General features: G+C 72.1%; 195 protein-coding genes, 3 tRNA genes and 2 pseudogenes (1 of these 200 only partly in view). 80 read left to right on the forward strand and 120 right to left on the reverse strand.

The window, feature by feature from the left end; all coding sequences use genetic code 11:
- From BMX97_RS32630 to BMX97_RS00015, 3 genes and pseudogenes are all read left to right on the forward strand, one after another.
- Positions 1-502, forward strand: a pseudogene (locus BMX97_RS32630) (alkaline phosphatase); the annotation flags it as partial.
- Between the two features lie 575 nt (positions 503-1,077).
- A complete protein-coding gene (locus BMX97_RS00010; RefSeq protein ID WP_244538196.1) occupies positions 1,078-1,338 on the forward strand; it encodes a hypothetical protein in 261 nt (86 codons plus the stop codon).
- A gap of 144 nt (positions 1,339-1,482) precedes the next feature.
- Entirely contained in the window at positions 1,483-2,844 is a 1,362-nt protein-coding gene (locus tag BMX97_RS00015) for a leucine-rich repeat-containing protein kinase family protein (RefSeq protein WP_091744214.1), read from the forward strand.
- A gap of 19 nt (positions 2,845-2,863) precedes the next feature.
- On the opposite strand, the gene BMX97_RS00020 is transcribed toward BMX97_RS00015, so the two are convergent.
- Positions 2,864-3,775, reverse strand: coding sequence for a manganese catalase family protein (locus BMX97_RS00020; RefSeq protein WP_091744216.1), 912 nt, complete (start codon positions 3,773-3,775; stop codon positions 2,864-2,866).
- A gap of 297 nt (positions 3,776-4,072) precedes the next feature.
- Between BMX97_RS00020 and BMX97_RS00025 the strand changes: the two genes are divergently transcribed.
- Positions 4,073-4,660, forward strand: a complete 588-nt coding sequence (locus tag BMX97_RS00025; RefSeq protein WP_091744218.1) for a hypothetical protein — start codon at positions 4,073-4,075, stop codon at positions 4,658-4,660.
- Between the two features lie 333 nt (positions 4,661-4,993).
- Here the strand turns inward: BMX97_RS00025 and BMX97_RS00030 are convergent, their stop codons facing one another.
- A complete protein-coding gene (locus tag BMX97_RS00030) occupies positions 4,994-6,454 on the reverse strand; it encodes an MFS transporter (protein WP_348273103.1) in 1,461 nt (486 codons plus the stop codon).
- Positions 6,455-6,555: 101 nt separating this feature from the next.
- Here BMX97_RS00030 and BMX97_RS00035 point away from each other — a divergent pair, with 101 nt between their 5' ends.
- Both BMX97_RS00035 and BMX97_RS00040 read left to right on the forward strand, forming a co-directional pair.
- Positions 6,556-7,161, forward strand: coding sequence for an ABC transporter ATP-binding protein (locus BMX97_RS00035; protein ID WP_091744220.1), 606 nt, complete (start codon positions 6,556-6,558; stop codon positions 7,159-7,161).
- 24 nt (positions 7,162-7,185) lie between these two features.
- On the forward strand, positions 7,186-7,971 hold the full coding sequence (locus BMX97_RS00040) for an ABC transporter permease (protein WP_091744223.1): 786 nt from the start codon (positions 7,186-7,188) through the stop codon (positions 7,969-7,971).
- Positions 7,972-7,974: 3 nt separating this feature from the next.
- On the opposite strand, the gene BMX97_RS00045 is transcribed toward BMX97_RS00040, so the two are convergent.
- Both BMX97_RS00045 and BMX97_RS00050 read right to left on the reverse strand, forming a co-directional pair.
- Positions 7,975-8,730, reverse strand: a complete 756-nt coding sequence (locus BMX97_RS00045; RefSeq protein WP_091744225.1) for a cell wall hydrolase — start codon at positions 8,728-8,730, stop codon at positions 7,975-7,977.
- Between the two features lie 297 nt (positions 8,731-9,027).
- On the reverse strand, positions 9,028-9,291 hold the full coding sequence (locus BMX97_RS00050; protein WP_091744226.1) for a YjiS-like domain-containing protein: 264 nt from the start codon (positions 9,289-9,291) through the stop codon (positions 9,028-9,030).
- 134 nt (positions 9,292-9,425) lie between these two features.
- Between BMX97_RS00050 and BMX97_RS00055 the strand changes: the two genes are divergently transcribed.
- Entirely contained in the window at positions 9,426-10,145 is a 720-nt protein-coding gene (locus BMX97_RS00055; RefSeq protein WP_091744228.1) for an ArsR/SmtB family transcription factor, read from the forward strand.
- Between the two features lie 135 nt (positions 10,146-10,280).
- Positions 10,281-10,775, forward strand: coding sequence for a hypothetical protein (locus BMX97_RS00060; protein ID WP_091744230.1), 495 nt, complete (start codon positions 10,281-10,283; stop codon positions 10,773-10,775).
- Positions 10,776-10,813: 38 nt separating this feature from the next.
- On the opposite strand, the gene BMX97_RS00065 is transcribed toward BMX97_RS00060, so the two are convergent.
- Complete coding sequence (locus BMX97_RS00065; protein ID WP_177202069.1) at positions 10,814-11,542, reverse strand: substrate-binding domain-containing protein; 729 nt, start codon at positions 11,540-11,542, stop codon at positions 10,814-10,816.
- A gap of 488 nt (positions 11,543-12,030) precedes the next feature.
- Here BMX97_RS00065 and BMX97_RS00070 point away from each other — a divergent pair, with 488 nt between their 5' ends.
- From BMX97_RS00070 to BMX97_RS00080, 3 genes are all read left to right on the forward strand, one after another.
- The gene (locus tag BMX97_RS00070; protein WP_091744235.1) at positions 12,031-13,290 is read left to right on the forward strand and encodes an OmpP1/FadL family transporter; all 1,260 of its coding nucleotides are present in this window, start codon (positions 12,031-12,033) and stop codon (positions 13,288-13,290) included.
- A gap of 96 nt (positions 13,291-13,386) precedes the next feature.
- Positions 13,387-14,691 carry a solute carrier family 23 protein gene (locus BMX97_RS00075; protein WP_210187609.1) on the forward strand — a complete coding sequence of 435 codons (1,305 nt, stop codon included), beginning with the start codon at positions 13,387-13,389 and terminating at the stop codon, positions 14,689-14,691.
- Between the two features lie 242 nt (positions 14,692-14,933).
- On the forward strand, positions 14,934-15,650 hold the full coding sequence (locus tag BMX97_RS00080; protein ID WP_091744237.1) for a hypothetical protein: 717 nt from the start codon (positions 14,934-14,936) through the stop codon (positions 15,648-15,650).
- Between the two features lie 61 nt (positions 15,651-15,711).
- On the opposite strand, the gene BMX97_RS00085 is transcribed toward BMX97_RS00080, so the two are convergent.
- From BMX97_RS00085 to BMX97_RS00105, 5 genes are all read right to left on the reverse strand, one after another.
- Positions 15,712-15,999 (reverse strand): hypothetical protein, encoded by a 288-nt coding sequence (locus BMX97_RS00085; protein ID WP_143074525.1) that lies wholly within the window; start codon positions 15,997-15,999, stop codon positions 15,712-15,714.
- Positions 16,000-16,796: 797 nt separating this feature from the next.
- A complete protein-coding gene (locus BMX97_RS00090) occupies positions 16,797-17,627 on the reverse strand; it encodes a dihydrodipicolinate synthase family protein (protein WP_143074526.1) in 831 nt (276 codons plus the stop codon).
- Positions 17,624-17,854, reverse strand: coding sequence for a hypothetical protein (locus tag BMX97_RS00095; protein WP_048429614.1), 231 nt, complete (start codon positions 17,852-17,854; stop codon positions 17,624-17,626). The genes BMX97_RS00090 and BMX97_RS00095 overlap by 4 nt, the downstream gene beginning before the upstream one ends.
- Positions 17,855-17,998: 144 nt before the next feature.
- The gene (locus BMX97_RS00100) at positions 17,999-18,487 is read right to left on the reverse strand and encodes a winged helix-turn-helix domain-containing protein (protein ID WP_091744243.1); all 489 of its coding nucleotides are present in this window, start codon (positions 18,485-18,487) and stop codon (positions 17,999-18,001) included.
- Between the two features lie 779 nt (positions 18,488-19,266).
- A complete protein-coding gene (locus BMX97_RS00105) occupies positions 19,267-20,364 on the reverse strand; it encodes a replication protein RepA (protein ID WP_091744245.1) in 1,098 nt (365 codons plus the stop codon).
- 912 nt (positions 20,365-21,276) lie between these two features.
- Here BMX97_RS00105 and mazG point away from each other — a divergent pair.
- The 5 genes from mazG to BMX97_RS00130 all read left to right on the forward strand — a co-directional run bounded on the left by mazG (position 21,277) and on the right by BMX97_RS00130 (position 26,396).
- Positions 21,277-22,095 carry a nucleoside triphosphate pyrophosphohydrolase gene (mazG, locus tag BMX97_RS00110; RefSeq protein ID WP_091744247.1) on the forward strand — a complete coding sequence of 273 codons (819 nt, stop codon included), beginning with the start codon at positions 21,277-21,279 and terminating at the stop codon, positions 22,093-22,095.
- 71 nt (positions 22,096-22,166) lie between these two features.
- Positions 22,167-22,781, forward strand: a complete 615-nt coding sequence (locus BMX97_RS00115) for a helix-turn-helix domain-containing protein (protein WP_091744249.1) — start codon at positions 22,167-22,169, stop codon at positions 22,779-22,781.
- Positions 22,782-22,795: 14 nt separating this feature from the next.
- Positions 22,796-23,338 (forward strand): GNAT family N-acetyltransferase, encoded by a 543-nt coding sequence (locus BMX97_RS00120; protein ID WP_091744251.1) that lies wholly within the window; start codon positions 22,796-22,798, stop codon positions 23,336-23,338.
- A gap of 92 nt (positions 23,339-23,430) precedes the next feature.
- Entirely contained in the window at positions 23,431-24,420 is a 990-nt protein-coding gene (locus BMX97_RS00125) for a catalase family peroxidase (RefSeq protein ID WP_091744253.1), read from the forward strand.
- Positions 24,421-25,181: 761 nt separating this feature from the next.
- Positions 25,182-26,396 carry an MFS transporter gene (locus BMX97_RS00130; RefSeq protein WP_091744255.1) on the forward strand — a complete coding sequence of 405 codons (1,215 nt, stop codon included), beginning with the start codon at positions 25,182-25,184 and terminating at the stop codon, positions 26,394-26,396.
- Between the two features lie 37 nt (positions 26,397-26,433).
- Here the strand turns inward: BMX97_RS00130 and BMX97_RS00135 are convergent, their stop codons facing one another.
- The 11 genes from BMX97_RS00135 to dusB all read right to left on the reverse strand — a co-directional run bounded on the left by BMX97_RS00135 (position 26,434) and on the right by dusB (position 39,470).
- Complete coding sequence (locus tag BMX97_RS00135) at positions 26,434-27,594, reverse strand: AAA family ATPase (protein WP_091744257.1); 1,161 nt, start codon at positions 27,592-27,594, stop codon at positions 26,434-26,436.
- A 74-nt stretch (positions 27,595-27,668) separates the two neighbouring features.
- The gene (locus BMX97_RS34300; RefSeq protein WP_348273107.1) at positions 27,669-28,022 is read right to left on the reverse strand and encodes a DUF6883 domain-containing protein; all 354 of its coding nucleotides are present in this window, start codon (positions 28,020-28,022) and stop codon (positions 27,669-27,671) included.
- A 1-nt stretch (position 28,023) separates the two neighbouring features.
- Positions 28,024-28,251: a DUF4926 domain-containing protein gene (locus BMX97_RS00145; RefSeq protein ID WP_244538197.1), complete on the reverse strand. Its 228-nt coding sequence runs from the start codon at positions 28,249-28,251 to the stop codon at positions 28,024-28,026.
- A gap of 75 nt (positions 28,252-28,326) precedes the next feature.
- Positions 28,327-29,706, reverse strand: a complete 1,380-nt coding sequence (hflX, locus tag BMX97_RS00150; protein ID WP_091744264.1) for a GTPase HflX — start codon at positions 29,704-29,706, stop codon at positions 28,327-28,329.
- A 220-nt stretch (positions 29,707-29,926) separates the two neighbouring features.
- Positions 29,927-30,181, reverse strand: coding sequence for an RNA chaperone Hfq (gene hfq, locus BMX97_RS00155; protein WP_048429571.1), 255 nt, complete (start codon positions 30,179-30,181; stop codon positions 29,927-29,929).
- A gap of 360 nt (positions 30,182-30,541) precedes the next feature.
- Positions 30,542-31,912, reverse strand: coding sequence for a nitrogen assimilation response regulator NtrX (locus BMX97_RS00160; protein ID WP_091744266.1), 1,371 nt, complete (start codon positions 31,910-31,912; stop codon positions 30,542-30,544).
- A gap of 123 nt (positions 31,913-32,035) precedes the next feature.
- The gene (locus tag BMX97_RS00165) at positions 32,036-34,360 is read right to left on the reverse strand and encodes a sensor histidine kinase NtrY-like (protein WP_091744268.1); all 2,325 of its coding nucleotides are present in this window, start codon (positions 34,358-34,360) and stop codon (positions 32,036-32,038) included.
- 186 nt (positions 34,361-34,546) lie between these two features.
- Entirely contained in the window at positions 34,547-34,984 is a 438-nt protein-coding gene (locus BMX97_RS00170) for a Ros/MucR family transcriptional regulator (protein ID WP_091744270.1), read from the reverse strand.
- Positions 34,985-35,834: 850 nt separating this feature from the next.
- The gene (ntrC, locus tag BMX97_RS00175; RefSeq protein ID WP_091744272.1) at positions 35,835-37,292 is read right to left on the reverse strand and encodes a nitrogen regulation protein NR(I); all 1,458 of its coding nucleotides are present in this window, start codon (positions 37,290-37,292) and stop codon (positions 35,835-35,837) included.
- A gap of 5 nt (positions 37,293-37,297) precedes the next feature.
- Positions 37,298-38,401 carry a two-component system sensor histidine kinase NtrB gene (locus BMX97_RS00180; RefSeq protein ID WP_091745038.1) on the reverse strand — a complete coding sequence of 368 codons (1,104 nt, stop codon included), beginning with the start codon at positions 38,399-38,401 and terminating at the stop codon, positions 37,298-37,300.
- Positions 38,402-38,447: 46 nt separating this feature from the next.
- Complete coding sequence (gene dusB / locus BMX97_RS00185; protein WP_244538198.1) at positions 38,448-39,470, reverse strand: tRNA dihydrouridine synthase DusB; 1,023 nt, start codon at positions 39,468-39,470, stop codon at positions 38,448-38,450.
- 519 nt (positions 39,471-39,989) lie between these two features.
- On the opposite strand from dusB, the gene BMX97_RS00190 reads away from it, so the two are divergent.
- Together BMX97_RS00190 and BMX97_RS00195 are read left to right on the forward strand one after the other, a co-directional pair.
- The gene (locus BMX97_RS00190; protein WP_244538199.1) at positions 39,990-41,213 is read left to right on the forward strand and encodes a bifunctional 2-C-methyl-D-erythritol 4-phosphate cytidylyltransferase/2-C-methyl-D-erythritol 2,4-cyclodiphosphate synthase; all 1,224 of its coding nucleotides are present in this window, start codon (positions 39,990-39,992) and stop codon (positions 41,211-41,213) included.
- Positions 41,210-41,710, forward strand: a complete 501-nt coding sequence (locus BMX97_RS00195) for a CinA family protein (protein WP_060849443.1) — start codon at positions 41,210-41,212, stop codon at positions 41,708-41,710. The genes BMX97_RS00190 and BMX97_RS00195 overlap by 4 nt, the downstream gene beginning before the upstream one ends.
- 115 nt (positions 41,711-41,825) lie before the next feature.
- Here the strand turns inward: BMX97_RS00195 and BMX97_RS00200 are convergent, their stop codons facing one another.
- The 5 genes from BMX97_RS00200 to BMX97_RS00220 form a co-directional block, all read right to left on the reverse strand.
- Complete coding sequence (locus BMX97_RS00200) at positions 41,826-42,767, reverse strand: bifunctional helix-turn-helix transcriptional regulator/GNAT family N-acetyltransferase (protein ID WP_177202071.1); 942 nt, start codon at positions 42,765-42,767, stop codon at positions 41,826-41,828.
- 55 nt (positions 42,768-42,822) lie between these two features.
- A complete protein-coding gene (locus BMX97_RS00205) occupies positions 42,823-43,188 on the reverse strand; it encodes a response regulator (protein ID WP_091744276.1) in 366 nt (121 codons plus the stop codon).
- A gap of 4 nt (positions 43,189-43,192) precedes the next feature.
- On the reverse strand, positions 43,193-44,725 hold the full coding sequence (locus BMX97_RS00210; protein WP_091744278.1) for an RAD55 family ATPase: 1,533 nt from the start codon (positions 44,723-44,725) through the stop codon (positions 43,193-43,195).
- A 67-nt stretch (positions 44,726-44,792) separates the two neighbouring features.
- On the reverse strand, positions 44,793-45,569 hold the full coding sequence (locus BMX97_RS00215; RefSeq protein ID WP_091744280.1) for a sensor histidine kinase: 777 nt from the start codon (positions 45,567-45,569) through the stop codon (positions 44,793-44,795).
- A 189-nt stretch (positions 45,570-45,758) separates the two neighbouring features.
- A complete protein-coding gene (locus BMX97_RS00220) occupies positions 45,759-46,271 on the reverse strand; it encodes a hypothetical protein (protein WP_091744283.1) in 513 nt (170 codons plus the stop codon).
- 1,214 nt (positions 46,272-47,485) lie between these two features.
- Between BMX97_RS00220 and BMX97_RS00225 the strand changes: the two genes are divergently transcribed.
- Positions 47,486-49,138 carry an MFS transporter gene (locus BMX97_RS00225; RefSeq protein ID WP_091744285.1) on the forward strand — a complete coding sequence of 551 codons (1,653 nt, stop codon included), beginning with the start codon at positions 47,486-47,488 and terminating at the stop codon, positions 49,136-49,138.
- A 286-nt stretch (positions 49,139-49,424) separates the two neighbouring features.
- Here BMX97_RS00225 and BMX97_RS00230 read toward each other — a convergent pair whose 3' ends face one another.
- The 5 genes from BMX97_RS00230 to BMX97_RS00250 all read right to left on the reverse strand — a co-directional run bounded on the left by BMX97_RS00230 (position 49,425) and on the right by BMX97_RS00250 (position 54,100).
- Entirely contained in the window at positions 49,425-49,685 is a 261-nt protein-coding gene (locus tag BMX97_RS00230) for a hypothetical protein (RefSeq protein WP_091744287.1), read from the reverse strand.
- Positions 49,686-50,084: 399 nt separating this feature from the next.
- Entirely contained in the window at positions 50,085-51,299 is a 1,215-nt protein-coding gene (locus BMX97_RS00235; protein WP_091745044.1) for an MFS transporter, read from the reverse strand.
- Between the two features lie 151 nt (positions 51,300-51,450).
- Positions 51,451-52,233, reverse strand: coding sequence for an ATP-binding cassette domain-containing protein (locus BMX97_RS00240; protein WP_244538200.1), 783 nt, complete (start codon positions 52,231-52,233; stop codon positions 51,451-51,453).
- A 1-nt stretch (position 52,234) separates the two neighbouring features.
- Positions 52,235-52,972 carry an ABC transporter permease gene (locus tag BMX97_RS00245; protein WP_091744291.1) on the reverse strand — a complete coding sequence of 246 codons (738 nt, stop codon included), beginning with the start codon at positions 52,970-52,972 and terminating at the stop codon, positions 52,235-52,237.
- A gap of 129 nt (positions 52,973-53,101) precedes the next feature.
- On the reverse strand, positions 53,102-54,100 hold the full coding sequence (locus BMX97_RS00250; protein WP_091744293.1) for an ABC transporter substrate-binding protein: 999 nt from the start codon (positions 54,098-54,100) through the stop codon (positions 53,102-53,104).
- Between the two features lie 264 nt (positions 54,101-54,364).
- On the opposite strand from BMX97_RS00250, the gene BMX97_RS00255 reads away from it, so the two are divergent.
- Positions 54,365-54,739, forward strand: coding sequence for a 4a-hydroxytetrahydrobiopterin dehydratase (locus BMX97_RS00255; protein WP_091744295.1), 375 nt, complete (start codon positions 54,365-54,367; stop codon positions 54,737-54,739).
- Here the strand turns inward: BMX97_RS00255 and BMX97_RS00260 are convergent.
- The 3 genes from BMX97_RS00260 to BMX97_RS00270 form a co-directional block, all read right to left on the reverse strand.
- Positions 54,723-56,240 (reverse strand): GGDEF domain-containing protein, encoded by a 1,518-nt coding sequence (locus BMX97_RS00260; RefSeq protein WP_091744297.1) that lies wholly within the window; start codon positions 56,238-56,240, stop codon positions 54,723-54,725. The genes BMX97_RS00255 and BMX97_RS00260 overlap by 17 nt on opposite strands.
- 295 nt (positions 56,241-56,535) lie before the next feature.
- The gene (locus tag BMX97_RS00265; RefSeq protein ID WP_177202072.1) at positions 56,536-57,966 is read right to left on the reverse strand and encodes a sensor domain-containing diguanylate cyclase; all 1,431 of its coding nucleotides are present in this window, start codon (positions 57,964-57,966) and stop codon (positions 56,536-56,538) included.
- Between the two features lie 259 nt (positions 57,967-58,225).
- Positions 58,226-58,447, reverse strand: a complete 222-nt coding sequence (locus tag BMX97_RS00270) for a hypothetical protein (RefSeq protein ID WP_091744301.1) — start codon at positions 58,445-58,447, stop codon at positions 58,226-58,228.
- A 473-nt stretch (positions 58,448-58,920) separates the two neighbouring features.
- On the opposite strand from BMX97_RS00270, the gene BMX97_RS00275 reads away from it, so the two are divergent.
- Positions 58,921-60,609, forward strand: coding sequence for a methyl-accepting chemotaxis protein (locus tag BMX97_RS00275; RefSeq protein ID WP_091744303.1), 1,689 nt, complete (start codon positions 58,921-58,923; stop codon positions 60,607-60,609).
- 60 nt (positions 60,610-60,669) lie between these two features.
- Here the strand turns inward: BMX97_RS00275 and BMX97_RS00280 are convergent, their stop codons facing one another.
- From BMX97_RS00280 to BMX97_RS00305, 6 genes are all read right to left on the reverse strand, one after another.
- Positions 60,670-61,521 (reverse strand): metallophosphoesterase, encoded by an 852-nt coding sequence (locus BMX97_RS00280; protein ID WP_091744305.1) that lies wholly within the window; start codon positions 61,519-61,521, stop codon positions 60,670-60,672.
- A 2-nt stretch (positions 61,522-61,523) separates the two neighbouring features.
- Positions 61,524-62,561: a DNA polymerase III subunit delta' gene (locus BMX97_RS00285; protein WP_091745048.1), complete on the reverse strand. Its 1,038-nt coding sequence runs from the start codon at positions 62,559-62,561 to the stop codon at positions 61,524-61,526.
- On the reverse strand, positions 62,551-63,273 hold the full coding sequence (gene tmk, locus BMX97_RS00290; protein ID WP_244538201.1) for a dTMP kinase: 723 nt from the start codon (positions 63,271-63,273) through the stop codon (positions 62,551-62,553). Before tmk ends, BMX97_RS00285 begins: the two co-directional genes overlap by 11 nt.
- On the reverse strand, positions 63,270-64,439 hold the full coding sequence (locus BMX97_RS00295) for a D-alanyl-D-alanine carboxypeptidase family protein (RefSeq protein WP_177202093.1): 1,170 nt from the start codon (positions 64,437-64,439) through the stop codon (positions 63,270-63,272). Before BMX97_RS00295 ends, tmk begins: the two co-directional genes overlap by 4 nt.
- 311 nt (positions 64,440-64,750) lie before the next feature.
- Positions 64,751-66,052, reverse strand: a complete 1,302-nt coding sequence (locus BMX97_RS00300; RefSeq protein ID WP_244538202.1) for a septal ring lytic transglycosylase RlpA family protein — start codon at positions 66,050-66,052, stop codon at positions 64,751-64,753.
- Positions 66,053-66,292: 240 nt separating this feature from the next.
- On the reverse strand, positions 66,293-69,439 hold the full coding sequence (locus BMX97_RS00305) for an efflux RND transporter permease subunit (RefSeq protein ID WP_091744311.1): 3,147 nt from the start codon (positions 69,437-69,439) through the stop codon (positions 66,293-66,295).
- 294 nt (positions 69,440-69,733) lie between these two features.
- On the opposite strand from BMX97_RS00305, the gene BMX97_RS00310 reads away from it, so the two are divergent.
- A complete protein-coding gene (locus tag BMX97_RS00310; protein ID WP_244538203.1) occupies positions 69,734-70,954 on the forward strand; it encodes an efflux RND transporter periplasmic adaptor subunit in 1,221 nt (406 codons plus the stop codon).
- A gap of 146 nt (positions 70,955-71,100) precedes the next feature.
- Here BMX97_RS00310 and BMX97_RS00315 read toward each other — a convergent pair whose 3' ends face one another.
- From BMX97_RS00315 to BMX97_RS00345, 7 genes are all read right to left on the reverse strand, one after another.
- Complete coding sequence (locus BMX97_RS00315; protein ID WP_091744315.1) at positions 71,101-71,838, reverse strand: DUF2459 domain-containing protein; 738 nt, start codon at positions 71,836-71,838, stop codon at positions 71,101-71,103.
- A gap of 4 nt (positions 71,839-71,842) precedes the next feature.
- A complete protein-coding gene (locus BMX97_RS00320) occupies positions 71,843-72,094 on the reverse strand; it encodes a DUF2283 domain-containing protein (RefSeq protein WP_091744316.1) in 252 nt (83 codons plus the stop codon).
- A gap of 79 nt (positions 72,095-72,173) precedes the next feature.
- Entirely contained in the window at positions 72,174-74,885 is a 2,712-nt protein-coding gene (locus tag BMX97_RS00325; protein ID WP_091744318.1) for a valine--tRNA ligase, read from the reverse strand.
- Positions 74,886-75,162: 277 nt separating this feature from the next.
- The gene (locus tag BMX97_RS00330; protein ID WP_177202073.1) at positions 75,163-75,798 is read right to left on the reverse strand and encodes a DUF2497 domain-containing protein; all 636 of its coding nucleotides are present in this window, start codon (positions 75,796-75,798) and stop codon (positions 75,163-75,165) included.
- A gap of 140 nt (positions 75,799-75,938) precedes the next feature.
- A complete protein-coding gene (locus BMX97_RS00335) occupies positions 75,939-77,309 on the reverse strand; it encodes a TolC family outer membrane protein (protein WP_177202094.1) in 1,371 nt (456 codons plus the stop codon).
- 729 nt (positions 77,310-78,038) lie between these two features.
- Positions 78,039-78,692: a protein-L-isoaspartate O-methyltransferase family protein gene (locus BMX97_RS00340; protein ID WP_091744322.1), complete on the reverse strand. Its 654-nt coding sequence runs from the start codon at positions 78,690-78,692 to the stop codon at positions 78,039-78,041.
- A 166-nt stretch (positions 78,693-78,858) separates the two neighbouring features.
- A tRNA-Cys gene (locus BMX97_RS00345) sits at positions 78,859-78,932 on the reverse strand.
- A 244-nt stretch (positions 78,933-79,176) separates the two neighbouring features.
- On the opposite strand from BMX97_RS00345, the gene BMX97_RS00350 reads away from it, so the two are divergent.
- Positions 79,177-79,252 (forward strand) — tRNA-Asn (locus BMX97_RS00350).
- Positions 79,253-79,467: 215 nt separating this feature from the next.
- Positions 79,468-79,644: a DUF1328 domain-containing protein gene (locus BMX97_RS32635; RefSeq protein ID WP_048431004.1), complete on the forward strand. Its 177-nt coding sequence runs from the start codon at positions 79,468-79,470 to the stop codon at positions 79,642-79,644.
- 116 nt (positions 79,645-79,760) lie between these two features.
- Here BMX97_RS32635 and BMX97_RS00360 read toward each other — a convergent pair whose 3' ends face one another.
- A complete protein-coding gene (locus tag BMX97_RS00360; protein ID WP_091744326.1) occupies positions 79,761-79,997 on the reverse strand; it encodes a hypothetical protein in 237 nt (78 codons plus the stop codon).
- Positions 79,998-80,489: 492 nt separating this feature from the next.
- Here BMX97_RS00360 and sseA point away from each other — a divergent pair, with 492 nt between their 5' ends.
- A complete protein-coding gene (sseA, locus tag BMX97_RS00365; RefSeq protein ID WP_091744328.1) occupies positions 80,490-81,332 on the forward strand; it encodes a 3-mercaptopyruvate sulfurtransferase in 843 nt (280 codons plus the stop codon).
- A gap of 30 nt (positions 81,333-81,362) precedes the next feature.
- On the opposite strand, the gene BMX97_RS00370 is transcribed toward sseA, so the two are convergent.
- The 5 genes from BMX97_RS00370 to BMX97_RS00390 form a co-directional block, all read right to left on the reverse strand.
- Positions 81,363-81,578, reverse strand: a complete 216-nt coding sequence (locus BMX97_RS00370; RefSeq protein ID WP_091744330.1) for a DUF1289 domain-containing protein — start codon at positions 81,576-81,578, stop codon at positions 81,363-81,365.
- 122 nt (positions 81,579-81,700) lie between these two features.
- Positions 81,701-82,531 carry an amino acid ABC transporter ATP-binding protein gene (locus BMX97_RS00375; protein WP_091744332.1) on the reverse strand — a complete coding sequence of 277 codons (831 nt, stop codon included), beginning with the start codon at positions 82,529-82,531 and terminating at the stop codon, positions 81,701-81,703.
- Between the two features lie 9 nt (positions 82,532-82,540).
- Positions 82,541-83,692: an amino acid ABC transporter permease gene (locus tag BMX97_RS00380; RefSeq protein ID WP_091744334.1), complete on the reverse strand. Its 1,152-nt coding sequence runs from the start codon at positions 83,690-83,692 to the stop codon at positions 82,541-82,543.
- A gap of 10 nt (positions 83,693-83,702) precedes the next feature.
- Positions 83,703-84,914 carry an amino acid ABC transporter permease gene (locus tag BMX97_RS00385; protein WP_091744336.1) on the reverse strand — a complete coding sequence of 404 codons (1,212 nt, stop codon included), beginning with the start codon at positions 84,912-84,914 and terminating at the stop codon, positions 83,703-83,705.
- A 71-nt stretch (positions 84,915-84,985) separates the two neighbouring features.
- A complete protein-coding gene (locus tag BMX97_RS00390; RefSeq protein ID WP_091745051.1) occupies positions 84,986-86,008 on the reverse strand; it encodes an amino acid ABC transporter substrate-binding protein in 1,023 nt (340 codons plus the stop codon).
- Positions 86,009-86,301: 293 nt separating this feature from the next.
- Here BMX97_RS00390 and metC point away from each other — a divergent pair, with 293 nt between their 5' ends.
- On the forward strand, positions 86,302-87,489 hold the full coding sequence (gene metC / locus BMX97_RS00395) for a cystathionine beta-lyase (RefSeq protein ID WP_091744338.1): 1,188 nt from the start codon (positions 86,302-86,304) through the stop codon (positions 87,487-87,489).
- 103 nt (positions 87,490-87,592) lie between these two features.
- Here metC and BMX97_RS00400 read toward each other — a convergent pair whose 3' ends face one another.
- Complete coding sequence (locus BMX97_RS00400; protein WP_091744340.1) at positions 87,593-88,201, reverse strand: pyridoxamine 5'-phosphate oxidase family protein; 609 nt, start codon at positions 88,199-88,201, stop codon at positions 87,593-87,595.
- Positions 88,202-88,312: 111 nt separating this feature from the next.
- On the opposite strand from BMX97_RS00400, the gene BMX97_RS00405 reads away from it, so the two are divergent.
- The gene (locus BMX97_RS00405; protein ID WP_091744342.1) at positions 88,313-88,624 is read left to right on the forward strand and encodes a hypothetical protein; all 312 of its coding nucleotides are present in this window, start codon (positions 88,313-88,315) and stop codon (positions 88,622-88,624) included.
- Here the strand turns inward: BMX97_RS00405 and BMX97_RS00410 are convergent.
- Complete coding sequence (locus tag BMX97_RS00410; protein ID WP_091744344.1) at positions 88,579-89,310, reverse strand: gamma-glutamylcyclotransferase; 732 nt, start codon at positions 89,308-89,310, stop codon at positions 88,579-88,581. The genes BMX97_RS00405 and BMX97_RS00410 overlap by 46 nt on opposite strands.
- A gap of 145 nt (positions 89,311-89,455) precedes the next feature.
- Here BMX97_RS00410 and BMX97_RS00415 point away from each other — a divergent pair, with 145 nt between their 5' ends.
- Together BMX97_RS00415 and BMX97_RS00420 are read left to right on the forward strand one after the other, a co-directional pair.
- Positions 89,456-89,767 carry a hypothetical protein gene (locus tag BMX97_RS00415; RefSeq protein WP_060847746.1) on the forward strand — a complete coding sequence of 104 codons (312 nt, stop codon included), beginning with the start codon at positions 89,456-89,458 and terminating at the stop codon, positions 89,765-89,767.
- Between the two features lie 82 nt (positions 89,768-89,849).
- A complete protein-coding gene (locus BMX97_RS00420) occupies positions 89,850-90,143 on the forward strand; it encodes a hypothetical protein (protein WP_091744346.1) in 294 nt (97 codons plus the stop codon).
- Positions 90,144-90,162: 19 nt separating this feature from the next.
- Here BMX97_RS00420 and BMX97_RS00425 read toward each other — a convergent pair whose 3' ends face one another.
- A complete protein-coding gene (locus tag BMX97_RS00425) occupies positions 90,163-90,888 on the reverse strand; it encodes an alpha/beta hydrolase (protein WP_091744348.1) in 726 nt (241 codons plus the stop codon).
- A 110-nt stretch (positions 90,889-90,998) separates the two neighbouring features.
- A complete protein-coding gene (locus BMX97_RS00430) occupies positions 90,999-91,475 on the reverse strand; it encodes a hypothetical protein (protein WP_177202074.1) in 477 nt (158 codons plus the stop codon).
- Between the two features lie 287 nt (positions 91,476-91,762).
- On the opposite strand from BMX97_RS00430, the gene BMX97_RS00435 reads away from it, so the two are divergent.
- Entirely contained in the window at positions 91,763-93,094 is a 1,332-nt protein-coding gene (locus tag BMX97_RS00435) for a GDSL-type esterase/lipase family protein (protein ID WP_091745055.1), read from the forward strand.
- 155 nt (positions 93,095-93,249) lie between these two features.
- On the opposite strand, the gene BMX97_RS00440 is transcribed toward BMX97_RS00435, so the two are convergent.
- The 7 genes from BMX97_RS00440 to BMX97_RS33450 form a co-directional block, all read right to left on the reverse strand.
- A complete protein-coding gene (locus BMX97_RS00440) occupies positions 93,250-93,705 on the reverse strand; it encodes a type II toxin-antitoxin system RatA family toxin (protein ID WP_048431019.1) in 456 nt (151 codons plus the stop codon).
- Between the two features lie 4 nt (positions 93,706-93,709).
- Positions 93,710-94,672, reverse strand: coding sequence for a lipoyl synthase (gene lipA / locus BMX97_RS00445; protein WP_091744350.1), 963 nt, complete (start codon positions 94,670-94,672; stop codon positions 93,710-93,712).
- A 152-nt stretch (positions 94,673-94,824) separates the two neighbouring features.
- Positions 94,825-95,112: a GlsB/YeaQ/YmgE family stress response membrane protein gene (locus BMX97_RS00450; protein WP_060847754.1), complete on the reverse strand. Its 288-nt coding sequence runs from the start codon at positions 95,110-95,112 to the stop codon at positions 94,825-94,827.
- 141 nt (positions 95,113-95,253) lie between these two features.
- Positions 95,254-95,580, reverse strand: coding sequence for a lipid-A-disaccharide synthase N-terminal domain-containing protein (locus BMX97_RS00455; protein WP_091744352.1), 327 nt, complete (start codon positions 95,578-95,580; stop codon positions 95,254-95,256).
- A gap of 4 nt (positions 95,581-95,584) precedes the next feature.
- A complete protein-coding gene (locus tag BMX97_RS00460) occupies positions 95,585-96,352 on the reverse strand; it encodes a glycosyltransferase (protein WP_177202097.1) in 768 nt (255 codons plus the stop codon).
- A 23-nt stretch (positions 96,353-96,375) separates the two neighbouring features.
- Positions 96,376-98,091 (reverse strand): ArnT family glycosyltransferase, encoded by a 1,716-nt coding sequence (locus tag BMX97_RS00465; RefSeq protein WP_091744354.1) that lies wholly within the window; start codon positions 98,089-98,091, stop codon positions 96,376-96,378.
- Positions 98,092-98,238: 147 nt separating this feature from the next.
- A complete protein-coding gene (locus BMX97_RS33450) occupies positions 98,239-98,661 on the reverse strand; it encodes a hypothetical protein (protein ID WP_244538238.1) in 423 nt (140 codons plus the stop codon).
- Between the two features lie 226 nt (positions 98,662-98,887).
- Here BMX97_RS33450 and BMX97_RS00475 point away from each other — a divergent pair, with 226 nt between their 5' ends.
- The 4 genes from BMX97_RS00475 (at position 98,888) to BMX97_RS00490 (ending at position 104,429) form a co-directional block, all read left to right on the forward strand.
- Positions 98,888-99,955: an ABC transporter ATP-binding protein gene (locus BMX97_RS00475; protein ID WP_091744356.1), complete on the forward strand. Its 1,068-nt coding sequence runs from the start codon at positions 98,888-98,890 to the stop codon at positions 99,953-99,955.
- A 117-nt stretch (positions 99,956-100,072) separates the two neighbouring features.
- Entirely contained in the window at positions 100,073-101,110 is a 1,038-nt protein-coding gene (locus BMX97_RS00480; protein WP_091744358.1) for an extracellular solute-binding protein, read from the forward strand.
- 510 nt (positions 101,111-101,620) lie between these two features.
- Positions 101,621-102,580, forward strand: a complete 960-nt coding sequence (locus BMX97_RS00485) for an MBL fold metallo-hydrolase (protein ID WP_091744360.1) — start codon at positions 101,621-101,623, stop codon at positions 102,578-102,580.
- Positions 102,581-102,794: 214 nt separating this feature from the next.
- The gene (locus BMX97_RS00490; protein WP_177202098.1) at positions 102,795-104,429 is read left to right on the forward strand and encodes an ABC transporter permease; all 1,635 of its coding nucleotides are present in this window, start codon (positions 102,795-102,797) and stop codon (positions 104,427-104,429) included.
- A 92-nt stretch (positions 104,430-104,521) separates the two neighbouring features.
- On the opposite strand, the gene BMX97_RS00495 is transcribed toward BMX97_RS00490, so the two are convergent.
- Complete coding sequence (locus BMX97_RS00495; protein WP_091745062.1) at positions 104,522-105,874, reverse strand: extracellular catalytic domain type 1 short-chain-length polyhydroxyalkanoate depolymerase; 1,353 nt, start codon at positions 105,872-105,874, stop codon at positions 104,522-104,524.
- Positions 105,875-105,978: 104 nt separating this feature from the next.
- A complete protein-coding gene (locus tag BMX97_RS00500) occupies positions 105,979-106,398 on the reverse strand; it encodes a CopG family transcriptional regulator (RefSeq protein ID WP_091744362.1) in 420 nt (139 codons plus the stop codon).
- Between the two features lie 204 nt (positions 106,399-106,602).
- Here BMX97_RS00500 and BMX97_RS00505 point away from each other — a divergent pair, with 204 nt between their 5' ends.
- From BMX97_RS00505 to BMX97_RS00525, 5 genes are all read left to right on the forward strand, one after another.
- Positions 106,603-107,940, forward strand: coding sequence for an adenylate/guanylate cyclase domain-containing protein (locus tag BMX97_RS00505; protein WP_177202075.1), 1,338 nt, complete (start codon positions 106,603-106,605; stop codon positions 107,938-107,940).
- A 39-nt stretch (positions 107,941-107,979) separates the two neighbouring features.
- Positions 107,980-108,906, forward strand: a complete 927-nt coding sequence (locus BMX97_RS00510; protein WP_244538204.1) for an amidoligase family protein — start codon at positions 107,980-107,982, stop codon at positions 108,904-108,906.
- A gap of 199 nt (positions 108,907-109,105) precedes the next feature.
- Positions 109,106-110,110, forward strand: a complete 1,005-nt coding sequence (trpS, locus tag BMX97_RS00515; protein WP_091744366.1) for a tryptophan--tRNA ligase — start codon at positions 109,106-109,108, stop codon at positions 110,108-110,110.
- 81 nt (positions 110,111-110,191) lie between these two features.
- Positions 110,192-111,223: an LLM class flavin-dependent oxidoreductase gene (locus BMX97_RS00520; RefSeq protein ID WP_091744368.1), complete on the forward strand. Its 1,032-nt coding sequence runs from the start codon at positions 110,192-110,194 to the stop codon at positions 111,221-111,223.
- Between the two features lie 115 nt (positions 111,224-111,338).
- A complete protein-coding gene (locus tag BMX97_RS00525; RefSeq protein ID WP_091745066.1) occupies positions 111,339-112,457 on the forward strand; it encodes a metallophosphoesterase in 1,119 nt (372 codons plus the stop codon).
- Positions 112,458-112,797: 340 nt separating this feature from the next.
- On the opposite strand, the gene BMX97_RS00530 is transcribed toward BMX97_RS00525, so the two are convergent.
- Together BMX97_RS00530 and BMX97_RS00535 are read right to left on the reverse strand one after the other, a co-directional pair.
- A complete protein-coding gene (locus BMX97_RS00530; protein ID WP_091744370.1) occupies positions 112,798-113,688 on the reverse strand; it encodes an ImmA/IrrE family metallo-endopeptidase in 891 nt (296 codons plus the stop codon).
- A gap of 59 nt (positions 113,689-113,747) precedes the next feature.
- Entirely contained in the window at positions 113,748-113,930 is a 183-nt protein-coding gene (locus BMX97_RS00535; RefSeq protein ID WP_003600567.1) for a DUF3606 domain-containing protein, read from the reverse strand.
- A 635-nt stretch (positions 113,931-114,565) separates the two neighbouring features.
- Here BMX97_RS00535 and BMX97_RS31850 point away from each other — a divergent pair.
- Positions 114,566-115,444 carry an AbiJ-NTD4 domain-containing protein gene (locus tag BMX97_RS31850; protein WP_143074528.1) on the forward strand — a complete coding sequence of 293 codons (879 nt, stop codon included), beginning with the start codon at positions 114,566-114,568 and terminating at the stop codon, positions 115,442-115,444.
- Between the two features lie 221 nt (positions 115,445-115,665).
- Here the strand turns inward: BMX97_RS31850 and BMX97_RS00540 are convergent.
- Positions 115,666-115,755, reverse strand: a tRNA-Ser gene (locus BMX97_RS00540).
- Positions 115,756-115,947: 192 nt separating this feature from the next.
- Here BMX97_RS00540 and BMX97_RS00545 point away from each other — a divergent pair.
- Positions 115,948-116,325 carry a VOC family protein gene (locus BMX97_RS00545; RefSeq protein ID WP_091744372.1) on the forward strand — a complete coding sequence of 126 codons (378 nt, stop codon included), beginning with the start codon at positions 115,948-115,950 and terminating at the stop codon, positions 116,323-116,325.
- 43 nt (positions 116,326-116,368) lie between these two features.
- On the opposite strand, the gene BMX97_RS00550 is transcribed toward BMX97_RS00545, so the two are convergent.
- The 6 genes from BMX97_RS00550 to BMX97_RS00575 all read right to left on the reverse strand — a co-directional run bounded on the left by BMX97_RS00550 (position 116,369) and on the right by BMX97_RS00575 (position 123,495).
- Complete coding sequence (locus tag BMX97_RS00550; RefSeq protein ID WP_244538205.1) at positions 116,369-117,838, reverse strand: adenylate/guanylate cyclase domain-containing protein; 1,470 nt, start codon at positions 117,836-117,838, stop codon at positions 116,369-116,371.
- 85 nt (positions 117,839-117,923) lie between these two features.
- Entirely contained in the window at positions 117,924-118,922 is a 999-nt protein-coding gene (locus BMX97_RS00555) for a peptide ABC transporter ATP-binding protein (RefSeq protein WP_091744374.1), read from the reverse strand.
- Complete coding sequence (locus BMX97_RS00560; protein ID WP_091744376.1) at positions 118,919-119,959, reverse strand: ABC transporter ATP-binding protein; 1,041 nt, start codon at positions 119,957-119,959, stop codon at positions 118,919-118,921. The genes BMX97_RS00555 and BMX97_RS00560 overlap by 4 nt, the downstream gene beginning before the upstream one ends.
- Positions 119,960-119,967: 8 nt before the next feature.
- Positions 119,968-120,879 (reverse strand): ABC transporter permease subunit, encoded by a 912-nt coding sequence (locus tag BMX97_RS00565; protein ID WP_091744378.1) that lies wholly within the window; start codon positions 120,877-120,879, stop codon positions 119,968-119,970.
- Positions 120,879-121,889, reverse strand: coding sequence for an ABC transporter permease subunit (locus BMX97_RS00570; RefSeq protein ID WP_091744380.1), 1,011 nt, complete (start codon positions 121,887-121,889; stop codon positions 120,879-120,881). Before BMX97_RS00570 ends, BMX97_RS00565 begins: the two co-directional genes overlap by 1 nt.
- 10 nt (positions 121,890-121,899) lie before the next feature.
- Entirely contained in the window at positions 121,900-123,495 is a 1,596-nt protein-coding gene (locus tag BMX97_RS00575; protein ID WP_091744382.1) for an ABC transporter substrate-binding protein, read from the reverse strand.
- A 199-nt stretch (positions 123,496-123,694) separates the two neighbouring features.
- Here BMX97_RS00575 and BMX97_RS00580 point away from each other — a divergent pair, with 199 nt between their 5' ends.
- Positions 123,695-123,922: a hypothetical protein gene (locus BMX97_RS00580; protein WP_143074529.1), complete on the forward strand. Its 228-nt coding sequence runs from the start codon at positions 123,695-123,697 to the stop codon at positions 123,920-123,922.
- A gap of 181 nt (positions 123,923-124,103) precedes the next feature.
- On the opposite strand, the gene BMX97_RS00585 is transcribed toward BMX97_RS00580, so the two are convergent.
- From BMX97_RS00585 to pabB, 3 genes are read right to left on the reverse strand one after another with little or no spacing between them, the layout of a single operon-like run.
- Positions 124,104-124,949, reverse strand: coding sequence for an aminotransferase class IV (locus tag BMX97_RS00585; protein ID WP_091744386.1), 846 nt, complete (start codon positions 124,947-124,949; stop codon positions 124,104-124,106).
- The gene (locus tag BMX97_RS00590) at positions 124,936-125,547 is read right to left on the reverse strand and encodes an anthranilate synthase component II (RefSeq protein ID WP_091744388.1); all 612 of its coding nucleotides are present in this window, start codon (positions 125,545-125,547) and stop codon (positions 124,936-124,938) included. Before BMX97_RS00590 ends, BMX97_RS00585 begins: the two co-directional genes overlap by 14 nt.
- A complete protein-coding gene (pabB, locus tag BMX97_RS00595) occupies positions 125,544-126,938 on the reverse strand; it encodes an aminodeoxychorismate synthase component I (RefSeq protein WP_091744390.1) in 1,395 nt (464 codons plus the stop codon). Before pabB ends, BMX97_RS00590 begins: the two co-directional genes overlap by 4 nt.
- A gap of 176 nt (positions 126,939-127,114) precedes the next feature.
- Here pabB and rimO point away from each other — a divergent pair, with 176 nt between their 5' ends.
- Positions 127,115-128,431, forward strand: a complete 1,317-nt coding sequence (gene rimO, locus BMX97_RS00600; protein WP_091744392.1) for a 30S ribosomal protein S12 methylthiotransferase RimO — start codon at positions 127,115-127,117, stop codon at positions 128,429-128,431.
- A gap of 294 nt (positions 128,432-128,725) precedes the next feature.
- Here rimO and pncA read toward each other — a convergent pair whose 3' ends face one another.
- Together pncA and BMX97_RS00610 are read right to left on the reverse strand one after the other, a co-directional pair.
- Positions 128,726-129,355 carry a bifunctional nicotinamidase/pyrazinamidase gene (gene pncA / locus BMX97_RS00605; RefSeq protein ID WP_091744394.1) on the reverse strand — a complete coding sequence of 210 codons (630 nt, stop codon included), beginning with the start codon at positions 129,353-129,355 and terminating at the stop codon, positions 128,726-128,728.
- Between the two features lie 60 nt (positions 129,356-129,415).
- Positions 129,416-130,390: a quinone oxidoreductase family protein gene (locus tag BMX97_RS00610; RefSeq protein ID WP_091744396.1), complete on the reverse strand. Its 975-nt coding sequence runs from the start codon at positions 130,388-130,390 to the stop codon at positions 129,416-129,418.
- A 141-nt stretch (positions 130,391-130,531) separates the two neighbouring features.
- Here BMX97_RS00610 and BMX97_RS00615 point away from each other — a divergent pair, with 141 nt between their 5' ends.
- The gene (locus BMX97_RS00615) at positions 130,532-131,746 is read left to right on the forward strand and encodes a UbiH/UbiF family hydroxylase (RefSeq protein WP_244538206.1); all 1,215 of its coding nucleotides are present in this window, start codon (positions 130,532-130,534) and stop codon (positions 131,744-131,746) included.
- 133 nt (positions 131,747-131,879) lie between these two features.
- Here the strand turns inward: BMX97_RS00615 and BMX97_RS00620 are convergent, their stop codons facing one another.
- Positions 131,880-133,112 (reverse strand): patatin-like phospholipase family protein, encoded by a 1,233-nt coding sequence (locus BMX97_RS00620; RefSeq protein ID WP_091744398.1) that lies wholly within the window; start codon positions 133,110-133,112, stop codon positions 131,880-131,882.
- 464 nt (positions 133,113-133,576) lie between these two features.
- On the opposite strand from BMX97_RS00620, the gene BMX97_RS00625 reads away from it, so the two are divergent.
- The gene (locus BMX97_RS00625) at positions 133,577-134,632 is read left to right on the forward strand and encodes an HpcH/HpaI aldolase/citrate lyase family protein (RefSeq protein WP_091744400.1); all 1,056 of its coding nucleotides are present in this window, start codon (positions 133,577-133,579) and stop codon (positions 134,630-134,632) included.
- 123 nt (positions 134,633-134,755) lie between these two features.
- Positions 134,756-135,121 carry a heat shock protein HspQ gene (gene hspQ / locus BMX97_RS00630; RefSeq protein WP_060849465.1) on the forward strand — a complete coding sequence of 122 codons (366 nt, stop codon included), beginning with the start codon at positions 134,756-134,758 and terminating at the stop codon, positions 135,119-135,121.
- A gap of 133 nt (positions 135,122-135,254) precedes the next feature.
- Here hspQ and BMX97_RS00635 read toward each other — a convergent pair whose 3' ends face one another.
- Entirely contained in the window at positions 135,255-136,007 is a 753-nt protein-coding gene (locus BMX97_RS00635; protein WP_091744402.1) for an invasion associated locus B family protein, read from the reverse strand.
- Positions 136,008-136,256: 249 nt separating this feature from the next.
- Here BMX97_RS00635 and BMX97_RS00640 point away from each other — a divergent pair, with 249 nt between their 5' ends.
- Positions 136,257-137,774, forward strand: coding sequence for an AMP-binding protein (locus BMX97_RS00640; RefSeq protein ID WP_244538207.1), 1,518 nt, complete (start codon positions 136,257-136,259; stop codon positions 137,772-137,774).
- Between the two features lie 198 nt (positions 137,775-137,972).
- Entirely contained in the window at positions 137,973-138,317 is a 345-nt protein-coding gene (locus BMX97_RS00645; RefSeq protein WP_060847822.1) for a type 1 periplasmic-binding domain-containing protein, read from the forward strand.
- Positions 138,318-138,393: 76 nt separating this feature from the next.
- Here BMX97_RS00645 and recG read toward each other — a convergent pair whose 3' ends face one another.
- On the reverse strand, positions 138,394-140,505 hold the full coding sequence (recG, locus tag BMX97_RS00650) for an ATP-dependent DNA helicase RecG (protein WP_091744404.1): 2,112 nt from the start codon (positions 140,503-140,505) through the stop codon (positions 138,394-138,396).
- A 168-nt stretch (positions 140,506-140,673) separates the two neighbouring features.
- Here recG and BMX97_RS00655 point away from each other — a divergent pair, with 168 nt between their 5' ends.
- The 3 genes from BMX97_RS00655 to BMX97_RS31860 all read left to right on the forward strand — a co-directional run bounded on the left by BMX97_RS00655 (position 140,674) and on the right by BMX97_RS31860 (position 146,108).
- Entirely contained in the window at positions 140,674-140,970 is a 297-nt protein-coding gene (locus tag BMX97_RS00655) for an FAD assembly factor SdhE (protein WP_060847824.1), read from the forward strand.
- Positions 140,971-141,303: 333 nt separating this feature from the next.
- A complete protein-coding gene (mfd, locus tag BMX97_RS00660) occupies positions 141,304-144,906 on the forward strand; it encodes a transcription-repair coupling factor (RefSeq protein ID WP_091744406.1) in 3,603 nt (1,200 codons plus the stop codon).
- A 638-nt stretch (positions 144,907-145,544) separates the two neighbouring features.
- A complete protein-coding gene (locus BMX97_RS31860; RefSeq protein WP_143074531.1) occupies positions 145,545-146,108 on the forward strand; it encodes a hypothetical protein in 564 nt (187 codons plus the stop codon).
- 5 nt (positions 146,109-146,113) lie between these two features.
- Here BMX97_RS31860 and BMX97_RS00665 read toward each other — a convergent pair whose 3' ends face one another.
- Entirely contained in the window at positions 146,114-146,344 is a 231-nt protein-coding gene (locus BMX97_RS00665) for a DUF6471 domain-containing protein (RefSeq protein ID WP_091745073.1), read from the reverse strand.
- Positions 146,345-146,445: 101 nt separating this feature from the next.
- On the opposite strand from BMX97_RS00665, the pseudogene BMX97_RS00670 reads away from it, so the two are divergent.
- A pseudogene (locus BMX97_RS00670) lies at positions 146,446-147,429 on the forward strand (IS1595 family transposase).
- Positions 147,430-148,298: 869 nt separating this feature from the next.
- Here BMX97_RS00670 and BMX97_RS00675 read toward each other — a convergent pair.
- The 5 genes from BMX97_RS00675 to BMX97_RS00695 form a co-directional block, all read right to left on the reverse strand.
- Positions 148,299-148,910: a type II toxin-antitoxin system antitoxin SocA domain-containing protein gene (locus BMX97_RS00675; RefSeq protein WP_143074532.1), complete on the reverse strand. Its 612-nt coding sequence runs from the start codon at positions 148,908-148,910 to the stop codon at positions 148,299-148,301.
- A 318-nt stretch (positions 148,911-149,228) separates the two neighbouring features.
- On the reverse strand, positions 149,229-149,726 hold the full coding sequence (locus BMX97_RS00680) for a DUF3617 domain-containing protein (RefSeq protein WP_091744410.1): 498 nt from the start codon (positions 149,724-149,726) through the stop codon (positions 149,229-149,231).
- Between the two features lie 127 nt (positions 149,727-149,853).
- The gene (locus BMX97_RS00685; protein WP_091744413.1) at positions 149,854-150,936 is read right to left on the reverse strand and encodes a fatty acid desaturase; all 1,083 of its coding nucleotides are present in this window, start codon (positions 150,934-150,936) and stop codon (positions 149,854-149,856) included.
- A 258-nt stretch (positions 150,937-151,194) separates the two neighbouring features.
- Entirely contained in the window at positions 151,195-153,165 is a 1,971-nt protein-coding gene (locus BMX97_RS00690; protein WP_091744415.1) for an alpha/beta hydrolase domain-containing protein, read from the reverse strand.
- Between the two features lie 91 nt (positions 153,166-153,256).
- A complete protein-coding gene (locus BMX97_RS00695; protein WP_244538208.1) occupies positions 153,257-154,072 on the reverse strand; it encodes a DUF502 domain-containing protein in 816 nt (271 codons plus the stop codon).
- 114 nt (positions 154,073-154,186) lie between these two features.
- On the opposite strand from BMX97_RS00695, the gene BMX97_RS00700 reads away from it, so the two are divergent.
- Entirely contained in the window at positions 154,187-155,032 is an 846-nt protein-coding gene (locus BMX97_RS00700; protein ID WP_091744417.1) for a DUF6925 family protein, read from the forward strand.
- Positions 155,033-155,309: 277 nt separating this feature from the next.
- Here BMX97_RS00700 and BMX97_RS00705 read toward each other — a convergent pair whose 3' ends face one another.
- Positions 155,310-155,462: a hypothetical protein gene (locus BMX97_RS00705; RefSeq protein ID WP_048425481.1), complete on the reverse strand. Its 153-nt coding sequence runs from the start codon at positions 155,460-155,462 to the stop codon at positions 155,310-155,312.
- 93 nt (positions 155,463-155,555) lie between these two features.
- Positions 155,556-156,452, reverse strand: coding sequence for a histone deacetylase family protein (locus BMX97_RS00710; RefSeq protein WP_091744419.1), 897 nt, complete (start codon positions 156,450-156,452; stop codon positions 155,556-155,558).
- Between the two features lie 426 nt (positions 156,453-156,878).
- On the opposite strand from BMX97_RS00710, the gene BMX97_RS00715 reads away from it, so the two are divergent.
- Together BMX97_RS00715 and BMX97_RS00720 are read left to right on the forward strand one after the other, a co-directional pair.
- Positions 156,879-158,894, forward strand: a complete 2,016-nt coding sequence (locus BMX97_RS00715; protein WP_091744421.1) for an autotransporter assembly complex protein TamA — start codon at positions 156,879-156,881, stop codon at positions 158,892-158,894.
- A gap of 248 nt (positions 158,895-159,142) precedes the next feature.
- Positions 159,143-163,414, forward strand: coding sequence for a translocation/assembly module TamB domain-containing protein (locus BMX97_RS00720; RefSeq protein WP_244538209.1), 4,272 nt, complete (start codon positions 159,143-159,145; stop codon positions 163,412-163,414).
- 31 nt (positions 163,415-163,445) lie between these two features.
- Here BMX97_RS00720 and BMX97_RS00725 read toward each other — a convergent pair whose 3' ends face one another.
- Positions 163,446-164,849, reverse strand: a complete 1,404-nt coding sequence (locus BMX97_RS00725; RefSeq protein WP_177202076.1) for an MFS transporter — start codon at positions 164,847-164,849, stop codon at positions 163,446-163,448.
- 103 nt (positions 164,850-164,952) lie between these two features.
- On the opposite strand from BMX97_RS00725, the gene BMX97_RS00730 reads away from it, so the two are divergent.
- Positions 164,953-165,864, forward strand: coding sequence for a LysR family transcriptional regulator (locus tag BMX97_RS00730; RefSeq protein ID WP_177202077.1), 912 nt, complete (start codon positions 164,953-164,955; stop codon positions 165,862-165,864).
- A 4-nt stretch (positions 165,865-165,868) separates the two neighbouring features.
- On the opposite strand, the gene BMX97_RS00735 is transcribed toward BMX97_RS00730, so the two are convergent.
- The 7 genes from BMX97_RS00735 to BMX97_RS00765 form a co-directional block, all read right to left on the reverse strand.
- The gene (locus BMX97_RS00735) at positions 165,869-167,452 is read right to left on the reverse strand and encodes an amidase (protein ID WP_177202078.1); all 1,584 of its coding nucleotides are present in this window, start codon (positions 167,450-167,452) and stop codon (positions 165,869-165,871) included.
- Positions 167,449-168,531, reverse strand: coding sequence for a pyrimidine utilization protein A (gene rutA, locus BMX97_RS00740; RefSeq protein ID WP_091744429.1), 1,083 nt, complete (start codon positions 168,529-168,531; stop codon positions 167,449-167,451). The genes BMX97_RS00735 and rutA overlap by 4 nt, the downstream gene beginning before the upstream one ends.
- A 95-nt stretch (positions 168,532-168,626) precedes the next feature.
- Positions 168,627-169,403, reverse strand: coding sequence for an ABC transporter permease (locus BMX97_RS00745; RefSeq protein ID WP_091744431.1), 777 nt, complete (start codon positions 169,401-169,403; stop codon positions 168,627-168,629).
- Positions 169,400-170,329: an ABC transporter permease gene (locus BMX97_RS00750; protein ID WP_091744433.1), complete on the reverse strand. Its 930-nt coding sequence runs from the start codon at positions 170,327-170,329 to the stop codon at positions 169,400-169,402. Before BMX97_RS00750 ends, BMX97_RS00745 begins: the two co-directional genes overlap by 4 nt.
- Positions 170,326-171,423 carry an ABC transporter ATP-binding protein gene (locus BMX97_RS00755; protein ID WP_244538210.1) on the reverse strand — a complete coding sequence of 366 codons (1,098 nt, stop codon included), beginning with the start codon at positions 171,421-171,423 and terminating at the stop codon, positions 170,326-170,328. The genes BMX97_RS00750 and BMX97_RS00755 overlap by 4 nt, the downstream gene beginning before the upstream one ends.
- Before the next feature lie 510 nt (positions 171,424-171,933).
- On the reverse strand, positions 171,934-173,496 hold the full coding sequence (locus BMX97_RS00760; RefSeq protein ID WP_091744437.1) for a DHA2 family efflux MFS transporter permease subunit: 1,563 nt from the start codon (positions 173,494-173,496) through the stop codon (positions 171,934-171,936).
- A gap of 253 nt (positions 173,497-173,749) precedes the next feature.
- Complete coding sequence (locus tag BMX97_RS00765) at positions 173,750-174,985, reverse strand: HlyD family secretion protein (RefSeq protein ID WP_091744440.1); 1,236 nt, start codon at positions 174,983-174,985, stop codon at positions 173,750-173,752.
- A gap of 184 nt (positions 174,986-175,169) precedes the next feature.
- Between BMX97_RS00765 and BMX97_RS00770 the strand changes: the two genes are divergently transcribed.
- A complete protein-coding gene (locus BMX97_RS00770) occupies positions 175,170-175,805 on the forward strand; it encodes a TetR/AcrR family transcriptional regulator (protein ID WP_244538211.1) in 636 nt (211 codons plus the stop codon).
- Here BMX97_RS00770 and BMX97_RS33460 read toward each other — a convergent pair.
- The 5 genes from BMX97_RS33460 to BMX97_RS00790 form a co-directional block, all read right to left on the reverse strand.
- On the reverse strand, positions 175,784-176,251 hold the full coding sequence (locus tag BMX97_RS33460; protein ID WP_244538212.1) for a Rossmann-fold NAD(P)-binding domain-containing protein: 468 nt from the start codon (positions 176,249-176,251) through the stop codon (positions 175,784-175,786). The genes BMX97_RS00770 and BMX97_RS33460 overlap by 22 nt on opposite strands.
- A 30-nt stretch (positions 176,252-176,281) precedes the next feature.
- Positions 176,282-176,755: an NAD-dependent epimerase/dehydratase family protein gene (locus BMX97_RS33465; protein ID WP_244538213.1), complete on the reverse strand. Its 474-nt coding sequence runs from the start codon at positions 176,753-176,755 to the stop codon at positions 176,282-176,284.
- Positions 176,756-176,814: 59 nt separating this feature from the next.
- Positions 176,815-177,777, reverse strand: a complete 963-nt coding sequence (locus BMX97_RS00780) for a C45 family autoproteolytic acyltransferase/hydrolase (RefSeq protein WP_091744445.1) — start codon at positions 177,775-177,777, stop codon at positions 176,815-176,817.
- A gap of 24 nt (positions 177,778-177,801) precedes the next feature.
- The gene (locus tag BMX97_RS00785; protein WP_060847844.1) at positions 177,802-178,488 is read right to left on the reverse strand and encodes a Crp/Fnr family transcriptional regulator; all 687 of its coding nucleotides are present in this window, start codon (positions 178,486-178,488) and stop codon (positions 177,802-177,804) included.
- Between the two features lie 133 nt (positions 178,489-178,621).
- Positions 178,622-180,007, reverse strand: a complete 1,386-nt coding sequence (locus tag BMX97_RS00790) for a nucleotide sugar dehydrogenase (protein WP_280142780.1) — start codon at positions 180,005-180,007, stop codon at positions 178,622-178,624.
- A gap of 97 nt (positions 180,008-180,104) precedes the next feature.
- Between BMX97_RS00790 and BMX97_RS00795 the strand changes: the two genes are divergently transcribed.
- Genes BMX97_RS00795 through purU form a run of 3 tightly spaced genes read left to right on the forward strand, consistent with a single transcriptional unit; the run spans position 180,105 to position 183,521 of the window.
- Positions 180,105-181,973: an ABC-F family ATP-binding cassette domain-containing protein gene (locus tag BMX97_RS00795; RefSeq protein WP_091744447.1), complete on the forward strand. Its 1,869-nt coding sequence runs from the start codon at positions 180,105-180,107 to the stop codon at positions 181,971-181,973.
- Entirely contained in the window at positions 181,970-182,620 is a 651-nt protein-coding gene (locus BMX97_RS00800; protein ID WP_091744450.1) for a class I SAM-dependent methyltransferase, read from the forward strand. Before BMX97_RS00795 ends, BMX97_RS00800 begins: the two co-directional genes overlap by 4 nt.
- Positions 182,621-182,657: 37 nt before the next feature.
- On the forward strand, positions 182,658-183,521 hold the full coding sequence (purU, locus tag BMX97_RS00805; protein ID WP_091744452.1) for a formyltetrahydrofolate deformylase: 864 nt from the start codon (positions 182,658-182,660) through the stop codon (positions 183,519-183,521).
- A gap of 6 nt (positions 183,522-183,527) precedes the next feature.
- Here purU and BMX97_RS00810 read toward each other — a convergent pair whose 3' ends face one another.
- Positions 183,528-184,556 (reverse strand): alginate O-acetyltransferase AlgX-related protein, encoded by a 1,029-nt coding sequence (locus BMX97_RS00810; RefSeq protein ID WP_091744454.1) that lies wholly within the window; start codon positions 184,554-184,556, stop codon positions 183,528-183,530.
- A gap of 11 nt (positions 184,557-184,567) precedes the next feature.
- Positions 184,568-185,416, reverse strand: a complete 849-nt coding sequence (locus BMX97_RS00815; protein WP_091744456.1) for a class I SAM-dependent methyltransferase — start codon at positions 185,414-185,416, stop codon at positions 184,568-184,570.
- A 285-nt stretch (positions 185,417-185,701) separates the two neighbouring features.
- Between BMX97_RS00815 and BMX97_RS00820 the strand changes: the two genes are divergently transcribed.
- From BMX97_RS00820 to BMX97_RS00875, 13 genes are all read left to right on the forward strand, one after another.
- Positions 185,702-186,466: a hypothetical protein gene (locus BMX97_RS00820; RefSeq protein ID WP_091744458.1), complete on the forward strand. Its 765-nt coding sequence runs from the start codon at positions 185,702-185,704 to the stop codon at positions 186,464-186,466.
- The gene (locus BMX97_RS00825) at positions 186,424-187,065 is read left to right on the forward strand and encodes a cupin domain-containing protein (RefSeq protein WP_091744460.1); all 642 of its coding nucleotides are present in this window, start codon (positions 186,424-186,426) and stop codon (positions 187,063-187,065) included. Before BMX97_RS00820 ends, BMX97_RS00825 begins: the two co-directional genes overlap by 43 nt.
- Positions 187,062-187,829 (forward strand): SDR family NAD(P)-dependent oxidoreductase, encoded by a 768-nt coding sequence (locus BMX97_RS00830; RefSeq protein ID WP_091744462.1) that lies wholly within the window; start codon positions 187,062-187,064, stop codon positions 187,827-187,829. Before BMX97_RS00825 ends, BMX97_RS00830 begins: the two co-directional genes overlap by 4 nt.
- Before the next feature lie 21 nt (positions 187,830-187,850).
- Positions 187,851-188,438, forward strand: coding sequence for a DMT family transporter (locus BMX97_RS33285; protein WP_210187610.1), 588 nt, complete (start codon positions 187,851-187,853; stop codon positions 188,436-188,438).
- Positions 188,408-188,818 carry a DMT family transporter gene (locus BMX97_RS33290; RefSeq protein WP_210187611.1) on the forward strand — a complete coding sequence of 137 codons (411 nt, stop codon included), beginning with the start codon at positions 188,408-188,410 and terminating at the stop codon, positions 188,816-188,818. The genes BMX97_RS33285 and BMX97_RS33290 overlap by 31 nt, the downstream gene beginning before the upstream one ends.
- Positions 188,815-189,699, forward strand: coding sequence for an aminotransferase class IV (locus BMX97_RS00840; RefSeq protein ID WP_177202079.1), 885 nt, complete (start codon positions 188,815-188,817; stop codon positions 189,697-189,699). The genes BMX97_RS33290 and BMX97_RS00840 overlap by 4 nt, the downstream gene beginning before the upstream one ends.
- Before the next feature lie 157 nt (positions 189,700-189,856).
- Entirely contained in the window at positions 189,857-190,291 is a 435-nt protein-coding gene (locus BMX97_RS00845) for a GlcG/HbpS family heme-binding protein (protein WP_091744466.1), read from the forward strand.
- An 8-nt stretch (positions 190,292-190,299) separates the two neighbouring features.
- Positions 190,300-191,904, forward strand: a complete 1,605-nt coding sequence (locus tag BMX97_RS00850; protein WP_177202080.1) for a peptide ABC transporter substrate-binding protein — start codon at positions 190,300-190,302, stop codon at positions 191,902-191,904.
- Between the two features lie 10 nt (positions 191,905-191,914).
- Complete coding sequence (locus tag BMX97_RS00855) at positions 191,915-192,838, forward strand: ABC transporter permease (RefSeq protein WP_091744470.1); 924 nt, start codon at positions 191,915-191,917, stop codon at positions 192,836-192,838.
- Entirely contained in the window at positions 192,835-193,950 is a 1,116-nt protein-coding gene (locus BMX97_RS00860) for an ABC transporter permease (RefSeq protein ID WP_091744472.1), read from the forward strand. Before BMX97_RS00855 ends, BMX97_RS00860 begins: the two co-directional genes overlap by 4 nt.
- A 4-nt stretch (positions 193,951-193,954) precedes the next feature.
- Positions 193,955-195,553, forward strand: a complete 1,599-nt coding sequence (locus BMX97_RS00865) for an ABC transporter ATP-binding protein (protein ID WP_091744474.1) — start codon at positions 193,955-193,957, stop codon at positions 195,551-195,553.
- An 89-nt stretch (positions 195,554-195,642) separates the two neighbouring features.
- Positions 195,643-196,116, forward strand: a complete 474-nt coding sequence (locus BMX97_RS00870) for a hypothetical protein (protein WP_091744477.1) — start codon at positions 195,643-195,645, stop codon at positions 196,114-196,116.
- 493 nt (positions 196,117-196,609) lie between these two features.
- Positions 196,610-197,326 carry a ribonuclease activity regulator RraA gene (locus BMX97_RS00875; RefSeq protein ID WP_091744479.1) on the forward strand — a complete coding sequence of 239 codons (717 nt, stop codon included), beginning with the start codon at positions 196,610-196,612 and terminating at the stop codon, positions 197,324-197,326.
- A 14-nt stretch (positions 197,327-197,340) separates the two neighbouring features.
- On the opposite strand, the gene BMX97_RS00880 is transcribed toward BMX97_RS00875, so the two are convergent.
- The 3 genes from BMX97_RS00880 to ada form a co-directional block, all read right to left on the reverse strand.
- Entirely contained in the window at positions 197,341-197,571 is a 231-nt protein-coding gene (locus BMX97_RS00880; protein WP_177202081.1) for a hypothetical protein, read from the reverse strand.
- Positions 197,572-197,813: 242 nt separating this feature from the next.
- Positions 197,814-198,536: a DUF4142 domain-containing protein gene (locus BMX97_RS00885; protein ID WP_091744481.1), complete on the reverse strand. Its 723-nt coding sequence runs from the start codon at positions 198,534-198,536 to the stop codon at positions 197,814-197,816.
- 122 nt (positions 198,537-198,658) lie between these two features.
- A complete protein-coding gene (gene ada, locus BMX97_RS00890) occupies positions 198,659-199,762 on the reverse strand; it encodes a bifunctional DNA-binding transcriptional regulator/O6-methylguanine-DNA methyltransferase Ada (RefSeq protein WP_091744483.1) in 1,104 nt (367 codons plus the stop codon).
- A gap of 437 nt (positions 199,763-200,199) precedes the next feature.
- Here ada and BMX97_RS00895 point away from each other — a divergent pair, with 437 nt between their 5' ends.
- Positions 200,200-201,093, forward strand: coding sequence for a 3'-5' exonuclease (locus BMX97_RS00895; protein ID WP_091744485.1), 894 nt, complete (start codon positions 200,200-200,202; stop codon positions 201,091-201,093).
- A 43-nt stretch (positions 201,094-201,136) separates the two neighbouring features.
- Here the strand turns inward: BMX97_RS00895 and BMX97_RS00900 are convergent, their stop codons facing one another.
- The gene (locus BMX97_RS00900; RefSeq protein ID WP_091744487.1) at positions 201,137-201,679 is read right to left on the reverse strand and encodes a hypothetical protein; all 543 of its coding nucleotides are present in this window, start codon (positions 201,677-201,679) and stop codon (positions 201,137-201,139) included.
- 207 nt (positions 201,680-201,886) lie between these two features.
- Between BMX97_RS00900 and BMX97_RS00905 the strand changes: the two genes are divergently transcribed.
- On the forward strand, positions 201,887-202,627 hold the full coding sequence (locus tag BMX97_RS00905) for a phosphorylase (protein ID WP_091744489.1): 741 nt from the start codon (positions 201,887-201,889) through the stop codon (positions 202,625-202,627).
- On the opposite strand, the gene hpnH is transcribed toward BMX97_RS00905, so the two are convergent.
- Both hpnH and ispH read right to left on the reverse strand, forming a co-directional pair.
- A complete protein-coding gene (gene hpnH / locus BMX97_RS00910; RefSeq protein ID WP_048428969.1) occupies positions 202,550-203,704 on the reverse strand; it encodes an adenosyl-hopene transferase HpnH in 1,155 nt (384 codons plus the stop codon). The genes BMX97_RS00905 and hpnH overlap by 78 nt on opposite strands.
- A 122-nt stretch (positions 203,705-203,826) precedes the next feature.
- Entirely contained in the window at positions 203,827-204,780 is a 954-nt protein-coding gene (ispH, locus tag BMX97_RS00915) for a 4-hydroxy-3-methylbut-2-enyl diphosphate reductase (protein WP_244538214.1), read from the reverse strand.
- A 415-nt stretch (positions 204,781-205,195) separates the two neighbouring features.
- Here ispH and BMX97_RS00920 point away from each other — a divergent pair, with 415 nt between their 5' ends.
- Both BMX97_RS00920 and BMX97_RS00925 read left to right on the forward strand, forming a co-directional pair.
- Positions 205,196-207,838, forward strand: coding sequence for an MMPL family transporter (locus BMX97_RS00920; protein WP_091744493.1), 2,643 nt, complete (start codon positions 205,196-205,198; stop codon positions 207,836-207,838).
- A 542-nt stretch (positions 207,839-208,380) separates the two neighbouring features.
- Positions 208,381-209,856, forward strand: a complete 1,476-nt coding sequence (locus BMX97_RS00925; RefSeq protein WP_091744495.1) for a SulP family inorganic anion transporter — start codon at positions 208,381-208,383, stop codon at positions 209,854-209,856.
- Between the two features lie 217 nt (positions 209,857-210,073).
- On the opposite strand, the gene BMX97_RS00930 is transcribed toward BMX97_RS00925, so the two are convergent.
- The 8 genes from BMX97_RS00930 to BMX97_RS00965 all read right to left on the reverse strand — a co-directional run bounded on the left by BMX97_RS00930 (position 210,074) and on the right by BMX97_RS00965 (position 225,263).
- On the reverse strand, positions 210,074-210,712 hold the full coding sequence (locus BMX97_RS00930) for a TetR/AcrR family transcriptional regulator (RefSeq protein ID WP_091744497.1): 639 nt from the start codon (positions 210,710-210,712) through the stop codon (positions 210,074-210,076).
- Positions 210,713-210,788: 76 nt separating this feature from the next.
- Positions 210,789-212,180 carry a cytochrome P450 gene (locus BMX97_RS00935; protein ID WP_177202082.1) on the reverse strand — a complete coding sequence of 464 codons (1,392 nt, stop codon included), beginning with the start codon at positions 212,178-212,180 and terminating at the stop codon, positions 210,789-210,791.
- A gap of 34 nt (positions 212,181-212,214) precedes the next feature.
- The gene (locus BMX97_RS00940; RefSeq protein ID WP_091744499.1) at positions 212,215-213,435 is read right to left on the reverse strand and encodes a phosphopentomutase; all 1,221 of its coding nucleotides are present in this window, start codon (positions 213,433-213,435) and stop codon (positions 212,215-212,217) included.
- On the reverse strand, positions 213,432-215,051 hold the full coding sequence (locus tag BMX97_RS00945) for an ABC transporter ATP-binding protein (protein WP_091744501.1): 1,620 nt from the start codon (positions 215,049-215,051) through the stop codon (positions 213,432-213,434). The genes BMX97_RS00940 and BMX97_RS00945 overlap by 4 nt, the downstream gene beginning before the upstream one ends.
- A gap of 230 nt (positions 215,052-215,281) precedes the next feature.
- On the reverse strand, positions 215,282-216,763 hold the full coding sequence (locus BMX97_RS00950; RefSeq protein ID WP_091744503.1) for an efflux transporter outer membrane subunit: 1,482 nt from the start codon (positions 216,761-216,763) through the stop codon (positions 215,282-215,284).
- A gap of 218 nt (positions 216,764-216,981) precedes the next feature.
- Entirely contained in the window at positions 216,982-220,266 is a 3,285-nt protein-coding gene (locus tag BMX97_RS00955) for an efflux RND transporter permease subunit (RefSeq protein ID WP_091744505.1), read from the reverse strand.
- A gap of 211 nt (positions 220,267-220,477) precedes the next feature.
- Positions 220,478-223,597: an MdtB/MuxB family multidrug efflux RND transporter permease subunit gene (locus BMX97_RS00960; protein WP_091744507.1), complete on the reverse strand. Its 3,120-nt coding sequence runs from the start codon at positions 223,595-223,597 to the stop codon at positions 220,478-220,480.
- Between the two features lie 283 nt (positions 223,598-223,880).
- On the reverse strand, positions 223,881-225,263 hold the full coding sequence (locus BMX97_RS00965; protein WP_091744509.1) for an MdtA/MuxA family multidrug efflux RND transporter periplasmic adaptor subunit: 1,383 nt from the start codon (positions 225,261-225,263) through the stop codon (positions 223,881-223,883).
- Positions 225,264-225,622: 359 nt separating this feature from the next.
- On the opposite strand from BMX97_RS00965, the gene BMX97_RS00970 reads away from it, so the two are divergent.
- The 3 genes from BMX97_RS00970 to BMX97_RS00980 form a co-directional block, all read left to right on the forward strand.
- A complete protein-coding gene (locus tag BMX97_RS00970) occupies positions 225,623-226,264 on the forward strand; it encodes a DedA family protein (RefSeq protein ID WP_091744511.1) in 642 nt (213 codons plus the stop codon).
- Between the two features lie 107 nt (positions 226,265-226,371).
- The gene (locus tag BMX97_RS00975; RefSeq protein WP_091744513.1) at positions 226,372-227,205 is read left to right on the forward strand and encodes an FkbM family methyltransferase; all 834 of its coding nucleotides are present in this window, start codon (positions 226,372-226,374) and stop codon (positions 227,203-227,205) included.
- A gap of 50 nt (positions 227,206-227,255) precedes the next feature.
- A protein-coding gene (locus BMX97_RS00980) for an SF1B family DNA helicase RecD2 (RefSeq protein ID WP_091744515.1) crosses the window boundary here: on the forward strand, positions 227,256-228,324 show its 5' end (the start). Its footprint extends 1,157 nt past the window's final position; the window shows 1,069 of its 2,226 coding nt (coding positions 1-1,069); its start codon is at positions 227,256-227,258; its stop codon lies off the right edge, out of view.

The raw sequence follows: 228,324 nt of genomic DNA on the forward strand, positions 1-228,324 counted from the left end.
GGCCGGCGTCGACCCGCTCGCGCACTACCTCCTCTACGGCCAGGGCGAGGGCCGCGAGATCTACGCCGCCATCGGCAAGGCCGCCGACCTCGGGGCGCATCCGGGCTTCGACGCCGAGTACTACCTGCTGTCGAACCTCGACGTGGCGCGGGCGGCGACGAGTTCGGGCCGCGACCCGTTCGCCTTCGCCTACGACCACTACCAGCTCTACGGCTGGAAGGAGGGGCGCAACCCCGACGCGGTGTTCGACACCAAGGGCTACCTCAACGCCTATGGCGACGTGAAGGCGGCGGGCGTCGACCCGCTGCTGCACTACGACCTCTACGGCTGGAAGGAGGGGCGCGACCCGTCGAAGGGGTTCGACACCACGGCCTACCTGGCGGCCAACGGCGACGTGGCGCGGGCGAAGGTCGACCCGATGCTGCACTACCTGCAATACGGCGCGCTCGAGGGCCGCGCGGCCCCGGGCGACACCACCTTCGGCTTCGGCAACATCGGCTAGAACATTTTTCGACGAGGCGGGCATCGGTTCGTCGATAGAAAATGCTGCAAAACCAATGGCCTAAGCGGACTTGCGTTGGCAGGCCAACGCTTCGCCCGCTCAGGTTCTCGTCTGGTCGCAGATTTTCGGCGCCGAACCGATAACTACTTCGGCGAAATCTGCTTGGAGCAGCGCCCGGTTGCAAAGCGATCGGGCGCTGCTCTAGAGCATTTTCCGACGAAGTGGAAACCGGTTCGTCGGAGAAAATGCGACAAAACAAATACTTAGAGAGCTTCGCGATTGCAACGCGATCGTGGAGCGCTCTAGCGCGTCGGACGCCGCCGGATGAGAAAGGCCCGCGCAGCATCCGCCGTGCGGGCTTTTTCCGTCCCCGGGAACGGTTGCGGGCCTGGCCTGGACCGAAGCCGGCGGGTTCGAGCTCGACGTTTCGATGCAGCGCGGAGGAGGAGCCGGGCGCCGAACGGCCCGCCGACGGTCGCGGGCGCCGAAAGGCCGCGCCGCGTGGGCCGGAACGCCGGCGGACCGCCGGCCGTTTGGCGTCATAGCGTGCCCTCGTCACCGTCAGGAGGCTTTCCATGCGCGCCCTCACGATCCGAACCACGGTCGCGGCCGTCCTCGTCCTCGGGACGGCGGGCGCGGCCCTCGCCCGCAACAGCGATTCCGGTAGCGGCCTGTCGCCCTACGCCGCTCTGAACGGCAACGACCGCTCGGCCGGAATCAACAACGGCAACTACCGGCAGCCGCGCTACGACCCCTACCTGCGCACCTACGGCCGGCCGCCGGCGGGCTACGGCTACCGGGCGCCGCCGCCGTACTACTACGGCTACCCGTACTGAGCTCCGACGTCCTCCTGGCCGGCCTCTTGATCCGGGGGCGTTTCCCGGCGACCACCGCCCCCGGGCGGCCACGTGACGCCGGGAGACGACGATGCCGAGAGACATTTGGTCGGAAGAGATCCGGTCGAGCCGGACCCGGCGCGCATGAGCGCGGGCACGACCCCCGCGCGCCTCGACGCCCTGCGCCGGGGCGAGCTTGCCGGGATCCGGGAGTTGCGGCTCCCCGGCGGGCCGGATGGGCGGCTGACCGAGATGCCGCCCGAGATCCTCGGGCTTGCCGACAGCCTCGAGCTCCTCGACCTCGGCGGGCACGCCCTGACCGACCTGCCCGCGGAGTTCGGCCGGATGCGCCGCCTGCGGGTGCTTTTCTGCTCCGGCAACCGCTTCGCCCGCCTGCCGCCGGTGCTCGGCGACTGCCCGGCCCTGAGCCAGGTCGGCTTTCGCGCCACCGGCCTCGTCGAGGTGCCGGCCGAATCGCTGCCGCCGGCCCTGCGCTGGCTCACCCTCACCGACAACCGCATCGCGGCGCTGCCCCGCGCGCTCGGCGAGCGGCCGCGCCTGCAGAAGCTGATGCTGGCGGGCAACCGCCTCGACGCCCTGCCGGATTCCTTGGGCGGCGCGGAGAACCTCGAGCTGCTGCGCATCGCCGCCAACGGCTTTGCGGCCCTGCCCGGCTGCGTCGCCGCCCTGCCCCGCCTCGCCTGGCTGTCCTGGGCCGGCAATCCGTTCGAGGACCGCGCCGCGCCGGCGCCGGCCGCGGCGGAGACGGTCGCGGTGGAGACGGTCGCTTGGAACGACCTGTCCGTCGGCCCGCTGCTGGGCGAGGGCGCCTCGGGCCGGGTGATGCGGGCGGCGTGGCGGCCGGGGGCTGCGGGCACGGCACGCCCGGTCGCCCTCAAGCTGTTCAAGGACGCGATGACCAGCGACGGCCTGCCCGAGCGCGAGATGGCGGCCTGCCTGGCGGCGGGGGCCCACCCGCACCTGACCGGCGGCCTCGGGCGCCTCGCCGACCATCCGGACGGCCGCCAGGGGCTGTTGATGCCGCTCCTGCCGCAGGGCTGGCGGGTGCTCGCCGGACCGCCGAGCCTCGAGAGCTGCAGCCGCGACGTCTACGATCCGGACCTGCGCCTGACCCGGGGAAGCGCCCTGCGCCTCGCCCGCGGGGTGGCGGCGGGCGCCGCCCACCTGCATGCGGCCGGCTTCGGCCACGGCGATCTCTACGCCCACAACGTGCTGTGGGACGGGCGCGACGGCGCCGCGGTGCTGAGCGACCTCGGCGCGGCCTCCGCCCTGCCGCCGGGCCGGGAGGGTGCCGTCCTGCAGCGGCTCGACGTGAGGGCCTTCGGGCTGCTGCTCGACGAGCTCGGCCGCCACGCGCCCCTCGCCGGCCCCGCCCTCGCCGGGCTGGTGGCGGCCTGCACCGGGCCCGACCCGGCGGCGCGCCCGGCCATGGCGGAGGTGCGGGACGCCCTCGATGCGATCATCGCGGGCCCGGGGCCGGGCTGACCGGCCCCGTCCCGGTTCGTCAGCGGCTCTTCTTGTAGAGCTTGCTGGCGATCTCGAAGATCTCCTCCGGCTTGTAGTTCGGCGCGAAGGCGCCGTAATTGCCGTCGAGTTCCGGGATCTTGCCGCCCTCGGGCGCGCCGTCGACCACCTCGAGGTTCCCCGGCGGGTCGCCCGGCAGGGCCACCTCGTCGTTCGACCACACCCCGGCCGCCTCGGGATAGTCCTGCGAGAAGGTGTAGAGCCGGCGGTGGCTGCCCTCCTGCAGGTATTTCTGGCATTCCGGGATGCGGTCGAGGTTGATGTTGGGGGTCGGCAGCATCTGCTCGATCGCCACCCCGGTCAGCTTCTTCAGCGCCAGCGCGTAGGCGTGGGCATGGACCGAGCCGCGCACCAGCAGGTAGCCGCAGACCTCGCGCCCGGTCTGGTCGGTCAGGGTCTCGTAGACCCGCAGCTTGTGCAGCCGCGCGCCGCATTCCAGGTGGAAGTTGTGCAAGAGATCGATGATGATGTTCCCGGTCGTGGTGACCATGTCCATGTTCCACGACGCGGCGTTCGAGTTCATCGGCATCGCGCCGCCGCCGTTGCTGAGGAAGCTGCCGGCGAGCCGGATGTCCTGCATGTCGTGGAAGGGTGCCTTCGACACGTCGACGTCCGGCGTCGGGTCGCCGGGGCCGTTGTTGAGCATCGCCACGCCGGTCGAGACCAGCTCGACGTGGCCGAGCTCCTCGGCGAAGATGCTCGAGACCAGGCTGTAGAACGGCCGCAGCTTCGACTTGTCGCGGAAATTGAAGCTCTGGAACATGTAGTTGCCGAGCGTCGACATCTCGCCGTACTTGCCGCCGAGCAGCTCCTGCAGGGCGGCCGCGGCGTTCGGGTCGGGCCTCTTGGGCTGCGGCAGCTCGGCCTGCAGGCGGTCGATCCTCATGAACATGGGCACGGCACCTCGTCTCGCCGGGGTCTCCCCCGGAGCCTGGTGGGCATACTCCCCGCATCCATCGCGGATAGTCCCCGGGAGCATCGATCGACGGATGGTTGGGTTCCCTGCCAGATACTCCCCTGGCGCATCGGTCGCAGGGGGAGGCGGGCGGGCCGGACGGAGCGGGGTGACGCGCCCGCGCCGCAGGGCGCGGACGAATGCGGAGGCGAGCGGTCGAGCGGTGCGATAATCCTTGACCGCGATGCGCCGGCAGGCCCCCCTTGGAGAATCGCCGACCGACTCCCGGATCCCATGGCCACCCCGATCGACACCGGCACCATCCTGGCCCTGCTGCGGCGCGCGACCGAGCAGGTGCGCGCCTCGACCGCCCGCGCCACCGCCGCCGAGGCCCGGGCCGACCGGCTCGGCCGCGAGGTCGGCGCCCTGCTCGTGCGGGTCGAGGACGCGCTTCAGGCCGCCGCGACCGAGGCCGCCGAGGCCCGGGATGACGCCGCCGGGGCCCGGGACGCCGCCGCTGCGGCCAAGGATGTCGCCGCCGCGGCGCAACAGGCCGCCCTGGCCGCGCAGGCGGCTGCGACCGAGGCCGACAGGATCGCCGCCGAGGCCGACGCGGCGGTTGCCGAGGCACGAAACGACGCCGCCGAGTGGCGGAACGCGGCCGCCGAGGCGGAGGCCCGGGTCGGGGCGGCGGAGGCCCGGCTGTCGGCCGAGCGGGCCGCGATGCGCCGCCTGGAGGCACGCCTGGCCGAGGCCCAGCGCGCCACCACCGCCGCCGAGGCAGCCCGCGAGGCGGCGGAGCTGCGCCTCGCCCGCATCCGCGCCGCCCTGCTCGACACGGTGGTGCCGCCGGCAGAGGCGGAGCGGCCGGCCCTGCATTGAGAGCCCGCCCGACCAAGACAGGAAATTTTTACCCCGCTCATCGCCTCGGAGCCTGTGCGAGCGGGTCCGACGAGCGAATGCCGGCGGTGAGATCGAGATATCCCGCCCTTCCCCCTCGTCCTGAGTCGTCGGTCGATCGAAGATCGGCTGACATCTCAAGATGGCATGAGAGGACAGGAAGCTCGCAGCATCTCGATTACGATTTCGAAAATTTTCCTCATCCGGCTCTCAGGATGACTAGAGAGCGGAACAACAGTCTCCGATTTCCGTCAAACGGGCCCCGGCCCCGCGCGGCGGGGACGCGGACGGCGGACCGCCGCGTCCCTCATCCCCTCACCCCGCCTTCGACAGCGGATCGGCGATGCTCTCCAGGGACTTGCCCTCGGCGTCGACCCCGAGCCGCCACTCCGTCACGGCGGCGATCACCAGGAGCGCGGCGGCCCCGACATAGCCGCCGGCGAGCGCCCAGTGCTGGCCCGACTCGATCAGGCGGGTGAACAGCCAGGGGGCCATCACGCCGCCCGCACCCGTGCCGAGCGCGTAGAACACCGCAATGGCGAGCGCCCGGGTCTCGAGCGGAAAGATCTCGCTCGCCGTGAGATAGGCCGAGCTCGCCGCCGCGGAGGCGACGAAGAAGATCGCGATCCAGGCGAAGGTCTGGGTCCAGGCGGTGAACAGGTCGAGGCCGAACGCGACCGCGGTGGCGAGCAGCAGGAGACCGCTCACCGCGAAGGTGCCGGCGATCATCCGGCGCCGGCCGATCGTGTCGAAGAAGTGGCCGAGCAGCAGCGGCCCCAGGAAGTTGCCGATGGCGAGCGGCACCAGGAAGATGCCGGCCTTGTTCTCCGGCACGCCGTAGAACTTCGCGAGCACCAGCCCGTAGGTGAAGAACACCGCGTTGAACAGGAAGGCCTGAGCCACCATCAGCACCAGGGCGAGGATGCTGCGGCCGCGGTGCTTGTGCACCATCGAGGCGAAGATCTCGCCGAAGCCGAAGCTCGTCTTGGGGTGCACCTCCAGGATGCCCTCGGCCTTCGGGAGCTTCTGCCCGGTCTCGGCCTCGATGCGGCGCTCGATCTCCGCCACCGTACGCTCGGCCTCCTCCTCGCGGCCGTGGGTGACGAGCCAGCGCGGGCTCTCGGGGACGTGGCGGCGCAGGAACAGGATGCCGAGGCCGAGCACGCCGCCGATGCCGAAGCCGAGGCGCCAGCCGAAATCCGGGTCGAGGAGGTTGGGGTCGAGGAGGAGGAGCGCGGCGCCCGCGCCCGCGGCGGCACCGAGCCAGAAGCTGCCGTTGACGATGAGGTCGACCCGGCCGCGGTACTTGGCCGGGATCAGCTCGTCGATGGCCGAGTTGATCGCCGCGTACTCGCCGCCGATGCCGAGCCCGGTGACGAGGCGGAAGAGCGCGAAGCTCCAGAAATCCCAGGCCAGCGCGCTGGCGATGACGCCGCCGACATAGATCAGTAGGGTGGCGTAGAACACGAGGCGGCGGCCGAACCGGTCGGTGAGCCAGCCGAACACCAGGGCGCCGACCACCGCGCCGACGACGTAGAACGACGCCGAGGCGCCGATCTCCTGGAGGGTGAAGCCCAGCGCCCGCTTGTCCTGCAGCACCGGGCCGATCGCCCCGACGATGGTGACCTCGAGCCCGTCGAGCACCCAGGTGACGCCGAGCGCGATCACCAGGATCAGGTGGAAGCGGCTCCAGGGCAGCCGGTCCATCCGCGCCGGCACGTCGGTGCGCACCACGCCCGATCCGGCGACCCGCGCCGTTCCTGCTCCTGCCGTCACGTGGCATCCTCCCGCGCTCATCCGTGGGAGAGAGAACCGTAGCGCGGCCGTTGCGTTCCGCGTGCGCCCGTCCCACACCGGGCGGACAATCCGGTGCCGCCATGCTCCGCATCCAGTCCCTCCGCCGAGACCGTCCGCCGGGAGGCCGCTTCGGTCCCTTCGACCTCGCCCTCGCGCCGGGCGAGGCCTGCGCCGTGACGGGACCGTCGGGGGCGGGCAAGAGCGTGCTGCTGCGCATGATCGCCGACCTCGACCCGTCCGAGGGCCGGGTCAGCCTCGACGGGGCCGACCGGGACGCGATGCCGGCGCCGCTCTGGCGCCGGCAGGTGACCTACCTCGCCGCGGAAGCCGGCTGGTGGGCCGACACCGTCGCCGAGCACTTTTCCGCCGACGCGGCCTCCCGCCTCGCCCCCGAGCGGGAGGTGTTGCGGCTGCCGCCGGACGTCTTCGGCTGGCCGGTGGCGCGGCTCTCCACCGGCGAGCGCCAGCGCCTCGCCCTGCTGCGGGCGCTCGCCGGCGGACCGCGGGTGCTGCTCCTCGACGAGCCGACCGCCTCCCTCGATCCCGACAGCGCGCGGGGCGCCGAGGCGGTGATCGCGGCGCGCCGCGCCGCCGGGCTGATCGTCGTCCTCGTCTCGCACGACCCCGCCCAAGTGGCGCGCCTGGCCACCTGCCGGCTCGCGGTGGCGGGCGGGCGCCCCGCATGATCCGGCCCGCATGATCCCTTCGTCGTGATCTCCTCGCCCGGCCCCCTCGACCTCGCCCTCGGGGCGGGCTTCGTCCTCCTCAATGCCGGCCTGTCGGCGGCCCTCGGCCTCGGGCTCGCCCGCACGATGCTGGTGGCGGCCGGGCGGCTGGTGGCGCAGCTCGCCCTGGTCGGGCTGGCCTTGCGCACGGTGTTCGGCCTCGGCGCGCCGGGTCCGGTGGTCGGGGTGGTGGCCGTGATGGCACTCGCCGCCGCCTACGAGATCGGCGCCCGGCAGGACCGGCCGCTGCGGGGGCCCTGGGCGTACGCGCTCGGCGGCCTGGTCTCGGCCGGGGCGACGGCACTCGCCGTCGCGGTCGGGCTGGCGGCGTTGCGCCCGCATCCGTGGTGGGACCCGCATGCCCTGATCCCGCTCGCCGGCATCGTGCTGGGCTCGGTGATGAGCGGGATCGCGATCGGGCTCAACGGCCTCACCGGGGCGGTGCGGCGGGAGCGGGCGGGGATCGAGGCGCGGCTCGCGCTCGGCGCCACCCGGGACGAGGCCCTGGCGCCGCTCGTCCGCGGCGCGATCCGGGCCGGGTTGATCCCGGTGCTCAACCAGATGGCGGCGGCGGGGCTGATCACGCTGCCGGGGATGATGACGGGCCAGATCCTCGCCGGGCAGGACCCGCAGGGCGCCGCGGCGTCACAGATCCTGATCCTGTTCCTGCTGGCGGGGGCGAGCGGCCTCGGGGTGACGGGCGCGGTCCTGGCGGCGGCGCGCCGGCTCACCGATGCCCGGCACCGCCTGCGGCTCGACCGGCTGGCCTGACGGTCAGCCCGGGCTGCGGCCGGTCTCGGCGGCCGCGACGCGGCAGACGTTGCGGGCCGGGCCGAGCTCGGCGAGCGGGGTCTGCTGCCCGGCGCGGACGGCGCTGCGGGTCGCCTGCGCGGTCCAGCGGGCGCCGCCGGCCGACGAGAGCCGGTCCTGGGAGACCTGTCCTTGGGAGACTTGTCCCTGCGAGGCCTGGGCGAGCTGGACGCGGGCGAGGGACTGGCGCGGCGTCGCGCCCTCGCGGTCGTACCACGGGCGCTTCTCGTAGAAGGCGTTGCCGCCGGCCAGCGCCACGTAGTGCATGTTGCGGTAGGAGAAGGTGTAGCCGGCGGTGTGGAAGAACATCGCGCCGCCGACCTTCTCGTGGCGCTCGCCGGCCAGGATCGCGTCGGCGACCTGCTGGGCCTTCTCGCGCTCGCGGTCGCGCATCGGCTTGTGCAGCACGCCGGTGGCGAACTGGCGCTTCTGGCCGACGACGCCGCAGATCGAGTTCGGGTAGGCCGGGGCCTCGAGCCGGTTCATCACCACGGTGCCGACCGCGAGCAGGCCCTCCTCGCTCGAGCGGTTGGACTCGAAGTACATCGCCCGGGCGAGGCAGTCCCGGTCGGCGGGCGTGACGGCGGCGAGCTGCTTGCGGTCCGGAAGGCTTCCCGTCGTCTCGACCCCGTGGGGGACCAGGCTGCAGCCGCCGAGATGCGGTGCCGCGGCGAGCGCCGCGAGGGCGGCGGTGATGGGGAAAGTCCGGTTCCGGGTCATGCAGGCCCCTCTCGTGCATCGGCCGAGCGGACCGGAACGGCCGCGCTCAAAGCCTAGCTTTAGGCGGAATGTGGCGAGGTCGGGGCACGGATACACTTCGTAAACCAATTGCCACGCTCGGCAGCAAGATCGTGGCGACGTGATGCAACGGGGAAACACCGCCGGGGGGCGCACGAAGCTTCCGCGAGCTGCGTCCGGGACCACGGCAGGATCACGGCCCGATCATGGCCAGTCGAAGGTGGCGTTGCGGTGCAGCGAAACCGCAACGCATCCGCGTCATGCCGGCTCCGGCCGTTCTCACGACGATGCGCCGCGCCGCGGGGAGGCCCGCGGATCGGCCGAGGACAGGGGAACGAAGTCGATGCCGGCGCGCGTGCCCTCCCGGCGCAGGCCGACGTCGCGCAGCAACCTGTCGTCGAGACCGTCCAACCTGGCGCGGTCGCGGCGCTGCCGCAGGTGTCGCGCGAGCGCGCCCTCCCCGGGCGGGCCTCCGCCGGGGCGTCCGGGGCCGAGCGCGGCGAGGAGGCGGCGAATCAGTTGCGGCAGGATCGGGAGCGGCATCGGCGGGGTCCGGCGGTTGCGTCGGCCCGGTGTCGCCGGTCCGCCGGCCGCGCTGCTTCGGCGCCGGCCGAAGCGTCCGGCGCTCGCCCGCGCTACAAGGGAGGCCCGCCGCGGCGCCGACCCGAGGAGACCCCATGGTGACCATCGCCGCCCTCGCCCGCACCGCCGCCCTCGTCGGCGACCCGACCCGCGCCGGGATGCTGGCGGTGCTGATGGACGGGCGCGCGCTGACCGCGGCCGAGCTCGCCCGCGCGGCGAACGTCACGCCCCAGACCGCGAGCGGCCACCTCGCGCAGCTGGTCGAGGCCGGGCTGCTGGCGGTCGAGCGCCAGGGCCGCCACCGCTACCACCGCCTCGCCGCCCCGGCGGTGGCCCGGATGCTCGAGGGCGTGATGGCGGTGGCGGCGGTCCCGGCCGCCATCCCACCGCGGCCGACCGGCCCCCGGGACGCGGCGTTGCGCGAGGCCCGCACCTGCTACGACCACCTCGCCGGGCGGCTCGCCGTCGCGATGACGGATGCCCTCGTCGCCCGCGGCGCGGTCGAGCTCGGGGCCGACGGCGGCGCGCTCACGCCGCAGGGCGAGGTGTTCCTGCGCGGGCTCGGGGTCGATCTCGACGGGGCCGCCCGGGGCCACCGCCGGCGGGTCTTCTGCCGCCCCTGCCTCGACTGGAGCGAGCGCCGGCCCCACCTCGCCGGCACCCTCGGGGCGGCCCTGCTGGCGACCGGCCTCGACCGGGGCTGGCTGCGCCGGAGCGCCGGCAGCCGGGCCGTCGCCGTCACCCCGGGCGGGCGCCTCGCCCTGGCGCAAGCCTTCGGGGCGGAGATCTTCGCCTGCGCCTGCCGGGAGGCCTGACCGCGGCCGGTCTCCCTCGCGGCAGAGCCGACGGCCGATCGATGCCCGGACGACCTTGCGGACGACCTTGCGGACGATCCCGCCCGCCCCCACCTCCCGGTCGCGCCTGCGGTTGGGCGCTCTTCGGAGAAGATCATGCCGCACCACGACACCACCGCCCTTTCGGGCACGATCCAGCACGTCTTCGCGCACCGCTTCACCCTGGAGGCGGACGGCGCGGTCCACCTCGCCGATCTCGGGCCCAAGGGCGCGGAGGCCTTCCCCCTCGCGGCCGGCCTGGCGGTGACCCTGGAGGGCGAGCGCCGCCCCTCCGAGATCAAGGTCGCGCGGATCGCCACGCCGGGCCGCGACCCGGTCGAGATCCACCACAAGAAGCCGAACCACCCCGGCAAGTCCCGGTCGGACGCCCCGGTCGATCCCGCCGCCGCCCTCGCCGCCGTGACGGCGGCCGGGTGGACGCCGACGGGCGAGCCCAGGCCGAAGCCCAAGCACGTCGAGGTGCTGGCCCGCCGGGACGACGGCGCCTGGACCGAGCTGCACGTCGACGCCTCCGGGGCGATCTACAAGGAGAAGGCGCCGGACGCCGCCAAATGGGGCGCGGCGCTCAACGGGGGTGCGGCCCTCGCCTGACGAGGGTCGGAGGGCCGCGCCCCGGCGCGGTCCTCCCTTCAGCGCCCGGCGACCGGTTCCATCCCGGTCCGCCGGATCGCCGCCGCGGCCCGGTCCGAGGCGAGGTGGGCGATCAGCCGCCGGGCCGATCCGACGGCGCCCGAGCCCGCGACGATCGCCGCGGTGAAGGTCTGGACGAGCTGGACCGCGTCGGGCAGCGGCCCGACCACCGTGATGCCCGGCACGCCGACGAGTTCGCTGACCGGCCCCAGGGCGAGGTCGGCCTCGCCCGCCGCCAGGGCGGCCGCCGACTCGGTGCCGCGCGCCAACATCGTCACCCGCACCGTGTCGGCGACGCCGAGGCGCGGGAACACCGTGTCGCGGATGAACAGGCCGCTCGTGCTGCCCGGCATCACGACGCGGCGGGCCTGTGCCAGGGTACGGGTCAGCGCCGCGACCGTGTCGATCGCCGGATGCGGCGCCCCCGCCCGCACCGCGGCGGCGAGCGGCGCGGTGGCGAGTTCGACCGCCGACCCGGCGAGGATCCGGCCCTCCTGCGTCAGCTCGTGCAGCCCCTCGTTCGAGAGGATCACCACGTCGACGGAGGCGCCATGGGCGAGCTGGTGGCGGATGGTCCGCGGCCCCTGCCCCTGCGAGGCGCCGGACAGCGTCCGGACCGCGAGCCCGGTCTCCCGGGTGAAATCCGGCAGCGCCGCCTCGTAGGCGAGCGCGAAGCCGCCCGAGATCATGACGGTGAAGTCGGTCGGGGTGTCGTCCGGAGGGGTCATACCGTCATCCACCTGCTGCCCTTGCACCTGCTGCCCGTGCACCGGCTGCCCGCGACGATCCCGGGTGCGGAGGGAGGCTCGCTCCGCCCAGGACGGCGGGAGATCGAGACTGCAACAGATCCCGCACCGGGTCACGCCCGCCAGGGGGACGGGGAGCAAGGGGACGGCGGACGAGGGAGCGCGGATCCGCAGGCCTGCGGCCCGCCCTGCCCGGCGCGGGACCGTGCCCGTGCCCGTGCCCATGACGCGGCGGAATCAAGCTCGGCCGCAAGACATCGACGCCGCTTCGGCCCGTTCATTCTGCCGAATCGCAACGCGACAGGACATCTGCGCCGAAATCCGCCGAAATAAAGCAAAGCGTTTCATGATGAAGCGTTGCCGTAACGAACGGTCAGGACTAGTCTTTCTCCACCAAACACATCATCGACGATCCGGTCCGGCCACGAGAGGCCGGCCGTGCACGATCCTGTCGGGGCGTTGACGAAGTCATGACGAAACCGTCGCTGCCTCTGGCCGTGCTGGCCTCCCTGTTGCCCTCCCTGCCGCTCGCTACCGCCGCCCACGCGACGGACGGCTACTTCCAGAACGGGCTCGGCGCCAAGGCCAAGGGCCAGGCCGGCGCCGCGATCGCCGATCCGCAGGATTCCCTGTCGATCGGCGCCAACCCGGCGGCGGCCACGGCCCTGGGCCACCGCTTCGACATCGGCGCCGACGTCTTCGTGCCGGACCGCTCCGCGGCGATCTCCGGCAACGGCGCGGGGCTGGACGGGCGCTCCAGCGGCAACGGCCTCAATCCCTTCGTCATGCCGGAATTCGGCATCGTGCGCCCGCTGCCGGGCGGGCTCGCTCTCGGGCTCGCCGTCTACGGCAACGGCGGCATGAACACGGTCTACAAGCAAAACCCCTTCGCGGCCGTCGGCGCGACGGGCCATGCCGGGGTCGACCTCAAGCAGGTCTTCGTCGCGCCGACGCTCGCCGTGGAGGTCGCCCCCGGCCAAAGCCTCGGCGTCTCGCCGCTCGGGCTCCTCCAGAGCTTCAAGGCGGCGGGGCTGCAGCCCTTCGCGGTCGCCTCCGCCGATCCCGCCCGGTTCACCGACCGGGGCACCGGCTGGTCGACGGGCGCGGGCGTGCGGGTCGGCTATCTCGGGCGGTTCGGCCCCGTCAGCCTGGGGGCGTTCTACCAGTCGGAGGTCCTGGCGACCGGCTTCCACCGCTACGGGGGATTGTTCGCCGAGCGCGGCGGCTTCGACGTGCCGGCCTCCTGGGGCGCCGGCCTGGCGGTGCGGGCGAGCGAGGCGCTGACCGTCGCGGTCGACGTCAAGCGCATCGCCTATGCGAGCGTCCGCTCGATCGGGACGCCGCTGGCACCCCTGCTCGCCGGCCGGCCCTTCGGCGCCGCGGACGGCCCCGGCTTCGGCTGGCGCGACATCTCCGTGGTGAAGCTCGGGCTGCGCTACGCCGCGAGCCCGAGCCTGACCCTGCGGGCGGGCTACGGCTATGCGCAGAACCCGGTCCGCCCCTCGCAGACCCTCCTCAACCTGCTGGCCCCCGGCGTGGTGACCCACCACGTCACCGCCGGCGCGACCTGGACCACGGCCTCCGGGACCGAGATCACCGGGTTCGTGATGCACGCGCCCCGCAACACCGCGAAGGGCCGGGGCTCGATCCCGGTCTCCTACGGCGGCGGCGAGGCCGACATCGCGCTCGCCGAGACCACCCTCGGCGTCTCGGTCGGCTGGAAGCTGTAGCGCCGTCGGCGCAGAGCCGGCGGCGAACTGCGCCTGCCCTCGCGCGTAAAATGCTCTAAGGCCCTCACCGGACAACACGATCAGGGGGGAGACAGCATGGAACCGCAGATGCGGGAGCGGGAGGACGCGCGGGGCTTTCCGCGCTGGCGGCTCGCCCGGGGGCCGGTGGTGCTGCCGGACGAGCGCCCGCCGGGGGGCCAGGCGGTGGTGCTGGCGCTCCAGCACGTCGTGGCGATGTTCGGCTCCACCGCGCTCGCCCCGCTGCTGATGGGGTTCGACCCCAACCTGGCGATCCTGTTTTCCGGCATCGCGACGCTGCTGTTCTTCGTCGTGGTCGGCGGCCGGGTGCCGAGCTACCTCGGCTCCAGCTTCGCCTTCATCGCCGTGGTGGTGGCCGCCACCGGCTATTCCGGCAGCGGCCCCAACCCCAACCTGCCGGTGGCGCTGGGGGGCATCGTGGCGGCGGGCGCGGTCTACGCGGTGATCGGGATCGCGGTGATGCGGGCGGGCGACGCCTGGATCGGCCGGCTGATGCCGCCGGCGGTGACCGGCGCGATCGTCGCGGCGATCGGGCTCAACCTCGCGCCGATCGGGGTGAAGGGCATCTCGGGCTCCGGCCTCGACACCGGGATCGGGCTGTTCACGATCCTGGCGGTGGGCCTGTCCGCCGCCTACCTGCCGGGCGCGGCGCGGCGCCTGCCGCTCCTCATCGGGGCGGTGGCTGCCACGCTGCTCTACGGGGTGCTCGCCAACGGCTTGGGGCTGGCGAAACCCCTCGATCTCGGGCGGATCGCCGACGCGCCGTGGTTCGGCTGGCCGCACTTCACGACGCCGGTCTTCGAGCCCTCGGCGATCTGGCTCATCGCCCCCGTCGCCCTGGTGCTGGTCGCGGAGAATCTCGGCCACGTGAAGGCGATCGGCGCGATGACCGGGCGCGACCTCGACCCCTGGCTCGGCCGGGCCTTTTTCGGCGACGGCCTCGCCACGATGCTGTCGGGGTTCTTCGGCGGCACCGGCGTGACCACCTATGCCGAGAACATGGGCGTGATGGCGGTGACCCGGATCTACTCGACCCTGGTCTTCGCGCTGGCCGGCGTGGTGGCGATCCTGTTCGGGCTGTCGCCGAAGTTCGGCGCGGCGATCCTGGTGATCCCCGGCCCGGTGATCGGCGGCCTGTCGGTGGTGGTGTTCGGGCTGATCACCGCGGCGGCCGGGCGGATCTTCGTCGAGAACCGGGTCGATTTCTCGCGCACCCGGATCCTGCTCACCGTCGGCACCGCCCTGGTGCTCGGCGCCGGCGACTTCACGGTGCGCCTCGGCAGCTTCACCCTCGGCGGCATCGGCACCGCCACCGCGGCGGCGATCCTGCTCTACCACCTGCTGCGCGACGAGCCCGCCTGACGGCCGGCCTTCCCGGAGACCGCCGGCGGCGCGGGCGGACCCCGCGTCGCCGGACCGTCCGAGACTCTTCCGAGTAACGTCAGCGCCTGATCGATGCAACCGCCAGGATGACGCCGCCATCCCGGCGCCCTCGACATTCGCCGCCGACCGGTTATCCGCACACTTTTCATCCGGACACTTAATTCTGTCGCAACGTCATTCTGGCATGGTCGCCGCGTGGCATCCGGCGGGAGTTCGGGACCGTGGTGACGACAGCAGCGACCCCGTGGACGGCGCAGGCGGCGTCCATCGCGCCCTCGAAGAACTCGGTCTCCGGCGGCGCCGTCCCCGCACCGCAGGCGGCGGGGGCGGCGAAGCCGGGCGCGGAGGCGGGCAAGACGCCGTCGACCGGGCTCGGGGCCGCCGCAATCGTCGTGCTCAGCGCCGCCGCGCAGGCGCGGCTCGCCGAATCCGGCGGCCCGGGCGTGTCCCGCGCGACCTCGCTCGACGACCTCGTGCGGGAGCGCACCAAGGCCCTGGCGGACAGGATCAGCGGGGCGATGGCCCAGGCGAACATCACGACCGACGGCCCGATCACGTTCAAGCACGACGGCAGCGGCGCCATCACGACCGACGGCCCCTCCCGGAAGGCCATCGAGACGCTGTTCAAGGACGACCCGGACCTCGCCAGGGAGTTCAAGGACGTCGCCGCGCTCCACGGGATGCAGGCGATGCAGAAGGTCCTCGAGGCCCTCCAGGCGGAGGTGAAGGCGGCCAAGGACGACGACGGCCGGAATGCCGCCTATGGCCGCTACACGGTGCGGCTGGTGAAGCTGCAGGACGTCTCGGGCACGATGACGCTCGAGGCCGGCACTCTGCGGTCGCGGAGCGTCGCCCTCGCCGACGCGATGGTGGGCGGGGACGCTGCGGGCACCGAGACCCGGGAGGCCGCCGCGCGGCCGGCCTCCCGGACGGCCTGACGAACTCCCCTGCCGGCGCGCCGCGCGGGTAAGGCCGGCCCGCGATCGGGACCCGCCCGGGTCACCGATCCGCCGACGGGTCCCGCGGCGCCGGGGATCGCAGCCGCACCGCCTGGGCCAGGCGGATCAGCTCGCGTGCGGTCAGGCCGCGGCGGTCCTGCTGCGACCAGATCTCGGCCGCCTCCCGTTTCGGCCCCTGGCGCGTCCCGCCGGGGGCCGGGGCCCCCTGGCCGGGCCGCGGCTCGTCGCGCGCGCCGCCGCGGCGCCCCTCGCAGGACCGGTCCGTCCGGCGAGAGGCCGGGGCCAGGATCCGGTAGGCTCCCGCCGCCGTGCTCACGCGCGCTTCCATGCGGATTCCCATGCGAAGGCTCCCGTGCGAAATCCGGCGCATGGTTAGCGAAGCGTGGCGGTTTGCGGAATTCTTGAACTTGCGCGGCGGCGCGCTACCCCGCCGGCGGCCCGGCCGTGCGGGGGCCCGGCCCGCCGGAACGCCCGCCGCTCCGGGGCGAATGTGTGGGCCATCAGCCGGCGACGCGGTTCCTGTTCCCCGCTGCGCCGACCCTCCCGCGACCACCCGGCCCACTGAGCCTCACAGGCTGGCGGGGAGAACTGGTCCACCGCCAACTCGTCGTCGCGAGCCCCCTCACGGTCCAGCCTGTCGGCGGAGCCGGAGCGCCACAGGGTACGTCCACGAGGGAGACGAGTCGTCTAGCAGGTCGCCGCCGGGGGGCAAGGACGTTCGGGGGCGCGGGGCGGTTTGCCGCCCCCCCGGGAGCCCGGACCGGCCCGTCCTTTCTTCCCTTGCGTCATGCGCCGCGAGCATGGCCGTTGTGCAATGCGGTCGATTGTGTTGTGCGCCGCACCATGAGAGAAGGGGGCCGTACCGCCGCGATGGCGTCGCGGCGGTGCAGCCCTCTTTGGGCGTTTCCTCCCTAGACTTCGGGCCGCCTCGCAAGGGCGGCCTTTTTTTGTTGCGGTGACGACAGGCCGGCGACACTGTCCGCCGCCGGGCCGCGGTGGCGCGGGATGCCTGGGGTCGAGGAACCGAGCGATGGATCGTCCGCGCAGCGTCGGCATCGCCTGGTACGAGCCGGGCGACTATCCCCTGATCCTGGAGGCGGTGGCGGATTCCGGCCTGCCCGGGAGCTACGCGACCTGGCTGATGTCGGCGACGCAGGTCGAGCGCGAGGTGGCGCGCAGCGGCGTCGAGGTCCGGCGGGTGCGGATCGAGCCGGAGGCCTTCCTGGAATGGTGCCGCGCGCAGGACCGCGCGCCCGACGCGAAGGCGCGGGCCGCCTTCGTGCAGGACGCGCAAGCCCGAGGCTGACGAGGCCAAATACCTGGAAAATGGAAGCCCTGCCCGCCCAGCATGGTGAAGGCGGCGGCGGTGGCGTCGTCGCTCGACAGGAGCAGGAGGTCCGGGGCGGCCCGCCCGATCGTCGCGAGCCGGGCGAGGTCGCCGGTGGAATCCAGGATCCCCCGCACCCGCGGCAGGGCGGCGAGCCGCGCGAGGGTCGCGGGCGCGAGGTCGATCCCGGTCCGGGCCGGCACGGTCTGGACCAGGAGCGGCAGGCCGACCGCCGTGACGATCGCCGCGTAGTGCCAGTAGAGCCCGTCCTGGGTCGGGCGGTTGTAGTAGGGCGTGACCGCCAGGGTCGCGGCGGCGTCCCGGGTGCGGGCGACGCTCGTGCGGGTGCAGTTGCTGCCGGTGGCGGCGATCACAGGCACCCGCCCCGCCGCGGCCTCGAGGGCGATCCGCAGCACCCGGACGCGCTCCGGCTCGGTCAGGGTCGGCCCCTCGCCGGTGAGGCCGGCGACCACCACGCCCTCGCTGCCCTGCGCCACCTGCCGGGCGACGAGGTCGCCCAGCGCCCGCTCGTCGAGCCGGGTCCCGCCGGCCGCGAACGGCGTGACGAGGGCGGTGAGCGCACCACCGAGGCGGCAGGGCAGGCTCGAAGGCGGGCGCGGACGCCTCACGGGACGAGGGCCAGGGGGGCGCTGGCGAGGCGCACCGCGTCGGGCCGGCGGCCGGTCTCGGCGGCGGCGTAGGTCAGCGCGTCCCGGCGGGTGCGGAAGATACCGCCGCACAGGCCGTGGGTCTCGACGGCGAGCCAGTGGCCCTCGGCACTCTGGCCGACGAGGAAATCGAGCGGGAGACGGGCCGGGACCGGGGCCGGGGCGGAAACGTCCAGGGATCGGGGCATCGACGGGATCGGGTTCGCGCGGCCGTCCTGGGGCCGCGGCCTCAAGGTGTCCCTCGCCCCGTAGGGATTCGAGGCGGACGGCGCGGGCGCCGCATAAGGATCCCGTGGGGATCCGGCCGAAGCGGGACCGGTTCTGGCGGGGCCTCAGGGAGCCAGGCCGTAGACCCCGTCGCCGAGCCGGCGGAAGACCGCGCCGCCCTGTGCGCGCTTCCACAGCCGGGTGTTGAGCGCCGCCACCGGATCGTGACCCGGCAGGGTCAGGCCGCGGGCGGCGAGCCGCTCCCAGATCTCGGCGGCGTGCATCGGCCGGCCGGCGGCGGACAGGATCTCCTCCGCCGCCTCGATCAGCCGGCGCCCCTCGCGGCGGGCCGCGCTGCCGGCGGCGGGGGATTCCACGGTCGGCTGCGCGGTAGGATTCATGGGCGCGACCGGCGCGGACGCTGCCGGTGCGGGCCCCGGGCGCGGCTGCGCGACCGGAACGGGGGCAGGGACGGGATCGGCGATGCCCGGCCGGGCGAGCCGGCGGCCGAGATCGAGGTAGAGCTCGTGCTCGGCGATCGCCCGGTCGAGGGCGGCGCGCTGGCGCCGCAGGTCGTCCAGCCGGGCCTCCGTCTCCGCTTCCGACAGGAACATGGGCGCCTCTTGGAATATTCCATTATCCAGCAACGGCCACGAGACCCGCCGGGAATAGATAGGATAGGAATATTCCACAGCTCGGCAAGCCTGTCGGTCCGTCCCCTCCCCAGGGAATTCTGCCGCGCGGGACATCTCCCGTGTTCCCTCGGCTCGGGCCTCCGCGCCCGGTTCCACGCCTCGGACCGGTGGATCGGTTTAGAATGAATTCGAAACATTCCATACGAGCCATTACCTCTCGCTCCGCCATCCGGAAATCTCGGCCGGCACGCCGCGACGCGGGGTTGTACGAGAGGGGAACCGCCCGGCCCCGCCGCCGCGACGCGGCGGCGGGGCCGTGTGCGGGCGTTGTCGAGCAGGGTGCCGATAACCTCCATCGCCCTGCCCTCCGCCCCGGGACAGGCGAGGTCGTCCGGGACGGACACGTCCCGGGCCAGAGAGGCGCCTTCGGGCAGGCGCCGGTCCCGGAGCGGGCGCCGCGATCAGCCAGCGGAGCCACGCCACAAGGCCGAAGCGCGTATTATCGGGCGGCCCCAAGCCCGACCCGTCCCGCGAGGAGCCTGGCCGCGGCGCGTCTCCACCCCCCCGAGCTTGCGCCGCAGGCGCCTCGAGGGCACCACCCGTCCCTGCCGGCGAGCAGCCGGTATTCCGGCCCGGCTCACCGCGCGGGTGCCGAGCATCGCGGCGGAGAGCGGCGCGGGCGAGGCGGCCACCGGAGCCGCACGGCCATGTCCCTTGTTCGCGGCGTCCTCACCGGCCCGGCGGCGAGCGACGGTCCCTCAGGCGGCCCCTGCCCCGGCGGCCGCGGCCTTGCGGCGGGCGGCCTTGGGGGGCACCAGGAGCAGGCCCGGATCGGTCGGCATCAGCTGCAGGCCGGCCTCGTCGAGGCTGAGCGGGAGCTTCGGAAACACTTCCTTGACGTGGGCCACGTCGGCCTTGAACGCCTGGCGGAAGCTGCGCAGGGAGGCGTTGTCGGCGCCGAACTGCTTGTGCACCGTGTCCCAGGTCAGGCGCAGGGGCCGCTGCAGGCTGCGCAGGCGGTAGCCGACCCAGAACAGCAGGTCGAGCTTGCGCGCCGAGCCCGAGAAGGCCCGGGCGGCCCGGATGTCGACCGGCAGGGCGTGCTGGACCAGGTTGTCGTAGAAGTCCTGGTGGAACTGCACCGTCTTCGACCAGGCGATCCCGTCCTGCCCGTCGGCGCGCCAGAGGTCGAGCTGGCGGAAGGGCGGCATGGTGAGGGTCGAGGAGCGCGACTGCCCGTCCCACAGGCCGATCTGCATCGTGCAGGCGGCGAGCCGATGCAGCTGCTCCTTGAACTGCCGGATCGTGCCGCGCTCGCCGCCGGTGACGGCGAATCCCATCTCGCGCATGAAGCCCGACAGGCTGTCGGCGACCTCGACCGTCGGGCTGCGCTGGCGCACCGCCTCGGTGCACAGGTGCAGGAGCACCAGCCGAGCCTTGGGGCCGTAGGGCAGCCCCTGCAATTCCATCTGGCCGGTCGTCGGGTTCTTCAGCCGGCCGGCCAGGAGGCTCAGCGTGTTGCGGCCGTATTCGCGAAAGAATTCCCGCTCGTCGCCGGGGTCGCGGTAGGGCAGGCCGCAGAGCGCCAGCACGGAATGGATGTGCTGGATCGTGTCCGGCGTCACCGGCTCGGCCTCGATCACCAGGCGCACCGCGTCGCGGCGGCGCTGGTCGCGCCCCATGGCGGCGCGGGTCTCCTGCCGGCGGCCGGCCTCCGCCCGCTCGGCGTCGCGCAGGGCCTGGCGGTGGGCGATGTGCTCGACGATGACCGCGTACAGGAACCCGCCCCGGGCCGCTTCCAGCTCGGCCAGCAGGTCCTCGTCGTGGATCGCCGCGATCTTGGCCTCGATGCTCATGCCTGCCGGTCTTGCCTGACGCCCGCTTCGGGTTCCGCGGCCGTCCTCGCCGGCCCGTGGTCCAAACCGTCATGCACGATTCGGCTCCCGGGATTCCGTGGCCCGGGACGGGTTATCCCAAGATTCCCGCGAGTCGTCCCCGTTATCCCGCGCCGAATCCGGCACCGGCCCGCCGAAGCGGCCGTGGAGGGGCCGGGGAGGCTCGGGCGCAGGGCCCCGGCGGTCCTCGCCCCTCCCCGCCCCCGCGGCCCTGTGGCCCGGCTGTTGAAGGCCCTGTGCATCGTCCTGTGCACCGCCCTGGGGATCGGCGGTGGCCGGGCCGGCGGGCAAGCCTGTGGGCGGGGTGGGCGGATCCCGGTGGGGCACCGGTGGAGGGGCGGCGCAGAGTTCGATACGGGGTCGGATCCCGGATCTCCCGGCCGCGCAGAGTTCGATACGCGGGCGCCAATCGAAACCGGCCGGATTCCGGGGACTTGGCCGGGGCCCGACGCCGAATCCGATGCGCGGGCACGCAGAATCCGATGCGCGAACCCCCGGAATCCCCGCAGAATCCAATGCGGCTCCACGCAGAGTCCGATGCCGATCCACGCAGACCCGTATGCGCAACCACCCCACAAACCCTTGTCACGGTGAGGAAATTCGCTCCTCCATATAATCCACATAACTGACTCTCTGAGAATCCATGACTGATAAGTCACCTATAGGCCCGAGACAGGGTTCGTTTTGAAGAACGATCGGAGGCGCCTTCGGCGCCGATCGGATACAATCTGCACAACAGTAGGAATTTAAGGAATAAGCGAGGTTTGACAGGGCCCTGCCCTCCCCCACCGGGCGCTTCCCCGGGGGCCTGCCGGCGCCTATGAGCGGGGCGAGGCGCCGCCCGGGGCGGCGCGGACGGATGGCTGAGCGACCATGAGCACCACCCCGATCGCGCGGCTTCTCGGGATCATGGCGCGCTTGCGCGACCCGCAAGGCGGCTGCCCGTGGGACCTGGCGCAGACCCATGCCAGCATCGTCCCCTACACGATCGAGGAGGCCTACGAGGTCGCCGAGGCGGTGGAGACGGGCGATCCGGAGGAGCTGCGCGACGAGCTCGGCGACCTCCTGTTTCAGGTCGTCTTCCAGGCCCGGATCGCCGAGGAGGCCGGCGCCTTCGGCTTCGACGACGTCGCCACCGCCATCGCCGACAAGATGGTGCGCCGCCACCCCCACATCTTCGGCGACTCGAAGGACCTCGACCCGGCGGCGGTGAACGCGCAATGGGCGGCGATCAAGGCCGAGGAGCGGCGCGCCAAGGCGGCCCGCGCCGCCGCCACCGGGCGCCCGCCCGCCCCGGCGGGCACCCTCGACGGCGTGCCCCTGGCGCTGCCCGCCCTCGCCCGGGCGGAAAAGATCTCGGCCAAGGCGGCGTCCGTCGGCTTCGACTGGCCGGACGCCGCCGAGGTCGTCGCGAAGGTGCGCGAGGAGACCGACGAGGTCGTGCAGGCGCTGGCCGGCGAGGGCCCGGAGGCGGTGGCCGAGGAGATCGGCGACCTCCTGTTCTCGGTCGCCAACCTCGCCCGCCATGCCGGAATCGATCCGGAGGAGGCGCTGCGGCGGGCCAACCTGAAATTCCAGCGCCGCTTCGCCGCCATGGAGGCGGAGGTGACGAAGGACGGCCGCCCCCTGACGCAAGCCGGCCTCGCGACGATGGAGGAGGCCTGGGTCGCGGTGAAGCGGCGGGAGCGCTGAGCCCTCTCCATGAAAGTACCGTCGGGCGATCGGGCTTGACCGTCGATCGGATGTGAGAAAATCTCTCATTCATGAGAGACGATCTCCCGCTCGAACCCGTGCCCGACCCGCGCGCCGCGTCCGACGAAGCCGCGGCGATCGACCGGCGGCTGGCCGCCCGGCTCGCCGCCCTGCGCCAGGAGCACGGCCTGTCCCTCGACGCCCTCGCGGCCGCGAGCGGCATCAGCCGCCCCACCCTGTCGCGGCTGGAGCGGGCCGAGACCAGCCCGACCGCCTCGCTGCTCGGCCGGCTCTGCACCGTCTACGGCCGGCCGATGTCGCGGCTGCTCGCCGAGGTCGAGGCCGACCCGGCGGAGGTCGTGCGCCACGCCGCGCAGGCGGTCTGGGTCGATCCCGAGACGGGGTTTCGCCGCCGCGGCGTCTCGCCCCCGGCCCGGGATTTTTCCGTCGAGCTCGTCCACGGCACCCTGCCGGCCGGCGCCAGCATCGCCTACGCGGCCCCGCCGGTCGGCGGGCTCGAGCATCACCTCTGGATGCTGGCGGGCCGGCTCGACCTCGCCCTCGACGGAATCGTCCATGCCCTCCTGCCCGGCGATTGCCTGCGCTACCGCCTCGCCGGTGCCTCCCGCTTCACCAGCCCGGGCCCGGACGAGGCCCGCTACCTGATCGCGATCGGCCGGCCGTGAGAGGATTCGAGACCATGCCCCGCATCGAGACCCTGTCGGCCGACGCGGCCGAGGCCGCCCTGCCCGACCTCGCCGCCCTCCTCCATGCCTGCGTCCTCGACGGGGCCAGCATCGGCTTCGTCCTCCCCTTCACCCTGTCCGAGGCGGAAGGATTCTGGCGCGACGGGCTGCCGGCATTGCGCAGCGGCGCCCGCCGGCTGCTGGTCGCGCGGGACGGCACGGGCGTCGTCGCCAGCGCCCAGGTCGGCCTCGCCGGCCCGCCGAACGGCCGGCACCGGGCCGAGATCACCAAGGTGCTGGTCCACCCCCGGGCGCGCCGCCGCGGCCTCGGCCGGGCGCTGATGAACGAGGCCGAGGCGGTGGCCCGGGCGGAAGGGCGCTCGCTCCTGGTCCTCGACACCCGCTCGCACGATGCCGGCGAGGCGCTCTACCGCTCGCTCGGCTACGCCGTGACCGGCGTGGTGCCGGACTACGCCTGCTCGCCCGACGGCGTGCCGGAGCCCTGCACCTTCATGCACAAGCGGCTTCCGGGTAGCGCACCCCGGTCTGGAGCCTGACGAATTTTTGATACGCCGATCGCTTGCGCGCAATCGAATACTCGGGTCATGTCGCGCCGGGCCGAATCGGCCCCGCGAAGGGATGACCGATCATGACCCGTTCCCCGATCCGGCGTACGCTCCTCGGCGCCGCCCTGCTGCTCGCCGCCGTCCCGGCCGCCTCGGCGCAGGACGCCTCCACGGCCGAGCAGACCATCGCGGCCATGACCAAGATTTTTGGCGATCATCCCGGCAAGCGCTCGAACCACGCCAAGGGCGTGGTGGTGGAGGGCAGCTTCACCCCGTCGGCGGAGGCCAGGACCCTGAGCAAGGCCGGCGTCTTCTCCGGTGCCGCCGTACCGGTGACCGTGCGCTTCTCCGACGCGACCGGCCTGCCGCAGATCCCCGACGGCGCGCCCGAGGCCAACCCGCACGGCCTGTCGATCAAGTTCAAGCCCGCCGACGGCTCCGAGATGGACGTCGTCACCAACTCGCTGAAGACCTTCCCGGTCGCCACCGGCGAGGAGTTCCGCGACCTCCTGGTGGCGATCACCAAGAGCGGCCCCGGTACCGCCAAGCCGACCCCGGTCGAGCAGTTCATGGCCGCCCACCCCAACGCCCCGAAGGCGCTCGCCACCGCCAAGACCCCGTCGAGCTTCGGCCGCCAGGTCTATAACGGCGTCAACGCCTTCATCCTGGTCGACGCCGCCGGCAAGCGCACCCCCTTCCGCTACCGCATCGTGCCGGTGGCCGGCGAGGAGATCCTGAGCGCCGACGACGCCAAGGCCAAGGGCCCGAACTACCTCGTCGAGGAGATGCCGGCCCGCCTCGCCAAGGCCCCGGTGGCCTTCCGGGTCGAGGCACAGATCGCCCAACCCGGGGACTCGACCAAGGACGCGACCGTGGCCTGGCCGGAGGACCGCCGCTTCGTCGATCTCGGCACGCTCACCCTGACCAAGGCGGTGCCCGACAGCGAGACCGCCGAGAAGGCGCTGCTGTTCATGCCCAACAACCTGCCGGACGGCGTGGAAGTCTCGGACGACCCGCTGATCGACGCCCGGGTCCAGGCCTACGCGATCTCGTTCGGGCGCCGCTCGCAGTGAGGTTTTTGACGCGCGGCGCGGCCCCTCAAGCCGGCGCCGCGCGCCTCTATGCCGCCTCGCGGTACCCTGAACTCCTGACGTAAAACCTCTCCGGGATGGAGTAGTGGGAGCAGGTCTTCGGTTTCCAGTTCGATCGCAATGGGGTGGTCGTCGGATTTTAAGTCTATGCGAGATCCTGTTTGATTTTTGAAGCGACGGATCATCTGTATCGTCATCTTCCAATTCATAATCTCATCCTGAGATATTGTTTGAGCGGTTTTGAATTTTAAAAAATTAAAATAACTATGATTTATCCTACCCTCTGCCTCATCCTGAGGTGTTAGTCGATCAAAGATCGACTGACCTCGAAGGAGGGCTCCAGGGATCTCGGCGATTTCTGGAGCCCTCCTTCGAGGCTCCCTTCGGTCGCACCTCAGGATGAGGTGAGAGGGTAGGGTAATCGTGAATCTCTCAAGTCTTGATTTAAAATATCATACTCAAACAGTCTCTGAGGTGTCAGTCGATCAAAGATCGACTGACCTCGAAGGAGGTCTCCAGAAGCCTCGGTGATGGCTGGAGCCCTCCTTCAAGGCTCAGCGATCTCCGATCGCCAGCACCTCAGGATGAGGTCATGGATGGGGGATTCGGTGGACTCCGTCCGACAGGCCTCGGAGCAGCGAAAATGAAGGGTGCCGATTCTGTAGGCCACCAGGATCGCACGATCTTTCCGCCTTGAGGAGATCGTCGTTGCGGTCGGTCCATCCCACCGCTACCCCACCTCCATGCTCTCCTTCCTCACGGCCAACCTGCGCTGGCTCGCGGCCGGGTTCCTGCTCCTGTTCTGCGGCTGCTTCGGCCAGACCTTCGTGGTCGCGCTGTCGGGCGGGGCGATCCGGCGGGAGTTCGGGCTGTCGGACGGAGCGTTCGGGGCGCTCTATGCCGGCGTCACCCTGGCGGCCGCATTGGCGCTGGCGGGGCTCGGCGGGCTCATCGACCGCTGGCCGGCGCCCCGGGTGGTGAGCCTCGCCGCCGGCCTGCTCGCCGCCGGCGCCGCGCTCCTCGCGCTCGCGCCGAACCTCCCCGGCCTCGCCGCCGCCCTGTTCCTGCTCCGCCTCGCCGGCCAGGGGCTGATGCTGCAGACCGCCTATACGCTGCTCGGGCGCTGGTTCTCGGCCGAGCGCGGCCGGGCGGTGTCGCTCGCCGCCACCGGGCTCAATGCCGGCCAGGCCTGCCTGCCCCTCGCCCTCGTGGCCGCCGCGGCGGCAATCGGCTGGCGCGGCGCCTGGTTCGGGATCGCCGTGCTCCTCGTCGTCGCCCTGCCGCTCGCCCGCCATCTCGTGCGGCGCGAGCGGGTGCCCGCGGCGGCGGAGCGCGCCGGGCCGAGCGAGGGCGCGACGCGGGCGCAGGCCCTCGCCGACCCCTACCTCTACGGGTTGCTCGCCGCGATGCTGCCGCCCTCCTTCATCAGCAACACGATCTTCTTCCATCAGGCGCATCTCGCCGAGAGCCGCGGCTGGTCGCCGGAGGTGCTGGCCGCCGCCTTCCCGCCCTACGCGGTGGCGACCTTCCTGTGCCTGCTCGCCGCCGGCCGCCTGGTCGACCGGTTCTCGGCCCTCGCGCTGCTGCCCGTCTACCTGGTGCCGTTCGGTCTCGCCTGCCTGGTCCTCGGCGGGGTCTCCGCGCCGTGGTCCGCCTTCGCCTTCATGCTGCTCTACGGCGTCACCGACGGGATCTCGCTCACCCTGTTCGGCGCGCTCTGGCCGGAGGTCTACGGCACCCGCCATCTCGGGGCGATCCGCGGCGCCATCGTGGCGATCATGGTGCTGGGCACGGCGCTCGGCCCCTTCCTGTCGGGGCTGCTGATCGATGCCGGCGTGCCGTTCTCCGGGATCGTCGTCGGGTTGGGCCTCTACTGCCTCGCCGTCTCGGCCGCCTTCTGCCTCGTCCGGCGCCGGCTCGCGGCGCATCTGCGCGGTCGCCGGTTCGCGGCGGCGTGACCCGCGCCATGGACCGGGCCTACCGCTTGGGCCGGGACTATCGTTTGGGCCAGGTCCAGGACGGCGGGTCGTGGTCGGGCGCGAGGGTTTCGCCGAGGCGCTTCTCCAGGGTGATGCGGGCCGCGCCCTCGCGCTCCAGGGCCGCCACCAGGGCGGCGGCGTGCGACACCACCAGGATCTGCGTGGCGTGCGAGGCCCGCGCGATCAGCGCGGCCAGCGGCGCCAGGAGGTCGGCGTGCAGGCTGGTCTCGGGCTCGTTCAGCACCATCAGCTCGGGCGGGCGCGGCGACAGGAGCGCCGCGGCGAGCAGGATGTAGCGCAGCGTCCCGTCGGAGAACTCCGCGCCGCGCAACGGGCGCAGCAGCCCGTGCTGTCGGAATTCGAGGGTGAAGTGGTCCTCGCCGCTCGCCACCGACAGCTCCGCCCCCGGAAAGGCTTCGGTGATGGTCGCGTCGAGGGCGTCGCGGTCGCCGATCTCCAAAATGGTCCGGACCGCCGCCGCGACGTCGGCGCCGTCGCCGGCCAGCACCGGCGTGCGGGTGCCGATCTGCGGCCGGCGGGCCGGCGCGTCGCGGTCGGTGCGGAAATGGTCGTAGAAGCGCCAGGCCCGCATCCGCTCGCGCAAGCGCAGCACGTCGAGGGCGTCGCGGGGATCGGCGCCGTGGGTCATCAGGCTGTCGAAGGCGGGAAGGTCGTGCAGGGCCTCGGTCCAGGCGCCGATGCCGTCGCGCAGGCGCACCAGTGGTCCCTTCCGCTCGGCGAAGACGTTGGCCCGCCCGACGATCGGCCCGGTCCAGACGCTCTCGGCCTTGATCTCGGGATCGTGGGAGAAGAACGTGCCGGCAAAGGACGGCGGCGGCAGGCCGAGCGCGATGGCGTAGCCGACCTCGTCGTCGGAGAAGCCGAGCTTCAGCTCGACCGGACGGCGCCGCACCGTGCCTTCGACCCGCTGCGAGCCGTCGAGGACCCGGCGCCCGAAGGTTTCCGGTCCGGCCCAGAGCGCCGAGGCAAAGCCCCCTTCGCGGGCGAGCGACGGGATCGCCCGCCCCTGCGCCACCTCGGCGAGGAGGCGCAACGCGCGGTAGAGGCTCGACTTGCCGCTGCCATTGGCCCCCGTCACCACGGTCAGCCGGTCGAGGCCGAGCACGATGTCGCGCAGGGAGCGGTAGCCGGAGATGGCGAGGCGGTGGATCGGCATCAGGACATTTCCTGCCCGGGCACCTCGACGGGAGGTGCGTCGAAGGCCTTCTCATCTCGTGGATCGGTCCCAGCTCAACCCCGCGTGAGTGGGACGGCCGTGACGAACCGGGCGTGTCCGTCCGGTCGGACCGACCAGACGGTTCTCACGCGTGGAGCGCGACCGTCTGGCGATTGGATCGGTCCCTCGAAGATCAGCTTGCGGTCACCGGCACTCGAAGTCTCGTCACGTACGAGGTCGCCTTTGGTTGGATGTTCCAAAAGAGCGAAGGCAAGCCGATTGGGGTCTGCCGGAGAAAACCCGAAACGGATGAAGTAGCGGGCTTTCGGCCCACCGGCCTGATGCGTCTCATTCAAGAGGTAATGGCTGATTTTGCGCGGCTCGATCAGCCACTCCGATGGTTGATCCGTCAAATCAGGTCGTGGCACATCAGATCGTGGGTCGGGCGACAAGCGTTAGATCGTCCGAATCGATCGTCGCCAAGGCGCCGGGAGGCTGCGCAAACTCGACCTCGTAGGCTGCGCCACCGCGCCAGACGCCGACGACCGTGCCCTCGGAGCCCGCCGCGATCCGATCGCCGTCATCCGTGACGATGGCGACATTGATCCTGACGTCGTCGAGGTCCTGGAACCTCGACTGCGGCTCGCTGCGCCGCATCAAATAGACCGTATCCGCTGTCATGTCGTGAGGTTACCCGTCGCAAGGGATTCCGCAAGCATCGGCGAACGCAGCCTACCCGCCCCCCCGCAACCGCCGCGCCCCGCCGAACCGGTTGAGGAAGCGCGGCTCCTTCTCGGGGGCGATCCGCACCACGAGGTGGGTCGCCCCCTCGCCGTCCTCGCGCCGGTCGAGGACCTCGGCGTTCTCGTAGAGCCAGTGCAGCTCGGCGCCCTGCGCCGGCTCCAGGATCACCGCGAAGCTCGTGCGCGCCTCGGCGATGCGGGCCTCGATCCGGGCCATCAGGCGGTCGATGCCCTCGCCGGTGAGCGCCGAGAGCAGCACCGGTCCCGCGCTCTGCCCCCCGTTCGACCGGCTCAGGTTGAGCAGGCGCTCGCGCTCGGGCGCGTCGAGGAGGTCGGCCTTGTTCCAGACCTCGATCACCCGGTCGGTGTTCGGCTCGATGCCGAGCTCGGTCAGCACCTGGGCGACGTCGGCGCCTTGAGCCTCCGCGTCCTCGTGGGCGATGTCGCGGACGTGGAGCAGGATGTCGGCCTCGATCACGTCCTCCAGCGTCGCCCGGAAGGCGGCGATCAGCATGGTGGGCAGATCGGAGATGAAGCCGACGGTGTCCGACAGGATCGCGGTCTCGCCGTGCGGCAGCTTGATGGCGCGCGCCGTCGGGTCGAGGGTGGCGAACAGCATGTCCTCGGCCAGCACCTCGGCCCGGGTCAGGCGGTTGAACAGGGTCGACTTGCCGGCATTGGTGTAGCCGACGAGCGCGACGATCGGGTACGGCACCCGGCGCCGGGAGCGGCGGTGCAGGCCGCGGGTGCGGGTGACGGTCTCGAGCTCGCGCTCGATCCGGGTCATCCGCTCCTGGATCATCCGCCGGTCGGCCTCGATCTGGGTCTCGCCCGGGCCGCCGAGGAAGCCGAAGCCGCCGCGCTGGCGCTCGAGGTGGGTCCAGGACCGCACCAGCCGGCTGCGCTGGTAGGCGAGGTGCGCGTGCTCGACCTGCAGCGTGCCCTCGCGGGTCGAGGCGCGCCGCCCGAAGATCTCCAGGATCAGGCCGGTCCGGTCGATGACCTTGACGCCCCAGGCCTTTTCCAGGTTGCGCTGCTGCACCGGCGAGAGCGCGCAATCCATCACCACGAGGCGGATGCCGTCGGCCTCGATCCGCCCGGCGATCTCCTCGACGCGGCCCTTCCCCAGGAAGGTCGAGGGCCGGATCTGCTGCACGGTGACGAGGAGCCGGTCGGCGACGTCGAGCTCGATCGCGGCGGCCAGGCCCACCGCCTCGTCGAGGCGGGCGAGCGGCGCCCGGGGTTCGGCTCCGGCGTCGCGCCGGGTCTGGTAGGGGCCGATCACCAGCGTGCGGGTCTCGGCCGCGATCGCGGCTTCCGGCTCGGCCTGGCGTTGCAGGCGGATCTCGCCCGGTGTCCGCGGTTCCATCGTGTCTCCGGCTGCTCCCGAAAAAGGCCGGGAGTCCATCGGACAGAGGTTGGATGGAGCGGGGCCGGAATCAAGCGGCGGCAGGGGTGCGCCCGACGAAAAACAGGCCGCACGCGGCGGCCTGGATGAAGTCGGCGTGCCGCTCGGGCGGCACGGAGGCGCGGCGGCGGGCCGGCGAGGCCCGGCCGCGCGGGGTGCTGGCCGCGAGCCGGCGGCGGGATCAGGCCTTCTCGGCCCCCTCCTCGCCCTGCTCGAACAGCTGCACCGGATGGCCCGGCATGATGGTCGAGATCGCGTGCTTGTAGACGAGCTGCGAGTGCCCGTCGCGCCGCAGCAGCACGCAGAAGTTGTCGAACCAGGTCACGACACCCTGCAACTTCACGCCGTTGACCAGAAAGATCGTCAGCGGAATCTTGTTCTTGCGAACGTGGTTGAGGAAGGTGTCCTGCAGATTCTGAGCGCGTTCGCCCGCCATTCTTCTTGTCCTTTGAACCCGCTGCCAGTCCCTGTTGACGGGTCGGTCCGTGTTGTTGTGCTGCGGGAGGCGCGGCGCGCCGCCCCGGGAACCGGCCGCCCCATTATCACGGTGAAGCTCGCCCGGGCGCAAGTGCAGACTGGCCGCAGGGAAAGCTCCCCGGGCCGCCGAACCGCCGTATCCGGCCTTGCGCGCGATCCTGTCGCGTCCCGGCCACAGGCCCGCCTAGCAGAAAGCCCGGGGTCTGGCACCGGGAAATTGTCGGCACCGAGAAAACTTGGCACCGAGAAACCTTGGCACCGAGAAAACTTGGCACCGACAAAAGCGGAGCCGGGGCAAGGGCGGCCCCGGCCCGCGCCCTCAGGCGCCGATGCCGAGCGACTTGAGCTTCCGGTGCAGGGCCGAGCGCTCCATGCCGATGAACTCGGCGGTGCGGGAGATGTTGCCGGAGAACCGCGCGATCTGCGCCACCAGGTACTCGCGCTCGAAGATCTCGCGCGCCTCGCGCAGCGCCAGGCTCATCAGCTTCTCGCCGCCCGCCCCGCTCGGGGTGGTCGGCACCAGCGCGCCGACCTCGCTCGGCAGCATCTCGGTCGTCACCTCGGTCTCGGGATCCCCTTGGGTGAGGATCATCAGCCGCTCGACGTTGTTGCGCAGCTGGCGGACGTTGCCGGGCCAGTCGTGCGACTGCAGCACCGCCATGGCGTCGGCGGCGATGCGCCGTTGCGGCAGGCCGGTGGCGCCCGAGATCTGCTCCATGAAGAACGTGATCAGCTCGGGCACGTCCTCGCGCCGCTCGGCGAGCGAGGGCACCCGGATCGGCACGACGCTGAGGCGGTGGAACAGGTCCTCGCGGAAGCGCCCGCCGGCGATCTCCTCCGCGAGATCGCGGGACGAGGACGAGATGATCCGCACGTCGACATGGACCCGGGTGGTGCCGCCGACGCGCTGGAAGTTCTGGTCGACGAGGACCCGCAGGATGCGGTTCTGGGTCTCGCGCGGCATGTCCGCGACCTCGTCGATGTAGAGGCTGCCGCCATGGGCCTCCTCGAGCGCGCCCACCCGCCGCGGCTTGCCGTCGGCCGCCTCGACGCCGAACAGCTCGGCCTCCATCGTCTCGGGGGTGATCGTGGCGGCGTTGATCACCACGAAGGGGCCGTTGGCCCGCGACGAGGCGGCGTGGATGGTGCGGGCCGAGAGCTCCTTGCCGGAGCCCGGCGCGCCCGCGATCATCACCCGGGCGTTGGTGGGCGCGACGCGCTCGACGGTCTGGCGCAGCTGGTTGGCCGCCACCGAGGCGCCGACGATGCGGCTCGCCTGGCCGGAGCGCGCCTTGAGGTCGCGCACCTCGCGCTTGAGGCGCGAGGCCTCGAGCGCCCGCTCGGCGACCAGGATCAGCCGGTCGGCCTTGAACGGCTTCTCGATGAAGTCGTAGGCGCCCGCCTTGATCGCCGAGACGGCGGTCTCGATGTTGCCGTGGCCCGAGATCATCACCACCGGCAGGTCCGGGGCCTGGGCCTTGATCACGTCGAGCACCTGGAGCCCGTCGAGGCGCGAGCCCTGGAGCCAGATGTCGAGGAAGACGAGGTGCGGGCGGCGCGCCTCGATCGCCGCCAGCGCCTCGTCGGAGGAGCCGGCGGTGCGGGTGCGGTGGCCCTCGTCGTCGAGGATGCCGGCGACGAGCTCGCGGATGTCGGCCTCGTCATCGACGATCAGAATGTCGGCGCTCATGGCTTCAAGGCCTCCCCGCGACGCGGGCGGCGGGCCTGAGGCCCCGCACCCGGTGCTGTGTCGAATTGGGCTGTCGGATGGGCGTTCGTGAGGTCCGGCGCTCCCGGCGGCGGGCCGGGGGCGTCACGCGGCGGGCTCCGGCGAGGTCGCCGGGGAGCCCGGTGCCGGCTCCGGGGACCTCGCCGGCCGGGCCGGGCCGGCCTCCGCCGGCGCGTCGCGGCGCATCTCCCGCAGGACGCGCATCCGCACCTGCCCGCCGCGCCCGCGCGGGTTGTCGTTCAGCTCGATGCCGCCGCCGTGCTCTTCCAAGACCTTGCTCACGATCGCCAATCCGAGGCCCGTGCCCCCCTCGCGGGTGGTCATATAGGGTTCGAGCAGCCGCTGGCGCCCTTCCTGCGGGAATCCCTTGCCGGTATCGGTGATCTCGATCACCGCGGCCTCGCCCTCCTCGTAGAGGCGCACCGCGACCAGGCTCTCGCCCCGCACGTCCTCGGGCACCGCCTGCACCGCCTCGACGGCGTTCTTGAGGATGTTGGTGATCGCCTGCGACAGGAGCCGGGTGTCGAAGGCGGCGCTGACCCGGGCCTCGCCCTCCTGCAGCGTGAAGGCCACGTCGGGATGGGCCACCCGCATCATGAACAGGTTCTGCTTGACGATCTCGGTCAGGTCGTTGCGGGCGATGGCGGGCTTGGGCATCCGGGCGAAGGACGAGAACTCGTCCACCATCCGCTTGATGTCGTCGACCTGGCGCACGATCGTGGCGACGCACTGCTCGAAGATCTCCTTGTCGGCGGTGATCACCTTCCCGTACTTGCGCCGGATGCGCTCGGCCGAGAGCTGGATCGGGGTCAGCGGGTTCTTGATCTCGTGGGCGATGCGGCGGGCGACGTCGGCCCAGGCCGAGGTGCGCTGGGCGGTGACGAGGTCGGTGATGTCGTCCAGGGTGACGACGTAGCCGCGGTCGCCGTCCTGCGACTGCTCGCTCGTGGTGCGCACGTCGATGGTGCGCTCGCGGCCGTTGCGGGCGATCTGGATCTGCTGCTGGGTCGGGCGGGCGCGGGAATCCCCCGGCAGGCCGCCGAGCTCGGGGATCACCGCCTCGAGGGGCTCGCCGACGAGGTCGGCAACGGAGCGCCCCAGCATCCGCTCGACCGACGGGTTGGCGATGGTGATGACGCCCCGCCCGTCGACGCCGATGACGCCGGCCGGCACCCCGGCCAGCACCGCCTCGGTGAAGCGGCGGCGGCTGTCGATCTGCTCGCTCTGCTCGATCAGCGTGGCGCGCTGGCGGCTGAGCTCCTGGGTCATCTTGTTGAAGCTCTCGCCGAGGTGCTGGAGGTCGCCCTCGGTCTTCCGGAACGGCACCTGGGCGTAGTAGTTGCCCGACGCGACCTGGTCGGCGGCGTTGATCAGCCGGCGGATCGGCGTCACGAAGCGGTTGGCGAAGTTGAGCCCGAACCACACCGCCGACAGGAGCGCGATCAGCGCGATCAGCGCGAACATCGTCGCGAAGGCGATCTGCACGCTGCGCCGCCCGGCATCGATGGTCAGGAACTCGGTCGCGGCGGCCCGCGACACGCCCGGGAACTCGACGGCGAGCCGCGTCACCTCGCGCTCGACCAGCAGGAAGGCGTCGTCGTAGGCCGGCAGCTTCATCAGCGTGCCGAAGACCCGCCCCTCCCGCGGCAGCAGGCAGGTGGCGTCGGGGGATTTCGCCGCCTCCTCGAAGTCGCTGGCCGAGGGCAGCGGCGGGTCCTTCAGGATGTCGATGTTGGCCCGGGCCACGGTCTCGGTCGGCGAGCGCATGATCCGGGCGATCGGCAGGCCGAGCGAGGCGGCGCGCGCCGTCATGAAGCTCTCGAACCAGGCCCGCTCGACGTCGAAGGCGGGGCGCGCCCGGGTGAGGTCGTCGGAGAGGATCCGCGCCTCGCGGGCGAGGCTCTGGCACTGGTTGGTCAGGTAGGCGTCGGCCACGTCGACCGACATCAGCACGACGTTGCGCATCCGGTCGGAGAACCAGGGCGACAGGCCGCGCTCCAGCGTGATCGACGCCACCACGGCGAGCAGCACCGTCGGCAGGGTCGCGATCAGGCTGAACAGGCCGACGATGCGGGTGTGGAGCCGGGCCGCCGCCGCGTTGGTGCGCCGGGCCCGCAGGAAGACCCGCGCCTCCCAGGCGATGACCACGACGAGCAGCAGCACCAGGGCGACGTTGCTGAGCAGCAGCGCCACCACCACGGTGTGGGTCGGCGCGATCGCGGTGGCGCCGACCAGGATCAGGAAGGTGGCGAGCGCCAGCGCCAGGGCGACGCTGACCGCCAGCGCCCCGAACCAGCCCGGACCCCGCGGCGCGGCGTCCGGAACCGATCCGGGCGGGAGCGGTCCGGCGAGGTGGCCGGCCGGGCCGGAAGGGGGCGCCGGAGCCCGGGGGCGTCGTGTGAACAGCATCCGTGGTGCAAGGCCACTACAGTGTGGCGAAATTAATACGGATGCCGCCGCGGCGGTCATCAGGGCCGCCGGCGGCGTCGGGTCCGCGCGGGGTCGAGCCACCGGATCGGCCCGTATGGGATCGATCCTCGGGATCGGTCCTCGGGGATCAGGCCCGCTGCGGGACCGGGACCGGCCTGCGCGTCGTCAGGCGGCCTGGGTCGAGCGCGGACGACGGACGACCGGCTTCTGGCCCAGCCCGATGCTCTTGGCGAGTTCGGAGCGCTGGGCGGCGTAATTGGCGGCGACCATCGGGTAGTCCGGCGGCAGGCCCCACTTCTGGCGGTACTGCTCGGGGGTGAGCCCGCGGCCGGCCAGGTGGCGCTTCAGCGTCCGGTACCGGCGCCCGTCCTCGAGGCTGATCAGGTAGTCGGGCGAGACGGTCTTCTTGATCGGCACCGGCGGGGTCAGCCGCTCGGGCTCCGCCGGGGCGGCCGCGCCGAGACGGGCGACCGCCTCGTGGACGCTGCGGATCAGGCTCGCCAGCTCGCTCACCGGCACGCTGTTGTTCGACACGTAAGCCGACACAATATCGGACACCAAGCCGATCATCTGGGGCTCTTCGCCGTGGTCATGTGTACTCATGTGGTCCTCTAGAAATGCCGCCCCCTGTCCGAGGTGATGGATGTTACGCCGGTCTGCGTCAACTGCAAGCTGTCTCGGTCACCATAAAGGATCGTTCTGCTTTGACCGTCTTTTTCCGTAGCGGCGGGCGCCGGGCGGTGCGTCGCCGCGGGACGCCGCTGCCGGCCGCCGCGGAGGCTTGCGCGCGCCACCGCGTCGAAGAGGAAAATCTCTTTCGAGGCAATGGCTTGACATGCCGCCCGCGGTCGGTCGGCCGGCCCGGTCCGGGCTTCCCGCAGGGGGGCGGACGCCGCCGGAGCGGCGCCGGGGCGTCACTTAACAATTGGTAAAAACTACAAAACAATAGTTCGCCGACTGTCCAAACCCCGCGCAGAGTCCCAATCCAGGCGCCGCCGGGTCGGCCACGGCGACCGCGGCTGATCGCTCGACATCGTGTCGTCCCGCTGCGATTTCGCCCGCGGCCGCCTCCGATCACGGTCCGGTACGGCATTCTCTAGATCTAACGAGACGTCAGCCGCGCGCGGCCAGCCGGATCGACTGATCAATATGTCGGGTATGGACGGTCTTTCATTGTCCAGAACCCGCCCTGACGCATCGGAAACGCGGGGTGCTGGCCCGGCGGGAAGACTTCGTCCGAACTATGCGGGCGGGCGCGCCTGTACTCGGACGAGCCGATACGAGGGGCAGTACCCTCGAACCGGCGCCGTGACGATCCGGCCTTGCCGGATTGTCCTGCCTCTTGTTCTTTGGTACCCCCCTCATCGTCGGGGACCAAGAAGTTGCGTCGGAATGCCGCGCCGGACCGGGCGGGTTTCCCCCCGGTTCCACATCCGGCCTCGCCCGGCCGCCGTCAGCGCGGGGTGCGGAACACCTGCAGGTCGAGGTCGCGGACCTTCTTGCGCAGGGTGTTGCGGTTCACCCCCAGCAGCTCGGCGGCGCGGATCTGGTTGCCGCGGGTCGCCGCGAGCGCCGCGCCGATCAGCGGGCCCTCGATCTCGCGCAGGACCCGGTGGTAGAGGCCGGGCGGCGGCAGCGTGTCCCGGTAGTTGGAGAAATACTCCGACAGGTGCCGCTCCACCGCCGCCGAGAGGCCTTCCGCCTCCCCGTTGCCCTTGCGCCCCGCCCCGCCCTGGGCGGGCGCGGCGAGCGGCAGGGTGTCGAGCTCGGCCTCGATCACCGGGCCGGTGATCGTCTCCTGCGGGTAGAGCGCCGCGAGGCGCCGCACCAGGTTCTCGAGCTCGCGCACGTTGCCGGGCCAGCGGTAGCGCTTGAGCTTCTCCATGGCGTCGCCGTCGAGCTGCTTGCGCGTCAGGCCCTCGCGCTCGACCAGCACGAAGAAGTGGCGCACGAGGTCCGGCACGTCCTCGGAGCGCTCGCGCAGGGCCGGCAGGCGCAAGGGCACCACGTTGAGGCGGAAGAACAGGTCCTCGCGAAAGATCCCCTGCTGGATCGAGACCCGGAGGTCCTTGTTGGTCGCCGCGATGATGCGGACGTTGGTCTTGATCGGCACCCGGCCGCCGACGGTGGTGTACTCGCCCTGCTGGAGCACGCGCAGCAGCCGGGTCTGGGCCTCCATCGGCATGTCGCCGATCTCGTCGAGGAAGAGCGTGCCGCCCTCGGCCTGCTCGAAGCGGCCGGCGGACCGGGCGGTGGCGCCCGTGAACGCCCCCTTCTCGTGGCCGAACAATTCGGATTCGATCAGGTCGCGGGGGATCGCCGCCATGTTGACCGGCACGAACGGGCCCGAGCGGCGCCGGCCGTAATCGTGGAGCGCGCGCGCCACCAGCTCCTTGCCGGTGCCGGATTCGCCCGTGATCATCACCGTGAGGTCGGTCGGCATCAGGCGCGCGAGCGAGCGGTAGATCTCCTGCATCGCCGGCGAGCGGCCGACGAGCGGGATGTCCTCGTTCTCAGGGGGAGCCCCCGGGGACGCGGCGCCGCGCGGGCGCGACAGGGCGCGGCCGACGATCGCGGTCAGCTCCTTCAGGTCGAAGGGTTTTGGCAGGTACTCGTAGGCGCCGCGCTCGGAGGCGCGGATCGCCGTCATGAAGGTGTTCTGCGCGCTCATCACGATGATCGGCAGGTCCGGCCGCACCCGCTTGATCCGCGGCAGCAGGTCGAAGGCGTTCTCGTCGGGCATCACCACGTCGGTGATGACGAGGTCGCCCTCGCCCTGCGCCACCCAGCGCCACAGGGTGGCGGCGTTGCCGGTCGAGCGGACCTCGTAGCCGGCGCGCGACAGGGCCTGGTTGAGCACGGTGCGGATGGCGGCGTCGTCGTCCGCCACGATGATGTGTCCGTTCGGCATGGCGCTCACTCGGTCTCGGCGGAGGATTCGCGCCCGTCGCGGGCATGCGACATCGGCAGGAGGACGCGGAAGGCGGTGCGGCGCGGGGCGGGATCGCACTCGACGATGCCGCCGTGGTCGCCGACGATCTTGGCGACCAGGGCGAGGCCGAGGCCCGAGCCCTGCGCCTTGGTGGTCACGAAGGGATCGAACAGGTCCGGCAGCAATTCGGCCGTGACGCCCGGGCCGTTGTCGCGCACCGCCACCTCGATCGGCAGGCTCACCCGCTCGCGCGAGCCCGGCACCTGGAGGCGAAGCCCCGTGCGGAAGGCGGTGGAGAGGACGATCTCGCCGTCGACCGCGTCGGCGCCGATCGCCTCGGCGGCGTTCTTGACGAGGTTGAGGATGACCTGGACCAGCTGGTCGCGGTTGCCGAGCACCGGCGGCAGCGAGGGGTCGTAGGTCTCGACGAAGCGGATGTGGCGGGCGAATCCCGACTGGGCCGAGCGCTTCACCTGGTCGAGGACGCCGTGGACGTTGACCGGCCCGCGCTCGACCGGGCGCTCGTCGCCAAAGAGCTCCATCCGCTCGACGATGCGCACGATCCGGTCGGATTCGTCGCAGATCAGCCGGGTCAGGAGGCGGTCGTCCTCGGCGGCCGACTGCTCGAGGAGCTGGGCGGCGCCGCGGATGCCGGCGAGCGGGTTCTTGATCTCGTGGGCCAGCATCGCGCCGAGCGCCACCATCGAGCGGGCGGCGCCCCGGTGGGTGAGCTGGCGGTTCATCTTGTCGGCGATGGTGCGCTCCTGGAGCATCAGCACCACGAGGTCGTCGTCGAGATGGGTCGCGAACACGTCGACGCTGCGCTCGACGCCGGTGCGCGGCGAGGCCAGCTCGACCCGGTACTCGCTGACGCTGGCGCGGCGCCGGCGCACCTCGTCGACGAGCGCGATGATCGGCGAGGAGAACGGGATGATGTCGCGCAGGCGCTGGCGCTGCATCATCCGGCGCGAATAGTCGAAGAAGTGCTCCGCCGCCATGTTGACCTGGAGGATCCGCTCGTCCGGACCGATGGTCAGGACGGGCAGCGGCAGGGCGTTGATGATCATCTCGCTCGTCGGGTCGCTCATGAGCGAGGCCTTCCGGGTGCGGGCGGCAGGGGGTGCATCGCTCATCCTATGCGGCCCGAGTCTCGGACCGTGCGGCCCGGGGCTCGGGCCGTGCGGCGGGCTGCGCGGACCGGCCCTCGAAGGCGCGCCGCAGGAGCCGCGCGGCCTCCGCCGGGTCGGTGGTGGTGAGAAGCCGGGTGCGCTCGTCGGGCCCGAGCCCGCCGGCATGGTCGGCATAGGCCGCGAGGTGCTTGCGGGCGTGGCGCACGCCCATCCGGGCGCCGTAGAGGGCGATGAGCCCGTCGTAATGCTCGGCGGCGAGCTCCGCCTTGGCGGCGGCATCCGGCTCCGCGACCGCCTCGCCGGCGAGCCCCGCCGCGATGGCGGCGACGAGCCAGGGCCGCCCGACCGCCGCCCGGCCGATCATCACGGCGTCGGCGCCCGACGCCGCCAGGCAGGCCTGCGCGTCCGCGAGGCTCGCCACGTCGCCGTTGGCGACGAGCGGGATCGCCACGGCCGCGCGCACCGCCCGGATCGCCGCCCAGTCGGCCCGGCCGGTATAGAATTGCTGCCGGGTGCGGCCGTGCACCGTGACGGCGGCGTAGCCCAGCCGTTCGGCCCGCCGGGCGAGGTCGGGGGCGTTGCGGGTGGCATCGTCCCAGCCGAGCCGCATCTTGACGGTGACCGGCACCGAGACCGCGCCGCGCACCGCGGCGAGCAGGCGCTCGGCATGGTCGAGGTCGCGCATCAGGGCCGAGCCGGCCTGGCCGCCGGTCACGGCCTTGGCCGGGCAGCCCATGTTGACGTCGATCACGTCGGCGCCGTTCGCCTCGGCCAGCCGCGCGCCCTCGGCCATCCAGCGCGGGTCGCAGCCGGCGAGCTGGACGACGTGCGGCAGCACGCCCTCGCCCTCGGCCCGCAGGCGCGCCTCCTCGGTGCCGCGGGCGAAATCCTCCGCCGCCACCATCTCGGACACCGTCGCGGTGGCCCCGAGCCGGCGGGCGATGCGGCGCATGTGCAGGTCGGTGACGCCGGAGAGCGGCGCCAGCAGCGCGCCCTGCGCGTGCGGCGCAGCATCGTGCGCCGCCATCCGTGGCAGCGCTGCCGGCCGCACCCCCATGGCCGCCCCCGGCCCCTCGGCGCTCAAATAATGGTCAGTCGTCATTGTGCTCAGCAAATAGCCAAAACCCGGTCGGACGCAAGCGCGTTCGCTCTCCGGCCGGCGATTCGCGTCCGATTTGCGTCGGGGTCGTCCCTCCCGCGGCTTCGCGGGACCGGCGGGCGTCGTGCGAAACCTTCCCTCACGTCGGATCGGATCGCCCGGCCCAGAATAACGGGGCATGGCGTGGAATTGGAAGCGCCGGAACCCCGGACTTTGCTGCAGTGCAGGGCAGCATCCCGGGGCCGAACCGTCGGCCGGGCGCCGCGCCGTCTCCGGTTCCGCATGCGCTCCACGCAACCCCGCGGCGCGGGGCCGGCGGGCCCGCAGCCCGATCCGGCCCGATGACGGTTAGGTGTCCCCTTCCCGCGCGGCACCGCCCTTCCCCCAGTGCATTTGCGTCGAAGGACCGCCGTCGCTAAGGAGCGGGCAATCCCGGGAGCGACCTCTTTGACACTTCCCCAGATCGCCGCAGTGGTCGTCGCCGCGGGGCGCGGCATCCGCGTCGGCGGCGACACGCCCAAGCAGTACCGCCGCGTCGGCGGCCAGGCGGTCCTGACCCGGACCCTGGCGGCGCTCGCCGCCCATCCGGGCATCGGCCGGATCCAGGTGGTGATCGCGGCCGACGCCGCCGCCTTCTACGACGAGTGCCTGGGCGACCTGCCGCCGGCGGCGCAGGCCAAGCTCGCCCGGCCGACGCAGGGCGGCGCCACCCGGCAAGCCTCGGTCCGTGCCGGGCTCGCGGCGCTGGCGCGCGAGGCCGCGCCGGAACTGGTGCTGGTGCACGACGCCGCCCGCCCCTTCGTCGATGACGCGCTGATCGACCGGGCGATCGCGGCGGCGCAAGACCACGGCGCCGCCGTGCCGGGCGTGCCGGTGAGCGACACCATCAAGGTGGTCGAGCCGGACGGCCGGGTGCGCGCGACCCCCGAGCGCGAGTCCCTGCGGGCGGTGCAGACCCCGCAGGCGTTCCGCTTCGCGCTCCTCGCCGGGGCGCACGCGCGCGCCGCGGCGGAGGGGCTCGACGGCTTCACCGACGACGGGGCGCTCGCCGAATGGGCCGGCCTGCCGGTGGCGGTCTTCCCCGGCGACCTGCGCAACCGCAAGATCACCCAGGCCGCCGACCTCGTCGAGGCCGACCGCGCCTTTTCGCCCCCCTCCGAGAGCGACCCCGCCATGACCCTCCTGACCCGCCTCGGCACCGGCTTCGACGTGCACGCCTTCACGGAGGGCGACCATGTCTGGCTCGGCGGCGTGCGCATCCCGGCCGATCGCGGCGTGCTCGCCCATTCGGACGGCGACGTGGTGCTGCACGCGCTCACCGACGCGATCCTGGGCGCGCTCGCCGACGGCGACATCGGCGTGCACTTCCCGCCGAGCGACCCGCGCTGGCGCGGCGCCTCCTCCGACCAGTTCCTCGCCGACGCGGTGCGGCGGGTGAGCGAGCGCGGCGGCGTCATCGATCACCTCGACATCACGGTGCTGGCCGAGGCGCCCCGGATCGGCGCCCATCGCGACGCGATCCGCACCCGGATCGCCGAGATCGCCGGCGTGCCGCTCTCCGCGGTCTCGATCAAGGCGACGACGACGGAGAAGCTCGGCTTCGTCGGCCGGGCCGAGGGTCTCGCCGCCCAGGCGGCGGCCACCATCCGGCTGCCGGAGGCGCGCGCCTGATGTTCGATGCCGCCCTCATCACCCGGGCGAGCGTGCTGATCGCCGCCTATCGCGAGCGCCAGGCCCGCCTCGTCACCGCGGAATCCTGCACCGGCGGCCTGGTGGCCGCCCTGCTCACCGAGGTGGCGGGCTCCTCGCAGGTGGTGGAGCGCGGCTTCGTCACCTATTCCAACGAGGCCAAGGCCGAGATCCTCGGCGTCGACTTCAACCTGATCTCGGCCCACGGCGCGGTGAGCGAGCCGGTGGCGCGCGCGATGGCCGAGGGGGCGCTGGCCCATTCCCGCGCCGACGTGGCGCTCGCCATCACGGGCATCGCGGGTCCCACCGGCGCGACGGCGGCCAAGCCCATCGGCCTCGTCCATTTCGGCCTCGTCGCCGCCGGCCGGGCGACCCGGCACATCGAGCGCCGCTACGGCGACCTCGGCCGCTCCGAGGTCCGCCGCTGCGCCGTCGAGGACGCGCTCGGCTTCCTGGAGATGGCGCTGGAGAAGGTGTGACATGGGATCCGGAAGATTGCTTCCGGATCCCCTATCACCAGCCGGCGCGGCGCTTGAGCGAAGCCGAAATCCGCATTGCGAAGCAATCGATCGGATTTCGTATGAGGGCACGCCCTCACAGGTCCAGCATCCAGGTCTCCCCCACCAGGTCCCGCCCGAAGGAGCGGTGCGCCGCCGCCTCGACCAGGCGGAACCCCGCCTGCGCGTAGATCCGCCGGGCGCTCGTCAGCACGTCGTTGGTCCAGAGCGTGAGCTGCCGGTAGCCGCGCTCCCGGGCCCCCGCGATGCAGGAATCGGTCAGGCGCCGGCCGAGGCCCTGGCCGCGGGCCGAGGGCTCGACGTAGAGCAGGCGCAGCTTGCCCACCCCCTCGGCGCCGCCCGCGGGCACCAGGAAGACGCTGCCGACCACCGCGCCGTCCCGCTCGGCGATCCAGGCCGCGGCCCGGGCCGGGTCGAGGTCGCGCACGAAGCCGGCCAGGATCTCGGCCACCAGGGCCTCGAAGCCCGTGTCGAAGCCGTACTCGGCGGCGTAGAGCAGGCCCTGGCGGTGGGCGATCCAGCCGAGATCGCCGGGCTGCAGGTCGCGCAGGATCGTCGGCGCATCCGACGCCGGGTCGCCGAGCAGGCCGCGCACCCGCGCCATCGCGCCGACGAGGAGCGCCCGGTCGGCGGCGGGCAGCCGGGCGAGCAGGGCCCGCACCTCGGCGCGCGAGGCCGCGTCGAGCGGCGCGTAGGCCGCCCGGCCGGCCTCGGTGAGAGCCAGGACCTGGCGCCGCCCGTCCTCAGGCGCGGCCCGGCGGGTCACCAGGCCCTGGTCCTCGAAGCGCTTGAGCAGGCGGCTGAGATAGCCCGCATCGAGGCCGAGATCCTGGCCGAGGACCGAGGCGGTCAGGCGGTCGCGGTGGGCGAGCTCGTAGAGCACCCGCGCCTCGGTGAGCGAGAAGGCGCTGCGGTGGAGCCCCTCCTCCAGGAGGCCGATCTGGCGGGTGTAGAACCGGCCGAAGGCCCGCACCGCCCCGACCATCGCTTCGTCGACGTCCCCACCCTCGTCCCGCATCGCCGCCCGCCTCCGCTCAGGCCGGCAGGATCGTCCAATCGATTGACTGAGTCAACTATTCGTCGCGCGGTGCCAGCGCCCCGACGAGGTCGCGCACCTGCTTGAGCCGGAAGGGTTTTCGCAGGAAGGCGGCGTGGCCGCCGGCGCGCTCGCGCACGGTCTCCTCGGGCATCGAGCTCATCAGCACGACCGGGATGCCCCGCGTGCCCGGGTCGCCCGCGAGGGCGGCCAGCATCGCGGGCCCGTCCATCACCGGCATCATGAAGTCGAGGAAGATCAGGTCGGGCGGGTCGGCGGCGACGCGGGCGAGGCCCTGGCGCCCGTTGGCGGCGGTCGCCACGGCGTGGCCGTCGTCGGACAGGACCGCGTCCAGCAACTCGGCGATGCCGAACTCGTCGTCGACGATGAGCACCCTCGCCACGGGCCTACTCCCCGCCGCGGCTCGGGGCGTCCCGGTCGGCCAGGATCGCCTCGGCGCGATCGGGGCCGTCGTCGATCGCCAGGCCGCCGGGGCGAATGTCGAAGACGCGCAGGCGGGGGTCGATCCGGGCGTCCCGGACCTTGGCGACGGCGATCAGGCGGTGGCGGCCGGAGCGCAGGGCGCAGGAGCGCATCAGCACGACGTTCTCGGCGACGCTGGAGGTCTGCCGCAGGGAGCCGCTGCCGGAGGGCGCATCGACGAAGGTGCCGCGCAGATCGGTTTCTCGGGTGTACATCGCCGTCACGCCCAGCGCCCTCAGCTCCGCCGTGAGAGCGGCGAAGATGCGGACGATCCGGTCCTGATCCCCTGCGATCCGGCTCATCGCGTCCAGACCGTCGATGAACACGCGCCGGACCCCCCGGTTCCGGATGTCGCCCAGGAGATCGTCGCAGACCTCGTCGATCAGCCCCTCGGTGGCCGGCTGCCACATCACCCCGACCCGGCCCCCCTCGATCAGGCCGGCGACCGGCAGCGCGAGCGCCCGCGCCTTGGCGAGGAGCGCCGCCTCGCTCTCGTAGAAGCCGCAGAGCAGGCCCGGCGCCTCCGGGTCGGCGCCGAGGAACTGCAGGCCGAGCGTGGTCTTGCCGATGCCGGCGGGACCGCCGACCAGGGTGGTGGAGGCGTGCGGCAGGCCGCCGCCCAGCATCGCGTCGAGGGGGGGCAGGCCGGTGGTCAGCGCCGGCCCCTCGACAGGGTCGCGCCGGCTCGGCACCCGCAGGCGCGCCTCGATGCGGGGAAACACCCGGACCCCGTCGTCGGTGATGCGGAAGGCGTGGCGCCCGCGCAGGAAGCCGCCGCCGCGGAACTTGCGCACCTCGATCTCGCGCTCGGCCCGCCACCCGGCGAGGCGGCTCGACAGGACGATGAGCCCGTCCACCATCGTGTGCTCGGCCGCCACCAGGTCGGCCCCGGCCGAGGCGCTGGTGAGCAGGAGCGCGGTGGCGCCGGTGGCGGCGGCCTGGGTCTGCAATTCGTGGATGAAGGTCTTGAACTCGAGGGTCGAGGCGGCGGTCTCCTCCGCCGCCACCAGCCCGTCGAGGACGACGAGGCTCGCCTCGCGGTGGGCGGTCTCCCGCCGCAGCAGGGTCAGGAGGCCGGCCAGCCCCTCGTCCTGCAGGGTGCGGAAGGCGCTGAGATACGTGATCCGGTCGGGGATCAGGTAGGGCCGGAAGAAGCCGAGCGGCGCGATGTGGCCGAGCATCCGCGCGTGGCTCTCGGCCAGCAGCGTGACGTAGAGCGCCCGGTGCTCCGGCGGGGCGCCCGGATCCTCGTAGGCGGGCGCCGCGCCCGCATGGGTGTAGCAGGCCTGGTTGCCGAAGATGGTTTTCCCCGAGCCGGGCGTGCCCTGGACGATGTAGACGCCGCCGCGAAACAGCCCGCCGCCGAGGATCTCGTCGAGGCCGGCGATTCCCGTCGGAACCCGCTCCAGCCCGCCATAGGCCCCGGCCTGCCCCATGCTCGGTCCCGCCCCCGTCATCCGCACTCTCGGCCTCGTGTGGAATTCATCGACCCCGCGCGGGATCGTCGATCCCTGCCGGGATCGCCTACCCGTGCAGGGGAAGCGTTACCGTGAAGGTCGCGCCTTCGCCAGGGCCGCTCTCGAGCGCGACGCCCCCGCCCATCGCCTCGGCGAGGCGGCGCACCAGCCACAGCCCGACCCCGAAGCCGGTCGGCGCCGTGCCGGGATCGGCCACCGCGCGCTCGAACCGCTCGAAGATCCGGGCCTGGTCGGCCTCCGGGATGCCGACGCCGCGGTCGCTCACCCGGATCCGCGCCACCGCGCCGTCCCGCGCCGCCGCGACTGCGATGGCGCCGCCGTCGCCGTACTTGATCGCGTTGGTGATCAGGTTGTCGAGGATCTGGTCGAGGGCGAGGCGCTCGCAGGACAGCACGAGGTCGTCCGGCACCGCGACCGCGATCGCGCTGCCGGCATGCGCCGCCATCGGCCGCAGGCTCTCCACCACCTCGTCCACCACCTCGGCGAGCGGCACGGGTATGGCCAGCAGCGCGAGCTGCCCGGCCTGCGCCCGCGACACGTCGAGGAGGGTGGTGGCCCGGCGGATGTAGCGCTCGACGAGCCAGTGCAGCTGCGCCAGCCCCTGCGCCACCCGGCCCTCCGGCGCGTCGCGCTCGGCGGCGGCGCGCAGGCGCTCGACCTGGCCGAGGATCGGGGTCATCGGGTTGCGCAGCTCGTGCGCCATGCCGGCCAGGAACGCGTCGCGCTCGGACAGGGCACGGCGCAGGGCGCCGACCTCCCTTCGCAGGGCGTCGGCCCCGTCGGCCTCCGCCGTCTCGGCCAGGATTCGCTCCGCCCCGCTCATGCGCGCGGCCGCCCGCTCCCGACGGGAGGCGTCCGGCCGGGAAACCGGCGGGCTGTCCGGTTCGGCGGCGTGGGGGGCGAGGTCGGCATCACCCGCACGGCATAACAAATCGCGGCCGGGCAGGCGAGCGCCCGCCCGCATGCCCGAAGGGTCCTTCCCGCTCCGGTTCCTGCGAGAGAAGGTCGCGGGTCAGCGCCGCGGCGCGTCGACCGAGATCACCCGCGCGCCCCCGACCCGCCGCTCGCCGCCGTTGATGACGTAGAGCACCGGATCGGCCTTGGGCTGGGGCGGGATACCGGCGACGGTCGGGATGCCGTAGGTCCCCTCGCCCCAGGCCGACGGGACGAGCTCGCTCGGCCGCGGCAGCTTGAAGTAGGGCTCGGCGACGAAGCCGGGCTCCAGCACGCCGTTGGCGCCGTAGAGCCCGAGGGGGCCGGCGAAGGTGGTACCGCCATAGGCGGCGAACCGCCGACCCGCGAAGCCCCGGCCGGCATGGCCCCTGCCCGCGAAGCCCCGCTCGCGCAGCGCCCCGATGCGCCCGTGCCGCCCGCGCACGTCGTAGATCGCGGCGCGGCCGCCCTGCGGCCCGACATGCGGCTGCCCGACGCCCGCCCGGCCGCCTCCGCCGAGCGGCTGCGCCGCGGCGCCCGTGCCCGTGAGGGCCGCGGCGGCGAGGGTGAGGACGATCAGGTCGCGACGCATGGTGTGTCTTCCCGGCTCCCGGCAACTCGCAGGTTCAATGCCGGGGTGCCATCCTCGTTCCCGCGGGGGAGCCGCGCCAGCCGTGGCAGAGTGCGGATGCTTATGAAAACAATCGGTGCTACCGAGACGGAGGCCGCTCGATAGCGCCCGCCGACAAATTAGACCCTTGTACTTCGGAGAGGTCAGAGTCGGGAAAAATTTCCTCCTCGCGCAAAATAGGCTTCAGAGGAATACAATGGCTCGCTTCGTTCATCTCGCCGATAGCCGGACCGGCAGGGCTATCCGGCGCAGCGGCTTGAAGGCGTCCAGGCACGGAGATGGGGGCTGGGTGTCTTCTGTGTCCCCATCGTGCCCGATCATGCTCATACGTTTCAATGGGCTCGTGAGCTTCGTGGGCGTTGTGCGAATATGTATATATCCGTGTTTTTTGGAATTCCGGACCAAGAGATTGTTCTCATGGGTCACTATCTCAGTGAAAAAACGGGAATCTCCGCTGCAGGAGCGCACGATTTTTTCCGAAAGGCTGCGAACCCATTCGGGTATGAGGTCGTCGTGCCAAGAAGCATCGCGCCCGCCGAAATCAGGAATATTAGACCCGCTGCCCGGATCGTCGGATGGCGGTTCTCCCCTGATGCGAAAGGGCGGCGGCCGTATTGGCCTTATCCCGGAACACGGAACGCTGCCAAAATGAGGCGGGCAATCGAAAAAATATATCTTTCGTAGTGTACTCGCGCTTCAATCAATAATAAATAAAAATAAATTTACAATAAATCATTATCATAATATATTTATTTTAACAAATATTTTAAATAAATTCAATTTATATCTTACAAATCATTATCAATCGGTTGGCTTCTGTCGCTATCGTCTCTCCATTTCCAGCGCGGATCGGCGGCGGTTGCGCGTCTTCCGGCCCCCCGACGGAAGTCTCACGACCTAAGTCTCACGACGAATTGTCGAATGGGCTCCGGGATAAGGCTGGCTTAACGATTCGTGTGAGCGGCGCGGACCACGCGCGAGCGGGCGGTTCCCATCCCCCGCCCGGCGTCGACGGCGCCGCCCGAGACCCGGTTCACCATGAAAACGCGACGATCCCGACGCGGCGAAGATTCGCGCGGGCGCGGCGTGCCGTCACCCAGGAAACGCCCTCACAGGAGGAACACCCCATGGCAAGCTCAGCCGCCCTCGGGCAAAGCGGCGATGCCGCGCGCCCGATGACGCGGGAGGAGAAGAAGGTCATCCTGGCCTCCTCCCTCGGCACCGTGTTCGAGTGGTACGACTTCTACCTCTACGGCTCGCTCGCCGGCATCATCGGCGCGCAGTTCTTCTCGTCCTACCCGCCGGCGACCCGGGACATCTTCGCGCTGCTCGCCTTCGCGGCGGGCTTCCTGGTGCGGCCGTTCGGCGCCCTGGTGTTCGGGCGCGTCGGCGACATCGTCGGGCGCAAGTACACCTTCCTGGTCACCATCCTGATCATGGGCCTGTCGACCTTCATCGTCGGCATCCTGCCCAACGCCGCGCAGATCGGCATCGCGGCGCCGATCATCCTGATCGTGCTGCGTCTCGCCCAAGGCCTGGCGCTCGGCGGCGAGTACGGCGGGGCCGCGACCTACGTCGCCGAGCACGCGCCGCACGGCCGGCGCGGCTTCTACACCAGCTGGATCCAGACCACGGCGACGCTCGGCCTGTTCCTGTCGCTGGTGGTGATCCTGGCGGTGCGGTCCTTCACCGGTGAGGCCGCCTTCGCCGAGTGGGGCTGGCGCATCCCGTTCCTGGTCTCGGTGCTGCTGCTGGGCATCTCGCTCTGGATCCGGCTGCAGCTCAGCGAGTCGCCGGCCTTCCAGCGCATGAAGGACGAGGGCAAGACCTCGAAGGCGCCGCTGACCGAGGCCTTCGGCCAGTGGGGCAACGCCAAGATCGCCCTCATCGCGCTGCTCGGCCTCGTCGCCGGCCAGGGCGTGGTCTGGTACACCGGCCAGTTCTACGCCCTGTTCTTCCTGCAATCGATCCTGAAGGTCGACGGCTACACCGCCAACCTCCTGATCGCCTGGGCGCTGCTGCTCGGCACCGGCTTCTTCGTGGTCTTCGGCTGGCTCTCGGACAAGATCGGCCGCAAGCCGATCATCCTGGCCGGCTGCCTGATCGCGGCGCTGAGCTTCTTCCCGGTGTTCAAGCAGATCACCACGCTCGCCAACCCCGCCCTCGAGAAGGCGATCGAGAACGTCAAGGTGACCGTGGTGGCCGATCCGGCCCAGTGCGGCAGCCTGTTCAACCCGGTCGGCACCCGGTTGTTCTCGGCGCCCTGCGACCTCGCCCGCGACTACCTCGCCAAGTCCTCGGTGCGCTACACCACCGAGGCCGCGCCGGCCGGCCAGCCGACTCTGGTGCGGATCAACGGCACCGAGGTCCCGTTCGCGGCGGGCGCCCCGGCGGCGGAGTTCAACAAGGCCGCGGCGGGCGCGCTCCAGGCGGCGGGCTACCCGAAGGCGGGCGACGCCCAGGTCGTCAAGATGGCGAACCCGTTCGACATCTTCCGGCCGCAGGTGGCCGGCGTGATCGGGCTGCTCTTCGTCCTCGTGCTCTTCGTCACGATGGTCTACGGGCCGATCGCCGCGGCCCTGGTCGAGCTCTTCCCGACCCGGATCCGCTACACCTCGATGTCCCTGCCCTACCATATCGGCAACGGCTGGTTCGGCGGCCTGCTGCCGGCCACCGCCTTCGCGATGGTGGCCCAGACCGGCGACATCTATTACGGCCTCTGGTACCCGATCGTCATCGCGCTGATGACCTTCGTGCTCGGCCTGCTGCTGGTGCCCGAGACCAAGGACCGGGACATCTTCGACGAGCGGGACACCGCCGCGCGCTAAACTCGAGGATGAGGTGACGAGAGGGGCGTCCGCGGCGAAGGCCGCGGGCGCCCCTCTCGCTTTCAGGACATCCCCGCAGGGGGAACCGACGCCGCTCCCGTCCTCGCCGTCATCCTGGGTCGTCGGCGGTTATGGATGCCGGGCTGCGCGGCCCCGGGACGACTCGGGAGGGGGTCGGGACCGTCGCGCAAAGCCGGGACCGGCGACGGCGAGGGAACGGCCCCTCCACGAAAAAAGGCCCGCCTCCATCGAGACGGACCCCTTCAGGTTGATCAGTGGCGATCGATCACCGGCAGGTCGTGATCCGCCGCACGATCCAGCCCTCGCCGTCGACGAAGAGCTTCCGGCGCGCGGTGAAGCACTGGGCGTCGTCCGCCTCCGGGGCGGTGACGCTCGCGGTGGCGGCGACGTCGCGGGTGGTACCCGTGGCGGCCTTCGGCGCCTTGTCGACCGCCGGCGCGGCGGCGGCGCCGAGCGGGGCGACGCCCGCGGCCAGGGTGGCCAGCACGGCGAGCAGGGGCAGTCGGGCGCAGGGGCGCGCGCGCATGGTCGGTGATCCCATCGGTTGAATGCCGAGCGGCAATGTCGGGCGGAGTGGCCCTGGACCGCCCGCTCTCTGACCGCTCTCTCTTGCCATGGATAAGTCGCGAGCGCCCGAAGAGTTGCGCCGCCAAGGCGCGTCGATCCACAAAACGGTAAACACGGCGGTGCGACGCCGCGGTGACATTCCGCACCCGGTCGCGCAACTTACGCATCGGCAAGGCCGGACCGGCCCTCGACTGTCGCCCCGGTCGCGATCGACTGGGCTGGACCTCGAACCGCGCAAGTCCTCGAGAGTTCCGTCCCGTTTGTGCCGGTATCCCGCGGCCGGCGCACCAGACGAGCCGGCCCTCGACTGTTCCCGGACCTGGCGCGGGATCCGGGCGGGCCGGATCCCCCCGCCGCGTCAGGCCGGGACCGGCCGGGCCTGGCCCGCCTGGCGCTGCACCAGCCAGAGCGAGATGGCGACGTTGAGCAGGTTCCAGCCGATGCCGTTGGCGAAGGCCGCCGCGTAGGTGCCGCTGAGGTCGAAGATCACGCCGGACAGCCAGCCGCCGAGCGCCATGCCGAACAGGGTCGCCATGATGACCACCCCGACCCGACCGCCGGCCTCGCTCGCCGGAAACAGCTCGCGCACGATGATCGCGTAGGCCGGCACGAGGCCGCCCTGGAAGAGGCCGAACAGGGCCGAGATCACGTAGAGCGAGGTCAGCCCGTCGAAGGCGAGGTAGAGGAGCAGCGCCACGCCCTGCAGCACCGAGCCGACGAGGAGCGTGCGCAGGCCGCCGATCCGGTCGGCGAGGAAGCCGGAGGCGATCCGGCTGACGATGCCGAAGCCGAGCATCAGGGACAGCATCTCGGCGCCCCGGGCGACGCCGTAGCCGAGGTCGCCGCAATAGGCGACGATGTGGACCTGCGGCATCGACATGGCGACGCAGCAGGCCAGCCCCGCCACCACCAGCAGGCCCTGGAGGAGGTTCGGCGGCAGCCCGAGCGTCCCGCCCGCCCCCGCCTCCCCGGCGCGCACGACCGCCGCGACCGGCGGGCGCCGGCGCATCAGGAGCGCCAGCGGCAGCATGGTGGCGAGGCAGAACACCCCGATGCCGGCCTGCGTGGCGCGCCAGCCATAGGCCGAGACCGCGTGCTGGACGAGCGGCGGCCACAGGGTGCCGGCGAGGTAGTTGCCCGCGGCGCAGACCGAGACCGCGATGCCGCGCCGGCGCGCGAACCACAGCGAGATGTCGGCCATCAGGGGCCCGAAGGCGGCCGACGAGCCGAGGAGCCCGATCAGGATTCCGTGCGCGAGGGCGAACTGCCACAGGCTCGTCGAGAGCGCGGTGGCGCCGTAGCCGAGGCAGAGGCAGACCGCGCCGAGCGCCAGGGGACCCAGGATGCCGAACCGGTCGGCGAGCTTGCCCATCAGCACGCCCCCGAAGGCGAAGCCGACCATGGTCAGCGTGTAGGGCAAGGCGGCGGCACCCCGGGCAGCGCCGAACTCCGCCTGCACGGCGGGCAGCACCACCACCACCGACCACATCCCGACGCCCCCGATGGTGGTGAGCAGCACGGAGACGACGAGGCGGCGCCAGGCGGCGGCGGAATCGAGCCCGTCGGCGGGCATCGGGCGGGTCACGGGCGTTTCCTCGACTCGTCTTGGCCGGATGGCTTCGCCAACTGAACGGCTTGGCCGAATCGGCTTGGCTTTCCGGGAGTCGTAGCAGCCGGGCGGATCGCCGAGGAGCGATCGGGATGCAACCCCCGCCCGCTTCCGCTCACCCCTCCGCCACCGTCCCGGGAAAGCGCGCCGCCAGGTCGCCCCGCGTCGCCTCCATCCAGCCGCGGCCGCGCTCCGCCCGCGGGGTCGGCAGCGCCACCTCCCCGGCGAGGCGCGCCGGCCGGCCGGAGAGCAGCAGCAGCCGGTCGGCGACCGCGAGCGCCTCCGGCACGTTGTGGGTCACCATCAGGACCGCCGCGCCGCGGGCGGCCGCGCTGCCGAACACGGCGGCCCGCAGGGAGGCGGCCGACGCGTCGTCGAGGGAGACGAAGGGCTCGTCGAGGACGAGGAGGCCGGGCGCCAGGGCGAGCGCGCGGGCGAGCGCGACCCGGCGGGCCATGCCGAGGGAGAGCGCCCGCGGGTAGCGGTCGCGCCACTCGGAAAGCCCGAGCTCGTCGAACAGCCCGTCGAGGGAGCGGCCGCGCTCGGCCCGCGGCAGGGAGAGGCGCACGTTCTCCTCGACGCTGCGCCAGGGCAGGAGCCGCGGCTCCTGGAAGACCATGCCGATGCGCAGGTCCGGCGCGGTCGCGAGGCTGCCCTCGAAGTCGCGGTCGAGGCCGAGCAGGATGCGTAAGGTGGTGGTCTTGCCCGCCCCCGAGGGGCCGATCAGGCACAGGGTCTCGGCTCGCCGCACCGACACCGCGAGGTCGCGCACCGCCTCGACCGGCGCGGCACCGGCCGGGCGGTAGACCTTGCGGCGCACCGTCAGGGTGAGGATCGGGGCCGCCGCCTCGCGGCGCAGCCCGGCGGCGGGAACCTTATCGCCAGCGGCGGGAGTCATCTTATCGCCAGCGGCGGGCATGGGCGTCGAGGGGCTGGAGCAGGAGGGCGTCGACCGCCAGCATCACGGCGCTGAACACGAGGCTGTAGCCGATCAGGGCCGCGACGTCGAAGAGCTGGAAGTAGTACGAGATGGCGTAGCCTACGCCGTCCGGCCGCCCGAGCAGCTCGACCACCAGCACGATCTTCCAGGCGAGCGAGATGCCCGAGCGCGTCGCCGCCACCGCGAAGGGCTCGAGCTGGGGCAGGAGGACGTGGCGGATCCAGGTGCGGCGGTCGTACTGGAAGGCCTGCGCCATCTCCTCGAGGCCGGGATCGAGCCCGCGGGCACCCTCGCGCAGGATCACCGCGACGTTCGGCATCTTGTTCAGCGCCACCGCCAGGATCGCCGCGGTCTCGGTCAGGCCGAGCCAGATATAGGCCAGCACCGTGACGATCAGCGCCGGGGTGTTGAGGAGCACGAGCAGCGGCGTGTCGAGGAGCTTGTCGGCGGTCCGCGAGCGCCCGAGCGCGATGCCCAGCACCGCGCCGCTCGCCATGGCGAGGACGAACGAGGCCACGACCCGCCACAGCGTGATGGCGACGTTGCGCAACAGGTCGCCGGAAGCCGCCTCCCGCGCCACGAACGCCGCCACCGCCTCGGGCGACGGCAGGGTGCGGGGATCGACGAACCGGCTCGCCAGCCACCAGCAGGCCAGCAGCAGGACGGCCGAGGCGAGGCGGGCGAGGAGCGCCGTCAAGCGAGCCGCCCCACGATCGGCCAGCCGACCGGTGCCGTCCTCGGCCCTCCCCTCCGCACCTCGGGATGAGGTCGCGGGTGGGACGGGAAGGGCCTGGTCTCGTGCGCCGGAGAGGGGCTGCCGCGTCGGTCAGCCATTCGGCCCGCCGTCCCAGTACAGCCCGGCCGGCAGGGTCGTGGCGGCCCCGACCAGGCGCTCGCCGCCGAGCCGCGCCAGCACCGCGTAGAGGCGCTCGGCGTCCGCGCGCTCCGCGGCGGCCGGCCGGCGCGGGATGCCCGCGAGGAAGGCGCGCTTGAGGGTGGCGTAGGTGGCCTCGTCCTCCGCCGCCATCAGCGGGCGCACCGGCGCCCAGGCGGCGTCCCCGGCCTCCAGGGCGCGCTTGGCCCGCGACGAGGCGCGGGCGAGGCCCGCGACCGCGGCCGGCGCGCGCTGCAGCAGCGCCTCGTCGAAGACGTAGCCGAGGAGCGCGATCGGCCCCGTGACCCCGAACGCCGCCGCGATGCCGTCGGCGCCGATCAGGCGGCGAAAGCCCCTGGCCTCGAGCCGGGCGCAGAAGGTCCAGTAGAGGAGCGCCGCGTCGAGCTCGCCGGTCTCGAGCTTGCGCATCAGGAGCGGCGGCGCGCCGAACACGGGGCGCGCCTCGCGCTCGAGGTCGAACCCGTCCTTCTCGCGGGCGCGGGCGCGCAGGAGCAGCCAGTTCTTGTCGAGCGGGCCCCCCGCCACTCCGAGGCGCTTGCCCGCGAGGCCGGCGACGGTGGTCAGGGGGCTGTCGCCCGGCACCATCAGGGCGCCCTCGGTCGAGGAATAGGGCAGGAACTTCACCGCCCGGCCCTCCGCCCGCAGGCGGGCGGCCCAGAGCAGGTCGGACACGATGGTGTCGACCTGGCCGCCCTGAAAGGCGATGCGGGCGGCGTCGCTCCCGGCGAGGCGCACGCCCTCGAGGTCGAGGCCCTCCGCCGCGTCGATCCCCTCCGCCTTGATGACCGCCGCCTCCCAGGAGACGGTGCCGAAGGGCAGGAGCCCGACCTTCAGGCTGGCGGGCGCGCCCTGCGCCCGCGCGGCCGAGGGCAGCAGCGGCGCCAGCGGCCACAGCCCGGCCGCCGCCATCAATCCACGCCGTGAGAGCATGGGCGCCCCTCCCTCCTGCCCGGCCCGTCGCCGGTCTTCCCTGCCGCCGGTCTCGCCCGCCGCCGGTCTTCGCCTTGTCAGAGGTAGGCGGCGCGGGCGGCGGCGTCCACCGCTTGCCTGCGGGGGCGCGAGGCCGCACCCTCGGCGGATCGGCCGCCGCCGTCTGTTGGACTCTCGTCCTCTTGTGGACCCTCGTCCTCTCTCGGACTTTTGTCCTCTCTTGGACTCTCATGGGGCGGCGGGCCGGGACGGAGACAGCGCCTGATGCCGAACGACAAAGACGACGTCCTCGCCCCCGAGGCGATCGCCGCGCACCTCGCCGCCCTGCCGGGCTGGCGCGAGGCCGATGGCTGGATCGCCCGCACCTACCGGACGAACAGCTGGAAGGGCACCCTGATGGTGATCAACACGGTCGGCCACCTCGCCGAAGCGGCCTGGCACCATCCGGACCTCACCGCCTCCTATGCCTGGGTCGAGGTGCGGCTCACCACCCACTCGGCCAAGGGCCTGACCGAGAAGGATTTCGCGCTCGCGCGCAAGATCGAGGAGGTGGTCGGCTGGCAGCCGGGGCTGGAGGGCGGCGCGCTGGAGGGGACGCCGACCGATCCGCGCTTCGCCTACATCAAGCACGACCGCTGAGGGCGGCGCGGCGGGGGCGGCGCGCGGGGCGCTGGGCGGCGTGCTCCTGGCGGGCCCGGGCGTCCCGCCCGGCGCGCTTGGCGCCGTAGAGCGCCATGTCGGCGGCGTGAACCAGGTCCTCGAAGGTCATGCCCGGCCGGTGCGGGGCGACGCCGCAGGACATCGACAGCAGGAGCGCCGTGCCGTCGTCGAGGGTGAGCGGGGCGCGGCGCAGGGCCTCGCGCAGGCGCGCCGCCACCACCTGCGCCTGGTCGGCATCGGTCCCGGGGAGCAGGACCAGGAACTCGTCGCCGCCGACCCGCCCGATCGTGTCGGCCTCGCGCAGGCCGGCCCGCAGGACCGAAACCAGGTGGACCAGCGCCCGGTCGCCCGCGAGGTGGCCGTGCCGGTCGTTGACCTGCTTGAACAGGTCGAGGTCGATCGCGACCAGGCTCGGGACCGCCCGGGGATCCCGCATCGCCGCCAGGGCCGCCTCGCGGAACGCCGCGCGGTTGAGCACGCCGGTCAGGCCGTCGGTGGCGGCGATCCGCGCCAGCTCGGCCCCTCGCGCCCGCAGGGCCTCGGCGCTCTGCGACAGGGAGGCGAAGCGGGCGCCCCGGGCGGACAGCGCCGCCGCCACCGGCAGGCAGGTGAGCAGCAGGACGGCGAGGAAGCCCTGGAACAGGGCGGCCTGCTCGTGCGGATCCGGCGTGACCGCGGCGATCGGCCCCTGGCCGCGCAGGGTCGCGAGCGTGCCGATCACCGCGATCACCATCACGGCGGCCTTCGTGCCGAGCCGCCCGACCCGGAACGTCACCAGCATCACCGGGCCGAACAGCGCGAACAGCAGCGGCCGCACGGCGACGAAGAACGCCCCGTAGGTCGCCGCCGCGACCAGGACCTGGAGCCCGACCGCCTCCGCGCGCTGGCGCCAGTCCTTGCTGGCGAAGCACCGCCGGTAGTCGCCGCGCAGGAGCGCGAAGAAGAACGGCGTGAAGATCAGGAGGCCGAGCCCGTCGCTCAGGACCCAGGTGAGGAACGCGGTTTCCAGATCCTGCCCGAACAGCAGCCGGGCGGTGGCCGCGCCGCCGAGCCCGCTCAGCACCGGGGCGATGAGGCCGCAGACCACGATGAAGCGGCCGACGATCGCGGGCGTGACCAGGAGGTCGTCGCCCGACGGTCCTCGAGTCGACGGTCCCCGGCCCGACGGGCCTTCCCCCTCGAGCGCGGGCCGGAGCAGGCTCGCCGCGACGGAGAGCTCGAGGAGGTTGCACGCGCCGAAGAGGAGCGGGCCGGCGCCGAGGCCGCGCGTCACCGCGTTCGCCGCCACGCCGGCGAGGTAGCCGGCGCCGAGCAGGCCCGTCCACGCCCCGGGGCGGCGGTCGAGCAGGGCGGCGAGGACGACGGCGTTGGCCGGCCACACCGTGGCGATGTCGCGGCCGTCGCTGGTGAGGTGGATCGTGCCGGCGGCCAGCAGGAAGGACAGGAATCCGACGAGGCACGCAGTCCGTCTGTCCGTCATCGATCGACTCTTGGGACCAGGGCCGTGATCGACGGCGCTGCCCGACCTTTCGTGCGTAAGATTTTAGCGGACTCGAAGACGGTCATCTAACGATGCGACGGCCTAGCTATAGGTCGAACGGCATAGATTCGTAACGGTAAAGCGGAGATCGGTAGCAGGAGCCATCCCCCTGCAACTCTTGCTCCCTACGACGAAATACTATGAGACGAAGGGATGATCCCGGCCGCCGGCCGGCGCGGCCGTTCCTCGTCGCCCGCCTCGGCCGGGGACGGTCGGCCCGGCGGCCCGGCGCGGATCACGCCGACAGCATCCACGTCTCCCGTCTCGCGCGCTTGGCGCCGTAGAGCGCCATGTCGGCGGCGTGGACGACCTCCTCGAAGCCCATCCCGTCCCGGTGCGGGGCGACGCCGCAGGACATCGACAGCAGGAGTGCCGTGCCGTCGTCGAGGGTGAGCGGGGCGCGGCGCAGGGCCTCGCGCAGGCGCGCCGCCACCACCTGCGCCTGGTCGGCATCGGTCCCGGGGAGCAGGACCAGGAACTCGTCGCCGCCGACCCGCCCGATCGTGTCGGCCTCGCGCAGGCCGGCGCGCAGGACCGAGACCAGGTGGACCAGCGCCCGGTCGCCCGCGAGGTGGCCGTGCCGGTCGTTGACCTGCTTGAACAGGTCGAGGTCGATCGCGATCAGGCTCGGCGGCGTCGAGACGGGGGCCATCCGGGAATTGCGCATCGCCGCCAGGGCCGCCTCGCGGAAGGCGGTGCGGTTGAGCACGCCGGTCAGGCCGTCGGTAGCGGCCAGGCGCGCGAGCTCGGCCCGCTGCGCCCGCAGGGATTCGGCGCTCCGCGACAGGGAGCGGAGGTTCCTGCCCTGCGCCGTGAGCGCCGCCGCCACCGGCAGGCAGGTGAGCAGCAGGACGGCCAGGAAGGCGTGCAGCAGGGTGGCCTGCTCGTGCGGGTCGGGCGTGACCGCGGCGATCGGGCCCTGGCCGCGCAGGGTTGCGACCGTGCCGATCACCGCGATGACCGCCACGGCGGCCTTCGTGCCGAGCCGCCCGACCCGGAACGTCGCCAGCATCGCGGGACCGAACAGCACGAACAGCAGCGACCGCTCGGCCACGCAGAACACCCCGTAGGCGGTCGCGGCGACGAGCCCCTGCAGCGCGAGCGCCTCGGCGCGCCGGCCCCAGTCCTTCCCGGTCAGGCACCGCAGGTAGTCGCCGCGCAGCAGCGCGAAGAGGAACGGCGTGAACACCAGGAGGCCGAGGCCGTTGCCGGTGACCCAGTTGCCGAAGGCGACCGCTGGGTCCCGCCCGGACACCAGCGAGGCGACCGCCGTGCCGCCGAGCCCGCTGAGCGCCGGGGCGACCAGGCCGCAGACCAGGATGAAGCGCCCGACGACGGAGGGCGCGACCAGCATGTCCTCGCCGTTCAGGGCGGGCCGCAGGAGGCGGGCGGCGATCCAGGCCTCGGCGACGTGGCAGAGGCCGTCGAGGAACGGGGCGGGGCCGACGCCCCGCATCGCCAGCCCCGTCGCCACGTTGGCCAGGTAGCCGGCCGCGAGCAGCCTTCCCCAGCCGTCCGGGCGGCGGTCGAGCAGCGCGGCGAGGAGGACGGCGTTGGCCGGCCACACCGCCGCCAAGCCCTGCCCGTCGCCGGTGAGGCGGATCGTGCCGGCCGAAAGGACGGCGTAGAGGAGGCCGACGATGCACTCTGCCTGTCTGGCTGTCACGGAGGGTCCCATCCGGCTCGACGTCCCGCCGCCCAGCAGCGGACCTAACGTCAGGCGGCTGCAATGATGGTCGAGTCGTTGACGGTGGGATAACGGGACGCGGAAAAATCTCGCGAATGCGCGTGATCATGGACTATTTGGCAAGTGAGATGACGGTCATACTGAAGAGATCGGCGTGTCGATCGATCGATCGTTCAATTTTTCCCCGTCATCTCCTTGCGTGAGATCCGGCCGAGAGGCATCGGACCGCGTCCCGGCGTCATCCGCCCGCCCTCACCCGCCGGCACTGCGTCTTGAGGTAGGCGGTCTGCCCGATGCCGGCCCTGACCTCGGAGCGGGCGATGATCTCCTGCCAGCCGGTGGCGCAGCCGATCTCGCTCGCGACCCGGGTCTTGAACACGTCGGTGGCGTTCGCCTCCTCGCAGTCCTGCACCGGGACCGTGTTGGCGCAGATCAGCACCACCGCCAGGAATCCGTTCATCGTCCCCTCCCCCTGCCCAAGACGAGAGATGATGGGGGCCGGCGGGCTCGCGCCAAGCCTGGATCTTTGGACGGGTCCGGATCGTCGACCTGCCTGGATCGTCGATCAGGAGCTTTCTCGCGACGCGGCGCTGCGGTCCGTCCGGCGCGACCTTGCGAACGAATGCCGAGGATCGAGGGGTGGACCCCGTCCCCCTGCGTCAAGGCGGACACTTCACAGTCGACCGTGAGCCGTCGGCGGCGCGCGAATACGGTCGAGCCCACGAGTGTTCCTTCTTGGCGTTCGGAATTGTTGTCTGATCGGCCCTCATGGATCTATGCGTGGTCGATCGCTGGATCCAAATCGGCACTATTTTGCCGTTCTGGCGAATTAGCCAAATATAATCACGATTTCAGTAGGGAATTTACATTTTATTAACGTTCACTGAATACCCGAGCCTATGTAATTAATTCTTTTTGTAGGGGCCTCAGTCCGTGCACCTGGATCGTATTTCCATTCGCGCCAAATTGATTTTTTCTTTCACCTGCGTGCTGCTGTTCGTTCTGGCGGTCGGTGCCGCAGGCTGGAGCGGCATCTCGTCTCTCAGTCATTCACTGTCCCATATCGGTCGAAACAGCCTGCCCAGCGTCGCGACTGCCGCTTCCCTGCGTGCGGCCGCCATCGACGTGCGTGTCAGCGTCGTCAACCACATCCTCTATACGGACGTGGAGAGGATGACGTACGAGGAAGGCGCCCTGGCAAAGAAGATCGCGGTCGTCGCCACTCTCGGCGACGCCTATGGTCCGCTGGTCGGCTTGCCGGGGGAGAGGGAACTCTTCGAGACGTTTCGATCGAACTGGAAGCAGTTCCTCGACAAGCTGCCCGTCGTGGTGATCCTGTCTCGCAACGGCGACAAGTCGCGCGCATTCACGGAAAACGTGACGGTCGTGCGCCCGAGCATCAAGGCCGCGGCGGAGGCCCTGGACGCCATCGTCTCCATGAACGAAGCCGCCGCCGCCGCCACGGTGGCGGCCAGCGAGCGTGCGGTGGCGACGGCCCACACGATCATGACGGCGATCGGCGCGGCGGCCGTGGGCCTGACGCTTCTCGTGACGGCGCTCATCATCGGCAGCATCGCGCGCGGGATCGGCGCCATCGTGCGGCCGATGCAGGCGCTCGCCTCCGGCGACCTCTCGGTGACGGTTCCGCACCGGGGACAGCGGACCGAGATCGGCACGATCGCCGACGCCGTGCAGGTGTTCAAGGGCGGCCTCGTGCGGATGAAGGCGCTGGAAGCGGAGGCCGCGCAGGCCCGGCTCGCGGCGGAGGAGCATCGCAAGCGTGTCATGCGGGAGATGGCCGACGGGTTCGAGAACGCGGTCGGCGGCGTGATCGGCATGGTGTCGTCCTCGGCGACCGAATTGCAGGCGACGGCGCAGCAGCTGACGTCGACGGCGAGCCAGACCGCCAGCCAGTCGAACGCCGTCGCCGCCGCCGCCGAGGAGGCCGCCTCCAACGTCAGCACCGTCGCCGCCGCGACCGAGGAGCTGGGTTCCTCGGTGCAGGAGATCGGCCGGCAGGTCGACGGTTCGGCGGACCTCGCCCGGCGGGCGGTGATGGAGGCCGACCAGGCCGGCACGCAGGTGCAGGAGCTGAGCGCGGCGGTCGCGCGGATCGGCGACGTGGTGGGGCTGATCTCGACCATCGCCGGGCAGACCAACCTCTTGGCGCTCAACGCGACGATCGAGGCCGCCCGGGCCGGGCCGGCCGGCAAGGGCTTCGCCGTCGTCGCCTCCGAGGTGAAGGCCCTGGCGGAGCAGACCGCCCAGGCCACGAACGACATTTCCGGGCAGATCTCCCAGGTCCAGGCCTCGACCGGGCAGGCGGTGGCCTCGATCGGCGGGATCACCGGGCGCATCCGCGAGATCAGCGCCGTCGCCACCTCGATCGCCGCGGCGGTGGAGCAGCAGGGCGCGGCGACGCAGGAGATCGTCCGCAACGTCGCCCAGGCGGCCCAGGGCACCGGCGAGGTGACGGGCAACATCGCCGGCGTGGCCGGCGCCGCCGACGAGACCGGGGCGGCGGCGAGCCAGGTGCTCGGGGCGGCCTCCGAATTGTCGCGCCAGTCCGAGCACCTCACCTCCGAGGTCGCCCACTTCCTCGCCACCGTCCGCGCGGCCTGACCCGGCCGCATCGGCACCGGCGGTCGCGCGACCGGCGCCTTTCGCCCCGCTTCCGGTCCTTCAGGCCGGCACCTCCACCACCAGCCCCGGATCGAAGCTCGCGCCCTCGACCGGGTTGGCGAGGCAGCGGGTGCCGTGGAGCGCGAGGTCGTGGGCGGCGTGGAAATGGCCGGAGATCCAGAGGTCCGGACGGTGGGCCGCCGGCAGATCGGCGAGGAGCGTGGTGGCGTAGAAGGCCGGCACCCACCAGGGCACGCCGGGGGCATCGCGAAAACGGTCGGCGGATTCCGCGATCGGCGGGTGGTGGGTCACCGCGACGGTCGGGCCGGGATGGGGCCGCGCGAGCGCCGCGCTCAGCGCCGCCCGGTCGGCGGCATGGGCCGCCATCGCGGCCCGGGGCGACCAGGGCGTGCCGTCGGCAAGCCGGATCGCCCGGTATTCCCGCGAGCCGGTCGCCGGGTCGGTCATGCGGGCCTCCGCGTAGGCGACCGGGTCGTCGGGGCGGCCCGGCGTGCCGGGGGTAAGCCAGCGCCCGGCGAGCGCCCAGTCGCTCCACAGGGTGGCGCCGACGACGCGCACGCCGTCGAGCACCCGGGCGTCCCCGGCCTGGAGCAGCATCACCCGCTCGCGGCCGGCGGCGGCGTTCTCCGCCGCGACCGCCGCCGCCAGCGCCGCCAGCAATTCGGGGGCGGTGCGGGGATCGCCGGCGGGCGCGTAGCGCTCGTGGTTGCCCGGCACCCACACCACCGGCCGCTCGCCGGAAAGCTGCAGGAGCGCGGCGAGCCCCCGCTCCGGCTGGCCCTCCCAGACGTCGCCGGCGCAGACCAGGAGGTCGAAGTCCCGGGCCGGGGCCGGCACCGCCGCGAGCGGCCGGCGCTCGAGATGCAGGTCGGAGAGCGGGAAGATCCGCATCCTCAGGCGCCGAACAGCGACAGCACCACCGGGCGCCGGTCGAGGTTGTAGACCTGCGCCTCCCGGGCGGCCTTCGCGGCGCGCTCGGCGGCGTCGGCGAGCGCCGCGAGGCGGGCCGGCGGCTCGCCCTGGCGGCGCTCGATCTCGGCGGCGAGCCGGCGCTGCACCGCGTCGAGGGCGGTGGCGTAGAGGGCGTCGGCGTCGCGGCCGGCGAGCCGTTCGGCGAGCTTCAGGGCGCGGCGCCAGTCCGGCCGGTCGCCCTGGTCCATCAGGGCCTCGACCTCGTCCACCACGCCGATCGTGTCGGGATCGAGGAGCTCGATCGCCCGGGCGACCGAGCCCTCGCTCAAGGAGGCCGCCCGGTCGATCAGCTCCGGCGGCCGCGTCGCATGCGGAGCGCCGAGCCCGCGCAGCACCTGCGCCACCGCCCCGGTCGGCAGCGGCTTGAGGGAAAGGCGCCGGCAGCGCGAGCGGATGGTCGGCAGGAGGCGCCCGGGGGCGTGGCTGACGATCAGGAACAGCGAGCGCGGCGGCGGCTCCTCGATCACCTTCAGGAGGGCGTTGGCGCTGGCGAGGTTCAATTCGTCGGCACAATCGACGATGCAGATCCGGTAGCCGGCATCGGCCGAGGTCGCCGAGAACAGGTGGAGCGCGCGGCGCGCCGCGTCGACGCCGATCTGGGTCGGGATCGTCTTGGCGCCCGGCGCCTTCTGGCGGCGCAGGAGCACGAGGTTGGGATGCGCCAGCCCGGCGACCTGGCGGGCGACCGTGTGGCCGGGGGGCAGCGCCAGGGTGTCGGGCGTGCCCGCACCGTCGCCCCGCGCCAGGAGGTGGCGGGCGACCCGGAAGGCGAGCGTCGCCTTGCCGATGCCCTTCGGCCCGCCGATGAGCCAGGCATGGTGCAGCCGCCCGGCGCCGATCGCCTCCCGGAAGGCGCGCTCGGCCGCCTCCTGGCCGAGCAGGTCATGGCGGTCGCGCGGGCGCGGCACGCCCGGGACATCGCCGATCTCGGCCTCGTCGTCGCGCAGCTCAGGCGGCATCGGAGACCCCCGGGGCGAGGTGCGGCAGCCGCGCCGCGACCGCCGCGCGGACCGCCTGCGCGACGGCATCGGGCGGCTGTTGCGCGTCGATCACGACGCAGCGCCCCGGCTCGGCCTCGGCGATGGCGCGAAAGGCGGCCCGCAGGCGCTGGTGGAACTCCAGGGCCTCGGCCTCGAACCGGTCCGGCGTGACGGCGGCGGCGCGGTCGCGCTGGCGGGCGCGGGCGAGCCCGATCTCCGGGGGCAGGTCGAGGATCAGGGTCAGGTCCGGCCGGGTCGGACCGACCACCACCCGCTCCAGGGCGGCGAGCGTCTCGGGCTCGAGGCCGCCGGCCGCGCCCTGGTAGGCCCGGGTCGAGTCGCTGAAGCGGTCGCAGAGCACCACGGCGCCGCGCGCGAGGCTCGGGCGGATCAGGGTCGCGAGGTGATCGAGGCGCGCGGCGGCGAACATCAGCGCCTCGGCGAAGGGGCCGTGGGGCTTGGCGATGCCGGAGAGCACCGCGGCGCGGATCCGCTCGGCCCGGGGCGAGCCGCCGGGCTCGCGGGTGGTCACCACCTCGCGGGGGCCGCGGTCCGGGCCGGCCCGCAGCCAGGCGGCGAGCCGCGTGATCTGGGTCGACTTGCCGGCGCCCTCGCCGCCCTCGAAGGTGATGAAGCCGCCGGGGCGCGCCGGCGCCTCGGCGGGCGCCCCGGTCACGATCGTCCCGGTCACGACTTGCTGGTGATCCGGCTGAGGGCCTGGCGGAACCAGCCGGTGCCGACCTCGAGCGCCGCGTCGAGGGCGCGCTGGGTCATGGTGCCGGCCGGCACGGCCTCGGCGGTGTAGAGCGGCATGTCGAGCACCACCTGCTCGCCGCGGGTGACCTTGAGCCGGCCGACCTCGCGGCCCTCCTCCACCGGCGCGGTCAGCGGGCCCTGGTAGGTGGCCCGCGCCACCAGCCGGTCGCCGTTGCCGCGCGGCAGCATCAGGCGCACCGGCTTCTTCGTGACGAGGGCGACCCGGCCCTTCTCGGCTCCGAAGGTCTCGGCCTCCGCCACGGTCTCGCCGGCGTTGAAGATCTGGCGCGCCTCGAAGGCGCGAAATCCCCACTCGATCAGCTTGCGGGCTTCCGCGGCGCGGTCGCGGGCGGTCTTGAGGCCGCTCACCACCAGGACCAGGCGCTGGCCGTTCTGCACCGCCGAGCCGGTCAGGCCGTAGCCGGATTCCTCGAGGTAGCCGGTCTTCAACCCGTCGGCGCCGATGTCGAGGGTGAGGAGCGGGTTGCGGTTCTGCTGGCGGATCTTGTTCCAGGTGAACTCGCGCTCGGAAAAGAGCTTGTAGTTCTCCGGGTAGGTCTCGATCAGGTGGATGGCGAGCTTCGCCATGTCCCGGGCCGTGACCTTCTGGTCGGGCGCCGAGTAGCCGGTGGCGTTGCGGAAGGTCGAGCGCTCGAGCCCGATCTCCTTCGCGTGCCGGTTCATGATCTGGGAAAAATTGTCCTCGGTGCCGGCGACGCCCTCGGCCGCCGCGATCGCCGCGTCGTTGCCGGACTGGACCACGATGCCGCGCAGGAGGTCGGGCAGCTTCACCTTGCTGTTGAGCTGGGCGAACATCGACGAGCCGCCGCCGCCCGCGCCGCCGCGGCGCCAGGCGTTCTCGCTGATCGTGAACTCGGTGTCGGGGCCGAGCTTGCCCTTGCGCATCTCGTCGAAGAGCACCTCGACGGTCATCAGCTTGGCCATGCTGGCCGGCGAGAACGGCTCGTCGGCGCCCTTCTCGAACAGGATCGCGCCGGTATCGGCGTCGATCAGGATGGCATGCGGGGCCAGCGTCTGGAAGGCCTGCGCCCAGGCCCCGGACGCCGCGACGGTGATCCCGAGGGCGGCCGCGAGGGCCATGCCCGCGGCGCGGCGCGTCAGCGCCCTGCCCGCTCCGGTGGTCGCTCTCACACGCATCCCCTACCGCTCGAAACCCCGGCCGTCCGGGAAACCCGTCGCACTCTGCCGTCCCGCCCGCGCCCACGCAACCGCGGCTGTGCCGCAGTGCGGGATGGGGAACCGTTTTGGAGGTGGATTCGGGCCCGGATGCCGTTCGTCCGGCTCCGCCGCCTCTCCAGCCTGCGACCTCATCCGGAGGTGTCAGTCGATCCTCGATCGACTGACACCTCCGGATGAGGTCGCAAGGAGGCCCGCGCTCGCGAGGACTGCCCTCAATACATCCCCGCGACCTTCGAGCGCGGCGGCATGCCGGGCTTGCGGCCGGTGTTCTTGGCGTCGCCCTTGGTGTCGCCCTTGGCGTCCTCCCGGTCGCCCTTCTGGGCGCCGGCGAGGCGCAGCGGCGGCGCGATCGGGAGCGGGCCTGTCCTGGGGGCGGCCTTGGCGACGACGGTCGTCGCGGCCTTGCCCCCGGCCGGCGTCGCGGCGGCGTGCATGACCTGCGCCAGCGAGGCGCGGTCCGGCGCCGGATGGCCCGCGAAGGCGAGCGCCTGGCCCGGAGCGGCGGGCCTGTGGGCCGCGGCCGGGGCCGCCGCCGCCTTGGGCGTACGCGCCGCGGCGAGGCCGGGATTGAGGCCCTCGACGGCGGCGACGCGCACCGGCGCCGGCAGGCGGGCGGCCGGCGCCCGGGGCGCCTCGGCGATCCGGACCGGCGCCGGGGCGTGCGGGGCCGCACGGACGGAGGTCGGGCGGGCGGGGGTCACGCGGGCGGGGGTCTCGCGGGCGGGGGTTTGGCGGCGGATCTCGGGCTCGTCCTCGACGGCCTGCGCCGAGGCGAGCTGCACCGGGGCGACGACCCGCGGCTTCTCGACGATCGGGCGCACCGGCTCCGGCTCGGGCTGGCGGAACGCGAACGGCTTCGCGTCGTCACCTGCGTCCGCCACCATGATGTTGGCGCCCATCGGCGAGCCGGCGGGCGTGCCGTCGGTGCGCAGGGTCGCCATCAGCTTGCGGTCGTCGCTGCCGCCGACCGAAGCCTTGCCGACATACTCGACCCGGACCTTGGTGGTGCCGCGGCGGCGGAAATCGAGCGCCTCGGCCACCGCCTGCGACACGTCCATCAGGCGGTCGGCGTGGTAGGGCCCGCGGTCGTTGACCCGCACCACCATCGAGTGGCCGTTCTGCAGGTTGGTGACCCGGGCGTAGCTCGGCAGAGGCAGGGTCGGGTGCGCGGCGGCGACCGAGAAGCGGTCGAAGATCTCGCCGTTGGCGGTCTGGCGGCCGTGGAAGGCGGTGCCGTACCAGGAGGCCAGGCCCTCGCGCACGTAGCCCCGCGCGTCCTGGCGCGGCACGTAGGTGCGGCCGGCCACCACGTAGGGCTTGCCGGTCATCTGCCGGCCGCCGCCCTTCGGGATCTTGTCGTTCTCGCCGTAGAGGCGCGGGCTCGCGGCGACACCGTATTTCGGGTCGATCTCGCGCCCGCCGCTCTTCAGCGCGAGGGTCTTGGGCGTCGGCCCGGCGCAGTTGGCCGCCGCGAGCGCGATTCCCGCCACCAGGGCCCACTTGACGACCGGCACAGGCCGGAGGGCCCCCCGCTCCGTCTCCGGACGCGGAATACCGCTCTTCGAAGATCCCGCCATCGACCCCTCGGATCCCGCGCCGCCGTCGAGGAAGGCTCACCCGTTCCGGGGAGCGGACCTCAGGGCCGCACAGGGTTGCGCTGCACTTGAGCGAAACCCTGCCGGCCCTGCGTAAACGAAAGCGTAACGGTGACCTTCGCGCGAGTCCCGTCCACACCCGTCCACAGGCGGGAGGCCCTACTCCGCCGGATGCGCCACCCCGCGCGGGCCCTCCTCGGCCTTGCGCCCGCGCCGCGCCACCAGCCGCTCGGCCGCGACGTAGAAGACCGGGGTGACGAACAGGGTCAGCAGGGTCGCCACCAAGAGCCCGCCGATCACCACCGTGCCCATCGAGATGCGGGCGTTGGCGCTCGCGCCGCTCGCGACGGCGAGCGGCACCGAGCCGAGGATGAAGGCGAAGGAGGTCATCAGGATCGGCCGCATCCTGAGGCGCACCGCACCCTTCGCCGCGGTCACCGCGTCCTCGCCCTTGGCGCCGAGGTCGCGGGCGAAGGAGACGAGCAGGATCGCGTTCTTAGCCGCCAGCCCGACGAGAAGCAGGAGCCCGATCTGCCCGAAGATGTCGAGGGGCAGGCCGCGCAAAGCCAGGGCGCCGACGGCCCCGAACAGGGCCAGCGGCGTCACCAGGATCACCACGAAGGGCAGCCGCAGGCTCTCGTACTGGCCGGCGAGCAGCAGCACGATCATCACCACGCCGAGCCCGAAGATCAGCGGCGCCCAGCCGCCGGCGATCTTCTCCTGGTAGGCGACCTCGGTCCATTCGACCGCGTAGTCGGCCGGCAGCGCGGTGTCGGCCAGGCGCTCGATCGCGGCGATCGCCGCGCCCGAGCTCGCGGTCTCGGCGGTGTCGACCGCGATCTCGATCGCCGGATAGGTGTTGTAGGACAGGACCGCCGTCGGCCCGCTGACGAAATGCGGCGTGACGAGCGCGCCGATCTGCACCGGCTCGCCGCGGCTGTTCGGCACGGTGAGCCGCGACAGGTCCTGGATCGTGCGCCGCCCTTGAGACTCGCTCTGGACGTAGACCTGGTAGACGAAGCCGAACTTGTTGAAGAGGTTGACGAAGGACGAGCCGACATAGGTGCCGAGCGCGTCGAACAGCGATTGCAGGCTGACGCCGAGCTGCTCGGCCTTGGCGCGGTCGATGTCGAGGCGCAGCTGCGGCACGCCGTAGCTCGTGGTGGCGGTGGCGCCGCCGATCTCGGGCAGCGTCTTCAGCTGGGCGATGAAGCCCTCGGCGGTCTTGGCGAGGGTGAGCCCGCCCGCGCCGCTGCGGTCCTGCAATTCCAGCGTCAGGCCGCCGCGGGAGCCCAGCCCCGGCAGCGGCGACGGATCGACGATGCGCAGCACCCCGTCGGGGTGGTTCTTGAACCGCTTCCTCAGCCGTCCGATCACGTCGGTGACCGTCTCCTCGCGCTGGTCCCAGGGCTTCAGGGTCGGGATCTGGAAGCCGTAGAACGGGGCGGTGACGTCGGCCAGGATGCCGCGCCCGGCGACCCCGATCGTGCCGGCGACGGAGGGCTCGGCCAGAGCGGCGCGTCCCACCTCCTCCACCATCGCGGCGGTGCGGCCGACGGAGGCGCCCTTCGGCAGCGCGATGTCGGCGAAGAAGTAGCCCTGGTCCTCCTGGGGCACGAAGGCGCTCGGGCGGCTCGCGACCATCCAGGCGGTGAGCCCGGCGAAGCCCAGGAACACCAGCCCGGTCGCGACGAGGTGGCGCGACAGGCGCCCGACCGAGCCGACCGCGACCCCGGTCGCCCGGTCGAGGGCGGCGTCGAACCAGCGCAGCGGGGCCCGCCAGCGGCTGCGATGCGCGCCCTTGCCGCGAGGCTTGAGCAGCAGGGCGCAGAGCGCCGGGGTCAGCGTGAGCGACACGACCGCCGAGATCAGCACCGAGATCGCGATGGTGAGCGCGAACTGGTTGTAGAGCTGTCCCGTCAGCCCCGGGATGAAGGCGACCGGCACGAACAGGGCGGCGAGCACCAGGGTGGTGGCGATGACCGGGCCCGCCACCTCGTTCACCGCCTCGGCCGCGGCCTCGCGCGGCTCCTGGCCTTCCTCCATCAGCCGCTCGGTGTTCTCGACCACGATGATCGCGTCGTCGACGACGAGGCCGACCGCCAGGACGAGGCCGAGCAGGCTCAGGGTGTTGAACGAGAAGCCGAGCGCCGCCATCGGCCCGAAGGTGCCGATCAGCGCGACCGGCACGGCGATCGCCGGGATCAGGGTCGCGCGCCAGCTCTGCAGGAACAGGTAGGTGATGACGACGACCAGCACGATCGCCTCGATCAGGGTCTTGATCACCTCGTGGATCGAGGCGTTCACGAACTCGGTGCGGTCGAGGGCGATCTTGTAGTGCAGGCCCGGGGGAAACCGCTTGGCGAGGTCCTTCATGGTGGCGTGGACGCCCTTCATGACCTCGACGGCGTTGGCCTCCGGGTTCTGGTACAGGCCGAGCGAGGCGGCCGGCTTGTTGTCGTAGGTCGAGCGGCTGCCGTACTGCTCCGAGCCGAGCTCGACCCGGCCGACGTCGCGGATGCGCACCACCGAGCCGTCGGGATTGGCCCGGATCACCACGTCGGCGAATTCCCGGGGCTCGGTCAGCCGGCCCTTGGTGACGATCTGCAGCTCGAAGGCGGGGGCGTCGCGCACCGGCTCCTTGCCGAGCGAGCCGACGGTGATCTGGGCGTTCTGCTGCTCGACCGCCTGGACGATCTGGCCCGGGCTCAAGCCCAGCGATTCCATCCGGGCCGGGTCGAGCCAGACCCGCATCGCGTAGCGCTTGTTGGAGAAGTTGACGATGCGGCCCATGCCGGCGACCCGGCGCAGGGGCTTGATCACCTGGGTCTCGGCCCAGTTCGACAGGAACAGCTCGTCGTAGCGGTCGCCGTCGCTGTAGAGCACCACGTTGCCGAGGCGCTGGCGCGAGGACTTCACGATCTCGAGCCCCTGGTCGCGCACCGCCTGCGGCAGGCGCGATTCGGCGCGCTGGGCCCGGGTCAGCACGTCGGCGGCGGCGGCGTTGAGGTCGGAGCCGACCTCGAAGGTCGCGTCCATGCCGACGCTGCCGTCGGCGTTGCTGGTCGAGCTGATGTAGATCAGGTCCTGGGCACCGTTGATCTCCTGCTCGAGCGGGATCGCGATCGCCTCGTAGGCCTGTTGCGCCGTGGCGCCCGGATAGGTCGCCTGGATGTTGATGATCGGCGGCGCGATCTCGGGGAACTGGGCGATCGGCAGGGAGAACCCCGCCACGGCCCCGATCAGGGTGATGAGCACCGAGATCACGCCCGCCAGGACGGGCCGGTCGACGAAATACGCGAACATCCCGTGTCCCGGTGCGCCACCGCCGGCCGCCGGGGCCGCCGCGAGCCGCCGGCCCTGGAGACGGCCCCCCGGGCCCCGCGACGGTGAGGTGAAAGGTGGGGTGGAAGGCCAATGGGCAACGCGATCGCGCCCGAGGCTGTTCCGCGCCGGGGGAACGACCCGTGGCCGCGTCCCCTCGTCCCGGGGTGGAACCGCGGCGGAGGACCGGCTCTTGCCCGCTCGGATGCCGCGATGCGGCGCCCGCCCAAGGGACCCGCCGAACGAGGGCGGCTCCGTCCGGAGGAGATCGGCATCGTGCGCGCAAGGCTTCGCTACGGCCTCGTCGGTCTGGCCGCGCTCGCGGCCGGGGCCGGTCTCTGGTGGGGCCTCGGCCACCCGCTGCCGAAGGGCGCGGCCGGCGCCCTGCCGGTCCCGGTGGCGCAGTTCCTGGCGCCGCCGGCGCCACCGAAGGCGCGTGCGCCCGAGGCGCCCGAGTTCGACGTCGCGGTGGCGCGGGCGACCACCCAGACCGTGCCGGTCGCCTTCTCGTATACCGGCACGGTGATCTCGCCCAAGGACGCCGCGCTCCAGCCCCGGGTCACCGGCGTGGTGGTGGAGCGGCCGTTCGAGCCGGGCGGCCACGTCAAGCAGGGCCAGGTCCTGTTCCGCATCGACCCGCGGCCGTTCGAGGTGGCGTTGCGCACGGCGGAGGCCCAGCGCGCGCAGGCGGTGGCGCAGCTCGCCTTCGCGGATGCCGAGGTCGACCGCACCCAGCCGCTCGCCGACAAGGGCTACGCCTCCGAGCAGCGCTTCCAGCAGCTGGAGAGCAACCGCCAGGTCGCCCGCAGCCGGGTGCAGGAGGCCGAGGCCGCGATCGCGCGCGAGAAGCTCAACCTCGACTACGCGGTGATCCGTGCCCCCTTCGACGGGCGCTCCAGCCTCTCCGACGTCAATGTCGGCGACCACGTCAACGAGAACACCACCCAGCTCGCCAGCGTCGTCCAGATCGATCCGATCGAGGTGCAGGTGGCGCTCTCGGTCGAGGATTCGGAGGCGGTGCGCGCCGCCCTGAAGGAGAACCGCGCCTTCGTGCAGACCCTCGACGGCCAGGGCAAGCCGGAGCGCAAGGCGACGATCTACAAGCTCGACAACCGCTTCGACCCCCGTACCGCCCGCCGGCTGATCCGGGCCTGGCTGCCCAACGCCGACGAGCGCTACCTGCCGGGCGAGTTCGTGCGCGCGACCGTGCAGGTCGGGACCGAGGAGCGCCTGCTGGTGCCGACGGTCGCCCTCTCGGCCCAGCTCGACCAGCGCATCGTCTGGCGCGTCGGCGACGACGGAAAGGTGGCGATGGTGCCGGTCACCACCGGCGAGGAGTTCGGCGACCGCACGGCGATCCTGACGGGCCTCAAGGCCGGCGACCGGATCGCCACCGACCACCTCCAGCTCCTGCGCCAGGACCAGCGGGTCGGGATCAAGGACGAGGCCGCGCCGGCGCGCCAGGCCGCGAACGAGCCCGGCGGCACCGTGCGCTGAGGCCCGGGGCCGTCGGCCCCTACTGTGCGTCCGCGCGCCGGCCCCCAGAGCGCTTCACGATCGCGTTGCAATCGCGAAGCTCTCCAGGATTTTGATTTTGCCGCATTTTCGTCGACGAACCGGCATCCACTTCGTCGGAAAATGCTCTACCGCGCACCGGCGCGCCAGGCGAGGTCGAGGGCGAGACCCCGCGGCAGGGTGTCGAGGAGCGGCGTCACCGGCAGGCCCGCCGCGTGGAGTAGCCCGGCGCTCCAGTGGTTGCAGACGTTGAGGAGGCCGAAGCGCCCTTGCGCCTCGTAGAACAGGCTCGGGCCGTAGAGCCCCGGCCCCGCCTCGACCGGGCGGCCGTCCCGCAGGGTGAAGGCGGCGGCGAGCGCCGCGGCGAGACGCCCGAACCCGGCCCGCGACAGGTGCAGGGTTACGGTTCCGGCGCCGCGCAGCGCGTCCTCGTCCGCGATCCCGACGACGTGCAGCACCGCCGGGCGCCCGCCCGGGGTGAACAGCGCGGCGAGCGCCAGGCGCCAGTCGAGGGCGTCGAGCGTCGGCACGGCGCGGTAGAAGCCGGCATCGCCCCAGCCGATCTCGAGCGCCGGATAGGCGCCGAAGCGCTCGGTCACCCCGACGAGGGCGCCGGTCCCGGCCTCGGCCGCCGCCCGGGCCAGCGCCTCGCGCGGCAGCAGCAGGCCGGAATGCCAGGCATTGGCGACGAGCCGCACCGTGACCGTCTCCGCGCCGGGTGCCGGTGGGTAGAGGGCGGGATCCCCCGCCTTCGCGGTGAGCCAGGCCGCCAAGACGAGGCCGAGGCCGAGGCCGGTGGCGAGGACGAGGACGAGCGAGGCGGCGTACCGCACGGAGCGCGGGAGGCGGCGCCGGCGGCGCGCCATGCCGTCAGGCCGCCTCGACCAGCCGCCGCAGCTCCCGGTCGATCGCCGGGGGCGCCGAGGACGCGGCGAGGATCTTGATTCCCGCGACGGTCCCGGCGGCGTCGTAGGCGACGCGCCAGCCCGGCCGGACCTCCCGGCTCGCCACCGCCTCCGCATCGCGGAAGCGGACGGACAGCACGTCGGTCCGGGTGTCGTAGCGGCCGGTCACCGGGCGGGACGGGGCGGGAGCGGAGGGGGAGACGGGGGGCCGGCTCATGCCTTGCGGAGAGGTTTCGGGTGGAGGTTGGGCGCCGGTGCGGGCCGTCGCGGACCCGCACCGGATCGTGTCGTCGGGATCAGCCCTGCAGCCGGGTCAGGGCGTCCCGCACCTTCTCGCGGCGGGCGATGGCGGCGTCGCGGCGCTCGCGCTGCTCCTCCACCACCTCCTCGGGGGCGCGGGCGAGGAAGTCGGCGTTGCCGAGCTTGGCGTCGATCTTCCCGATCTCGCCGTCGAGCTTGGCATCCTCCTTCTTCAGCCGCGCCACCTCGGCGGCGAGGTCGACCACGCCTTCGAGCGGCAGGGCCGCGACCTCGCCGCGCACGATCAGCTGCACGGCGTTGCGCGGGCTCGTCTCGACGGTGTCGATCGAGGCGATGCGGCCGAGCCGCCGCACGGTGTCGCCCCAGCGCGCCACGCGCTCGCGCACCGCCTCGCTTGGCGCCACCAGCACCAGGGGGATCTGGGCGCCGGCCGGCACGTTCGTCTCCGAGCGGGCCGAGCGGATCTCCGACACGAGGTCGACGACCCAGCCGATCTCGGCCTCGGCCTCGGGACGCGCGAGCCCGCCGAGGTCCGGCCAGGCGGCGAGCGCCAGCAGCGGACGTGTGAGGCCGGCCTCGCGCGCCTTCGTCGCCCACAGCTCCTCGGTGAGGAACGGCATGAACGGGTGCAGCAGCACGCAGATCTGGTCGATGATGAAGGCGATGGTCCGGCGCGTCTCCTCCTTGGCCGGCCCGTCCTCGCCCTGGAGCACGGGCTTGGCCAGCTCCAGGTACCAGTCGCAGAACACGTTCCAGACGAAGCGGTAGGCGGCGTTGGCGGCGTCGTTGAAGCGGTAGGCCTCGATCGCCCCGGTCACCTCGGCTACCGCCCGGGCGGCCTCGCCGAGCGCCCAGGCGTTGAGGGTCTGGGTCACGCTCCCCGGCGCGAACGAGGGATCGAGCCGGCAGCCGTTCATCTCGGCGAAGCGCGCGGCGTTCCAGAGCTTGGTGGCGAAGTTGCGATATCCCTCAACGCGTTGCACGGAGAGCTTGATGTCGCGTCCCTGCGCCGCCATGGCCGCCAGGGTGAAGCGGAGCGCATCGGCGCCGTAGCGGTCGACGAGGTCGAGGGGATCGACCACGTTGCCCTTCGACTTCGACATCTTGGCGCCCTTCTCGTCGCGGACGAGGGCGTGGATGTAGATCGTGCGGAACGGCACCTCATCGAGTGCGTGAAGGCCGAGCATCATCATCCTGGCGACCCAGAAGAAAATGATGTCGAAGCCCGTCACCAGCGCGCTGGTCGGGTAGTAGCGGGCGAGCTCGGGAGTCTGCTCCGGCCAGCCCAGCGTCGAGAACGGCCACAGGCCGGACGAGAACCAGGTGTCGAGCACGTCCTCGTCGCGGCGCAAGGCGACCGGACGGCCGTGCTTCTCGGCGGCCTGGGCGAGAGCCTCCTCCTCGCTGGCGGCGACGAAGCAGTTCCCCTCTGGGTCGTACCAGGCCGGGATCTGGTGGCCCCACCACAGCTGGCGCGAGATGCACCACGGCTCGATGTTCTCGAGCCACTGGAAGTAGGTCTTCTCGTAAGTCTCGGGCACGAAACGGGTCCGGCCGTCGCGCACCGCCTGGAGCGCCCGCTCGGCCAGCGGCTTGACGTTCACGTACCACTGGTCGGTGAGGTAGGGCTCGATCACCACGCCCGAGCGGTCGCCGTGCGGGACCGCGTGGGCGTTGGGCTCGATCGCCACCAGCCGGCCGCGCTCCTCCATGAGCGCGACGACCTTGGCGCGGGCCTCGAACCGGTCGAGGCCATGCAGCGCCAGGGCCTCGGGCTCCGGGCTCGACCCTTCCAGGAATTCCGCATTGCCGTCGAGGCTTATGCGGGCTTCCTCATCCAGGATGTTGATTTGCGCCAGCCCGTGCCGGCGGCCGACCTCGAAGTCGTTGAAGTCGTGTGCCGGGGTGATCTTGACCGCGCCGGTGCCCTTCTCGGGATCCGAGTACTCGTCGGCGACGATGGGGATCAGGCGGCCGACGAGCGGCAGGCGCAGGCGCTTGCCGACGAGCGCCCGGTAGCGCTCGTCCTCCGGGTGCACCGCGACGGCGGTGTCGCCCAGCATGGTCTCGGGCCGGGTGGTGGCGACCGTGATGGTCTCACCCGTCTCGCGGCCCTCCTCGTCCACCACCGGGTAGGCGAAGTGCCAGAGATGGCCCTTCAGCTCGACCTGCTGCACCTCGAGGTCGGAGATCGCGGTCTGGAACTTCGGGTCCCAGTTCACCAGGCGCTTGTCGCGGTAGATCAGCCCCTGCGCGTGCAGGTCGACGAAGACCTTCAGGACGGCCTTCGACAGGCCCTCGTCCATGGTGAAGCGCTCGCGCGACCAGTCGCAGGAGGCGCCGAGCCGCTTCAGCTGGTTGACGATGGTGCCGCCGGATTCCGCCTTCCACTCCCAGACCCGGCGGACGAATTCCGCCCGGCCGAGGGTGCGCCGGTCGGGCTGCTGCTGCTCGGCGAGGCGGCGCTCCACCACCATCTGGGTCGCGATGCCGGCGTGGTCGGTGCCGGGCTGCCACAGCACGTCCTTGCCGCGCAGGCGCTCGAAGCGGGCGAGCACGTCCTGGAGCGTGTTGTTGAGGGCGTGGCCCATATGCAGCGAGCCCGTCACGTTCGGCGGCGGGATCATGATGCTGTAGGGCTCGGCGCCGGCCCGGTCGGGGCGGCCGGCCCGGAAGGCCTGCGCCTCCTCCCACTCGGCGGCGATGCGCGCCTCGACGGCGGCGGGATCGAAGGTCTTGTCCATCATCGCGGGAAGCAGCCACTCGCCCGGCGCCCGAGGCGCGTCCCGTCCGGCGGGACGCGCGCCCCGCGGGCGCCGTCAGAAACGAAACAAGGCCGGCCGCGCGAGCGACCGGCCCCCGAGCCCGCTTTCAAGCGGACCCGCGCGGTTCCGTCAACTGGCCCGCCCCGGCGGGCGTCCATACGCTTTCCGATTGATCGCTTCGCGATGCGGACAGCGGCGTCGCTCAGGCGCCGCGCTGGCTGGTGATACGAGATCCGGAAGTCATCTTCCGGATCTCGTATCAGCGTCCGCGGGCGACGCGCTCGATCTCGGCGCGCACCAGGCGCTCGACCATGACCGGCAGGTTGTCGTCGAGCCAGGACTTCAGCATCGGGCGCAGCATGTCCTGCACCAGGTCCTCGATGGTGCGGGCGTTGCGGGTCAGCACCGTGTTGGCCAGGAGGTCGAAGGCGTGGCTGACGGTGGCGTCGGTCGCCTGGGACAGGAGCCGCTCCTCCACCGCCGGCGGCACGGGCGGTGCGGGCGGCGGGGCCGCGGCCCGGGGGGGCTCCGGCGGCGGGGGCGGCGGCGCGGGCTCCGGCTCGATCTCGATCGCGTCGAAATCCATCGGCTCGTCGCGGAACTCGATCTCGTTCAGTGCATCGAAGGGGTCGAGGCTCGGCTCCGGCGCCTTCTCGGGCGCCTTCTCGACCACCTTGGCGACCGGCTCGGGCTTCGGGACCGGCATCGCGACCTCGGCGAGGTCGAGCACGTCCTCCTCCGGCTCGGGGTCCGGCACCGCCGTCGGCTTCGATCCGGCGGCGGGGGGCTCGCCCGGCTTCTGGTCGTCGGCGATGATGCGGCGGATCGAGGCGAGGATCTCCTCCATCGAGGGTTCCTGCGTCTTGTCCTGCGTCTTGGGGCTCGCGGCGCTCATCGGGCTCAACGCTCGAGGTCGGAGGGGAGAGGATCGGGTGGGTCAGAGTACGCAGCGGAGGCCGTTCCGCACAAGCGAAGCGGTCCCCGACTCACACGCAAAAAGGCATCGGCCGGGACGGGCCGCGGCGCCCCGGGGGCCTAGCGGCCGTCCGGGGTGCGCACACCGTACCAGAGATCCTTGACCTGATCGTAATGCTGCTTGGCGCTGTACTGTGCCACCGGCACCGCGATGAAGCGGGTGGTGAGGCGGCCGACGGTCTGCACCACCTGGTAGGAGCCGATCACCCGGTCGCGCTGGGCGGCGATCAGGCTGACGCGGGCGCTGAGCAGCTCCTGCTGGGCGTTCAGCACGTCGAGGGTGGTGCGCTGGCCGACCCGAGCCTCCTCGCGCACGCCGTTCAGCGCCACCTCGTTGGCCTGGACCTGGGCCTGCGAGGCGATGACGCGGGCCTTGGCGGCCTCGAGCGCACCCCAGGCGGTGACGATGCCGGCGCGGACCTGGTCGCGGGTCAGCTCGGCCTGGAGCCGGGCCTGGCCGACCTGCTCCTTGGCCTGGCGGATCTGCGCGTACTCGGCGCCGCCCTGGTAGAGCGGGACGGTGAGCTGGCCGACGATCGAACCCTGGAAGAAGCGGGTGTTGGCGATCTGCTGGTCGAAGACCTGGGCGGCGTTGCCGGTCACGCTGACCGTCGGGTAGAGCGACGATTCGGCGATCTTGACCTGGGCCTCGGCGGCGTCGACCGAGTGGAGGGCCGAGAGGATCGCCGGGTGCTCGACGAGGCCGATCTCGACCGCCGCCGTCAGGGTCCCGGGCACGAAGCGGTCGATCGGCCGGCCGGGGGCGAGCTGGCGCGGCTCGACGCCGATCACCTGCCGGTAGGTCGCGATGCTGGTGCGCAGGTTGGCCTCGGCCAGGCTGACCTGGGCCCGGGCGCCGGCGAGGCGCGCCTCGGCCTGGGCGACGTCGGTGCGGGTGACCTCGCCGACGTTGAAGCGGTCGCGGGTCTGGCGGAGCTGCTCCTCCAGCACCTCGACGTTGTTGCGGTTGAGCTCCAGCGTGGCGGTGTCGGCCAGCACGGACATGTAGGCCTGCGCCGCCGAGAACAGCGTCGTCATCTCGGTGTTGCGCAGGGTCTCGCGGCCGCCCAGCACCTGCGACTCGGCCTGGCGGGTCTGGTTGTCGGTGCGAAAGCCGTTGAACAGCGTCTGGCTGACCGAGAGGCCGGCGGTGCCCGGCACCAGGGTCTGCTCCGACGCGCGCCCGATCGCCCCGGCGCCGCCCTCCGCCAGGGCGGCCGCGCCGAGCCTGCCGGAGACGTGGCTGACGCCGACGCTCGCCGAGGCGCTGACCGTCGGGCGGTAGCCCGCCAGCGCCCGCGGCACGTTCTCGTCGTTGGCGCGCTGGCCGGCGCGCTGCGCGTTGAGCGTCGGGTTGCCCGCATAGGCCCGCGCGAGCGCGCTATCCAGGGTTTCCGCGGTCGCGCCCTGGCCCGCCATGGCGAGGGCCATGGCGGCGAAGCCGCCCAGCCGTAGCCCGCGGAACGCCCGAGTTCCTGTGTCCGTCACGCCTGTCTACCCTGTGCGGCTAGCTCACGATGACCGGCCCTGCGCCGTTGGGCGGCGGAGCCGATTCGCCATCTCGCTGTGCCCACCTCGAGGAAGACCTTAACCGAGGGCGGTTCCCGGGGCACGGGCCCCGCGTCGCGAACGGTCCTGTTTGGCCGGCACTGCCGCAAAAAAGCGACAGGTTCCCCGGGGGAAAATCCTCGACGGATATCCCGGGGGCCTGCGGCGCGCGTGCCCGCATCCCCGACCGTCATGCTGCAGGGGTCGACCGGATCGTGTCGGGTTTTGGTAAAGGAAGCGTTTCGGTGTGCGGTAGCGCACGGGAGCCCGCCGGCTCGGGCCTGGTTTGCGGCCGCCGCGTTCCTGCCGTCTCGGACGGAGTCGGCCCGCGCCGGGAGATGCGTCGTGCGAAATCAGACCGAGTGCTTCGCAACGCGGATTTCGGCAACGCGGATTTCGGCTTCGCGCAAGCGCCGCGCCGGCTGGCGACACGAGGTCCGGAAGCGATCGTCCGGATCTCGCATCCTGCGCGCGCGACCGCCCGCTCGGCGACGGCTGCGCGATCGCTCCCGCGAGGCCGACAACCGGACTTCGTGTCTCTCACACAACTCCCGACCGCCGTCGTCGCTCGCCGTGGCGGCGTCGGCGCGGCGGGAGTTGTGTGAGGTGCACTTAGAACGCGAAGCCGGCCTCGACCGCGAAGGCGCGCAGCGGCGGCAGCGTGGCGTCGAAGAGCGGGCGCGAGCCGAAGGCGTCGCCCGAGCGCACCCACAGGGTCGCCTTGGCCGGGCGGCCCCGGCCCTGGACGCAGGCGAGGCGCCCGCCGTCGGCGAGCTGGTCGAGCAGGGCCTGCGGGCGCCGCTCGACCTGGCCCTCGACCAGGATCGCCGCGTAGGGAGCGTGGCCCGGCGCGCCCGTCTCGAGCGGGCCGGCCTCGACGGTGACGCCCTCGCCCAGCCGCTCGCGCGCCGCGGCGGCGAGGCCGGGGAGCGATTCGAGGGCGACCACCTCGACGCCGAGGCGGCGCAGCACCGCGGCGCCGTAGCCGAGGCCCGTGCCGACGTCGAGGACGCGGTCGCCGGGCTTGAGGGCGAGCGCCTGGATCAGCCGCGCCAGCACCATCGGGGCCGGCATAAAGCGGGTCTCGCCGTCCTCGGCGCCGACCGCCTGGGGCTGGTCGATATAGGCGAAGGCTTCCCGGTCCGCCGGCATGAACCGCTCGCGCGGGACGGCGTCGAACGCGTCGAGGAGCGCGATGTCGGTCACGTCGAACGTCCGGAGCTGGCAATCGACCATGAGGCGGCGCGCTTGCGCGTAGTCGAGCATGAACGTCTCTGGAGAGCTTGAGCGACGGCCAAGCCGCGACGGTCGAGCCGCCGGGCGACGCGGTTGTGGTGGATCGCCGGCCAAAAGGCAAGGATCCGGGCGGCACGGCGCACGGAGGTGCACTGTGCCTGGTCGAGCGATGTCTCGGAAGAACAAGGAGAAGGGATGGAGGCCTCGCCCGGAATCGAACCGGGGTGCAAGGATTTGCAGTCCTCTGCGTAACCACTCCGCCACGAGGCCATCCGGGCCGGTTCGCAACCGGCGATCGGGCGGGCCGGATCCGATCCGGTGCGCCGTCTCCCCGGCGTCGGGCGGACGACCCGGGGACGAGGGGTCATTAGCAGGACCCGGCCCGGCTCCGCAACAGGGTCCTGCCGCAAAACCGCGGCCGGCGGCGATGAAATGAGCCGGCTCGCGAAAATCCGGTCCGACCCGGAAAATTCCTTGCGCGCCCTGCCCGGCTTGGGTAGTGCTCCCGCCGCGATCCCCGATAGCTCAGTTGGTAGAGCAGGCGACTGTTAATCGCCTTGTCGCAGGTTCGAGTCCTGCTCGGGGAGCCACTCCCTTCCGCACAGCGTTGAACGGCATGCGCGCCGCCCGTCCGGGGCCGGCGCCGTCTCGCGTGGGGCCGGGTATACGGACAGCCTCCGGCTTTCATCCGAAAAAATCGACGGAACCTGTCGCCCGGTCCATCAGTTTCTCGTTCAACTTGCTGCAACGCTTCACAGCACGGCGCCGCGAAGCAATCCGGCAGCGATTGACACGGGAGTTTCCAATGATCGGCTGGGCAATCACCTTCCTCGTCGTCGCCCTCGTCGCGGCTCTGCTGGGTTTCGGCGGCATTGCCGGCACCGCCATGGAGGCGGCCAAGATCGTGTTCTTCGTGGCGATCGTGCTGTTCGCCGTCTCGGCCATCTTCGGCCTGATGCGCGGCCGCTCGCCCCGGATCTGACGCGAGACGACCGGCGGGCCGCGACGGCCCGCCCCTCGCGAACGAGGCGGTCCTTCGGGGCCGCCTTTTTCTTTGGCGGCCCTCTTCTGTCGTGAGCGAGTGTCCTCGGCGGGACCTTAGGCCTCGGCGAGGCGCAGGAGCTCCCCGGCCGGCCGGGACGTCGGATGCGGGCGGGCGCGGCGCGGCACCAACCGGTGCAATGTGGCCGAGGGCGGCTCGGCGGGCGGCGCGAGCCGCGCCGCGCGGGCGGCACGCCAGTCGGCGAGCAGGATCGCCGCCGCCAGGTAGCCGAGGGACGACACCACCACTCCATCGGGACGGATCGGCGGTTCGAAGTGGGCCGTCGCCTTCATCGCAAAGCCTCCCTGCCGCGCTCGCGCGCGGTTGTCGCGCTCGTGCGCGGTTGTCGCGCTCGTGCGCGGGTGCCGCGCCCGGCGCGGAGTCGCGACGGTGCGCGGATCGGCCGAGGCGGCGGCCCCGCGGCGCCGGGATCGGCGCGACGACCCGGGGATCGGTCCGGCGCAGATCGGTCCGTCGCCCGGGGCGGGCGGGCCAGGCAGCCCTCGGAGTCTCACCGCCTGGCCCGTCGACCACGCCCGGCCGTGCAAGGGAGAGTGGACACGGCGGGTGCAGTGGATGCGTCGTCGCAAACGCCGTGCCAGGTGCGGCGAGGCGGGGGACGTTCCCCTCGCCCGCCCCCTCGCCCGATTCGGCGGCGGCCGCGGCCTTAAGAGCGAGCACGTTGCCCCGGACGGGTCCGACGCTCTACCTATGGGTGAGACGGGTCTCGTGGCCCGATCCTGCAGGAACGGGCCCGCGCGGCCCCGCTTCGGAGACAGACTGGCATGTCGATCGGCCCCTTCGTCACGGTGGACTGGCTCGCAGAGCGGCTCGCGGCGCCCGACATCGTCGTGGTCGACGGCTCCTGGTACCTGCCGGCGATGGGCCGGGACGCCGAGGCCGAGTTTTGCGCCGCGCACATCCCGGGGGCGATCCGCTTCGACATCGACGCGGTGCGCGACGAGGCAAGCGCCCTGCCCCACATGCTGCCCTCGCCGGAGGCATTCGCCTCGCGGATGCGCCAGATGGGCATCGGCGACGGCATGACGGTCGTGGTCTATGACGGGATGGGCCTGTTCTCCGCCCCGCGGGTGCGCTGGACCCTGAAGGCCTTCGGCGCCCGCGAGGTCGCGGTGCTGGAGGGCGGCCTGCCGGCCTGGGTGGCGGGCGGGCACCCGGTCGAGGAGGGCGAGGCGCGTCCGCGCGACCGGCGCCACTTCACCGCCCGGCTCGACCACTCGGCGGTCGCCAACGTGGGCGACGTGCAGCGGGCGCTGGCCGGCTCGGCCCAGGTGGTCGATGCCCGCTCGGCCGCCCGCTTCGCCGGCGAGGAGGCCGAGCCGCGCCCCGGCGTGCGGCCGGGCCACATGCCCGGCGCCCTCAACCTGCACTACGCGGCCCTGCAGGAGAACGGCCGGCTCAAGGACGAGGCCGCCTTGCGCGAGGCGGTCGCCCGGGCCGGCATCGACCTCGACCGCCCGGTGGTCACCACCTGCGGCTCGGGCGTGACCGCGGCGATCGTCGGCATCGCCCTCGAGCGCCTCGGCCGTCCGCCGCGCTCGCTCTACGACGGCTCGTGGTCGGAATGGGGCGCGCGGGAGGACCTGCCGGTCGCGACCGGGCGGTAACCGGCCGCCCGCCGCCGGGCCGTCGGGGGATCAGGCGCCTCGGGGCCGTCCGCCCGGGTCGGCGTCGCCGGGCGGCGGTCCCAGTTGCTGCATCCGGCGCGGCAGCTCGCGCAGGAGCGCGGTGCGCCGGTAGGGCGTGAGCTTCCGCCACGCCTTGATCTCCGGTACGGTGCGGCCGCAGCCCAGGCACCAGCCCGTCCTGCCGTCCCACGCACAGACCCCCGTGCAGGGATCGTCCTTCTTCATCGCAGGGCATCTCCGTGCCGCCGCGCGCTCGTTCGCGACGGCCGACGATGTCCCTAACCCCTCCGGTCGCGCGAAGGCAGCCCCGCCCACGCCGACGGGAGGGGACGGGGCCGCTCTCCCGCTCAGTGCAGGATCTGGCTCAGGAACAGCCGGGTCCGCTCGTGCTCCGGCGCGCGGAAGAACGCCTCCGGGGTGTTCGATTCGACGATCTGGCCCTCGTCCATGAAGATCACCCGGTCGGCGACCTGGCGGGCAAAGCCCATCTCGTGGGTGACGCACAGCATGGTCATGCCCTCGTCGGCCAGGCCCACCATGGTGTCGAGCACCTCCTTGACCATCTCGGGATCGAGCGCCGAGGTCGGCTCGTCGAACAGCATGATCTTGGGCGCCATGCACAGCGAGCGGGCGATGGCGACGCGCTGCTGCTGGCCGCCGGAGAGCTGGCCCGGATACTTGTGCGCCTGGTTGGGGATCTTCACCCGGGTCAGGTAGCGCATGGCGACCGCCTCGGCCTCGGCCTTCGGCATCTTCTTCACCCAGATCGGCGCCAGCGTGCAGTTCTCGAGCACGGTCAGGTGCGGAAACAGGTTGAAGTGCTGAAAGACCATGCCGACCTCGCGGCGGATCTCGTCGATCCGCTTGAGGTCGTTGGTGAGCTCGATCCCGTCGACCACGATGCGGCCGGCCTGGTGCTCCTCCAGGCGGTTGATGCAGCGGATCAGGGTCGACTTGCCGGAGCCCGAGGGGCCGCAGATCACGATCCGCTCGCCCTTGCGCACGCTGAGGTCGACGTCGCGAAGCACATGGAAGGCGCCGTACCACTTGTTGACCCGCTCCAGCGACACCGCGGTCGGCGCGCTGGCGAGCCGCGCCGCCGAGGTGTTGCGGGGCGCGAGATCCGGGTCGGTCTCCGGCAGGAGGACGGGGGTGCTGGGGGCGGGAGAGGAAGCCATGGGGGGGACTCACCGTGTCTGGCCGGCCGCGAGCCGCCGCTCCATGAAGCGGGCGTAGCGGGACATGCCGAAGCAGAAGACGAAGTAGAACAGGGCCGCGAAGGCGTAGCCGGTCATCACCACGGTCGGCGCCGCCCAGGCGGGATCGACCCGGGCCGATTCGATCGTGCGGATGAAGTCGAAGATGCCGACGATCGAGACGAGGCTCGTATCCTTGAACAGCGCGATGAAGCTGTTGACGATGCCCGGGATCACGATGCGCAGGGCCTGGGGCAGGATGATCAGGCGCATCCGGTGCCAGGGGCTCAGGCCCAGCGACATCGCCCCCTCGGTCTGGCCCCGCGGGATCGCCTGCAGGCCGCCGCGCACCGTCTCGGCCATGTAGGCGGCGGAGAACAGCGCGATGCCCACCAGCGGCCGCACCAGCCGGTCCACCGTGACGTCGCCGGGCAGGAACAGCGGCAGCATCACGTTGGCCATGAACAGCACGGTGATGAGCGGCACGCCGCGCCAGAACTCGATGAAGATGACGCAGAACAGCCGCACGATCGGCAGCCGAGAGCGCCGCCCGAGAGCGAGCAGGATGCCGAGCGGCAGCGCCGCGACGATGCCGACGAGCGACACGATCAGGGTCACCAGCATGCCGCCCCACAGGGAGGTCGGCACGGCAGGCAGCCCGAGCGCCGGCACCCCGGCGAGCAGCCCGTAGGAGACGAGCGGGAAGACGACGAAGAAGTAGAGCGCGCCGAGACCGCGCTTGGGCGCGTCGAGCCACAGCATCCACCCCACCCCGACCGCCATCAGGGCGAAGAAGACGTTGGGCCGCCAGCGCTCCTCGACCGGGTACGAGCCGTAGACGAAGTAGTTGATTTTGTTGGCCACGAAGGCCCAGCAGGCGCCGACCGGGCGGCCGAGCACCTCGGGCCGGCAGGCGTCGCGGTTCTCGCCGGTGAAGACCGCGTCGATCACGAGGAAGCGCAGCAGCGGCGGCAGCACCAGCGCGACGACGGCGAGCGCCGCCAGCGTCATCACGGTGTTGGCCGGGCTCGAAAACAGGTTCTGGCGCAGCCAGGCGAGCGGCCCGGCGACCAGGGCGGGCGGGGCCGAGGTGGGCACCGGCTCGCGGCGGACGAAGGTGAGTGTCGGGGATCCGGCGGTCATGATGGGCGCCTCACCGCTCGATCAGCGCGACGCGCCGGTTGTAGAGGTTCATCACGAAGGCCGTGACGAGGCTGATCGTCAGGTAGACCGCCATGGTGATTCCCACCACCTCGACCGCCTGGCCGGTCTGGTTCAGCACCGTGCCCATGAAGACCTGGACGAGGTCCGGGTAGCCGATGGCCACCGCCAGCGACGAGTTCTTGGTGAGGTTGAGGTACTGGCTCGTCAGCGGCGGCACGATCACCCGCATCGCCTGCGGGATCACCACCAGCCGCATCGTCGGGCCGGGCTGCAGGCCCAAGGCGCGTGCCGCCTCGGTCTGGCCCTTGTTGACCGCCTGGATGCCGGCCCGCACCACCTCGGCGATGAAGGCCGCGGTGTAGACCGTGAGCCCGACCACGAGGGCGACGAATTCCGGATAGAGCTGCATCCCGCCGCGCAGGTTGAAGGTGCCCTTCACGGGAAACTCGAGCGCCACCGGGGCGATCCCGAGGAGCGCCAGGACCCCGTAGGCCAGGAGCGGCAGGCCGAGGACCAGCGCCAGCCCGACCGTCAGCACCGGCAGGCGCCGGCCGGTCTTCGCCTGCTCGCGCCTGGCACGCGCCCGGAAGACCAGCGTGCCGACGATCCCGACCAGGAGGGCGATGGGCAGCGCCCAGGCATCCGCCGCCAGCAGGGGCTTGGGCAGGAAGAGGCCGCGCTGGTTGAGGAAGACGGACGACCCCAGCGCGTAGGAGTCGCGGGCGCCCGGAAGGCTCGCCAGCACCGCGACGTACCAGAACAGCAATTGCAGCAGCAGCGGGATGTTGCGCAGCACCTCGACGTAGACCGTGGCGAGGGTGCGCACGATCCAGTTCGGCGACAGCCGGGCCACGCCGACCGTGAAGCCCAGGATGGTGGCCAGCACGATCCCGATCACCGCCACCATCAGGGTGTTGGTGAGCCCGACCAGGAAGGCGGTGCCGTAGGTCGAGGTCGCGGCCGCGAACGGGATCACCGTCTGGTTGACGTCGAAACCCGCGGTATTGTTGAGGAAGCCGAAGCCAGAGGCGACGCGGGCGTTGCGCAGGTTCTCGGCGGCGTTGCCGATCGCGATCCACGCCACCACGCCCACCGCCAGCAGCAGCAGGATCTGGTAGGCCGCCCCGCGGATGCGGGGATCGTAGAGGGGCGAGACCCGGGGCGGACCCGAGCGGGACTCGGCCGGAAGCTGCGTCGGCAAGGGGGCGTGCTCGCGTCTGGCGGATGAGGGGACGGCGCCCGGGATCGCCGGGCGCCGCGTCTGTCAGGCGGTCAGCGGATCGGCGGGCCGTATTGCAGGCCGCCCTTCGACCACAGGGCGTTGAGGCCGCGCTGGATCTTCAGGGGCGAGCCCTGGCCGACGTTCTTCTCGAACACCTCGCCGTAATTGCCGACGAGCTTGATGATCCGGTAGGCCCAGTCGTTGGTCAGCCCCAGATCGGTGCCGTACTTGCCCTCGGTGCCGAGGATGCGCTTGACGTCCGGGTTGTCGGTCGACTTCGCCATCTGGTCGACGTTCGCTTGCGTGATGCCGGCCTCCTCGGCGTTCAGCATCGCGTAGTGGGTCCAGCGGACGATGTCGGCCCACTGGGCGTCGCCCTGGCGCACCGCCGGTCCGAGCGGCTCCTTCGAGATGATCTCCGGCAGCACGATGTTGTCGTCGGGAGCCGAGGCGCGCAGGCGCTCGGCGTAGAGGCCCGAGGCGTCGGTGGTGAAGGCGTCGCAGCGGCCCGCATCGTAGGCCTTGAAGGTCTCGTCGGCGCTGGCGAAGGCCACGACCTCGTATTTCAGCTTGTTGGCCCGGAAGTAGTCGGCCAGGTTCAGCTCGGTGGTGGTGCCCTGCTGGGTGCAGACCGAGGCGCCGTCGAGCTGCTTGGCGGAGGCGACGCCGAGCTTCTTCTTCACCATGAAGCCCTGGCCGTCGAAGAAGTTGACGGCCGGGAAGTCGAGCCCGAGCGTGGTGTCGCGCGACATCGACCAGGTGGTGTTGCGCGACAGGATGTCGACCTCGCCCGACTGGAGCGCCGTGAAGCGGTCCTTGGCCGAGAGCGGGATGAAGCGGACCTTGGTGACGTCGTTGAAGATCGCCGCGGCGAGCGCCCGGCAGAAATCGACGTCGAGCCCGGTCCAGCGGCCCTGCGCGTCCGGCACGCCGAAGCCGGCCAGCCCCGGGTTGGAGCCGCAGGAGAGGTAGCCCTTCTGCTTGATGCTGTTGAGCGTCCCTTGCGCCTGGGCGGCGCCGGCCAGCAGGGTGGCGCCGAGCCCGAAGGCCAGGGCGGCGACGATTCTCTTCATGCGGACTTCCATCTCCCGTTCCGGTTGCGGCGCCGTGGGGCCGCCGCCCGATTGCTCAAGCGCGAACGCTGCCTAAGCAAGAGGCATTCCAGGCGAAGCGGGCTGCCCGGTCAAGGGGTTGGTGCGTGCGACGAACAGCGTAGGCGGGACCGCCGCCGGGTTGCGCCGGGCGCAAGGTTCTCGCGGCAGACCGTCACCGCCCAGGCTTGACGGCGGCGGGTGGTGCGGGATGTGCTCGGCCCCGACTTTCCGTCCGGCTCCCGGACGCCCGGTCCCGCCACGCCAGAGGCCCGATGAGCATCACCCCGCCCCGCGACAAGAGCCGCCTCGGCACCCGCACCCGCCTGGTCCATGCCGGCCGCGACCCGTCGCAGCAGCACGGCTTCGTCAACACCCCGATCTATCGCGGCTCGACCGTGCTCTACGAGAGCTACGACGCGATTCAGAACCGGCGGTCGGAATACACCTACGGCACCGCCGGCACCCCGACGACCCGCTCCCTCGAGGCCGCCTGGACCGAGCTCGCGGGCGCCGCCGGTACGGTGCTGACGCCCTCGGGCCTCGCCGCCGTCACGGTCGGGCTGCTGTCCTGCCTCAAGGCCGGCGACCACCTCCTGGTGACCGATTCCGCCTACCGCCCGACCCGGGTGTTCTGCGACGGGTTCCTCGCGCGGTTCGGGGTCGAGACCACCTACTACGACCCCACCGTCGGGGCCGGCATCGCGGCGCTGATGCGCGAGAACACGGCCGCCGTGCTCACCGAGGCGCCGGGCTCGCAGAGCTTCGAGATGCAGGACATCCCGGCCATCGCGCAGGCCGCCCACGCGCGCGGCGCCTGCGTCTTGATGGACAACACCTGGGCGACGCCGCTGCTCTTCCCGCCGCACGAGCGCGGGGTCGACATCGCCATCGAGGCCGGCACCAAGTACCTGTCGGGCGGCTCGGACCTGCTGCTCGGCCTGACGTCCGCCAATGCCGAGTACTGGCCGGCCCTGCGCCGGACCTTCGACCAGTTCGCGATGTGCGCCGGGGCCGAGGACGTGTTCCTGGCGCTGCGGGGCCTGCGCACCCTCCCCTTGCGCCTGCGCGAGCACGGCGAGCAGGCTCTCGCGCTCGCCCGCTGGTTCCAGGGCCGGCCGGAGGTCGCCCGGGTGCTGCACCCGGCCCTGCCGGAGGATCCCGGCCACGCGATCTGGTCGCGCGACTTCCTGGGCGCGTCCGGCCTGTTCTCGATCATCCTCGAGCCCTGCCCCGAGGCGGCGGTGGCGGCGATGCTCGACGGGCTGGAGCTGTTCGGGATGGGGTTTTCCTGGGGCGGGTTCGAGAGCCTGGTGATCCCGTTCGACTGCGCGCCCTATCGCAGCGCCAACCCCTGGGCCCCGGGCGGGCCGGGCCTGCGGTTCCAGGTCGGGCTCGAGGACCTCGACGACCTGAAGCGGGACCTCGAGGCCGGGTTCGACAGGCTGCGGGCGGCATCGTGAGGCGGTGACGGCGCCTCGCGCGCACCGTATCCGCCGCCGGCCATTCTCGGCCCGGATGGCCGGCGGCGGAGCCTCGGGGGGCGATCGAGCCGTCCGGGGCCCGCTACGGCGCCAGCCAGGTCGCCGCCGGCTCCTGCCCGTCCCAGGTATTCCCGTCCCAGGTGAACAGCGCCCGCCGGTGGCCCTGGCGGGCGAGGTACAGGAACTCGAGCCGGGCGGCGGTCAGCACGATCACGCGGAATTCCGCAAAACCGGCCTCCACGCCGTCGTCGTCCTGCGGCGGCGCGGTGGCGCCGCCCTCGGCCAGGGGCGTGCCGGGCCCGGGCGCGGTGGCGTAGCCGATCCGGCTCATCGGCCGCGACGCCGCCCAGGCGGCCCGGGCGATCCCGTCCTCGCCGTGCAGGCGGGCCGTGCCCTCGATCCGGACCTGGATCTTGGCCTTGGGATCGTAGGCGTGGAGCGAGACCCGGGGATCGGCGGCGATCTCGGCGGCCTTGGCGGAGCGGGCGTCGCAATGGACGCGCAACGACCGGGCCGCCCGGTCGACCCCGCGCAGCACCACGGTGCGCAGGCGCGGGGCGCCGTCGCGGCCGATCGTGGCGAGGGCCGGCGTGTGGAAGCCGCTCTGGTGGGCCGCTCCCTCCTCCAGCCGGCGCCAGGCCTCGGCGAGGCAGCCCGCGAGGTCGTCGTAGAACGCAGGCGTCTCGGTCATGGTGGCTCGCGCGGATCCGGTTCGTTCACCAATCTAGGTCACGATCCGGGGAACCGGGATGCCCCGGTGAAGCTTGTCCGTACGACCGACCCTCCCGAGGTTCTTCGACCCATGACGCTCCGCACGATGCTGGCCTGCCTGCCTCTGGCGGTCGCCCTGGCCGCCGCGCCGGCGGCCGCCGCCGACATGCCCGCCGGCTATGCGGGGCGCGCCGGAGCCGGTTTCTCGGCCGGCTGGGTCGCGCCACCCCCGCCCGTCGCCCTCGAGGCGGAGGTGCAGGCCGACATCCTCGTCGCCGCGCCGCCGCCGCGCCGTCTCCTCGGCTTCGGCTACGCGCCGGTCCTGCCCTATTACGGCGTCTCGACCGGGCCCTACGGCTACCCGCCGCGGCGCGAGCCGGGGGTCGGCGTCGGGCTGTTCTGAGCCGCGAGCCGCTCCGCCACCAGCGCCTGCAGGGTCCAGAGGTGGCGGTCGCGCAGGCCCGCCGCCTCGCAGGCCGCCACCGTGTTGAGCAGATACTCGGCGCTCGGGCCGGTCGGGCCGCAGGCCGCCGCGATGTGCCCGGCGATCGCCCCGTCCGTCAGGCGTCCGGCGTAGCGCGTCCCCGCCCGGTCGGCCACGAAGGCCAGGGCCGGGACGGGGCCGTCCGCGGTGCCGGCGGCGATCCAGCGGGCTTCGTACCCGCGCCCCCGCATCTCCCGCCGCCAGACCGGCCGGACCGCCTCCCGCAGGTCGGGGCCGGCGATCCGGTAGGCGAAGCCGCGGCACCGGCCGCCCCGGTCGAGGGCCAGCATCACGCCGGGCCGCTCCGGCGTGCCGCGAAAGCCGGGCTGCCACAGGCAGAACCGGCGGTGCCAGCCCCGCACCGTCGCCGCGCGCCGCTCGGCCACGGGAAATTCCGGCCGCCACATCAGGGCGCCGTAGGCGAACAGCCACAGGGCGTCCGGATCGCCCGGCTTCTCCGCCAGGGCCGCGTCGAGGCGGGCATCGGCCTCCGCCTCGCCCATCAGCGCCATGCCGCAGCCGGGGCCGCGCTCGTCCGCGGCCACGGGGTGCGGGTGGGTGCGTGCGATCAGCGCGGCGGTGAGCGTGAGGGAGCGTTTCAGCATCGCGATCGTTAGTGCAGTGGGTGCGGCAGCGTTGCCGTGGGCCGGGCGGGGCCTCGCGGCTGTTCGGCCAAGCGTGGCCGCCCCATGTCCGTTAGTGCCGTGCTAAGCCGCGCGGGTCCAGATTGTCCGGAATGGAGGACGCGTCATGGCCATCACGGGTCGCTTCAATTTCCGCAAGACCCTGACGGGCAAGCTCGTCCTGCAGGTCGAGACCGAGCGCCGCTCCTGGTGGCCCTTCGCCCGCGCCGCCTCGCCGGGCCATGTCTGGCGCGACGCCACGCCGAAGGACCTGACCGCGGTGGAGCTGCAGCCGCTGCTCAACCTGCGCCGCAATCCCGGCTACATGCCGCGCAACCCGGTGATCTTCATGATGGGCCGCGAGCCGGCGAGCGCGGCGCCGTCGGCCGAGGTGGTGACCCTCGCGGCCCACCGCGCCGGCCAGCAGCAGGCCGGCTGAGGGCCGGGCACCGCCCGCGCCCTGCCGCGTTGTCCCGGTTCACCAGGACGGGGCGCGCCCCCGCCGAACGGGAGAGCGCAGGATGGGCATGACCTCCGTGAACCAGGCCGTCATCGAGACCCTGTCGGAGCAGATCGTCGCCGCCTATTGCGGGGCCGGCCTCCCCGAGGGGCCCGCCCGGGGCAAGGCCCGCGCCCGGCTGATGGACGAGGTCGCGCATGCCATCGAGGAATCGGTCGGCAGCCGCACCCTGGCCGAGGACGGCCCGGAGCGGGTCAATGCCGTGCTCGCCGACTGGGAGGCGCAGGAGGGCCGCAGCTTCGGCCTGCGGCTGATCGAGATCGACCCCGGCCGCACCGTGGCGACCATGGGATAGGTCTATCCCCGGGATAGACCTATCCCCGGCCGAGCTCGACCAGCAGGTCGGCGAGCGGCCCGGGCGCGCTCACCATCGCGTCGTGGCCGGTGGCGAGGTCGCGCCAGCCCCAGCCGGGCTGGCCCCGCACCCAGGCCTTGACCCGGTCGAGGGTGGCGTAGGACGGCGTCGTGCAATCGACGTAGGTGCGCGGCAGCCCGTTGCCGACCGGGCCGCGGATCGGCAGCGGGCTCTCGTAGGTGCCCAAGGGGTGCGGCGTCATGCGCCGCTCGAGCCAGGCCGCGTCCGCCGGATCGAGCACGCCGAAGGCGGCGGCCGGCGGCGGCGGCAGGCTCACGCCCCCGCTCGACTCCGCGGCGGCCCGGCGGCGGGCCGCCGCCACCTCGGGGGCGAGCCCGTCGAAGGGCGAGCGGCCCGGCTCCACGATCAGCGCGTCGAGATAGACGAGGTGGCGCAGCCGCTCCGGCATCGCCTCGGCGACGCCACTAATGGCGAGGCCGCCGAACGAATGCCCGACCAGCACCACGTCGGTCAGCTCCTCGGCGGCGATCGTTCCGGCGATGTCCTGCACGAAGGTGTCGAGGGTGATGGCGCGCGACATCAGGTGCGCCCGCTCGCCGAGCCCGGTGCAGGTCGGTGAAAGGACCCGGTGCCCCTGCGCCCGCAGGCGATCGGCCACCCGGACCCAGCACCAGCCGCCATGCCAGGCGCCGTGGACCAGCACGAAGGTCAGCTCGTCGCTCATCTCGCTCAAGCCCTCCCGGCGCGTCGGCGGAGCCAAGCGCGAACGGGTCCGGCGCGCAAGGGGCTTATGATTAGGGCTTCGGATCGCGGCTTCGACTCGGAACCCCGGCCCTACTCGTCGGCCTCGTCGCGGTCCTCGCGGTTGGCGTCGAAGCCGGCGATCATCCGCTCGATGGCCTTGAAGCTGCGCACCGCCTCCTGGGTGCGGCCGGCGGCGCACTGCCCTTCCGCCGAGCGGTACCACAGCAGCATGCTGTTGAAGGCATGCTGGTGGGGCGCCTCGGCGACGCGGGCGCGCCGCGCGGTCTCGGCGTCGAACCACACCCGCGCGAGGTGACCGGCATTGGTGCAGACGTCGGCGGAGGGCGGCAGGGCGGCGCGGGAGACGGTCGGGTCGCACAGCATGACGAACCAGATCGCCCCGGCGACGAGGCCGGAGGCCCCCAGCATCCCGAGGGCGCCGCGCCCACGCCGGCGCCAGTCGGGCCGCACCGGCTCGGCGGCCGGCAGCGCCTCAACGGTCTCGGGCCGGCAATGGGTGTAGTGCGTCGAGCCGTCGGCGTGATGGTGAGGCCACGGATGGGTCATGGGGGCACCCCCTCGATCAGGGTGGGACCCGGGAGCCTCGCATGAACCATCACGGGAGCCGGGTCGTCGGGACGGATCGCGGCGGCAGCACGACGAGCCGCAGCCGATCGCCGGGCGATCGTGCGGCGGCGTCGGACCCTCGCGAGATCCCCGATGGTTAAGCCCGCCTTGCGGCATCCGGCGTGTTCCAGCGCACATTCCGCGCGCACATGCTGGCGCTCGCGCGGGCGTCGTGCTCTCTCGGGCGGCAGGGGCGCGACGACGCCCGCGATCGGGAGGACGACGCGATGAGGCATTGGCGCGAGGCGGCCGCGGCCGCCCTCTGTCTCGCCGCCCTGTGGGCGGCCCCGGCGGACGCGCAGGACCGCCGCTGGGCGACCGCCTGGGCCGGCTCGGTCCAGGGCCCCTACCCGGTCGGCAACCCCTCGGCCCAGCCCGACCAGAGCTTCGCCTTTCCCGATCCGGCGGAGGGCGCCCGCGACCAGACCCTGCGGCTGGTGCTGCGCCCGGACGTGTGGGGCCGCGAGGCCCGCCTGCGGATCTCGAACGCCTTCGGCACCCGGCCGCTGACCCTGGACGGTGTCCATGCCGGGCTGCAGCTCGGCGGCGCCGCCCTGGTGCCGGGCACGAACCGCCCGGTGCTGTTTTCCGGCCGGGAGACGGTCACGGTCCCGCCCGGGGGCGAGGCCTGGTCCGACCCGGTCGCCCTGCCCTTCGCGGCCGACCCCGATGCGGCCCTGCTCGCCGGGCGCAAGCTCGCGGTCTCGCTCCACGTCGTGGGCGCGAGCGGGCCGATGACCTGGCACGCCAAGGCGCTCCAGACCTCCTACGCCACCGCGCCCGGCGCGGGTGGGCACGGCGCCGACGAGGACGAGGCCGCCTTCCCGTACTCCACCGCCTCGTGGTTCTTCCTCGATGCCGTCGACATGGCGGTGAGCGCGCCGACCCCGGTCGTGGTCGCCTTCGGCGATTCGATCACCGACGGCACCGCCTCGACGATGAACGGCGACGACCGCTGGCCCGACGTGCTGGCGCGCCGCCTGCACGCGACGCTCGGCAACCGGGTCGCGGTGGTCAATGCCGGCATCGGCGGCAACCAGGTGGTCGGCCCGGCGGAATACGGCCCCCAAAAGCCCTTCCCGGGCGGGCCCTCGGCGCTAGCCCGGCTCGACCGCGACGTGATCGGCCTGTCGGGCGTCGCCAGCGTGATCTGGCTCGAGGGCACCAACGACTTCAGCCGCAACGGCGGGGCCACGCTGGAAGCGGTGCAGGCCGGGATGCGCGAGGGCGTCGCCCGCCTGCGTGCCGGCATCCCGGGCGTGCGGGTGATCGGCGCCACCCTCACCTCGGCCAAGGGCAGTTCCAGCCCCGCCCACGGCCACCCCGAGCAGGACGAGAAGCGCCGCCGCCTCAACGCCTTCATCCGGGAGTCGGGGGTGTTCGACGGCGTGGTCGATTTCGACGCCGCCACCCTCGATCCCTCGACCGGCGGTCTGCGCCCCGAGATGGTCCCGGAGAGCACCACCGGCGGCAAGGGCGACCGGCTGCATCCGAACCGGGCGGGCTACGTGGCGATGGGGAGCGGGATCGATCTCGGGGTGGTCTTGCCGGGACGCTGATCCCTCAATCGTCCTTCGTCCGGGCAGCGGGACGGTTCAGCATCTTGCGGAACCGTAGCACCCTGACGCGATCTTCGATCGCCCCAACCTCTCTCCCACACGGGAGAGGGCCCCCCGCGCCCGACTGTATCAGACCGGATCAAGCGGAAACCGTGTCACGCCCGCGCGTACAACCGATCCGCCCGGCTCTCGAACGCGTCCGTGAACTTGCGGAACGCCCGGTCGAACATCTTGCCCATGAGAAGCCCGAGCGCCAGGCTCTTGAACTCGTAGGTGATGAAGAACTCCACCGTGCAGCCGCCGTTCGGGGCCTCGCGGAAGGTCCAGCGGTTCTCGAGGTGGCGGAACGGGCCGTCGATGTACTCGGCCAGGATCTTCAGGTTCGGCCGGTCGAGGCGGACCCGGGTGGTGAAGTGCTCGGAGATCGCCTTGTAGCCGACGCCCATATCAGCGACGAGCGTCTCGGTACCGTCCTCGCCCTCCTGCTTGCGCAGCACCCGGAGCGAGTCGCAGAGCGGCAGGAACTCGGGATAGCGCTCGACGTCGGCGACGAGGTCGAACATCTCCGTCGGGCTGTGGCGGACGGTGCGGGTGGTGCGGAAGCTCGGCATCGGGTCAGACGGTCCCCAGCCGGTCGAGCCGGGCCTGCTTGAGCCGGGCGAAATCCTCGCCGGCATGGTGGGAGGAGCGGGTGAGCGGCGTCGCCGAGACGAGCAGGAAGCCCTTGGCGTAGGCGGTGGTCTCGTAGGCCTTGAAGGCGTCCGGCGTCACGAAGGACAGGACCGGGTGGTGCTTCTTCGTCGGCTGCAGGTATTGGCCGATGGTGAGGAAGTCGACCTCGGCCGAGCGCAGGTCGTCCATCAGCTGGAGCACCTCGTTGCGCTCCTCGCCCAGTCCCACCATGATCCCCGACTTGGTGAAGATGGTGGCGTCGAGTTCCTTGACCTGCTGCAGCAGCCGGATCGAGTGGAAGTAGCGGGCGCCGGGGCGCACCGTCAGGTACTTCGACGGCACGGTCTCGAGGTTGTGGTTGAACACGTCCGGGCGGGCCGCCACCACGATCTCCAGCGCGCCGTCCTTGCGCAGGAAGTCGGGGGTCAGGATCTCGACGGTGGTCGCGGGGCTCGAGCGCCGGATCGCCGCGATGACCGCCGCGAAATGCGAGGCGCCGCCATCCTTCAGGTCGTCGCGGTCGACCGAGGTGATGACGACGTGGTGCAGGCCGAGCTTGGCCACGGCCTCCGCCACACGCTCGGGCTCGGCCAGATCGAGGGCGTCCGGCATGCCGGTGCGCACGTTGCAGAACGCGCAGGCCCGGGTGCAGGTGTCCCCCATGATCATGAAGGTGGCGTGCTTCTTCTCCCAGCACTCGCCGATGTTGGGGCAGCCCGCCTCCTCGCACACCGTGACGAGCTTGTTCTCGCGCACGATGGCCTGGGTCTCGGCCCATTTCGGCGAGCCCGGCGCCTTGACGCGGATCCAGTCCGGCTTGCGCAGGATCGGCTGGTCGGGCCGGTGCGCCTTCTCCGGGTGACGGGGGCGCTGGTCGTTGCGCAGGAGGTCGAGGACGACGGCCATGGGATCCGGGCGGGAAGCGGTCGCGAACCCTTCGCGGCGCGGTCCTGACTTAAGATGTCCGGGCCGCCGGGGCAAATGGGGCGTGACGCGCCGCCGCGCGGCGCGCCAGCCCGGTCTTGCCGTCGCGCCAAGGCACAACGGTTTCGGGAAGGTCAGTAGCGCCGCTCGCCCCGGACCGCCCGCACCACCGCGATGACGATCACCGCCCCGACGGTCGCCGAGAAGAGGTTGCGCCAGAACCCGAAGATCGGGATGTGGAACTGTGCCGCCAGGAAGTTGCCGACCACGCCGCCGATGATGCCGAGCACGATGTTGCCGAGCAGGCCCATGTTGGAGTTCATGAAGCGCTCGGCCAGCCAGCCCGCCAGCGCGCCGATGACGATGGCCATCAGGAGGCCGACGCCCGGCTGCCCGAGCGCTCCGTACACGTGACCGTCCATGCTGTCCCCCTGTGTCGCCGCCGGTTCGCGGCCCGGGCATAGATGGGGTGGCGCGGTCGCGTTGCACCAGCCCGGGCTCGGCGGGAGATGCGAAATCCGACGCTGCGGAACTCCGATGATCGGGCTTCGCGCGCCGGCCGCCTACTTCCCCTCGGTCTTCCGCTCGCGGAACAGGAGCGCGAGGTTGCGCAGGTAGATCACCGTGCCGAGGCTCTGGCCGAGGATGAAGACCGGGTCGCGCCGGTAGAGCGCGTAGCCGAGCAGCACCGCCGAGCCGCCGAGCGACAGGAACCAGAACGAGAGCGGGATGACGCTGCGCCCCGCCTTCTCGCTGGCGACCCACTGGACGAGGAAGCGGGCGGTGAACAGCCCCTGCCCGACGAGGCCGACCAGCAGCACGAGGTCCACGGGGCCGGTGAACAGCGACCAGAAATAGGCGCTGAGCCCGTGCATGATGTCGGCGACCATCGCCCTACTCCGTCTCGACCTGCTCGACCTGCTCGACCTGCGGCACCCGGCGCCGGCGCCGGATCAGCCACCACACCCCGGCGAGGTCGAGGATGCCGACCCAGAGCCGGTCGAACAGGCCGTAATTCGAGTGGCCGGTGAGCCGCGGCCGGTCGACCACGTCGCCGTGGACGACGGAAAACCCCTCGCGGGCGACGAGGGCCGGCATGAAGCGGTGCAGCGCGTCGAAATACGGCAGGCGCAGGTACACCGCCCGTCGGAAGACCTTGAGGCCGCAGCCGGTATCGCGGGTCGCGTCCTTGAGGATGCGGCCGCGCACGCCGTTGGCGATGCGCGACTGGATCATCTTGCGCCGGCCGTCCTTGCGGCCGATGCGCTGCCCCTGCGCCAGCCCCGCGCCGGGGCCGGCCGCTTTCAGCGCCGCGACGAGGCCCGGGATGAAGGCCGGGTCGTTCTGGCCGTCGCCATCGAGCGTCGCGACGAACTCGCCGCGCGCCGCGAGCACGCCGCTGCGCACCGCCGCGCTCTGGCCGCAGCTTTCGCGGTGGCGCACCACCCGCAAGTTCGGGTGCCGCGCCCGCGCCGCCGCCAGGGCCGCCGGGGTGGCGTCGGTCGAGCCGTCGTCGACGTAGACGATCTCGAACGGGCTCAAGGGCGCGCAGGCCGCCGCGATCTCGGCGAGGAGGGGCGCGATGTTGCCGGCCTCGTTCTTCACCGGCACCACCACGCTGAGGCGGATCGCCTCCTGCTCCCGCACGGCCTGGTCCGGCATGGCCTTGTCGCTCTCCGTCTGGGTCACGGCGTCACCGCGTAGGCCGACAGCCCGACCGGCTTGCCGCCGTTAATGTTGAAGCCCGTCACGCGGCCGACCGGCTGCGCCGGGGTCGCACCGTCCGCGTCCGCGAACGCCTTGGCGAAGCGGTCCTCGACGTAGACGAGGCGGCAGCCGCCCCGGCGGAGGAAGGCGGCGGCCTCCTCGCCGGAATCGAGCATCGCGAGGTCGGTGCCGATCAGGAAGACCAGGCTCGGCTCGCGGTAGCCGAGGGTGCCGACCTTCGGATTCCGGCACGGCAGCGCGTCGCGGATCGCGGCGAGCCGCGGCGAGACCTTGAGGGCGGCAAGCGCCGGCTGGGTCAGGCCGAACACCGCCGGGCTCAGGAGCAGGCTCGCCAGCACCGCGGTCGCCAGCGCGCGCTCAGGGAACCCGTCCGCGAAGGCGCGCCAGGCGAGGAACGCGACGGCGCCGGCGGCGAGGAGCAGCGGCAGCCCCGCCCACGGGATCGTCCCGTCGAGGCGCCAGGCCGCGACGCAGAGGCCGATCGTGAGGCCGGCGGGGATGAACGGCACCAGGAGCGCCACGAGCCGCGCCCCCGGCCGGTCGCGATGGACCGCCCCGCGGGCGACCGCCATCACGGCGAGGATCGCCAGCGCCGTGCACAGCGGCAGCACGTAATGCGGCAGCTTGGTCGGCACCGCCTCGAAGACGAGCCAGGACGGCAGCACCCAGGCGACCAGGAAGGCGACGCCGTCCTCGCGCCGGTTCGCCCAGGCGAAGGGGATCGCCATCGCGGCGAAGGCGGCCGCGGGCCAGAAGGTGGCGAAGACGACCAGCAGGTAGGTGCCGGGCGGCGCCCAGTGCTGGGTCTGGGCGGTGCCGACCTTGCCCAGCATGTCGTGGCCCACCGCCTCGCCGTAGAAGGCGCCCCCGCTCTTCAGCGTGATGGCGACGAACCAGGGCGCGACGAGGACCAGCACCAGGATCAGGCCGAGGCCCGGGCGCAGGCGCGTCAGCCAGGCGCCGGATCGGGCAAAGACCGAGAGGCCGAGCGCGGCGAGCCCGGCGAACATCGGCACCATCGGTCCCTTGACCAAGATGCCGAGCGCCACCGCGAGCCAGAAGGTCAGCACCGTGCCGGTCGGCAGCCGGAGGGCGGCGGCGCGGGTCAGCCACGCCCGGGCGAGCGCCCCCATGGCGGCGACCGCGCAGGCGGTGAGCAGCGCGTCGGTCTTGGCGAGCCGCGCCTCGGCCGAGAGCATCACGCTGGCTCCCACCAGGGCGGCGGCGAGCAGGGCCTGGCGCCGCGGCAGGAAGGCGAGCGCGGCCCAGTAGCCGAGCAGCACCGTGGCGACGGCGCCGATCAGCGAGGGGATGCGGTAGAGCCAGATGGCGGTGCGGGCGCCCGGCACGCCCAGCGCCTCGCCGGCGGCGACGACCGCGCTCTGGGCCCAGTAGATCCCGACCGGCTTCTTGTGCCGGGCCTCGCCCTGGAAGCGGATGTCGACGAACTCGCCCGATTCGAGCATCTGCTTCGAGGCCTGGGCGAAGCGCGGCTCGTCCCGGTCCATCGGCTGGAGCGAGGCGAATCCCGGCAGGAAGCAGACCAGCGACAGGACGACGAGCAGCGCGCAGGCCGCCCCGTGGCTGCGCGCCCCGAGATCGAGGAGGCGCTCCGCGAAGAGGCCCACGGAGGCGGCGCGGCCGGGGCGGCGCCCGGCGGCAAGGCTCGTCAATGCATGGCTCCGAACCGGAAATCCCGACGCGCACGGCGCCTGTCGCGGCGGGCGCCCGTGTCGGTGATCCGGTCCGGAAAGTCAATTTTTCGCGGCCGGAGCGGCGGGGCGTCTCGACCGGCCCGGGGAGCGGTCGGAACCCTGCCGTTACGCCATCTCGAACAGGAATCCGTCCACCGCCGGGATCGGCACCGACAGGCTGACCCCGCGCGAGGCCCGCGACAGGCGCCAGGGGCGCTCGCGGCCGGCGCGCACCGCCTCGGAGGGGCGCAGGCGGCGGGTGGCGCCGTCCTCGCCGACCTCGTCGATGGTGAGGAAGCCGTAGACGAGCAGGCGCGAGGCGAGCAGCTTGGTCTCGCGGTCGCCGGCGGCCACCGGCAGGCTGCCGGCCTCGTAGACCGTGTCCATCAGGCTGCGCTGGTCGCGCCGCGCGGCGGCGACCCGGGGGCTCGGCGCGAGCTCGTGCTCGATCGGACCGGGACGCTCCCGGCGCCGGAACGCCACCACTTTTCCCCCTTCGAAGGCTCGACCTCCCTCGGGGGCGCCGTCCTGGCCCGACAGGTTACGCATACGCACCACACCCTTCGACGCGCCGCCGACTCGTACAGGCCGCGGCGATGCGGAGGATTCGATGATTCCGCTTAACGCCCGATTGACCCTGAGCGCGATCGCCCCGTGCCGGATCGGCGCAGGCACCCGCGCCCTCGCCTCGTCCCGGCGCCCTCGCCCGGGGCGGGCATCGCGTGTATGAGCGCCGGCGCTTCCCCCCTTCCCGGCGCACGAGGAGCCCGCCCGCATGACCGAACCGGCCCCCTCGCGCCCGGCCGCCCTGGCGGTGGAGGACCTGGCCTGCCGGTTCGGCCGGGTGCAGGCCCTCGCCGGCGTCTCGCTCGCCGTGCGCCCCGGCGAGGTGATGGCGCTGCTGGGCGATTCCGGTTGCGGCAAGAGCACGCTGCTGCGGGTCGTGGCCGGGCTCGAGGCGCCGCAGGCCGGCACGGTGCGGCTCGACGGGCGCCTCGTCGCCGGGCCGGGGACGCGCGTGCCGCCCGAGGCGCGCGGCGTCGGCCTGATGTTCCAGGACTACGCCCTCTTCCCCCACCTCACGGTGCGCGAGAACATCCGCTTCGGCCTCAAGGGCCAGCCGCCCGCCGCCCGCGAGGCGGCCGACGAGCTCCTGGAGCAGGTCGGCCTCGCGGCCCATGCCGGCGCCTACCCGCAGACCCTGTCGGGCGGCGAGCAGCAGCGGGTGGCGCTGGTGCGGGCCCTCGCCCCGGGGCCGCGGCTCTTGCTCCTCGACGAGCCGTTCTCCAACCTCGACCGGCGGATGCGCGACCGGGTGCGCGAGGACACGGTGGCGCTCCTGCGCCGCACCGGCACCACCGCCCTGATGGTGACGCACGATCCCGAGGAGGCGCTGGCGGTGGCGACCCGCATCGCGCTGATGCGCCGCGGCCGCATCGTCCAGGTCGCCACCGGGGAGGCGCTCTACCGCCGCCCCGAGAGCCTGTTCGCCGCCCGCTTCCTCGCCGACGCCGCCGAGATCCCGACCCGGATCGCCGGGGGCCGGGCCGGCACGCCCCTCGGCGCGGTGCCGGCCCCCCACCTGCCGGAGGGCGCCCCGGTCCGGGTCTGCCTGCGGCCCGAGGCCCTGCGGGTCGGGGCGCCGGGGGACGGCCTGCCCGCCCAGGTCCTGCGCCGCACCTTCCTGGGGGCGGCGAGTGTGCTCCATCTCGGCTTGCCGGGCCTCTCCCTGCCCCTGCGCGCGCGCCTGCCCGGGCCGGGCCCCTACGGCCCGGGCGACGCCGTCGGGGTGACGCTGGTGCCGGATTCCGTGCTGGTCCTGCCCGACGAGGAAGCCGCGTAGCCCGCAAGACTTACGCGCCGGATCGAGCAGGCTTACATTGAAACAACTAAAATCTATCGTGCTTGCTTTTGTTTCGGGATTGCTTCTCTAGGAGGCGCCACCTTCGGGAGACGCCCCTTGTCCCTGTCACGTATCGCGCTCGGCCTCCTCGGTCTCGTCGCCCTCGCGGGCCCCGCCCGTGCCCAAGGCGCCCCGGAGGGCGCCCGCGAGGTCAACCTCTACACCACCCGCGAGCCCGGCCTGATCCGCCCGCTGCTGGACGCCTTCACCAAGGCGAGCGGCGTCAAGGTCAACACGGTGTTCGTGGACAAGGGCCTGTCCGAGCGCGTCGCCGCCGAGGGCGCCCGCTCCGCCGCCGACGTGATGATGACGGTCGACATCGGCAACCTGATCGAGCTCGTCGACCGCGACCTCGCCCAGCCGGTGCGCTCCCCCGCCCTCGAGGCGGCGATCCCCGCCGCCCTGCGCGACCCCGAGGGGCGCTGGTTCGCCCTCTCGACCCGGGCCCGGGTGGCCTATGCCGACCCGGACCTGCGCGACCTCGCCGGGCTGACCTACGAGGACCTCGCCGACCCGAAATGGAAGGGCAAGGTCTGCCTGCGCTCCGGACAGCACCCCTACAACACCGCGCTGATCGCCGCCTACCTGGTCAAGCACGGCGAGGCCAAGACCGAGGCCTGGCTGCGCGGCCTCAAGGACAACCTCGCCCGCAAGGCGGCCGGCGGCGACCGCGACGTCGCCCGCGACATCGTCGCCGACCTCTGCGACGTCGGGCTCGGCAATTCCTACTACGTCGGCCTGATGCGCAGCGGCCGCGGCGGCCCGGAGCAGCAGAAGTGGGGCGAGGGCATCCAGGTCGTGCTGCCGACGTTCCAGGGCGGCGGCACCCACGTCAACGTCTCGGGCGCCGTGGTGGCGAAGAACGCCCCGCACCGCGACAACGCCGTCAAGCTGCTCGAGTACCTCGCCTCCGACGAGGCGCAAGCGCTCTATGCCAAGGCCGATTACGAGTACCCGGTGAAGCCCGGCGTCGCCGTCGACCCGCTGCTCGCCGCCCTCGGGCCGCTCAAGGTCGATGCCACCCCGCTCGTCGAGATCGCCCGCAACCGCAAGGCGGCGAGCCTGCTCGTCGACAAGGTCGGCTTCGACCGCTGACCCGCGATCCGTCTCCGTCGTGCGGGGCGGAGACGGATGAAACTCGGGAAACCTCCTCTCCTCGCTGGTGCAGGGCTGTCCGGGTAAAAGAATAACGCACTTCCCCTCTCCCGTGTGGGAGAGGGGCCAGGGGTGAGGGTGACACTTTTTAGTGTAAAGCTGAGGCTATTGTGCTGGCAACTCCACACTCTTCGCTTCACACGGGGACGTGTCACCCTCACCCCTACCCCTCTCTCACGCGGGAGAGGGGATCCCGTGCCCGATACTTAAAGGGATTTCCCCCGGACAGCCTTGCCGCCCGCGGGGAGAGGAGAGCCCTGCGCTCTTCTCGTCTCGAACATTCTACCGAACAGGCTCCCGCCGACGGAGGGAGGGCGGTGCGAAGGCGACGGTGCCGGGGGTGGTCCCGGTCCCTCCCCCGGTCTCCGTTGCCGCTCTCTGCCTTGACGGAACTTGCCGGTTCCTGGACGAGCGGGGCCGACCGACGCGGCTCCCGCCTGGATTGATCCCATGCCCGACGACCTCCGCCACCCGACCCGACGGACGCTGCTGGGCGGCACCGCCGCCCTGGCGGCCGGCCTCGCCGCGACGGGGGCCGCGGCCCAGGCGCCCGCCCCCGCCCCGCGCCGCTCGCGGCTGATCCTGCTCGGGACGGCCGGCGGCCCGACGCCGAAGCCCAACCGCGCGGCGCCGGCCCAGGCCGTCGTGGTCGACGGGCACACCTACCTGATCGATGCCGGCAACGGGACCGGCCGGCAGATGGTGCTGGCCAAGCTCAAGCTCGGCTCGCTCGATTCGGTGTTCCTCACCCACCAGCACTCGGACCACAACGCCGATTACGGCAACGTCCTGCTGCTCGCCTGGGCGACCGACCTCGCCCACCGCGTCGATACCTACGGGCCGCCGCCCCTCGCCCGGATGACGCGCCAGTTCCTCGACCTGAACGACTACGACATCAAAACCCGGATGGAGGACGAGGGGCGCCCGGCGCTCGCCGACCTGATCGTGCCGCACGAGATCACCGGGCCCGGCCCGGTGATGCGCGACGAGCGCGTCACGGTGACGGCCGCCCTCGTCCAGCACCCGCCGGTCGAGCCGGCCTTCGCCTACCGCTTCGACTGTCCCGACCGGTCGATCGTGATCTCGGGCGACACTCGCTACTCGCCGAACCTGATCGCGCTCGCCAAGGGCGCCGACGTGCTCGTCCACGAGGTCATGTACCTGCCCGAGCTCGACAAGCTCATCGCCACCGAGCCCAACGCCAAGACCTTGCGCGAGCACCTGATCGCCAGCCACACCACCACCGAGGAGGTCGGGCGCGTCGCGACCGAGGCCGGCGTGAAGACGCTGGTGCTCTCGCATTTCGTGCCCGGCGGCTACCCGTTCATCAAGGACGAGGTCTGGCTCGAGGCGGTGCGGCCGCATTTCAAGGGCGAGATCGTCGTCGGCCGCGACCTGATGGAACTCTGATGCCGCGCGACGTCGCGCCGATCCGGGTCGACCGGCCTCCCGTCGGCAGGGGCCGCTCGTGACGGATCGCGACGGCCTGATCGAGCGGGATCTCGACGGTGCGGCCCCGCCCCGGCGGACCGCCGCTCCGGTGCGGGGCGCTCCCGCCGTGCCGGCGACCCGGACGCGCGCCCCGTGGGCCGTCGCGACCGGCCGGGCGCGGCGGCCCGGGCTCCTGCTCCCGGCCTGGACGCTCGCCGCCGGCCTCACCGCCCTCCTGGTCCTGGCGCCGGTCGCGGCGCTCGGGCTCGAGGCGCTGCAGGGCTCGGGCGGGCTGTGGCCGCACCTCCTCGCCCACGTCCTGCCCCCGGCTCTGCACGACACCGCCCTGCTGCTCGCCGGGGTCGGAATCGTCGTCGTGGCGGTCGGCACCGGGGCGGCCTGGCTCGTCGCGGCCTACGAGTTCCCGGGGCGGCGCCTGCTCGACTGGGCGCTGCTGCTGCCGCTGGCCGTGCCCACCTACATCGCGGCATATGCCTATCTCGACCTCCTGCACCCGGTCGGTCCGGTGCAGGGCGCGATCCGGGCGCTCCTCGGCTATGCCCGCCCGCGCGACCTGGTCCTGCCGGACCTGCGCTCCCTGCCCGGCTGCATCCTGCTCCTCGGCTTCGTGCTCTATCCCTACGTCTACCTGCCGACCCGGGCGCTGTTCCTGATGCAGTCGGCGACGCTGGTCGAGGCCGGGCGCAGCCTCGGGGCCCGGCCGGCCGCCGTGTTCCTGCGGGTCGCCCTGCCGCTCGCCCGCCCGGCCATCGCGCTCGGTGCCAGCCTGGCGCTGCTCGAAGCCCTCAACGACATCGGGGCGGCGGAATTCCTGGGCGTGCGCACCCTCACGGTCTCGATCTACGACACCTGGGTCAACCGCTCCGACCTGCCCGGCGCCGCCGGCCTGGCGCTGGTGATGCTCGCCGCCTGCCTCGGCCTGATCGCGGTCGAGCGCCGGGCCCGGCGCGGTCGCGGCTATGCCGGGGCGGCGCAGCGCCCGCGCCGGATGAGCCGCACGCCGCTCTCCGGTCCCGCGGCCCTCGCGGCCCTCGCCCTCGGCCTCGTGCCGGTCGCCCTCGGCTTCCTGGCGCCGGCGAGCTACCTCGCGGTCGAGGCCTCCCGGCGCCTGCACCGGGCCGGCCTGTCCGGGGCGATCCTGTCGGAGAGCCTCAACACCCTGGTCTATGCCGCCCTCGCGACCGTGGTCGCCACCGCCCTCGGCCTCGTCGTCGCGGCGGGGCCGCGGCTCCTCGGCGGGCGCTGGCGCGAGGCGCTCCTGCGCTGCGCCACCTTCGGCTACGCGATCCCCGGGGCGATCCTGGCGATCGGCCTGCTGCCGCCGCTCGCCGCCCTCGACGGCCTTCTCGACGGCGCGAGCCGGGCCCTCACCGGCGCGCCGCTCGCCGCCATGGGCCTCGGCACCGGGGCGGCCCTCGTCTACGCCTACGCGGTGCGCTTCCTCGCCGTCACCGCCGGCAGCAGCGAGGCCGGCCTCGCCCGGGTGCCGCGCTCGCTCGGCGACGCCGCCCGGATCCTCGGCCGCGGCCCGGTCGGCGCCCTGGCCAAGGTCCACCTGCCGCTGACCTGGCCGGCGCTCCTCGGCGGCGCGCTCCTGGTCTTCGTCGATTGCGTCAAGGAGCTGCCCGCGACCCTGATCCTGCGCCCGCTCAACGTCGAGACCCTGGCGACCCACCTCTACGGCGAGGCCGCCCGCGGCACCTACGAGGACGGCGCGGTCGCCGCCCTGCTCATCGTCGCGGTCGGGCTCCTGCCGGTGGCGCTGCTCCTGCGGGTCTCGACCCCGAAGGTGTCCCCCGGGGCATGATACCCCAGCGCCTTCGAACGGACGCGTTCGAAGGCGCTGGATAAGCCCCAATGGGCGCCGGCGCCGATGCGCCGGCGCGAGGATACGACGGGTCAGCCCGCGCGGGCGTGCTCGCGGAAGAACCGCAGCATCTCCGCGCTGGCGTCCGGCCCCCGCGGCTCGGTGTAGGAGCCGTCCGGGCTGCCGCCCGACCAGGCGTGGCCGGCCCCGTGCAGCACCCACTTCTCGACGATCTCCCGGCCGGCCGCGTCCGCGTGGACGCGGCGGGTCCAGCCGATGCCGCCGGGGGATTGCCCCTGCGTCACGGTCTCGGTCAGGCCCGGGCCCGGCAGCGCCTGGGCGGCCACCCGCTCGCCGTTGAGGGGGTGCACCGTGCGGTCGCCGTCGCCGTGGAAGACGATGGTGGGCACGCTCCCGCCCGTCCGCTTGGGCGCCGCCCCGCCCTGGCCCATCGCGGCGAGCGCCGAGGGCAGGTCCCGGGCCGCCCCGCAGGCGAGCCCCGAATGGATGCCGGCTGCCGCGAACACGTCCGGATAGGCCGCGGCCAGGATCGCCGCCGCCGCGCCGCCGGCCGAGAGCCCGGCGACGTAGACCCGGGCCGGGTCGGCGCCGAATTCCGCCACGACCTCCCGGGCGATGCCGGCGATCAGCGCCGGCTCGCCCGCGCCGCGGCCCTGGTCGCGGGGCTCGAACCAGTTCCAGCATTTCTGGGCGTTGGCCGCCCGCTCCTGTCGCGGATAGACCACGATCAGCCCCTGCTCCTCGGCGAGCGCGTTCATCCGCGTGCCGAGGGCGAAGTCGTCCGGGTCCTGGGTGCAGCCGTGCAGCATCACGACCACCGGCAGGGTCTCCCCGTCCCGGCCGCTCGGCACGTAGACCTTGTAGGTCAGGCCGCCGGCCGGGCCCGCGAAGCGCCGCTCCTCGAACCGGGCGCCCGGCGGCACCGGCACGGATCGGCGCGCCCCGAGCCCGTGGCCGAGGCCCGCCCCCAAGCCCGCACCCAAGCTTGCCCCAAGGCCCGCCTTCAGGGCCGCGCCGAGGTCGGCGCCCGGCTTGGCATCCATGCCCGCCCCGAGCCCGCCGGAGCGCAGCAGGTCGGCGAGGCCGCCGGCCTGGCCGGCTTTCCGCATCAGCGTCCGCAAGGTGTCCGGCATCTCGGGCAGGCCCGACGGTGCCGCCGCGGCCTGCGCCGGGCCATCCCCCGGGACGGTCCAGGCACCGCCCGGCTCCGTGGGGGCCTCCAAGTCGACGGCTTCCTTGATGTCGACGGCGTCCTTGATGTCGACGGCTCCCTCGAGGGCGGTCCCCGCCCCGCGCGGCGCCGAGGCCGGCGAGGGCGAGGGCCCGGCCGGGGCATGGCCCTGGAGCAGCGCCATCGCCTCGGCGAGGCGGCCGGCGCGGGTGAGGCGGGTCACCTCCGCCATGTCGACGGCGGCGAGGTTCATCGACGACAGGCCGGCCGGGTGCGGGCCGCCGCGGAACGGATCGAAGGCGCTCATGGGGATCATCCTTGCGGAGTTCGGGGAGGGGCGGGTCGAGGGGCCGGAGGTCAGGCGATGCGGTCGGCCAGCGCCGCCTTGACGGCGGCGCTGGCGTGGAAGGCGCCGAGCACCTGGATCGACGCGATGGCGGCCCGGGCGAGCTCCGGCGTGACGTCGTCGGCGATGCTGGCGAGCCCGAGCACCTGGATGCTCAGCGGCGTCCCGGCCGCCCGCGCCGCCTCGAGCTCGGCCCTGGTGATGTGCGTCAGCCCCAGGCTGAGCTGGCGGCGCGCCACCGCCTGGCGCACCGCCTCCTCCTGCCGGTCGAGCTGGTTGCGCACCGCCGTGCGGATGAAGTCGGCGCGGTTGGCGTAGAAGCCGTCGCGCACCATCAGGTCGATGCGGCCGAGGTCGACGAAGCCGAGATTGACCGTGACCTTCTCGCTGTCCGGCACCTTGGGCCGCAGCTCGTGAACGGTGCCCGTCATCCTGTCGCCTTCCTCTGACCATCCTGTTGGATGGTCTGGAGATGGCGACGGGAGGTTCGGTCCGCAAGGGGCGGTGTCCCGGAACGGATCGATCGCCCGTGCCGTTTGGCCCGTTGGAGCGCCGGCGCCGTCCGCTTGCCGGACCATACGGGGAGACGCCCGGCCTCGACGCCCCGGCGGCCCGCGCGTAAGGCTTTGCCCCGCATGACCACACCCGATCGGACCCCGCCGGACCGGGACGCGGCGCTCCAGTCCGGCAGGCCCCGCCCGGCTTTGCCCCTTCCCGCCGCGGACGAATCCGCCCTCGCCGCGGGCCTGGCGGCCGGCACCGCCACCCGCATGCTGGCGATGCGCCTGGCGATGCTGGGGGTGCTGGCGGTCTCGGCCCATCTCAGCGACGGCGTGCTGCATGCCGGCAGCCACTGGTTCATCCTGGGCGGCTACGCGGTCTCCTCGCTCTGGCTCGCCGCCACGGCGCGGCGGCGGGGCGGGGCGCGGCTCGCCTGGATCGCGACGCTGCTCGACGCGGCGCTCGCCGCCTATATCGTGCTCGAGCACATGGTGGCGGCCGCCGAGGTCGCCGACGAGCCCGGCACGATGGCGAGCCGCCTGCCGGCCTTCCTGCTGCTGCTCGAATCCGGCCTCACGCTCAGGCCGCGCCATACGGCAGTCTTCGCCGCCCTCGTCGCGGGGGTATGGTCGGGCGCCCTCGGCCTCGGGCTCCTCGATCCGCAGCTCGGCCTGCCGCCGGCGGCGAACGTCTTCGGGCTCCTGTCCTTCCTGGTCGCGGCCGCCTTCGTGATCGAGGGGGCGCTGCGCCTGCGCCGGGGGGTGGCCACGATGCTGCGCCTCGAGCACGAGCGGGCGACGCTGGCGCGCTTCGTGCCGGCGGGAATCGACCTCGTGCGCCGCGACGGGCCGACGGCGCTCCAGCCACGCCACGCCTGCCTGCTCGCCCTCGACATCCGGGGTTTTTCGGCGCTGACCCGGCGCTGGGGCGAGGCGCGGGTGCTCGACTGGCTGCTGGCGGTGCGGGCGCTCGCCCACGCGGCGGTGACCGAGCGCGGCGGCCTCGTCGACAAGTATGTCGGCGACGGGGTGCTGGCCCAGTTCGTCGACGGCGCCCCGGCCGAGCAGGCAGCGGCGGCGCTCGCCTGCGTGCGCGAGATCGAGGCGCGGATGCACGCGATGAACGAGGCGCGCCGCCGCGAGGGTCTGCCGGCGCTCGCCCTCACCGCCGCGCTGCATGCCGGCGAGGTCCTGGTCGGCGTCCTGGACGACGGCTGGCGGGCCGAGTTCACCGTGCTCGGGCCGGCGATGAACGCGCTCGCCCGGGTCGAGGCCCGGGCCAAGCGCGAGGACCTGGCGGTCGCGGTCTCGAAGCGGGTGATGCGGCTCCTCGGCCCGGCCGCCCCCCCGGGCCGGCGCCTGCCGCGGCGCCCGGGCGAGGAGGATTGCCCCGATCTGTTCGGCCTTGATCCCCTGCCCGTCGCCGCCCCGGCCCCTATCTCCCCGGATCTGCCGGTGACGGCGGCGCCGTGAGCGCCGCCGGGCCGGCCCCCTCCTGCCCCCGAGTCGCGCGTGCCCGAATCGCCCTCCCTGGAATTCCGCTCGCCGCCGCGTCCCCTGCGGGAGGACGGGACGCCGCGCCGGGTCGGCGTCGAGATCGAGTTCACCGGGCCCTCGGCCCGGATCGCCGCCGCGGCGCTGGCCGCCGGCCTCGGCGGGCGCCTCGCCGAGGAGGATCCGCATGCCTTCCGGCTCGAGGGCACGTCGCTCGGCGACCTGCGGGTCGAGCTCGACCTGCGCGCCGCCCATCCGCAGCGCCGCATGATCGAGCCCGGCGCGCTGCCCCGCCTGCCGGTCCGCGCCGCCGGCCGCTCGCTCGCCGCCCTCCTCGGCCCGGTCGTGCCCCGCGAGCTGATCACCGGCCCCCTCGCCTTCGACCGGCTGCCGGAGGTCGACCGGCTCGCTGCCCTGCTGCACGGCGCCGGCGGCCGGGGACGCGGCGCGGTGCTCCTCGGCTCGCTCGGGCTGCACTTCAACGTCGAGCCGCCGGATCTCACCGCCGCGACCCTGACCGGCCTGCTCAAGGCCTATCTTCGCTCCGAGCCGCAACTGCGCCGGGAGACCGCGGCCGGCGGTTTCCTCGCCGCCCGCGGGCTGCCGCCGCCCTTCCCCGCGCCCTACGCCGCCAAGGTGCTCGATCCCGCCTACCGGCCCGACCTCGACGGCCTTGCCGGCGATTATCTGGCGGCCAACCCGACCCGCCACCGCGGCCTCGACCTCCTGCCGCTCCTCGCCCACCGCGACGAGGCCGGCGTGCGCGCCGCCCTGCCGCCGGACGAGAAGGTGAGCCCGCGGCCGGTGCTGCACTACCGGATGCCCCAGGCCCATGTCGGTCTGGCGGGCTGGAGCCTGGCGCCCGCCTGGAACCTCTGGGTCGGGGTGGAGGAGATGGCCGAGGGCGCGGCGCCGGCCCGCCAGGCGGCGTCCGATCCCGCTTGAGCGCGGCGGCGACGCCCGTTAAGCTCAGGCCCGATGACCGACCCCCGCTCCCCCCGCGCGACCGTCTGGTGGCGCTTCTCCTGAGGAAGCGGCCGTCGTCATCCTGTTGCGACCGATGCCGCCGTGCGGTGGCATGGTCGGTCCTCTGAGGCTCTCGGCACCCGTCGGCGCGGCGGCTGTCTTCGAGAAGAGAGCCCCGATGTCGTCAAAGCCCGTCATCCTCACCGGCGACCGTACCACCGGTCCGCTGCATCTCGGCCATTACGCCGGCTCGCTGCGCAACCGCGTCGCGCTCCAGCACGACCACCGCCAGTACCTGCTGCTCGCCGACGCCCAGGCGCTGACCGACAACGCCCACGATCCGGCCCGCATCGCCCGCAACGTGATCGAGGTCGCGACCGATTACCTCGCGGTCGGCATCGATCCGGCGGTGACGACGCTTTGCGTGCAATCGGCCCTGCCGGCGCTCGCCGAGCTGACCCTGCTCTACCTCAACCTCGTCACGGTGGCCCGGCTCGAGCGCAACCCGACGATCAAGGACGAGATCCAGGCTCGCGGCTTCGGCCGCGACATCCCGGCGGGCTTCCTGTGCTACCCGGCGGCCCAGGCCGCCGACATCACGGCGTTCCGCGCCACCCTGGTCCCGGTCGGGGCGGACCAGGCGCCCCTGATCGAGCAGGCCAACGAGATCGTCCGCCGGATCAACCGGCAGGCCGGGCGCGACCTCCTGCCGGAGGCGACCGCGCTGATCCCGCCGGTCGGGCGCCTGCCCGGGGTCGACGGGCGGGCCAAGATGAGCAAGTCCGGCGGCAACGCCATGCCGCTCTCGGCTTCCGACGCCGAGATCGCCGCGGCGGTGCAGCGGATGTACACCGATCCCGACCACCTGCGCGCCTCCGATCCCGGCCGGGTCGAGGGCAACGTGGTCTTCACCTATCTCGACGCCTTCGACCCCGACCCGGACGCGGTGGCGGCGCTCAAGGCGCATTACCGCCGCGGCGGCCTGGGCGATGCCGCCCTCAAGCAGCGCCTCGCCGGCATCCTGCGCGACCTCCTCGGGCCGATCCGCGAGCGGCGTGCCGCGATCGCCCGCGACCCCGACCGGGTGCGGGACGTGCTGCGCACCGGCACCGCGCAGGCCCGCCGCCTCACCGAGGAGACCCGCGACGCGGTGCAGGACGCCCTCGGGCTCTTCCGGCTCTGACCCTGCTTGTGCGCGGCTGCAAGCCTGACCTTGCATCGCCGCGCATTTCAAACCGGCCCCGGCGCGTCCATCTTGGGAGCCATGACACAGACCCTGCAATTCGGCCTCGACACGTTCGGGGATGTCACCGCCCGCGACGGCGAGCCCCTCTCCCACGGCCAGGTCCTCCGCGACGTGGTCGCGGAAGGAGTCTTGGCCGACGAGGTCGGGCTCGACTTCTTCGGCGTCGGCGAGCACCACCGCGAGGACTTCGCCGTGTCCTCGCCCGAGATGGTGCTGGCGGCGATCGCGGCGCGCACGACGCGCATCCGCCTCGGCTCGGCCGTGACGGTGCTCAGCTCCGACGACCCGGTCCGGGTCTACCAGCGCTTCTCGACCCTGCAGGGCCTCTCGAACGGCCGCGCCGAGGTGATCCTCGGCCGCGGCTCGTTCACCGAATCCTTCCCGCTCTTCGGCTACCCCCTCGACCAGTACGAGACCCTGTTCGAGGAGAAGCTCGGGCTCTTCTCGGCGCTGCTGGCCGGCGGGCCGGTGACCTGGCAGGGCACCACCCGGGCGCCGCTCTCGAACCAGTCCGTCTTCCCCACCCCGGAGGCGCCGCCCACGACCTGGATCGGGGTCGGCGGCAGCCCGAACTCGGTGGTGCGGGCGGTCCAGCACGACCTGCCCGTGATGCTCGCCATCATCGGCGGCGATCCGCAGCGCTTCCGCCCCTACGTCGATCTCTACCACCGGGCCTGCGCCCAGCTCGGCCGCCCGGTGCGGCCGATCGGCGTCCACTCGCCGGGCTATGTCGGCGAGACCGATGCGGGCGCGCGCGAAGAGTTCTTCGCCGATTACAAGCGGATGCGCGACCGCATCGGCGCCGAGCGCGGCTGGCCGCCGATGACGCGCCAGGAATTCGACCGCGAGGCCGATCACGGCTCGCTCTACATCGGCAGCCCCGAGACGGTGGCGAAAAAGATCGCCGCGACGGTGCGGGGCTTGGGCCTTGGCCGGTTCCAGCTCAAGTACAGCGCCGGCCCCATGCCGCACGAGCGGCTGATGCGCGGCATCGCGCTCTACGGGACCCGGGTGGCGCCCCTGGTGCGCGAGATGCTGGAAGTGGGGTAAGGAGCGCGCGCGCCCGCCGGGCGCGGTATCCGGGGTGTCCGGCCCGCCGGGCGCGGTATCCGGGGTGTCCTGCACCCCGGGCGTCCGGTCCGCCCGCCACCGCAAGGAGCCCGCCATCTTCCACCTCGTCTTCGCGGCGCCGTGCCTCCTGGTGATCGCCCGCTGGCTCCTGCCGCTCTCGCTGCCGCTCGCCGTGAAGGCGGCGCTCGCGGTGCTGCTGCTCGCCGCCTCGCAGTTCCACCTCTGGAACCGGCTCTCCTCCGGCTCGGTCTTCGCCCCGGAATTCCCCCGCGCGGTCGTCCTCGCGCTCAACGGGGCCTTCGGGGCGATCGCGCTGCTCGCGGTCCTGCAGATCGCCCTCGATCTCGGCGCGCTCGCCGCCGCCCTGGTCCAGCGCGGGTCCGTGGCGATTCCCGACAGCGTGCGGTTCGCCGCCGCCGGGCTCGCGGTGCTGCTCGCCGGGATCGGCGTCGCCCAGGCCGCCCGGGTGCCGCCGGTGGTCGAGCGCGAGGTCGTGATCCCGGGCCTGCCGCCGGCCTTCGAGGGCTACCGGCTGCTCCAGCTCACCGACCTGCACCTGAGCCGCCTCTTCCCCGCCTCCTGGGCCCGCGCCGTGGTCGCCCGCGCCAACGCGGCGGGCGCCGACGCGATCGTCGTCACCGGCGACTTCATCGACGGCTCGGTGGCGATGCGCCGGGACGACGTGGCGCCGCTTGCCGCGCTTCGCGCCCCGGACGGCGTGTTCGGCATTCCCGGCAACCACGAATACTTCTTCGATTACCCGGCCTGGATGGCCCATCTCGCCGGCCTCGGCCTGCGGATGCTGCCGAACGCCCACGCGGTGCTCACCCGGGGCGAGTCTGCTCTGGTGCTCGCCGGCGTCACCGACGCCTCGGCGCCCAACGCCGGCCAGCCCGGCCCCGACCTCGCGGCGGCGCTCACCGGCGCCCCACCCGGCGCCCCGGTCCTCCTCCTCGACCACCAGCCCCGGAACGCCCGGCAGGCGGCGGCGCGGGGCGTGGCGCTCCAGCTCTCCGGCCACACCCATGGCGGCATGATCCGCGGCCTCGACCGGCTGGTGGCCCGGGGCAACGACGGCTTCGTCTCGGGCGCCTACGCGGTCGGCGGCATGACCCTGTTCGTCGGCAACGGCACCGGGATCTGGCCGGGTTTCGCGCTGCGGCTGGGGCGGGATTCGGAGATGACGCGGTTTGTTCTGCGGGGTGGTGGGTGAGCGCACCCTGGGGGGAGTTCGGACAAATCCATATCAGCCCAAGACTGTGTCCATACAGGATGGCAGTTCCGCGTCCGCCCGGTCGAGGCGGTGGCGACGTTCCTCGTCGCCACGTGGCAGGCACGCGAGAGGCGGGCGGCCGATAAGTAACCCCAGTACGCCGACCCCGTTGCAGCGCTCGGCGTGTCCCGCCGGAAGATGCCGGCAGCGCACCGGACTACGGGGATTTCGTGCCCGACATCACCCGCCCGGGTTATCGCGAGTTAGATCACGGACGACGTGTGCTCGGACACGTTTCGTCATCACCTCGATCGGCCGCGTAACGCCAGCCGAGCCTCGCCTACCGTCGCCCTGAGTGGAAGCGGTAACGCCAACCCTCGTCGAGCTTGCGCTCCTCCGCGCTCTCCTCCGGCACGGGTTCCAGACGCAGCAGGATCATCGCGAAGCCGTTCTGCTGGAGGTACACCTGTTCGTAGAGGGACGGCGCGCGGAGGTCACGCTTTACGTCGATCCATAGATCGGGACTGCATGCGGCGATATCGCTTGCGATGTCCGGTCGATGCGGACCGCTGTGATAGAGCGACCCTGCTGCGACCGGGCTGCCGACAGCGCAGGTGATGTCCGGGAAGGAGAGGCTCCGGTAGCACCGCTGCACACGGCCATTGCCCACCACGACGACCGCGATCCGCTCGGGGTGGTACTGCACGTAAGACCGAGCCGCCACCTCCTTGCCAACCGCGAAGTCGCGCGCGAGCAGGAGAACGTGCTGCAGATCAGGCTCGCGAAAGGCCGCCATGGCCCCCCGCAGCAGGAGCGGGGGCATCAGCATGAGGCCGGCGAAGCGGTTCGCCTCGACCTCCCTGCGCTGCCGCTGGTCACCCACCTTGGCCGTGAGCCGGAGGAGGTCGGAACTCTTGCACAGGAACCGGCCGGGCTGATCCGGGACGTGGTGCGCCATCAGGAAGTGGCCGAGTTCGTGTGCGATGGTGAAGCGCCGGCGCGGTTCGCCCCCGCGCTTGACGAGGATAGTCCCCTCGGACCGCTTCGCATCGGTCACGAGGCCGCCCTCGAACTCAGCGTTGTCGAGGTCTTCGAGCCTGAGGATGCCGAGGCGCGCGCACAGCTCTTGGATCGGCACGGGGACCGAAAGGTTCGGCTCGGCCTGTAGGATGCGTTTGACGAGCGCCTCCGGCGAGCGAGCGTCCGCGAGGTCAATCCTGCTGATCGGCATACGCGCAGCCCCCCTCACAGCTCCAGACCATTCATTCCCTGAGGCCGCCACTCACCCGCCTAACGCTTCTTGCCCAACTCGGCAGCGATATCCTTCGTCATTCGGCCGACCTTCCGATGCGCCGCCGTGAGTTGGTCCTGCGTAACGCCCCATCGCTTCATCCAGAACTCGACAGCCTTGCGTTCCGACAAATCGAGCCGGTCCTTATCGATGAAGCCACGCTTGTCCTTGAGGCCGGCCATGGTGATCCTGATGGTTTGGTGATCTGCGGTCTGTGAAGGACCTGGCGCCCCCTAACGGCGACGATGGCGAAAGGATGCACGAGACCGCCCAGAGGTCGCATCCTGACCAGCACGGCGAGTTCTGAGGCCGTGCGGCCAAGGCCCTCAACGCTTACCCGAGCGACCGATCCTGCGAAAGTAGGACAGCAGCCCTTACTGATTTGGCCGATGTAATCGTAAGTTGTAGGCGGCGGGGTAATTTGCAATACGAATTATAAAATACAATAAAGCGAGGACTGCCCCTTCTTGATAAAAATTAAAATTATTCCAAATAAAAATCACAAAAATATATTTTGCTGAGAAGGTGGGGTAGTTCGAGCCAACATCCATGTATAAATAATGTGAATGACTTAATCACTGGGCTGGGTAACCCCTGTATTACAAAAATGTAGCACTGAGATCCATTCATGACGAGTTCGGCGGGGAGAGAGGAATGCGAACTGGGAGACTGGTCAGCCCCCTTCCCCGCCATCGGGCTTATCCATGTGCTCAAGCCCCGGGAAGAGTCTGGAGGGCATCGGGCCGACTCAGAAGGCGCTGCTTGAAGAGGCATGGTGTTCGCGGCATGTTCCAGAGACAACCTTGGCGGACACTCTATGACCTCCGAACACGCTCCGATTGACCGTACGAAAGTAACTTTTGAGCAGGCCGAAGGCTTAGCTCCTCTTCCTCAGCAACTTAAAGCCCGCGAGATTTCTAGTGAGCTTCGCGCGATCATGTGGGCCTATATATTTGGTGAATTAGAAGGGCATAAAAATACAAGACACAGGCCGTATCATTTTACCACCGGCCCATGGTCTACAATATTAGAAGATTTTCATGTATTGCGCTTATACAAAAATGTCGATGAATTTTCTGCAAAAATCTCTGATGTATATCCATTTATAAAATCTATAATGACTCAATCTAATTATGGAATGTTTTTCGGATTTTTACAGTTTGTAATCCGGCACAACGATTGTCCCGACGATCTTGCGAATGCGGTGAATGAGATACTTATCAAATCAAGATCTGCGTACCGAGTTGTGGAAAAGACCATTGTGCCGATAGGGTCAGATGAAGAGCTAAGCGCAGTAATAGGCGCCTTCGCCGATGTGCATGCGCAGAAATTCAAGGGAGCCCGTAGTCACCTCCGGCAGGCTGCTGAGGGACTAAGCGAGGGGCGATTTGCAGATAGCGTCAGAGATAGCATTCACGCAGTTGAGGCGACCGCACGTGTCATAACCACCAAAAGCAAGCTGTCTGATGCGCTGACCGAATTAGAGAAGAGCGCTAAGATGCACGGCTCTATGAAGGCCGGGTTTGACAGGCTGTATGGTTGGACGAGTGATGAGAAGGGGATACGTCATCCTCTCCTTAATGAGGGTGACGCGAACGTGAGCGAAGCTGATGCGCTTTTCATGCTTGGCGCGTGCGCATCGTTTGTCTCGCTGCTCATTGCCAAGGGACGCGCAGCAGGTCTTGTAGAGGCTTAAGGGGGATGGGACAGTCATCCATCCCAGACGCGCCCTCACCCCTTCCTACCCCTGACCAAGCGCAACTTCATCAAACCCGGAGGCAAGTCTGGTCGCTACTCGCACCTTATGACAGATCATCTCTACCGCGCCGTGGCGAAAATGGACACAAATCTCGGCACAGGCATAGCGGTGCCAACGCTACGTCGAGCCGACAAAACTCTAGCAACTCTTTGGAATATTGGCGGAAGGGGTGGGATTCGAACCCACGGTGGAGTTGCCCCCACGGCGGTTTTCAAGACCGCTGCCTTAAACCACTCGGCCACCCTTCCGGCCGCGGACGCGCATGGGTCCGGGTGCCCCTTCTGTAGGGCGGCCCGGCGCGGTGCGTCAACCGCGGCCGGCGGCCCGCGGATCCGGCCTGCGGACCCGGCCCGGGACGCCTATCGCCGGAGCGCCCCGCGCCGTACCGTGCGGGCCGTGACGGCGGGGCGCGATCGGATGCGTCCCGAAGGGAGAGCCGCATGGGCTATCGGTACGACCACCTCCACCTGCGCAGCCGGGACGCCGCGGCGGCGGCGCGGTTCTACGGCGAGGTTCTGGGGGCGCGGGAGACGGGGCGCGAGGGCGGCGAGCGCCCGAGCCGGGTCATCCTCGATCTCGGCGGGATGACGATGTTCATCGAGCAGGCGCCGGAGGGCACCGGGCCGGCCGCGACGCCGCCCAACCTCGGCATCGAGCATATCGGCCTGCGGGTCGAGGACATCGAGGCGACGGTGGCGGACCTCGCGGGGCGCGGCATCCCGCTCGTCTCGGGCATCACCGACGTGCGGCCGGGCCTGCGCATCGCCTTCTTCGAGGGGCCTGACGGCGTGCGCATCGAGGTGCTGCAGCGGGGCTGAACCCCGCACCGGCGGCCACCCGCGGGACCGGTCCCGCCCGGCCCTACTCGGCGACGTGGACGACGATCGGCTGGCTGCGGCCGCGCAGGGTGAGCGGCAGCGAGCGGGTGAAGCGGCCCGCCGCCGCCGGCCCGGCGGCGGCGAGGCAGTGGTCGGAGGCGAGGATGCGGCCGCCGACCTCGCGGGTGGCGGATTGCAGGCGGCTCGCGACGTTGACGACGTCGCCGATCACCGTGAACTCGACCCGCTGGTCGGCGCCGATCGTGCCGATCACCACCGGGCCGCAATGCACGCCGACCGCGACCCGCACCGGCTCGGCCCCGCGGGCGGTGCGCTTGGCGTTCCAGGCGTCGATCTCGTGCTGGAGGTCGAGGGCGCAGGCGATGGCCCGCGCGGCGCCGTCGCCGCGCCCGTCGAGGCCGCCGAAGGTCGCCATGAAGCCGTCGCCGAGGAACTTGTCGAGGGTGCCGGCATGGCGGAACACCACCTTGCAGCTGCGCTCGCGAAAGCCGCCGAGGAGCGCGAAGGCCCGCTCCGGGCCCAGCCCCTCGCTCATGCCGGTGAAGCCGATCACGTCGGCGAACAGCACCGCCACCACCCGGGTCTGCGGCGCGCCGAACCCCGCATGGGCCCGGGCGGCGAGCGCGTCGGCGACGTCGGGCGAGACGTAGCGGGCGAGGTCGGCCCGCACCACCTCGGCTCGCACCTGCGCCAGCATCGTACCCCGGCCGCGCCACACCGCGATGGCGAGCAGCAGCGTGAACAGGCCGGTGACGATCACCTGCGTCCAGAGCGGGGTCAGGCCGACATAGGCCGGATCGAGGAAGATTTTCAGGCTCTCCTCGGCGCTCGCGGCCCCGTCCCGCGCCGCGTCGGCGAAGCGCACGGTGTCCTCGCGCCCGTAGACCAGCCAGACGCCGAGCGACCAGATCGCGGCGATCCAGGTCCCGGTCCACAGGACCGCCAGCGGCCGGTAGGTCAGCGCCGCCTCGCCGAGCAGCAGCAGCACGTAGAGGAATTCCGGGGTGCGCAGCCGGGTCTGGATCGGCCAGTCGATCCCGAGCCCGGCCGGCGGCGGCACGATGATGACGGCGCTCATCAGCGCAACGTCGAGCACCGTGAAGGCGAGCTTGATCGTCCAGGCGCGGGGATGGCGGCGCAACGCGTAGGGAATCGTGCCGAGCACGAAGAACAGGCCGGCGCCGGCGAGGTAGTAGAGGCCGCGCGGCCAGGGCACCAGCACGACGAGCCACAGCGCCACCACGGCGATCGCGACGGCGCGCGCCCGGAACGCGAAGGCGAGGCCGGCGAGCTCGGCGTGGCGCACGTTCTCGGCGAGCCGCCCGCGGGCCCGGGGCGGCAGCCGGCCGGCGAGCCAGTGGCGCAGGCGCGCGACCCGCAGGCTGGTGCGGAAGGCGAGCATCCGGGCGAGCCCGGCGCGGGCGAGGCGCGCGGCCCTCGGTTTCGACAGGGGATTGGGCGACGGCTCGGCCGCCGCGATGGGCTCGCTCACGGATCCGGTCGCTGGCCTCCCGTTACCCCCTCTATGGTAGGGCGCGGGACGGCCGGCGCGTAGCCCCGGGCCCGTGATCCGGCGGTCAGACCGCGACCGCCCGCCCCTCGGCCCCCTCCAGGAAGTCCTCGGCGTAGTGGCAGGCCACCGCCCGGCCGGCGAGCGGGCGCGGCGCCGGGCGCTCCTGGCGGCAGCGGTCGGTGGCGTGGGGGCAGCGGGTCGAGAACACGCAGCCCCGCGGCGGATCGAGCGGCGAGGGCAATTCGCCCCGCAGCACGATGCGCTCGCGGGTGCGGGGCCCGACGCCCGGCGTCGCCGCCATCAGGGCCCGGGTGTAGGGGTGGAGGGGGGTGGCGTAGATCGCGTCCTTCGGCCCCTGCTCCATGGCGAGCCCGAGATACATCACCAGCACGTCGTGGGCGATGTGGCGCACCACGCCGAGGTCGTGGGAGATGAACAGGTAGGCGAGGCCGAGTTCCGCCTGCAGGTCGGCCAGGAGGTTCAGCACCTGGGCCTGGATCGACACGTCGAGGGCCGAGACCGGCTCGTCGGCGACCACGAGCTTGGGCGAGAGCATCAGGGCCCGGGCGATGGCGATGCGCTGGCGCTGGCCGCCGGAGAACATGTGGGGGTAGCGCGCGTCGTGCTCGGGGCGCAGGCCCACCTTGGCCATCATCGCCCGCACCCGCTCGCGGCGTTCAGACCCCGACAGGCCGGTATTGATGGCGAGCGGCTGCTCCAGGATCGCGCCGACGCGCTTGCGCGGGTTGAGCGAGCCGTAGGGGTTCTGGAATACCAACTGCACCGTGCGGCGCAGGCGGCGGCGCTCGGACGACGGCGGGTCGACGGCGTCGATCCCGTCGAGAGACAGATCGCCGTCGGTCGGCGGCTCGATCAGCGTCACCATGCGGGCGAGGGTCGACTTGCCGCAGCCGGATTCGCCGACCACCGCCAGGGTCTGGCCGGGCGCGATCGAGAACGAGATGCCGCCGACCGCCTGGAGCCGGGCCGGCTCGCGGAAGAGGCCGCGGCGGATCTCGTAGGTCTGGCGGAGATCGTCGGCGACGACGACGGGGGCGCTCACCGGACGGCCTCCGCGATGGTGGATGCCTCGGCGCCGGCGCCGGCAGGGTGGTCCTGGCGGATGCGGGCGTCGCGCGAGGGATCGCCGAGCGGGTAGTGGCAGCGCACGGAGCCGTCCTGCCAGGGCCGCAGGGCCGGGCGCTCGTCGCGCGAATGATCGGTGGCGTAGGTGCAGCGCGGCGAGAACAGGCAGCCGCGCGGCCGGTCGTAGAGGCCCGGCACCACGCCCGGGATGGTGGCGAGCCGCCCGCCCTCGCTGCGCTCGGGCAGGGCCGCCAGCAGCGCCGCGGTGTAGGGGTGCTGGGGCGCGGTGAACAGGGTCTTGGCCGGCTGCTCCTCCATCACCTGGCCGGCATACATCACCATCATCCGGTCGGCGGTCTCGGCGACCACGCCCATGTTGTGGGTGATGAGCACCAGCGCCATGCCGCGCTCGCGCTGGAGCGAGAGCAGCAGGTCGAGGATCTGGGCCTGGATGGTGACGTCGAGCGCCGTCGTCGGCTCGTCGGCGATGAGGAGCTTCGGGTTGCAGGCGATCGCCATCGCGATCATCACCCGTTGGTTCATGCCCCCCGAGAGCTGGTGCGGATAGGACGAGAGCCGGCTCTCGGCCGCCGGGATGCCGACCTGCTCCAGCAACTCGATCGCCCGCCTCTTCGCGGCCTTGCGGTCCAGCCCGAGATGCTGGCGCAGGGACTCGGTGATCTGGAAGCCGATCGTGAAGCACGGGTTGAGGCTGGTGGTCGGCTCCTGGAAGATCATCGCCACGTCGCGGCCGGTGAGGCGGCGGCGCTCGCGGGACGGCATGCCGAGGAGGTCGCGGCCGGCAAAGGCGAGGCGGTCGGCCGAGACCCGGCCCGGATAGGCGACGAGGCCCATCAGCGCCATCATGGTCACGCTCTTGCCCGAGCCCGACTCGCCGACGACGCCGAGCACCTCCCCCTCCTCCAGGGTCAGGCTGACGCCGTCGACGGCGCGCAGGGTCCCGCCGGCTGACGGGAACGCGACGGAGAGGTTGTTGATCTCGAGGAGCGGCATCGGGCGCCTCACCGCTTCAGCTTGGGATCGAGGGCGTCGCGAAGACCGTCCCCGACGAGGTTGAAGGCCAGCACCGTGACCAGGATGATCAGCCCCGGGAAGGTCACCACCCACCAGGCGCGCAGCACGAATTCGCGGGCATCGGCCAGCATCGTGCCCCATTCCGGCGAGGGCGGCTGGGCGCCGAGCCCCAGGAACCCGAGCGCCGCCGCGTCGAGGATCGCCGTCGAGACGCCGAGCGAGGCCTGGACGATGAGCGGCGCGGCGCAGTTCGGCAGCACCTCCGACAGCATGAGGCGCAGCGGCCCGGCCCCGCTGACCCGGGCCGCCGTGACGTAGTCCTTGGATTTTTCCGCCATCACCGCCGCGCGGGCGATGCGGACGTAATGCGGCAGCACCACCACGGCGACCGCCAGCATGGCGTTCATCAGCCCGGGGCCGAGGATCGCCACGATGACGATGGCGAGGAGTAGCGACGGCAGGGTCAGGATGATGTCCATCACCCGCATGATGACGATGCCGGTGGCGCCGCCGATGAAGCCCGCGACGAGCCCCAGCATCGTGCCGACGAGGATCGACACCGCCACGACCGCGACGCCGATCGACAGCGACAGCCGGGCGCCGTGGATCAGGCGCGAGAGGATGTCGCGGCCGATCGCGTCGGTGCCGAGCGGATAGGTCAGCGAGCCGCCCTCCTGCCAGAACGGGGGCTTGAGGAAGGCCGCGTCGTTGGTGAGGTTCGGCGGGTGCGGCGCGATCACGTCGGCGAAGACCGCCATCAGGAACACCGCGACGATGATCGCCAGCCCGATCACCGCGCCCGTGTTGGCGCGAAAGCTCGTCCAGAACTCGGCGAGCGGGTGCGGCGGGCCGGCCGGGGTCGCCGAGGCGGCGGGGGTGTCGAGAAGCTCGGCGCTCATCAGCGGGCGTGCCGGATGCGAGGATTGACGAGACCGTAGGCGAGGTCGACGATGAGGTTCACCGCCATCACCACCGCGCCGATCAGCAGGATGCCGCCCTGGAGGACGGGGTAGTCGCGCCGGCCGATCGCCTCGATCAGCCACTTGCCGATGCCGGGCCAGGAAAAGATCGTCTCGGTCAGGATCGCGCCGGTGAACAGCACGCCGACCTGCAGCCCGATCACCGTGACGACCGGGATCAGGGCGTTGCGCAGCGCATGCAGCCCGACGATGCGCCAGGCCGGCAGGCCCTTGGCGCGGGCGGTGCGCATGTAATCCTCGCCGAGCACCTCGAGCATCGCCGAGCGGGTCATGCGGGCGATGACCGCGAGCGGCACGGTGCCGAGCACGATCGCCGGCAGGATCAGGTGAGAGAGGGCCGAGGCGAAGGCGCCGGACTCGTCCGAGAGCAGCGTGTCGATCAGCAGGAAGCCGGTCACCGGCTCGATGAAGTACCGCACGTCGATGCGGCCCGAGACCGGCGTCCAGCCGAGCTGCACCGAGAACAGCAGGATCAAGAGCAGGCCCCACCAGAAGATCGGCATCGAGTAGCCGGTGAGCGACAGCCCCATCACCCCGTGGTCGAAGACCGAGTTGCGGCGGAGCGCCGCCAGGATGCCAGCCGGCAGGCCGACGAGGAGCGCGAACAGGATCGCGCACACCCCGAGCTCGATCGTCGCCGGAAACAGGCTGGCGAACTCGGCGATCACCGGCTCCTTGGTGCTGATCGAGCGGCCGAGGTCGCCGTGGGCCAGCCGCTCGAGGTAGATGCCGTACTGGACGAGCAGGGGCTTGTCGAAGCCGTACTCGGCGCGCAGTTCCGCGTGCCGCGCCGGATCGATGCCCCGCTCCCCCGCCATCGTCTCGATCGGGTCGCCGGGCACCAGGCGGATCAGGAAGAACGCCACCAGGGTGATCCCCAGGAAGGTCGGGATCACCAGGGACGCGCGGGTCAGGAGGAAGCGGAGCACGGGAGAGCCGTTACTTGAGGCTGACGCCGTAGAAGGTGTGGCGGCCGAACGGCGACAGCTTGAAGTCCACCACCTCCTTGCGCACCGGCTTCAGCTGCACCGCGTGCGCGATGGTGAACCACGGCGCCTGCTGCTTGAACACCACCTGCGCCTGTTCGTAGAGCTTGGTGCGCTCGGCCTTGTCGGTGACGGTCTTGGCCTTGGTGACGAGGTCGTCGTAGGTCTTGTCGCACCACTTGGCGATGTTGCCGCCGCCCTTCTCCGCCGCGGCGCAGCCGAGCAGGGTGTGGAGGAAGTTGTCGGGATCGCCGTTGTCGCCGGTCCAGCCGAACATCGCGCTCTGGTGCTCGCCCTCCTGGGCGCGCTTGCGGTACTCGCCCCACTCGTAGGACTTGATCTCGGCCTTCACCCCGATCTTGGCGAGGTCGGCCTGCATCAGCTCGGCGATGCGGCGGGCGTTGGGGTTGTAGGGCCGCTGCACCGGCATCGCCCACAGGTCCATCGAGAAGCCGCTGCCGAGGCCCGCCTCGGCGAGCAGCTTCCTGGCCGCGTCCGGATCGTAGGGATCGTCCTTGATCGCGTCGTCGTAGGACCACATCGTCGGCGGGATCGGGTTCTTGGCGGCGATGCCGGTCGAGAGGTAGACCGCGTCGATGATCGCCTTCTTGTTGATCGCCATGTTCAGCGCCTTGCGCACGCGCACGTCGTCGAACGGCTTCTTCTTGGTGTTGTAGGCCAGATACCCGATGTTGAGGCCGGGCTGCTCCAGCACCTGGACGTTTGCGTCCTTGCGCATCGCGTCGACGTCGGCCGGGTTCGGGTACGGCATGACGTGGCACTCGCCCTTCTGGAGCTTGGCCCAGCGCACCGAGGCATCCGGCGTGATCGCGAAGACCAGGTCGTCGAGAGCGGCCTTGCCGGCATAGTATTGCGGGAAGGCGCGGTACCGGACGATCGCGTCCTTCTGGTACTGCAGCAGGTAGAACGGCCCGGTGCCGATCGGCTCCTGGTCGAGCTTGTCCGGCGTGCCGGCCTTCATCATCGCGTCGGCGTATTCCTTCGACTGTACCGCGGCGAAGGGCATGGCCAGGTCAGCGAGGAAGGGCGCCTCGGGCCCGGTCAGGGTGAAGCGGACCGTGTAGTCGTCCACCTTGTCCAGCGACGACAGGAGCTTGGGCAGCCCCATGTCGTTGAAGTAGGTATGGTTGGAGCTGGTCACCCGGAAGAACGGGTTGTTTTCCTTCCACTGCCGCTCGAACGAGAAGATCACGTCGTCGGCGTTGAAGTCGCGCGTCGGCTTGAAGATCTTGTTGGAGTGCCACTTCACGCCCTTGCGCAAGTGGAAGGTGTAGGTCTTCCCGTCCTCCGACACGTCCCACTTCTCGGCGAGGTCCGGCACCACGTTGGTGGTGCCGCGCTCGAAATTGACGATGTTGGAGTAGATCTGCGAGCCGGCGTCGAACGAGGTGCCGGTGGTGTTCACCGCCGGGTAGAAATTCTCCGGGCTGCCCTCGGAGCAGTAGACCAGCGTCTTGGCGCCGGCCGGCAGGGTTGCCGCCAGGGCGGTCGCGGCACCGAGAACCACCGCCAGGGACGCGCGCTTCATGCTCTGCTCTCCGATCGAGGGCCTGACGGCCTTGCTTGCGCCACTTCTGGCGGGTTTCCGATCTTTTTCGCAAGGCCCCCGCCGATGGGACGCACAGTCGCGTAACCTCCGGCCGATTGTGGTCGCGCCTGGACTCGTGTCTGGTTCCGGACGGACCGTCGGCGTGCACCGCCGTTGCGACGGTCGGTTCGGAGGCTGCGTGGCGCCTGAATCCTCACCTGCCGTGGAGTGCCGGACGGTCGCGCAGGCCTGTCGCGGCATCGCCCGGCAGCTCGCGGTACTCGACGAGCGCCGGCGCCGGGGCCTGCCGACCGGGCACACGGAGGAGGCCCTGCGCGCCCTGCGGGTCGAGCTCGGCCTCGCCTATGCCCGCGAGGCGGTCGGCGTGGCGGAGCTGCGCCATCGGATGGCGGGGCAGGCGGAGTGAGCGCGGGCTTCGGTCCCGGCGCGGATCGCTCGTAGACCGGCGCGAGGCACCCGCAGAAGCAGGGCTGCCGGGGAAAAGAAGAAGCGCGGGTTCCCTCCTCTCCCCGCCCGCGGGGGAGAGGAGATTTTCCGTGCCTCGCCTTTCCGGGACGGCCCCGTCACGGCGGCAGGGTCGGGCTCCGTCAGCCCTCCACCGCCATCCCGCAGGCCTGCGCGATCTCCCGCGACAGGGCCTCGCGCAGGGCCGCCACCGCCGGGTGCGTCGCGCTGGCATAATCCCGCCCGCCGATCCGCCGCACCGGCGCGACCAGCCGCAGGGAATTGGTGAGGAAGACCGCATCGGCTTGCGCCAGGTCCTCGGGCGTCAGCGGCCGCTCGGCCGCGCCGAGCCCGAGGCCGGGGGCGAGCGCCAGCACCCGGGCGCGCATGATGCCAGCGAGCACCCCCTCGTCCAGGGGCGGCGTCGCCACCTCGCGCCCCGAGACCGCGAACAGGGTGCCGATGCCCGCGCAGGCGACCCGCCCGGCGGTGTTGAGGAAGACCGCCTCGTCGTGGCCGTCCTGCGCCGCCGCCTCGGCGGCCAGCACCGCGTCGAGGTAGCCGAGCGTCTTGTGGCGCGAGGCCGGCGAGGTCTCGTTGCGGCGGATCGCGCTCCAGCCGAGGGAGACCTCCGAGAACGCCGTGCCGGGTCGCAGCGGGGCGACGGCGGCCCACAGGACGGGCCGAGGAGCGACCGGCGGGCGCAGGCCCCGCGGGCCGGGCCCACGGGTCACGGTGGTGCGGATCGCGGCACGCGGATGGCGCGCCGCCACCGCCCGCATCGCCGCCCGGGCCTCCCCGAGGTCGACCGCGAAGCCGAGCGCCGCCCCGGCCGCCCCCAGCCGCGCCAGGTGCGCCTCTTCCTCGACGACGCGGCCGCCGAGCGCCAGGGCGGTGTCGAACACCCCGTCACCGAGCAGCAGGCCCCGGTCGGCGAGGTCGAAGGGCAGGACCGTACCATCGTGGAGTGCGCCCTCACGCCACAGCACGGTCCGCCCCTCCCTCCGCGTGCCAGCGCCGGGCGAGGCGCAGGAAGTTGCCGAACAGGGCGTGGCCGTGCTCGGTCAGCACCGATTCCGGATGGAACTGCACGCCGTAGGTCGGGTGGCGGCGATGCGAGAGCGCCATCACCTCGCCCTCGGGCGAGACCGCATCGACCGTGAGGTGCGGGTCCATCGCGGCCTGTGGCGTCACGATCAGCGAGTGGTAGCGCCCGACGGTCAGCGGCGCCGGCAGGCCGGAAAAGAGGTTTTGTCCCTCGTGCGCGATCGCCGTCGCCTGGCCGTGGAGGGGGCGCGCCGCCCGCTCGACCCGGCCGCCGAAGGCCGCCCCGATGCATTGGTGGCCGAGGCAGACGCCGAGCAGCGGCACCGCGCCCGACAATTCGCGGATGGCGGGAAGCGACACCCCGGCCTCGGCCGGGCTGCACGGGCCGGGCGAGATCACCACGGCCTGCGGGACGAGCGCCCGGATGCCGGCGACGTCGAGGGCGTCGTTGCGCACCACCCGGACCGCTTCGCCCAGCTCCTCGAGGTAGCGCACCACGTTGAAGACGAAGGAATCGTAGTTGTCGACGACGAGGATCATGCGCCCTCCCCGGTCGCGAAGGCCGAGAAGACCCGCTCGGCCTTGGTCAGGGTCTCGCGGTACTCGGATTCGGGGTCGGAGAGCAGCGTGACGCCGCCGCCGGCCTGGAGCACGGCCCGGTTGTCGTCGAGCATCACCGTGCGGATCGCGATGCTGGTGTCGAGGCTGCCGTCGAACCCGATCCAGCCGATCGCCCCGCAATAGGCCTCGCGGGCATCGCCCTCGATCTCCGTGATGATGTCCATGGCGCGCAGCTTCGGCGCCCCGGTGATCGAGCCGCCCGGGAAGGTGGCGGCCAGCAGGTCGAGCCCGTCCGCCCCCTCCTTCAGCGTGCCGGTCACCGCCGAGACCAGGTGGTGGACCCCGGCATAGGTCTCGATCCCGCACAGCGTCGGCACCGCGACGCTGTGGGGCGCGCAGATCCGCGACAGGTCGTTGCGCAGGAGATCGACGATCATCACGTTCTCGGCCCGCTCCTTGGGGTCGGCGGCGAGCGCCTCGGCCCGGGCCCGGTCCTGCGCCGGGTCGTCCGCGCGGCGCGCCGTGCCCTTGATCGGCCGGGTCTCGACCGCGCGGCGATCGAGGCGCAGGAAGCGCTCGGGCGAGGACGAGGCGAGGGTGAGCCCGTCGCCCTCGAGATAGGCCGCGAAGGTCGCGGGGTTCTTCGTCCGCAGGCGGCGGTAGAACGCGAAGGCGTCGAAGCCCGGCGGCAGGTCCGCCTCGAAGCGCTGGGCGATGTTGGCCTGGTAGATGTCCCCGGCCCGGATGTAGTCGCGCACCCGCTCGACCGCCCGGGCATAGGCCTCGGCGGTGAAGTTCGAGCGCCAGGCGAGCGGCGCGACCGGGGCCGGCGCACCCTCGGGCGCCGGCCGGCTTAGGGCCGCCGCCAGGGCGTCGAGGTCGCGCGCGGCCTTGCGCGCCCGGGCGTCGGGATCGGTCTCGGGAAAGCCGGTGGCGATCAGCCGGCAGGTGCCCGTCCGATGGTCGAAGGCGACGACCGTGGCGTAGAGGCTGACCGCGAGGTCGTCGGCGAGGCCGGCCCGCCGGGCCGGCGCCACCACCCGCTCCAGGCTCGCGCCGAGATCGTAGGCGAAATAGCCGATCGCCCCGCCCTGGAACGGCGGCAGGTCGGGATCGGCCTCGATCCGGTAGGGCGCCAGCACCGACCGCAGGGCCTCGAGGGGCGGGCCCGGCACCGCCGCGCCGTTCCAGGTCGCCCGGCCGTCCCGGGCGCGAAAGGTCCCGAACGGCGCGGCGGCGAGGTAGGAGTGGCGCCCGAGCGTGTCGTGCCGCATCGCGCTGTCGAGGAGGGCCAGCCGGCCGAGGCCGGCCCCGCGCAGGCGGGCGGCCGCATCGGCGGGATCGAGCGGGGGAAACGGGCGGCTCCACATCGCGCCGTGATAGCGGAGGCGGGGGGGAGAGCGGAAGCCGTCCGTCGGTCGGAAGGCCCGCCCCGTGACGCCCGCCCTCCCCTGTGCTAGAGCCCTGCCCCAGCACCCTTCCCTAAATCCTTGATCCCGCTCGCTGCCCCCTTGGCCGTGGGCCGGCGCCGCATCCCCTCATCGCCATGAACGCACCCGCCCCCAAGATCTCCTTCGTGTCGCTCGGCTGCCCCAAGGCGCTGGTCGATTCCGAGCGCATCCTCACCCACCTGCGGGCCGAGGGCTACGAGCTGGCGCGCAAGCACGACGGCGCCGACGTGGTGATCGTCAACACCTGCGGCTTCCTCGATTCGGCCAAGGCCGAGTCGCTGCAGGCGATCGGCGACGCGATGGCGGAGAACGGCCGGGTGATCGTCACCGGCTGCATGGGCGCTCAGCCGGACGAGATCCGCGAAAAATACCCGAACCTGCTCGCGGTCACCGGGCCGCAGGCCTACGAATCGGTGGTGGCGGCGGTCCACGAGGCGGTGCCCCCGGCGCACGACCCGTTCCTCGATCTCGTCCCGCCCCAGGGCGTCAAGCTGACGCCGCGGCATTACGCCTACCTGAAGATCTCGGAGGGCTGCAACAACCGCTGCACCTTCTGCATCATCCCGCAGCTGCGCGGCGACCTCGTCAGCCGCCCGGCGGCGGATGTCCTGCGCGAGGCCGAGAAGCTGGTGAAGGCCGGCGTCAAGGAACTGCTCGTCGTCTCGCAGGACACCAGCGCCTACGGCATCGACACCCGCTACGCCACCAGCCAGTGGCGCGACCGCGAGGTGCGGGCCCGGTTCTACGACCTCGCCAAGGAACTGGGCGAGCTCGGCGCCTGGGTGCGCCTGCACTACGTCTACCCCTACCCGCACGTCGACGAGGTCATCCCGCTGATGGCGGAGGGCAAGGTGCTCCCTTACCTCGACATGCCGCTCCAGCACGCGAGCCCGACGGTGCTCAAGCGCATGCGCCGCCCCGGCAACCAGGAGAAGATGCTGGAGCGCATCCGCTCCTGGCGCACCACCTGCCCGGACCTCGCCATCCGCTCGACCTTCATCGTCGGCTTCCCGGGCGAGACGGAAGAGGAGTTCGAGGAGCTGCTGACCTGGCTCAAGGAAGCCAAGCTCGAGCGCGTCGGCTGCTTCCAGTACGAGCCGGTCCGCGGCGCGCCCGCCAACGCCGTCGCCGAGGCGGTGCCGGACGCGGTGAAGGCCGAGCGCCAGCGCCGGTTCATGGAGACGCAGCAGGCGGTCTCGCTCAAGCTCCAGAAGGCCAAGGTCGGCAAGCGCCTGCCGGTGATCATCGACGCCGCCGGCCCGACCGTCGCCAAGGGCCGCTCGAAGTACGACGCGCCGGAGATCGACGGCAACGTCCACGTCGCCTTCCGCCGCCCGGTCCGGGTGGGGGATATCGTGACGGTGAAGATCGAGTCGGCGGATGCCTACGACCTGCACGGGGTGGCGGTGTAAGGGCCCCAGCGGCCGTGCGCATCTCCTCCTCTCCCCGCGGGCGGGGAGAGGGCTTTGGTGACCTTGCCGTCACCAAAGCGAGGCGTTAGCCGAGGGTGAGGGGGTGTTTCCGGAGGAGTCCCGCTCGTCGAGACCCCCTCACCCTCGCTCCGGCTGGCGCCTGCGCTAGCCATGTCCCCTGAACGGCGACATGGCCCTCTCCCCGCCCACGGGGAGAGGAGAAAACCCGCGCTTCATCCGGAAAATCAGCGCCGCTGATGTGATGCCGGCGTTTTTTGCGAACCGGCTGGATCCTCACCCCCCGATCGCCCCGCTCCCCACCCGCTCCACCCCCGCCGCCGCCATGGCCTCCCAGGCGCGCGCCAGCGAGCCGCCGAGGTCGATCCCCCGGCAGGCATCGTCCATCACCACCGCCTGGAACCCCGCCTCCCGCGCGTCGAGGGCGCTCCAGCCGACGCAGTAATCGGTGGCGAGCCCGCATAGAAAGACCCGGGTGAGGCCGCGCTCGCGCAGGTAGCCGGCGAGCCCGGTCGGGGTGGTGCGGTCGGCCTCGCGGAAGGCCGAGTAGCTGTCGATCCCCGCCCGGTAGCCCTTGCGCAGGATCAGCTCGGCGTGGGGCAGGTCGAGCTTCGGCGAGAGTTCCGCGCCGGGCGTGCCCTGGATGCAGTGCTCCGGCCACAGCACCTGCTCGCCGTAAGGGAGCCGCACGGTCTCGAAGGGCTGCCTGCCCGGATGGCTCGTCGCGAAGGAGGCATGGCCGGCCGGGTGCCAGTCCTGGGTCAGGACGACGTGCCGGAAGCGTCGCCCCAGCGCGTTGATCGGCCCGATCACCGCGTCCCCGTCCGGCACCGCGAGCGCGCCGCCGGGCAGGAAATCGGCCTGGACGTCGATGACGAGGAGGAGGTCGGTCTCAGTCGGGTGCATGGTGCCGCGGTCTCCGGGCATCCGGGGCGGGGGCGTCCCGGATGCCGCAGGGTCAGCCTATCAGGGATGCATCACCGTGGCGCCCGTCGTCTGGCGCCCGGCGAGGTCGGCATGGACCTTCGGTGCGTCGGCGAGCTTCGCCCGGGCATGGACCGGGATCTTGACCGCGCCGCTCTTCACCACCTCGAACAGGTCGGCAGCCATCTCGTCCAGCACCGCCCGGTCGGCGGTGTGGGTGAACAGGGTCGGCCGCGTGGCGTAGAGCGAGCCCTTCTGGGCCAGGAGGTTGATGTCGAACTGCGTCACCGGCCCCGAGGCGCTGCCGAAATTCACGAAATAGCCGAACGGCCTGAGGCAATCGAGCGAGGCCGGGAAGGTCGCCTGGCCGACGCCGTCGTAGACCACCTGGCAGCCCTTGCCGCCGGTGATCTCCTTGACCTTCGCGGCGAAGTCCTCGTCCCGGTACAGGATGACGTGGTCGCAGCCGTGCTCGCGGGCGAGCGCGACCTTGTCAGGCGAGCCGACGGTGCCGATCACCGTGGCGCCGAGGTGCTTGGCCCATTGCGTCGCGATCAGCCCGACGCCGCCGGCGGCGGCGTGGAACAGGATCGTGTCGCCGGGCTGGACCCGGTAGGTGCGCCGCAGCAGGTACTGGGTGGTCAGGCCCTTCAGCATCATCGCGGCGGCGGTGTCGTCGTCGATGCCGTCGGGCACGCGCACCACGGACTTGGCGTCGATCACCACTTCCTCGGCGTAGGTGCCGGCGGCCGAGCCGTAGGCGACCCGCTCGCCGGGCTTGAGTCCGGTGACGCCCTCGCCCACCGACACCACGGTGCCGGCGCCCTCGTTGCCGGGGGTGAAGGGCAGCTGGGGCGCCTTGTACAGGCCGGAGCGGAAGTAGATGTCGATGAAGTTGACGCCGATCGCGCTCTGGCGCACCCGGATCTGGCCGGGGCCGGGATCGCCCACCGTGACGTCCTCGTAGCGCATCACCTCGGGGCCGCCGTACTCGTGAATCCGGATCGCCTTGGGCATCGTCCGCTCCCGTCTCCGTGTCTCTTGGTCTTGATCTCCCGGCGGATCATAGGTGGCGGCCGGCCTGCGGCAATGGCCGCGATGGCGGACCGGCCCTGCATGACCCAGATCTCCCGCACGCATCGATCGAGGACCGCCGTCGTGAGCCAGACCGCCGACCCGCAGACCGAAGGACCCCTCTACGACGTGGCGGTGGTCGGCGCCGGCGCGGTCGGCCTCGCCACCGCCCTGGCGCTCGCCCGCGACGGGGTGCGCACCGCCCTCGTCGGCCGCCACGCCCCCGTGGCCGACGGGCGCACCGTCGCCCTCCTCGACGGCTCGGTGCGGCTGCTGCGCGCGCTCGGTGCCTGGGAGGCGCTGGAGCCGCAGGCGGCGCCGCTCGCCGAGATGCACCTGATCGACGACACCGGCAGCCTGTTTCGCCCGCCCCCGGCCCGCTTCGTCGCCCGCGAGATCGGCCTCGACGCCTTCGGCTGGAACGTCGAGAGCGCCCGCCTCGTCGAGACCCTGCGGGCCCGCGCCCGGGCGGTGCCCGACCTGACCCTCGTCGAGCATGACGCCGCCGGCCGCACGGTCGAGGCCGACCGGACGGTGCTGGCGCTCGACGGAGGCGGCCGCGTCGCCGCCCGCCTCGTCGTCGCGGCCGATGGCGGCGCCTCGCCCCTGCGCGAGGCGGCGGGCCTCGCCGCCCGGCGCTGGACCTATCCGCAGAAGGCCCTGACCACGATCCTGGCCCATGCCCGCGACCACCGCGAGGTCTCGACCGAGTTCCACACCCGCGAGGGACCCTTCACCCTGGTGCCGCTGCCGGGCGGGCGCCGCTCGAGCCTGGTCTGGGTCTCGGCCGAGGCGCGGGCGGAGGCCTTGAGCGTCCTCGACGACGCGGCGCTCGCCGCGGCGATCGAGCGGCAGGCGCAGTCGATGTTGGGTGCCATGCGGATCGACGGGCCGCGGGGCCTGGTGCCGATGCGCGGCCTCTCGGTGCCGCGCCCGGTCGGGCCGCGGCTGGCGCTCGTCGGCGAGGCCGCCCACGTCTTCCCGCCGATCGGCGCGCAGGGGCTGAACCTCGGCCTGCGCGATGCCGCGGCGCTGCGCGACGCGGTGGTGGAGGGGATGCGCGATCCCGGCTCGGAGGCGGTGCTGGCGGGCTTCGCCCGCGGCCGGGCCCTCGATGCCCGGTTGCGCACCGGCGCGGTCGACACCCTCAACCGCAGCCTGCTCACCGCCTTCCTGCCGAGCGATCTCGCCCGCGGCGCGGGGCTGCTCGCCCTCTCGACCATCGCCCCCCTGCGCCGCCTGGTGATGCGCGAGGGCGTGACCCCGCGGCTGGGGACGCCGAGCCTGATGCGGGGGTGAGTATCCCCGGCGTTCTCACACCCTCGGGGTCATCCCGGGTTCTCGCCTTCGGCGAGCCCCGGGATGACGCGGCCGGATCGTCGATGTCGGCGTCGATCCGGCCTCGACGGGGCGATGACCGGAATTCGCCATTCTATGGCGCGTTGCTGGCGCTGCGGCGGGTCGAGCTGGTCGCCATCGTGTCGGGCGACCAGTCGAAGGCGGTGCCGGCGCGCCCCAGCCGCTCGCCGTGGGCGAACAGGGCCCGCATGTAGCCCTGCTCGAACGGCGTCTGCGAGACCTGGCCGAAGCGCTGGTCGATGGTGGCGACGTGGATCGGCGTGCCGGTGCGGGCGGCAAAAGCCTTCGTCACCGCGATGGCGCCGGCGGTCTGGGCCTTGATCATCGCCGAGAGCGAGCGGCCGAGGATGCTCAGCATCGAACGCTGGGCGACCTGGAAGTCCGGCGCCTGCGAGGTGTTGACGACGACGTAGACCTCCGGCGCCGGCAGCTTGTCGTCTGCCGGCGATGCGCCCTCGACCTGCTCCAGCAACGAGCGGCCCGGCGCGACGAAGAACGGCGCGGTGGCGCCGCCATCGGCGTGCATCTCCTGGAAGCGCTTGCCGTCCGGGCCGGCGGAATCGATCATCACCGGCGGGAAGATGCCCGGGATCGCCGCCGAGGCCAGCATCACCTCGCGGAACAGCTTGAGCCCGGCGGGCCCGCCGGCCGTCGCGATGGCGCCCATGTCCCACAGGGTCGGGCGCAGGGAATCGAGCTCGGTGGTGACGACGAGGAGGCGCCGCCCCTTGCGGTGCTCGGCCGCCACGGCGGCGAGCAGCGCGGGCGTGACGCTGCGCTCGATGCCGCGCTTGAGCGGCCAGGTGTCGGTCAGGCTCTCCTGGCCGCCGCCGAACTCGAACACGTCCGCCGCCGAGGTGTCGGTATAGGCCTTCTCCAGGGCGCCGTCCTGCGAGGCGCCGACGAAGGCGAAGGGCGCGATCAGCGCGCCGGTCGAGACGCCGGTGACCACGCCGAAGTCCGGCCGCGTGCCGGCCTGGGTCCAGCCCTTGAGGAGGCCGGCCGCGAAGGCGCCGTTCTCGCCGCCGCCCGATAGGGCGAGCCAGGGCGCGCGGGACGCCATCGCGGCGTCGCCGATGAAGGTCCTGAATGCCGCCGGGTCGTCGCCCGGCAGCCGCACCGCGGCGGGCAGCCCCTCCGGGCGCGCCGCCGCCAGCTCCTCGGCCGTGAAGCCCGCCCGCACGGTCGAGCGCTGCCGATCCGCCACCGTGCCGGCCCGGGCCGGTGCTCCCGGCGCCGTCGCCGCCAGGACGAACGTCGCCATTACCGCGCCGGCCAGCCGGCGTCGGCTCATCTCTCGCGACATGAGTGTCGATCCTCCGCCGCCCGCCTCCTCCGATGAACGTCAAGCTCGGGCCCACGTTCCATGCCGCGGCTGCGAAACGGCCGGCGAAGGCAGGACGTCCGTCGATCGCGCACGAACTTCCCGCGCCAAAGGGATCCGGGATGCCAGTCCGGCGCGGACCATGTCGACAATCCGGCGTCGGGATGGCGCTGTTAGGGCAATATTGCCGGGCAGGGAACGGCGGGATCGACAAGCGACGACTTGCACCCGGTGGGGCGAAGACGGATCGCCGCCCGGCCGGCTCCGGGGTGCGTGCCTGCGGGCGGGCCTCCTTCCCGTGGGCGGGCCCGGGACCGGCCGTCCTCCCGCCCGACCTTCTGCCGAGACGCCAGGCCCTTTACGGCCGCGGCGCGCCTGCACTAACCCTCGGGCACGGCCGCGCTCGTTGCGAGGACGGGCTCGCCGGGGTCGGAGACGATACGCCCATGAAACTGCCGCGCCGCTTCTTCCAGCCCCTGGCCACCGGGGCCCCGGCCCCGTTCCGCGAGCTGCCGGTGCGCCTGGAGCGCATGATCCACTTCGTGCCGCCGCACAACGACAAGGTCCGGGCCCGGGTGCCGGAGCTGGCGACGCAGGTCGACGTGGTGCTGGGCAACCTCGAGGACGCCGTTCCGGCCGACCAGAAGCTCAACGCCCGCAAGGGCTTCATCGCAATGGCGCGGGACGTGGACTTCGCCGCCCACGGCACCGGCCTGTGGACCCGCGTCAACGCCCTCAACAGCCCGTGGCTGCTCGACGACCTCCTGGAGATCGTGGCCGAGGTGGGAAACAAGCTCGACGTCGTGATGGTGCCCAAGGTCGAGGGACCCTGGGACATCCACTACGTCGACCAGCTGCTCGCCCAGCTCGAGGCCCGGGCCGGGGTGACGAAGCCGATCCTGATCCACGCCATCCTGGAGACCGCGGAGGGCGTGGCCAATGTCGACGCCATCGCCTGCGCCTCGCCGCGCATGCACGGGATGAGCCTCGGGCCGGCGGATCTGGCGGCGTCCCGCGGCATGAAGACCACCCGGGTCGGCGGCGGCCACCCCGACTACAAGGTCATCGCCGATCCGACGCCCGGCGTCTCCGAGCGGTCGAGCGTGCAGCAGGACCTCTGGCACTACACCATCGCCCGGATGGTCGATGCCTGCCAGGCCAACGGCCTCAAGGCGTTCTACGGCCCGTTCGGCGACTTTTCCGACGCCGCCGCCTGCGAGGTCCAGTTCCGCAACGCCTTCCTGATGGGCTGCGCCGGCGCCTGGACCCTGCATCCGAGCCAGGTCGCCATCGCCAAGTGCGTCTTCGCCCCCGACACCGCCGAGGTCGCCTTCGCCCGGCGCATCCTGGAGGCGATGCCCGACGGCACCGGCGCGGTGATGCTCGACGGCAAGATGCAGGACGACGCCACCTGGAAGCAGGCCAGCGTGATCGTGAACCTCGCCAAGCTCGTCGCCGCCAAGGACCCCGACCTCGCCCGGGCCTACGGCCTGGAGGCGTGACGCTCCCGGCATCGTGAGGCCCGAGGGGGCGGGACCCGGCGCGGCGCGGCCCGCGCGCCGGTGCAATCCCGCCCCCGTCATCCTATGTTGACGCCCATGCCCTTCGGACAGACCATCTCCGCCATGCCCGCCCCGCAGCCCGACGCCGCGCCGTCCGGCGCGGTCATCCGCCTCGCCCGGTTCAACATCGGCGACGTCGTGCGCCACCGGATCTACCCGTTCCGCGGCATCATCTTCGACGTCGACCCGGTCTTCGCCAACACCGAGGAATGGTGGCAGGCGATTCCCGAGGAGGTGCGGCCGTCCAAGGACCAGCCGTTCTACCACCTGCTCGCCGAGAACCAGGAGACCGAGTACGTCGCCTACGTCTCGGAGCAGAACCTGGTGCCGGACGAATCCGGCGAGGCCCTGCGCCACGCCCGCATCGCCGAGATGTTCGAGCGCGACGCGCAGGGCGGCTACCGCATGCGGGGCGACGCGGCGAACTGAGGCCGGGAGGCGTCCCTCGCCCTTCTCCAGTCGTCACCCAAACGGAAAGGGCCGGGCGTCGCCGCCCGGCCCTTTCCCGTAGCGGGTCGCGGGCAGAGGGCCCACGACGCCGACCGAATCCTCGGCCCGGCCCTTACTTCGCCGGGGTCGCGGCCGCCGCCGGGGCGCCGCCCTTCTGCTCGAGCTGCTTGCGCATCTCCTCGGAGCGCTTCTCGAGCTCGGCCTGGAGCTTCTTCTGCTGCTCCTCGAGCACCTTCGGGTCGATCGGGGCGCCGTCGAACGCCTTGCCGAAGCCGGCCAGCGGCACCGCGAAGGTGACCTCGCGCTGCATCTGGTTCTGCACGCTGACGTTCAGGGTAGTGCCCTTCTTCATCGCGGCGACGACGTCGTCCTTCAGGCCCGGGGCCTCGGCGAAGCAGCCGTTCGGGAAGCAGACGGCGTAGCGGCCGGGGGTCGGCTGGCCGTTGTCGACGGTGAAGCGGATGCCGGGCGCCAGCAGCAGGCCGAGCGGCATCAGGAAGCGCACCACCTTGGTGCCCTGCGGGCCCTTCATGTCGTAGACCGCCACGGCCAGCACCGCCTGGCCCTGGTCGGAGACGAAGTCGCGGGTGGTGTAGCAGACCTCGTTGCCGCTGCCCTGGTCCTTGCCGCAGACCTTGGTCCAGTCGGCCTGGGACGGCTCGGCCTTCACCTGCACGACCATCGGGCCGGTCTGCTGCTGGCCCTGCGCGGCGGGCGCCGCGGGAGCGGGGGCGGCCGGCGCCGGGGCGGCGGGCTTCTTGGGCTGGGCGAGCGCCGGGGCGGTCGCGAGACCGAGCCCGAGGCCGGCCAGGGCGAAAGCGGTGGCGACCTGGTGCGGGCGCGCGGGACGATTCGCGAAGAACATCAGGAGTGGACCCCTCAAGCGGCAGAAAGCCGAACGGCAAGAACGTCGGTGGCCGATGGCGCGCGGACCCGCGGGACGGGTGCGCCGGCGGCAGCGGAGCGCGACCGCAGGGCTCCGCCCGGCCTCCGGGGCGCCTGCTTTCCCCCGGATTGAGGCGAAGGCAAGGCCTGCCGGCTGCCGGCCGAGGGCCCCTTAGCCGATACGGCCGCCGACCGCGAGGGGGCCGGGCGGCTTAAAGCGGCCTTAACCATGCGACGGCAGGATGCCCGGTGGGCTCAAGGGGCGGGCGGGGTGACGGCGGTGGCGGCTCTGGCGATGATGAGACGAGACGACGCGTCGTTCCTCGGCGCCGCGGAGCCCGACATGCCGGCCGCGACGCCCGTGCCCGCCGCCGCGCCGATGGGGCTGTGCGCGCTGCTCGCCGCCGTCGCCGACCGGCACCCCGCCCGCATCGCCTTCGTCGACCAGGCGAGCAAGCCGGATTGGTGCGGCCGCCCCGCCATCGCCTGGACCTTCGCGGCCGCCCGCGAGATCGTCGCACGCCTCGCCGAAGGCCTGCAGCAGCTCCGGCTGCCGCCGCGGAGCCCCGTCGGCCTGTGCATGGCCGGCATGGCCGAGGCGCATCTCGCCTTCCTGGCGATCGAGCAGGCCGGCCACGTCCCCTGCCTGCTGCCGGTCACCTGGGACGAGGACCGCCTGCTCCAGGCCGTCGAGTCCGCGCAGATCCTCGCCATCCTGACCCAGGGTGTGCTCGGGGCCGAGCGGCCCGCCGAGACGATGTGCCGGGTCGCGATGCGCTACTTCCCGCTGCGCTTCGTCGCCGCCTTCGGCCCGCACGTCCCGGACGGCGTCCTGAGCCTCGACCAGGTCGTCCTCGACCACCGGGGCGACGCCGCCGCCCTCGGCACCGGGCCGGCCGCCGGCCTCGTGACCTTCGCGCTGCCCGGCGCTCCCCCGGCCGGGCCCGCCGGCCCGCCGCCCGAGCCCGCGGGCGCCCCCGTGGCGGTGCGCCGCGAGGCCGAGGCGCTGACGGCCGCCGCCGCCGGCTGCCTGGCGCCGATGCGGGTCGAGCCCGGCGACCGGATCCTCAGCCTCATGCCGCCGAGCGACCTCAAGGGCCTCGCCACCGGGCTCGCCGCCGCGCTGCTCGCCGGTGCCACCCTCGAATGCCACCCGGTCTTCGAGGCCGGCACCCTCTCGGCCGCCCTCGACCAGCCGGTGCCGACCCACCTCGTCGCCCCGGCCTGGATGGAGGCGGGCTTCGCCCGCACCACCGTGGCGGGCCGCCTGCGCACCCTCGCCTACGTCCACCGGGCGCCCTGCCGCCTCAGCGGCCGCCTGCCGGGCCGGGCCGGCGTCGTCGACATCCTGGCCTTCGACGAGACCGCGCTCCTGTGCGGCCGGCGCGACGCCCAGGATGTCGGCCTCGTCCTGGCGGCCCCCGAGCGGGCCGCGCTGGCCCCCGAGCGGGCCGCGCTGGCCCCCGAGCGGGCCGCGCTGGCCCCCGAGCGGGCCGCGATGGCCCCGGAGCGGGCCGCCCTGGCGCCCGAGCGCGTCGCCCCGATTCCCGAAAGGACCGCCGACCGTACCGGGCTGGTCCAGCTCCGCCGCGATCCGGACGGCCGCCTGAGCTTCCGGGGCGCGGCCTGCACCGCCCGGATGTTGCATCGCGGTATCACGCGGGAGGAAAATCAGGATGGGTGGATGCCCTCCCGCTTCCGGCCGTCGCTCTTCGCCGGCGTCGCCACGGCGGTCGCGGAGGTCTGATCCGGCGCCGGCAAAATTCCGGCCCCGCCCCGAGGTCGAGAAAGTCGATTTTCTTCAAAGGGTTGACGGGTGGTCCAGGGCGCCTGTCCGGGCCCGGGACGCCTTCCGGCGGCCGCCCGGACGGTGAACCTTTGTCGGCTCACGGCGTTACTGCCCCGGTGCCTTCACGAAAGGCGCGCGATCGGCTAACGCTTGAACATGGGTGCGCTGCAAAAAGTTCTCGTCGTGGACGATGGCCACCGCGCCGTCGACCGGGCCCTCTCCGCGGAGCTGGCCGAGCTGGGCTATGCCAGCGTCACCGCCTCCCTCGAGGCGGCGGACGATGTTCTGGCGATGATGCCGAACCCCGCGGCCGTGCTGCTGCACGTCCCGCGCCGCGACACCGGCGGTACCTTCCGCCTCCAGTCCGAGCGCCTGCGCGAGCGGCTGCGCGGTGCCGGCGTCCCGGTGATCGAGGTCGACGCCGCCGGCCAGCAGACCGGCGCCCCGATCGACCTGCAGAGCCGCATCGGCACGCGGGTGCTGAACGAGCCGGAATTCTGATCCCGACGACCGGACCGTCCCGGTCGTCCCCGGGCCTCTGGCCTCGGCACGAGGCCGCGGACGGCCTCGTGTTCCCTCACCCCGCCTGCAGCAGCTTCACCGCCGCGTCGCGCTCGAACAGGTAGAGCAGCGCCCGCAGGGCCCGGCCGCGCTCGGACTTCAGCCCCGGATCGCGCTCGACGACGAGCTTGGCGTCGTCGCGGGCCGCCACGATCAGGTCGCCGTCGACCTCCGGCCGGGCGAGGCGGAAGGCGGCGAGCCCCGACTGGCGGGTGCCCAGCACCTCGCCCTCGCCGCGCAGGCGCAGGTCCTCCTCGGCGATGCGGAAGCCGTCCTCGGTCTCGCGCATCATCTCGAGGCGCGCTCGCGCCACCTGGCCGAGCGGCCCCTTGAACAGCAGCAGGCAGGTCGAGGCGCCCGAGCCGCGCCCGACCCGGCCACGCAGCTGGTGCAGCTGCGCCAGCCCGAAGCGCTCGGCGTGCTCGATCACCATCACGGTGGCCGCCGGCACGTCGACGCCGACCTCCACCACCGTGGTCGAGACCAGGATCTTGGTGTCGCCGGTCACGAAGCGCTCCATCGCCTCGTCCTTGTCCTTGCCGGCCATCTTGCCGTGGACGAGGCCGACCGCCTCGCCGAAGCGCTCGCGCAGGGCCGAGAAGCGCTCCTCGGCGGCGGCGAGGTCGACGTATTCGGATTCGGCGACGAGCGGGCAGATCCAGTAGACCCGGTCGCCCTTGGCGAGCGCCCGCTCCAGCCCGAGCGTCACCTCCTCCAGGCGATCGGTCGAGACCAGCACGGTCTTGATCGGCTGGCGTCCGGCCGGCTTCTCGTCGAGGACCGAGACCTCCATGTCGCCGAAGCAGGTCAGCGCGAGCGTGCGGGGGATCGGGGTCGCGGTCATCACCAGCACGTCCACCGCCGCGCCCTTGGCGCCGAGCGCCAGGCGCTGGTGCACGCCGAAGCGGTGCTGCTCGTCCACCACCGCGAGGCCGAGATCGTGGAACGCCACGTCGTCCTGGAACAGGGCGTGGGTGCCGACGACGACGTGGATCGAGCCGTCGGCGAGGCCGGCGAGCGTCGCGCGCCTTTCCGCCGCCCGGTCGCGGCCGGTGAGCAGCGCCAGCCTCAAGCCCGCGGTCTCGACCAGCGGCCGCAGGCGCTCGGCGTGCTGGCGGGCCAGGATCTCGGTCGGCGCCATCATGGCCGCCTGACGCCCGGCCTCGATCGCCGACGCCATGGCGAGCAGGGCCACCGCGGTCTTGCCCGAGCCGACATCGCCCTGCAGCAGGCGCAGCATGCGCCGGTCCGAGCCCATGTCGCCGCGGATCTCGGCGAGCGCGCGGGTCTGCGCGCCGGTGAGCCCGAACGGCAGGGCGGCCTCGATCCGCCGCGACAGGACACCGTCGCCGACATTGGTGCGGCCGGGCGGGCGGTGCATCCGGCTGCGCACCAGCGCCAGCGCCAGCTGCGAGGCCAGAAGCTCGTCGTAGGCGAGGCGCCGGCGCGCCGGGGTCTTGAGGTCCTCCTCGGTCTCGGCGGCCTCCGCCGGGCGGTGCTCGGTGCGCAGCGCATCGGCGAAGGCCGGCCAGCCCTGGCGGTCGAGGAAGGCCCGGTCCTGCCACTCGGGCAGGACGGGGAGCCGGTCGAGGGCCGAGACCGCGAGCTTGCCGATCGCCCGCGAGGTCAGGCCCTCGGTGGCGCCGTAGATCGGCTCCACCGCCGGCAGGTCGGCCAGCCCCTTCTCGTCGAGGATGCGGGAGGGGTGGACCATCTGGCGAAAGCCGTCCCACAGCTCGATCCGGCCCGACACGTAGCGGTGGCTGCCGAGCGGCAGCATCTTCTCGATGCGGGCGCGGGGCAGGTTGAAGAACACCAGGGTGATGTCGCCGGTCTGGTCCTCGACCAGCACCCGGAACGGCTTTCGGCCCGCCGTCTGCGGCGGGCGGTGGGCCACCACCGTGACGCCGAGCGTCACCGGCTCGCCGGGCGGCGCCTCGGCGATCGAGCCGCGCAGCTGCCGGGCGATGCCGCGCTGGGGCAGGTGGAACAGGAGGTCGACCACCCGGGCCGGGCGCTCCGGCGTGCCGACGAGCTTGTCGATCAGCACGGCGACCTTGGGACCGGCCCCCGGCAACACGGTCGCGGGGGCGAACAGGGGATCGAGCAGGGAGGGACGCAGCGACATCGGGGCGGGAGCGGAGGGAGGTCGGGGGCTCTATACACCACGGCGGCGCGGCTGCGGGACGCTGCGTGTCGCATCGCGTGCTTCGCGCCCCATATGGGCGGGGAAGGGTTTCGCACCCGCGCCCCGGACGGTAAAGCCGTCCGGACCAGCCCGAGGACTTGTCTCGCGATGACCGGCACCACCCGCACCAGCGCCGACCTCGATCCGCGCCGCCGCCGCACGCTCTACCGCTCCTGGCACCGGGGCACCCGGGAGATGGACCTGATCATGGGCCGCTTCGCGGATGCCGAGATCGGGACCCTCACGGAGGAGGAACTCGACGATTTCGAGCTCCTGATCGAAGTGCCCGACCGCGACCTCTTCCGCTGGATCACCGACGAGGCCGAGGCGCCGTCGAACTACGACACCGCGGTCTATCGCCGGATGAAAGCGTTCCACCAGCACGGGGCGCCGGTGGATCTGTGAGGCGGTCCTAACAAGCGCGAGGTTTCAAGGTGAGGCGCAGGCTCTCTCCTCTCCCCGCGGGCGGGGAGAGGGTCGTGTCCCCGTCCAGGGGATGCGACAAGCCCGAAGGGCGAGGGTGAGGGGGTGTCTCCGAATGAGGCTCTTCCGGCACCACCCCCTCACCCTCGCTTCGGCTGCGCCTCCGCTCGTCACGGCCCCGACGAGGGGGCCGTGACCCTCTCCCCGCCCGCGGGGAGAGGGGAAACCGCGCTTCATCCTGAAGCAATATGTTCGCCGAAATCCCTCGCCGTTCCTTGACCGGCCCGTACGCCTGAAAAGACCCGCTCAGACCCGATGGCCAAGCCCGCCCCCAAAGCCCCCGCCCCGCCCGCGCCGGTCAAGAAGCCCGCGGCCGCCCGCTTCGCCCTGCCGAAATCCGCGGCGCTGACCAAGGCCGTGGAGGCGCTGAAGGCCGGCGACAGCGCGACGCTGGCGCGGGTGCCGGACGGGTTCGACGCCCTGGTGGTGGCCGACCTCGCCCGGGCCCTGTCGCAGGTCTCCGAGGGGCCTGCGGTCCTGGTCCATGTCGCGCGCGACGGCACCCGCTCGGCGGCCTTCGCCAGCGCGCTGTCCTTCGTGGCGCCCGAGATCGAGGTGATGAGCGTCCCGGCCTGGGACTGCCAGCCCTACGACCGGATCTCGCCCAACCCGGCCATCGCGGCGCAGCGCATGACGGCGCTGTCGCGGCTTGCCCGCACCCGCTCCTCGGCCGAGAAGCCGCGCATCCTCACCACCACGGTCAACGCCCTGGTGCAAAGGGTGCCGCCGAAATCCCGCATCGCCGTCGAGACGTTTTCCGCCGCGCCGGGCAACGCGCTCGATACCGACCAGATCGTCGCCTGGCTCGAGGCCAACGGCTTCCTGCGCACCGGCACCGTGCGCGACACCGGCGAGTACGCGGTGCGCGGCGGCATCATCGATCTGTCGCCGCCGGGACTGCCGAACCCGGTCCGCCTCGACTTCTTCGGCGACACCCTCGAATCGATCCGCGCCTTCGATCCCGAGACCCAGCGCACCATCGGACAGTTGCGCTCCCTCGACCTCGTGCCGATGAGCGAGGTGCAGCTCACCACCGAGACGATCCGGCGCTTCCGCCAGGGCTACGTCACGACCTTCGGCGCCGCGACCCGGGACGACCGGCTCTACGAGACGATCAGCGAGGGCCGGCGCTATGCCGGCCTCGAGCACTGGATGCCGCTGTTCTACGACCACCTCGACACGCTGTTCGACTACGTCGCCGGCGTGCCCCTCATCCTCGACCACCAGGTCGACGACGCGGTGGCCGAGCGCCTGAGCCAGGTGCAGGAATACTACGACGCCCGCTGCGAGGCCCTGAAGGAACGCCAGAGTGGCACCGCGCCCTACAAGCCCCTGAAGCCCGACGCGCTCTACCTCTCGCCGAACGAGTGGGCGAAGCGCATCGAGGGCGCGACCGTCGCTCGGCTTGCCCCCTTCGACGTGCCGGAGGTCTCCGGCCGCAAGCTCATCGACGGCGAGGGCACGCCCGGCCGCAGCTTCGCCCCCGAGCGGGCGCAGGAGGGCGTCAACGTCTTCGACGCGGCGGTGACCCACATCCGCGAGCTGCAAGGCACGGGCCATCACGTCGTCCTGGCGGCGTGGTCGGAGGGCTCGCGCGACCGGCTCTGCGGTGTGCTGACCGAGCACGGCCTGCCCAAGCCCAAGACCATCACGCGGCTCTCCGACATCCTGGCGATGAAGCGCGGCCAGGATCTCGGCGTCGCGGTCTGGGGCCTGGAGGCCGGCTTCTCGGCGGGCCAGCTCGCCGTGGTGGCCGAGGGCGACATCCTCGGCGACCGGCTGGTGCGGCCCAAGCGCAAGGCCAAGCGCCCCCAGGACGTGATCCTGGAGGTGCAGGCGCTGGCGCCCGGCGACCTCGTGGTCCATGCCGATCACGGCATCGGCCGCTTCATCGGGCTCAAGACCGTGACGGCGGCGGGTGCCCCCCACGACTGCCTGGAGATCCAGTATAGCGGCGGCCTGCTGCTGCTGCCGGTCGAGAACATCGAACTCCTGACCCGCTACGGCTCGGAGGATGCCGACGTCGCCCTCGACAAGCTCGGCGGCGGGGCCTGGCAGGCCCGCAAGGCCAAGCTCAAGCGCCGGATCATGGAGATGGCCGGCGCCCTCATCAAGGTCGCGGCCGAGCGCTTCCTGAAGTCGGCGCCCAGGATGGCCCCGCCGGAAGGCACCTACGGCGAGTTCGCCGCCCGCTTCCCCTACGAGGAGACCGAGGACCAGGAGGCGGCGATCGCCGCGACGCTGGGCGACCTCACCTCGGGCCGGCCGATGGACCGGCTGGTCTGCGGCGATGTCGGTTTCGGCAAGACCGAGGTGGCGCTCCGCGCCGCCTTCGTCACCGCGCTCTCGGGCAAGCAGGTGGCGGTGGTGGTGCCGACCACGCTGCTCGCGCGCCAGCACGCTCGCACCTTCGAGGCCCGCTTCAAGGGCCTGCCGGTCAACGTCGCGCAGGCCTCGCGCTTCGTCAGCAACGCCGAATTGAAGAAGGTCCGCGAGGGCCTGGCCGACGGCTCGGTCGACATCGTGGTCGGCACCCACGCGCTGCTCGCCAAAAACATCGCCTTCAAGGATCTCGGCCTCATCATCATCGACGAGGAGCAGCATTTCGGCGTCTCCCACAAGGAGCGGCTGAAGGCGCTGAAGGCGGAGGTCCACGTCCTGACGCTCTCCGCCACGCCGATCCCCCGCACGCTCCAGCTCGCCATGACGGGGGTGCGCGAACTCTCCATCATCGCGACGCCGCCGGTCGACCGGCTGGCGGTGCGCACCTTCGTGATGCCGTTCGATCCGCTCTCGATCCGCGAGGCGCTGCTGCGCGAGCGCTACCGCGGCGGCCAGGCCTTCTACGTCGTGCCGCGCATCGAGCACCTGGAGGAGGTCAAGCGCTTCCTCGACCGCGAGGTGCCGGAGGCCAAGGTGGCGGTGGCCCACGGCCAGATGGCGGCGGGCCAGCTCGAGGACGTGATGACGGCCTTCTACGAGGGCCAGTACGACATCCTGCTCGCCACCACGATCGTCGAATCGGGCCTCGACATCCCGACCGCCAACACCTTGATCGTCCACCGCGCCGACATGTTCGGCCTCGCCCAGCTCTACCAGCTGCGCGGCCGCGTCGGCCGCTCCAAGGCCCGGGCCTACGCGCTGTTCACCACGCCGGAGGGCAAGCCCCTGACGGTGCAGGCGGAACGGCGCTTGAGCGTGCTGCAGTCCCTCGACACGCTCGGCGCCGGCTTCCAGCTCGCCAGCCACGACCTCGACATCCGCGGCGCCGGCAACCTGCTCGGCGACGAGCAGTCCGGCCACGTCAAGGAGGTCGGCTACGAGCTCTACCAGCAGATGCTGGAGAGCGCGGTCGCGGCGCTCAAGTCCGGCAACGCGCTGCCGACCGACGAGCAATGGTCGCCGACCATCGCGCTCGGCGCGCCCGTCACGATGCCGGAGGAGTACGTCGCGGACCTCTCGGTGCGGCTCGGCCTCTACCGCCGCCTCGCGACGCTGGAGAACGACCGCGAGCTCGAGAGCTTCGGCGCCGAGCTGATCGACCGCTTCGGCCCGCTGCCGCCGGAGGTGGAAGAGCTTTTGAAGATCGTGACGATCAAGATCCTGTGCCGCCAGACCAACGTCGAGAAGGTCGAAGCCGGCCCGAAGGGCATCGTCATGCACTTCCGCGACCGCTCCTTCGCCAACCCGGCCAAGCTCGCCGGCTACATCGCCGACCAGCGCTCCTTCGCCAAGGTGCGCCCGGACATGAGCGTGGTGTTCATCCGCGATCTGGCGACGGTGGCGGAGCGGCTGAAGGAGACGACGGGGATCTTGCGGGATCTGGTGAAGCTGATCACGCGGAAGAAGGCGGCGTGAGGGGCGTGGGGACGGCTTCGACCCGTCCCCCTTTCCCGGGCGGCTGTCGTGACAGCGGAAGGGGATCCGGAAGAGGGAAAGTCCGGCCTTATGGAGCAGATGCACCACATACGGTGGCGTTAGCCACTCTTTGTGATGCGTACAGAGTGCGTGCGATGTCACACTTGATAGGTTTGTGGCCCCCTACCCAACGGCTGCCTGGACACCATCTTTAGACCTGTTATCCACAGGAATTCCGGCCCTGCCTGTGGGTATCGCGAACGAGACAGGGCCGCGCACCCGAGGCCAGCGCAGCGTTCATAGTGTGTAAACCCGAGCTTGGCAGCGTCTGAGTATGGCCAAGCCTCGTCACCCATTTTTCAAGCCGACAGCCAGCCGCAAGGGTGAGGGTGCCGACATGGCCACAAAAATTACCTCTCGCCCTGTCAGCGGAGATGGGTATATCAAAGTTAAGGTTCCCGGAGCCGGCGAAGTGCGTCTTGATCTCAAGAAGCACATAGATAGCTCTTTGAAGTCGGCTAGCAATGCCCTCAACGATCGATACAAGTTCTCAATCCGCAACGGGAAACGAGACCGCTAGCCTCTTCCCACGCCCTCCGGGCATTGGAGGCGAGGGGCACAACACAGTATATCAGCGCATGATGGACAGAGTGGAGGCGGAAAATAATCCGGTTCCACTTGTCTTAGCATGCGTCGCGTACTCGATGTATAAGAATGAAAAAAGAGCTTGGATAACCGAGGGGACGAAAAACAATGGCGTCAAGCCGACGCCTGAGCAGCTTGATTTCTATGTGTCAAGCTGGAGTGATCTAAATATCGAAAGAACATTTGCTGCAGCTAAACAAGAAATAGATAATTTTATTGAAAATATCATTGCTGCAACCACAGAAGATCTTAAAGAGGAAGTTTTTCAGGCATTGTTCCGCCAAATCGCCGATCAAGTCGACGCGCATTCAAACGCCAGCGTAGTGAGGGCACAAAGCCTTTCAAGCTTAATTAAAACAAGAACTAAAAACAACTGGCTTACTGCCGCGCTTGTAGATATTGTTGTCAGCGTCACGGCTAATTTTATTTGGTTTGCGCTAACAATCGTTATAATTATGGGACTTTATGCTCAGTTTGATCTTAACAGGCTTGCTGATAGAGCCAAAAATCTTTTTAGCCCACAAGAGCAATCGCAGCCTGCGCCTGATAAAAAATAATAATTTCATTCTATTCTGATTTCTTTCGCACCAATAGCAGATAGGCATTGCAAAAAGAAGACTGCGGTGAACTTGCCGCGAGCCAGCTTGTTCCGAACGTTTGGTTCGCTTTCTTCAACGCCGATAGCATCAAGCTTCTCAACAAGCTGAGCATAGGTTATGCCCTTGCGCTTCAACTCCGCCTTGAGAATGCCCTTCACGCGGGCGTCCCACGCTTCCTCATTACCCTCAGCCATGATGCACTCCATACGCTTGCGAGTGTCATCATATGCGATGCGATTGCCCTTGACTACGATGCTGATATGTCATCATATGCGATGCATAGGCATCGGAAGCAATGGCAATGGCTCAACACTTCCTCCTCTCGGCCCAAGCCCGCACCCTCTCGCTCACGGCGATCTACAAGGGCGGCGAGGACAAGGCTTACGCGACCTTTCGGCGCCTTCGCTGGCCCGAGACGGATAGCGAGCCCGTGTGCCCGCGCTGCAGCTGCCTGGACCACTACGACATTGCGACCCGCCGCCGCTTCAAGTGCGCTGGCTGCCGTCACCAGTACTCAGTGACGAGCGGGACGATCTTTGCCTCGCGCAAGCTCTCGTTCATGAACCTCTGCGCCGGCATCGCGATCTTCGTGAACGCGGTGAAGGGCCTGTCCGCGCTCCAACTCGGCTGTGACCTCTCCGTCTCCTACAAGACGGCGTGGGTCCTTGCGCACAAGCTGCGCGAGGCGCTGTCGGCTGAGATGAAGGGCTTCGTCCTTGAGGGTGAGGTCGAGATTGATGGCGCCTACTTCGGCGGTCATGTTCGCCCCGAGAACTGCAAGGAGGATTGCAAGGACCGTCGCCTCAAGGAGAACCAAAGCGAAGAGCGCCGAGTCGTCATCATCATGCGCCAGCGTGCCGGCCGGCCCCTGACGTTAGTTGAGCGAAAGGAGGCTGCTGGCGTGGCTCTGGCGGCTCAGCACGTCGCGCCGGGCTCCAAGGTGTTCTGACGAGGCGAGCCACTGGGACGCCCTCCACGCCCACTTCCCCGACGCGGGCCGCATCAACCACTCTCAGGCGTACTCGGACGACAGCTGCAACACGACCAAGCCGAGAGCTTCTTCGCCCGCCTGCGCCGCATGGTGAGCGGCCAGCACCATTTTGTCTCGGCGAGCTACCTCTACTAGTACGCCAACGAGGCGGCCTGAAAGGAGGATCACCGCTGCCTCAAAAACGGCAAAGCGTTCTCCCGCATCCTACGCCTCGTCCTTGTGTCGGCGAAGTCTGAGAGCTTCCGCGGTTACTGGCAGCGCCACCGCCTGCCAAAGGGAGTGAAGTAATGGCGCTCCCATAGGTCGTCACCACCCTTCGCGCCAAGTGAGATGAGATTGAGGCACAAATTGCCGAGCTACGGCGCCAACTGGCGGAGGCAGAGCGCGACCTATCCAGCGTGACGGCCGTTCTTGCACTTTGCGATCTGTCCCCAGCCACACAGGCCCGTTTCCCGGCCTCTGCTCACCTCAACCGGCTGTTCGCTTACGGGGAGATGTTCAAGCTGTCTAAGGCTGCGTTTGAGGAAGCCGGGCGTCCGCTCTCAACAAGGGAACTAGCTGCGGCTGTTATGCAATCAAAGGACTAGAATGAGAATGACATCCAATTAAGAAAGGCTGTGGCTTACAGATTTATACAATCGCTCGCACGGGCTGCCCGGTATAGCCGGATAGTTGATGCAGAGAAGCTTAAAATTGCTGGATTATGGAAATTAAATCCAGTAGAGGGGCCGATCAATTAAGGGCCGCTTTTTAGTATTTTTCTCTGAACGGCCGGCTTAGGGCAAACTTCGTGCTCAAACCAGGGCTCACAATCGTCGGAGCTTGAGATGCCTGCTATAATCCTCTGAAGGACCCCAGATGAAACAGATCCGATGGCCTTGCACTTTCCATGGGCTATCTGTTGCTCTAAGCCTATTTGTGCTGTCTTTTTGGCGTGGTAGTACGCTATAAAGCTCTTTTGGATTACTCCTGGAACGTTATCGCTTAGGCTTATCTCGCATGCCGGATCCCAATTTTTGGGCTCTCTACTTATCGGTACGCAGTACACGTCACCATTTGCGATTTTTACAATGACGTGAACGTGGTTGAGCTTTGGATTGTGCGCGGGTCCCGTTCCAGGATATTGGAATGCATCGCCGATAGTTAGAGTCATCGGATTACGACCTCGGGATTAGGGACTCTGAAGCGCGGTACGCCTTTATTTCATGTTCTACATCTATCGGGTTTTCAATACCAACAGCTAACGCCAGTTCACCGTATTCTATGGGGGCGCGCTGCTTTCCAAAAACTTCGACGTACTCAGAACAGTTCCTACTGTCATGGAGCCAGTTTCTCAGCTGAGAAGATGACCAGCCTTGATGTCTTGCTATCACTAGATCTAGAATTTTAAAATCGGATCTGCTTAATTGATCTAGATCTTCTGCGCCGCCCCTGACCGAATAAACATCTCTGTCGCCCTGTAGGATTATATATTTTTCCCAAACCTTTTCGTCAATGTGCCCATTGATGCCGTCTAGAGCGCTTTTGCATATCGGACCGTCTTTCAGAGAGTAAAGCTCGTCGTAGATCATGGGGCGCCCACGCGAGCGGATGCTCTCCCTCTCTCCGATGTAAATCATCTTAATGAGGGCAAGTTTCTCCATATGGCCCTTGTGAGCCTTGATTATATACGCTGCGATCTGAGCGGCCTTCTCAGAACGAAAGCCGGCTAGGGGGCTGAAGGCATTCATATAGCTTGCCGCCACAGTTAAGGCCAGGGATGGGAACACGGTTCCGGCACGAGGGGGGTAAAGTAGGCGTCGCTTTTCGAGCTAACCGAGATTTGATAAAAATCCTGGTTGGCCAACCAGGATTTTCGAGGACGCTATGCAGGACATCATAGCGCGTCAAGACGACACAGAAGCGCATGTGAGCCACACTTACCCGAACCCTTTTAAATGAACCCGCTATTCGGGTCGAGTACCCCGCATACAATGGCAAATACCATCATCCGTAGTGCATATGCTCCATAAGGCCGGGAAAGTCTTAGCGAGGAGCGATTACGCCCCCCCCGGCCTCGGGTGCGGCAGGGCAGGATCGCTCGACCCCTACCGCCCCGCCCCCGGCGGCATCTTCACGATCTTGCCGTCCGGCAGGATGATGTCGCCCGGGCTCTGTCCCGCCTCGCAGGGGCCGAGATAGGTGGCGTCGATCGCCATCTTGCGGCGGACGGGCTCCTTCATGCCGGGGATGCCGGTGAGCGTCGTGTCCACGTCGAGATGGATCTTGCTGGCGAAGTCGCCGGTGATCACGCTGGTGCCGGAGGCCGAGATCGCCCCCATCTTGCACTCGGTCTCGCCGGTGTAGCCGGCGCTCGTCTTGGTGAAGACGCGCTTGGCGCATTGGCCGGCCCCGAGCGCGCCCTGCGCCAGCTTGTCGGTCTTGTCGTCGATGCACTGGCGCGCCGTCGTGCTGCCCTCGGCCGAGACGGTCTTGCTCTCCCACAGGCCGGCCTTGCGCGTCGGCAGGGTCTCGGCGGCGGCCAGCGTGCTCGCCGCGACGAGGGTGAGTCCGACGAGTCCGCCACCGATCAGACGCATGGGCATGGAGCCTCCCTGGGATTCGCGCGGCCGTCCGGGCCGCGTCGAGGCGGAGGACTAGCCCGGATGGCCTAGGCGCTCAAGGCCGGGCCGGCCCTCGGGGGAACCGACGGGATCGCCGGCCCCCGCCCGGTCACGCTCCTTGCGCCGCCGCGGTCCGCAGCCCCGAGAACCCGATCAGCTTGCGCGCCTCCTCGTCCCACAGGGCGAGCCCGAGGCAGCGCAGGCTGTCGCGGAGCGTCAGGCGGCCGACCTCGCCCAGCGTCGCGTGGCCATCCAGGCATTCCTGCAGGCGGTAGTTCGGGATGCGGCTGTTGACGTGGTGGACGTGGTGCAGGCCGACATTGCCGGTGAACCATTGCAGCACCCGCGGCAGGACGTAGTACGAGCTGCCGCCCAGCGCCGCACGGTGGAAGTCCCAGGATTCGGGGCCCTCCCAGACCGTCTCCTCGTACTGGTGCTGGACGTAGAACAGCCAGCCGCCGATCCAGGCGGCGACGCTGACGACCGGCAGCAGCACCCACAACACCGGCCCGATCCCGCCGGTGGCAAGCGCCAGCAGCCCGACGAGCCCGGCGAGCGCGAGGTCGAGGCCGAGCACGTCCCGCCACGCGGTGCGCCACGGCAGGCCGACGCCGGAGGGAAACCGCTGCAGGACCAGGAAGTTGAGCGGCGAACCGAGGACGATCAGGATGAACGGGTTGCGGTAGAGGCGGTAGCGCAGCCGCTGCCAGCGCGACAGGGCGAGGTATTCGCGCACGGTCAGCGTGTGGATGTCGCCGGTGCCGCGGCGGCTGAGGTCGCCGGTCGAGGCGTGGTGGAGGGCATGCGCCCGCTTCCAGCTGTCGTAGGGCGTCACCGTCAGGAGGCTCAAGACCCGCCCGAGCCCGTCATTGGCCGCGCGCGAGGGCAGGAACGAGCCGTGCCCGCAATCGTGCTGGATGATGAACAGCCGCACCAGCAGGCCGCCGGCCGGCACGGCGAGCGGCAGCGCCCAGAGCGCGTAGCCGGCGGCGGCCGCCCACAGCATCAGGCCGCAGACGGCGAGGTAGGGCAGCAGGGTGTTGGCGACCTGCCGCACGGCGAGCCGCGGGACGGGGTCGCGGTAGGCGGCGCAGTGGCGGGCGACCTCGCGGGCGAGGGCCGCGACGTCGGGCCGGGAGGTCCCGTCCCCGGCCCGGCTGGATGCGGCGGGGGTCGATGCATGGTCGGTCACGGGGGCGGGACGATCCTGTCTGTCGGGCGGTCGCACGGGGCCGCGAGCAAGGCCGGAGCGACGGGTGGGACGAGGGTTGAGCGCAAGGAACCTGCCGGCGCCGGGCGAGAAGGCCGCCGCCGCGACGGGCCGGGAGACCGACGATCCTCGGGCGAGGCGTGAGTCGCCTCTCCGGTCGGTCCCCATAGCATTGTTAGCGCCGGGCGGAAGGGCGGCCCGCCCGCCCGGCGCCGCGGCACGATCGCCCGCGGGCGGTCCCTACGGCCCCTCCCCTTGCGCCGCCGCGCTCATCCGGTCGGCATCCTCCCGCAGCAGCAGCCGCTCGGCGACGAGGGCGTCCGCCGCCTGCGCCACCGCCGCGGCGTAGGCCGCCTTGTCCGGGTAGCGCTCCTCGAGCGAGGGACGCGGATCGCCGCTCGCCTCCCGCTCCGCCCGGGTGCGGGCGAGCGCGAATTCGCTGCCGTCCCGGTCGCAGAGCACGCCGGTCGGGTAGGGGTCGGCGTAGAGGTTCCAGCCGGTGTAGGTCGCGCGGGGCGCGGCCAAGGCGGGGAGCCGGATGCCCGCGACCTCGTGCCCGTCGGCATCGACCCGCGGGACCAGCGGCCGGTATTGCGGCCCGGCTTCGGGGCGCGGATCGAGGTAGGTCGAGAACCGCGCGACCGCGTTGACGGCGCCCGGGACCGGCACGCCCGGGATGTAGGGAAAGCCGATCGCCTCCGGCGCGACCAGGGTGCCGTCCGCGACCCGCGGCACCCGGCTCTCGGGTGGGGCGCGGCCGGTCGCGACCCACTCCTCCAGGGCGACGAGGAGCGCCCGGAGCGCCGGGCCGGAACTGAGCGTGCTGCGCGGGTTCAGGCAGGCGCCCCTGGCGTTGGTCTGGTGGGCGCGGCCGTTGTGGAAGCCGCTCGCGATCAGGTAGGCGCGGGTCTTGTCGGGCAGCGCCACGTCGGCGCGCCCGAGGGGATCGGTGGTGAGCAGCGAGGCGCCCTTCTGCCAGTACTCGGTGCTGGTGTTGACCTCGATCAGCAGCGGGTCCGAGGCGTCGCCGCGCAGGAGCGATCCCCGCCGGCCGGTGACCTGGTCGTGCTGCATGGCGGCCGAGAACGGGAAGGCGTTCTCTGGATAGAGGTGGTCCTCGTGCTGGGTGTTGGTGCGCGAGGGCTGGGCGAAGCGGGCGTTGAGGAAGATCCCGCCCGCTCCCGCGATGTGGGCCAGCACCCCGTCGAAGACCCGCCGGCCGCTCTCGTCGCGGTTGAAGCCCTGGTGGATAAAGTCGCGCAGGTAGCGCCCGCTCTGCGAGATGCCGAGCGCGACGGTGTGGCGGATCGTGCCCGCCTCGGTCCCGGTGCGCAGGTGCGCCACCACGTCCCGCACGGCGGCAAAGCCGATGCCCTGCACCTTCGGGCCGGTGGTGCGGTAGGTGAGCTGGTAGATCGTGCCCGGGCCGGGCTTCGTTCCCTTGGGCAGCAGCTCGACCTGGCGCGGGCCGGCGAGGCGCCAGGCCTGCGGCGGCACCGGCCGGGCGGCGTCGGGCTCGCGGCGCTTCACGGTGAGCCGGGGGGCGTCGTCCGGATCGGGGACGACGTCCTGCGTCGCCTCGAAGGCGAGGTAGAACGGCGCCTCCGGCGGGCCGCGGGTGGCGCTCACCAGTTCGTCGCGCACCCATTCGGTGATCGGCCGGCCGTTGCGGGTCGCCACCGGCAGGTCGATCGCCATGCCGCCCTGCTGGCGCAGGGCGTTCGCCTCCCAGCCGGCCCAGACCAGGGTGTCGCCGCGGCGCAGGGACAGGCCGGTACCGGCATCCGCCGCGCTGCGCGGATCGTTGATCGCCGTCAGCCCGGCGGCCGGCCTGGCGTCCATGATCCAGTTGAACAGGAACTTGCGGCCGCGGTTCGGCACCTCGAACAGCAGGGTGCCGCTGCCGCGGGCCGGGTCCTTCGGGCGCAGCAGGAAGAGGTCGGTCGCGTACTCGACCATCCCGGCCGCGTTGCGGGGCGCCAGCACGAGGTCGACGATGCCGGCATTGGCCGGATCGGCCGGGTCGAGCTCGCCCCGGGCTGTGCCGACGACGCGCTCGTAGGCCCCCGCCTCGCCCCAGGCGGCACCCTCGGCGAAAGGCTCGATCGCCGTGACCTCGATCGCCGTGATGCGCGCCTCGGCCGGCGCCGCCATCACGAGGCCGCCGAGGGAGCAGCCGAGCGCGCCGGCCAGAATCCGCGTGGTCCGCATCCCATCCCCCCGTGTCCGGCCTGTTGCTCCGGCCGATGACGACAGGGAGCACGGAAGCGGGGCGATGTCGATGCGCGGGAGGCCCGTCCGGTCAGGCGTCCATCCGGTCCCGCGCCGGCATCGCCGCGGGGCTTGCCGGGGAGCCTGCCGGGGAAGTGGCCGAGGGTCTGGGCTGGATCGGCCCCACCTGCGCGACGCGCAGGCCCGCCGCCATCGCCTGGAGCCGGCTCTGCGGGTCCTCGGGCTGGATCACGCCGGCGGACATCACGAGCTTGGCCGCATCGTCGACGCTGATCGACAATTCGATCACCTCGGACCGGGGCAGGTAGAAGAAGAAGCCGGTGGTCGGGTTCGGGGCGCAGGGCAGGAACACCCCGACATGCTCGTTCCCGGCGCCGAGGGCGCCCTGCACGTCCGGGCCCGCCGGGGCCGACAGGAACACGATCGACCAGGTGCCCTTCACCGGGAACTCGACCAGGCCGACGGTGCGGAACGAGGTGCCGCTGGTCGAGAACAGGGTCTCGAACACCTGGCGCAGGCCGCGATAGAGGCCCGAGATCACCGGCGTGCGGGCGAGCAGCACCTCGCCGAACTCCACCACCGAGCGGCCGACGAGGTTGGCGGTGAGCGCGCCGAGCGTCGTCAGCGCCACGAAGGCGATGACGAGGCCGAGGCCTGGCACGCTGAAGGGCAGGTAATGGTCCGGCAGGTAGGCCGAGGGGACCAGCGGCTTGACCCAGCCGTCGATCAGGCTGATGCACCACCAGGTGATGTAGATCGTGATCGCGAGCGGGCCGGCGACGATCACGCCGGTGAAGAAGTAGTTTCGCAGCCGTCCCCGGACGCTGACCCGCTTGCGGGCGAGCGGAGAATCCGGATCGGCGAGCGGCGGCGACGGTTCCGACACGATGTGCGATTCTCGACCCGGGCGGGCGCCCCCTGCCCGTGAAGAGGTAGCGGTTTGCTGCGTTGCGCTCAAGGCGGGGAAGACCCTTTGTCGGATCCCGCCGGACCCAGGACCGTGCTGCGCGCCGTCCTCGACCGGGCGCTCGCCGATCCGGCCATGGGCTGGAGCCTCGGCGGCTACGGGGCGGGGGCCACCTTCCGGCGCGATCCCGGCGAGCCCGCGACCCCGCCCTGCGGCGGGCGCCCCGGCCTCGTCACGCCCCGCGGCGCCCTGGTGCTGGGGGAGGCCGACACCCTCGTGCCGGTCGCCTACGAGACCGCGCTCGGCGGCGAGGCCTGGAGCCAGGCCCTCGCCCTGTGCCGGCCGCTCCCCCTCCTGCCGCCCCGCCCCGCCCCGGTCGTGAGCGAGCGCGGCCGCGACGACGCGGCGGCGCGGGACGGGGATCGCGACGGCGTGCTGTTCTGCCTCGGCCTGCCGCTGCGCCAGGCCCGGCTCATGGCCCGGGTGCGGGAGGAGGCGGTCTCGCGACTCCGTGCCGCCTGCGGCCGCCCGGCCGACGCCGCCCTCTGGGCCGCCCTGCCGGCGCTCGGCGCCGTGCTGGTGGCGGAAAGCGGCCGCGACCGCATCGAGGTCGCTCTGCCGGACGCCCATCCGGGCCCGCGGGCGCAGTGGTTCGACCGGTTGCTGCGCCTCGGCCGGCTCCACGCCGCCACGGCGCCGATTCCCGCCGGCCTCGCCCCGGTGATCCATCTCCACCCGCCTCACCCGCTCGACGGGGGCGGCTACGACCTCGCGCGCCACGCGGCGTTCGAGGCGCTGCTGGCGTGCTTCGGCGATCCGGAGCTGGTGGCGCTCAAGCGGCGGGTCCTCGCCGGCGAGGCGGCGGTGCCGCGGACGCGGGCGGCCCGGGCGGTGGCGCGGGTGGCACGGGCCCAGCGGCGCCATCTGGCGTCGGCCTGAGGCGGCCCCGGAGCCCGGTCGCGAACGGTCCGCGGCAAAGAAAAAAGGCCGCCCTTGCGAGGCGGCCCGAAGTCTAGGGAGGAAACGCCCAAAGAGGGCTGCAGGGCCGCGACGCCATCGCGTCCCTGCACATGAGACAATAAGGACCGGGGCAGCCTTCGCAAGTGCGAAAACGCACGTTGGTGGATTTTCCGTGAAGCCGGACCGATCCCCCCGGAACGAAAGCACCCCCGCCGGGACCGGCGGGGGTGCTGTGGACGCGTCGAAGATCGTTACGTCAGCGACGCAGGATCTTGGTCACCAGGCGGCCGACGAGGTTGCCCGAGTCGTTGTAGGCGACCCGGTCGTCGTAGGGGCTGCGTCCGTCCGGGCGGATGCGGGGGTCGTCGTTGCCCAGGATCTTGGTGACGATCCGGCCGATCAGGCTCATCGTGTCCTCCGAGTGGTCTGGCGTTGCGGTCTCGGGGCATCAACGGTCGAACAGCCTCGGCCGTTCCGCGCCCTGACGCGCTCTCGCCCGCCGTCAGGCCCGCTCGGCCATCGCCTCGAACACCAGGGCGTGGCGGGCGGCGAGCGCCGCGACGTCGGTGGCGTAGCCGCCGCCGATCACCGCGGCGAGCGGGATGGCGCGCCGGCGCACCTCGCCGACCACGTAAGCCTCGCGCCGGCGCAGGCCGTCGTCGGTGAGCGCCAGGCGGCCGAGGCGGTCGTCGCGGTGGGGATCGACCCCGGCATTGTAGAACACCAGGTCGGGCCGGAAGCCGTCGAGGAGGCGCGGGACGTGGCGGGCGAGCGCCGCCAGGTAGTCGTCGTCGCCCAGCCCGTCGGGCAGGCCGACATCGAGGTCCCCCGGCACCTTGTCGGTCGGGTAGTTCTTCTCGGCGTGCATCGAGAAGGTGAACAGGTCGGGCTCGTGCGTCAGGCAGTCGGCGGTACCGTCGCCCTGGTGGACGTCGAGGTCGAGGACGAGCGCCCGGCGGATCGTGCCCTCGCGCGTGAGGGCGAGCGCCGCCACCGCCACGTCGTTGAAGACGCAGAACCCCCCGCCCGCCGCCCGCCTGCCGTGGTGGCTGCCGCCCGCGGTGCTGCCGGCGAGCCCGTGCTCGAGCGCCAGCCGGGCGGCGAGCAGCGTGCCGCCCGCCGAGGCCAGCGAGCGGCGCGCCACCCCGTCGTCGACCGGCAGGCCGATCGCCCGCTCGATCGCCCGCGGCACGGTCGCGGTGACGACCTGCTCGACGTAGGTCGCGTCGTGGGCGAGGCGGATCAGGTCCGGGCCCGCGGGCTGCGGCGTCACGAAGCCCTCGGGTACGAGGCCGCGCTCCCGCAGGGTCTCGGCCAGGCGCCCGTACTTTCCCATCGGGAAGCGATGCCCCTCCGGCAGCGGCGCCTCGTAGGCCGGATGGAACACGACGGGGAGCATGGCGGTCGGCCCTGTGGACAGCGGGGATGGCACGGACCCGCTCAACGCGCCGGCCGGCCCGGGGGCGGGCGCGACCGCGCGCCGCGGGCATCGGCGATCCTGCCGTCCTCCCCGCGGGTTGGCGCCCCCCGCGGTCACGGCCGGAACCCCGCTTCCGGGCCCCGCCGCCTCCCCTCGGAGGCATGAATGCTCTAGCTTGTCCCCGGACCATGCCCGGCAGCGGACACGGTTTGGACACGAATTCCCCCGACCCTCGGACGTGGTCCTTGCGGCAGGGAGCCGTTGCGGAAGGCGGTGTTTGGGAGGAATGGACCTGCCGATCGTGGCATTCCACGGGCGGGTTTTCAATCGGGCGCGCCGCGGGCGTGAGGTGGGTTTTTTTCGGCACCGTCCCGTCGGGCGGCGCCGGCAGCACGGCCGGGGGGCATGCGGAGTCGGGTCGAACGTCGTGGCGCTCTGCGGGAGCGTCCGTCCAGGTGTGGTCGCGGACTGGGTCGCACCGGAGCGGTGGGGATCGCGCTCGCGCTCGGCCTCGGGACGGCGGAGCCCGCCCGGGCCTTCGACCTGTTCGGGCTGTTCGGCGCCGAGGAGGCGCCGCCGGCCCCGAGCCCGGCCGCCCTGCCCTATTCCGTCCGCTTCCAGGGCGTCGAGGACGAGGACCTGCTCCAGGCCCTCAAGGACACGTCGGGCCTCTACCGCCTGCGCAACGACGCGCCGCCCGACGGCGAGGGCCTGCTGCGCCGGGCCGAGGCCGACGCGCCGCGCCTCGTCGATGCGCTCTCGGGCTTCGGCTACTATGCCGGCACCGCGACCTTCCGCATCGAGGACGTGGTGCTGGGCGGCGACGCGGCGGCGCGCTCCGCCGTGCGGGCCGCCGAGGCCGCGCGCAACCGCAGCCTCGTGGCGGTGCGGATCACGGTCGACCAGGGTCCGCTCTACCACCTGCGCCGGATCGCGGTGCTCGATCCGTCCGGCCTGCCCTTCGGCCCCGGGGCGGTGCCGGAGCGCCTGACCCGGGTCGACGGCGAGGTGCCGGCCCGCTCCGCCACGGTGCTGGCCCGCGAGGCGGCCGTGGTCGATTCCTTCCGCCGCGACGGCCACCCCTTCGCCAAGGTGCTGCGCCGCGAGCCGGTGGTGGACGACACCGCCCACGTCATGGACGTGACCTTCGTGGTCGATCCCGGCCCCAAGGCGGCGATCGGCGCCGTGACGGTGCGCGGCACCAAGACCGTCGATCCGGCGGTGGTGCGCTCGTTCATCTACGCCGAACCGGGCGATCCCTACTCGCCGCAGGCGCTGTCCGACATCCGCCGCTCGGTCTCGCGCATCGAGGCGCTGGGCGGCGTGCGGGTGCGCGAGGGCACGGCGCTCGATCCCGACGGCACGCTGCCGGTCTTCGTCGACGTGACGGAGCGGGCGCGCCACATCGTCGGCGTCTCGGCACGCTACTCCACCGTCGACGGGCCGGGCGTGCGCGCCTACTGGGCCGACCGCAACCTGTTCGGCGGCGGCGAGACCCTGCGGATCGACGCCGACCTGTCCTATCTCGGGCTCGGCACCGACTTCTACGCCCGGCGCCGCAAGCTCGCGGGCATCGAGACCAACGGGCTGGGCGGCCGGCTCGCCGCCACCTTCGTCAAGCCCGCCCTGTTCGGCACCCGCAACGACCTGCTCGCCAGCGCCTTCGTCGGCCGCGAGGTGCAGCAATCCTATCTCAGCGACGCCGCCGGCGGCACGGTGGCGATCCGGCGCCGCTTCGCCGACGCCTTCTCGGCCCAGGTCGGGCTCGACGGCCGCTTCGGCTCGGACCGGGACGCGCTGGGCCGTGTCGATTACGGCCTCGTCGGCCTGAATGCCGGCGTCACCTACGATTCGACCGACAGCCTCCTCGACCCGACCAAGGGGTTTCGCGTCACCGCCTCGCTCACGCCCTATGCGGGTCTCGGCAACAGCCCGGACCTGCTCCTCGCCAAGGCGCAAGGCTCGACCTACTATTCGTTCGACGACGCGGGCCGCTACATCCTGGCCGCGCGCCTCGGCTTCGGCTCGATCAGCGGCGCCAACCTCGCCGACGTGCCGGCCTCGCTGCGCTTCTTTGCCGGCGGCGGCGGCTCGATCCGCGGCTACTCCTACCGCACCGTCGGGCCGATCGGCCCCTACCAGCTGCCGATCGGCGGGCGCTCGCTGCTCGAGGGCTCGGTCGAGGGCCGGATCAAGATCACCGACACGATCGGCATCGTGCCCTTCGTCGATGCCGGCACGGCGTTCGCCGGGTCGCTGCCGGATTTCGACGAGCGCATCCGCATCGCGGCGGGCCTGGGTCTTCGCTACTACACCGGCATCGGCCCGATCCGGGTCGATCTGGCGGTGCCGCTCAACCCCGACAAGCAGCTCAAGCAGCCGCCGGTCGCCCTCTACATCAGCCTCGGCCAGGCCTTCTGATGATGCAGCTGCGAGGACGTGCGCGGGACTTGTCCGCTTCCCCCCTTTCCCGGGCGACTGGAGCGTCGGCGGAAGGAGATCCGGGATCCAGCATGAGAAGTCGCGAAGCGTCCGCCCGTCTGCAACGGTGCGGCATCGGGAGCCGCTTCGCGGCACATCTCCCCTGGTTCCCGGATCTCCTGCCGCTTCGCTCTCGTCGTCCGGGAAAGGGTGGGGCGGCATCCCGCCTCCTCAGCGCCGCCGTCGCGGTGACGCTCCTCGCCCTCGCCTGGCTCGGCCACGCCGCCACCGGCGAGGCGGCCGAGGGCGAGACCACGATCCTCGGCGACCTCCTGTCGCGCGCCCTCTCGACCCCGACCTCGCGGGTCTCGATCGGCGCCGTCGACGGGGCCCTGTCGTCCGACGCGACCATCCGGGACGTCGCCATCGCCGACCGCGACGGGGTCTGGCTGCGGCTCGACAAGGCGCGGCTGATCTGGCGCCGCACGGCGCTCCTGTCGCGCCGGCTCGAGATCGACCGGCTGGAGATCGGGCGCCTGGAGGTCCTGCGCCGGCCGGTGCCCTCGGCCACCCCGCCCGCGCAGGACAAGGAGGCCCTGCTGCCCGACCTGCCGGTCAAGGTGGTGGTGAAGGCCTTCGCGCTCACCGACCTCGTCATCGGCGAGCCGGTCCTCGGCGAGGCCGCCCGCATCGGCGGGGCCGGCCAGGCGACCCTCGGCGACCCGCGCGAGGGCCTCGACCTCGGATTCGGCCTGCGCCGCCTCGACAAGCCCGGCACCGTCACCCTCAAGCTCGCCTACGTGCCGGACACCGCGCGGCTCGAGCTGAAGCTCGCCCACGACGAGCCGGCGGGCGGGCTGGCCGCGCGGCTGATGAACCTGCCCGGCCTGCCGCCGGTCACCCTCGACCTCGACGGCAACGGCACCCTCGACGCCTGGAACGCCACCCTGGCCTTCAAGGCCGGCGAGGGCATCGGCGCCGACGGCCGGGCCCGCATCGACCGGGCGGGCCCCGAGCGGCGCATGACCCTCGACCTCGCCTCGCGGGTCGAGGGGCTGATGCCCGGCCCCCTCGCCGCGGTCTTCTCCGGCACCACCCGCCTCGACGGCTCCCTGCGCTTCGCCGACGACGGGGCGGTGCGGGTCGACCGGTTCGACCTCACCTCCCGCACCGCCCGGCTGGCTCTCGCCGGGGCCGTCGACGCCGCCCGCAACGCCGACCTGACCCTTCAGGCCCGGGCGCTGCCGACCGAGGGCGGCGTCACCAAGGCCGGCGAGTCGACCCTCGAATCGCTGATGCTCGACGCGAGCCTGAAGGGGCCCCTCGACGCGCCGGCCGTGCGCGGCACCCTGAAGGCCGCCGGCCTCTCGGCCGCGGGCAGCCGCCTCGGCCGGGCGAGCGCCGACCTCACGGTCGCGCCCCTGCCGCGCGCGAAGGAGGGCCAGGCCTTCCGGCTCGCCGCCGAGGCCGAGGTCGAGGGCCTCTACCTCGCCGACCCCGCCCTGCGCCGCGCGGTCGGTCCGAAGGCGTCGTTCCGTCTCGTCGGCCGCCTCGACCCGAACGGCGTCGCCGACCTCGACGCGATGACGATCGAGGCCCCCACCGCCAGCGCCCGCTACACCGGCCGGATCGGCCGCGACGTGGTGGCGGGCACGCTCACGGCGGACCTGCCCGACCTCGCGGCGTTCTCGCTCGCCGCCGGGCGGCCGCTCGGCGGCCGCGTCGCCGCCAAGGCGCTGCTCTCCGGCGATCCGGGGCGGGCCGGCGTCACCGCCGACGTCGAGGCGAGCACCGAGAAGCTCTATCTCGGCACGCCCGCCCTCGACCGGACGCTCGGGCGCGACCTGCGCTTTGCCGGCCGCCTGACGCGGCTGCCCGACGGCTACGCCGTCCAGGCGGCGCGGCTCACCGGGCAGGCGCTCACCGCGACGCTCGACGGCCGCGCCACCGAGACCAGGGCCGACATGACCGGCCGGGTCGATCTTTCCGACCTCGCCACCCTCGACCCCGAGCTCGCCGGGAAGGCCGGCCTCGACGCCCGCCTCACCGGCTCGCTCGAGCACCCGGACCTCGCCCTGGCGCTCGCGGCGCCGGAGGCCCGCGCCATGGGCCGGCCGGTCCGCGACCTTCTCGCCAAGGCGAGCGTGACCGACGCCACCGGCGCCCTCGACGGGACGCTCACCCTGTCCGGCCGGGTCGACGGCAAGCCGCTCGCCGGCAACCTCCACCTCGCCCGACGCGGCGCCGACTGGCTGCTCGACCGGCTCGATCTCGGCCTCGGCTCGGTCGCGCTCACCGGCCGCGCCGCCGTCGATCCCGCCACGCGCCTCGCCGAGGGCGAGGTGGCGGTCAAGGCCGGCAACCTCGACGACCTCTCGGCCCTGGCGCTCACCCGCCTCTCCGGCCGCCTCGACGCGGCGATCAGCTTGAGCCGCGCCGGCGGCCGCCAGGATGCCCGGGTGCGGGCGACCGGCGAGGGCGTGCGTGCCGCCTCCCTGGCGCTGTCGCGCCTCGACGCCGACCTCGCCGGCACCGACCTGTGGGCGAGCCCGCGGGTCTCGGGCAGGCTCAACGCCGACCGGCTCGTCGCCGGCTCGGAGACGATCGAGGCGATCCGCCTCGACGCCAAGCCGGCCTCCGACGGCAGCGACCTCGTGCTCCAGGCCCGGGCCCGGGGCTTCGCCCTCGACGGCGCCGCCCGGCTGATTCCGGCCGAGCCCCCGCGCCTCGACCTCGCGCGCCTCACGGCCGTGCGCGGGGCCGACCGGCTGGCGCTCGCCGGCCCGGCCCGGATCACCTTCGGCGACGACGGCGTGACCGTCTCGGGGCTCGCCATCGCCGCCGGATCCGGCCGGGCCAGCCTCGACGGGACATTGGGCAAGCGCCTCGACATGCGCCTCGGCCTCAAGGCCGTGCCGCTCTCGCTCGCCCGCATCGCCGCGCCGAGCCTGGCGCTGTCCGGCACCCTCGACGGCGAGGCCGCGCTTGCCGGCCCGGCGGCGAGCCCGGAGGGCCGCTATTCCTTGAGCGTCTCGCGCCTCGTGACGCCCGAGACCCGCTCCGCCGGCCTGCCGCCGATCGACGCCAGGGCCTCCGGGCGGATCGAGGACGGCCGCGCCGGCCTCGACGGCACGGTGACGGCGGGCAAGGGCGTGCAGCTCGCGCTCTCCGGCTCGGTGCCGGTCGAGCCCGGCGGCGCGCTCGCCCTGCGCACCCGGGGCACCCTCGATGCGGCGCTCGCCAACTCGCTGCTGGCGACCGGCGGCCAGCGGGTGACCGGCCGGGTCGCCCTCGATGCCGGCGTCGCCGGCACCCTCCAGTCCCCGAAAATCGACGGCGCGGCGGTCCTCACCGGCGGCAGCTTCACCGACCCGCTGAACGGCGTGCGCCTCACCGACATCCAGGGCCGCGTCACCGGCCGCGGCGACAGCCTGGTGATCGAGCGCCTGACCGCGGCGACCCGCAACGGCGGCACCCTCGAGGTCCAGGGCCGCGTCGCGGTCGAGCCGGCCGCCGGCTTTCCCGGCAGCCTGACCATCCGGGCCGACCGGGCCGAGCTGGTGTCGAGCCCGCTGATGACCCTGATCACCGGCCTCAACCTGTCGCTGACCGGGCCGCTCGCCCGCACGCCGCGGGTGAGCGGCCAGGTCGACGTCGTCTCCCTCGACGTCTCGGTGCCCGACCGCCTGCCCGCGACGGTGCAGCCGCTGCCGGGCATCCGCCACGTCAACACCCCGCCGCAGATGCGCGCCCGCCTCGACGCGCGGGCCAAGCGCGCGGCGGCGGCGCGGCGCGGCCGCAAGGCGCCGCCCTTCCTCGCCGCCCTCGACCTGACGGTGAACGCGCCGGGCCGCATCACCGTGCGCGGCCGCGGCATCGATGCCGAGCTCGGCGGGTCTCTGCGCCTCACCGGCACCTCGGCAGCACCGGTGGCCAACGGCGCCTTCGCGATGCGCCGCGGCCGGATCCAGGTCGTTGGCCAGCGCCTCGACTTCACCCGCGGCCGCCTGACCTTCGCGGGCGACCTGACGGCGCCGGAGCTCGACTTCCTGGCCCAGTCCCAGGCCGGCGACGTGACCGCCAAGATCGCCGTCACCGGCCCGGCCAACCAGCCTGACTTCGCGCTCTCCTCCGAGCCGCCGCTGCCGCAGGACGAGGTGCTGTCGCGCCTCCTGTTCAAGAAGGCGTCCGGCGGCCTCTCGCCGTTCCAGGCGCTGCAGCTGGCCCAGGCCGTGGCCCAGCTCTCCGGCGGCGCCGGCGGCCCCGACGTGTTCGAGAGCGCCCGCAAGGGCCTGGGCCTCGACAGTCTCGACATCCAGGCCGGCGCCAAGGGCGGCGCTGCGGTCGGCCTGTCGCGGGCGCTCGGCGAGCGGGTCAATGTCGGCGTGCGCGCCGGCGCCCGGCCCGAGGACAGCGCCGCGACCATCACGTACGACGTGACCGGGCGGATCAAGGTGCAGGGCGAGGCCGGCGCCGACGGGCGGACGGCCGTGGGCGTGGGCGCGGAGTGGGAGTATTGAGCCGGATGCGCGTGCATTCGGCGCGACACTCTCATCGCGGCCGATTCGGAATGTCCGGTAGCGCGAGGCAGGCGCCGAGCCCGATCAGGCCGGCGCTGGCGGCGACGGCGAAGACGGCCGCGTAGCCGGCGCCGCCCGGCGTCGTCGGCGTCAGCACGCCGAGCCCCGCCACGCCGAGCGCGAACCCGGCCTGACGCGCCACCATCGTGACGGCCGAGGCCATGCCCGTCGCCCCGGGCGGCGCGAGGGCCACGACGGCCCCCGTGAGCTGGGAATGGGCGAGCGCCGCCCCGGCGCCGAGCGCTGCCATGCCGGCGAGCGCGCCGGCCATGGCCGAGGCGCCGGCCGCCCCTGCCAGGATCGCGTTCCCGACGGCGATCAGCGTGAGCGCGCTCCCGAACGTGCGCCGCCAGCCGAGATGCCCGACCATGCGGCTGCCGACCGGGGGCAGCACCAGCATCGGCAGGGCCGCCGCGAGCAGCGCCACCCCGGCCTCCTGCGGGCCCAGCCCGTGGGCCGCGATCAGGAAGGCCGGCAGGGAGACCAGGACGGCCCAGTAGCTGGCCGAGACGGACAGCAGCAGGACGACGACGGCCTGCACGCCGCGATCCGATACGAGGGCCGGATCGATCAGCGGATGCTCCCGCCGGCGCTGCCGGCGTGCGAAGGCGACCGTGAGCGCGACGCTGGCCGCCACGCCGGCCAGGCCCGCCGTCGGGGCGGCGTGAACTTGCAGGACTCCCTCGACCGCGAGACCGAGCGCGGCGATGAGGACGAGCAATCCCGGCCAGTCGATCGGCCTTCCGCCCCCTCTCCGCTCCTCGCCGACGAAGCGGGGAACGGCAAGCGCGATCACCCCGCAGGGCAGGATGTTGGCGAGGAAGATCGCGGGCCATCCGAGCCGGGCGGCGAGCAGGCCGCCCAGCGTCGGACCGAGCGCCATCGCGACGCCCGACAGGATCCCGGTCAGGGCGAGCGCACGGGCCCGCAGGGCGGGATCCGGGAAGCTGCCGGCGATCGACGCGATCGCGCCGGTGATCAGGAAGGCCGCGCCGATGCCCTGCGCGGCACGAGCGACGCACAGGGAGGGCGCGGTCGAGGCGAGCGCACAGGCGACGGACGCGGCGGCGAACAGCGCGTTCCCGAGGAGCAGCGCGAGGCGCCGGCCGTGGCGGTCCGCCAGGGCCCCGGCGGCCAGCAGGGCGGCCGTGAAGGCGAGGCTGTAGGCGTCGATGACCCAGGCGAGGCTCGGCATGCCGAGGCCGAGGTCGCGGCCGATCTCCGGCATGACGACGACCAGGGCCGTCACGTCGAACTGCGTCAGGAAGGCCCCCAGGCCGAGCACGCCGGCGGTGAGGCGCGCACGCCGATCCCAGGCGGCGGAGGGCAAGGTGACGGGAGGCGGGGTGACGGCGGGTTCGCGGGGAATGGTCATGGCCCCGATCAGTCGGAGCCGGGGCAGACGAAGCAAATGAGAGTTGCAACCGCCCGTATGAACTCGTTTCATGGCTCGTCGTGTCGGGCACAGGACGAGGCCGATGCACCGCTTGCCCCCCTTCCCCGGTCTCGTGGCGTTCGACGCCGTGCTGCGGCACGCAAGCGTGACGCGGGCCGCCGCCGAACTCGGCCTGACCCAGAGTGCCGTCAGCCATCGCTTGCGCGGGCTGGAAGACTATTTTGGCGCGCCGTTGCTGGAGCGGCTGAATCCAGGCCTGCGACCGACGCCGGCGGGCGAGCGCCTCGCGCAAGACCTCGCCCCGCTGCTCGGGACGCTGGCGGGATTGCGGGAGCGGGTCGCGGGCGGGCGGGCCCCGCGGCCGTTCCGGATCGGCGTCAGCAACGCGCTCCTCGCCTGGTGGCTCTCGCCGCGCCTGCCCGACCTGGCGGCGGCGTTTCCGGCCGTCACGATCGAGGTGACGACCCGGGAGAGCAGCCTCTGGGACGGCAGGCCCGGCACGGTGCCGGAGGAGACCGATCTGGCTTTGCTCTGGATCCCGCGCGAGGGGCAGGCGAGCGGCCGGTGCGAGCTGGCCTTTCCGGTCGAGACCGTCTTCCCGGTCGTCGCGCCCGTGCTGCGCCGCGCCTGTCCGGGCCGGGACTGGCGCCGGCTGCCGCGGCTCGGCAAGGGGCAGGCCGCCGACGGGATCGGCAACGAATGGTCCTGGGTGACGTGGCTCGGGGATGACGGGGTGCGCCCGCTCGCGATGCGCTTTCGCGACATCGGCGCGGCCCTGCAGGCGGCGCAGGACGGCAACGGCATCGTGCTGGCGCGCTCGCTCCTCGTCGCCGACGCGCTGCGCCGGCGCCGCCTGACCCGGCTGGTGCGGGTGCCTCAGATGCGGCCCTCGTCGAAGGTCCAGGTGGCGCGCTGGTGCGATCAGGCCGACACGGTCGCCCCCGCGATGGCGGCGTGGCTCGTCGCTGCCGCGGAGACGACCCTCGGGCGGTGAGCCGTCACCCCGCCTCCGACGGCGCCGCGAGGTGATGCCCCGTCTCGCGCTGGAACGCCGCCCCCACGCTCAAGCATACAGCGTCGTCATACGGCTTCCCCACCACCTGCGCGGCGACCGGCAGCCCGGTGCGGCCGCGTCCGGTCGGCAGCATCAGGGCCGGAAGACCCGTATAGTCGAACAGCATCGTGTTGCGCGGCAGCACCGCCTGGAGCGGGTGGGCCGCGCCGTTCACCTCCACCGTCAGAGTGTCGAGCGCCGCCGCCTCGCCGCCGAGGCCCGGGGTGACCAGCACGTCGACGTCGGCGAGCGCGTCGAGCACCCGGGCCAGCACCACGGGGCGGCGGCGCAGCGCACGCAGGTAGTCGGCGGCGGAGAAGAGCCGGCCCTGCTCCAGCCGGGCGCGGGTGCCGGGATCGAGCGCGGCGGCGCGGTCGAGGTCGGGTTCCTGGAGCGAGGCCAGTTCCGCCATCACGATCGTGTAGCCGTCCTGGTGCGCGGTCGCGACGGCGCCGAGATCGACCGGCACGAGGCGGGCGCCGCGGCGCTCCAGCAGGCGCAGCATCGCCTCCCAGGCGGCCAGCACCGCGTCGTCCTGCATTGCCGTGAACCAGCCGTCCGGCACGCCGACGCGCAGGCCCGCGAGATCCCGGGCGCGTGAGGCGTCGTAGCGGCCGGCGGCGTGCGGGTCGGCCCCGTCGGGGCCGGCGATCCAGGGCATTACCCGGGCGAGGTCGGCGGCCGAGCGGGCCATCGGGCCGACATGGTCGAGGGTCCAGGACAGGGGCGCGACGCCGGTGCGGGGCACGAGCCCCCGGGTGGCCTTGAGGCCGGTGACGCCGCACCAGGCGGACGGCACCCGGATCGACCCTCCCGTGTCGGTGCCGAGCGCCAGCGGCATCAGCCGGGCCGCGAGTACCGCGCCGGAGCCGGTGGAGGAGCCGCCGGTCCAGCGCGTCCGGTCCCACGGGTTGGCGACCGCGCCGTAGCGCGGGTTGTGGGCCGAGCCGCAGGCGAACTCGGTGGTGGCGAGCATGGCGAGCGGAATGGCCCCGGCGGCCCTGAGCCGCGCCACCACGGTCGCGTCGGCCTCCGCCACCCGGTCGCCGGTGAGGCGCGAGCCGCAGGTCACGGGTGCGCCGGCGCAGTCGACGATGTCCTTGATGCCGAACGGGATTCCCTCGAGGGGGCGGCCCTGCCCGGCCCGGAGGCGGCGGGCGCTCTCCTCGGCCGCTTCCCGCGCCCCCGGGACCGGCGCCAGCACCGCGTCGCGGCCGGAGGGGTGGCGGGCGATGCGCGCCTGGAGCGCCGCGAGGAGCGCCACCGGGTCGGTACTCCCCGCCGCGAAGGCGGCCTGGAGGGCGCCGATCCCGAGGGCGTGGAGCGGGCCCGCCTCGACCGGCGGAAGGGGCGGTATCGTGGGCGTCGCCGCCCCGGTCGCCTCGGCGGCCTGCCGCAGGCACCGCTCGGCCTGGGCCGGCTCGGGCGCGTCCCGGTCCCAGGCCGAGGGCAGGTCCCGGGCCGGGGCGCCTTCCGCCACCGTGCCGGCCAGGATGGTGCGGGCGATGAGCGAGTCGGACACGCTCACGCGGCCATCTCCCGACGATCCCGGCGGCAGGCCATGAGCGGCTGGATCCGGGTGCCGAACGCGTCGAGGCCCGCGAGGAAGTCGTCGAAGGTCAGCATGATGCCCTTCACGCCCGGCACGGTGGCCGCCTCGTCGAGCAACCGCGCCACCTTGGCGTAGGAGCCAACCAGCGTGCCCATGTTGAAGTTCACCGCGCCCTCGGGGAGGTTCATCCAGGTCGCGGTCGAATCGGCAGAGGCGTCCTTGTCCTGGTTGCTCTGGTCGAGCATCCAGGCGAGCGCCTGGACGTCGGCCCCCTGGCGGTAGGCCATCCAGCGGTCTTCGGCCGCCGCATCGGTCTCGTCGGCGATCACCATCATCAGGACGTAGGAGCCGACGTCGCGCCCGGTCTTCGCCGCGGCCTCGATCAGCCGGGCGCAGGTCGGCGCGCAGGCGGTCGGCGTGTTGAGGCCGGAGCCCAGCACGAAGTTGTAGTCGGCGTATTGCGCGGCGAATTCCATGCCGCGCCCGCTCTGGCCGGCGGCGACGATCGGGATCGGGCCCGACGGCGCGGGCTTCATCATGCAGTCCTCCATCCGGAAATGCTCGCCCCGGAAGTCCGAGTATCCGGTCTCCCACAGCTCCTTCATCACCCGGACGTATTCGGTGGAGTAGTCGTAGCGGTAGCCGAAATAGTCGTCGCCGGGCCACAGGCCCATCTGGGAATACTCGGCCTTCTGCCAGCCCGAGACGATGTTCACCCCGAAGCGGCCGGGGGCGATCGAGTCGATCGTGGTCGCCATCCGGGCGACGAGGGCCGGCGGCAGGGTCAGCACCGCGGTCGAGGCGAACAACTTGATCCGCTCGGTCACCGCCGCGAGGCCGGACATCAGGGTGAAGGATTCGAGGTTGTAGTCCCAGAACTCGGTCTTGCCGCCGAAGCCGTGCAGCTTGATCATCGAGAGGGCGAAATCGAGCCCGTGCGCTTCCGCCTTCTGCACGATCGCCTTGTTGAGGGCAAAGCTCGGCTTGTATTGCGGGGCCGCCTCCGAGATCAGCCAGCCGTTGTTGCCGATCGGGATGAACACGCCGACATCCATGCGCAAGGCTCCGGGTTCCGGTGGGCAGCGGGAGGCCGTCCGGACGGGGCGTTGCAGGATCGGGGCCGTTTTCGGGTCACCCTCGGCGCGCCCGGCTAACGACCCCGCGCCGTCAGCACGGACGCCCCCAGCACCGCGAGGCTCACCGCCCCGATCAGCAGGGTCGAGATCGCGTTGATCTCCGGGGTCACGCCGAGGCGGACCTGGCTGTAGAGGCGCATCGGCAGGGTGGTGGCGCCCGGCCCCGAGACGAAGCTCGCGATCACGAGGTCGTCCATCGAGAGGGTGAAGGCCAGCAGGAAGCCGGCGATCACCGCGGGCGCGATCAGCGGCAGGGTCACGGTGCGGAAGACCGTGACGGGCGCGGCCCCGAGATCCGCGGCGGCGTCGAGGAGCGCGCGGTCGAGGAGGCGCAGGCGGGCCTGCACCACGACGGCGACGAAGCACAGCGTGAAGGTCGCGTGCGCGACCACGATGGTCCAAAACCCGCGCGGGATGCCGAGGCCGACGAACAGCAGCAGCAGCGACAGGCCGGTGATCACCTCCGGCATCACCATCGGGGCGTAGACGAGGCCGGTGAGCAGCGGCCGGCCGGGAAAGCGGCGGCGGCCGTCGAGGGCGAGCGCCGCGAGCGTGCCGAGCAACGTCGCGAGGCTCGCCGACGCGAAGGCGACCTCGAGGGTGACGAGGGCGGAGTCGACCAGGGGGCCGTTGTCGAGGAGGCCCGCGTACCAGCGGGTCGAGAACCCGGCCCAGACCGTGACGAGCCGCGAGGCGTTGAACGAGTAGGCGACGAGCAGCAGGATCGGCCCGTACAGGAAGGCCAGCCCCAGGGCGAGCGCGGCCCAGGCGAGGGGATGCGGGCGGCTCATCGCGGATCGCCCGTCTCGGGTCGTTCCAGGCGCCGCGCCTCGGCCTCGCGGAAGAGCACCACCGGGCCGGCGACGAGGACGAGCAGCACCACCGCCACGGCGGAGGCGAGCGGCCAGTCGCGGTTGGAGAAGAACTCGCTCCACAGGACCCGCCCGAGCATCAGGGTGTCGGTGCCGCCGAGCAGGTCCGGGATGATGAACTCGCCGGTGATCGGGATGAAGCACAGGAGCGCGCCCGCGACGAGGCCGGGCAGCGACAGCGGCAGGGTCACGGTGCGGAACGCCGCGAGCCGGCTCGCCCCGAGGTCGCGGGCGGCCTCGACGAGGCCGCGGTCGAGACGCTCCAGCACCGCGTAGAGCGGCAGCACCATGAACGGCAGGTAGGCGTAGACCATGCCGATCATCACCGCCGCCGGGGTGTTGAGGATCTCGACCGGCGTCGCGACGAGCCCGAGCCCGACCAGCGCCTGGTTGAGGAGCCCGTCGGGTTTCAGGATCGCGATCCAGGCGTAGACCCGGATCAGGAAGCTCGTCCAGAACGGGATCACCATCAGGGCGACGAGGAGCGGCTGCCAGGCCCGCGGCGCCCGCGCCATCGCGTAGGCGATCGGGTAGCCGACGAGGACCAGCAGCAGGGTGGCGCCGAGCGCGACCTTCAGCGAGGTCAGCCCCGCGTCGAGGTAGAGCGGGTCGGCGATCAGCGTGCGGTAGTTCTCGAAGTCGAGGGCGGCGAGCACGTCGGCCCAGGCCGCCAGGCCCGCATCCCAGTCGAGCACCGGGGTGTAGGGCGGCAGGGCGGTGGCCGGATCGGACAGGCTGATCTTCACGACCACCGCGAAGGGCAGGCCGAAGAAGGCGAGGAGCCACAGGAGCGGCACCGCCGGCAGCGCCAGCCGCCGCAGGGAGGCGCGCAGCCGCCCGCTCACGAGGCCGGTCCGCCCGGCAGCAGCGAGGCCGCCTCGGGCGCGAAGGCGAGGCGCACGGCCGCGCCCGGGGCCGGGCCGGCGCCGGGAGGCAGGGCGGCGCGCAGCACCCGCCCGTCCGCCATCCCGACCCGGCAGACGATCCTGTCGCCGAGATAGATCGTGTCCAGGAGCGTGCCCGGCAGCCCCTCGGCCGCGAGCGCCAGCCGCTCGGGCCGGAGCGCCAGGAGGCCGGGCGTGCCGGCCTCACCGGCGCCGTGGTGGTCGAAGGCCCGGAGCGCTCCCAGCGGCGTGTCGAGGCCGCGCACGGTTCCGGCCCCGCCCGCCCCGAGCCGGCCCTCGATCAGGTTGACGTCGCCGAGGAGCCCCGCGACGTAGCGGGTGGCCGGACGCTCGTAGAGGTCGGCCGCCGCGCCGGCCTGGACCAGCCGGCCCCCCGCCATCACGCCGATGCGGTCGGCGAGCACCATCGCCTCGGCGGGATCGTGGGTGACGACCACGAAGGTGGTGCCGAGCCGGCGCTGCAGCGTCCGCAGCTCGGCTTGCGTCTCCTCCCGCAGGGCCCGGTCGAGGGCGCCGAGCGGCTCGTCGAGGAGCAGCACCCGGGGCCGCTTGGCCAGCGCGCGAGCGAGCGCGACCCGCTGGCGCTGGCCGCCGGAGAGCCGGTCGGGCCGGCGGGCGCCGAAGGCCTCGAGCTGGACGAGGCGCAGCATCTCGGCGACCCGGGCGGCGACCTCGCTCCGGCCCAGGCCCTCCCGCTCCAGCCCGTAGGCGACGTTGCCCGCCACGTCCCGGTGCGGGAACAGGGCGTAGGACTGGAACATCATGTTGACCGGCCGGCGGTGCGGCGGCACCCCGGCGAGGTCCTGCCCGTCGAGGAGGATTTTTCCGGAACTCGGTTCCTCGAACCCGGCCACCAGGCGCAGCAGCGTGGACTTGCCGCAGCCCGACGGGCCGAGCAGGCAGAACACGCCGCCCGCCGCGAGGTCGAGGTCGACGCCGTCGACGGCGGGATGGGCACCGAAACGCTTCGTGACCGCCTCGAAGCGGAGGTGGCCGGTGGCGGGCGGGATCGCGGAGGGATGAGGCGTCGTCACGTCGTCCGGGCGGCGCGGGCGGGCGGGAGAACGACACTTATCGCGGGTCGGGGCCGCCTGGAAAGGACCGCCGGTCGCCTCCGTCGCCGAACCGGCCGGCCGCGGGTGGAAAAGGCCTCGGGAATCAACGGCCTGGCGCCCGGCCCGGGTGCCGCGCGGCCGGTTCCCGGCGCCCGGTTGACGCAGAAGTAACCCCCGGTCACCCGCCCCGGACCAAGGTCGAGGGCCGCGGAGACTTGTGGAACCGGGAAAACCGGGTGTAGCTTTGCCTCCGACACGCGTTGATTCCGCCCGCCGCGTCCTTCGACCCGGGCGGCCTCCGCATCTCCTCCCGAGACGTGTCATAGACTTGGCGCCCCTGCCCCGATCCGGGCAGGGGCGCCTTTTCTCGTGCGCCGTCTCCCGCGCATAGAGCGCTTCACGATCGCGTTGCAATCGCGAAGCTATCTAGGTTTTTGATTCTGCCGCATTTTCTTCGACGAGCCGGCATCCACCTCGTCGGAAAATGCTCTAGTGCGCGTCCGCCCCCGCCCCGCCCGGGCGCGGCCGGCGGATCATCGGCGTGGCGCAGGCCATCAGCACGAACAGCACGGTCAGGATCAGAAAGACGTCGGAGAAGCTCATCAGGAGGCCCTGCAGCCGCACGGTGTTCATCATGGCTTTCAGCGCCATGGCGTCCGGGTTGCCGGCGAGCCCCGAGAAGCCCTTGGCCATGCTGTCGAGGCGCTCCAGCACCATCGGGTTGGTCCAGGTGAAGCGCTCGTGCAGGCGGGCGAGGTGCAGATCCCAGCGGTCGTTGAGCGCGGTGTTGATCAGCGCCAGGCCCACCGCGCCGCCGAGGTTGCGGGTGAGGTTGTAGAGGCCGGACGCGTTCTTCATCCGGGCCGGCGGCAGGGTGCCGAGCGCGATGTTGTTGATCGGGATCATGCACAGCATCAGCGAGCAGCCGCGCAGCACCTGCGGCCACAGCAATTCGTAGAAGTCCCAATCCTTGGTGATGCCGGTGACGATCCAGGTGCCGGCGGCGAAGCCCGTGAACCCGATCGCCATCATGATCCGCGGATCGACCTTGGCCGAGAGGCGCCCGGCGATCGGCGCGGTGGCGAACATGCAGAGGCCCGAGACGAACATCGTCTCGCCGATCTGCAGCGCCGAGTAGCCGCGCACCCGGCCGAGATAGACCGGGTACAGGTAGGTCAGGCCGTAGAGGCCGATGCCCATGACGAAGCTGAACAGGCAGCCGCCGGCGAAGTTGCGGTCCGAGAAGGCGCGCAGGTCCACGATCGGCTGTTCGGCGGTGAGCGCCCGCCAGAAGAAGCCGAAGCCCGCGACCCCGCAGACGATGGCCGCGGCGAAGATCGCCTCCTCCTGGAACCAGTCGTGGGTCGGGCCCTCCTCCAGCACGTATTCGAGGCAGCCGAGGAAGGCCGCCATCAGGCCGAGGCCGGCCCAGTCGAAGCGCTTGAGGAGGTCGAGGTTCGGCTTGTCGAAATCGACCAGGAGGTAGGTCGAGACCGTGACGAAGATGCCCGGCACGATGTTGACGAGGAAGAGCCAGTGCCAGTTGAACAGGTCGGTGAGGTAGCCGCCGACGGTAGGGCCGATGGTCGGGGCGAGCGTCGCGACCAGCCCGATCATCGGCGAGACGATGCTGCGTTTGGACGCCGGGAAGATCGTGAAGGCCGAGGCGAACACCGTCGGGATCATGCCGCCGCCGATGAACCCCTGCAGGGCGCGCCAGAAGATCATCTCGCCGATCGTCGACGAGGTGGCGCACATCAGGCTCATCAGGGTGAAGCCGCCGGCCGAGATCACGAACATCCAGCGGGTCGAGAGGACCCGCGACAGGGTGCCGGACAGTGGGATCGAGATCACCTCGGCGATGAGGTAGCTCGTCTGCACCCACGGGATCTCGTCGGCCGAGGCCGAGAGGCCGGCCTGGATCTCGGCGAGCGAGGCCGAGACGATCTGGATGTCCAGGATCGCCATGAACATCCCGAACACCATGCAGACGAACGCCACCATGCGGCGGCGGTCGATCGGCGCGTCGGCGGGCGCGGGGGTCGCGGCCATGTCGGATAAGCCTGCTAGGGAAGAAAATGATCGAGTGTGCGGAGGCGTTTCCACCTCACAGGGTCATCCCGGGGCCGCGCAGCGGAACCCGGGATCCATAACCGCCGCCCTTGCAGGATGGAGCAGATCGCGTCCCGCCCCGTTCGGCGCCCTCGGCGTTTATGGATCCCGGGTTCTCGCCTTCGGCGAACCCCAGGATGACGCCGAGGGTGTCACGTCTGGTCCACGGGCTTCGGGGGCGCTCGTTTCCGCCTCAACGACCCGCCGTGCGCACCGCCGCCGCCCCACCCTCCGACACCGCCCGGTGCGGCTCGATCGGGGCCGGCGGCTTGGTCTCGTCGAGGCCGCGGGTATCGACCCGCACCACCACCGAGAGGCCCGGCCGCAGCAGGCCCTCGCGGGCGACCTCCTCGGGCACCCGCACCCGGACGGGCAGGCGCTGGACGATCTTGGTGAAGTTGCCGGTGGCGTTGTCCGGCGGCAGCAGGCTGAACACCGAGCCGGAGGCCGGCGACAGGCTCTCGACGGTGCCGAGGATGTCGCGATCGGGCCAGGCATCGACCCGGATGTGGACCGGCTGGCCGACCCGGACCCGGCCGAGCTGGGTCTCCTTGAAGTTGGCGTCGACCCGGGCGCTCTGGAGCGGCACGAGCGCGGCGATGCGCGAGCCCGGCCCGACATAGGCCCCGGCCTCCGTCGCCTTGTTGCCGATCACCCCGTCGAAGGGCGCGCGCAGCACCGTGAAGGACAGGTCGCGCTTCGCCCGGTCGACGGCGGTGCGCAATTCGGCGGCGAGGTTCTCGGCCTCGAGGGTCTGGGCCTCCAGCACCGCGACGTTGGCCTGGAGCGCGATCAGGTTGGCCTCGGCGCCCTTGACGGTGGCGTCCGAGCGGTCGCGGTCGGCCCGCGACTGCTCCAGGCGCGACTTGGCGGCGAATTCGGAGAGGGCGAGCTGCGTCTGGCGCTGGTAGTCGGCGGCGGCCCGGACCTGGTCGGCCTTGGCGGCGTCGATCTGGGCCCGTCCCTGCAGCACTTGGGCCCGGGCGGCCTCGGCCTGGCGGGCGATGCGGGCGATCACGCTCCCTTGCGTCGCCAGCTTGTCCTCGGCGGCCTTGAGAGCCAGGCGGTAGTCGCCGTCCTCGATCCGCGCGACGACGTCGCCGGCCTTGACCGCCTGGCCGTTCACCACCGGCACCGCCTCGAGGTAGCCCGAGACCTTGGCGGCCAGGGTCGAGATGTCGGCCTGGACGTAGGCGTCGTCGGTGGTGACGAAGAAGCGGCCGGTCGTCCACCACTCGTGGCCCGCCGAGGCGCCGTAGGCGCCGCCGCCGGCGACGAGGGCCAGCAGCACGAGGCGGCGTAAGGGGCGCTTGCGCGTGGCGGGCGCGCCCGCGGGCGGGGCGGGCGCCGGGGCCTCGGCCTGGGGAACCGCCTTGGTGGGCGCCTCGCCGGCGGGCCGGCCCTGCGCGTAATCGTCTCGAAACGCCATCGTCGTCATCCGTCCCAGCCGCGCCGACCCGAATCGCCCGATTCGAATCGCAAGATTCGAGTCGATTGACGGCTCTCGAACGGCCGCGATACTACGTTGACCGAACCGTTCGGTCAATCGATGCCGTGTGCAGCGCACACGCCCGGTTGACCCCGGCCTCCGCGCCCCCACAATGGCTCCGATCATGAGCACCGACTCCAAGACCGCCGATACCGCCGCCGAGACCGACAAGCGCCGCCAGATCCTGGACGGCGCCCGCGAGGTGTTCCTCGCCAGCGGCTTCGACGGCGCCAGCATGGGGGCGATCGCCAAGGCGGCCGGGGTCTCGAAGGGCACGCTCTACGTCTATTTCGAGAGCAAGGAATCGCTGTTCGAGGCGCTGACGATCGAGGAGAAGCGCAGCCTCGCGGAAAACATCTGCCGGCTCGACCACGACGACCCCGACATCGCCGCCGTCCTGCGCCGCCTCGGCACCAGCCTGATGGAGGCGATGGTCCGGCCCGACCACATCGCCTCGGTGCGGATGGTGATCGGTGCGGCGGAAAAATTCCCGCGCTTCGGCCGGGCCTTCTACGAGGCCGGGCCGCTGCTCGGCCGCACGCGGCTGCGGGCCTATCTCGACGCCCAGGTCGCCGCCGGCCGCCTGCGGGCGATGGATTCCGACCTCGCCGCCCGCCACTTCTTCGACCTCTGCGCCGCCACCACGATGCGCCGCCTGCTCTTCGCCGTCGGCGACCCGCCGACCGAGGCCGAGACGAGCTACTGGGTGGCGGAGGCCGTGCGGGTCTTCCTCGCGGCCTACGGGCCGGAGGGGCGGTAGCCCCGCTCCGCGTGCCGGGCGGCCAGCAGGGCCGCCTCCTCGCCCGCCGTCAGACCCGTGATGGGACCGCGGGTCGTCTCCAGCCAGCGCAGGGTGTCGCGGGCGGTCTCCCCCAGGGGCCGCACGCTCAGGCCCGCCGCCAGCGTCGCCGCGACGTCGCGCGACGCGTCGCCGATCGTGTCCGGCAGCGGGAGCGGCAGGGAGAACGGGCCGGATTCGTGCTTCACCCCGTGTCGGTCGAGGAAGGCCGGATCGACCCAGGCGTACCGGCACGAGGAGCCAAGGGCACTGGCGCAGCCGTCGAGGAAGGCGCGACGGGTGCAAGGCGGCCCGACCGCGTCGAACGGCCCGGCGAGGCCACGTTCCGCCGCGTGGACGATCCAGGCCGCGAGGTCGCGGACGTCGATCCACTGGACCGGATCGTCGGGCTCTGCCGGTGCCAGCACCTCCCCGCCCCGGGCGACCCGCGCGATCCATTACGAGAACCGCCCGGTCGGATCGCCGGGGCCGACGATCAGGCCCGCCCGGCAGATCAGGGCATCGCGGTCGAAGGCCCGCTCGCAGGCGACCTTGGCGGCCCCGTAGGATCCGTCGTCGGACGGCGCCAGGAGCGGCGCGGTGTGGGCCGTCTGCCCGCGCGTGGCGGTGTCGGCGTAGACGCTCGTCGTCGACACGAAGGTCCAGTGCCCGATCCGGCCCGCGAACGCCGCCAGCGCCCGCCGGACCCCGCCCGGGTCGCGCGCCACGTCCACGGCGGCGTCGAAGGTCTCTCCCGCGAGCGGGTCGAGCCCGTCCGCCCGGTCGCGGTCGATCGCCACGAAGCGGGCGCCCGGCGGGGCGTCGCCGGATCGTCCCCGCGCCGCGCAGGTGACGGCGTGGCCGCGCCCGACCGCCCGCGCGGCGACCGCCCGACCCAGGAATCGCGTGCCGCCGAGCACCAGCATCCGCATGCGCCGTCCCCGATCCGCCGGACCGTCCGGTCCCCGATCCCGTCCGCGCGGGTCCGCCGCTACGGCTCCAGCGCGCCGTAATCGTGCGTGTAGGCCCCCTCCTCGAACCGGGAAAAGCTCTGGCTCCAGCGGTGGCCGGGCCAGAGGTAGTCCACCCGTCCCTCGGCCGGCCGGTAGACCGCCGTGTAGGCGGTGGTGAAGGCCGCCTTGCGCGAGTAGAGCGGCGGATCGAAGAACCGCGCGGTCAGGCCGGCGAGCGTGGTCGAGGGATCGGCGAGGGCCTCGTCCAGCACCCCCTGGCGCAGGGCCGAGCGCGAGGCGGGCGAGGCCCGCTCCTGGTGGTTGGTGCAGGTGCGCTGGCGCGTCACCGCCGCCGCGCGCCGCGGCCCGAGGAAGACCGTGGCGTGGTCGCCGGTGCGGTCGAGGAGCGTGACGTTGTGGAGCTGCGTCGGCGGCAGGCCGCGCAACGCCTCGGTCGCCTCGGCCACCGAGCCGCAGGTCTCCAGGAGGTAGCGCAGGATCAGGATGATGGCGAAGCCCTCCCCGCGCCGGGCGATGCCGCCGAGGGTGCAGCTGACGACGAGCCCGTCGTCGTTCATCCCGTCGAGGCAGCCGCCCCAGGGGCGCTGCCCCATCCCGATCACCTGCCGGCCCGACCAGGCGGTGCGCTCGATCCGGCCGGTGATCGAGGTCAGCGGGTAGTCGTAGTTGCGCACGAGCGCCGGGCCGTCCTCGCCGAGCCACACCGCCTGGCTGCAGCCCTGCCGGTGGGCGGCGGGGCGGTAATGGCTGAGGATGCTGTGGGCGAGGTCGTCGTCGCCGACGAGCCCGCAGGCCGCGTCGTAATGCGGGACGAGCTCGGGCATGTGCCGGACGAGGGCGGCGCGGCAGGCCTCCGCCGGGAGCGGGGCGGCGGCGTCGCCGAGATACCACCGCGCGGCCTCGTCCCATCCAGCCCGGAACCGCGCGAGCCACGCCGCACCGGGGCGGTCCTCGCGATGGGCCGTGAAGGTCTTATGCATGGACGGCCTTCAGCATGGGGCGCCTCAGGAATCCTCCCGCAGCGCCTCCGCCACCCGCGCCTCCAGGATGTCGGGCCGGCGCAGGATCAGCGCGCCGCGGGTGCGGTCGACGAGGCCTTCCTGGGCCATCACGGTGAATTCCCGCGTCACCTGCTCGCGGCGGCAGCCGATGCGGGCGGCGAGCACGTGGTGGTAGGGCGGCGGGCTCACCGCCCGCTCGCCCTCGGTGCCGGGCCGGGGCGCCGAGAGGCGCAGCAATTCGGCGTAGAGGCGGTGGCGCAGGTCGAGGACCGCGTGCTCCATCAGCCGGGCGTTGAGCATCCGCACGCGCTTGGCGAGCAGCCGCAGCAGCTTGTCGGCGATCGGGGGCGCCGCGAAGACGATCTCGCGGAAGACCGCGGCCGGCACCACGCAGAGCTCGCCGCGGGTCAGCGCCGTGACGTTGGCCGAGCGGCTGACCCCGTCGATGGCGGCGAGCTCGCCAAAAAACTCGCCGGCCCGCATCTCGCCCAGGATCACCTCCTTGCCGGATTGCGTCCGGTTGAGGATCCGCACCTCGCCGGAGGCGAGCAGGTAGACGTCGGTCGAGGCATCGTCGAAATCGACCAGGATCTCGTTGGCGTCGAACCGCCGCCAGATGCAGCGCGATTCGTAGGAGGTCAGGTCGACGCCCGCGTCCTTGAAGAACGGAAACCCTGCGAGCCGACCCATCACATGCCCTCGACCCCGCGGAGGCGTCGCGGGTGTTGCTCCCGCGTTCTTAGCCCGGCGCGGCCGCGCTCGCCAGGGCGCGGGGGGCTCGCGCCGGGGTCATGTGCCGGGGATCCCGGGGCTTTTCCCGGGATTACGCCTTCACGATCGTCGCACCTGTGAGTCCATGGCGCGCCATGACGTTGCGGGTGTCGACGACGAGGCGGGCTTCGCGCGCCACCAGCCCGTAATCGACGCCGTCGTGGTCGGTGGCGATCAGCACCGCGTCGACGGCCCGCAGGGTCTCGGGCGTCAGGGGCTGCGAGGCCCGCCCGGCGAGCTCCGGGTGCTCGCGGGTCGCCGGCAGCACCGGCACCAGGGGATCGTGGTAGAGCGCGGTCGCGCCGCGCGCCTCGATCAGCCGGATGAGCTTCAGCGCCGGGCTCTCGCGGGTATCCTCGACGTTGCGCTTGTAGGCGAGCCCCAGCACCAGCACGCTCGCGCCCGAGAAGGCCCGCCCGGTGCGGTCGACGGCCGCCGCCAGGCGCTCGACCACGTGGTAGGGCATCCGCGTGTTGACCTCGCCGGCGAGTTCCACGAACCGGGCCGGCACGTCGAATTCCCGCGCCTTCCAGGCGAGGTAGAACGGGTCGATCGGGATGCAGTGCCCCCCCAGGCCCGGTCCGGGCTGGAACGGCATGAAGCCGAACGGCTTGGTGGCGGCGGCCTGGATCACCTCCCAGACGTCGATGCCCATCGCGTCGTAGACGAGCTTCAGTTCGTTCACGAGGGCGATGTTGACCGAGCGGAAGATGTTCTCCGTGAGCTTCACGGCTTCCGCCGCGGCGGCCGAGGAGACCGGCACGGTGCGCACCACCAGCGCGCCGTAGAGCGCTTCCGCGAGCGTGCGCGCGGCGTCGTCGTCCGCCCCCACCACCTTCGGGATGCGGGCGGTGTCGAACTCGCCGTTGCCCGGATCCTCGCGCTCCGGCGAGTAGGCGAGGAAGAAGTCGCGGCCCGAGCGCAGGCCGCCGGCCTCGAGGATCGGCCGCATCACCTCGTCGGTGGTGCCCGGATAGGTGGTCGATTCGAGCACCACGAGCTGGCCCGGCCGCAACCGCGCGGCGATGGCCCCGGCGGTGGCCTCGACGTAGGACAGGTCCGGCTCGCGGTGGCGGGTGAGCGGCGTCGGCACGCAGATCAGCACCGCGTCGGGCTCGGACAAACGCGCCATGTCGCCGGTGGCCTGGAAGGTGCCGGCCGCCAGCGCCGGGCCGAGCGCGTCGCCCGGGATGTGGTGGAACGCCCCCTCGCCCCGGTTCAGCGCCGCGACGCGCCCCGGATCGACGTCGAAGCCGAGCACGGAGAAGCCGGCTCTGAGGGCGGCGAGCGCCAGCGGCAGCCCGACATAGCCGAGGCCGACGATGCCGATCAGGGCCCGGCGCTCGGCGAGGAGCCGGCCGAGGGTCCCGGCGGGGGACGTCGTCTCGGAGGGGAGCGTCATCGCGGGTCCGGGCTCGGCGGTCAGGTCGGCTCTCATGGCTCCGCTTACACGGTGCGCGGGGCGGCGCTGTCAACACGGGGGCCTCACCCGTCTGCCCCTTGCCACCCGGTCGCGCCGCCCCCACAACGCCGCCATGCTCCGCGTGAACGACCTCACCTACCGGATCGGCGACCGCCTGATCCTCGACCAAGCCAGCTTCGCCCTGCCCGAGCGGGCGCGGGTCGGGATCGTCGGGCGCAACGGCGCCGGCAAGACCACCCTGTTCCGCATCATCCAGGGCGAGATCCCGACCGAGGGCGGCTCGATCGGCCTGCCGAAGGGCACCCGGATCGGCGGCGTGGCGCAGGAGGCCCCGGCCGGCCCCGAGACCCTGCACGCGGTGGTGCTCGCCGCCGATACCGAGCGCACGCGCCTCATGGCGGAGGCCGAGACCGCCGACGGGTTGCGCCGGGCCGAGATCGAGACCCGGCTCGTCGACATCGACGCCCATTCGGCTCCGGCCCGGGCCGCCGCGATCCTGCACGGCCTCGGCTTCGACGCGGAGGCTCAAAGCCGGCCCTGCTCCGACTTCTCCGGTGGCTGGCGGATGCGGGTGGCGCTCGCCGCCGTGCTGTTTTCCGAGCCGGACCTGCTCCTCCTCGACGAGCCGACCAACTACCTCGACATCGAGGGCACGCTCTGGCTCTACGACTACCTCGAGCGCTATCCGCGCACCGCGGTGATCATCAGCCACGACCGCGACCTCCTCGACACCTCCGTCGACCACATCCTCCACCTCGATCGGGGCAAGCTCACGCTCTATCGCGGCGGCTACACCTCGTTCGCCCGCCAGCTCTCCGAGAAGCGCACCCTCCAGGCCAAGGCCCGGGTGAAGCAGGAGGCCGAGCGCGCCCATCTCCAGAGCTTCGTCGACCGCTTCAAGGCCAAGGCGACCAAGGCGCGCCAGGCCCAGTCGCGGATGAAGCGGCTCGCCAAGATGGAGCCGATCGCGGCGCTCATCGAGGACGACGTGCCGGTGATCCACCTGCCGAGCCCGGAACGCGCCCTGTCCCCGCCGCTCGTCGCGATGGAGCGGGTCCAGGCCGGCTATCCCGACCGCATTGTGCTGACCGGCCTCAACCTGACGCTCGCCCCCGACGACCGGGTGGCGCTGCTCGGCGCCAACGGCAACGGCAAGTCGACCTTCTGCAAGCTCATCGGCGGGCGGCTCGATCCGCTCTCGGGCGAGGTACGGCGCTGGGGCAAGATGAACGTCGCCTACTTCGCCCAGCACCAGCTCGACGAATTGCGCCCGGCCGAGAGCGCCTACGCCCATGTCCGCGACCTGATGCCGGACGTGCCGGAGGCGAAGGCGCGCGCCGCGGCGGCGCGCCTCGGATTCCCCGGCCACAAGTCCGACACCCCGGTCTCGCAGCTCTCCGGCGGCGAGAAGGCGCGGCTCCTGATGGGGCTCGCCGCCTTCCACGGGCCCCACCTCCTGATCCTCGACGAGCCGACCAACCACCTCGACATCGAGAGCCGCCAGGCGCTGGTCGAGGCGATCAACGACTACGAGGGCGCCGTCATCCTGGTCAGCCACGACCGCTTCCTGGTCGAGGCCTGCGCCGACCGGCTGTGGCTGGTGCGCAACGGCACCGTGAAGCCCTTCGACGGCGACATGGACGATTACCGCCGCCTGGTGCTGGCCGGCCCCGAGGCCGAGACCGCCAAGGCCCAGGAGCCCACCGGCGGCGCCAAGGCGGTGGAGCGCCGCTCCAACGCCGAGCGCCGGGCGGCTTTGGCGCCGTTGCGCCGCAAGCTCGAGGCGGTGGAGGCCAGGATGGCCAAGCTCTCCGCCGCCATCGCCAAGATCGACACGGCGCTCGCCGACGGCACCGCCTTCCGCACCGACGCCGCCAAGGCCGGCGAGCTCGCCCGGATGCGGGCCGAGGCCGCCGCGGCTCTCGGCAGCGCCGAGGAGGAGTGGCTGGAGGTGAGCGGGGAGCTGGAGGCGGAGGCGTGACGGACGGGAGCGCTCCCCGGGGTACCGCCGGCTACGCCGCCGAGGCCGAGCGGCTGGTCTCGCAATACGAGAGCATCGCCTTCGCGGACATCCACGCGGCGATCCTGCCGCTGCTGCCCGCGCCCCCGGCCCACGTCCTCGACATCGGCGCCGGGACCGGGCGGGATGCCGCGGGCTTTGCCGCCCTCGGCTACCGCGTCACCGCCGTCGAGCCGACGCTCGCATTGCGCCGGCAGGCGGTCCTCCTGCACCCGTCCCCGCGGATCGACTGGCTGGACGACGGCCTGCCGGACCTCGCCGCCCTCTCCGGGCGCGGCGACAGCTTCGACGTCGTGATGCTCACCGCCGTCTGGATGCATCTCGACGAGGCCGAGCGGCGCTGCGCGATGCCGCGCCTCGCCGCCCTGATGCGGGTCGGCGGCGTGATGGCTTTGTCGCTGCGCCACGGTCCCGTGCCGGAGGGGCGGCGGATGTTCGACGTGTCGGCGGCCGAGACGATCGACCTCGCGCGCGGGTGCGGCCTGCGCTGCCTCCTCTGCCGCACGGACGACGACGCCCTGCTCGGGCGCCCCGGCGTGACCTGGGACCGGATCGCTTTCGTCAGGGAAGCGGCGCAGGGGCTTCACGCGCCCGAGGCGATCGCCTAGGGCGGGGGCCGATTCTCGTTTCCGGCCCGGGCTCCCCATGACCTCCCCCTCCTACGTCCTCTCCCTCTCCTGCACCAACGTCCCGGGGATCGTGGCCGGCGTCTCGGCCTACCTGTTCGAGGCCGGCTGCAACATCCTCGACGCGCAGCAATTCGACGACGTCGAGACCGGCCGCTTCTTCATGCGGATCGTGTTCAACCCGGTGCAGGGCGCGCCGGGGCGGGACGCGCTCGCGTCCGGCTTCGAGGCGGTGGCCCAGCGCTTCGGCATGGACTGGACCCTGCGGGACCGGGCCGAGCGGCGGCGCGTGATGCTGCTGGTCTCGCGCTTCGACCACTGCCTCAACGACCTCCTCTACCGCTGGCGCATCGGCGAACTGCCGATGGACGTCTGCGCGGTGGTCTCGAACTACCCGCGGGAGATCTACGGCGCGGCGGATCTCGCCGGCGTCCCGTTCCACCACCTGCCGATCACAGCCGACACCAAGCCCCAGCAGGAGGCCGCCCTGTGGCGCCTCGTCGAGGAGACCGGCGCCGAACTGGTGGTCCTCGCCCGCTACATGCAGATCCTGTCGGACGACCTCTCGCACAAGCTCGCGGGCCGCTGCATCAACATCCACCACTCGTTCCTGCCGGGCTTCAAGGGCGCGAGGCCCTACCACCAGGCGCACGAGCGCGGCGTGAAGCTGATCGGCGCCACCTCGCACCTCGTCACCGGCGACCTCGACGAGGGGCCGATCATCGAGCAGGACGTCGAGCGCATCTCGCACCGCGACACCCCGGACGACCTCGTGCGCAAGGGCCGGGACATCGAGCGCCGGGTGCTGGCCCGCGCGGTGCGCTACGTGCTGGAGGACCGGGTGATCGCCAACGGCCGCAAGACCGTGGTGTTCACGGACTAGAGAGCTTCACGATCGCGTTGCAATCGCGAAACTCTCTAAGTCTTTGTTTTGTCGCATTTTCTCCGACGAACCGGTTTCCACTTCGTCGGAAAATGCTCTAGGAATCGCGAGCCCGGGATTCTCCGCGAGCAGCCCGGCGAGCTTCTCGTCCTCGTAGCGCCCGACGTCGAAGCGATCGTCGTCGGGCAGCCGGGCCATGTAGCGCTCGGCCGATTCGGTGAGCAGGATCACCGGGCGCAGCTTTGCGACGAGGCCCCAGTCGACCTCCGCCGACCAGACGAAGTCGACGCGCCGGAAGGTCTCGGCGAGCATGCTGGTAAGCCCCAGGCCGCCGTAGCCCGAATAGGACGAGCCGAACACGAGCAGCGAGCGCGGATCCGCCGCCGGGTCACCGTTGCGGAACCCGACCCGCACGCCGGTGTGGAGGGCGAGCTCCGGGTGGGCTTCCGCCAGCCCGTAGAGGCGGCCTGCTTCCGCGACCCAGGCGGTCCGGCGGATCGCCCGGTAGGTCGAGGTCTCGGTCACCGGAAACTGCAGCTTCTCGCCGAGATCCATGCGGCGGGTCGCGGTGTGGGCCGGCCGCGTCTCCAGGAGGTCGGCGATCGGTGCCGCGCCGCAGGCCGCGCAGATCGCCCGGTAGGCGACGAAGGTGCCCTGTGAGGTCCAGTGCGTGTCGGTCCGGTAGTACAGCTCGGCCGCGTCGCGCCCGGCCCGGAGCGGCGCCAGCGCGTCGACCCACAGCCGGCGCCCCTTGGGCGACAGGCGCAGGAGCTGCCCCAGCCGGCGCGTCGGCGAGCGCGAGGCCCGGACCGGGCCCGGGCCGAAGAACTTGTGGTCGTAGACGCTGAGCTTCTCGGGCGAGGACAGGTGCAGGTAGCGGGCGTCGAGCCGCGCGGCCCTGTCGGCGCGGGCGAGCAGCAGCCGGCGCCAGCCCCGCAGCATGCGCCAGACCTCCGGGGTGTCGGCGTAGAGGTCCGCCGCCCGGTTGGTGCCGACGGTCAGAAACAGCCAGCCGTCCTGCCCGATATGGAACATCGCCGTCCTTCTCAGATCGCCGCGTGGTTCGCCTGGGTCCGGCGGCCGACCACCGCGTAGAGCGTGCGCATCCGGCCGGCGACCGGGCGGCGGTGATAGGCGATCCGCGTCTCGCCGAAGCCGATGACCTCGAGCCAGCGCACGACCGTCCGCGGCGGGATCTGCCACCAAGCCGCGAACGGGTTGCCCTGGCCGCTGCGGGGCAGGAAGGCCAGGGGGGCGTCGGCGCGCCGGTCCGCCAGCCGCTCGCGCCCGAACGGCCCGTGCCGGGGATCGCCGAGCCAGCCGTCGTCGACGAGCCGGCCCGGGTCGTACCACGGCCGGCGCGGCAGCATGCCGGTGACCACGGCGGTCTCCTGGACGAGGCGCAGCGCGCTGTGGAGCGCCCGGAACGGGTCGCGGACATGCGCCAGCGCCCCTACCACCGCGAGGTCGACGGGGCCGATCGCCTCGGGCAGAGCGCAGAGGTCGCCCTCGATCCGCTCGGCCCGCGAGCCCAGGGCGGCGTGGCAGTGGCGGTAGGCGCGGGCGATCCGGGCCTGGTGCGCGTCGAGGAGCGGCACCAGGTGGGAGGCCGGCAGGCCGTCGCAGAACGGCACCAGGTCCCAGTGCCGGCCCCCGGCCCGGTCGTAGGACACCACCTCGGCGCCCAGGGCCTCCATGGCGAAGCTGGTGAAGCCGCTGAGCGCGCAGGCGTCGAGCACCCGCCGGCCGCGCAGCTGCACATCGCCGAGGCAGGCGGCGAAATTCTCCCGCAGGTCGATCTCGCCCGCGAGCGTCCCCTGGCCGGGCAGGTCGATCGTGTGCGTGAGATGCAGGCCCTCGGAGAGGCCCGCGGCAGCGGGGTCGCGGTCCGACATGTCCCTCAAGGCGCCGATGGTGCGCGGGGCCGGTATCACGGCCGTTCGAGCCCGGCAAACCCTCGCGTCCCGATCGCCCAGGCCCGATGCCCTGGCGGCACCGGATCGAGGCCGGCTGCCGGTTCTGCGAAATTGTGCCGAATAAATAAGCTCAGAATGAAAGATAAGAGTACATTTCCACGATTTCTATTTTTATCTAGAAATAGATTTTCATATCGCGAGATTGACGAAATTTATCGTCGAATCATAAATTCCATGCACGAATTTTATTGAGGTTCGGATGGCATGCACGACGATCGAGAATTTCTCCCGGTTCGTAGCGGCACGACCCGGCGCGCGGCGGTCGCATCGGGATTCAGCAGGCGATCGGACGGCCTGGATCTCGCGGCGTTCGCGTCGGTGCATACCCTCGGGCCGGAATCGACGAGCAGCCATCTCGCGGCCCGGCACTTCATGGCGGCGATGTCCCTCGAATTGGCGATCGTTCTGCATGACAAGTTCGAAGACATCCTTCACGGCGACCGCCAGGTCCGTGGCCGCCTGGTTATCGTTCCGAGCGCGTTCGCGGGTGCGCACAAGTTCTTCATGGCCGAGGATATCGAGCTGATCGGTTGCTTCTGCCACGATACGCCGCCCTATCATGTCGCGTGGCGGCGTGGAGCGGGCACCTTGCGCGACGGCGTCGATCCCGAGCGCTCTTGCGCCATGCCGCTCATCGCGAGCCATCCCGCGCCGGTCGATCTCATCCCGCGGATCCTGCCGGCGGGATCCCGGTTCAGGGTCGCCCATTACTGCTCCACCGTCGCGGCCGCGCGCGCCGTTCTGGTGAACGACGCCGACATGGCGCTGTGCAATCTCTCGACCATTGCCGAGTTCGGGCTCGAATCCTCGGGGGTCGGGATCGTCATCCAGATGACGTGGAACGTCTTCGCGCAGGGAGGGCCGGCGGCACGAGTCCGTATTTTCCGGAAGGGCGACGCATCCATCCGTTTCCCGGGATCAGCGCGGTGGTCTACACGCTCGGAGATCCGGCCGACACGAGCGTCATGATCGCCGAAGTCGCGCCGGGAGCCGTCGTGCCGGTCCACGCCCATGACGAGCATCAGATCGGCCTCTGTCTCCGCGGTCGCTTCGTCATGGAGGTCGATGGGCGCGACCACCCCATGCCGGCACTCGAACGCGCCTATTTCGCGCCGGGCGGCACGCCACATGGCGCGCGCAACGAGAGCGGGACGACGGCCGTCACGGTGGACATCAAGCGCAAGCCGATCCCCAGCGAGGAGGGGCAGCTGACACGCGGCGCGTCCGGCACGGTCGTACTGCCCCTCACCGAGGCGCGTGCGGTCAAGGGCGGCCTCGCTGTCAGCTTCTTCGTCGGACCCTGGTTCGAGATCATGCTCTCGCACTTGGCGCCCGGGGCGGTGATGCCGCTCCATACCCATCGCGGCTCCCAGATCGGGATCGGCGTCGCGGGCACCTACACGATGAGGGTCGGCGACGAGGTTCGGACCTTCGGGCCGGAGGCGGTGTACCACGCCCCTGATCACGTACCTCATTCGGGCTGGAACGACGAGGGACCGGCCGCATCCTCGCTCAACGTCTTCATTCCGCCCCGGTGGAACCTCCGTCCGAAGCGGGAGCGCGCATGAGCCGCCGTGACGAAGCTCTCCGCACGGTCGTCGTCACGGGGGCCGGATCGGGCATCGGACGTGCGACCGCCCTCTGCTTCGCCGGGCGTGGCGCACGGGTCGTCGCCATGGACGTCGACGCGCGCGCGGTCGCCGTCCTCGTCGCCGACATCGCCGCCCGCGGCGGCGTGGCGGAAGCGGTTTCGGCCGATGTCGCCGACGCGGCATCGGTGGGGGCCGCCTTCTCGCGCATTGCGGCGACCTGCGGTGCCGTCGACACGCTCGTCAACAACGTCGGGATCGAGATAGCCGGTCCATTGATCGATTTCAGTCTCGACGACTACGAGAGGTTGTTCTCGGTCAACGTGAGATCTGTGTTTCTCTGCTCGCGCGCCGTTCTGCCGCTGATGACGGGCACGGACGGCGCCAGCATCGTCAATCTGGCCTCGGTCGCATCGTTCCGCACTTGGCCGGGCGACGGGATCTACAGCGCCACCAAGGCCGCCGTGCTCTCCCTGACCAGAGCCTTCGCCGCGGAACTCGCCCCGTCCGGCATCCGGGTCAACGCCGTCGCTCCGGCCGTCGTCGACACGCCGATGACCGATCGCGCGCTGGCCTGCGAGGCCGATGCGGTCGAGGGACGGCGGCGGCGCGAGCGCCTGCATCCGCTCGGCCGCCTGGCGCGACCGGAGGAGGTCGCGGACGCGGTGTACTTTCTCGCCTCGAAGTACGCCTCGTTCACGACGGGCGCCTGCCTGACTGTCGATGGCGGACTATTGACGTAGGGATATAAGCGCATAATCTTCATGCTTATCCTTGAGATCGGGCGCATGTTGCGACAGGAAAATGCAAAAAATATTATCATCAAGCTGATTCTTGTGCAGATATTCTGGGCAAGAACCTTCGTAGCGAGTGAAATCGCGCTCCATGAGCAGCCGGCCGCGACGACGGCGGTCGTGCGCTTCGTCGTCACGACCGTCTGTAACGTCGCGATGTGCCTGGCCGCGGGCGGGCAGCAGGGCCCTCTGGGCGCGCGTCTGAGGGGGCTCGCCGGGCGCGACTGGGCGGTCCTGGCGGCCATGGGCTTCTTCGGTGTAGCCGCCTACACGATCCTGCTGCATCTCGGGCTGCGCCACTCCACGGCGGCGAATGCCGCCCTGCTGATCCCGACGACGCAGCCGGTCTTCACCGCCGTCCTGGGTGGGATCGTTCTCCGGGAGACGGTGCCGACGAAGCTCTGGCTCGGCCTCGCCTGCGGGCTGGTCGGGGCGATCCTCGTGATCACGCACGATGCGGGGGGATCCGTCGCGCTGTCGTCCAACGTCGTCATCGTCCTGTCCGCCCCGCCTTCTCCTGCTACGCCGTGTCGGCCAAGTTCGCTCCGGACGGGCTGAGCTCGCTCGAGACGACGACGCTGTCGTTCGGGTTCGGAACGCTCTTCCTGCTCCCGCTGCCGCTCCTGCTGGGTGAGCCTCTCGACCTCGCGCACGCCTCCCGGACCTTCTGGCTGTCGATCGGTTACCTGGCGATCTTCGCGACGCTTCTGGCCTATCTCTGGTGGAACCAGGGCGTGAAGGCCCTCGGTGCATCCCGGACCGGCATCTTCACCTTCCTGATGCCGCCCTTCGCGGTCGCCCTGGCAGCTCTCGTGCTGGGCCACGCCCCGGCGATCCAGCAGATCTTCGGCGGATGCCTGGCGCTCGGCGGCGTGGCCCTGGCGACGCTCGATCGTCCCCGCATGCGTCTCCTCTCATCGAAGCAGGCTCCGCGATGACGCCCCTTCACCTGCGCGACGGCGTGATCTGGCTCGACGGCCGCCGGGTTCCCTGGCCCGAGGCGACGCTGTACGTCCTCAGCCACGGCCTGCACTACGGCACCGCCGCGTTCGAGGGGGTACGGGTCTATGGCGGGCGGCCGTTCAAGCTACGGGAGCATTGCGAGCGGCTGGCTTTCTCGTGCCGGACGGTCGGCATCGCGCTCCCCTTCGACGTGGATCGCCTCGTCGCGGAGATCGAGGCCTATGCCCGGGCGTGCCGGTTCGACGATGCCTATCTCCGGCCGATCGCCTGGCGGGGCGCCGACGAACTCGGGATCGTCGGCCGTTCCACCGATTGCCGTCTCGCCGTCGCCGGTTGGGACTGGTCGGGACCCCATCCCGGTGCCGCAGAGGCCGGCCTGTCGCTCGGTATCGGTCCCTGGCGCCGGCCGGCGCCGACCATGTGGCCGCTCCAGGCCAAGCTGTCGGGTCTCTACGCCATCGGGTCGATGAACGTCGCCGCGGTCCGGGCCCACGGCTTCGACGACGCGCTCGTCCTCGCGCCGGACGGCACGCACGTGGCCGAGTTGTCGGGCGCCAACATCGTCTTCGTACGCGACGGGACCCTCGTGACCCCGCCCACCGACCATGCCCTCGACGGCCTGACCCGCCAGGAGATCGTTTCCCTGGCCGCTGCTCTCTCGATCCTGGTCGAGGTCGCCGACGTCGCGCTCTCGGACATCGCGGCGTTCGACGGCGCGTTCGCAACGGGTACGGCCTACGAGGTGGTGCCCGTGGCGCGGATCGGAGACCATCGGTTCGATCTCGGGACCGGCGGCCTGCGGCGTGTCCTCGATCCGCTGCGGCAGGCCTATCGCGAGCGGACGCGCGGGGGATAGCGCACGGCCTGCGACGGGATCGCGCGCGATCCCGGGCTCCGCGGTGATGCGGCGCTTGCCGCACGGGTTGGCGTTGCCGGTCCTGCCGGGGTAAGTCCCTGGCCGCGCGTCGCTCAAGGGCAGCCCGTCCCCGCGACGACCCGGAGTTCCCGACACCATGTCCGACCTCACCCTCGACGCCGCCTCGACCCTCGTGACCGCCGCCCTCAAGGCCGGCCGCGACCTCGGGCTCAAGCCCCTGGCGGTGGTGGTGCTCGACGCCCGCGGCGCCCTCAAGGCGGCCTCCGTCGAGGACGGCACCAGCCTCAAGCGGGCCGAGATCGCCCTCGGCAAGGCCAACGGCGCCCTGGCGCTCGGCATCGGCTCGCGCGCCATCGCCAAGCGGGCCGAGGAGCAGGCCTACTTCGTCGCCGCCGTGACCCACGTGGCGGGCCCCGCCGGCCTGATCCCGGTCCCGGGCGGCGTGCTGATCAAGCGCGACGGCGTGCTCCTCGGCGCGGTCGGCATCTCGGGCGACACGTCCGACAACGACGAGAAGGCGGCGCTCGCCGGCATCGAGGCCGCCGGCCTCCAGGCCCAGGCCGGCGCCTGAGCCCGGCGATGCGGCGCCGGGACGTCCTCGCGGGCTTCGCCGCCGCATCCTTGGGCGCTGCGCCCTTCGGCGCGGCGGTCCCCGCCCGCGCGGCCGGCCCCGCCGCCTACCGGCGCGGCAACGGCGCCGATCCCGAGACCCTCGACCCGCACAAGACCTCGACGGTGGCCGAGGCGACGATCCTCCTCGACCTCTACGAGGGCCTGAGCACCTACGGCGCCGACGGCGACCTGATGCCGGGGGCGGCCGCGGGCTGGACCACCTCCGCCGACGGCCTCACCTGGACCTTCGCGATGCGCCCCGACGGGCGCTGGTCGAACGGCGACCCGGTCGTCGCCGACGACGTCGTGCACGGCTTCCGCCGCATGCTCGACCCGGCGACGGGGGCGAAATACGCCAGCGTGCTGGCGCCGATCCTGAACGCCGAGGCGGTCAACCGCGGGGCGATGCCGGTCGACGCCGTCGGGGTCGCGGCGCCCGACCCGCTCACGGTGGTGATCCGGCTCGCCCAGCCGACCCCCTACTTCGTCGAGCTGATGGCGCACCAGGCGAGCACGCCGCTCCACCGGCCGTCCCTCGCCCGATACGGCGACGCCTTCACGCGGCCCGGCCACCTCGTGTCGAACGGCGCCTACGTGCTGAAGGATTTCTCGCCCAACGACCGGATCACGGCGGTCCGCAACCCGCACCACCGCGACGCCGCCGCGATCGCGATCCCCCGGGTCGAGTACATCCCGACCCCCGACCTCGCCGCCGCGGTGCGCCGCTTCGCCGCCGGCGAGATCGACTCCCTCGAGGACCTGCCGGCCGACCAGGTGAAGGCGCTCAAGACCCGCTTCGGCGCGGGCGTGGTGCTCAACCCCGCCCTCGGCGTGCTGGCGCTGATGGTCAACGTGCGCAAAGCCCCCCTCGGCGACGCCCGGGTGCGCCGGGCCCTGTCGCTCGCCCTCGACCGCGAGTTCCTGGCCGAGGCCGTGTGGGGCGAGACGATGCTGCCGGCCTATTCGCTGACGCCGGCCGGGCTCGACAACGCGCTTCCCCCGCCGACGATGCCCGGCCGGGACCTCTCGCCGCTCGAGCGCGAGGATGCGGCGGTCGCGCTCCTGCGCGAGGCCGGCTACGGCCCGGGCGGGACCCCGCTCGCGGTCGAGCTGCGCTACAACATCACCGACAACAACCGGAACACCATGGTGGCGATCGCCGACATGTGGCGCCCGCTCAACGTCGCGACGGCCTTCGCCGCCACCGACGCCAAGACCCATTTCGCCTACCTGCGCGACGGCGGCCCGTTCGACCTCGCCCGGATGAGCTGGCTCGCCGACTATGCCGACCCGCAGAACTTCCTGTTCCTGGTCGAGAGCGGCAACGACGGCTTCAATTCCGGGCGCTACGCCAACCCGGCCTACGACGCCCTGATGCGCGAGGCCGCCCGCGAGACCGATCTCGCGGCCCGCGCCCGGATCCTCTACCGTGCGGAAGAACTCTTCCTCGCCGACCTGCCCTGGATCCCGCTGCTGCATTACCGGCACAAGCACCTGATCGGCCCGCGCCTGCGCGGCTTCCAGCCCAACCTGCGCGGCGTCTCGCCGACGCGCTGGCTGTCGCTCGCGTGATGCCCCGCGCATGATTCCTTACGTGCTGCGCCGCCTCGCCCAGGCCGTCCCGACGCTGTTCGTCGTCGTCACCCTGTCGTTCTTCCTGGTGCGGCTGGCGCCGGGCGGTCCCTTCGACTTGGAGCGCCCGCTGCCGGCCGCCGCGATGGAGAATTTGCGCCGGGTCTACGGCCTCGACCAGCCGCTGCTCGTCCAGTACGGCCGCTACCTCGCGGCGTTGGCGCGGGGCGATCTCGGGCCGTCCTTCTCGGTGCGCGACCTCTCGGTGGCCGAATTGTTCGCCCGCGGCCTGCCGGTCTCGATGACGCTGGGTGGGCTCGCCCTCCTCGTCTCGCTCGTTCTCGGCACGCTGCTCGGGGGGCTGTCGGCCCTGCGGCGAGGCTCGGCCCTCGACCACGCGATGACGACGCTCGGCACCTTCGCGCTCACCGTGCCGGGCTTCGTGGTCGCGCCGCTCCTCCAGATCGCCTTCGGGCTGTCGCTGCACTGGCTCCCCGTCGGCGGGTGGGACGACGGCAGCCCGAAGAACCTCGTCCTGCCGGTCGTCACCCTGGCGCTGCCGCAGGTCGCCGTGGTGGCCCGCCTCGTCCGGGCCGGCCTCGTCGAAGTGTTCGACCGGCCGCACTGGCGCACCCTGCGGGCGCTCGGGCTCCCGCCCCGCACCCTGGCGCTCCACGGCCTGCGCGGCGCGGCGCTCCCCGTCGTCTCCTATCTCGGCCCGGCGGCGGCGGGGCTCCTCACCGGCTCGGTGGTGGTCGAGACGGTCTTTGGCCTGCCCGGGGTCGGGCGCTACTTCGTCGACGGGGCGATCAACCGCGACTACACGCTGGTGCTCGGCACGGTGGTGCTGATCGCGGTCTTCGTCCTCGTGCTCAACCTCCTGTCCGACCTCGCCTGCGCCCTCATCGATCCCCGCCTGAGGGATTTCGGGTGAGCCCGTCCCCGTCCGGCCTCGCCTTCGCCGAGGCCTCGCTCCTCGCCCGCGCCCGGCGCCGCCTCCTCGGCGATGGGCTCGCGCGGGCCTGCGCGGCGCTCCTCGCCGTGGTGGCGCTCGCCTGCCTTCTCGGGCCCTTCGTCACCGGCCACCCCTACGACCGGCTCTACTACGATTATCCGGGCGTCCCGCCCTCGCTCGCGCTCTACCCCAGGCCCGAGGCCGTGGGTCCGGCCCTCGACCGGCTCGCCCTCCGCATGCGGGTGCGGGCCGAGGACGTGGCGGTCACCGGGGAGGCGGTGCGCCTGACGCTCGCCTCCGACCGGCCGATCGACGACCGGGTGCTCACCTTCTTCTCCCGCTCCGACACCTTCGGCGAGGCCCGCCTCCTCGGGCGGTCGGAGGACGGGCGGCGGCTCACCGTCGAGGCGCCGTTGCGCGCTCTGCGCTTCCTCGCCGGCACCGACGCGCTCGGGCGCGACCTCCTCACCCGCACGCTCACGGCGGGCCGCCTGTCCCTGGCGCTCGGCCTGCTGGCGACCGCGGTGGCGCTCGGCATCGGGGTGGCCTACGGGGCGCTCGCCGGCACGCTCGGCGGGCGGGTCGACGCGGCGATGATGCGCCTCGTCGACATCCTGTACTCCCTGCCCTTCGTGTTCTTCGTCATCATGCTGGTGGTGTTCTTCGGCCGCTCGGTGGCGCTGATCTTCGTCGCGGTCGGCGCCGTCGAATGGCTCGACATGGCCCGCATCGTCCGGGCGGAGGCGCAGGCCATCCGCCGGCGCGACTACGTCCGGGCGGCCGAGGCGCTCGGCCTCTCGACGGGCGCGATCCTGCGCCGGCACGTCGTGCCCAACCTCCTCGGCCCCGTCGTCGCCTTCGCGGCCCTGATGGTGCCGCGAGTGATCCTGCTCGAGAGCTTCCTGTCGTTCCTCGGTCTGGGCGTGCAGGAGCCGGCGACGAGCTGGGGCGTCCTGATCGCCGACGGCGCCCGCTCCCTCGAGACCGCGCCGTGGATGCTGATCGTGCCGGCCTCGTTCCTCGTCGCCACCCTGCTCGCCCTGACGCTGCTCGGCGAGCGCCTGCGCGACGCCCTCGACGTGCGGGGGTGAGCGTATGACCCTGCTGCAGTTGCGCGGCCTGACCGTGCGCTACCCCGAGGCCGGCGTGACGGCGCTCGACGGTCTCGACCTCGACCTCGCACGCGGCGAGACCCTGGCCCTCGTCGGCGAATCCGGTTCGGGCAAGAGCCAGGTCGCGCTCGCGATCCTCGGCCTGCTGCCGCCCCAGGCGCGGGTCTCGGGGAGCGTGCGCTTCGACGGGACCGAGCTGACGGCGCTGGACCGCCCCGCCCTCGACCGGATCCGCGGCGCCCGCATCGGCCTGGTGTTCCAGGAGCCGATGACGGCTTTGGACCCGCTCTTCGCCGTCGGCCACCAGATCGCCCTGCCGCTGCGCGCCCATCGCTCCCTGAGCCGGCGCCAGGCGGCGGCGCGGGCGCGCGAGCTCCTCGACCTCGTCGGCATCCGCGATGCGGGCTCGCGCCTCTCGGCCTATCCGCACGAGCTCTCCGGCGGCGAGCGCCAGCGGGTGATGATCGCCATGGCGCTCGCCGGCGAGCCCGACCTCCTCATCGCCGACGAGCCGACGACGGCCCTCGACGTCACCGTCCAGGCGCAGATCCTGGCGCTGCTCGCCGACTTGAAGCGGCGCCTCGGGCTGGCGCTGCTGTTCATCACCCACGACCTGCGGCTGGTGCGGCGCATCGCCGACCGTACCGCGGTCCTGCGCGCCGGGCGCCTCGTCGAGACCGGGCCGACCGGGGCGCTGTTCCGGAACCCGCGGGCGCCCGAGACCCGCGATCTGCTGACCGCCGAGCCGGCGGGCCGCAAGGCGCCGGTGCCGGCGGGGGCCCCCGTGGTGCTGGAGGCGCGCGGCGTGTCGGTCGGCTATCCCGGCCGGCGGCGCTTCCTGCGGGCGGAGCCGCCGCGCCTCGCGGTCCGCGGCATCGACCTGACCCTGCGGGCCGGCCAGACGATCGGGGTCGTCGGCGAATCGGGCTCGGGCAAGTCGAGCCTCGGCCGGGCGCTCCTGCGCCTCGAACCCGCCTCCCACGGCCTGGTGCGGTTCGAGGACCGCGACCTGACCGCCCTCGACCGGGCAGCGCTCCGCCCCCTGCGCCGGGGCTTCCAGCCGGTGTTCCAGGACCCGATGGGCTCGCTCTCGCCGCGCCTCACCGCCGGCGAGATCGTGGCGGAGGGCCTGCGGGTCCACGCGCCGCACCTGGGCGCCGCCGAGCGCGACGCCCGGGCGGCGGAAGCCTTCGCGGAGGTCCGCCTCGATCCGGCCTGGCGCCACCGCTTCCCGCACGCCTTCTCGGGCGGGCAGCGCCAGCGCATCGCCATCGCCCGGGCGATGATCCTGCGGCCCCGCCTCGTCGTCCTCGACGAACCGACCTCGGCCCTCGACCGCACGGTGCAGCGCGACATCGTCGCCCTGCTGCGCGACCTCCAGGCGGCGCACGGCCTCGCCTACCTGTTCATCTCCCACGACCTCGCGGTGGTGCGCGCGCTCGCCGACACCGTGCTGGTCCTGCGCGCCGGCCGCGAGGTTGAGCGCGGCCCGACCGACGCGGTGCTGGCGCGCCCGCGCGAGGCCTATACGCGGGCGCTCGTGGCGGCCGCCGACCTCGACGGCGATCTCTCGCAGGCGTGAGGCGTCCCGGGCCACCCCGCCCTTGAACCTCCGGCGGCGGCGCGCCACTTCGCGCCTTCCGACAGGGCAATTTTGGGAGAACGAGACAGATGCGCTCCGCGCTCGCCCTCACGCTGCTCGCGCTGGCGGCCGCTGCCCCGGCCGCCGCCCAACCGGCCCCGAAGGGCCCGAAGGCTCCGCCGCCGCCCAAGGAGGCGCCCCCGCCCGATCCCGTCGCCGCGATGCTGTTTCCGTGCCGGACGCCGGAGGAGATCTGCTACGTCGGCGTGGTCAAGGACGGCAAGGTCACGGTGCTGTTCACCAACGACCGCAAGGCCGACGAGATCGCCGGCAAGCCGGTGGCCGTCTCCGGCGACGGTCTCGACCTCGCCAAGAGCGAGAACCGTACCGTGATGCTGGTCGGCAGCTACGACGCCAAGGACGGCCTGACCAAGGCCGAGGTGGTCGACGTCGCGAGCCCGCTCGTCGCCTTCGCGCTCAAGACCACCATCGGCGGCGGCGAGGCCGACGAAGGGGGCGACGAGCCCCCCGCGCCCCCGCCCCCGGCGCCGCGCAAGAAGTAAGACGCACCCCTGTCCGGACCCTTCCGCGCAGGGCTGTCTGGGGAAAGCTGTGGCGCGTCTCCCCTCTCCCGTGTGGGAGAGGGGTCGGGCGATCGAAGATCCCGCGTGAGGGAGACACGCTTCAGTATGAAACGCTGAGTGTCGTGCTGGCAGCGGAACGGTCAGCGCTTCACTCGGCAGCGTGTCACCCTCGTGCGATCTTCGATCGCCCCTACCCCTCTCCCACACGGGAGAGGGGATCCCGCGCTTGATTTTAAAAGAGATTTTTCCCGGGCAGCTCGGCCTCCCGCGCGAGAAGGGTCTTGCCCCGGCCATGCCCTGGCAAACCGGTTGATGTACTAAAACATTAGTGCTTCAATGGCGCGTCATAGGCTGCCGGACCGGCGGCCGCGGAGCGGCGAAGTCGTCCGGGTGGCGGGGAGGATCGGTGGCGGCACGGCGTCCCACGGGCTTTCTCCCGCCCGCGGCCTCGGCGCCCGACCGGAGAGCCCCGATGCCCCTGAGCCCCGAGACCCGCGCGACGCTGAAGACCGTCAGCACCGCGACCCTGGCCACCGCCCTGTTCAAGCGCGGCCTGCGCAACCAGTTCATCCAGGACGTGCGCCCCCTCAACCCGCAGGCCGGGACGATGGTCGGCGAAGCCTACACCCTGCGCTACATCCCGGCCCGGGAGGACCTGAACACGCTCGCGGTCTTTCGCGATCCCGGGCATCCGCAGCGCGTCGCGGTCGACCAATGTCCGGAAGGCGCGGTGCTGGTGATGGACAGCCGCAAGAACCCGCGGGCGGCCTCCGCCGGGGCGATCCTGGTGACGCGGCTGATGAAGCGGGGCGCGGCCGGCGTCGTCACCGACGGGGGCTTTCGCGATTCCCCCGAGATCGGCGCCCTGCCCTTCCCGGCCTACCACAACCGCCCGTCCGCCCCGACCAACCTGACCCTGCACCAGGCGCTCGACATCAACGTGCCGATCGGCTGCGGCGACGTCGCGGTGTTTCCCGGCGACGTGGTGGTGGGCGACGGCGAGGGCGTGATCGTGATCCCGGCGGAGATCGCCGACGAGATCGCCGCGGAGGCGGCCGAGATGACGGTGTTCGAGGATTTCGTGCTGGAGGAGGTTCAGAACGGCCGCGGCGTGATCGGCCTCTATCCGCTGATCGACGAGCAGGCGAAGGCCGACTTTGCGGCCTGGCGGCAGAAGACCGGGCGCTGAGCCGGCGATCCGGCCTACAGCATCATCCCGACCATCAGCACCGCCACCATCGTGGCGGTGGCGCCGAGCGCCGCGGCCCACAGGCCGGCCTCGGCGCTGTATCCGGCGCGGCCGTTATCGTTCGCCGGTTGCGGCAGCGCGCTCGGGAAGCGGCGCCACTTGCGCAGGTGCGACGGCGCGGTCGCGATCAGGTGCGGCTGGGGAGCGACGGCGTTGTGGCGGCACGACATGGGTTGGCGCTCCACGGGGAAGCTCGCACGACGGAGTGGTATCGGGCCTGGCGCCGAAGCACGACGGCAGGGGGTCGGGGAGAGAACGCCGATCTCCGCGCAACGATCCGTCCCCAGCGTAAATTCGGTCCCGGAGGCCCGTCCGGAGACAGGATCTGTCCTACGATGCTCCCCTGGGACGGGCCGCGCCGGATGGCCGGGCGCGGCCCGGGCCGGGCGCAAACCTCCGCCCGGCCGGTCCCGTCGACCCGCTGCGATCAGAACAGCGAGTCGGCGTTCGAGTAGCGGTCGGCCAGGCGGTCGGCCTCGCCGGCATCCTCGCGCAGCATCGGCTTGGCCTCGTTGGCGAAGGTGCGGCCGACCTGGCTGTCGCCGAAGCGCGAATAGGTCTCGTAGAGCTGTACGCTGTCGCCCTGGGCCCGGGCCTGGTCGGCGGTGTAGAGCGCGTCGAAGCGCTTGCCGCTCGGAGCGGCCTGCAGGCGCGCCAGGCGCTGCTCGCGGGCCGGGTCGAGGGCGACGCGGCGGCCCGGGGTGCCCGGGTTGGTGTCGACGAGCGAGCGGCCGAAGGCCGGCTGGCCCTGGAGCACGTTGCCGACCACCGCGATCGGCGCGGTGGCGATGGCGAGCGGCGCCGTCAGGATGCCGCCCGAGCCGAGGAGGCCGCCGTTGCCGGCATCGCCCACCACGGTGCCGGCCGGGCTCAGCGAGGTGCCCCGCGGCAGGAGCGCGTCGGTGGTGGCCTGGCGGTTGACGATCGTCTGCTCGGCGTAGCCGCGCACGGCGCGGTTGCCCGACTTCTGCAGCGCGAGGCGGCTCGCCTCGATGTTGTAGGCGTCGCTGCGCAGGGCCTCGGCCCGGAACGCCTCGGTGGATTCGGCCGCCGGACGGTCGTTCGGGAAGATCACGAGGTTCTGGGCCGCGGCCGGCAGGCTGCCGGCGACCGTCACGGCGAGCGCGGCCAGAAGTGCAGTGCGAGACATTGAACAGAGTCCATTCGTGTATAGCTTTGCCGTACGGATGACCGCACTGCGAAAGCTTGACGCCCCTTCGCCGCCACAACCTGCCTCTCTCGTGAAAGTTCCGCAGCGGGAGCGAAGCGCCGTTAGGTCCCGTCCCGCGGCCCGTCCCCGGCGTCGCGCTCCCGGTCGAGCAGGGCCCGCTTGCGGGCGACGCCCCAGCGGTAGCCCGACAGGCCGCCGTCCTGGCGCACCACCCGGTGGCACGGCACCGCGACCGCGATCGGGTTGGCGCCACAGGCGAGCGCCACCGCCCGGGCGGCCTTGGGCATGCCGATCGCCTGGGCGATCTCCGCGTAGGTCGCGGTGCGCCCGGGCGGGATCGCCCGCAGGGCCTGCCAGACCCGCTGCTGGAAGGCGGTGCCGCCGATGTCGAGCGGCAGGGCCGGGGCGGCGCCCGGGGCCTCGACGAGGCCGATCGCCAGCGCCACCGTCGCCTCGAACGCCGCGTCGCCTCCCGTCAGCGCCGCCTTCGGGAAGCGGTCCTGGAGGTCGCGCAGCAGCGCGTCGGGCTCGTCGCCGAGCAGGATCGCGCAGACGCCGCGCTCGGTCGCCGCCACCAGGACGTGGCCCAGCGAGCAGGCGCCGACCGCGAAGCGGATCGCCGCGCCCTCCCCGCCCCGGCGATAGGCGGTCGGCGTCATGCCGAGGCGCTCCGGCGCTGCGTCGTAGAACCGGCTCGCCGCGCCGTAGCCGGCCTCGTAGATCGCATCCGTCACGGTCTTGTCCTCCTGCCGCAACCCGTCCGCCGCCCGCGCCGCCCGCCGGGCCGCGCCGTAGGCCCGCGGCGTCACCCCGGTGACCTGCTTGAACACCCGATGGAAATGGTAGGGGCTCAAGCCCGCCGCCGCCGCGAGGTCGGCGAGCGCCGGCGATGTCTCCGCCGCCTCGATCCGCCGGCAGGCCCGGGCCACCGCCTCGGCCTGGCGCTCGGCCAGGCTCGCTTCGTTCGGCCGGCAGCGCCGGCAGGGCCGGAAGCCCGCGGCCTCCGCCGCCGCGCAGGTCGGGTGGAAGCTGACGTTCTCGGGCCGGGCCGGCCGGGCGGCGCAGCTCGGCCGGCAATAGACCCCGGTCGTGCGCACCGCGTAGACGAACAGGCCGTCCGCCGCCCGGTCGCGCCGGGCCACCGCGGCGAAGCGCGCGGTGTCGTCGAGGGGCGGGGAAGCGGCGGCGGGGTCCGGGTTGCGCATGGGCCTCGTGCCTTCCTGTCCGGGCGACGGCGTCATCCTGGCCCCGTCGCCGTCACGCCGCATCCCGGCGCTTGCTGCCGAATTCCGGCGTCTCGCACGGCCCGGCTTGATCGAGGTTTACTCCCGCGGACCTTTCTCCGCCGCCCCCGACACCGGGGAAGCGGCGGCCGGTCGGGGGTGGGTCGGGCCGCGCGAGCGGGCCCGGCGCCCCCGCCCGCCACGCCTCCTCCCCGGCCGGCGGGGGCCTTCTGCTCCTCGGATCTCCTCCGCTTGCCCCGCGGCCCACAGGGTCGCGGGGTTTCGTTTGCCGGGCGGCGATTGCGGTGGAGCGTGGCGGCCGGGCTCTTGGCCGGACGGCCGGCCCGGGGGTAAGCCTTGCCCCAAGCAACGACATGCGCCGCCGCCGCGCGGCCGCTGGGCTTCGGGGTGACCGCCGCTTGACCGACGCGCTCGACGACATCGCCGCCATCCTGGAGCGCACCGGCGACTACCGGGTGCTGCGCCGCCTCGGCCCCTTCGTGCCCCCGGCCGCGGAGCCCGACGAGCCGACCTTCGTCGGCCTGATCCTCGACACCGAGACCACCGGCATCGACGTGACCGCCGACGAGGTGATCGAGCTCGGCATCATCAAGTTCGAGTACGGCGCCAGCGGGCGGATCTACCGGGTACTCGAGCGGTTCAACCAGCTCCACCAGCCCTCCATCCCGATCCCCGAGGCGGTGGTGCGCCTGACCGGCATCACCGATGCCGACGTCGCAGGCCAGCGCATCGACGACGCGGCGGTCGAGGCGCTCGCCGCCGAGGCCCGGGTCGTCATCGCCCACAACGCCCGCTTCGACCGGCAGATGTGCGAGCGCCGCTGGCCGGTCTTCGTCTCGCGCAACTGGGCCTGCTCCTGCCACCAGATCCCCTGGCGGGCGGAGGGCCACGAGGGGATGCGGCTCGGCCACCTGCTCGCCGACCACGGCCATTTCCACAACGGCCACCGGGCGATCGACGATTGCGAGGCGCTGCTGGCCATCCTCGCCCGGCCGCTGCGCACCTCCGGCCGCCTCGCCTTCACGGCGCTGCTCGAGGCGGCGCGCCGCCCCACCGTGCGGCTCTGGGCCTCCGACGCCCCGATCGCCCTCAAGGACCGGCTCAAGGACCGCAACTACCGCTGGTCGCCCCGGCGCCGCTGCTGGTACGTCGACCTCGACGAGGAGCAGATCGAGATCGAGCGCACGTTCCTGTCGCGCGAGATCTACCGCGGCACCCTGCCCTCCGGCCTGCCCGCCGACCGCTTCACGGCGCGGGACCGGTTCTCGAACCGGGCGGATCCGGAGGCGTAGGGGCACGGCGGCAGCCTCGCCAATCCGGAGACGGGCACGCCATTCAGCCGTCGCGCGTCCGCAGCCAGCCTATCATCGCGCGTGCTTCGGCCTCCGCGGCGGTCGCGGTCGAGAAAAGGCCCGGCCGCCCCTCCCCGGCATCGGCCCACCAGCTGTATTCGCCGTTCTCGTCGTTCTCGCTCCGGAACAAGGCGTGCCGGTAACTGTGCAGGCCATCGGACCGCCGGAAAATCCAGATGCAGTGCAGCCCGTCCCGGCTGATGATCTGAGCGACGAGCGTGTGGGGCGCCTCGAGGCAGGCTTCACGCAGACCGAGCAAGGCACGGGCCGCCCGGGTCGAAGTCGACATCACCCGTGCCCGGGCGGAAAGCCGCATCTCCAAGTTCTCAATGCGAATGAGGTGCTCGACGATTGCGGTCTCGTAGGCCGATCTGCCCCGCAACAGGGCGACGATGCCCGGGATGTACCGATCATACGCGTCCCGTGGCCCCTCCGTTCTCATACCGATCGGGTCCCAGATATGCCGCAAGACGCCGCTCACATGCGCGGCGAGTGCCCGGTCGGCGTCATCGTTGGTCGCGGTCATCCGGCACCTCCAGGAAGGCGCTTGCGCGCGCAGGCTCGCCCCGCCCCGCTCGCGGCGACGCACAGCCGCGAAACCCGAGGATAGCTCGTGGAACGGAGTGCGACGGCGGCGCCGTCGCCCCGTGTCAGCAGCGCCACATGCTCGCCTCGCCCGCTCTGGTATGGGAGAGCTTGACCCCTCCTCCCCACAGCTTTCCCCGAGCCCCGCATGACCGTCGTCGAGGACACCACCTGCCCGCGCGGGCCCCATCCCGTGCTCGCCGTCACCGGCCTCGCCCGCGAGGCGCGGCTCGCCGCGGGGCCCGGCGTGGCGACGGTGGGGGCCGGGGGCAACCCGGAGCGGCTGCGGGAGGTGCTCAAGGGGCGCGCGGCCCCGGGCTGCCGGGCGGTGATGAGTTTCGGCATCGCCGGCGGGCTCGCGCCCGATCTCGTGCCCGGCGACGTCGTGGTGGCGACGGGAGTGAGCGCCGGCGGCGTCCGGCACCCGGCGCACCCGCAGGTCGTCGCGGCCCTCGCCCGCCGGCTCGCGGACGCGCCGGTGCGGGTAGTGCTCGCCGATGTCGTCGGGGTGGAGGCGGCGGTGCTGTCGCCGCACGCCAAGGCGGCCTTGCGGGCGGAGACCGGGGCGGCGGCGGTCGACATGGAATCCCACGTCGCGGCCGCCTTCGCGGAGGCGCACGGGCTGCCGTTCTGCGCCGTGCGGGTGGTGTGCGACCCGGCCGACCGCGCCCTTCCGGCGGCGATCGCCCAGGCCCTGAAGCCGGACGGCGAGCCCGACATCCTCGCCGTTCTGGCGGCGCTGGCGCGCCGCCGAGCCACGGTGAGCGGGCTGGTCCGCCTCGCCCGCGACTCGTCGGCGGCCTTCGCCGCGTTAGGCCGCTGTCGCGCGCTTCTTGGCGTCGGCCTTGGCGTCCCGGATCTCGGAGAGCTTCTGCGCGACGTTGCGTGAGAACACGAACTCGGCCGGGCGCTGGTTCTCGAGGGAGATCTCGGGGGCCATCTCGCCCTCGGTCTTGATCCCGCGCAGCGCGTAGATCACCGGCTTCCACGGCTTCTTCACCGAGTCGACCACCGAGGAGGCCTCGTAGCCGGAATGCACCATGCAGTCGGCGCACTTCTCGTAGTTGCCGGTGCCGTAGGAATCCCAGTCCGTGGTCTCCATCAGCTCCTTGAAGGTCTTGGCGTAGCCCTCGCCGAGCAGGTAGCACGGCTTCTGCCAGCCGAAGACCGTCCGGGTCGGGTTGCCCCACGGGGTGCAGTGGTAGGTCTGGTTGCCGGCCAGGAAGTCGAGGAACAGGCCCGACTGCTGGAAGGTCCACTTCTCGCGGCCCTTCTCCTTGCCGAGGCGGAACACGCCGCGGAACAGGTCCTTGGTCGCCCGGCGGTTGAGGAAGTGCTGCTGGTCGGGGGCGCGCTCGTAGGCGTAGCCGGGGGAGACGGTGATGCCGTCGATGCCCATCCGGGTCACGCTGTCGAAGAAGTCCGCGATTTTGTCGGCCGAGGAGTTGTTGAAGAAGGTGCAGTTGATCGTGACCCGGAAGCCCATCTCCTTGGCCTTCTGGATCGCAGCCACCGCCTTGTCGTAGACGCCGCGCTGGCACACCGACTGGTCGTGCATCTCCTTGTCGCCATCGAGATGGATCGACCAGGTGAAGTACGGGCTCGGCTTGTACTGCGCGATCTTCTTCTCGAGGAGAAGCGCGTTGGTGCAGACGATCGCGAACTTCTTCTGGGCGATGATGCCCTCGACGATCTGCGGCAGGTCCTTGTGCAGCAGCGGCTCGCCGCCCGCGATGACCACCACCGGTGCGCCGCACTCGCGGACCGACTCGAGCGCCTCGTCGACCGGCAGGCGCTTGTTGAGGATCTCGTCCGGATAGTCGATCTTGCCGCAGCCTGCGCAGGCGAGATTGCACCGGAACAACGGCTCCATCATCATGACAAGCGGGTAACGCTTGCGGCCGGTGAGGTGCTGCTTGAGGATGTAGCCGCCGATCTTCGCGACGTACCGGAGAGGAATGCCCAAGACCAAGGCTCCTTGTGTCGTGGTTCGTGTCGGGTGCTGTGCCAAGCGGGCTGATTAGCCCGAAAAGTGGCGGATTTCCAGCAAGCTAGGTTCGAAAGGGTCCAGGCTGGGTGCCAAAGCGCCTAACTGTGGCCCAAACTCGACGGAAGCGGGAAGCTCACGCCCTCGACAATGCCCGGCAAACTGGAGATCCGCACCGGGGTGCGACGCTGCAGCGCAGCAATCACCTCGGCGATCGAGGCCTCGGGCGTCGAGGCGCCGGCGGTCAGCCCGAGCGTGCGGATCCCGTCGAGGTCGACCTCCGCCAGGTCCTCGGCCCCCTCGACGAGGTGGCTCGGCCGCCCGGCCTCGGCCGCGACCTCGCGCAGGCGGTTGCAGTTCGAGGAGGTCCGCGCCCCCACCACCAGGATCAGGTCGGCGACCGCCGCGAGGGCCCGCACGGCGGCCTGGCGGTTCTGGGTCGCGTAGCAGATGTCCCGGGTCTCCGGCCCGACGAGGTCGGGGAAGCGCCGGTGCAGGACCGCGACGATCGCCCGCGTGTCGTCGACGCTGAGCGTCGTCTGGGTGACGTAGGCGAGCTTCGCGTCGGCGGGCAGGTCGAGGGCTTCGGCCTGCGCCACGTTGCCGACGAGGTGGACCGCGCCGTCGATCCGCCCGAGCGTGCCCTCGACCTCGGCGTGGCCGGCATGGCCGATCAGCACCACGGTGCGGCCCTGCGCGGCGTAGAGCTGCCCTTGCCTGTGCACCTTGGCGACCAGCGGGCAGGTGGCGTCGATCACCGGGAGCCCGCGGCGCGAGGCCTCCGACTCCACCGCCCGCGCGACGCCGTGGGCCGAGAAGATCGTGACGGCGCCGTCGGGCACCTCGTCGAGGCGCTCGACGAAGCGGGCGCCCCTGGCCTCGAGGTCGGCGACGACCCGGCCGTTATGGACGATGGCGTGGCGCACGTAGACCGGGCGGCCGTCGTCCCGGGCCAGCGCCCGCTCGACCACCTCGACGGCCCGCACCACGCCGGCGCAGAAGCCCCTGGGCTGGGCCAGCACGAGGTCGATCCCGTTGTCCCGCGTCCCCGCCACGCGCCCTCCGCGCCTCCGTTCCGGTGCCCGTGTCCGGGACCTGTGCCGCCGGGCGGAACCCGGCCGTCCCGCCGAGGTGTAGGGTGGGGCCGGCGGCCCGGTAAAGCCGCGGGCGCGCCGCGGCGGCCCGCCCGGACGGCCGTCCGGGCCGGGGATGCGTTTGCGTCCAACGCGTTGCAATCGGGCCTGCGGGTCATTACCTAGCGCGCCACGGACGCGCTTCCGGTACAGGAGCGAGGCGGGTTGCGGGCCGTGACCATGGGCGCCGCCGCCCTGCGCGCTATACTGGTCCCGGCCGGCGCGGGCCCGCGGGGATCGTCGCCGTTCCGGCCATCGGGCCGGACCGATCCAGGGGATTCCACCGGGCCGCCGCATTCCGCCGCGCGGCCCGCGAGCTAGAGGCAGGCTTCGCATCGTGATCGAACGGCTCGTGGCGTTTTCCGTACACCGGCGCTGGCTCGTCCTCGTGGCCGCGCTGCTGCTCACCGTCGCGAGCGCCGGCACGGCGGCGCACCTCTTCCGCATCAACACCGACGTCGAGCGCCTGATCACGCCGGACGTGCCCTGGCGCCAGGACGAGATCCAATTCGAGAAGACCTTTCCGCAGCGCAGCAACCTGCTCGTCGCGGTGGTCGACGGGCAGACCCCGGAACAGGCCGAGGAGGCGGCGAACCGCCTGACTAAGGCGCTCTCGACCCACAAGGACCTGCTGCCGGTCGTCTACCGGCCCGACGGCGGCCCGTTCTTCGACAAGAACGGCCTCCTGCTGATGCCCCAGAAGGACCTGGAGCAGACGACCGAGAAGCTGATCCAGCAGCAGGGCCTGCTCGGGCCGCTCTCGGCCGACCCGTCCCTGCGCGGCATCATGCAGGCGATGGTGATGGGCGCTCAGGGGGTGAAGGCCGGCCAGGCCAAGCCCGACGACCTCGTCGGCCCGATGGGCCAGATGAAGGAGGTCTTCGACCGCGTCCTCAAGGGCGAGCGGGCCCAGCTGTCCTGGCAGCTGCTCCTGTCGGGCGGCAAGGCGGAGCCCGGCGACCTGCGCCGCTTCGTCATCGCCCAGCCGGTCCTCGACTACGACGCCCTCCAGCCCGGCGAGAAGGCGAGCCAGCTGATCCGCGACACCGCCCGCAGCCTCGGCCTGACCGAGGCCAACGGCGTGCGGGTGCGCCTGACCGGCCAGGTCGCGGTGGCGGACGACGAGTTCGCGACGCTCGCCGACGACGCGGCGCTGAACTACTCGGTCACCGGCGGCGCCATCGTGCTGTTCCTGTGGCTGGCGCTGCGCTCCGGCAGCCTCGTCGTCGCGGTGCTGATCACCACCTTCGCGGGGCTCATCGTCACGGCGGCGCTCGGCCTCCTGATGGTCGGCGAGCTCAACCCGATCTCGGTCGCCTTCGCGGCCCTGTTCGTCGGGCTGGGCATCGATTTCGGCATCCAGTTCGCGGTGCGCTACCGCGCCGACCGCTTCACCGAGGAGAACCTCGAACGGGCGATCCGCTCGGCCGCCCGCGGCGTCGGCTGGTCGCTGACGCTCGCCGCGGTGTCGCTGCTCGCCGGCTTCTTCTCGTTCCTGCCCACCGACTTCCGCGGCGTGTCCGAGCTCGGCCTGATCGCCGGCGCCGGCATGATCGTCGCCTACCTGTTCTCCCTCACCATGCTGCCGGCGCTGATCGCCGTGCTGCGGCCGCCGGGCGAGAAGCAGGAGGTCGGCACCGCCGGCATGGCCTCGGTCGACCACTGGATCCTGGCCAACCGCAAGCTCGTCCTGGTGCTCACCGGCCTCGTCACGGTCGCGGGCCTGCCGCTGCTCTACTGGCTGCCGTTCGACTCGAACCCGATGCACCTGCGCAGCGCCAAGGTGGAATCGGTCGCGACCTATCTCGACCTGACCAAGGACCCGAAGACCAGCCCCAACACCATCGACGTCATCGTGCCCAACCGCGACGCCATCGCCCCGATGGTGAAGCGGCTCACCGCCCTGCCGAGCGTCTCCGGGGTGATCGACATCGACACCTTCGTCCCGCCCGACCAGGACCAGAAGCTCGCGACCATCGAGGACGCCGCCCAGGTGATGGGCCCGGTGCTGAACCCGCCCCGCGTCGCCCCGGCTCCCAACGACCGCGAGACGGTGACGGCGATCCGCAACGCGGTCGCGGCTTTGCGCGGCATCTCCCAGGGTGCCCAGCAGGGCGGCGCCTCCGGCCCGCTCGCCACCATCCAGGGCTTCACCGACACCCTCGACCGACTCGCCGGCGCCGAGCCGTCGGTGCGCGAGGCCGCCGCCGCCGCGACGGTGCCGAACCTCAAGGCCCTGCTCACCCGCCTGCGCGGCCTGCTCTCGCCCGAGAAGGTCACGCTCGAGAACCTGCCGGCGCAGATCCGCTCCGACTGGATCGCCGCCGACGGCAAGGCCCGGATCGAGGTGCAGCCCAAGGGCAACTCGAACGACAACGCGGTCCTGCGCCAGTTCTCCAAGGAGGTCCTGAGCGTGGCCCCGCACGCGACCGGCGCGCCGGTCGCCACCACGCGGTCGAGCCACACGATCCTCGGCGCCTTCGTCGAGGCGGGCCTCCTGGCGCTGCTCTCGATCTTCATCATCCTGTCGGTGGCCCTGCGCCGCCCCTGGGACGTCGCCATGGCGCTCGGCCCGCTGGTGCTCGCCACCCTGTGGACGCTGGAGGCGCTCTACCTGATCGGCATGCCGCTCAACTTCGCCAACATCATCGCGCTGCCGCTGATGCTGGCGGTGGGCGTGGCGTTCCACATCTACTACGTGATCGCCTGGCGGGCCGGCGTCGCCGACATGCTGGCCTCGAGCCTGACCCGGGCGATCTTCTTCTCGGCGCTCACCACCGGCACCGCCTTCGGCTCGCTGGTCCTGTCGAGCCACCCGGGCACCGCCAGCATGGGCAAGCTCCTCGCCCTGTCGCTGTTCTTCACCCTGGTGGCCGCCTTCTTCATCGTCCCGGCCTTCCTCGGGCCGCCGCCGAAGCAGAAGGCCAAGGACGGGGCGCCGGAGAACGCGGCGCGGCGCGATCCGCTGATCCCGGCCTGAGGGCCGGGAGAAGAGCCGATAATGACGAGGCCCGCCCCTCTCCCCGAGGGGCGGGCTTTTTTTTTCATGGATGGCGCGGGTTTCGCCTCTCCCCGCGGGCGGGGGGGAGAGGGCTGTGTTCCTGTTCAAGGAACACAGCGAGGCGGCAGCCGAGGGCGAGGGGGAGCGCCGAATGTGGCTCCTCCGGAAACACCCCCTCACCCTCGCTTCGGCTTCGCCTGCGCTTGCCGTGTCCCCTGCACGGCGACACGGCCCTCTCCCCGCCCGCGGGGAGAGGAGACGGCCCGCGCCATCATCGCCCCGGTTGCTTCGTCCGCGGGCCGTGAGTTTATTCCCGCCCTCCGGTTGCGGCGCAGCGAAACTCCGTGCTAGGGCACAACCCATGATGCAGGATCGAGCCAGACTGGTCTCGCGGCCCACGCCGCCGTAGCGCCCCGCTCTCCCGCGTCCTCTCTCCACGCCCGTTCTCCGTGCCCGTCCGCCCTGCGCGGCGGATCCTCCTCGCGCGCCTCGTCGCGCCTCGTCCCGAAAGCTCACACTCCATGAATCTCGTCCGCCTCCGGCGCGAATGGGCGCCCGACGTCACGCGCGAAATCCTGGCCGGCACCGTCGTAGCGCTCGCCCTCATCCCCGAGGCCATCGCCTTCTCGATCATCGCCGGGGTCGACCCGAAGGTCGGGCTCTACGCCTCGTTCTGCATCGCGGTCGTCACCGCCATCGCGGGCGGGCGCCCGGCGATGATCTCGGCCGCCACCGGCGCGATGGCGCTGGTGATGACGACGCTGGTGAAGGACCACGGCCTCGGCTACCTCTTCGCCGCGACGATCCTGACCGGCCTGATCCAGCTCGCCGCGGGCGCCCTCCGCCTCGGCAACCTTATGCGCTTCGTCTCGCGCTCGGTCGTCACCGGCTTCGTCAACGCGCTCGCCATCCTGATCTTCATGGCCCAGATGCCGGAGCTGCTCGGCCGCGGGCCGGTCGTCTACGCGATGACCGCCGCCGGCCTCGCGCTCATCTACGGCCTGCCCTACCTGACGAAGGCCGTGCCCTCGGCGCTCGTCACCATCGTGCTCCTCACCGCGCTGTCGATGAGCCTCGGCCTCGGCATCCGCACCGTCGGCGACATGGGCGCGCTGCCGAGCGAGCTGCCGAGCTTCGCCCTGCCGCAGGTGCCGCTCACCCTCGAGACCCTGCGGATCATCCTGCCCTACGCGCTGACGCTGTCGATGGTCGGCCTGCTCGAGAGCCTGATGACCGCCGCGATCGTCGACGAGCGCACCGACACCACCTCGAACAAGAACCGCGAATGCGCCGGCCAGGGGCTCGCCAACGTCACCGCCGGCCTGTTCGGCGGCATGGCCGGCTGCGCGATGATCGGCCAGTCGGTGATCAACGTCTCGTCGGGCGGCCGCGGCCGGCTCTCGACCCTGTGGGCCGGCGCCTTCCTGCTCTTCCTGATCGTGGTGCTCGGCCCCTACGTGGCGCAGATCCCGATGGCGGCGCTCGTCGCCGTGATGATCATGGTGTCGATCAACACCTTCCAGTGGCGCTCGATCCAGACCCTCCTCACCCACCCGACGACGTCGAGCATCGTGATGCTCGGGACCGTCGCGGTGGTGGTCGCCACCCACGACCTCGCCAAGGGCGTGCTGTTCGGCGTGGTGCTGAGCGGGCTGTTCTTCGCCCACAAGGTCACGCGGTTCTTCGCCATCACCTCCGCGCGCGAGGGCGCCGTCCGCACCTACCGTGTGACGGGCCAGATCTTCTTCGCCACGGCCGAGGCCTTCCATGCCGGCTTCGACTTCCGCGAGGACGACCTGGGGCGCGTCGTGATCGACCTGACGGACGCCCATTTCTGGGACCTCACCGCCGTCAACGCCCTCGACCGGGTGGTGCTGAAGTTCCGCCACCACGACGTGCCGGTGGAGATCGTCGGCCTCAACGCGGCCTCGGCGACGCTGGTCGAGAAGCTCGGGACCCACGACAAGCCTGGGGCGGTGCTCGCCTCGGGGCATTGAGCGGCCGCTTGATCCGGCAGCGCGTGGTGGGGGGTTGGTTTCCTCCCACCCGCGACCTCATCCTGAGGTGCTCACGACGTGAGCCTCGAAGGAGGGCTCCAGGGATCGCGGAGACTTCTGAAGGCCTCCTTCGAGGCTCAGCGATCTTCGATCGCCCGCACCTCAGGATGAGGTGGAGGGCGGGATGAGCGTGAAAATGCCCCGCGATCCGGGCCGCCTACCCCGCCCGCGCCGTCGCCCCGTGCACCATGGCGACGACGCCGGCGCGCAGGAGGTCGTATTTGCTCGGCAGGCCCGGGCCGGTCGGCAGCCGGCCGGCGGCGGCGAGGGTCGCGATGCCGTGGGAGAGCGCCCAGACCTCGAGGGCGACGAAGCGCGGATCGACGCCGGCCGAGAACCCGTCCGGAAAGGTCGCCCGCAGGGCCTCGACCAGGAGCTCGAAGGCGTTCCGGTCCCGCGGTGCCTGGACCGGCTTGCAGCCGTCCGGGCCGATCGGGCGCGCCTCGAAGATCGCCGCGTAGTAGCCCGGCTCCTCCTCGGCGAAGGTCAGGTAGGCCTCGCCCATGCGGGTGAAGCGTTCGAGCGGCGTGCCGGGGCCGCGCAGCACCCGGGCGAGCCGCTCGGCCAGCTCGGTGAAGCCGCGCTCGGCGACCTCCTCCAGGAGCGCCTCGCGGCCGCGGAAGTGGCGGTAGAGCGCCGCGGGCGAGACGCCGACGAGGCGGGCCGCGTCGACCAGGGTGAAGCCGCCGATGCCCCGCTCCGCAATGAAGCGGCGCGCGGCCTCGATCAGCGCCTCCTTGAGGTTGCCGTGATGGTAGCCGCGCCGGTCGGACGGGTCGCTGCGCCAGGGTCGCACGGTGATGTCTGTCTCTTCACGGGGCCGGGCCGGCCGCTCCCCGCTGCCATAATGCATTTTGGCGCCGGCGGCAGGCTCAACCGGCGCGGCGGGCCAGATGGAAGCGCGGCACGTGGTCCGGCCGCACGGTCGTCGTCGCCACCGGCAGGACCGGACGGTCGCCGTCGAGGGCGAGGCGGAAGTCGCGTGCGAGCCGCGCCAGCACCAGGGTCGCCTCGGCCAGCGCCAGCTGCGCCCCGATGCAGATCCGGGGGCCGGCGCCGAACGGCAGGTAGAGGAAGCGGTCCGGCTCCGGCCGGTCGAGGAAGCGGCCGGGATCGAAGGCCGCCGGCCGGTCCCACCAGCGCGGGTTGCGGTGCAGGATCCAGGTCGGGACCATCACGATGCTGCCCGCCGGGACCGTGACGCCCTCGACCGTGCTCGCCCGCGCCGCGCGCCGCGCGATGACGTAGACCGGGGGATAGAGCCGCAGCGCCTCCTGCGCCACGGCCCGGGCGAGGCGAAGGTGCGGCAGGGCGTCGGCGGCGCCCGCCTCCGTGAGGTCGAGGCCCCGCGCCTCCGCGGCGAGCGCGTCCTGCACGGCAGGCGCGCGGGCGAGCAGCGTGCAGGCCCAGAACAGCGTCGAGGCGGTGGTCTCGTGGCCGGCGACGATCAGGGTGCCGATCTCGTCGGCGAGCAGCCCGCCGGGAGCATCGCCATGGGCCGCGTCGAGGAGGTCGAACAGGTCCCGCGGCCCGTCGCGGCGCATCCCGTCCCCCTGCCCTTGCTCTTGCCTTTGCCCTTGCGCGCGCCGCGCCGCCAGCACCGCCCGCACGGTCCTGAGCCAGCGGCGGCGAAACAGCGCCCGGCGCGGGCTCGACGGGGTCGGCCAGGCCGGCGGCAGCAGGAAGTCGGCGACGGTCGGCCGGCCGAGCCGGCCGAGATAGCCCGAGATCAGGTCCCGGATCTCCGCCCCGAGGGGACCGGTCTCGAGGGAGAACATCGAGGTCGTCGCGATGTCGAGGGCGACGTGCTGCATCTCGCCCCGCAGGTCCACGGGAGCGCCGAGGCCCGCCTCCAGCCGGCGGCAGGATTCCTCCGCGCTGCGGGCGACGAAGCGCAGCATCAGAGGCAGGGTGCGGGGCGTGAAGGCGGGGGCCAGCACCCGGCGCTGGTGGCGCCAGGCCTCGCCGTCGGCGAGCACCAGGCCGCGCCCGGCGATCGGCCCCAGCACCCGCCGGCCGGCGGGCAGGCGCTCGAAGTCGTCGGCGGCGGTGAGCAGGACGTGGCGGGCGCCGGCCGGCGTCGAGAGCAGCACCATCCGGCCGCCGGGTAGCGGGATCGTCACCACCGGCGCGTCGAGGCAGGCGCGGGGAAACGCCTCCAGGGTGTTGCGCCGGAACGCGCCGAGGAGCCCGAGCCAGCCGACCCGCTCGGCGAGGTCCGGCACCGGCGGCGCGTAGGCCTCTGCGGCGAACGTCAGGGTCACGGGCGGGCGTCTCCGGCGGCGTCTCCCCGAAGGCTTACGCGACCGGCCCCGCTCCCGCCAATCCTTCCGCCAACCCGAGATGGCGGGCAATCCGCTGCCCGATCGCCGCGAAGCCCATCCGGCCGAGGGGGCCGGGCGTCACGTCGGGCCCGAACAGCAGCACCGGCACCTGCTCGCGGGTGTGGTCGGTGCCGGTCCAGGTCGGGTCGTTGCCGTGGTCGGCGGTGACGAGGCAGAGGTCGCCGGGCCTCAAGGCCGCCTGGATCTCCGGGATCCTGGCATCGAACCGCTCGAGCGCGGCGGCGTAGCCCGGCACGTCGCGGCGATGGCCGTACTCGGTGTCGAACTCGACGAGGTTGGCGAAGACGAACCCGCCGTCGGGCAGGCCGGCGAGCGCGTCGAGGGCGGCGGTCAGGCAGGCGTCGTTGCCGCCGGGCTTGACCTCGCGGCCGGTCGCCCGGTGGGCGAAGATGTCGCCGATCTTGCCGACGCTCACCACCGTCCGGCCGGCGGCTTCGAGGCGGTCGAGCAGCGTGTCGGCGGGCGGCGGCACGGCGTAGTCGCGCCGGTTGGCGGTGCGGGTGAAGCCCGAGGCTTCGTCGCCGACGAAGGGCCGGGCGATGACCCGGCCGATCCGGTAGGGGTCGCACAGGCGCCGGGCGATGGTGCACAGGGCATGGAGCCGGTCGAGCCCGAACGCCTCCTCGTGGGCGGCGATCTGAAAAACGCTGTCGACCGAGGTGTAGCAGATCGGCTTGCCCGTCCGGACGTGCTCGGCCCCCAGCTCGTCGATGATCGCCGTGCCGGAGGCGTGGCAATCCCCGAGGATGCCCGGGAGCCCCGCCTCCGCGATCAGCGCCTGGACGAGGTCCGGCGGGAAGGACGGCCGCGTCGCCGGGAAGTGGCCCCAGGAAAAATCCACCGGCACCCCGGCGATCTCCCAGTGGCCCGACACCGTGTCCTTGCCCTCGGCACTCTCGACCGCGTGGCCGTGGGCGCCCGCGATGGGGCCGGCCGGCGCGAGGCCCGGCGGCATCCGGCCGCTCGCGCCTTGCGCCGCGAGACCGAGGCCGAGGCCGGCGAAGTGAGGCAGGCGCAGGGGGCCGGCGCGCAAGGACGCCCGGTCGCCCCGGCCCGCCGCGCAGGCCTCGGCGATATGGCCGAGCGTGTCGGCGCCCGCGTCGCCGAAGGCGGCGGCGTCCGGCGCGCCGCCGATGCCGACGGAATCGAGCACGATGAGAAGGGCGCGGGTCATTCGCTCACCGCCCCGGCGGGGGCCGCCGCGAGGTCGAAGGCGGCGGCGAACAGGGCCCGGGTGTAGGCGGTGCGGGGTGCGGAAAAGATCTCGTCCGCCGCGCCCTCCTCCACCACCTGGCCGCCCTGCATCACCATCACGCGGTTGGCGAGCGCGCGGACCACCCTGAGGTCGTGGCTGATGAACAGGTAGCCGAGGCCGCGCCGGGCCTGGAGCTCGCGCAGCAATTCGACGATCTGGGCCTGGACCGACATGTCGAGCGCCGAGGTCGGCTCGTCGAGGACGACGAAGCGCGGATCGAGCGCCATGGCGCGGGCGATGGCGATGCGCTGGCGCTGGCCGCCGGAGAATTCGTGCGGGTAGCGGTCCATCGCGGCGGGATCGAGCCCGACATCGGCGAGCGCGCGGGCGACGATCTCCCGGCGCTCGGCGTCGGTGCGGCCCTTGCCCTGGACCTCGAGCCCCTCGGCGACGATCTCGGCCACCGACATCCGGGGCGAGAGCGAGCCGTAGGGGTCCTGGAACACCACCTGCATCTCGCGCCGCAGGGGCCGCATCGCGCCCGACGACAGCCCGTCGATGCGCCGGCCGAGATAGACCACGGGTCCCTGCGAGGCGATGAGGCGCAGGATGGCGAGGCCCAGCGTGGTCTTGCCGGAGCCCGATTCGCCCACAACCCCGACGGTCTCGCCCTCGCGCACGCTCACGCTCACCCCGTCCACCGCCTTGACGTGGCCGGTGGTGCGCCGGAGCAGGCCCGTCTTGATCGGGAAATGCACCCGGATCGGCCCGGCCTCGACCAGGATCGGCGCGCCGTCCGGCACCGGGTTGCCGCGGCCGCGCGGCTCGGCGGCGAGCAGGCGCCGGGTGTAGTCGTGCTGGGGATTGGCAAAAACCTCGGCGACCGGGCCGGTCTCGACGATGCGGCCCTGCAGCATCACGCAGACCCGGTCGGCGACGCGGCGCACGATGCCGAGGTCGTGGGTGATGAACAGCATCGCCATACCGAGCCGCGATTTCAGCTCGGCCAGCAGCGACAGGATCTGGGCCTGGACGGTGACGTCGAGCGCGGTCGTCGGCTCGTCGGCCACCAGCAGGTCGGGCTCGCAGGCGAGCGCCATGGCGATCATCACCCGCTGGCGCTGCCCGCCGGACAATTCGTGCGGATAGGCGCCGAGCCGGCGCTCGGCGTCGCGGATGCCGACGAGGGTCAGGAGCTCGAGCGTGCGGGCCCGGGCCGCCTCGCCGCCCATCCCCTTGTGCAGCCGCAGCACCTCGCCGACCTGCTCGGCGATGCGGTGCAGCGGGTTGAGCGAGGTCATCGGCTCCTGGAACACCATGGTGATGTCGGCGCCGCGGATCTCCCGCATCTCGGGCTCGCGGAGGGTCAGCAGGTCGCGGCCCTTGAACCGGATGCGCCCCTCCGGCACCGCGCCGTCGACGAGGCGCAGGATCGACAGCGCCGTCACCGACTTGCCGGAGCCCGACTCGCCGACGAGGGCCACGGTCTCCCCCGGGGCGATGGCGAAGGAGACGCGATCGACGGCGCGGGTCTCGCGCCCGCCCTGGCGGAAGGCGACGGAGAGGTCCTGGACGGAGAGGAGCGGGTCGGTCATCGGCTCGGAGATAGGGCGGCGGCGCGCCGGTGGACCGGTTTAGGGCATTCGCGGGCGGGCGGGAACCGGGGCGGTGGGGTCCAGAGCGAGGCGGGCGTGCGAGCCAGTCTCGCTCCCTTCCATCCCATCCGCTACCTCATCCTGAGGTGTCAGCTCATCTTCGATCGACCAACACCTCAGGATGAGGTCGAGAGTGGAGGGCGAGATCATGAGCGGAGAGAGCCGCTTTCTCACTCATCCACCCGCGGCGCCTGGCCGCTGTCGATCGGCAGGGGCTGGAAAGCTTTCAGCTCCTCGCCGCTCGGCAGGCTCCTGGTGTCCCAGCCGCCGCCGATCGCGCCGATCAGCGACACCGCGGTGGTGAAGCGGTTGAGCCGGACCTGGAGCGCCGTGACCTCGTTGTTGAGTTCCAGCGCCTGGGCGGTGACGACGGTGGTGTAGTTCTGGGTGCCGGCCCGGTACTCGTTGAGCGCGATCTCCACCGCCCGGCGCGAGGATTGCACCGCGAGGTCCTGCGCGCCCTGCTGGCGGGCGAGGATGCGCTGGCCGGCGAGCCCGTTCTCGACCTGCTGGAAGGCGGTGAGCACGGTCTGGCGGTAATTGGCGACCGCCGCGTCGTAGGCCGCCTCGACGGCCTGGAGGGCGGCCGTGCGGGCGCCGCCGTCGAACAGCACCTGGCTGCCGGAGGCCGCCACCGACCAGAACGAGTTCGCGGCGGCAAAGAAGTTGCGCGCCGGATCGCCCGTGATGCCGCCGCTCGCCGACAGGGTGACGGTGGGATAGAACGCCGCGACCGCCACCCCGATCTGGGCGCTCTGCGCCTGGACGGTCCGCTCGGCCAGCGCCACGTCGGGCCGGCGCTCCAGGAGGTCGGAGGGCAGCTTGACCGGCACGGCCGGCGGGCTCGACGGCAGGGTGCCGCGGGCGAGCGACACCTCGGAGGGCGGCCGGCCGATCAGCGTCGCGATGGCGTGCTCCAGGTTCGCCCGCTGCAGCCCGACCGCGATGGCGTTGGCCTGGGTGGTCTGGAGCTGGGTCTGGGCCGTGATGACGTCGGAGCGGGCGGCGACGCCGGCCGCGTACTGGTTCTGCGCGATGTCGAGCGAGCGCTGGTAGGCCTGGGCGGTGCGCTCCAGCAGCCGCTGCAGCGCCTCCTGGTAGCGCAGCTGGTAATAGGCGGTGGCGAGCTGGGTCTGGAGCGCCAGGCGCACCGAGGCGATGTCGGCGGCGCTCGCCTGGGCGGCGGCGACGTCGCTCTCGATCGTGCGGCGGATGCGGCCGAACAGGTCGAGCTCCCAGGTCGCCGAGCCCTGCAGCGTCAGGACCGTGCGCTCGACCCCGCCGGTGCTGGTGCGGCCGATCGAGGGGGCGCCGAGCGCCGTCGGAAACAGCTGGGCGCGGGCCTCCTGCACCAGGGCGCGGGCCTGCCGGTAGGCGGCGACCTGGCCGCGCAGGGTCTGGTTGTCGACGTCGACCAGGCGGATCAGCCGGTCGAGGGTGGGATCGCGGAACACCCGCCACCAGTCGCCGCGATCGACCTCGTCCCGGGGCCGGATCGGCCGCCAGTTGCGCGGCGGCATCGGCCGCGCGCCGCCCTCCTTGAAGGCGGGCGGGGTCTCGACGGTGGGGCGCGAATAATCGGGGCCGACGAGGCAGCCGGCCAGCGCCAGGGGGAGGACGATCGCCGCCGCGAGATGCGAGGCGCCGCCCATGACCCTCCCCCCTCTGCGGGGGAGGGTGACCCCTGCGTCGGCAGGGGCCGGGAGAGGGGACGCCGCTTCCGAAGTGGTCGCGCGCGTCGTGAAGGTCGCGACCTCTCCGGAAGCGGGGTTCCCCTCTCCCGCCCGGCTCCGCCGGGCACCCTCCCCCGCGGAGGGGGGAGGGTTCGGCGCTGCGGCATCGGTCTGGGCAATGAAATCGGTGGAGAAGGTCATTCGGCCGGCAGCGCCCGCGTGGCGGAGCCCCGGCGGCGGCGGACCCAGAGCCGGAACCGGTCGAGGTACAGGTAGACGACGGGGGTGGTGTAGAGGGTCAGGATCTGGCTCACGATCAGGCCGCCCACGATGGCGATGCCGAGGGGACGGCGCAGCTCGGAGCCCTCGCCGCCGTCGAAGATCAGCGGCAGCGCGCCGAGCAATGCGGCCAGGGTTGTCATCATGATCGGGCGGAAGCGCAAGAGGCAGGCCTCGCGGATCGACTCCCGCGGGCTCAGCGAGCGCGTGCGCTCGGCGTCGAGCGCGAAGTCGATCATCATGATCGCGTTCTTCTTCACGATGCCGATGAGCAGGATCACGGCGATGAGCGCGATGACGCCGAACTCCTCGCCGGCCAGCATCAGGGCCAGGATCGCCCCGATGCCGGCCGACGGCAGGGTGGAGAGGATGGTGAGCGGATGCACCCAGCTCTCGTACAGGATGCCGAGCACGGCGTAGACCGCGAGCAGGGCCGCCAGGATCAGCAGCGGCTGGCGCGAGGACGAGGACTGAAAGCTCTTCGCCGCGCCCGCGAATTCGCCGTGGATGGTGGCGGGCAGGCGCAGGTCGCGCATGTGGGCGTCGATCGCCGCGGTGGCGTCGCTCAGGCTCTTGCCCGGCGCCAGGTTGAACGACAGCGTGGTGGCGACGAACAGGCCCTGGTGGCTGACCTGGACCGGGGTGGAACCGGTCTCGAAGCCGGCAAACGCCGAGAGCGGCACCATCGTCTCCTTGGAACTGCTGACCGCGGCGCTCGACGAGGCGCTGGAGCGGCCGGCCGCCGCGATGGAGTTGGTGGCGGCGTTGCGGGCCGAGTCGGTCGCGACCGCGGCGGCCGCGCTGCCCGCATCGGTGGGCGCGGTCGCGGCGCTCGCCACCGTGCCGGCGACCGCGTTGGTGGTGGCCGAGCCGCGGGCCCGCGCGCCCGAGGTCGAGACGTAGATCAGCTTCAGCGTCTCGGGGTTGTCGAGGTAGCGCGGCGCGATCTCCATCACGACGTGGTACTGGTTCAGCGGGTTGTAGATCGTCGAGACCTGGCGCTGGCCGAAGGCGTCGTAGAGGGTGTTGTCGATCTGGTCCGGGGTCAGGCCGTACCGGAAGGCGGTCGGCCGGTCGATGACGAGGCGCGTCTCCAGGCCGCCCTGCTGCTGGTCCGAGGTCACGTCGGTGAAGGTCGGGTCCTTCTGCAGCGCCTCCAGCAGCTTCGGGGTCCAGGTATAGAGCTCCTCGCTGGTGTCGCCTTGCAGCGTGTACTGGTACTGCGAGAAGCTCTGGCGCCCGCCGACGGAGAAATCCTGGCGCGGAAACAGGTAGAGCCGGGCGCCTGGAATCGCGGCGAGCTTCGGCCGCAGGCGGGTCATCACGTCGCTGATCGGGTCGCGCTGGCCGAGGGGCTTCAGGCCGACGAACACGTTGGCCGAGTTGGTGCCGCGCCCGCCGGTGAAGCCGACCACGCTCTCCACCGCCGGATCGGCCTGGACGATCGCGGTGGCGCGCCGGAGCTTGGCGCTCATCGCCTGGAACGAGATGCGCTGGTCGGCCTGGATGCCGCCGATCATCTGGCCGGTATCCTGCTGGGGAAAGAACCCCTTCGGCACGATCACGTAGAGGTAGACGTTGAGCACGACCGCCCCGAGCAGCACCAGCATCACGACGACGCCGTGGCGGAGCGCCCAGTCGAGGGTGACGCGGTAGCCCGACAGGAGCCCGTTGAACGCGCCCTCCAGCACCCGCGCCACCGGGCCCGGCCGGGCGCCGTGCACCTCGGCTTTGAGGAAGCGCGCGCACATCATCGGCGTGGTGGTGAGCGAGACGACCAGCGAGATCAGGATCGCCAGCGACAGGACGACGGCGAATTCCTGGAAGAACCGCCCGATGATGCCCCCGGCGAGCAGGATCGGCAGGAAGACCGCGATCAGCGACAGGCTCATCGACAGGACGGTGAACCCGACCTCGCGGGCGCCGAGCAGGGCCGCCTCGATCCGCGAGCGCCCGTCCTCGATGTGGCGCTGGATGTTCTCCAGGACCACGATCGCGTCGTCGACGACGAAGCCGGCCGCGATGATGAGCGCCATCAGCGAGATGTTGTCGAGGCTGTAGTCGCACAGCCACATGGCCGCGAAGGTCCCGACGAGCGAGATCGGCACCGCGACCGCCGGGATCAGCGTGGCCCGCGCCGAGCGCAGGAAGCCGAACACCACCAGGATGACGAGGCCGACCGAGATCAGCAGCGTGCGCTCGGCCTCCGCGAGCGAGGCCCGGATGGTCAGCGAGCGGTCGCCGGTGACGATCAGCTCGGTGTCGCCCGGCAGCGCCGCCTTGAGCTGCGGCAGGGCCGCCTTCAACCGGTCGATCGTCTCGACGACGTTGCCGCCGGGCTGCTTGTAGACGATCAGCAGCACGCCGCGCTGGCCGTTGACGAGGCCGAGGTTGCGCCGGTCCTCGACGCCGTCGACCACCTGGCCGACGTCGCGCAGCCGCACGCCCGCGCCGTTGCGGTAGGCCACGACGATGTCCTGGTAGTCGGAGGCCTTGCGGCCCTGGTCGTTGGCGTAGAGCTGGTAGCGCCGCTCGCCGGCCTCGATCGCGCCCTTCGGCGAATTGGCGTTGGCGCTGGCGAGGGCGGCGCGGATGCCCTCGAGCCCGATGCCGTAGTGGAACAGGGCGTTGGGATCGAGCTCGACCCGCACCGCCGGCAGCGACGAGCCGCCGATGTCGACGTTGCCGATGCCCTCGAGCTGCGACAGCTTCTGGGCCAGCACCGTCGCGGCCGAATCGTAGAGCGCGCCGGGGCTCAGCGTCTTCGAGGTCAGGCCGAGGATCAGGATCGGCGCATCGGCCGGGTTGAACTTGCGGTAGGTCGGGTTGGTGCGCAGCGCGGTGGGCAGGTCGGCCCGCGCGGCGTTGATCGCCGCCTGCACGTCGCGGGCGGCGCCGTTGATGTCCCGGTCGAGCCCGAATTGCAGCACGATCCGGGTCTGCCCGACGGAACTCGTCGAGGTCATCTGGTCGACGTCGGCGATCTGGCCGAGCCGCCGTTCGAGCGGCGCGGCCACGGTGGTCGCCATGGTGTCGGGGCTGGCGCCGGGCATCGAGGCCTGGACCAGGATGGTCGGGAAGTCGATCTGCGGCAGCGGCGCCACCGGCAGCCGCACGAAGGCGAACAGGCCGGCCAGCAGCACGCCGAGGGTGAGGAGCGTGGTGGCGACCGGGCGCAGGATGAAGGGGGCGGAGAGGTTCACCCGGTTCTCCCACGCGCGCCGCCCTCAACCCTCCCCCCTCTGCGGGGGAGGGTGGCGAACGGAGTGAGCCGGGAGAGGGGAACCACGCGTCCGGAGATGGCGGAACCGTTATGAAGGGCGCCACCTGAAGCAGCGTCGCGCTGCCCCTCTCCCGCCCGGCTCCGCCGGGCACCCTCCCCCGCAGAGGGGGGAGGGTTCAGAAGCGCGACCCTCACGGCACCGCCTCCCCGGGCGCAAGCCCGCTGCTTCGCCGTCCCGAGAGGCGCCGGCCGAGCCGGTCGAAGGCGAGGTAGATCACCGGCGTGGTGTAGAGCGTCAGGATCTGGCTCACGATCAGCCCGCCGGCGATCGACAGGCCGAGCGGCTGGCGCAGCTCCGAGCCGGTGCCGGTGCCCAGGATCAGCGGGATCGCGGCGAAGAGCGCCGCGAAGGTCGTCATCAGGATCGGGCGGAAGCGCAGGATGCAGGCCTCGTAGATCGCGTCCCGCGGGGTCATGCCCTCCTCGCGCTCGGCCTGGAGCGCGAAGTCGATCATCATGATGGCGTTCTTCTTCACGATGCCGATCAGCAGCACGATGCCGATGATGCCGATGATGTCGAGGTCGTGCCCGAACAGCATCAGGCCGGCCAGCGCCCCGATGCCGGCGGACGGAAGGGTCGACAGGATCGTGATCGGGTGGACGAAGCTCTCGTAGAGCACGCCGAGCACGATGTAGACGGTCACGATGGCGGCGAGAACCAGGAAGAGGGTGTTGTCGAGCGAGGCCTGGAAGGCCAGCGCCGAGCCCTGGAAGATCAGCCGGAAGCTGTCGGGCATGCGGAGCTCGGCTTCCGCCGCCTTGATCGCCGCGACCGCCGGCCCGAGCGAGGCGCCCGGCGCGAGGTTGAACGAGATCGTGGTCGCCGGGAACTGGCCGAGATGGCTGATGAGGAGCGGCGCGCGGCGCTCGCTCACCTGGGCGATGGCGGTGAGCGGCACCTGGCCGTTCGAGGCCGTGGAGGACGGCAGGTAGATCCGCTGCAACGAGTCGAGCGTCCGGTGCAGCGCCGGATCGGCCTCCAGGATCACCCGGTACTGGTTCGACTGGGTGAAGATCGTCGAGATGATGCGCTGGCCGAAGGCGTCGTAGAGGGCGTTGTCGACGGAGGCCGGGGTGATGCCGTAGCGCCCCGCCGTCGCCCGGTCGATGGTGATGTAGGCCGCCAACCCGCTCGCCTGCCGGTCGCTCGCCACGTCGGCGAGGTCGGGGATGGCCTTGAGGCGCTCGACCAGGCGCGGGACCCAGGTGTCGAAGGCGGCCGGGTCCGGGTTCTCCAGGATGAACTGGTATTGGGTCGCGCTCACCGCCGTGTCGATGGTGAGGTCCTGGACCGGCTGCATGAACAGGGCGATGCCCGGCACGTCGGCGACCCGGGCATTGATCCGCCGGATGATCGCGCCGGCATTCTCCACCCGCTCCTCGCGGGGGCGCAGGTTGATGAGGAAGCGGCCGGAATTGAGCGTCACGTTCTGGCCGTCGACGCCGATGAACGACGACAGGCTGACCACGTCCGGATCCTTCAGGATTTCTTCCGCCAGCCGCTTCTGGCGCTCGGCCATGGCGCCGTAGGAGACGGTCTGGTCGGCCTGGGTGATGCCCTGGATCAGCCCGGTATCCTGGACCGGGAAGAAGCCCTTGGGGATCACGACGTAGAGATAGACCGTGAGCACCAGGGTGCCGACCGCGACCAGCAGCGTCAGCCACTGGTGGGCGAGGACGCCCCGTAAGGTCCGGCCGTAGAAGGCGATGCCGCCCTCCATCAGCCGGCGCCCGGCGTTGGACAGGCGCCCGGCGGCGCGGGCCTGCGGGGCCTCGTGGCGCAGGAGCCGCGCGCACAGCATCGGCACCAGCGTCAGCGAGACGACGCCGGAGATCACGATGGTGGCGGCGAGCGTGATGGCGAATTCGTGGAACAGGCGCCCCACCACTTCGCCCATGAACAGCAGCGGGATCAGGACGGCCAGCAGCGAGACGGTGAGCGAGATGATGGTGAAGCCGATCTCGCGCGAGCCCTTGAGGGCCGCCTCCATCGGGCTGTCGCCCTCCTCGACGTGGCGGGCGATGTTCTCGATGACGACGATCGCGTCGTCGACGACGAAGCCGGTCGCGATGGTGAGCGCCATCAGGGACAGGTTGTCGAGGGAGAAGCCCCACAGGTCCATCACCGAGAGCGCGCCGACGAGCGAGAGCGGCACCGACAGGCTCGGGATCAGGGTCGCGGGCAGCGAGCGCAGAAACAGGAAGATCACCAGCACCACGAGGGCGATGGCGAGGAGCAGCTCGAACTGCACGTCCTCGACCGAGGCGCGGATCGTCACCGTGCGGTCGGTGAGGGGGGTCACCTGGATCGCGGCCGGCAGGGTCGCCTGGAGCTGGGGCAGCAGCGCCTTGATCCGGTCGACCACCGCGATGACGTTGGCGCCGGGTTGGCGCTGGATGTTGAGGATCACCGCCGGGGTGGTGTCCATCCAGGCGCCGAGCTGGGTGTTCTCGGCCCCCTCCACCACCTCGGCCACCGCCGAGAGCCGCACCGGCGCGCCGTTGCGGTAGGCGATCACCGCGTCGCGGTAGGCGTTCGGGTCGCGGATCTGGTCGTTGGCATTGATGGTGAAGGACTGGGTCGGCCCGTCGATCGAGCCCTTCGGGGTGTTGACGTTGAGGTTGTTGATGGTGGTGCGCAGGTCGTCGATGTTGAGGCCGTAGGCGGCCAGCGCCGAGGCGTTGAACCGCACCCGCACGGCCGGCCGCTGCCCGCCCGCCATCGAGACGAGGCCGACGCCCGAGACCTGGCTGATCTTCTGGGCGAGCCGCGTCTCGGCGAGGTCGCGCACCTGCGTCAGCGCCAGGGTCCTGGAGGTGAGCGCGAGCGTCAGGATCGGCGCGTCGGCCGGGTTGACCTTGGCGTAGACGGGAGGGGCCGGCAGGTCGCCCGGCAGGAGGTTGCCGGCGGCATTGATGGCGGCCTGGACCTCCTGGGTGGCGATGTCGATGCCGAGATCGAGGTTGAACTGGAGCGTGATGACGGAGGCGCCGGCGGACGACTGCGACGTCATCTGGTTCAGGTTGGCGAGCTGGCCGAACTGCCGCTCCAGCGGCGCCGTCACCGCCGAGGTCATCACCTCGGGGCTCGCTCCCGGATAGAAGGTCTGGACCTGGATCGTCGGGTAATCGACCGACGGCAGCGCCGAGAGCGGCAGGTTGAAGTAGGAGATCATGCCGACGAGCAGGATCGCCAGCATCAGCAGCGTGGTCGCGACCGGGCGCAGGATGAACAGGCGGGAGGGGTTCATTTGAACATCCCCTCAAAGGGCGCGCCGCTACGAACCCTCCCCCCTCTGCGGAGGAGGGTGGCCTGCGGAGCAGGCCGGGAGAGGGGCAGCGCGACGCCAGACCAGAGGGAGCCCGTCAGAACGGTTCCGTTAGATCCGGAAGCGTGGTTCCCCTCTCCCGCCCCACTTCGTGGGGCACCCTCCCCCATCCCAAGTCGGGCTTGCCCGACTTGGGCACAGGGATGCGGAACTCGGGCAAGCCCGAGTTCCGTCGGGGGAGGGTTCATAGCGGCGTGCCACGTCATCACGGGTTCTGGCTCTGCTGCCGGCGGCGATGGGGACGCTCGCCCTCGGGACGCTGTCCTTCCTGCCGCTGGCTCTCCGGACGCGGTTGCGTTGCGCCCTCCCCCTCCGCCGGCGTGGCCGGTTTCGCGGCCTCCGCCTCCGACCCGGCCGCCTTCTCGGGCCGCCCGCCGGTCACCCTCACCTGCGCCCCGTCCTTCAGCCGGTCCGTCCCATCCACCACCACCCGGTCGCCGACCGCGAGCCCCTTGGTCACCACGGTCCGCACGCCGTCGCTCTCGCCGATCTCGATCGGGCGCACCGCGGCCTTGTCCTCAGCCGTGAGGAGATAGACGTAGGTCCCGGGCGTGCCCCGCAGCACGGCGGCGGCCGGCACGAGCGCGGCGTCGCGCACGGTGTCGACGTCGAGCCGGGCGTTGACGAACTGGTTGGGAAACAGCCGGTCGTCCTTGTTGGGAAACAGCGCCCGCAGCTTCACCGTGCCGGTGGTGACGTCGATCTGGTTGTCCACCGTGTCGAGGTTGCCCTTCGCGATCTCCGTCGTGTCCGAGCGGTCGAAGACCCGCACCGGCAGGGTGGCGCCGGCGCGCAGCCGGTCCATCACCCGCGACAGCACGGTCTCGGGCAGGGTGAACAGCACCGAGATCGGGTGGAGCTGGGTCACCACGACGATGCCGGTCGAGGCGGCGGTGACGTAGTTGCCCTGGTCGATCTGGCGCAGGCCCACCCGGCCCTCGACCGGCGCGGTGATGCGGCCGTACTGGATGTTGAGCTTCTGCTGGTCGATCTGGGCCTGGTCGGAGGCGACCACGCCCTCGTACTGCTTGACCGTGGCGGCCTGCGTGTCGACGTTCTGCCTCGAGATCGAATCCTGCCGGTTCAGGGTCTGGTAGCGGGTCAGATCCAGGCGGGCATTCTGCAACAAGGCCTGGTCGCGCAGGAGCTGGCCCTGGTACTGGGCGAGAAGCGCCTCGTAGGGCCGCACGTCGATCTGGGCCAGGAAGTCGCCGGCCTTGACGGTCTGGCCCTCGCGAAAGCCGATCTGGGTCAGGTAGCCGCTCACCTGCGAGCGGATCGTCACGGTGGCGAGCGGCGTCACGGTGCCGAGCCCCGAGAGCACCACCGGCATGTCGCCCTTCTGGACGGTGGCGATGCCGACCGCCTGCGGCCCCTCCCCGCCCGCGCCGCGGCGCCCGCCGCGCCGGCCGGTGCCGGCCTGCTGCGTCTCGGCCTTCCGGAAGCCGTCGGGAAAATAGGTGCGCCAGGCCCAGTAGCCGCCGCCGGAGAGCGCCAGGAGCACCAGGAGCCAAGCCAGCCCGCGGCCGCGCCGGCGGGGGGGCGATGCGACCGCGTCGTCGGTCCGGATGGGAGACAATTCGTTCATCGACCTGGATAACCCGGACTCACGCCAAGATGGACCTTCGAAACCAAGACGGACCTTCGAAACACTGTCGGAGAGCGCGGCCCCCCGGCTCGCGCCCTTCATGTCGTACGGGCAGTCCGGATGGCGCCTGCGGCACGTCGCCTCCGCGGGCGCCGCCCGCCGACGGTCCCGCGCCCGCTCCCCGCCTAGTCCGCACGGCAATGCGTCGCCAGTACGACGACGATGTTGCGTCACGATTGCTGAACGCCAGCCGAGCGCTGCCCCGGCGCGACCGCCCTCGAAGGGCCACGATCCCCTCGCTAAACCCCCGCTCGCGGGGCGCGGCACGGCGCCGCCCCGGCCTGCCTACGGTTACCAGCATGCACTTCCTGCACGACCTGCCGATCGCCGACCTGATCTCGCAATACGGGTACTGGGCGATCTTTTTCGTCATCACCCTGGAGAGCGCCGGCGTGCCGATGCCGGGCGAGACCGCCCTGATCTCGGCGGCCGTCTACGCCGGGTCCACCGGCCGGCTGAACATCGGCCTCGTGGTGCTGGCGGCGTCCCTCGCGGCGATCATCGGCGACAATCTCGGCTATTGGGTCGGCCGGCGCTGGGGTATGCCGCTGCTGCTCCGGCACGGGTCCAAGATCGCCCTCGACCACCGCCGGCTCAAGCTCGGCCAGTACCTCTTCCGGCGTCACGGCGGCAAGATCGTGTTCTTCGGCCGTTTCACCGCGATGCTGCGCGCCTACGCGGCCCTGCTCGCCGGAGTGAACCAGTTCGACGCCCGCCGCTTCTTCCTGTTCAACGCCGCCGGCGGCATCGCCTGGGCCTCGCTGATGGGCTTCGGCGCCTACTGGGGCGGCCGCTCGATCGAGCACATCGCCGGTCCGGTCGGGCTCGGGCTCCTCGCCTTCGTGGTGTTCGGCGGCATCGCCCTGTGGCTGTTCGTGCGCCGCCACGAGGAGCGGCTGACCCTCGAGGCCGAGCGGGCGATCCCCGGCCCCCTCGTCTGACCCCGCACGTTGCCGCCCGACCGACCGGGTGGCATGAGGGGCGCCATCCCGTTTCCACCAGCCCCGCGCCCGCGCGGGGCGGCCGCCCGCGGCCCGAACCCGGCACGATGACACAGGCAACCCACCCCTTCGGCACCTACGCGCCCGCCGGGCTCGTGCGCTGGATCCTCTCGCGCACCGAGCGCCTGCCCGACGACAACTGGGGCGCCCGGCGCCTCGCCCTGCTCATGCGCCGCACCGCCATCCGGCTCCTGCGCGGCCGGCCCCTCGACGTCGAGCGCTACGGCGCGCGGATGCGCCTGCACCCCTACAACAACAACTGCGAGAAGAAGGTGCTCTTCACCCCGCAGTTCTTCGATCCGCTTGAGCGCCGGCTCCTGGCCGGCCGGATCGGGCCGGACTGCGTCTTCCTCGACATCGGGGCGAATGTCGGCGCCTACGCGCTGTTCGTGGCGGCGCTCGCCGGGCCCGGGGCGCGGATCCTGGCGGTGGAGCCCCAGCCCGACATCTTCGACAAGCTCGCCTTCAACATCGCCCAGAACCCGTTCGGCTCGATCAAGGCGGTGGCCTGCGCGGTGGCCGACAAGGCCGGCGACATGACCCTGTTCGTCGATCCCCGCAACCGCGGCGAGTCGAGCCTGAAGGTGGTCGGCACCAACGAGGGCGCGTCGATTCGGGTGCCGGCGGTGCCGCTCCTCGACCTCGTGCGCGGCGAGGGCCTGACCCGCATCGACGCGGTCAAGCTCGACGTCGAGGGCGCCGAGGACCTGATCCTCGAGCCGTTCCTGCGCCAGGCGCCCCCGTCCCTGCTGCCGCGCCTCCTCGTCATCGAGGACGGCACCGATCTGTGGCAGACCGACCTGTCGGCGCTCCTCACGCAGCACGGCTACCGCCGCATCGCCCAGACCCGCCTGAACCTGATCTTCGAGCGGGAGGGGTAGCGCGCCGGCCCTTGCGGCCCCCTCGCCCCTTCCCGATCTCAAGGGGGCCGATGGCCCGTCCCGCTCCCCCGCCCTCCCGCTCCCCCGACGCCCTCGCCGGGTCGATCGAGCGCGTCACCTTCCACAACGCCGAGAGCGGGTTCTGCGTCCTGAAGGTCAAGGCGCGGGGGCGGCGCGACCTCGTGGCGGTGATCGGGCACGCGCCCGCGGTGGCGGCGGGCGAGTGGGTGACCGCGACCGGCGCCTGGGTCAGCGACCGCGAGCACGGCCTGCAGTTCCGCGCCGACACGCTCGCGGCGGCCCCGCCCACCGGCGTCGAAGGCATCGGCCGCTACCTCGCCTCGGGCCAGATGCGCGGCATCGGCCCGGAGATGGCCAAGCGCATCGTCGCGGCCTTCGGGGCCGAGACCTTCGCGGTGATCGAGGAGGCACCCCAGCGCCTGACCGAGGTCGCCGGCATCGGCCCGACGCGCGCCGCGCGGATCACGGCCGCCTTTGCCGAGCACAAGGCGGTGCGGGAGATCATGGTGTTTCTCCACGCCCACGGCGTCGGCACCGCCCGGGCGGTCAGGATCTACAGGACCTACGGCAGCGAGTCGGTCGCGGTCATGACCGAGGACCCGTACCGGCTCGCCCGCGACGTGCGCGGCATCGGCTTTCGCACCGCCGACGCCATCGCGGGCAGGCTCGGCCTCCTGCCGACGGCGCCCGAGCGCCTGCGCGCCGGCCTCGCCTACGCGCTCCAGGCGGCGATGGACGACGGCCACTGCGCCCTGCCGGTGCCCGACCTCGTCGCCCGCGCCGCAGAATTGCTGGCGGTCGACGCGAGCCTGTTGCGCACCGCCCTCGTCGAGGAGATCGGCGGCGAGTCGGTGGTGATGGACACGATTGCCGGCGTGCCGCACCTGTTCCTGCGCGGCCTGCACGCGGCCGAATCCGCGATCGCCGAGCGGCTGATCGCCCTCGACGACGCGCCCCTGCCCTGGGACGAGATCGATGCGGGGGCCGCCCTCGCGACGGTGGAGGCCGAGACCGGCCGGCCGCTCTCGCCCTCGCAACGGGCGGCGGCCGCGACGCTGCTCGCCGCCAAGGTCGCGGTGATGACCGGCGGCCCCGGCG

Origin of the sequence: Methylobacterium sp. ap11, from assembly GCF_900110515.1 — a bacterium.
GTDB lineage: Bacteria > Pseudomonadota > Alphaproteobacteria > Rhizobiales > Beijerinckiaceae > Methylobacterium > Methylobacterium ajmalii.

Coding starts and splice junctions, on each gene's coding strand:
- BMX97_RS00260 (WP_091744297.1), bottom strand. CDS start 56,240: ATGACGGACAGACGGACTGCGTGCCTCGTCGGATTCCTGTCCTTCCTG.
- BMX97_RS00225 (WP_091744285.1), top strand. CDS start 47,486: ATGACGCGGGAGGAGAAGAAGGTCATCCTGGCCTCCTCCCTCGGCACC.
- BMX97_RS00865 (WP_091744474.1), top strand. CDS start 193,955: ATGACCCTGCTGCAGTTGCGCGGCCTGACCGTGCGCTACCCCGAGGCC.
- BMX97_RS00450 (WP_060847754.1), bottom strand. CDS start 95,112: ATGGACGGTCACGTGTACGGAGCGCTCGGGCAGCCGGGCGTCGGCCTC.
- BMX97_RS00135 (WP_091744257.1), bottom strand. CDS start 27,594: ATGCCGATCCACCGCCTCGCCATCTCCGGCTACCGCTCCCTGCGCGAC.
- BMX97_RS00635 (WP_091744402.1), bottom strand. CDS start 136,007: ATGTTCTTCGCGAATCGTCCCGCGCGCCCGCACCAGGTCGCCACCGCT.
- BMX97_RS00620 (WP_091744398.1), bottom strand. CDS start 133,112: ATGTCGCGAGAGATGAGCCGACGCCGGCTGGCCGGCGCGGTAATGGCG.
- BMX97_RS00495 (WP_091745062.1), bottom strand. CDS start 105,874: ATGAACCTCGCCGCCGTCGACATGGCGGAGGTGACCCGCCTCACCCGC.
- BMX97_RS00680 (WP_091744410.1), bottom strand. CDS start 149,726: ATGCCCATGCGTCTGATCGGTGGCGGACTCGTCGGACTCACCCTCGTC.
- BMX97_RS00215 (WP_091744280.1), bottom strand. CDS start 45,569: ATGAGCGGGGCGGAGCGAATCCTGGCCGAGACGGCGGAGGCCGACGGG.
- BMX97_RS00795 (WP_091744447.1), top strand. CDS start 180,105: ATGCTCCGCGTGAACGACCTCACCTACCGGATCGGCGACCGCCTGATC.
- BMX97_RS00690 (WP_091744415.1), bottom strand. CDS start 153,165: ATGCGGACCACGCGGATTCTGGCCGGCGCGCTCGGCTGCTCCCTCGGC.
- trpS (WP_091744366.1), top strand. CDS start 109,106: ATGTCGTCAAAGCCCGTCATCCTCACCGGCGACCGTACCACCGGTCCG.
- BMX97_RS00430 (WP_177202074.1), bottom strand. CDS start 91,475: ATGACCCATCCGTGGCCTCACCATCACGCCGACGGCTCGACGCACTAC.
- BMX97_RS00370 (WP_091744330.1), bottom strand. CDS start 81,578: ATGAAGAAGGACGATCCCTGCACGGGGGTCTGTGCGTGGGACGGCAGG.
- BMX97_RS00535 (WP_003600567.1), bottom strand. CDS start 113,930: ATGGCCGGCCTCAAGGACAAGCGTGGCTTCATCGATAAGGACCGGCTC.
- lipA (WP_091744350.1), bottom strand. CDS start 94,672: ATGGCCGTCGTCCTCGACCTCCTGCGCAACGACCAGCGCCCCCGTCAC.
- BMX97_RS00640 (WP_244538207.1), top strand. CDS start 136,257: ATGCGACGGCAGGATGCCCGGTGGGCTCAAGGGGCGGGCGGGGTGACG.
- BMX97_RS00705 (WP_048425481.1), bottom strand. CDS start 155,462: ATGAGCCTGATCGGCCGGATCGTCACCAAGATCCTGGGCAACGACGAC.
- BMX97_RS00850 (WP_177202080.1), top strand. CDS start 190,300: ATGCGGCGCCGGGACGTCCTCGCGGGCTTCGCCGCCGCATCCTTGGGC.
- BMX97_RS00785 (WP_060847844.1), bottom strand. CDS start 178,488: ATGGGTCGGCTCGCAGGGTTTCCGTTCTTCAAGGACGCGGGCGTCGAC.
- mfd (WP_091744406.1), top strand. CDS start 141,304: ATGGCCAAGCCCGCCCCCAAAGCCCCCGCCCCGCCCGCGCCGGTCAAG.
- BMX97_RS00460 (WP_177202097.1), bottom strand. CDS start 96,352: ATGCCGGACCAGGCCGTGCGGGAGCAGGAGGCGATCCGCCTCAGCGTG.
- sseA (WP_091744328.1), top strand. CDS start 80,490: ATGTCGATCGGCCCCTTCGTCACGGTGGACTGGCTCGCAGAGCGGCTC.
- pabB (WP_091744390.1), bottom strand. CDS start 126,938: ATGTGGAGCCGCCCGTTTCCCCCGCTCGATCCCGCCGATGCGGCCGCC.
- BMX97_RS00145 (WP_244538197.1), bottom strand. CDS start 28,251: ATGCGGCGCAGCGAGCCGCAGTCGAGGTTCCAGGACCTCGACGACGTC.
- BMX97_RS00285 (WP_091745048.1), bottom strand. CDS start 62,561: ATGCCGCCTGAGCTGCGCGACGACGAGGCCGAGATCGGCGATGTCCCG.
- BMX97_RS00010 (WP_244538196.1), top strand. CDS start 1,078: ATGCGCGCCCTCACGATCCGAACCACGGTCGCGGCCGTCCTCGTCCTC.
- BMX97_RS00475 (WP_091744356.1), top strand. CDS start 98,888: ATGACCGAACCGGCCCCCTCGCGCCCGGCCGCCCTGGCGGTGGAGGAC.
- BMX97_RS00050 (WP_091744226.1), bottom strand. CDS start 9,291: ATGCCGCTCCCGATCCTGCCGCAACTGATTCGCCGCCTCCTCGCCGCG.
- BMX97_RS00020 (WP_091744216.1), bottom strand. CDS start 3,775: ATGTTCATGAGGATCGACCGCCTGCAGGCCGAGCTGCCGCAGCCCAAG.
- BMX97_RS00425 (WP_091744348.1), bottom strand. CDS start 90,888: ATGAGCGACGAGCTGACCTTCGTGCTGGTCCACGGCGCCTGGCATGGC.
- BMX97_RS00870 (WP_091744477.1), top strand. CDS start 195,643: ATGCGCTCCGCGCTCGCCCTCACGCTGCTCGCGCTGGCGGCCGCTGCC.
- BMX97_RS00940 (WP_091744499.1), bottom strand. CDS start 213,435: ATGACCCGCGCCCTTCTCATCGTGCTCGATTCCGTCGGCATCGGCGGC.
- BMX97_RS00095 (WP_048429614.1), bottom strand. CDS start 17,854: ATGCCCCGATCCCTGGACGTTTCCGCCCCGGCCCCGGTCCCGGCCCGT.
- BMX97_RS00420 (WP_091744346.1), top strand. CDS start 89,850: ATGGGCATGACCTCCGTGAACCAGGCCGTCATCGAGACCCTGTCGGAG.
- BMX97_RS00410 (WP_091744344.1), bottom strand. CDS start 89,310: ATGCTGAAACGCTCCCTCACGCTCACCGCCGCGCTGATCGCACGCACC.
- BMX97_RS00130 (WP_091744255.1), top strand. CDS start 25,182: ATGCTCTCCTTCCTCACGGCCAACCTGCGCTGGCTCGCGGCCGGGTTC.
- BMX97_RS00400 (WP_091744340.1), bottom strand. CDS start 88,201: ATGACCGAGACGCCTGCGTTCTACGACGACCTCGCGGGCTGCCTCGCC.
- BMX97_RS00875 (WP_091744479.1), top strand. CDS start 196,610: ATGCCCCTGAGCCCCGAGACCCGCGCGACGCTGAAGACCGTCAGCACC.
- BMX97_RS00230 (WP_091744287.1), bottom strand. CDS start 49,685: ATGCGCGCGCGCCCCTGCGCCCGACTGCCCCTGCTCGCCGTGCTGGCC.
- BMX97_RS00645 (WP_060847822.1), top strand. CDS start 137,973: ATGGGTGCGCTGCAAAAAGTTCTCGTCGTGGACGATGGCCACCGCGCC.
- BMX97_RS00545 (WP_091744372.1), top strand. CDS start 115,948: ATGGGCTATCGGTACGACCACCTCCACCTGCGCAGCCGGGACGCCGCG.
- BMX97_RS00335 (WP_177202094.1), bottom strand. CDS start 77,309: ATGGCCCTCGCCATGGCGGGCCAGGGCGCGACCGCGGAAACCCTGGAT.
- BMX97_RS00810 (WP_091744454.1), bottom strand. CDS start 184,556: ATGTTCCATATCGGGCAGGACGGCTGGCTGTTTCTGACCGTCGGCACC.
- BMX97_RS00120 (WP_091744251.1), top strand. CDS start 22,796: ATGCCCCGCATCGAGACCCTGTCGGCCGACGCGGCCGAGGCCGCCCTG.
- BMX97_RS00305 (WP_091744311.1), bottom strand. CDS start 69,439: ATGTTCGCGTATTTCGTCGACCGGCCCGTCCTGGCGGGCGTGATCTCG.
- BMX97_RS00100 (WP_091744243.1), bottom strand. CDS start 18,487: ATGTTCCTGTCGGAAGCGGAGACGGAGGCCCGGCTGGACGACCTGCGG.
- BMX97_RS00945 (WP_091744501.1), bottom strand. CDS start 215,051: ATGACCGACCCGCTCCTCTCCGTCCAGGACCTCTCCGTCGCCTTCCGC.
- BMX97_RS00250 (WP_091744293.1), bottom strand. CDS start 54,100: ATGCTCTCACGGCGTGGATTGATGGCGGCGGCCGGGCTGTGGCCGCTG.
- BMX97_RS00610 (WP_091744396.1), bottom strand. CDS start 130,390: ATGCCCAAGGCGATCCGGATTCACGAGTACGGCGGCCCCGAGGTGATG.
- BMX97_RS00280 (WP_091744305.1), bottom strand. CDS start 61,521: ATGCGGATCTTCCCGCTCTCCGACCTGCATCTCGAGCGCCGGCCGCTC.
- BMX97_RS00235 (WP_091745044.1), bottom strand. CDS start 51,299: ATGCCCGCCGACGGGCTCGATTCCGCCGCCGCCTGGCGCCGCCTCGTC.
- BMX97_RS00075 (WP_210187609.1), top strand. CDS start 13,387: ATGGAACCGCAGATGCGGGAGCGGGAGGACGCGCGGGGCTTTCCGCGC.
- BMX97_RS00950 (WP_091744503.1), bottom strand. CDS start 216,763: ATGGGCGGCGCCTCGCATCTCGCGGCGGCGATCGTCCTCCCCCTGGCG.
- BMX97_RS00960 (WP_091744507.1), bottom strand. CDS start 223,597: ATGAACCCCTCCCGCCTGTTCATCCTGCGCCCGGTCGCGACCACGCTG.
- hflX (WP_091744264.1), bottom strand. CDS start 29,706: ATGGAACCGCGGACACCGGGCGAGATCCGCCTGCAACGCCAGGCCGAG.
- hfq (WP_048429571.1), bottom strand. CDS start 30,181: ATGGCGGGCGAACGCGCTCAGAATCTGCAGGACACCTTCCTCAACCAC.
- BMX97_RS00815 (WP_091744456.1), bottom strand. CDS start 185,416: ATGTCGGACCGCGACCCCGCTGCCGCGGGCCTCTCCGAGGGCCTGCAT.
- BMX97_RS00165 (WP_091744268.1), bottom strand. CDS start 34,360: ATGCTGTTCACACGACGCCCCCGGGCTCCGGCGCCCCCTTCCGGCCCG.
- purU (WP_091744452.1), top strand. CDS start 182,658: ATGACCTCCCCCTCCTACGTCCTCTCCCTCTCCTGCACCAACGTCCCG.
- BMX97_RS00590 (WP_091744388.1), bottom strand. CDS start 125,547: ATGATCCTCGTCGTCGACAACTACGATTCCTTCGTCTTCAACGTGGTG.
- BMX97_RS33285 (WP_210187610.1), top strand. CDS start 187,851: ATGCTTATCCTTGAGATCGGGCGCATGTTGCGACAGGAAAATGCAAAA.
- metC (WP_091744338.1), top strand. CDS start 86,302: ATGAGCATCACCCCGCCCCGCGACAAGAGCCGCCTCGGCACCCGCACC.
- BMX97_RS00840 (WP_177202079.1), top strand. CDS start 188,815: ATGACGCCCCTTCACCTGCGCGACGGCGTGATCTGGCTCGACGGCCGC.
- BMX97_RS00220 (WP_091744283.1), bottom strand. CDS start 46,271: ATGCGTCGCGACCTGATCGTCCTCACCCTCGCCGCCGCGGCCCTCACG.
- BMX97_RS00790 (WP_280142780.1), bottom strand. CDS start 180,007: ATGAGAGCCGACCTGACCGCCGAGCCCGGACCCGCGATGACGCTCCCC.
- BMX97_RS00270 (WP_091744301.1), bottom strand. CDS start 58,447: ATGAACGGATTCCTGGCGGTGGTGCTGATCTGCGCCAACACGGTCCCG.
- BMX97_RS33465 (WP_244538213.1), bottom strand. CDS start 176,755: ATGCGGATGCTGGTGCTCGGCGGCACGCGATTCCTGGGTCGGGCGGTC.
- BMX97_RS00725 (WP_177202076.1), bottom strand. CDS start 164,849: ATGACCATTCCCCGCGAACCCGCCGTCACCCCGCCTCCCGTCACCTTG.
- BMX97_RS00925 (WP_091744495.1), top strand. CDS start 208,381: ATGAATCTCGTCCGCCTCCGGCGCGAATGGGCGCCCGACGTCACGCGC.
- BMX97_RS31860 (WP_143074531.1), top strand. CDS start 145,545: ATGATGGACAGAGTGGAGGCGGAAAATAATCCGGTTCCACTTGTCTTA.
- BMX97_RS00760 (WP_091744437.1), bottom strand. CDS start 173,496: ATGGCCGCGACCCCCGCGCCCGCCGACGCGCCGATCGACCGCCGCCGC.
- BMX97_RS00965 (WP_091744509.1), bottom strand. CDS start 225,263: ATGAACGAATTGTCTCCCATCCGGACCGACGACGCGGTCGCATCGCCC.
- BMX97_RS00500 (WP_091744362.1), bottom strand. CDS start 106,398: ATGACGGGCACCGTTCACGAGCTGCGGCCCAAGGTGCCGGACAGCGAG.
- BMX97_RS00065 (WP_177202069.1), bottom strand. CDS start 11,542: ATGACCCCTCCGGACGACACCCCGACCGACTTCACCGTCATGATCTCG.
- BMX97_RS00115 (WP_091744249.1), top strand. CDS start 22,167: ATGAGAGACGATCTCCCGCTCGAACCCGTGCCCGACCCGCGCGCCGCG.
- BMX97_RS00565 (WP_091744378.1), bottom strand. CDS start 120,879: ATGAGCGCCGAGCTTCTCGACACCCCCGCCGCCTCGGCGACCCCGGCC.
- BMX97_RS00015 (WP_091744214.1), top strand. CDS start 1,483: ATGAGCGCGGGCACGACCCCCGCGCGCCTCGACGCCCTGCGCCGGGGC.
- BMX97_RS00405 (WP_091744342.1), top strand. CDS start 88,313: ATGACGCTCCGCACGATGCTGGCCTGCCTGCCTCTGGCGGTCGCCCTG.
- BMX97_RS00375 (WP_091744332.1), bottom strand. CDS start 82,531: ATGGCTTCCTCTCCCGCCCCCAGCACCCCCGTCCTCCTGCCGGAGACC.
- BMX97_RS00315 (WP_091744315.1), bottom strand. CDS start 71,838: ATGGCGCGCCGCCGGCGCCGCCTCCCGCGCTCCGTGCGGTACGCCGCC.
- BMX97_RS00520 (WP_091744368.1), top strand. CDS start 110,192: ATGACACAGACCCTGCAATTCGGCCTCGACACGTTCGGGGATGTCACC.
- BMX97_RS00905 (WP_091744489.1), top strand. CDS start 201,887: ATGACCGTCGTCGAGGACACCACCTGCCCGCGCGGGCCCCATCCCGTG.
- BMX97_RS00830 (WP_091744462.1), top strand. CDS start 187,062: ATGAGCCGCCGTGACGAAGCTCTCCGCACGGTCGTCGTCACGGGGGCC.
- BMX97_RS00560 (WP_091744376.1), bottom strand. CDS start 119,959: ATGCCGCTCCTCGAGATCAACAACCTCTCCGTCGCGTTCCCGTCAGCC.
- rimO (WP_091744392.1), top strand. CDS start 127,115: ATGAACGCACCCGCCCCCAAGATCTCCTTCGTGTCGCTCGGCTGCCCC.
- BMX97_RS00885 (WP_091744481.1), bottom strand. CDS start 198,536: ATGTCTCGCACTGCACTTCTGGCCGCGCTCGCCGTGACGGTCGCCGGC.
- BMX97_RS00390 (WP_091745051.1), bottom strand. CDS start 86,008: ATGAAGAGAATCGTCGCCGCCCTGGCCTTCGGGCTCGGCGCCACCCTG.
- BMX97_RS00845 (WP_091744466.1), top strand. CDS start 189,857: ATGTCCGACCTCACCCTCGACGCCGCCTCGACCCTCGTGACCGCCGCC.
- hspQ (WP_060849465.1), top strand. CDS start 134,756: ATGCCCGCCCCGCAGCCCGACGCCGCGCCGTCCGGCGCGGTCATCCGC.
- BMX97_RS00655 (WP_060847824.1), top strand. CDS start 140,674: ATGACCGGCACCACCCGCACCAGCGCCGACCTCGATCCGCGCCGCCGC.
- BMX97_RS00765 (WP_091744440.1), bottom strand. CDS start 174,985: ATGGCGTTTCGAGACGATTACGCGCAGGGCCGGCCCGCCGGCGAGGCG.
- BMX97_RS00455 (WP_091744352.1), bottom strand. CDS start 95,580: ATGGTCGCCGACATCATGCACGGGCTCAGCGCCTATTTCTGGTCGCTG.
- ntrC (WP_091744272.1), bottom strand. CDS start 37,292: ATGCCGAACGGACACATCATCGTGGCGGACGACGACGCCGCCATCCGC.
- BMX97_RS31850 (WP_143074528.1), top strand. CDS start 114,566: ATGACCTCCGAACACGCTCCGATTGACCGTACGAAAGTAACTTTTGAG.
- BMX97_RS00975 (WP_091744513.1), top strand. CDS start 226,372: ATGACACAGGCAACCCACCCCTTCGGCACCTACGCGCCCGCCGGGCTC.
- BMX97_RS00855 (WP_091744470.1), top strand. CDS start 191,915: ATGATTCCTTACGTGCTGCGCCGCCTCGCCCAGGCCGTCCCGACGCTG.
- BMX97_RS00770 (WP_244538211.1), top strand. CDS start 175,170: ATGAGCACCGACTCCAAGACCGCCGATACCGCCGCCGAGACCGACAAG.
- BMX97_RS00575 (WP_091744382.1), bottom strand. CDS start 123,495: ATGAAGCGCGCGTCCCTGGCGGTGGTTCTCGGTGCCGCGACCGCCCTG.
- BMX97_RS00415 (WP_060847746.1), top strand. CDS start 89,456: ATGGCCATCACGGGTCGCTTCAATTTCCGCAAGACCCTGACGGGCAAG.
- BMX97_RS00625 (WP_091744400.1), top strand. CDS start 133,577: ATGAAACTGCCGCGCCGCTTCTTCCAGCCCCTGGCCACCGGGGCCCCG.
- BMX97_RS00780 (WP_091744445.1), bottom strand. CDS start 177,777: ATGCATAAGACCTTCACGGCCCATCGCGAGGACCGCCCCGGTGCGGCG.
- BMX97_RS00745 (WP_091744431.1), bottom strand. CDS start 169,403: ATGAGCCGCCCGCATCCCCTCGCCTGGGCCGCGCTCGCCCTGGGGCTG.
- BMX97_RS00255 (WP_091744295.1), top strand. CDS start 54,365: ATGCCGAACGACAAAGACGACGTCCTCGCCCCCGAGGCGATCGCCGCG.
- BMX97_RS00085 (WP_143074525.1), bottom strand. CDS start 15,999: ATGGAAGCGCGCGTGAGCACGGCGGCGGGAGCCTACCGGATCCTGGCC.
- BMX97_RS00025 (WP_091744218.1), top strand. CDS start 4,073: ATGGCCACCCCGATCGACACCGGCACCATCCTGGCCCTGCTGCGGCGC.
- BMX97_RS00435 (WP_091745055.1), top strand. CDS start 91,763: ATGAGGCATTGGCGCGAGGCGGCCGCGGCCGCCCTCTGTCTCGCCGCC.
- BMX97_RS00045 (WP_091744225.1), bottom strand. CDS start 8,730: ATGACCCGGAACCGGACTTTCCCCATCACCGCCGCCCTCGCGGCGCTC.
- BMX97_RS00485 (WP_091744360.1), top strand. CDS start 101,621: ATGCCCGACGACCTCCGCCACCCGACCCGACGGACGCTGCTGGGCGGC.
- recG (WP_091744404.1), bottom strand. CDS start 140,505: ATGTCGCTGCGTCCCTCCCTGCTCGATCCCCTGTTCGCCCCCGCGACC.
- BMX97_RS00530 (WP_091744370.1), bottom strand. CDS start 113,688: ATGCCGATCAGCAGGATTGACCTCGCGGACGCTCGCTCGCCGGAGGCG.
- ada (WP_091744483.1), bottom strand. CDS start 199,762: ATGCGCAACCCGGACCCCGCCGCCGCTTCCCCGCCCCTCGACGACACC.
- BMX97_RS00125 (WP_091744253.1), top strand. CDS start 23,431: ATGACCCGTTCCCCGATCCGGCGTACGCTCCTCGGCGCCGCCCTGCTG.
- BMX97_RS00505 (WP_177202075.1), top strand. CDS start 106,603: ATGACCACACCCGATCGGACCCCGCCGGACCGGGACGCGGCGCTCCAG.
- dusB (WP_244538198.1), bottom strand. CDS start 39,470: ATGGCGGCGCACGATGCTGCGCCGCACGCGCAGGGCGCGCTGCTGGCG.
- BMX97_RS33450 (WP_244538238.1), bottom strand. CDS start 98,661: ATGCGTAACCTGTCGGGCCAGGACGGCGCCCCCGAGGGAGGTCGAGCC.
- mazG (WP_091744247.1), top strand. CDS start 21,277: ATGAGCACCACCCCGATCGCGCGGCTTCTCGGGATCATGGCGCGCTTG.
- pncA (WP_091744394.1), bottom strand. CDS start 129,355: ATGCACCCGACTGAGACCGACCTCCTCCTCGTCATCGACGTCCAGGCC.
- BMX97_RS00325 (WP_091744318.1), bottom strand. CDS start 74,885: ATGATGGACAAGACCTTCGATCCCGCCGCCGTCGAGGCGCGCATCGCC.
- BMX97_RS00210 (WP_091744278.1), bottom strand. CDS start 44,725: ATGACGGGGGCGGGACCGAGCATGGGGCAGGCCGGGGCCTATGGCGGG.
- BMX97_RS00900 (WP_091744487.1), bottom strand. CDS start 201,679: ATGACCGCGACCAACGATGACGCCGACCGGGCACTCGCCGCGCATGTG.
- BMX97_RS00070 (WP_091744235.1), top strand. CDS start 12,031: ATGACGAAACCGTCGCTGCCTCTGGCCGTGCTGGCCTCCCTGTTGCCC.
- BMX97_RS00160 (WP_091744266.1), bottom strand. CDS start 31,912: ATGAGCGCCGACATTCTGATCGTCGATGACGAGGCCGACATCCGCGAG.
- BMX97_RS00360 (WP_091744326.1), bottom strand. CDS start 79,997: ATGAAGGCGACGGCCCACTTCGAACCGCCGATCCGTCCCGATGGAGTG.
- BMX97_RS00715 (WP_091744421.1), top strand. CDS start 156,879: ATGCGGAGTCGGGTCGAACGTCGTGGCGCTCTGCGGGAGCGTCCGTCC.
- BMX97_RS00170 (WP_091744270.1), bottom strand. CDS start 34,984: ATGAGTACACATGACCACGGCGAAGAGCCCCAGATGATCGGCTTGGTG.
- BMX97_RS00240 (WP_244538200.1), bottom strand. CDS start 52,233: ATGACTCCCGCCGCTGGCGATAAGGTTCCCGCCGCCGGGCTGCGCCGC.
- BMX97_RS00820 (WP_091744458.1), top strand. CDS start 185,702: ATGCACGACGATCGAGAATTTCTCCCGGTTCGTAGCGGCACGACCCGG.
- BMX97_RS00340 (WP_091744322.1), bottom strand. CDS start 78,692: ATGCTCGACTACGCGCAAGCGCGCCGCCTCATGGTCGATTGCCAGCTC.
- BMX97_RS00440 (WP_048431019.1), bottom strand. CDS start 93,705: ATGCCGAGCTTCCGCACCACCCGCACCGTCCGCCACAGCCCGACGGAG.
- BMX97_RS00200 (WP_177202071.1), bottom strand. CDS start 42,767: ATGCGGGACGAGGGTGGGGACGTCGACGAAGCGATGGTCGGGGCGGTG.
- BMX97_RS00060 (WP_091744230.1), top strand. CDS start 10,281: ATGCCGCACCACGACACCACCGCCCTTTCGGGCACGATCCAGCACGTC.
- BMX97_RS00055 (WP_091744228.1), top strand. CDS start 9,426: ATGGTGACCATCGCCGCCCTCGCCCGCACCGCCGCCCTCGTCGGCGAC.
- rutA (WP_091744429.1), bottom strand. CDS start 168,531: ATGGATGTCGGCGTGTTCATCCCGATCGGCAACAACGGCTGGCTGATC.
- BMX97_RS00180 (WP_091745038.1), bottom strand. CDS start 38,401: ATGAGCGACCCGACGAGCGAGATGATCATCAACGCCCTGCCGCTGCCC.
- BMX97_RS00730 (WP_177202077.1), top strand. CDS start 164,953: ATGCACCGCTTGCCCCCCTTCCCCGGTCTCGTGGCGTTCGACGCCGTG.
- BMX97_RS00320 (WP_091744316.1), bottom strand. CDS start 72,094: ATGAGCCGGCCCCCCGTCTCCCCCTCCGCTCCCGCCCCGTCCCGCCCG.
- BMX97_RS00710 (WP_091744419.1), bottom strand. CDS start 156,452: ATGCTCCCCGTCGTGTTCCATCCGGCCTACGAGGCGCCGCTGCCGGAG.
- BMX97_RS32635 (WP_048431004.1), top strand. CDS start 79,468: ATGATCGGCTGGGCAATCACCTTCCTCGTCGTCGCCCTCGTCGCGGCT.
- BMX97_RS00105 (WP_091744245.1), bottom strand. CDS start 20,364: ATGAGCATCGAGGCCAAGATCGCGGCGATCCACGACGAGGACCTGCTG.
- BMX97_RS00295 (WP_177202093.1), bottom strand. CDS start 64,439: ATGGCCCTCGCGGCCGCCCTCGGGATCACCGTCGCGGCGTCCGGGGCC.
- BMX97_RS00970 (WP_091744511.1), top strand. CDS start 225,623: ATGCACTTCCTGCACGACCTGCCGATCGCCGACCTGATCTCGCAATAC.
- BMX97_RS00665 (WP_091745073.1), bottom strand. CDS start 146,344: ATGGCTGAGGGTAATGAGGAAGCGTGGGACGCCCGCGTGAAGGGCATT.
- BMX97_RS00380 (WP_091744334.1), bottom strand. CDS start 83,692: ATGACCGCCGGATCCCCGACACTCACCTTCGTCCGCCGCGAGCCGGTG.
- BMX97_RS00035 (WP_091744220.1), top strand. CDS start 6,556: ATGCTCCGCATCCAGTCCCTCCGCCGAGACCGTCCGCCGGGAGGCCGC.
- BMX97_RS00330 (WP_177202073.1), bottom strand. CDS start 75,798: ATGAGCGCCGCGAGCCCCAAGACGCAGGACAAGACGCAGGAACCCTCG.